At 65.5% G+C, this 230,686-nt stretch carries 204 protein-coding genes and 4 tRNA genes (1 of these 208 running past the window's edge); 78 read left to right on the forward strand and 130 right to left on the reverse strand.

All coding sequences use genetic code 11. The features are described from left to right. From rpsC to G3A50_RS00740, 30 genes are all read right to left on the reverse strand, one after another. On the reverse strand, positions 1-146 hold the start of the coding sequence (rpsC, locus tag G3A50_RS00595; RefSeq protein ID WP_163073310.1) for a 30S ribosomal protein S3. 562 nt of this gene lie to the left of the window's left edge; 146 of the gene's 708 nt are visible here — the first part of the coding sequence; its start codon is at positions 144-146; its stop codon lies off the left edge, out of view. Continuing rightward, complete coding sequence (gene rplV / locus G3A50_RS00600; RefSeq protein ID WP_163073311.1) at positions 146-526, reverse strand: 50S ribosomal protein L22; 381 nt, start codon at positions 524-526, stop codon at positions 146-148. The genes rpsC and rplV overlap by 1 nt, the downstream gene beginning before the upstream one ends. 10 nt (positions 527-536) lie before the next feature. Further along, a complete protein-coding gene (gene rpsS / locus G3A50_RS00605) occupies positions 537-815 on the reverse strand; it encodes a 30S ribosomal protein S19 (RefSeq protein ID WP_163073312.1) in 279 nt (92 codons plus the stop codon). A 17-nt stretch (positions 816-832) separates the two neighbouring features. Next, the gene (rplB, locus tag G3A50_RS00610; RefSeq protein WP_163073313.1) at positions 833-1,666 is read right to left on the reverse strand and encodes a 50S ribosomal protein L2; all 834 of its coding nucleotides are present in this window, start codon (positions 1,664-1,666) and stop codon (positions 833-835) included. Between the two features lie 22 nt (positions 1,667-1,688). Next, positions 1,689-1,985, reverse strand: a complete 297-nt coding sequence (locus tag G3A50_RS00615; RefSeq protein ID WP_163073314.1) for a 50S ribosomal protein L23 — start codon at positions 1,983-1,985, stop codon at positions 1,689-1,691. Beyond that, positions 1,982-2,602 carry a 50S ribosomal protein L4 gene (gene rplD / locus G3A50_RS00620; protein WP_163073315.1) on the reverse strand — a complete coding sequence of 207 codons (621 nt, stop codon included), beginning with the start codon at positions 2,600-2,602 and terminating at the stop codon, positions 1,982-1,984. Before rplD ends, G3A50_RS00615 begins: the two co-directional genes overlap by 4 nt. Next, positions 2,602-3,348 carry a 50S ribosomal protein L3 gene (gene rplC, locus G3A50_RS00625; protein WP_163073316.1) on the reverse strand — a complete coding sequence of 249 codons (747 nt, stop codon included), beginning with the start codon at positions 3,346-3,348 and terminating at the stop codon, positions 2,602-2,604. Before rplC ends, rplD begins: the two co-directional genes overlap by 1 nt. A 22-nt stretch (positions 3,349-3,370) precedes the next feature. Continuing rightward, the gene (gene rpsJ, locus G3A50_RS00630) at positions 3,371-3,679 is read right to left on the reverse strand and encodes a 30S ribosomal protein S10 (protein WP_013166261.1); all 309 of its coding nucleotides are present in this window, start codon (positions 3,677-3,679) and stop codon (positions 3,371-3,373) included. Positions 3,680-3,791: 112 nt separating this feature from the next. Then, on the reverse strand, positions 3,792-4,982 hold the full coding sequence (gene tuf, locus G3A50_RS00635; protein ID WP_163073317.1) for an elongation factor Tu: 1,191 nt from the start codon (positions 4,980-4,982) through the stop codon (positions 3,792-3,794). A gap of 55 nt (positions 4,983-5,037) precedes the next feature. After that, the gene (fusA, locus tag G3A50_RS00640; protein ID WP_163073318.1) at positions 5,038-7,113 is read right to left on the reverse strand and encodes an elongation factor G; all 2,076 of its coding nucleotides are present in this window, start codon (positions 7,111-7,113) and stop codon (positions 5,038-5,040) included. 27 nt (positions 7,114-7,140) lie between these two features. Beyond that, on the reverse strand, positions 7,141-7,611 hold the full coding sequence (gene rpsG / locus G3A50_RS00645) for a 30S ribosomal protein S7 (protein ID WP_163073319.1): 471 nt from the start codon (positions 7,609-7,611) through the stop codon (positions 7,141-7,143). Positions 7,612-7,622: 11 nt separating this feature from the next. Then, positions 7,623-7,994 carry a 30S ribosomal protein S12 gene (gene rpsL, locus G3A50_RS00650; protein ID WP_163073320.1) on the reverse strand — a complete coding sequence of 124 codons (372 nt, stop codon included), beginning with the start codon at positions 7,992-7,994 and terminating at the stop codon, positions 7,623-7,625. A gap of 538 nt (positions 7,995-8,532) precedes the next feature. Then, positions 8,533-8,727, reverse strand: coding sequence for a hypothetical protein (locus tag G3A50_RS00655; protein WP_246251988.1), 195 nt, complete (start codon positions 8,725-8,727; stop codon positions 8,533-8,535). 101 nt (positions 8,728-8,828) lie between these two features. Then, the gene (locus tag G3A50_RS00660) at positions 8,829-9,128 is read right to left on the reverse strand and encodes a hypothetical protein (RefSeq protein ID WP_163073322.1); all 300 of its coding nucleotides are present in this window, start codon (positions 9,126-9,128) and stop codon (positions 8,829-8,831) included. Positions 9,129-9,453: 325 nt separating this feature from the next. Further along, positions 9,454-13,644: a DNA-directed RNA polymerase subunit beta' gene (gene rpoC / locus G3A50_RS00665; RefSeq protein ID WP_163073323.1), complete on the reverse strand. Its 4,191-nt coding sequence runs from the start codon at positions 13,642-13,644 to the stop codon at positions 9,454-9,456. A gap of 127 nt (positions 13,645-13,771) precedes the next feature. Beyond that, on the reverse strand, positions 13,772-17,902 hold the full coding sequence (rpoB, locus tag G3A50_RS00670; RefSeq protein ID WP_163073324.1) for a DNA-directed RNA polymerase subunit beta: 4,131 nt from the start codon (positions 17,900-17,902) through the stop codon (positions 13,772-13,774). A gap of 265 nt (positions 17,903-18,167) precedes the next feature. After that, entirely contained in the window at positions 18,168-18,542 is a 375-nt protein-coding gene (gene rplL / locus G3A50_RS00675; protein ID WP_163073325.1) for a 50S ribosomal protein L7/L12, read from the reverse strand. 48 nt (positions 18,543-18,590) lie between these two features. Continuing rightward, positions 18,591-19,109, reverse strand: coding sequence for a 50S ribosomal protein L10 (rplJ, locus tag G3A50_RS00680; RefSeq protein WP_163073326.1), 519 nt, complete (start codon positions 19,107-19,109; stop codon positions 18,591-18,593). A 497-nt stretch (positions 19,110-19,606) separates the two neighbouring features. Next, the gene (gene rplA / locus G3A50_RS00685; protein WP_163073327.1) at positions 19,607-20,308 is read right to left on the reverse strand and encodes a 50S ribosomal protein L1; all 702 of its coding nucleotides are present in this window, start codon (positions 20,306-20,308) and stop codon (positions 19,607-19,609) included. 4 nt (positions 20,309-20,312) lie between these two features. After that, complete coding sequence (gene rplK / locus G3A50_RS00690; protein WP_163073328.1) at positions 20,313-20,762, reverse strand: 50S ribosomal protein L11; 450 nt, start codon at positions 20,760-20,762, stop codon at positions 20,313-20,315. A 254-nt stretch (positions 20,763-21,016) separates the two neighbouring features. Further along, positions 21,017-21,394, reverse strand: coding sequence for a ribbon-helix-helix domain-containing protein (locus G3A50_RS00695; RefSeq protein ID WP_163073329.1), 378 nt, complete (start codon positions 21,392-21,394; stop codon positions 21,017-21,019). 105 nt (positions 21,395-21,499) lie between these two features. Further along, positions 21,500-22,114, reverse strand: a complete 615-nt coding sequence (locus G3A50_RS00700; protein ID WP_163073330.1) for a DJ-1/PfpI family protein — start codon at positions 22,112-22,114, stop codon at positions 21,500-21,502. Between the two features lie 171 nt (positions 22,115-22,285). Beyond that, positions 22,286-22,816 (reverse strand): transcription termination/antitermination protein NusG, encoded by a 531-nt coding sequence (gene nusG / locus G3A50_RS00705; RefSeq protein WP_163073331.1) that lies wholly within the window; start codon positions 22,814-22,816, stop codon positions 22,286-22,288. Positions 22,817-22,827: 11 nt separating this feature from the next. Beyond that, positions 22,828-23,025, reverse strand: a complete 198-nt coding sequence (secE, locus tag G3A50_RS00710; RefSeq protein WP_163073332.1) for a preprotein translocase subunit SecE — start codon at positions 23,023-23,025, stop codon at positions 22,828-22,830. Between the two features lie 178 nt (positions 23,026-23,203). Further along, positions 23,204-23,280: transfer RNA gene (locus G3A50_RS00715), tRNA-Trp, on the reverse strand. Between the two features lie 405 nt (positions 23,281-23,685). Beyond that, on the reverse strand, positions 23,686-23,958 hold the full coding sequence (locus G3A50_RS00720) for an Ada metal-binding domain-containing protein (RefSeq protein WP_163073333.1): 273 nt from the start codon (positions 23,956-23,958) through the stop codon (positions 23,686-23,688). Positions 23,959-24,041: 83 nt separating this feature from the next. Beyond that, the gene (locus G3A50_RS00725) at positions 24,042-24,341 is read right to left on the reverse strand and encodes a hypothetical protein (RefSeq protein WP_246251990.1); all 300 of its coding nucleotides are present in this window, start codon (positions 24,339-24,341) and stop codon (positions 24,042-24,044) included. A gap of 168 nt (positions 24,342-24,509) precedes the next feature. Then, positions 24,510-25,700 (reverse strand): elongation factor Tu, encoded by a 1,191-nt coding sequence (gene tuf / locus G3A50_RS00730; protein WP_163073317.1) that lies wholly within the window; start codon positions 25,698-25,700, stop codon positions 24,510-24,512. Positions 25,701-25,929: 229 nt separating this feature from the next. Next, positions 25,930-26,003, reverse strand: a tRNA-Gly gene (locus G3A50_RS00735). A 44-nt stretch (positions 26,004-26,047) separates the two neighbouring features. Then, positions 26,048-26,132, reverse strand: a tRNA-Tyr gene (locus G3A50_RS00740). Positions 26,133-26,371: 239 nt separating this feature from the next. Here G3A50_RS00740 and G3A50_RS00745 point away from each other — a divergent pair. Both G3A50_RS00745 and G3A50_RS00750 read left to right on the forward strand, forming a co-directional pair. Then, positions 26,372-27,214, forward strand: a complete 843-nt coding sequence (locus tag G3A50_RS00745) for a TrmH family RNA methyltransferase (RefSeq protein WP_163073334.1) — start codon at positions 26,372-26,374, stop codon at positions 27,212-27,214. Between the two features lie 328 nt (positions 27,215-27,542). Next, positions 27,543-29,213 (forward strand): MFS transporter, encoded by a 1,671-nt coding sequence (locus G3A50_RS00750; protein ID WP_210255193.1) that lies wholly within the window; start codon positions 27,543-27,545, stop codon positions 29,211-29,213. A 164-nt stretch (positions 29,214-29,377) separates the two neighbouring features. Here the strand turns inward: G3A50_RS00750 and G3A50_RS00755 are convergent, their stop codons facing one another. The 3 genes from G3A50_RS00755 to G3A50_RS00765 form a co-directional block, all read right to left on the reverse strand. Next, on the reverse strand, positions 29,378-29,719 hold the full coding sequence (locus tag G3A50_RS00755; RefSeq protein ID WP_163073335.1) for a RidA family protein: 342 nt from the start codon (positions 29,717-29,719) through the stop codon (positions 29,378-29,380). 97 nt (positions 29,720-29,816) lie between these two features. Beyond that, positions 29,817-30,443: an OmpA family protein gene (locus G3A50_RS00760; protein WP_163073336.1), complete on the reverse strand. Its 627-nt coding sequence runs from the start codon at positions 30,441-30,443 to the stop codon at positions 29,817-29,819. A 35-nt stretch (positions 30,444-30,478) separates the two neighbouring features. Beyond that, positions 30,479-30,901, reverse strand: coding sequence for a hypothetical protein (locus tag G3A50_RS00765; protein WP_163073337.1), 423 nt, complete (start codon positions 30,899-30,901; stop codon positions 30,479-30,481). Positions 30,902-31,791: 890 nt separating this feature from the next. Between G3A50_RS00765 and G3A50_RS00770 the strand changes: the two genes are divergently transcribed. Both G3A50_RS00770 and G3A50_RS00775 read left to right on the forward strand, forming a co-directional pair. Then, positions 31,792-31,866: transfer RNA gene (locus G3A50_RS00770), tRNA-Thr, on the forward strand. Between the two features lie 312 nt (positions 31,867-32,178). Beyond that, positions 32,179-33,519, forward strand: a complete 1,341-nt coding sequence (locus tag G3A50_RS00775; protein WP_163073338.1) for a GGDEF domain-containing protein — start codon at positions 32,179-32,181, stop codon at positions 33,517-33,519. Between the two features lie 74 nt (positions 33,520-33,593). Here the strand turns inward: G3A50_RS00775 and G3A50_RS00780 are convergent, their stop codons facing one another. Continuing rightward, positions 33,594-33,881 (reverse strand): hypothetical protein, encoded by a 288-nt coding sequence (locus G3A50_RS00780; protein WP_163073339.1) that lies wholly within the window; start codon positions 33,879-33,881, stop codon positions 33,594-33,596. 244 nt (positions 33,882-34,125) lie between these two features. Between G3A50_RS00780 and G3A50_RS00785 the strand changes: the two genes are divergently transcribed. Continuing rightward, on the forward strand, positions 34,126-34,956 hold the full coding sequence (locus G3A50_RS00785; protein ID WP_163073340.1) for a hypothetical protein: 831 nt from the start codon (positions 34,126-34,128) through the stop codon (positions 34,954-34,956). A gap of 124 nt (positions 34,957-35,080) precedes the next feature. Here the strand turns inward: G3A50_RS00785 and G3A50_RS00790 are convergent, their stop codons facing one another. Next, positions 35,081-35,773 (reverse strand): sulfite oxidase-like oxidoreductase, encoded by a 693-nt coding sequence (locus tag G3A50_RS00790; protein WP_163073341.1) that lies wholly within the window; start codon positions 35,771-35,773, stop codon positions 35,081-35,083. Between the two features lie 93 nt (positions 35,774-35,866). Further along, complete coding sequence (locus G3A50_RS00795) at positions 35,867-36,598, reverse strand: TerC family protein (RefSeq protein ID WP_163077150.1); 732 nt, start codon at positions 36,596-36,598, stop codon at positions 35,867-35,869. A 451-nt stretch (positions 36,599-37,049) separates the two neighbouring features. Here G3A50_RS00795 and G3A50_RS00800 point away from each other — a divergent pair, with 451 nt between their 5' ends. From G3A50_RS00800 to G3A50_RS00830, 7 genes are all read left to right on the forward strand, one after another. Next, positions 37,050-38,177 (forward strand): extracellular solute-binding protein, encoded by a 1,128-nt coding sequence (locus G3A50_RS00800; protein WP_246251993.1) that lies wholly within the window; start codon positions 37,050-37,052, stop codon positions 38,175-38,177. A 133-nt stretch (positions 38,178-38,310) separates the two neighbouring features. Then, positions 38,311-39,387, forward strand: a complete 1,077-nt coding sequence (locus G3A50_RS00805; RefSeq protein ID WP_163077152.1) for an ABC transporter ATP-binding protein — start codon at positions 38,311-38,313, stop codon at positions 39,385-39,387. Continuing rightward, on the forward strand, positions 39,380-40,432 hold the full coding sequence (locus G3A50_RS00810; protein WP_246251995.1) for an ABC transporter permease: 1,053 nt from the start codon (positions 39,380-39,382) through the stop codon (positions 40,430-40,432). Before G3A50_RS00805 ends, G3A50_RS00810 begins: the two co-directional genes overlap by 8 nt. Continuing rightward, positions 40,429-41,229, forward strand: a complete 801-nt coding sequence (locus G3A50_RS00815) for an ABC transporter permease (protein ID WP_163073342.1) — start codon at positions 40,429-40,431, stop codon at positions 41,227-41,229. Before G3A50_RS00810 ends, G3A50_RS00815 begins: the two co-directional genes overlap by 4 nt. Positions 41,230-41,313: 84 nt before the next feature. Next, entirely contained in the window at positions 41,314-41,922 is a 609-nt protein-coding gene (locus G3A50_RS00820) for a hypothetical protein (RefSeq protein WP_246251997.1), read from the forward strand. A 111-nt stretch (positions 41,923-42,033) separates the two neighbouring features. Continuing rightward, positions 42,034-43,032 (forward strand): MBL fold metallo-hydrolase, encoded by a 999-nt coding sequence (locus tag G3A50_RS00825; protein ID WP_163073343.1) that lies wholly within the window; start codon positions 42,034-42,036, stop codon positions 43,030-43,032. 91 nt (positions 43,033-43,123) lie between these two features. After that, positions 43,124-43,393 (forward strand): DUF3297 family protein, encoded by a 270-nt coding sequence (locus G3A50_RS00830; RefSeq protein ID WP_163073344.1) that lies wholly within the window; start codon positions 43,124-43,126, stop codon positions 43,391-43,393. 49 nt (positions 43,394-43,442) lie between these two features. Here the strand turns inward: G3A50_RS00830 and cutA are convergent, their stop codons facing one another. Beyond that, the gene (gene cutA, locus G3A50_RS00835) at positions 43,443-43,781 is read right to left on the reverse strand and encodes a divalent-cation tolerance protein CutA (RefSeq protein ID WP_163073345.1); all 339 of its coding nucleotides are present in this window, start codon (positions 43,779-43,781) and stop codon (positions 43,443-43,445) included. Between the two features lie 27 nt (positions 43,782-43,808). Here cutA and G3A50_RS00840 point away from each other — a divergent pair, with 27 nt between their 5' ends. Next, positions 43,809-44,627, forward strand: coding sequence for an NAD kinase (locus G3A50_RS00840; protein ID WP_163073346.1), 819 nt, complete (start codon positions 43,809-43,811; stop codon positions 44,625-44,627). Here the strand turns inward: G3A50_RS00840 and G3A50_RS00845 are convergent. The 3 genes from G3A50_RS00845 to G3A50_RS00855 all read right to left on the reverse strand — a co-directional run bounded on the left by G3A50_RS00845 (position 44,624) and on the right by G3A50_RS00855 (position 47,387). Beyond that, on the reverse strand, positions 44,624-45,034 hold the full coding sequence (locus G3A50_RS00845; protein ID WP_163073347.1) for a GFA family protein: 411 nt from the start codon (positions 45,032-45,034) through the stop codon (positions 44,624-44,626). The genes G3A50_RS00840 and G3A50_RS00845 overlap by 4 nt on opposite strands. 36 nt (positions 45,035-45,070) lie before the next feature. Next, positions 45,071-46,192 (reverse strand): DUF2336 domain-containing protein, encoded by a 1,122-nt coding sequence (locus G3A50_RS00850; protein WP_163073348.1) that lies wholly within the window; start codon positions 46,190-46,192, stop codon positions 45,071-45,073. 109 nt (positions 46,193-46,301) lie between these two features. Next, positions 46,302-47,387: a hypothetical protein gene (locus tag G3A50_RS00855; protein ID WP_246252000.1), complete on the reverse strand. Its 1,086-nt coding sequence runs from the start codon at positions 47,385-47,387 to the stop codon at positions 46,302-46,304. Positions 47,388-47,522: 135 nt separating this feature from the next. Here G3A50_RS00855 and G3A50_RS00860 point away from each other — a divergent pair, with 135 nt between their 5' ends. The 7 genes from G3A50_RS00860 (at position 47,523) to G3A50_RS00890 (ending at position 57,349) form a co-directional block, all read left to right on the forward strand. Further along, entirely contained in the window at positions 47,523-48,095 is a 573-nt protein-coding gene (locus tag G3A50_RS00860; protein ID WP_163073349.1) for a nitroreductase family protein, read from the forward strand. Further along, a complete protein-coding gene (locus G3A50_RS00865; RefSeq protein WP_163073350.1) occupies positions 48,095-48,694 on the forward strand; it encodes a flavin reductase family protein in 600 nt (199 codons plus the stop codon). The genes G3A50_RS00860 and G3A50_RS00865 overlap by 1 nt, the downstream gene beginning before the upstream one ends. 163 nt (positions 48,695-48,857) lie before the next feature. Beyond that, a complete protein-coding gene (locus tag G3A50_RS00870) occupies positions 48,858-49,565 on the forward strand; it encodes a L,D-transpeptidase (protein ID WP_163073351.1) in 708 nt (235 codons plus the stop codon). A 92-nt stretch (positions 49,566-49,657) separates the two neighbouring features. Beyond that, a complete protein-coding gene (gene parA, locus G3A50_RS00875) occupies positions 49,658-50,299 on the forward strand; it encodes a ParA family partition ATPase (RefSeq protein ID WP_163073352.1) in 642 nt (213 codons plus the stop codon). A gap of 202 nt (positions 50,300-50,501) precedes the next feature. After that, entirely contained in the window at positions 50,502-50,789 is a 288-nt protein-coding gene (locus G3A50_RS00880) for a hypothetical protein (protein ID WP_163073353.1), read from the forward strand. A gap of 327 nt (positions 50,790-51,116) precedes the next feature. Then, positions 51,117-53,078 (forward strand): autotransporter assembly complex protein TamA, encoded by a 1,962-nt coding sequence (locus G3A50_RS00885; RefSeq protein WP_163073354.1) that lies wholly within the window; start codon positions 51,117-51,119, stop codon positions 53,076-53,078. Continuing rightward, positions 53,078-57,349, forward strand: a complete 4,272-nt coding sequence (locus G3A50_RS00890) for a translocation/assembly module TamB domain-containing protein (RefSeq protein WP_163073355.1) — start codon at positions 53,078-53,080, stop codon at positions 57,347-57,349. The genes G3A50_RS00885 and G3A50_RS00890 overlap by 1 nt, the downstream gene beginning before the upstream one ends. A gap of 25 nt (positions 57,350-57,374) precedes the next feature. On the opposite strand, the gene G3A50_RS00895 is transcribed toward G3A50_RS00890, so the two are convergent. Next, positions 57,375-58,190 (reverse strand): SDR family NAD(P)-dependent oxidoreductase, encoded by an 816-nt coding sequence (locus G3A50_RS00895; RefSeq protein WP_163073356.1) that lies wholly within the window; start codon positions 58,188-58,190, stop codon positions 57,375-57,377. A 408-nt stretch (positions 58,191-58,598) separates the two neighbouring features. Between G3A50_RS00895 and G3A50_RS00900 the strand changes: the two genes are divergently transcribed. The 4 genes from G3A50_RS00900 to sseA all read left to right on the forward strand — a co-directional run bounded on the left by G3A50_RS00900 (position 58,599) and on the right by sseA (position 62,751). After that, on the forward strand, positions 58,599-60,044 hold the full coding sequence (locus G3A50_RS00900) for a cryptochrome/photolyase family protein (protein ID WP_163073357.1): 1,446 nt from the start codon (positions 58,599-58,601) through the stop codon (positions 60,042-60,044). A 77-nt stretch (positions 60,045-60,121) separates the two neighbouring features. Continuing rightward, complete coding sequence (locus G3A50_RS00905) at positions 60,122-61,153, forward strand: cysteine synthase A (protein ID WP_163073358.1); 1,032 nt, start codon at positions 60,122-60,124, stop codon at positions 61,151-61,153. Further along, complete coding sequence (locus G3A50_RS00910) at positions 61,153-61,872, forward strand: alanyl-tRNA editing protein (protein WP_163073359.1); 720 nt, start codon at positions 61,153-61,155, stop codon at positions 61,870-61,872. The genes G3A50_RS00905 and G3A50_RS00910 overlap by 1 nt, the downstream gene beginning before the upstream one ends. Positions 61,873-61,902: 30 nt before the next feature. Next, the gene (gene sseA, locus G3A50_RS00915) at positions 61,903-62,751 is read left to right on the forward strand and encodes a 3-mercaptopyruvate sulfurtransferase (protein WP_163073360.1); all 849 of its coding nucleotides are present in this window, start codon (positions 61,903-61,905) and stop codon (positions 62,749-62,751) included. A gap of 99 nt (positions 62,752-62,850) precedes the next feature. Here the strand turns inward: sseA and G3A50_RS00920 are convergent, their stop codons facing one another. The 4 genes from G3A50_RS00920 to G3A50_RS00935 form a co-directional block, all read right to left on the reverse strand. Then, the gene (locus G3A50_RS00920) at positions 62,851-63,648 is read right to left on the reverse strand and encodes an amino acid ABC transporter ATP-binding protein (RefSeq protein ID WP_163073361.1); all 798 of its coding nucleotides are present in this window, start codon (positions 63,646-63,648) and stop codon (positions 62,851-62,853) included. A 45-nt stretch (positions 63,649-63,693) separates the two neighbouring features. After that, the gene (locus G3A50_RS00925) at positions 63,694-65,070 is read right to left on the reverse strand and encodes an amino acid ABC transporter permease (RefSeq protein ID WP_163073362.1); all 1,377 of its coding nucleotides are present in this window, start codon (positions 65,068-65,070) and stop codon (positions 63,694-63,696) included. A 7-nt stretch (positions 65,071-65,077) separates the two neighbouring features. After that, positions 65,078-66,268, reverse strand: a complete 1,191-nt coding sequence (locus tag G3A50_RS00930; protein WP_163073363.1) for an amino acid ABC transporter permease — start codon at positions 66,266-66,268, stop codon at positions 65,078-65,080. Between the two features lie 113 nt (positions 66,269-66,381). Then, the gene (locus tag G3A50_RS00935) at positions 66,382-67,404 is read right to left on the reverse strand and encodes an amino acid ABC transporter substrate-binding protein (RefSeq protein ID WP_210255194.1); all 1,023 of its coding nucleotides are present in this window, start codon (positions 67,402-67,404) and stop codon (positions 66,382-66,384) included. Between the two features lie 280 nt (positions 67,405-67,684). Between G3A50_RS00935 and metC the strand changes: the two genes are divergently transcribed. Next, the gene (gene metC / locus G3A50_RS00940; RefSeq protein WP_163073365.1) at positions 67,685-68,875 is read left to right on the forward strand and encodes a cystathionine beta-lyase; all 1,191 of its coding nucleotides are present in this window, start codon (positions 67,685-67,687) and stop codon (positions 68,873-68,875) included. Between the two features lie 10 nt (positions 68,876-68,885). Here the strand turns inward: metC and G3A50_RS00945 are convergent, their stop codons facing one another. The 14 genes from G3A50_RS00945 to mdoH form a co-directional block, all read right to left on the reverse strand. Beyond that, positions 68,886-70,631, reverse strand: a complete 1,746-nt coding sequence (locus G3A50_RS00945; protein WP_163073366.1) for an ArnT family glycosyltransferase — start codon at positions 70,629-70,631, stop codon at positions 68,886-68,888. Between the two features lie 69 nt (positions 70,632-70,700). Further along, complete coding sequence (locus G3A50_RS00950) at positions 70,701-72,986, reverse strand: sensor domain-containing phosphodiesterase (RefSeq protein ID WP_343037828.1); 2,286 nt, start codon at positions 72,984-72,986, stop codon at positions 70,701-70,703. 172 nt (positions 72,987-73,158) lie between these two features. After that, positions 73,159-73,806, reverse strand: coding sequence for an urease accessory protein UreG (gene ureG, locus G3A50_RS00955; RefSeq protein ID WP_163073368.1), 648 nt, complete (start codon positions 73,804-73,806; stop codon positions 73,159-73,161). Between the two features lie 16 nt (positions 73,807-73,822). Beyond that, positions 73,823-74,530, reverse strand: coding sequence for an urease accessory protein UreF (locus tag G3A50_RS00960; protein ID WP_163073369.1), 708 nt, complete (start codon positions 74,528-74,530; stop codon positions 73,823-73,825). Positions 74,531-74,533: 3 nt separating this feature from the next. After that, positions 74,534-75,322 (reverse strand): urease accessory protein UreE, encoded by a 789-nt coding sequence (locus tag G3A50_RS00965; RefSeq protein ID WP_343037829.1) that lies wholly within the window; start codon positions 75,320-75,322, stop codon positions 74,534-74,536. Positions 75,323-75,432: 110 nt separating this feature from the next. Next, positions 75,433-77,145: an urease subunit alpha gene (gene ureC / locus G3A50_RS00970; RefSeq protein ID WP_163073371.1), complete on the reverse strand. Its 1,713-nt coding sequence runs from the start codon at positions 77,143-77,145 to the stop codon at positions 75,433-75,435. 63 nt (positions 77,146-77,208) lie between these two features. Continuing rightward, entirely contained in the window at positions 77,209-77,829 is a 621-nt protein-coding gene (locus G3A50_RS00975; protein ID WP_163073372.1) for an urease subunit gamma, read from the reverse strand. A 76-nt stretch (positions 77,830-77,905) separates the two neighbouring features. Next, entirely contained in the window at positions 77,906-78,778 is an 873-nt protein-coding gene (locus tag G3A50_RS00980) for an urease accessory protein UreD (RefSeq protein ID WP_163073373.1), read from the reverse strand. Further along, complete coding sequence (gene urtE, locus G3A50_RS00985) at positions 78,753-79,448, reverse strand: urea ABC transporter ATP-binding subunit UrtE (protein ID WP_163073374.1); 696 nt, start codon at positions 79,446-79,448, stop codon at positions 78,753-78,755. The genes G3A50_RS00980 and urtE overlap by 26 nt, the downstream gene beginning before the upstream one ends. A 4-nt stretch (positions 79,449-79,452) precedes the next feature. Then, positions 79,453-80,244, reverse strand: a complete 792-nt coding sequence (urtD, locus tag G3A50_RS00990) for an urea ABC transporter ATP-binding protein UrtD (protein ID WP_163077158.1) — start codon at positions 80,242-80,244, stop codon at positions 79,453-79,455. Between the two features lie 40 nt (positions 80,245-80,284). Further along, entirely contained in the window at positions 80,285-81,439 is a 1,155-nt protein-coding gene (gene urtC, locus G3A50_RS00995; protein ID WP_163073375.1) for an urea ABC transporter permease subunit UrtC, read from the reverse strand. Next, positions 81,436-83,061, reverse strand: a complete 1,626-nt coding sequence (urtB, locus tag G3A50_RS01000) for an urea ABC transporter permease subunit UrtB (protein ID WP_425483432.1) — start codon at positions 83,059-83,061, stop codon at positions 81,436-81,438. The genes urtC and urtB overlap by 4 nt, the downstream gene beginning before the upstream one ends. Before the next feature lie 152 nt (positions 83,062-83,213). Beyond that, positions 83,214-84,524, reverse strand: coding sequence for an urea ABC transporter substrate-binding protein (gene urtA, locus G3A50_RS01005; RefSeq protein ID WP_163073376.1), 1,311 nt, complete (start codon positions 84,522-84,524; stop codon positions 83,214-83,216). A 298-nt stretch (positions 84,525-84,822) separates the two neighbouring features. Then, a complete protein-coding gene (gene mdoH, locus G3A50_RS01010; protein ID WP_281355830.1) occupies positions 84,823-86,679 on the reverse strand; it encodes a glucans biosynthesis glucosyltransferase MdoH in 1,857 nt (618 codons plus the stop codon). A gap of 113 nt (positions 86,680-86,792) precedes the next feature. Between mdoH and G3A50_RS01015 the strand changes: the two genes are divergently transcribed. From G3A50_RS01015 to G3A50_RS01030, 4 genes are read left to right on the forward strand one after another with little or no spacing between them, the layout of a single operon-like run. Continuing rightward, positions 86,793-87,779: an MDR/zinc-dependent alcohol dehydrogenase-like family protein gene (locus tag G3A50_RS01015; RefSeq protein WP_163073378.1), complete on the forward strand. Its 987-nt coding sequence runs from the start codon at positions 86,793-86,795 to the stop codon at positions 87,777-87,779. A gap of 8 nt (positions 87,780-87,787) precedes the next feature. Continuing rightward, entirely contained in the window at positions 87,788-88,189 is a 402-nt protein-coding gene (locus tag G3A50_RS01020) for a 6-pyruvoyl trahydropterin synthase family protein (RefSeq protein WP_163073379.1), read from the forward strand. 10 nt (positions 88,190-88,199) lie between these two features. Next, entirely contained in the window at positions 88,200-89,246 is a 1,047-nt protein-coding gene (locus tag G3A50_RS01025; protein WP_163073380.1) for a glycosyltransferase family 4 protein, read from the forward strand. Beyond that, positions 89,243-90,079 carry a class I SAM-dependent methyltransferase gene (locus G3A50_RS01030; RefSeq protein ID WP_163073381.1) on the forward strand — a complete coding sequence of 279 codons (837 nt, stop codon included), beginning with the start codon at positions 89,243-89,245 and terminating at the stop codon, positions 90,077-90,079. Before G3A50_RS01025 ends, G3A50_RS01030 begins: the two co-directional genes overlap by 4 nt. An 8-nt stretch (positions 90,080-90,087) precedes the next feature. Here G3A50_RS01030 and G3A50_RS01035 read toward each other — a convergent pair whose 3' ends face one another. From G3A50_RS01035 to recJ, 10 genes are all read right to left on the reverse strand, one after another. Then, entirely contained in the window at positions 90,088-90,666 is a 579-nt protein-coding gene (locus G3A50_RS01035; RefSeq protein ID WP_163073382.1) for a cytochrome b, read from the reverse strand. Continuing rightward, positions 90,653-91,381 (reverse strand): RibD family protein, encoded by a 729-nt coding sequence (locus tag G3A50_RS01040; RefSeq protein WP_163073383.1) that lies wholly within the window; start codon positions 91,379-91,381, stop codon positions 90,653-90,655. The genes G3A50_RS01035 and G3A50_RS01040 overlap by 14 nt, the downstream gene beginning before the upstream one ends. 429 nt (positions 91,382-91,810) lie before the next feature. Continuing rightward, positions 91,811-92,923, reverse strand: coding sequence for a DUF1513 domain-containing protein (locus G3A50_RS01045; RefSeq protein WP_163073384.1), 1,113 nt, complete (start codon positions 92,921-92,923; stop codon positions 91,811-91,813). Between the two features lie 11 nt (positions 92,924-92,934). Continuing rightward, complete coding sequence (locus G3A50_RS01050; protein ID WP_163077162.1) at positions 92,935-94,059, reverse strand: imelysin family protein; 1,125 nt, start codon at positions 94,057-94,059, stop codon at positions 92,935-92,937. 12 nt (positions 94,060-94,071) lie between these two features. After that, positions 94,072-95,256, reverse strand: a complete 1,185-nt coding sequence (locus G3A50_RS01055) for a di-heme oxidoredictase family protein (protein WP_170308620.1) — start codon at positions 95,254-95,256, stop codon at positions 94,072-94,074. Between the two features lie 44 nt (positions 95,257-95,300). Beyond that, on the reverse strand, positions 95,301-96,809 hold the full coding sequence (locus G3A50_RS01060) for a multicopper oxidase family protein (RefSeq protein ID WP_163073386.1): 1,509 nt from the start codon (positions 96,807-96,809) through the stop codon (positions 95,301-95,303). 7 nt (positions 96,810-96,816) lie between these two features. Next, complete coding sequence (locus G3A50_RS01065; protein WP_163073387.1) at positions 96,817-98,106, reverse strand: imelysin family protein; 1,290 nt, start codon at positions 98,104-98,106, stop codon at positions 96,817-96,819. 175 nt (positions 98,107-98,281) lie between these two features. Next, on the reverse strand, positions 98,282-98,569 hold the full coding sequence (locus G3A50_RS01070; RefSeq protein WP_163073388.1) for a hypothetical protein: 288 nt from the start codon (positions 98,567-98,569) through the stop codon (positions 98,282-98,284). A 411-nt stretch (positions 98,570-98,980) separates the two neighbouring features. Continuing rightward, entirely contained in the window at positions 98,981-100,249 is a 1,269-nt protein-coding gene (locus tag G3A50_RS01075) for a TIGR03862 family flavoprotein (protein ID WP_163073389.1), read from the reverse strand. A 214-nt stretch (positions 100,250-100,463) separates the two neighbouring features. Further along, positions 100,464-102,284, reverse strand: coding sequence for a single-stranded-DNA-specific exonuclease RecJ (gene recJ, locus G3A50_RS01080; RefSeq protein WP_163073390.1), 1,821 nt, complete (start codon positions 102,282-102,284; stop codon positions 100,464-100,466). A gap of 189 nt (positions 102,285-102,473) precedes the next feature. Between recJ and G3A50_RS01085 the strand changes: the two genes are divergently transcribed. Beyond that, positions 102,474-103,838 (forward strand): esterase-like activity of phytase family protein, encoded by a 1,365-nt coding sequence (locus G3A50_RS01085; protein WP_163073391.1) that lies wholly within the window; start codon positions 102,474-102,476, stop codon positions 103,836-103,838. Positions 103,839-103,924: 86 nt separating this feature from the next. Here G3A50_RS01085 and G3A50_RS01090 read toward each other — a convergent pair whose 3' ends face one another. Next, positions 103,925-104,788, reverse strand: a complete 864-nt coding sequence (locus tag G3A50_RS01090) for a DMT family transporter (RefSeq protein WP_163073392.1) — start codon at positions 104,786-104,788, stop codon at positions 103,925-103,927. Positions 104,789-105,009: 221 nt separating this feature from the next. Between G3A50_RS01090 and G3A50_RS01095 the strand changes: the two genes are divergently transcribed. After that, positions 105,010-105,705, forward strand: coding sequence for an alpha/beta hydrolase (locus G3A50_RS01095; RefSeq protein WP_246252003.1), 696 nt, complete (start codon positions 105,010-105,012; stop codon positions 105,703-105,705). Positions 105,706-105,842: 137 nt separating this feature from the next. Here the strand turns inward: G3A50_RS01095 and G3A50_RS01100 are convergent, their stop codons facing one another. The 5 genes from G3A50_RS01100 to G3A50_RS01120 all read right to left on the reverse strand — a co-directional run bounded on the left by G3A50_RS01100 (position 105,843) and on the right by G3A50_RS01120 (position 110,530). Then, complete coding sequence (locus G3A50_RS01100; protein WP_163073393.1) at positions 105,843-106,184, reverse strand: hypothetical protein; 342 nt, start codon at positions 106,182-106,184, stop codon at positions 105,843-105,845. A 228-nt stretch (positions 106,185-106,412) separates the two neighbouring features. Further along, positions 106,413-107,408, reverse strand: a complete 996-nt coding sequence (gene glpX / locus G3A50_RS01105; RefSeq protein ID WP_163073394.1) for a class II fructose-bisphosphatase — start codon at positions 107,406-107,408, stop codon at positions 106,413-106,415. A gap of 16 nt (positions 107,409-107,424) precedes the next feature. Further along, the gene (locus G3A50_RS01110) at positions 107,425-108,744 is read right to left on the reverse strand and encodes a homoserine dehydrogenase (protein WP_163073395.1); all 1,320 of its coding nucleotides are present in this window, start codon (positions 108,742-108,744) and stop codon (positions 107,425-107,427) included. Positions 108,745-108,798: 54 nt separating this feature from the next. Beyond that, positions 108,799-110,016: an LL-diaminopimelate aminotransferase gene (locus tag G3A50_RS01115; RefSeq protein WP_163073396.1), complete on the reverse strand. Its 1,218-nt coding sequence runs from the start codon at positions 110,014-110,016 to the stop codon at positions 108,799-108,801. A 148-nt stretch (positions 110,017-110,164) separates the two neighbouring features. Beyond that, positions 110,165-110,530, reverse strand: coding sequence for a hypothetical protein (locus G3A50_RS01120; protein ID WP_163073397.1), 366 nt, complete (start codon positions 110,528-110,530; stop codon positions 110,165-110,167). Between the two features lie 261 nt (positions 110,531-110,791). Between G3A50_RS01120 and phaC the strand changes: the two genes are divergently transcribed. Beyond that, complete coding sequence (phaC, locus tag G3A50_RS01125; RefSeq protein ID WP_246252006.1) at positions 110,792-113,002, forward strand: class I poly(R)-hydroxyalkanoic acid synthase; 2,211 nt, start codon at positions 110,792-110,794, stop codon at positions 113,000-113,002. Further along, entirely contained in the window at positions 112,999-113,808 is an 810-nt protein-coding gene (locus G3A50_RS22440) for a lysozyme inhibitor LprI family protein (protein WP_210255195.1), read from the forward strand. Before phaC ends, G3A50_RS22440 begins: the two co-directional genes overlap by 4 nt. Before the next feature lie 94 nt (positions 113,809-113,902). Here the strand turns inward: G3A50_RS22440 and argC are convergent, their stop codons facing one another. Then, positions 113,903-114,958, reverse strand: coding sequence for an N-acetyl-gamma-glutamyl-phosphate reductase (gene argC / locus G3A50_RS01135; RefSeq protein ID WP_163073398.1), 1,056 nt, complete (start codon positions 114,956-114,958; stop codon positions 113,903-113,905). Positions 114,959-115,164: 206 nt separating this feature from the next. Between argC and G3A50_RS01140 the strand changes: the two genes are divergently transcribed. Next, entirely contained in the window at positions 115,165-115,449 is a 285-nt protein-coding gene (locus G3A50_RS01140; RefSeq protein ID WP_246252008.1) for a hypothetical protein, read from the forward strand. Between the two features lie 113 nt (positions 115,450-115,562). Further along, a complete protein-coding gene (gene parE, locus G3A50_RS01145; protein ID WP_163073399.1) occupies positions 115,563-117,602 on the forward strand; it encodes a DNA topoisomerase IV subunit B in 2,040 nt (679 codons plus the stop codon). A gap of 61 nt (positions 117,603-117,663) precedes the next feature. Here the strand turns inward: parE and G3A50_RS01150 are convergent, their stop codons facing one another. Together G3A50_RS01150 and G3A50_RS01155 are read right to left on the reverse strand one after the other, a co-directional pair. Continuing rightward, the gene (locus tag G3A50_RS01150) at positions 117,664-118,290 is read right to left on the reverse strand and encodes a LysE family translocator (RefSeq protein WP_163073400.1); all 627 of its coding nucleotides are present in this window, start codon (positions 118,288-118,290) and stop codon (positions 117,664-117,666) included. Positions 118,291-118,572: 282 nt separating this feature from the next. After that, positions 118,573-119,058 (reverse strand): GreA/GreB family elongation factor, encoded by a 486-nt coding sequence (locus G3A50_RS01155; protein ID WP_163073401.1) that lies wholly within the window; start codon positions 119,056-119,058, stop codon positions 118,573-118,575. 212 nt (positions 119,059-119,270) lie between these two features. Between G3A50_RS01155 and G3A50_RS01160 the strand changes: the two genes are divergently transcribed. Continuing rightward, complete coding sequence (locus tag G3A50_RS01160; RefSeq protein WP_163073402.1) at positions 119,271-120,830, forward strand: DEAD/DEAH box helicase; 1,560 nt, start codon at positions 119,271-119,273, stop codon at positions 120,828-120,830. Between the two features lie 297 nt (positions 120,831-121,127). Here G3A50_RS01160 and G3A50_RS01165 read toward each other — a convergent pair whose 3' ends face one another. From G3A50_RS01165 to G3A50_RS01205, 9 genes are all read right to left on the reverse strand, one after another. After that, positions 121,128-121,520: a TfoX/Sxy family protein gene (locus G3A50_RS01165; RefSeq protein WP_163073403.1), complete on the reverse strand. Its 393-nt coding sequence runs from the start codon at positions 121,518-121,520 to the stop codon at positions 121,128-121,130. A gap of 27 nt (positions 121,521-121,547) precedes the next feature. Beyond that, positions 121,548-121,934: a Fe-S cluster assembly scaffold SufA gene (gene sufA, locus G3A50_RS01170; protein WP_246252009.1), complete on the reverse strand. Its 387-nt coding sequence runs from the start codon at positions 121,932-121,934 to the stop codon at positions 121,548-121,550. Positions 121,935-122,071: 137 nt separating this feature from the next. Then, positions 122,072-122,503: a VOC family protein gene (locus G3A50_RS01175; protein ID WP_163077171.1), complete on the reverse strand. Its 432-nt coding sequence runs from the start codon at positions 122,501-122,503 to the stop codon at positions 122,072-122,074. Positions 122,504-122,508: 5 nt separating this feature from the next. After that, a complete protein-coding gene (locus G3A50_RS01180; protein ID WP_163073404.1) occupies positions 122,509-122,898 on the reverse strand; it encodes an SUF system Fe-S cluster assembly protein in 390 nt (129 codons plus the stop codon). Further along, positions 122,895-124,142 carry a SufS family cysteine desulfurase gene (locus G3A50_RS01185; RefSeq protein WP_163073405.1) on the reverse strand — a complete coding sequence of 416 codons (1,248 nt, stop codon included), beginning with the start codon at positions 124,140-124,142 and terminating at the stop codon, positions 122,895-122,897. The genes G3A50_RS01180 and G3A50_RS01185 overlap by 4 nt, the downstream gene beginning before the upstream one ends. A gap of 123 nt (positions 124,143-124,265) precedes the next feature. After that, a complete protein-coding gene (sufD, locus tag G3A50_RS01190; protein ID WP_163073406.1) occupies positions 124,266-125,579 on the reverse strand; it encodes a Fe-S cluster assembly protein SufD in 1,314 nt (437 codons plus the stop codon). Positions 125,580-125,589: 10 nt separating this feature from the next. Beyond that, positions 125,590-126,354: a Fe-S cluster assembly ATPase SufC gene (gene sufC, locus G3A50_RS01195; protein WP_163073407.1), complete on the reverse strand. Its 765-nt coding sequence runs from the start codon at positions 126,352-126,354 to the stop codon at positions 125,590-125,592. 124 nt (positions 126,355-126,478) lie between these two features. After that, positions 126,479-127,957 carry a Fe-S cluster assembly protein SufB gene (gene sufB / locus G3A50_RS01200; protein ID WP_163073408.1) on the reverse strand — a complete coding sequence of 493 codons (1,479 nt, stop codon included), beginning with the start codon at positions 127,955-127,957 and terminating at the stop codon, positions 126,479-126,481. A 155-nt stretch (positions 127,958-128,112) separates the two neighbouring features. After that, positions 128,113-129,282 carry a cysteine desulfurase family protein gene (locus G3A50_RS01205; RefSeq protein ID WP_163073409.1) on the reverse strand — a complete coding sequence of 390 codons (1,170 nt, stop codon included), beginning with the start codon at positions 129,280-129,282 and terminating at the stop codon, positions 128,113-128,115. A 334-nt stretch (positions 129,283-129,616) separates the two neighbouring features. Between G3A50_RS01205 and G3A50_RS01210 the strand changes: the two genes are divergently transcribed. After that, the gene (locus tag G3A50_RS01210) at positions 129,617-130,282 is read left to right on the forward strand and encodes an alpha/beta hydrolase (RefSeq protein ID WP_163073410.1); all 666 of its coding nucleotides are present in this window, start codon (positions 129,617-129,619) and stop codon (positions 130,280-130,282) included. A 78-nt stretch (positions 130,283-130,360) separates the two neighbouring features. Here G3A50_RS01210 and G3A50_RS01215 read toward each other — a convergent pair whose 3' ends face one another. Continuing rightward, positions 130,361-130,729, reverse strand: a complete 369-nt coding sequence (locus tag G3A50_RS01215) for a hypothetical protein (RefSeq protein ID WP_163073411.1) — start codon at positions 130,727-130,729, stop codon at positions 130,361-130,363. A gap of 214 nt (positions 130,730-130,943) precedes the next feature. Next, positions 130,944-132,083 carry an anhydro-N-acetylmuramic acid kinase gene (locus G3A50_RS01220; RefSeq protein ID WP_170308621.1) on the reverse strand — a complete coding sequence of 380 codons (1,140 nt, stop codon included), beginning with the start codon at positions 132,081-132,083 and terminating at the stop codon, positions 130,944-130,946. Between the two features lie 87 nt (positions 132,084-132,170). Between G3A50_RS01220 and tyrS the strand changes: the two genes are divergently transcribed. Continuing rightward, entirely contained in the window at positions 132,171-133,430 is a 1,260-nt protein-coding gene (gene tyrS / locus G3A50_RS01225) for a tyrosine--tRNA ligase (protein WP_163073412.1), read from the forward strand. Between the two features lie 115 nt (positions 133,431-133,545). On the opposite strand, the gene G3A50_RS01230 is transcribed toward tyrS, so the two are convergent. Continuing rightward, positions 133,546-137,082: a YhdP family protein gene (locus G3A50_RS01230; protein ID WP_163073413.1), complete on the reverse strand. Its 3,537-nt coding sequence runs from the start codon at positions 137,080-137,082 to the stop codon at positions 133,546-133,548. Between the two features lie 146 nt (positions 137,083-137,228). On the opposite strand from G3A50_RS01230, the gene bcp reads away from it, so the two are divergent. Then, a complete protein-coding gene (gene bcp, locus G3A50_RS01235) occupies positions 137,229-137,696 on the forward strand; it encodes a thioredoxin-dependent thiol peroxidase (RefSeq protein WP_163077175.1) in 468 nt (155 codons plus the stop codon). Positions 137,697-137,784: 88 nt separating this feature from the next. Here the strand turns inward: bcp and prfB are convergent, their stop codons facing one another. Beyond that, on the reverse strand, positions 137,785-138,915 hold the full coding sequence (prfB, locus tag G3A50_RS01240; RefSeq protein ID WP_163073414.1) for a peptide chain release factor 2: 1,131 nt from the start codon (positions 138,913-138,915) through the stop codon (positions 137,785-137,787). Between the two features lie 183 nt (positions 138,916-139,098). Here prfB and G3A50_RS01245 point away from each other — a divergent pair, with 183 nt between their 5' ends. Next, positions 139,099-139,710: a glutathione S-transferase gene (locus tag G3A50_RS01245; RefSeq protein ID WP_163073415.1), complete on the forward strand. Its 612-nt coding sequence runs from the start codon at positions 139,099-139,101 to the stop codon at positions 139,708-139,710. An 18-nt stretch (positions 139,711-139,728) separates the two neighbouring features. On the opposite strand, the gene G3A50_RS01250 is transcribed toward G3A50_RS01245, so the two are convergent. Then, complete coding sequence (locus G3A50_RS01250) at positions 139,729-142,167, reverse strand: penicillin-binding protein 1A (protein ID WP_163073416.1); 2,439 nt, start codon at positions 142,165-142,167, stop codon at positions 139,729-139,731. A gap of 92 nt (positions 142,168-142,259) precedes the next feature. After that, positions 142,260-143,567 (reverse strand): N-acetylmuramoyl-L-alanine amidase, encoded by a 1,308-nt coding sequence (locus tag G3A50_RS01255; protein WP_163073417.1) that lies wholly within the window; start codon positions 143,565-143,567, stop codon positions 142,260-142,262. A 771-nt stretch (positions 143,568-144,338) separates the two neighbouring features. On the opposite strand from G3A50_RS01255, the gene G3A50_RS01260 reads away from it, so the two are divergent. Next, a complete protein-coding gene (locus G3A50_RS01260) occupies positions 144,339-147,074 on the forward strand; it encodes an Rne/Rng family ribonuclease (protein WP_163073418.1) in 2,736 nt (911 codons plus the stop codon). A 103-nt stretch (positions 147,075-147,177) separates the two neighbouring features. Here the strand turns inward: G3A50_RS01260 and G3A50_RS01265 are convergent, their stop codons facing one another. Next, positions 147,178-148,377 carry a pyridoxal phosphate-dependent aminotransferase gene (locus G3A50_RS01265; protein ID WP_210255196.1) on the reverse strand — a complete coding sequence of 400 codons (1,200 nt, stop codon included), beginning with the start codon at positions 148,375-148,377 and terminating at the stop codon, positions 147,178-147,180. Between the two features lie 206 nt (positions 148,378-148,583). Here G3A50_RS01265 and G3A50_RS01270 point away from each other — a divergent pair, with 206 nt between their 5' ends. The 6 genes from G3A50_RS01270 (at position 148,584) to aat (ending at position 154,138) form a co-directional block, all read left to right on the forward strand. Further along, positions 148,584-150,005 carry a M48 family metalloprotease gene (locus G3A50_RS01270; RefSeq protein ID WP_425483433.1) on the forward strand — a complete coding sequence of 474 codons (1,422 nt, stop codon included), beginning with the start codon at positions 148,584-148,586 and terminating at the stop codon, positions 150,003-150,005. A gap of 38 nt (positions 150,006-150,043) precedes the next feature. After that, positions 150,044-150,817, forward strand: a complete 774-nt coding sequence (locus G3A50_RS01275; RefSeq protein WP_163073420.1) for a DsbA family protein — start codon at positions 150,044-150,046, stop codon at positions 150,815-150,817. A 177-nt stretch (positions 150,818-150,994) separates the two neighbouring features. Then, complete coding sequence (gene aroQ / locus G3A50_RS01280) at positions 150,995-151,432, forward strand: type II 3-dehydroquinate dehydratase (RefSeq protein WP_163073421.1); 438 nt, start codon at positions 150,995-150,997, stop codon at positions 151,430-151,432. A gap of 31 nt (positions 151,433-151,463) precedes the next feature. Then, positions 151,464-151,940 carry an acetyl-CoA carboxylase biotin carboxyl carrier protein gene (gene accB / locus G3A50_RS01285; protein ID WP_163073422.1) on the forward strand — a complete coding sequence of 159 codons (477 nt, stop codon included), beginning with the start codon at positions 151,464-151,466 and terminating at the stop codon, positions 151,938-151,940. 10 nt (positions 151,941-151,950) lie between these two features. Then, positions 151,951-153,303 carry an acetyl-CoA carboxylase biotin carboxylase subunit gene (gene accC, locus G3A50_RS01290; protein ID WP_163073423.1) on the forward strand — a complete coding sequence of 451 codons (1,353 nt, stop codon included), beginning with the start codon at positions 151,951-151,953 and terminating at the stop codon, positions 153,301-153,303. A gap of 157 nt (positions 153,304-153,460) precedes the next feature. Beyond that, positions 153,461-154,138, forward strand: coding sequence for a leucyl/phenylalanyl-tRNA--protein transferase (aat, locus tag G3A50_RS01295; protein ID WP_163073424.1), 678 nt, complete (start codon positions 153,461-153,463; stop codon positions 154,136-154,138). On the opposite strand, the gene G3A50_RS22895 is transcribed toward aat, so the two are convergent. From G3A50_RS22895 to G3A50_RS01310, 3 genes are all read right to left on the reverse strand, one after another. Continuing rightward, complete coding sequence (locus G3A50_RS22895; protein ID WP_163073425.1) at positions 154,069-154,704, reverse strand: DUF2155 domain-containing protein; 636 nt, start codon at positions 154,702-154,704, stop codon at positions 154,069-154,071. The genes aat and G3A50_RS22895 overlap by 70 nt on opposite strands. Positions 154,705-154,871: 167 nt before the next feature. Continuing rightward, entirely contained in the window at positions 154,872-155,285 is a 414-nt protein-coding gene (locus G3A50_RS01305; RefSeq protein ID WP_281355831.1) for an NADH:ubiquinone oxidoreductase subunit NDUFA12, read from the reverse strand. Positions 155,286-155,372: 87 nt separating this feature from the next. Next, a complete protein-coding gene (locus G3A50_RS01310) occupies positions 155,373-156,548 on the reverse strand; it encodes an MFS transporter (protein WP_246252011.1) in 1,176 nt (391 codons plus the stop codon). Between the two features lie 652 nt (positions 156,549-157,200). Between G3A50_RS01310 and G3A50_RS01315 the strand changes: the two genes are divergently transcribed. Together G3A50_RS01315 and G3A50_RS01320 are read left to right on the forward strand one after the other, a co-directional pair. Next, on the forward strand, positions 157,201-160,905 hold the full coding sequence (locus tag G3A50_RS01315) for a vitamin B12-dependent ribonucleotide reductase (protein WP_163073428.1): 3,705 nt from the start codon (positions 157,201-157,203) through the stop codon (positions 160,903-160,905). A 458-nt stretch (positions 160,906-161,363) separates the two neighbouring features. After that, positions 161,364-161,903: a GNAT family N-acetyltransferase gene (locus G3A50_RS01320; protein ID WP_163073429.1), complete on the forward strand. Its 540-nt coding sequence runs from the start codon at positions 161,364-161,366 to the stop codon at positions 161,901-161,903. A 115-nt stretch (positions 161,904-162,018) separates the two neighbouring features. Here the strand turns inward: G3A50_RS01320 and G3A50_RS01325 are convergent, their stop codons facing one another. From G3A50_RS01325 to G3A50_RS01340, 4 genes are all read right to left on the reverse strand, one after another. Continuing rightward, positions 162,019-162,234: a cold-shock protein gene (locus G3A50_RS01325; protein ID WP_163073430.1), complete on the reverse strand. Its 216-nt coding sequence runs from the start codon at positions 162,232-162,234 to the stop codon at positions 162,019-162,021. Between the two features lie 287 nt (positions 162,235-162,521). Beyond that, a complete protein-coding gene (locus G3A50_RS01330) occupies positions 162,522-162,734 on the reverse strand; it encodes a cold-shock protein (protein ID WP_163073431.1) in 213 nt (70 codons plus the stop codon). Positions 162,735-162,968: 234 nt separating this feature from the next. Continuing rightward, positions 162,969-163,292: a hypothetical protein gene (locus G3A50_RS01335; RefSeq protein WP_163073432.1), complete on the reverse strand. Its 324-nt coding sequence runs from the start codon at positions 163,290-163,292 to the stop codon at positions 162,969-162,971. 148 nt (positions 163,293-163,440) lie between these two features. Further along, positions 163,441-165,720 (reverse strand): NADP-dependent malic enzyme, encoded by a 2,280-nt coding sequence (locus tag G3A50_RS01340; RefSeq protein ID WP_163073433.1) that lies wholly within the window; start codon positions 165,718-165,720, stop codon positions 163,441-163,443. Between the two features lie 183 nt (positions 165,721-165,903). Between G3A50_RS01340 and G3A50_RS01345 the strand changes: the two genes are divergently transcribed. Continuing rightward, positions 165,904-167,982 carry a hypothetical protein gene (locus G3A50_RS01345; protein WP_210255197.1) on the forward strand — a complete coding sequence of 693 codons (2,079 nt, stop codon included), beginning with the start codon at positions 165,904-165,906 and terminating at the stop codon, positions 167,980-167,982. Between the two features lie 77 nt (positions 167,983-168,059). Here the strand turns inward: G3A50_RS01345 and aspS are convergent, their stop codons facing one another. Continuing rightward, positions 168,060-169,832 (reverse strand): aspartate--tRNA ligase, encoded by a 1,773-nt coding sequence (gene aspS, locus G3A50_RS01350; RefSeq protein ID WP_163073434.1) that lies wholly within the window; start codon positions 169,830-169,832, stop codon positions 168,060-168,062. Positions 169,833-170,250: 418 nt separating this feature from the next. Then, positions 170,251-170,721, reverse strand: a complete 471-nt coding sequence (locus G3A50_RS01355) for a DUF992 domain-containing protein (protein WP_163073435.1) — start codon at positions 170,719-170,721, stop codon at positions 170,251-170,253. 140 nt (positions 170,722-170,861) lie between these two features. Here G3A50_RS01355 and rnd point away from each other — a divergent pair, with 140 nt between their 5' ends. After that, positions 170,862-172,019, forward strand: a complete 1,158-nt coding sequence (gene rnd / locus G3A50_RS01360) for a ribonuclease D (RefSeq protein WP_163073436.1) — start codon at positions 170,862-170,864, stop codon at positions 172,017-172,019. 36 nt (positions 172,020-172,055) lie between these two features. Here rnd and ppx read toward each other — a convergent pair whose 3' ends face one another. Genes ppx through G3A50_RS01380 form a run of 4 tightly spaced genes read right to left on the reverse strand, consistent with a single transcriptional unit; the run spans position 172,056 to position 177,791 of the window. Next, positions 172,056-173,579, reverse strand: coding sequence for an exopolyphosphatase (ppx, locus tag G3A50_RS01365; RefSeq protein WP_163073437.1), 1,524 nt, complete (start codon positions 173,577-173,579; stop codon positions 172,056-172,058). Between the two features lie 4 nt (positions 173,580-173,583). Beyond that, positions 173,584-175,878, reverse strand: coding sequence for an RNA degradosome polyphosphate kinase (locus G3A50_RS01370; protein WP_210255198.1), 2,295 nt, complete (start codon positions 175,876-175,878; stop codon positions 173,584-173,586). An 18-nt stretch (positions 175,879-175,896) separates the two neighbouring features. Further along, a complete protein-coding gene (locus tag G3A50_RS01375; RefSeq protein WP_246252013.1) occupies positions 175,897-176,622 on the reverse strand; it encodes a P-loop NTPase family protein in 726 nt (241 codons plus the stop codon). Between the two features lie 2 nt (positions 176,623-176,624). After that, positions 176,625-177,791: an AI-2E family transporter gene (locus G3A50_RS01380; RefSeq protein ID WP_163073439.1), complete on the reverse strand. Its 1,167-nt coding sequence runs from the start codon at positions 177,789-177,791 to the stop codon at positions 176,625-176,627. A gap of 270 nt (positions 177,792-178,061) precedes the next feature. Between G3A50_RS01380 and G3A50_RS01385 the strand changes: the two genes are divergently transcribed. The 3 genes from G3A50_RS01385 (at position 178,062) to purN (ending at position 181,043) form a co-directional block, all read left to right on the forward strand. Next, positions 178,062-179,207 (forward strand): benzoate/H(+) symporter BenE family transporter, encoded by a 1,146-nt coding sequence (locus tag G3A50_RS01385; RefSeq protein WP_163073441.1) that lies wholly within the window; start codon positions 178,062-178,064, stop codon positions 179,205-179,207. A 77-nt stretch (positions 179,208-179,284) separates the two neighbouring features. Beyond that, positions 179,285-180,364: a phosphoribosylformylglycinamidine cyclo-ligase gene (gene purM, locus G3A50_RS01390; RefSeq protein ID WP_163073443.1), complete on the forward strand. Its 1,080-nt coding sequence runs from the start codon at positions 179,285-179,287 to the stop codon at positions 180,362-180,364. Between the two features lie 25 nt (positions 180,365-180,389). Beyond that, on the forward strand, positions 180,390-181,043 hold the full coding sequence (gene purN, locus G3A50_RS01395) for a phosphoribosylglycinamide formyltransferase (protein ID WP_163073445.1): 654 nt from the start codon (positions 180,390-180,392) through the stop codon (positions 181,041-181,043). 18 nt (positions 181,044-181,061) lie between these two features. Here the strand turns inward: purN and G3A50_RS01400 are convergent, their stop codons facing one another. The 5 genes from G3A50_RS01400 to ndk form a co-directional block, all read right to left on the reverse strand. Beyond that, on the reverse strand, positions 181,062-181,898 hold the full coding sequence (locus G3A50_RS01400) for a transglutaminase-like domain-containing protein (protein ID WP_163073447.1): 837 nt from the start codon (positions 181,896-181,898) through the stop codon (positions 181,062-181,064). Between the two features lie 162 nt (positions 181,899-182,060). Further along, positions 182,061-184,205, reverse strand: a complete 2,145-nt coding sequence (locus G3A50_RS01405; RefSeq protein WP_163073449.1) for a molybdopterin-containing oxidoreductase family protein — start codon at positions 184,203-184,205, stop codon at positions 182,061-182,063. A gap of 66 nt (positions 184,206-184,271) precedes the next feature. Continuing rightward, positions 184,272-185,021, reverse strand: coding sequence for a TerC family protein (locus tag G3A50_RS01410; RefSeq protein ID WP_163073451.1), 750 nt, complete (start codon positions 185,019-185,021; stop codon positions 184,272-184,274). Between the two features lie 176 nt (positions 185,022-185,197). After that, the gene (locus tag G3A50_RS01415) at positions 185,198-185,902 is read right to left on the reverse strand and encodes a TerC family protein (RefSeq protein ID WP_163073453.1); all 705 of its coding nucleotides are present in this window, start codon (positions 185,900-185,902) and stop codon (positions 185,198-185,200) included. Positions 185,903-186,266: 364 nt separating this feature from the next. Next, the gene (ndk, locus tag G3A50_RS01420) at positions 186,267-186,689 is read right to left on the reverse strand and encodes a nucleoside-diphosphate kinase (protein ID WP_163073455.1); all 423 of its coding nucleotides are present in this window, start codon (positions 186,687-186,689) and stop codon (positions 186,267-186,269) included. Between the two features lie 222 nt (positions 186,690-186,911). On the opposite strand from ndk, the gene G3A50_RS01425 reads away from it, so the two are divergent. From G3A50_RS01425 to G3A50_RS01440, 4 genes are all read left to right on the forward strand, one after another. Further along, positions 186,912-187,124, forward strand: a complete 213-nt coding sequence (locus G3A50_RS01425; protein WP_163073457.1) for a hypothetical protein — start codon at positions 186,912-186,914, stop codon at positions 187,122-187,124. Positions 187,125-187,356: 232 nt separating this feature from the next. Beyond that, positions 187,357-187,575: a hypothetical protein gene (locus G3A50_RS01430; protein WP_163073459.1), complete on the forward strand. Its 219-nt coding sequence runs from the start codon at positions 187,357-187,359 to the stop codon at positions 187,573-187,575. 484 nt (positions 187,576-188,059) lie between these two features. Continuing rightward, positions 188,060-188,593: a DinB family protein gene (locus G3A50_RS01435; protein ID WP_246252015.1), complete on the forward strand. Its 534-nt coding sequence runs from the start codon at positions 188,060-188,062 to the stop codon at positions 188,591-188,593. 69 nt (positions 188,594-188,662) lie between these two features. Further along, positions 188,663-190,540, forward strand: a complete 1,878-nt coding sequence (locus tag G3A50_RS01440; RefSeq protein ID WP_163073460.1) for an ABC-F family ATP-binding cassette domain-containing protein — start codon at positions 188,663-188,665, stop codon at positions 190,538-190,540. 509 nt (positions 190,541-191,049) lie between these two features. On the opposite strand, the gene G3A50_RS01445 is transcribed toward G3A50_RS01440, so the two are convergent. The 3 genes from G3A50_RS01445 to G3A50_RS01455 form a co-directional block, all read right to left on the reverse strand. Continuing rightward, positions 191,050-192,285, reverse strand: coding sequence for a porin (locus tag G3A50_RS01445; protein WP_425483434.1), 1,236 nt, complete (start codon positions 192,283-192,285; stop codon positions 191,050-191,052). A gap of 304 nt (positions 192,286-192,589) precedes the next feature. Next, positions 192,590-193,036: a DNA polymerase III subunit chi gene (locus G3A50_RS01450; protein WP_163073463.1), complete on the reverse strand. Its 447-nt coding sequence runs from the start codon at positions 193,034-193,036 to the stop codon at positions 192,590-192,592. Between the two features lie 57 nt (positions 193,037-193,093). Further along, positions 193,094-194,602 carry a leucyl aminopeptidase gene (locus G3A50_RS01455; RefSeq protein ID WP_163073464.1) on the reverse strand — a complete coding sequence of 503 codons (1,509 nt, stop codon included), beginning with the start codon at positions 194,600-194,602 and terminating at the stop codon, positions 193,094-193,096. A 216-nt stretch (positions 194,603-194,818) separates the two neighbouring features. On the opposite strand from G3A50_RS01455, the gene lptF reads away from it, so the two are divergent. The 6 genes from lptF (at position 194,819) to rsmA (ending at position 202,626) form a co-directional block, all read left to right on the forward strand. Beyond that, entirely contained in the window at positions 194,819-195,976 is a 1,158-nt protein-coding gene (gene lptF / locus G3A50_RS01460) for an LPS export ABC transporter permease LptF (RefSeq protein ID WP_163073465.1), read from the forward strand. Between the two features lie 40 nt (positions 195,977-196,016). Continuing rightward, positions 196,017-197,102: an LPS export ABC transporter permease LptG gene (gene lptG, locus G3A50_RS01465; protein ID WP_163073467.1), complete on the forward strand. Its 1,086-nt coding sequence runs from the start codon at positions 196,017-196,019 to the stop codon at positions 197,100-197,102. Continuing rightward, entirely contained in the window at positions 197,099-199,573 is a 2,475-nt protein-coding gene (locus G3A50_RS01470) for an LPS-assembly protein LptD (RefSeq protein WP_163073469.1), read from the forward strand. The genes lptG and G3A50_RS01470 overlap by 4 nt, the downstream gene beginning before the upstream one ends. A 114-nt stretch (positions 199,574-199,687) precedes the next feature. After that, positions 199,688-200,668: a peptidylprolyl isomerase gene (locus G3A50_RS01475; protein WP_246252017.1), complete on the forward strand. Its 981-nt coding sequence runs from the start codon at positions 199,688-199,690 to the stop codon at positions 200,666-200,668. A 6-nt stretch (positions 200,669-200,674) separates the two neighbouring features. Next, complete coding sequence (gene pdxA, locus G3A50_RS01480; protein WP_163073470.1) at positions 200,675-201,745, forward strand: 4-hydroxythreonine-4-phosphate dehydrogenase PdxA; 1,071 nt, start codon at positions 200,675-200,677, stop codon at positions 201,743-201,745. After that, a complete protein-coding gene (gene rsmA / locus G3A50_RS01485) occupies positions 201,742-202,626 on the forward strand; it encodes a 16S rRNA (adenine(1518)-N(6)/adenine(1519)-N(6))-dimethyltransferase RsmA (protein ID WP_163073472.1) in 885 nt (294 codons plus the stop codon). Before pdxA ends, rsmA begins: the two co-directional genes overlap by 4 nt. Here rsmA and gmk read toward each other — a convergent pair. From gmk to fabD, 7 genes are all read right to left on the reverse strand, one after another. Continuing rightward, a complete protein-coding gene (gmk, locus tag G3A50_RS01490; protein ID WP_163073474.1) occupies positions 202,599-203,264 on the reverse strand; it encodes a guanylate kinase in 666 nt (221 codons plus the stop codon). The genes rsmA and gmk overlap by 28 nt on opposite strands. A 6-nt stretch (positions 203,265-203,270) precedes the next feature. After that, on the reverse strand, positions 203,271-204,158 hold the full coding sequence (locus G3A50_RS01495) for a YicC/YloC family endoribonuclease (RefSeq protein ID WP_163073476.1): 888 nt from the start codon (positions 204,156-204,158) through the stop codon (positions 203,271-203,273). A gap of 92 nt (positions 204,159-204,250) precedes the next feature. Beyond that, complete coding sequence (gene mltG, locus G3A50_RS01500) at positions 204,251-205,258, reverse strand: endolytic transglycosylase MltG (RefSeq protein ID WP_246252019.1); 1,008 nt, start codon at positions 205,256-205,258, stop codon at positions 204,251-204,253. A 265-nt stretch (positions 205,259-205,523) separates the two neighbouring features. Continuing rightward, a complete protein-coding gene (gene fabF / locus G3A50_RS01505; protein WP_163073479.1) occupies positions 205,524-206,786 on the reverse strand; it encodes a beta-ketoacyl-ACP synthase II in 1,263 nt (420 codons plus the stop codon). Positions 206,787-206,858: 72 nt separating this feature from the next. Then, entirely contained in the window at positions 206,859-207,095 is a 237-nt protein-coding gene (locus G3A50_RS01510) for an acyl carrier protein (protein WP_013165911.1), read from the reverse strand. A 230-nt stretch (positions 207,096-207,325) separates the two neighbouring features. Continuing rightward, positions 207,326-208,063, reverse strand: coding sequence for a 3-oxoacyl-[acyl-carrier-protein] reductase (gene fabG / locus G3A50_RS01515; protein ID WP_163073480.1), 738 nt, complete (start codon positions 208,061-208,063; stop codon positions 207,326-207,328). Positions 208,064-208,082: 19 nt separating this feature from the next. Then, positions 208,083-209,033 (reverse strand): ACP S-malonyltransferase, encoded by a 951-nt coding sequence (gene fabD / locus G3A50_RS01520; protein ID WP_163073481.1) that lies wholly within the window; start codon positions 209,031-209,033, stop codon positions 208,083-208,085. Between the two features lie 97 nt (positions 209,034-209,130). Here fabD and G3A50_RS01525 point away from each other — a divergent pair, with 97 nt between their 5' ends. The 13 genes from G3A50_RS01525 (at position 209,131) to G3A50_RS01585 (ending at position 222,051) form a co-directional block, all read left to right on the forward strand. Next, positions 209,131-210,000 (forward strand): GGDEF domain-containing protein, encoded by an 870-nt coding sequence (locus G3A50_RS01525; RefSeq protein WP_163073482.1) that lies wholly within the window; start codon positions 209,131-209,133, stop codon positions 209,998-210,000. Positions 210,001-210,242: 242 nt separating this feature from the next. Continuing rightward, the gene (gene rpsF, locus G3A50_RS01530) at positions 210,243-210,710 is read left to right on the forward strand and encodes a 30S ribosomal protein S6 (RefSeq protein ID WP_163073483.1); all 468 of its coding nucleotides are present in this window, start codon (positions 210,243-210,245) and stop codon (positions 210,708-210,710) included. Further along, positions 210,710-210,979, forward strand: coding sequence for a 30S ribosomal protein S18 (gene rpsR, locus G3A50_RS01535; protein ID WP_152301728.1), 270 nt, complete (start codon positions 210,710-210,712; stop codon positions 210,977-210,979). The genes rpsF and rpsR overlap by 1 nt, the downstream gene beginning before the upstream one ends. 143 nt (positions 210,980-211,122) lie before the next feature. Further along, positions 211,123-212,079, forward strand: a complete 957-nt coding sequence (locus tag G3A50_RS01540) for a DUF2232 domain-containing protein (RefSeq protein ID WP_163073484.1) — start codon at positions 211,123-211,125, stop codon at positions 212,077-212,079. 42 nt (positions 212,080-212,121) lie between these two features. After that, entirely contained in the window at positions 212,122-212,712 is a 591-nt protein-coding gene (gene rplI / locus G3A50_RS01545; protein ID WP_163073485.1) for a 50S ribosomal protein L9, read from the forward strand. Between the two features lie 200 nt (positions 212,713-212,912). Further along, positions 212,913-214,172: a cyclopropane fatty acid synthase gene (locus G3A50_RS01550; protein WP_163077190.1), complete on the forward strand. Its 1,260-nt coding sequence runs from the start codon at positions 212,913-212,915 to the stop codon at positions 214,170-214,172. A gap of 160 nt (positions 214,173-214,332) precedes the next feature. After that, positions 214,333-215,817, forward strand: a complete 1,485-nt coding sequence (locus G3A50_RS01555) for a replicative DNA helicase (protein ID WP_163073487.1) — start codon at positions 214,333-214,335, stop codon at positions 215,815-215,817. 16 nt (positions 215,818-215,833) lie between these two features. Further along, entirely contained in the window at positions 215,834-216,946 is a 1,113-nt protein-coding gene (gene alr, locus G3A50_RS01560; protein ID WP_246252534.1) for an alanine racemase, read from the forward strand. A gap of 32 nt (positions 216,947-216,978) precedes the next feature. After that, positions 216,979-217,215, forward strand: a complete 237-nt coding sequence (locus G3A50_RS01565) for a hypothetical protein (protein WP_163073489.1) — start codon at positions 216,979-216,981, stop codon at positions 217,213-217,215. Between the two features lie 239 nt (positions 217,216-217,454). Next, positions 217,455-218,864 (forward strand): DNA repair protein RadA, encoded by a 1,410-nt coding sequence (gene radA, locus G3A50_RS01570; RefSeq protein ID WP_163073490.1) that lies wholly within the window; start codon positions 217,455-217,457, stop codon positions 218,862-218,864. Positions 218,865-218,964: 100 nt separating this feature from the next. Further along, complete coding sequence (locus G3A50_RS01575) at positions 218,965-219,558, forward strand: CvpA family protein (RefSeq protein ID WP_246252536.1); 594 nt, start codon at positions 218,965-218,967, stop codon at positions 219,556-219,558. A 105-nt stretch (positions 219,559-219,663) separates the two neighbouring features. Continuing rightward, complete coding sequence (purF, locus tag G3A50_RS01580; RefSeq protein WP_163073494.1) at positions 219,664-221,163, forward strand: amidophosphoribosyltransferase; 1,500 nt, start codon at positions 219,664-219,666, stop codon at positions 221,161-221,163. A 120-nt stretch (positions 221,164-221,283) separates the two neighbouring features. Next, a complete protein-coding gene (locus G3A50_RS01585) occupies positions 221,284-222,051 on the forward strand; it encodes an SDR family NAD(P)-dependent oxidoreductase (RefSeq protein ID WP_163073495.1) in 768 nt (255 codons plus the stop codon). A 143-nt stretch (positions 222,052-222,194) separates the two neighbouring features. On the opposite strand, the gene der is transcribed toward G3A50_RS01585, so the two are convergent. From der to G3A50_RS01605, 4 genes are all read right to left on the reverse strand, one after another. Further along, positions 222,195-223,538, reverse strand: coding sequence for a ribosome biogenesis GTPase Der (gene der / locus G3A50_RS01590; RefSeq protein ID WP_163073497.1), 1,344 nt, complete (start codon positions 223,536-223,538; stop codon positions 222,195-222,197). Between the two features lie 300 nt (positions 223,539-223,838). After that, entirely contained in the window at positions 223,839-224,564 is a 726-nt protein-coding gene (locus G3A50_RS01595) for a tetratricopeptide repeat protein (protein ID WP_163073499.1), read from the reverse strand. A gap of 175 nt (positions 224,565-224,739) precedes the next feature. Continuing rightward, positions 224,740-225,561 (reverse strand): 3-methyl-2-oxobutanoate hydroxymethyltransferase, encoded by an 822-nt coding sequence (gene panB, locus G3A50_RS01600; protein WP_163073501.1) that lies wholly within the window; start codon positions 225,559-225,561, stop codon positions 224,740-224,742. A 35-nt stretch (positions 225,562-225,596) separates the two neighbouring features. After that, entirely contained in the window at positions 225,597-226,166 is a 570-nt protein-coding gene (locus G3A50_RS01605; RefSeq protein ID WP_163073503.1) for an NnrU family protein, read from the reverse strand. Positions 226,167-226,359: 193 nt separating this feature from the next. Between G3A50_RS01605 and G3A50_RS01610 the strand changes: the two genes are divergently transcribed. Next, a complete protein-coding gene (locus G3A50_RS01610; RefSeq protein ID WP_163073504.1) occupies positions 226,360-226,785 on the forward strand; it encodes a L,D-transpeptidase in 426 nt (141 codons plus the stop codon). A 309-nt stretch (positions 226,786-227,094) separates the two neighbouring features. Here the strand turns inward: G3A50_RS01610 and G3A50_RS01615 are convergent, their stop codons facing one another. The 4 genes from G3A50_RS01615 to G3A50_RS01630 form a co-directional block, all read right to left on the reverse strand. Next, on the reverse strand, positions 227,095-228,714 hold the full coding sequence (locus G3A50_RS01615) for a peptide chain release factor 3 (protein WP_163073505.1): 1,620 nt from the start codon (positions 228,712-228,714) through the stop codon (positions 227,095-227,097). 262 nt (positions 228,715-228,976) lie between these two features. Continuing rightward, positions 228,977-229,327 (reverse strand): ArsC family reductase, encoded by a 351-nt coding sequence (locus tag G3A50_RS01620; RefSeq protein ID WP_210255199.1) that lies wholly within the window; start codon positions 229,325-229,327, stop codon positions 228,977-228,979. A gap of 9 nt (positions 229,328-229,336) precedes the next feature. Beyond that, positions 229,337-230,143: an FAD binding domain-containing protein gene (locus G3A50_RS01625; protein ID WP_163073509.1), complete on the reverse strand. Its 807-nt coding sequence runs from the start codon at positions 230,141-230,143 to the stop codon at positions 229,337-229,339. Between the two features lie 19 nt (positions 230,144-230,162). Then, a complete protein-coding gene (locus tag G3A50_RS01630; protein WP_163073511.1) occupies positions 230,163-230,651 on the reverse strand; it encodes a (2Fe-2S)-binding protein in 489 nt (162 codons plus the stop codon). Positions 230,652-230,686 lie beyond the last annotated feature (35 nt).

Consider the following 230,686-nt stretch of genomic DNA (forward strand, 5'->3'; position numbering starts at 1 on the left):
TGCTTGAGCAGCTTCTGCAGCATCTCGCGGATCTTGATGTCCTCGTGAAGCAGCTGACCGTATTCACCCTTGCCCGCGAACCAACGCGAATCCCAGGTGCGGTTGATGCCGAGCCGGAGCCCGACCGGGTTGACCTTCTGACCCATCAGGCCTTCTCCTCGACTTCACGCACCACGATCGTGATATGCGAGAACGGCTTCTCGATACGGCTGGCCCGCCCGCGAGCGCGCGCCGCGAAGCGCTTCATGACCAGACCCTTGCCGACATGAGCCTCGGCGACGATGAGATCATCGACATCGAGTTCATGATTGTTCTCGGCATTCGCGATGGCCGATTCCAGGCACTTCTTCACGTCGCCTGCGATCCGCTTGCGGGAGAACTGCAGGTCGGCGAGCGCGGTCGCGACCTTCTTCCCCCGGATCAGGCCGGCGACGAGGTTGAGCTTCTGGGGGCTCACGCGAAGATTGCGTGCAACCGCCTTGGCTTCCGTATCCGCGAGCGCGCGCGGACGAGCTGCCTTACCCATGATGCTGCCTCTACTTGCGCTTGGCTTTCTTGTCCGCAGCGTGCCCGTAATAGGTGCGGGTCGGAGCGAACTCGCCGAACTTGTGGCCAACCATGTCCTCGGACACTGCGACCGGCACATGCTTGTTGCCGTTGTAAACGCCGAAGGTGACTCCGACGAACTGCGGCAGGATCGTGGAGCGACGGCTCCAGATCTTTACGACGTCGTGACGACCCGAGCTGCGCGCGGCTTCCGCCTTCTTGAGGAGGTAGCCGTCGACGAACGGACCTTTCCAGACCGATCGAGACATTATTCAGTTCCCCTCGCTCATTTCTTGCGGGCGTGCCGGCTCGACACGATGAACTTGCTGGTGGACTTGTTCTTCCGGGTCTTCTTGCCCTTCGTGGGCTTGCCCCACGGGGTGACCGGATGACGACCGCCCGACGTACGGCCTTCGCCGCCACCGTGCGGATGGTCCACCGGGTTCATGGTGACGCCGCGGTTATGCGGACGACGACCCAGCCAGCGCTTGCGCCCGGCCTTGCCCAGGTTGGTGTTCATGTGGTCCGGGTTGGAAACCGAACCAACCGTGCCACAGCATTCGCCGTGGACAAGGCGCTGCTCACCCGAATTGAGACGCAGGATCACATAGCCCTGGTCGCGACCAACGATCTGAGCGTACGAACCCGCCGAACGGGCGATCTGCCCGCCCTTGCCGATCTTGAGCTCGATATTGTGCACGATGGTGCCGACCGGCAGGCTGCCGAGCGGAGCCGTGTTGCCCGGCTTCACGTCCACGCTCTTCGCCGAGATCACCTTGTCGCCGATGGCAAGGCGCTGCGGAGCGAGGATGTAGGACAGCTCGCCGTCCTCATACTTGATGAGGGCGATGAAGGCCGTGCGGTTCGGATCGTACTCGATACGCTCGACAGTGGCCGACATGTCGCGCTTGGAGCGCTTGAAGTCGACGACACGATAAGCCTGCTTGTGCCCGCCGCCACGAAAGCGAACGGTCACCCGACCCGTGTTGTTGCGGCCGCCAGCTTCCGACTTGCCCTCGGTCAGCGTCTTGACCGGCTTGCCCTTGTACAGGGACGAGCGGTCGACGATGACGAGCTGACGGAGGCTCGGCGTTACCGGCTTGAAGGTTTTGAGCGCCATGTCTCTGATCCCTTTCCCCGGCTCACAGACCCGTCGTGATGTCGATGGAGTGTCCCTCGGCGAGGGTCACGACCGCCTTCTTCACGTCGTTCTGTACGCCCTTGCGGCCCTTGAAGAACTTCGTCTTCCCCTTGCGGACCAGCGTGTTCACGTTCTCGACCTTCACGTCGAAAAGCTTCTCGACCGCTTCCTTGATCTGCGGCTTGGTAGCCGTCAGAGCAACCTTGAAGACGACCTTGTTGTGCTCGGACGCCGCCGTCGCCTTCTCGGTAATCACCGGGGAAACGATCACGTCGTAGTGGCGCGGATCGATACTCATTTGAAGCGCGCCTCCAGAGCGTCGACAGCCGCCTTCGTCAGAACCAGGGTCTGACGACGGAGGATGTCGTAGACGTTGATGCCCTGCACGGGCAGCACGTCCAGGTGGCCGACATTGCGCGAAGCGAGGCCGAAATTGGCATCGACCTCAGCGCCCGAAATAACCAGCACGTTGGACAGGCCGAGACCCGCCAGGCGCTCCTTGAGCAACTTGGTCTTGGGCTCGGACAGCACCGCATCGTCGAGAACGACGATCTGCTGGTCCTTTGCCTTCGACGACAGCGCATGCTTCAGAGCCAGCGCGCGCACCTTCTTGGGCAGCTCGCTTGCGTGGCTGCGCGCCACCGGACCGAACGCCTTGGCACCGCCGCGGAACTGCGGTGCGGAAGCCGCACCGTGGCGAGCGCCGCCGGTGCCCTTCTGCTTGTACATCTTGCGCTTGGTGCGGTTCACGTCCGCCCGCGACAGGGTCTGGTGCGTACCAGCCTGACGGCGCGAAAGCTGCCACACCACGCAACGGTGCAGGATGTCCTGACGCGGCTCGAGACCGAAGATCTCGTCCGAGAGGGTGACGGAACCGGCTTCGGCCCCGTCGAGTGTCTTGACGGTGAGTTCCATCACACGTTCTCCTCGGCCGCAGCTTCAGCCACCGGCGCATCGGCCGGCGTCTCGCTGACCGCCACATCGCCGGGGATCCGGAACTTGCCCGGCTTCGGCGCTTCGGCCGGCAGCTTCTTCTTCACCGCATCCGCGATCAAGATCCAGCCGCCCTTGTTGCCCGGAACCGCGCCTTCGACCGCGATCAGTCCACGCTCCACATCGGTCAGAACGACCTTGAGGTTCTGCGTGGTCACAGTCTCAGCGCCCATGTGACCGGGCATCTTCTTGTTCTTGAAGGTCTTACCCGGGTCCTGACGACCACCGGTAGAACCGATCGAACGATGCGAAACCGACACGCCGTGCGTGGCACGAAGACCGCCGAAGTTGTGGCGCTTCATACCACCGGCAAAGCCCTTACCGATCGAGGTGCCGGTCACGTCAACGAACTGGCCCACAACGAAGTGGTCCGCCGTCAACTCGGCACCGACCGGGATCAGCCCCTCTTCCTCGACACGGAACTCCGCCAGCCGGCGCTTGGGCTCGACCTTCGCAACCGCGAAGTGCCCGCGCATGGCGCGCGTCGTGTTCTGCGGCTTGGCCCGGCCAACGCCGAGCTGAACCGCCACGTATCCGTTCTTGTCGAGTGTCCGGTGGGCGACCACCTGGCAATTATCGACTTTCAGCACAGTGACCGGAATATGCTCGCCTGCATCGGTAAAGATGCGGGTCATTCCGACCTTCTGGGCGATGACGCCTGACCGCATGGCCGTGTCCCCTCGCCTTCTCTCAGAGCTTGATCTCGACGTCGACACCGGCGGCGAGGTCGAGCTTCATCAGCGCGTCCACCGTCTGGGGTGTCGGGTCGACTATGTCCAGCAAACGCTTGTGCGTCCGCATCTCGAACTGCTCACGGGACTTCTTGTCCACGTGAGGAGACCGATTGACCGTGAATTTCTCAATCCGCGTCGGCAGCGGAATGGGACCGCGAACCTGGGCGCCTGTACGCTTCGCCGTCGAGACGATCTCGCGGGTGGAAGCGTCCAGGATACGATGATCGAACGCCTTGAGGCGGATCCGAATGTTCTGGCCGTTCATTGACTTCAGGCTCCCAGAGGGTTCGCCAACTTGGTGCCTGCCTCGGCGATCCGAAACAGGTTCCACGAAAAAGGGGCGCAGGACGACCCGGCGCCCCCCGGGATTGAATGCGTCACTCGATGATCGAGGCGACGACGCCGGCGCCGACGGTGCGGCCGCCTTCGCGGATAGCGAAGCGCAGCTTCTCTTCCATCGCGATCGGCACGATCAGCGCAACGTCAACCGTGATGTTGTCGCCCGGCATCACCATCTCGGTGCCTTCGGGAAGCGTCACGATGCCCGTCACGTCCGTCGTGCGGAAGTAGAACTGGGGACGGTAGTTGGTGAAGAACGGCGTATGACGGCCGCCTTCTTCCTTCGTCAGGATGTACGCCTCGGCCTTGAACTTGGTGTGCGGCTTCACCGAACCCGGCTTGCACACGACCTGTCCACGCTCCACGTCCTCACGCTTCGTGCCGCGAACCAGAATGCCGACATTGTCGCCGGCCTGGCCCTGGTCAAGAAGCTTGCGGAACATCTCGACGCCGGTAACCGTCGTCTTCGTCGTCGGGCGGATGCCGACAATCTCGACTTCCTCGCCGACCTTGATGATGCCGCGCTCGACGCGACCCGTCACGACCGTGCCGCGACCCGAGATCGAGAACACGTCCTCGATCGGCATCAGGAACGGCTGGTCAACCGGACGCTCCGGCTGCGGGATGAACGAATCAACCGCTTCCATCAGCTTCAGAACGGCCTTCGAGCCAAGCTCCGGATCCCCGTTCTCCAGCGCCACAAGCGCCGAGCCACGGATGATCGGGATGTCGTCGCCCGGGAAGTCGTACTTCGACAGAAGCTCGCGAACCTCAAGCTCGACAAGCTCAAGAAGCTCTTCGTCGTCGACCATGTCGCACTTGTTCAGGAACACCACCAGCGCCGGAACGCCGACCTGGCGCGCCAGAAGGATGTGCTCGCGGGTCTGCGGCATCGGGCCGTCAGCCGCCGACACGACCAGGATCGCGCCGTCCATCTGCGCCGCGCCCGTGATCATGTTCTTCACATAGTCCGCGTGGCCGGGGCAGTCGACGTGCGCGTAGTGACGGTTCGCGGTCTCGTATTCGACGTGCGCCGTCGAAATCGTGATGCCACGCGCCTTCTCTTCAGGCGCCTTGTCGATCTGGTCGTACGCCGTAAACGTCGCGCCGCCCGTCTCCGCAAGAACCTTCGTGATCGCCGCCGTCAGCGACGTCTTGCCATGGTCAACATGGCCAATCGTCCCAATGTTGCAGTGGGGCTTCGAACGGTTGAATTTCTCTTTGGCCACGGGGCTCTCCGTCGGTCGGTATTCGATGTTGTTACGAATTCGTTCAGGGGTAGGCTCAGGCGTACTTCGCCTGAACCTCCTGAGCGACGTTCGACGGCACCTGCTCGTAGTGGTCGAACTGCATGGTGAAAGTCGCGCGGCCCTGGCTGAAGGACCGAAGCGTATTGACGTAGCCGAACATGTTGGCCAGCGGGACCATCGCATTCACGACGTTCGCATTGCCGCGCATGTCCTGGCCCTGGATCTGGCCGCGCCGCGAGTTCAGGTCGCCGATAACCGATCCGGTGTAGTCTTCCGGGGTCACGACCTCGACCTTCATGATCGGCTCGAGCAGAACCGGGGCACCCTTCTGCAGGGCCTCACGGAACGCCGCGCGGGACGCGATTTCGAAGGCCAGAGCCGACGAGTCGACTTCGTGGTAGGCGCCGTCGACCAGGGTCACCTTGACGTCCACGACCGGGAAGCCGGCGAGCACGCCCGACCCCAGAACGCTTTCAAGACCCTTATTGACGCCAGGGATGTATTCCTTCGGAACCGCGCCACCGACGATGGAGCTCTCGAAGGTGAAACCCTTGCCGACCTCGTTCGGCTCGACGACGAACTTCACCCGGGCGAACTGGCCGGTACCACCGGTCTGCTTCTTGTGGGTGTAGTCGACTTCGTACTTGCGCGTGATCGTCTCGCGATAGGCCACCTGCGGAGCGCCGATGTTGGCATCGACCTTGTAGGTACGGCGCAGGATGTCGACCTTGATGTCGAGATGCAGTTCACCCATGCCCTTGAGAATGGTCTGACCACTCTCGAAGTCAGTCGACACGCGGAATGAGGGATCCTCGGCGGCCAGCTTGGCAAGAGCGATGCCCAGCTTCTCCTGGTCAGCCTTGGACTTCGGCTCGATCGCGATCTCGATGACCGGCTCGGGGAATTCCATCTTCTCAAGGATAACGGGCTTCAGCGGATCGCAGAGCGTGTCACCCGTGCGGACTTCCTTGAGGCCGGCCAGAGCGACGATATCGCCGGCATAGGCTTCCTTGATGTCCTCACGGTTGTTCGCATGCATGAGCAGCATGCGGCCAACGCGCTCCTTCTTGTCGCGGGTCGAGTTCAGCAGACCCATGCCGGTTTCGATCTTGCCGGAATAGACGCGGCAGAAGGTGATCGTGCCGACGAACGGGTCGTCCATGATCTTGAACGCCAGAACGGAAGCGGGCTCGCTGTCCGACGGCTTGCGATCGGTCTCTTCTTCGGTGTTGAAGTCGATACCCTTGATCGCGCCACGATCGATCGGGCTCGGCAGGTAGTCGCAGACGGCGTCGAGCAGGGGCTGCACGCCCTTGTTCTTGAAGGCCGAACCGCAGAACACGGGGTTGAACACGCGGCCGATAACGGCCTTGCGGATCAGCGACTTCAGGGTCGCCTCGTCGGGCTCAACGCCGTCGAGGTAATTGGTCAGCACCTCGTCGTCGAGCTCGACAGCCGCCTCAAGCAGCTTGCCGCGATATTCGATCGCCTTGTCGAGCAGATCGGCAGGGATCTCCTCGTCGTGGAACTTGGCGCCCAGCTCCTCATTGTCCCAAACAACAGCCTTCATGCGGACCAGATCGATCACGCCCTTGAAGTTGTTCTCGGAACCGATGGGAAGCTGACAGCACACCGGGTTGCCGGCGACGCGGTCGATGATCATCTCGACGCAGCGGTAGAAGTCAGCGCCGGTCTTGTCCATCTTGTTGACGAACACGACGCGCGGCACGTTGTACTTGTCCGCCTGGCGCCACACCGTCTCGGTCTGCGGCTCCACACCCTGGTTGCCATCGAGCACGCACACCGCACCGTCAAGCACACGCAGCGAACGCTCGACTTCGATGGTGAAGTCGACGTGGCCGGGAGTGTCGATGATGTTCAGGCGCTTGCCGTGCCAGTAAGCGGTCGTCGCGGCCGACGTGATCGTAATGCCGCGCTCCTGCTCCTGGGTCATCCAGTCCATGGTGGCAGCGCCATCATGGACTTCGCCGATCTTGTGGCTCTTACCGGTATAGTAGAGGATCCGCTCAGTCGTGGTGGTCTTGCCAGCATCAATGTGGGCCATGATGCCGAAGTTACGGTAGTCTTCGATAGCGTTCATGCGCGACATATCAGATCCTCGTCCCGGCTTTCTTCATCACCAGCGATAGTGAGAGAAGGCGCGGTTTGCCTCCGCCATGCGGTGCGTATCTTCACGTTTCTTCACGGCAGTGCCGCGGTTGTTCGAGGCATCGAGCAGTTCGCCCGACAGACGCTCGACCATGGTCTTTTCGTTGCGAGCACGCGCCGCAATGATCAGCCAACGGATCGCCAGCGCCTGACGACGCTCGGGACGAACCTCGACGGGCACCTGGTAGGTGGCGCCACCAACGCGGCGCGAACGCACCTCGATGGCCGGGCTGACATTATCCAGAGCCGAGGTGAACACACCCAGCGGCTCGGCCTTGGCACGGTTCTCAACGAGATCGAGAGCGCCGTAGACAATCTTCTCGGCAACCGACTTCTTGCCGTCATACATGACGGCGTTCATGAAGCGGCTCAGCACTTCACTCCCGAACTTCGGATCGGGGGTGACTTCGCGGCGCTCTGCACGGTGACGACGGGACATCGCTCAGATCCTCACTTCGGCCGCTTGGCGCCGTACTTCGAACGGCGCTGCTTACGATTCTTGACGCCCTGGGTGTCGAGCACGCCACGGATGATGTGGTAGCGCACGCCCGGAAGGTCCTTCACGCGGCCGCCGCGGATCATCACCACGGAGTGCTCCTGAAGGTTATGGCCTTCACCAGGGATGTAACCGATGACTTCATAGCCATTGGTCAAACGAACCTTGGCGACCTTACGAAGGGCCGAGTTCGGCTTCTTCGGGGTCGTGGTGTAGACGCGGGTGCAAACGCCGCGCTTCTGCGGGCTGGCCTGAAGTGCCGGAACCTTGTTCCGGGCTTTCTGGGCTTCCCGCGGCTTGCGGATCAGCTGGTTGATCGTCGGCACGTCTCTCGCCTTCGTCTCGCTGCGCCAAGGACGCAAGCGTCCCGCGCTAACCCAATTCCGCGGCCGCAACCGCATGAAACTCTCTAGAGGCAGGAACTTTTCGCGTGACCACCGGCCAAGCCGGCATCCGGGCAACCTGCGAACGAAAGAAGCGCCGCCGGCCAAAACCTGGCCGAGGGCGCTGCACGTTCAGAGGACCACGCTTAGGGCTTTCGCCACAGTATCGCGCGGTCTTGCGCCGGATATGGTCTCACTTATGTCCCAGCAGCGTCTCGGAATTCCCTGTCCGGGCTTGGCGCCCCGACACATCGTTTCCGACCTGCCTGCCGTGAAAGTAGGCGCCTTCTACGCGCCGACTCGCGTTTCGTCAAGCCCGTTGCTGTATTTTGGCCGCCCGGATGCCCCTGCGAGGCGCGATGGTCATTAGATTCCATCGGTTCGGCCCGTTACGCAACAAAATGAGTCCATTTGCCATGCCCGCACGTCCCAGGCGGGCGCATCAAACCGGACATACGACTCGGGCGTGAGCCCGTTCCGGTCAACTTGCGAGAATCTGTTGGTATTCGCGGGCGAGAGAATCGATTTCGGCGGCGGTGAAAGGCCATGTGCCGTCCAGCAGCCCTTCGCGAATCTCATTTGCCAGCACCGGCCAGAATCGATCGGCCAGTTCGTTAGCCCTCGGTTCCTCAATTCCCTTCGCCTTCAGGTCGAGAAGGCAAATCTCACGAGCCATCTGCTCGATCCGCTGCACGGTCGTACCCCATGAACGCAACCACGGAGGCCCCTCGGCCCCGCTTCAGTGGTGCATCTATAAGGCTTCCAAGGCGTTCCGCACTACGAAAATAAGCCGGCCGAACGGTGCGGATCCGCCGGTACGGCGAAGACCAGGCCAGCCGGCGTCAAATCCTTGATCACAATGGCCACGGAGCGCCCGCTTTCGAGCACGAGCACCGCGCGCTGCGCGCTGCGGGCCTCGATCATCGTCGCCACTTCGGCGCGCAGGACCCCATCCGCGGTAGCCTGCGAGCTGCCCGCTCCAGCCGGGCGTCGAATCGTGATCTCGTAGCGTGCGGTCGACGAGCCGAAGCCGAGCGTCCGCAACCACCCCTCCCCCTTGACGATTGTCGCCGTCATCGCGCCATCCCTGAATTCTGCCCTTGGGCCCATTGCTCGCCAGCCGCCCCCGGACGGTCCATCCGAACCGGCGCGCGGCGGAGCGAGCCCGCGCCAGCGCCGAACAGAGTCTCAGGCCGGACTACTTAACGTCACCTTTCGCATGACACCGTCTCGCGCGCCCAAAACGATACCGCACGTGGAGCGGCCGGCACATGAATACCTAGAGGTGTGATCTGGCACTAAGCCGCCTCAAGCTCCGCCATCGCACCGCATGGCCCCAACGCAGAAAGGGCCACTCCGTTGCCGGAGCGGCCCTTTCATTTCACCTCAATCGCGGCGCCGATCACTCGGCGGCGGCGGGACCCTCGATCTGAGGGACACCAGCGGCTGCGTTATCCTGCTCGTTCTGCGCGGCGATCAGGTCGTCGCGGGTCGTGGCGGTAACACGCAGCTTCGCCATCTGGGCGCCAGTACCGGCCGGGATCAGACGGCCGACGATGACGTTTTCCTTCAGGCCGGCGAGATCATCGGACTTGCCGTTGACCGCAGCCTCGGTCAGCACCCGCGTCGTCTCCTGGAAGGAGGCGGCGGAGATGAAGGACCGCGTCTGCAGGCTCGCCTTGGTGATGCCCAGCAGCACCGGATGGCCGCTGGCGGGCTTCTTGCCCTCGGCGATGAGCACTTCGTTGAGTTCGTTCATCTCGGACGCGTCGATCTGCTCATTGGTGAGCAGGTCGCTCTCGCCCGGATCATCGATCTCGACCTTCTGCAGCATCTGGCGAACGATCACCTCGATGTGCTTGTCGTTGATGAGCACGCCCTGCAGCCGGTAGACCTCCTGGATTTCGTTGACCAGATAGGCGGCGAGTTCCTCGACGCCCTTGATCGCCAGAATGTCGTGCGGCGCCGGGTTGCCGTCGACGATGAAGTCGCCCTTCTCGACGAGGTCGCCATCCTGCAGATGGATGTGCTTGCCCTTCGGGATCAGGTACTCGGACGTATCGTCATTCGAGTCCTGCGGCTCGATGCTGACGCGACGCTTGTTCTTGTAGTCCTTGCCGAAGCGAATGGTGCCCGCGATCTCGGCGATGATCGCCGCATCCTTCGGACGCCGTGCCTCGAACAGCTCCGCCACCCGCGGCAGACCGCCGGTGATGTCGCGGGTCTTGGCGCTTTCCATCGGCACGCGGGCGAGCACGTCACCCGCCTTGATCGCGGAACCCGGATCGCAGGAAAGGATCGCCTCCACCGGCAGCGTGTAGCGGGCATCGCCGCCACGGGCCAGCTTCAGCACCTTGCCATCTTCGCCCTTGATGACGATCGAGGGACGAAGTTCCGAACCACGGCCCGTACGCCAGTCGATGACGACGCGCTTGGCGATACCGGTCGACTCGTCGACCGTCTCGCTGAGCGAGGCACCTTCCACCAGATCCTCGTAGCCGACCGTACCCTCGACCTCGGTGAGGATCGGGCGGGTATAGGGGTCCCACTCCGCGATACGCTGGCCGCGTTTGATGGCGTCGCCCTCGTCCACCTTCAGCTTGGCGCCGAACTGGATGCGGTGCGCCGCCTTCTCCGAGCCGTCGTGATCGATGATCAGGACGGAAAGGTTGCGGCTCATGGCGATCAGCGCGCCCTCCGAGTTCCGCACCACGTTGCGGTTGCGGATCTTCACCGTGCCCTCGAAAGAGGCCTCGATGAAGGACTGCTCGGAAAGCTGCGCCGCGCCGCCGATGTGGAAGGTACGCATGGTGAGCTGGGTGCCCGGCTCACCGATCGACTGCGCCGCGATGACGCCGACCGCCTCACCGAGATTGACCGGCGTACCACGTGCCAGATCGCGACCGTAGCAGGTGCCGCAGACGCCGTTCTTGGCCTCGCAGGTCAGCACCGAGCGGATCTTGATCTCCTGGACGTTGGCCTTGGTGATGCGTTCGACATCGGCCTCGTCCAGCATCGTGCCAGACGGCACGATGACATTGCCGGTGGCGCCCTCGATCACGTCTTCAGCCACAGTGCGGCCGAGGACGCGCGAACCCAGCGTCGCAACGATCTGCCCGGCGTCGATGATGGCGCGCATGGCGATGCCGTTGTCCGTACCGCAGTCGCGCACCGTGATGATGCTGTCCTGCGCCACGTCCACCAGACGGCGGGTGAGGTAGCCCGAGTTCGCGGTCTTCAGCGCGGTGTCCGCGAGGCCCTTACGAGCGCCGTGGGTCGAGTTGAAGTATTCGAGAACCGAAAGGCCTTCCTTGAAGTTCGAGATGATCGGCGTCTCGATGATCTCGCCCGACGGCTTGGCCATCAGGCCGCGCATGGCGGCCAGCTGGCGCATCTGCTCGCGCGAGCCACGGGCACCGGAGTGCGCCATCATGTAGATCGAGTTGATCGGCTTGGCGCGGCCGGTTTCGGCGTCGATCTTGACCGAGGAAATCTCGGCCATCATCTCGTCGGCGAGGCGCGCGGAGCACTTGCCCCACGCATCCACGACCTTGTTGTACTTCTCGCCCTGCGTAATCAGGCCTTCATTGTACTGCTGCTCGTATTCCTTCGTGAGCGAGCGGGTCTCTTCGACCATGTCCCACTTCTTCGCAGGCACGACCATGTCGTCCTTGCCGAAGGAAATGCCGGCCCGGAACGCGTTGGTGAAGCCAAGCGTCATGATCCGGTCGCAGAAGATGACCGTCTCCTTCTGACCGCAGTGGCGGTAGACGGTGTCGATCATGTTGGAGATCTCTTTCTTCGTCATCAGCTTGTTGACGACGTCAAAAGAGGTCTTCGAGTTCTTCGGCAGCAGTTCACCCAGCTTCATGCGGCCAGCGGTGGTCTCGTAGATCTTCGAGACGGGCTTGCCCTCCTCGTCGACGCCGATGTACCGCCCGCGCACCTTGGTGTGCAGGGTGATGACCTTGTTGGCGAGCGCGTGGTCGATCTCGCCCATGTTCGCGAACGCCATGCCCTCGCCGGGCTCGTTGTCGCGCATCATGGTCAGATAATAGAGGCCGAGCACGATGTCCTGCGACGGCACGATGATCGGAGCGCCGTTGGCGGGGTGCAGGATGTTGTTGGTCGACATCATCAGCACGCGCGCTTCAAGCTGCGCTTCGATCGACAGCGGCACGTGCACCGCCATCTGGTCGCCGTCGAAGTCCGCGTTGAAGGCGGCGCAGACCAGCGGATGAAGCTGGATCGCCTTGCCCTCGATCAGCACCGGCTCGAACGCCTGGATGCCCAGACGATGAAGCGTGGGCGCGCGGTTCAGCATTACCGGATGCTCGCGGATCACCTCGTCGAGGATGTCCCACACCTCGGGACGCTCCTTTTCGACGAGCTTCTTCGCCTGCTTCACGGTCGAGGACAGGCCCTTCGCGTCAAGACGCGAATAGATGAAGGGCTTGAACAGCTCGAGAGCCATCTTCTTCGGCAGGCCGCACTGGTGCAGCTTCAGCTCGGGACCAACGACGATCACCGAACGGCCGGAATAGTCGACGCGCTTGCCGAGCAGGTTCTGGCGGAAACGGCCCTGCTTGCCCTTCAGCATGTCGGCGAGCGACTTCAGCGGGCGCTTGTTGGCACCCGTGATGACGCGTCCGCGACGGCCGTTGTCGAACAGCGCATCCACCGACTCCTGAAGCATGCGCTTCTCGTTGCGGATGATGATGTCCGGCGCCTTCAGCTCGATCAGCCGCTTCAGGCGGTTGTTACGGTTGATCACGCGACGGTAGAGGTCGTTCAGATCGGACGTGGCGAAGCGGCCGCCGTCGAGCGGAACCAGCGGACGCAGGTCCGGGGGAATGACCGGAACATGAGTCAGGATCATCCACTCGGGCTTGTTGCCCGAGAGCTGGAAGGCCTCGACGATCTTCAGGCGCTTGGCGAGCTTCTTCGGCTTCAGCTCGGTGGTCGCCTCGGCGATCTCCTTGCGCAGATTGCCGGCGATCTTCTCCAGATCCATGCTGCGCAGCAGCTCGCGGATCGCCTCCGCGCCGATCAGCGCGGTGAAGCTGTCATCGCCATATTCTTCCTGCGCACGCAGATAGTCCACTTCCGAGAGGAGCTGACGCTCCTTCAGCGGGGTGAGACCCGGCTCGATGACGCAGTAATATTCGAAGTACAGGATGCGCTCGAGGTCCTTGAGCGTCATGTCGAGCAGCAGGCCGATGCGGCTCGGGAGCGACTTCAGGAACCAGATATGCGCGACAGGAGCGGCCAGCTCGATGTGGCCCATGCGCTCACGGCGCACGCGCGAGAGGGTGACCTCAACGCCGCACTTCTCGCAGATGATGCCCTTGTACTTCATGCGCTTGTACTTGCCGCACAAGCACTCGTAATCCTTGATCGGCCCGAAGATGCGCGCGCAGAACAGGCCATCGCGCTCGGGCTTGAACGTCCGGTAGTTGATCGTCTCCGGCTTCTTGATCTCGCCGAAGGACCACGACAGGATTTTCTCCGGACTCGCGATCGAGATCTTGATCTGATCGAAAGTCGGCGCCGGCGTGGCCGGACTAAAGAGATTCATGACCTCTTGATTCATCGCCGTCTCCTTCGGCTGGACCCAGCCCCCGCCGTCGCGGATCGCTGAGGTCGCTGAAAAGTCTGATCTAGGACGCGGTCGAAAGACGCGGGTGCCCGTACGGCACCCGCGTCCTCAGGACAATCGATCATTCCGCAGCCGGCATGCTTTCGCCGGCGCCGGGCACCGCGGCCTGGGTCTTGGAGTTCATCAACTCCACATTCAGACCCAGGGAGCGCATTTCCTTGACGAGCACGTTGAAGCTCTCGGGAATGCCCGCCTCGAAGGTGTCGTCGCCGCGCACGATGGCCTCGTAGACCTTGGTGCGGCCAGCCACGTCGTCCGACTTCACGGTCAGCATTTCCTGCAGCGTGTAGGCGGCGCCGTAGGCTTCGAGCGCCCACACCTCCATTTCGCCGAAACGCTGTCCGCCGAACTGCGCCTTTCCGCCCAGCGGCTGCTGGGTGACGAGCGAGTACGGGCCGATCGAGCGTGCATGGATCTTGTCGTCGACGAGATGATGCAGCTTCAGCATGTAGATGTAGCCGACCGTCACCTTACGATCGAACTGCTCGCCGGTCCGTCCATCGAACAGCGTCGACTGGGCCGACTTGTCGAGACCTGCCAGCTCCAGCATGCGCTCGATGTCCGCTTCGCGGGCACCGTCGAACACCGGGGTGGCAATCGGCACGCCGCGACGCAGGTTCGAACCGAGCTCCACGAGTCCCTCTTCGTCGAGGGAGTCGATGGTCTCGTCCGGGCCGTAGATCTCCGTGAACGCCGTCTTCAGCGGAGCAATGTCGTTCGCCTCGCGATATTTCTCGATCGCGTTGTCGATCACCCGGCCAAGACCCGCGCAGGCCCAGCCCAGATGGGTCTCCAGGATCTGCCCGACATTCATGCGCGAGGGCACGCCGAGCGGGTTGAGCACCATGTCGACCGGGGTGCCGTCCTCAAGGAACGGCATGTCCTCGACCGGAACAATGCGCGAAACCACGCCCTTGTTGCCGTGCCGGCCGGCCATCTTGTCGCCCGGCTGGATCTTGCGCTTCACGGCGATGAAGACCTTGACCATCTTCATCACGCCGGGCGGCATTTCATCGCCGCGCTGCAGCTTCTCGACCTTGTCGAGGAAGCGCTGCTCAAGGCGCTTCTTCGACTCATCGTACTGATTCCGGATCGCTTCCAGCTCAGTCATGATCTGGTCGTCGGCGATCGCGAACTGCCACCACTGGCTGCGCGGATAGTCGGTCAGCACCGTGCGGGTGAGGACCGTATCCTTCTTGAAGCCCTTGGGCCCGGCAATGCCGGTCTTGCCGTCCAGAATCTCGGCCAGACGACCGAAGACGTTACGATCAAGGATCGCCTGCTCGTCGTCGCGATCCTTGGCGAGACGCTCGATCTCCTCGCGCTCGATAGCCTGGGCGCGCTCGTCCTTGTCGACGCCGTGGCGATTGAACACGCGCACTTCGACGATGGTTCCCGTCACGCCCGGGGGCACGCGCAGCGAGGTGTCGCGCACGTCGGCAGCCTTTTCACCGAAGATGGCGCGGAGAAGCTTCTCCTCCGGCGTCATCGGGCTCTCGCCCTTCGGCGTGATCTTGCCGCAGAGGATGTCACCCGCCTGAACCTCGGCACCGATATAGACGATGCCGGCCTCATCCAGGTTCTTCAGCGCTTCTTCCGACACGTTCGGAATGTCGCGCGTGATTTCCTCGGGACCCAGCTTGGTGTCGCGGGCCATCACCTCGAACTCTTCGATATGGATCGACGAGAAGATGTCGCCCTTCGAAATGTTCTCGGACAGGAGAATCGAGTCCTCGAAGTTGTAGCCATTCCACGGCATGAACGCGACGAGGATGTTCCGGCCGAGCGCCAGATCGCCGAGGTCGGTCGAGGGACCATCCGCGATGATGTCGCCCTTGCTCACCCGGTCGCCGACACGCACCAGCGGACGCTGGTTGATGCAGGTCGACTGGTTGGAACGCTGGAACTTCTGCAGCCGGTAGATGTCGACGCCCGACTTCGACGGATCGTTCTCTTCCGTCGCGCGGATGACGATACGGGTCGCGTCCACCTGGTCGACGACGCCGGTGCGGCGGGCGCCGATGGCGGCACCCGAGTCACGGGCGACCACGGCTTCCATGCCGGTGCCGACAAACGGCGCATCGGCGCGAACCAGCGGCACCGCCTGGCGCTGCATGTTCGATCCCATCAGCGCGCGGTTGGCGTCGTCGTTCTCAAGGAACGGAATCAGCGCCGCGGCGACAGACACCAGCTGCTTGGGCGACACGTCCATGAAGTCGACGCGGTCCGGGGTGACCAGAAGCACGTCGCCGGCATGGCGGCACACGATCAGGTCTTCGGTGAAGCGGCCTTCCGCGTCGAGCGGAATGTTGGCCTGCGCGACGTGGTACTTCCCCTCCTCCATGGCGGAGAGATAGACCACTTCGTCCTGAACCTGGCTGTCCTTCACGCGGCGATAGGGCGCCTCGATGAAGCCGTACTTGTTGACGCGGGCAAAGGTCGCCAGCGAGTTGATGAGGCCGATGTTGGGGCCTTCCGGCGTCTCGATCGGGCAGATGCGGCCGTAATGCGTCGGGTGCACGTCGCGCACCTCGAAGCCGGCACGCTCGCGCGTCAGACCGCCCGGTCCAAGCGCCGAAAGGCGACGCTTGTGGGTGATCTCCGAGAGCGGGTTGGTCTGATCCATGAACTGCGAGAGCTGCGAGGAACCGAAGAACTCGCGCACCGCCGCTGCGACGGGCTTCGCGTTGATCAGGTCCTGCGGCATCACGGTGTCGATGTCGACGGACGACATACGTTCCTTGATGGCGCGCTCCATGCGCAGCAAGCCGACGCGGTACTGATTTTCCATCAGCTCGCCGACAGAACGCACACGGCGGTTGCCGAGATGGTCGATGTCGTCGATCTCGCCCTTGCCGTCGCGCAGTTCCACCAGCGTCTTGATGACCGCGAGAATGTCCTCGCGGCGCAGCACGCGCACGGTGTCCTCGGCGTCGAGGTCGAGGCGCATGTTCATCTTGACGCGGCCGACAGCGGACAGATCATAGCGCTCGCTGTCGAAAAACAGCGAGTGGAACATGGCCTGCGCGGAATCGACTGTGGGCGGCTCGCCCGGACGCATCACGCGATAGATGTCGAACAGCGCATCCTCGCGGGTGACGTTCTTGTCGACGGCCAGCGTGTTGCGGATATAGGCGCCGATATTGACATGATCGATGTCGAGGATCGGCAGCTCGTCATAGCCGAGCTCCTCAAGCTGCTTCAGCAGCTTCTCGGTGACTTCCTCGCCGGCTTCGACGTGGATCTCGCCGTTCTCGGGGTTCACCATGTCCTCGGCCACGTAATGGCCGATCATCTCTTCTTCCGGGATCTTCAGCGCCTTCAGGCCACTTTCCGCCAGCAGGCGGGCCTGACGAACGGTCACCTTCTTGCCGGCCTCGATCACGACTTCGCCGGTATCGGCGTCGACCAGATCGCTGATGGCCTTGTAGCCCTTCATCCGCTTGGGATCGAACGGCATGCGCCATCCGCCCTTGGTGCGGGTGTAGGTGATGGTGTCGTAGAAGGTGCTCAGAATCTCTTCGCCGGCGAGGCCGAGGGCGAACAGAAGGCTCGTCACCGGAATCTTGCGGCGACGGTCGATACGCGCGAACACGATGTCCTTGGCGTCGAACTCGATATCGAGCCAGGAACCGCGATAGGGAATGATGCGGGCGGCGAAGAGAAGCTTGCCCGAGGAGTGCGTCTTGCCCTTGTCGTGATCGAAGAACACGCCCGGGGAACGATGCATCTGCGAGACGATCACGCGCTCGGTGCCGTTCACGATGAACGTACCGTTCGAGGTCATCAGCGGGATGTCGCCCATATAGACGTCCTGCTCCTTGATGTCCTTAACGGACTTGGAGCCGGAATCGGGGTCGATATCGAACACGATGAGACGAAGCGTCACCTTCAGCGGCGCTGCGAATGTCATGCCGCGCTGGCGGCACTCATCCACGTCATACTTCGGCAACTCGAAATCGTAGCGGACAAATTCGAGCATGGCTGCGCCCGAAAAGTCCGAGATCGGGAAAACCGACTTGAAAACCGCCTGAATGCCGTCGTCCGCGCGACCGCCCTTCGGCTCAAGGATCTGCAGGAACTGGTCGTAGGATGCCTTCTGAACCTCAATAAGGTTCGGCATCTCTGCGACTTCCTGGATCTTGCCGAAAAACTTGCGGACCCGCTTACGACCGGTGAACGTCTGCGCCATGTCGCTCCTCGCTCCGTCCGAGTACCCGTCCGCGCCCTACCGGCCGAGGGCGAACCCCTTGGACGGTGCGACGCATGCTGGCGGAACAATCCGACGAGGATACGGCACGCCGCCCCCTCGTCCTGCTCCGCGCCGACGGCTCGCCAGGAAACCCCGCGCGGGGGTCTCCGGGGAAGCCGTCGTGCTTCCCTTGCCTTGATGCCGACGGCGCGACGCCGACGGCAGAGGCCGCCGGCGTACCGGCGGCCTCACATCGATCAGAAGCTCACTTGAGCTCGACCTTGGCGCCAGCCTTCTCGAGCTGGGCCTTGAGCTTCTCGGCTTCGTCCTTGGTGACGGCTTCCTTGACGGGCTTGGGAGCGCCTTCGACCAGATCCTTGGCTTCCTTGAGGCCCAGGCCGGTGATGGCGCGGACTTCCTTGATGACCTCGATCTTCTTGTCGCCGGCGGCAGCCAGGACAACGGTGAACTCGGTCTGCTCTTCGGCAGCCGGAGCGGCAGCGCCGGCCGGGGCAGCGGCAACGGCCACGGCGGCCGCGGCGGAAACGCCCCACTTCTCTTCGAGGAGCTTCGCGAGCTCGGCAGCCTCGAGAACGGTCAGGTTGGACAGCTCGTCAACGAGCTTCGACAGATCAGCCATTTACTTAAGTCCTTGGATTTCGGTTCGAACCAGTATTACCGGGAAGCCTCACGCGGCTTCGTTCTCTTTGGCATAGGCCCCAAACACGCGGGCGAGCTTCGCCGCCGGCGCGGTGGTGAGCTGGGCGATCTTGGTCGCCGGGGCCTGAATGAGGCCAACCAGCTTCGCACGCAGTTCATCAAGGGAGGGCATGGTGGCCAGGGCCTTCACACCATCCACGTCAAGGGCCGTCTTGCCGAAGGCTCCGCCCAGGATCACGAACTTGTCGTTAGCCTTGGCAAAGTCGACAGCAATCTTCGGCGCCGCAACAGGATCGCTCGAATAAGCGATGATCGTCGGACCCTTCAGCAGGGAACCGACATGTGCGACGTCCGAACCTTCGAGAGCGATCTTGGCGAGGCGGTTCTTTGCCACCTTCACGGTCGCACCAGCCGCACGCATCTGACGGCGCAGGGCCGACAGCTGGGCGACGGTGAGGCCGGAATAGTGGGCCACGACGACGACAGAGGTGGTCTTGAACACCTCTCCCAGCGACGCGACGAGCTCTTCTTTTTGTGCTCGATCCACTTCACTTGCTCTCCGGTGGCGAGGAAGAGGACTTCCCCGCCGGGTTTGCGCCTTGCCGCCTCCCACAGGGAGAAGCGACGGTTAGTATCCTGCCCCCCTTGGGACCGGAAAAACCGGCCAAGGCGCTGGTGGTTCGAGCCGAAATCCAAGTCCCGGCAAGCCGGAACCCATCACTGCGGTCGTACCCCGTCTATGCTGGCCCCGAAGTGGGATTAAGCTGCCTCGAATAGACAGCACCGGCAGTCTCGGACAGGACTTTAGCCGGCAGGGCGAGCCCCACCGGCCTCTTCACCCGGTTTTACGCGGGAGAAAGCCTCGAATCTTATCGGCTCCGCACCCGACTCGCGTCGGGGGCGAAACCGCCCATATAGAGGGTCGATTGGGATTTGTCACCCCTACTACCACCCAGGGCTTGACAAATCCACCCCTTCGAGATCACGGCGCCGCGACCGTCCCTTCTGGAAGGTCGGCCGCGGTCCGCTGTCATCGGAAGGACCTCAGCCCGCGCTCAGTACCGTGCCCGGCTCGATCTTCAGGCCGGGGCCCATGGTCGAGGAGACGGCGATACGCTGGACATAGGTGCCCTTGGCGCCGGTCGGCTTGGCACGGACCACCGCGTCGGCGAAGGCGCGGATGTTCTCAGCCAGCTTGTCGGCCGGGAACGAGACCTTGCCGATGCCGGCGTGGATGATGCCGGCCTTCTCGACGCGGAACTCGACGGCGCCGCCCTTGGCGGCTTCGACAGCACCCTTCACGTCCATGGTCACCGTGCCGACCTTGGGGTTCGGCATCAGGCCGCGCGGGCCGAGCACCTTACCCAGACGGCCGACCAGCGGCATCATGTCCGGCGTGGCGATGCAGCGATCGAACTCGATCGTGCCGCCCTGAACGGTCGCGAGCAGGTCTTCGGCGCCCACGACGTCGGCACCCGCGGCCAGGGCTTCGTCAGCCTTGGCGCCACGTGCGAACACGGCAACGCGCACGGTACGGCCCGAGCCGTTCGGCAGCTGACACACGCCACGGACCATCTGGTCGGCATGGCGGGGGTCGACGCCGAGGTTCAGCGCCACTTCGACGGTCTCGTCGAACTTGGCGGTGGCCTTCTCCTTGAGGAGCGTCAGAGCCTCGTCGAGGCCGTACAGCTTCGTGGGATCAACACCCTCACGGACGGCGCGAACACGCTTGGAAATCTTTGCCATCAGCTCAACCCACCACCTGGAGGCCCATCGAACGGGCGGAGCCCTCGATCATGCGAACCGCGGCTTCCACCGTCTCGCAGTTGAGGTCCTTCATCTTCTTCTCGGCGATCTCGCGGAGCTGTTCGCCGGAGACCTTGCCAACAAAGCCGCCCTTGCCCGGGGTCTTGGAACCGGAACCGGGCTTCTTCTTGGTTTCAAGGCCGGCGGCCTTCTTCAGGAAGTAAGAGACCGGGGGGGTCTTCAGCTCGAAGGTGAAGGAGCGGTCCTGATACGCGGTGATCAGAACCGGAATGGGCATGCCCTTTTCCATCTGGGCGGTCTGCGCGTTGAACGCCTTGCAGAACTCCATGATGTTGAGGCCGCGCTGGCCGAGCGCGGGGCCGATCGGCGGGGCGGGATTCGCCGAGCCGGCCGGCACCTGCAGCTTCACATAGCCGGTGATTTTCTTCGCCATGCTGAACTCCTCGACGTCGCGACTGCCGGCCGCAAACGCCAAAGCACACCGTCGCGACGGCGACGTCGCGGGCGGTGCATATTGAGGATCGCGGTTACGGCACGCTTGACCCGGCTGGCGAACCGGACGCACCTCCCGCGTATGGGTGCATCATTCGATGCGGTCGCCGCGATACAGCAAATCCGGGGAAAAGGAAAGCCCTGCCCTGCCCGATCATGTGGGCGGGCGCATTTCGTGGTGTCCCGAACGGGCGCTCAGGCCACCGAGGGCAGTCCCTCGCGCCGCCGCGAGCGGCGGGCCTCCCGCGCCAGGATCGCATTGGCATCGAGGCTGCGAATCGGCGTCGACAGGTCGCGCGGCACGTCGCCTTCGAGCTGCAGCGCGAGATAGCGCCCGCAGCACACTCTGAGAAACGAGGCGAAGTTCTCGACCTCGCCATGGGCGAAGGTCAGTTCCTCGTGAAGCTTGGCCAGCAGTTGCGGCAAGCTCATGCCGTCGCGACGGGCGATTTCCTCCAGAACCTGCCAGTACAGGTTCTCAAGCCGAACGCTGGTCGAGAACCCATGCAGACGCACGGATTTGAGGCGCGTTTGCCACAGGTGCGGATCGGCCTCGATGAAGAGCTGGCACATCGCCCCCTCCTTTGGCGGCGGGGTTGCACACACCCCGCCGGCATTCTAGCCCCGATCGCCCGGCACGCGAACCCCCGCCTGCGGCGTCCGGTTCGGGCGCTGGCGTCACGCCGCCTCGCGCACGCCGGTCTTCACCTCGCCATGGGCGATGGAGGTGCCGAGCACGGTGAGGAACTGGCCGATCCAGGCCGGGTGTGCCGGCCATGCCGGCGCGGAGACCAGATTGCCGTCCGTCACTGCCGCATCGATGGCGATATCGGCATAGGTGCCGCCGGCCAGTTCCACCTCGGCGCGGCAGGCGGGATAGGCCGAGCATGTCCGCCCTTCCAGCACGCGCGCCCCGGCCAGGAGCTGCGCGCCATGGCAGATCGCGGCAACCGGCTTGTTGGCGGTGAAGAAGTGCTGGACGATTTCGACCACCCGCGCGTTCATGCGCAGATATTCCGGCGCCCGCCCACCGGGAATCACCAGCGCGTCGTAGCGCGCGGGGTCGATGTCGGCGAAGGTCGCGTTCAGCGCGAAATTGTGGCCGCGCTTTTCCGAATAGGTCTGCTGGCCCTCGAAATCATGGATCGCGGTGGCGATCGCGTCGCCGGCCTTCTTGTCCGGGCACACTGCGTGCACCGTGTGGCCGACGGCGAGCAGCGCCTGGTAGGGCACCATAAGCTCGTAATCTTCCACATAGTCACCGGCGATCATAAGGATGCGTTTGGCCGCCATTTCATATCCTCCCATGTTTTCAGCCTTCTTGGCTGGGCGAGGATAGGCCGGGCGGGACCTGCGCGGGTGTTAACCCGCTAACGCGCGGACACCGGCAGCCGCGCGCGGTCCCAAAACGGAAAAAGGCGCGGACCAGACCGCGCCTTTTCACATCCGTCGATCCGCGGGAGATCAGGTCTTTTCGACCTGCGCGTATTCCAGCTCCACCGGCGTCGCGCGGCCGAAGATCGACACCGCGACCTTGAGGCGCGAGCGGGCGTCGTCGACTTCTTCCACGATGCCATTGAACGAGGCGAAGGGGCCGTCGGCCACCTTGACCGTCTCGCCAACCTCGAAGGTGATGGAGGGCTTCGGCCGCTCGATGCCTTCCTGCACCTGCTGAAGGATGCGCATGGCCTCCTTCTCGGAGATCGGCATCGGCTTGTTGTCGGCACCGAGGAAGCCGGTGACCTTCGGTGTGTTCTTGATGAGGTGGAAGGCCTCGTCGGTGAGGTCCATCTTCACCAGCACGTAGCCGGGGAAAAACTTGCGCTCGGCATCGATCTTGCGGCCGCGGCGCACCTCGACGACCTTCTCGGTCGGCACCAGCACCTGTTCGAACAGGTCGGTGACACCGCGCTGGGCGGCCTGTTCCTTGATGGAGTCCGCGACCTTCTTCTCGAAGTTCGAATAGGCGTGGACGATGTACCAACGCATAGGCATCGCGTGTCTCCTCAACGACCAATCTGAAGCAATTGGCCGATCACGAAGCTCAGGATCTGATCCGCGACCAGGAAGAACAGCGAGGCCAGTACAACCATGACAAAGACCATGGCGGTGGTGATCAGCGTCTCGCGACGGGTCGGCCAGCTGACCTTGCGGGCTTCCGTGCGGACCTGCTGAAAGAACTCGACCGGGTTCGTCTTCGCCATGCTCGTCTCGAAATGCCTCTGTTGCGTGAGAAAATCACGCAGCTGCGGAAAACCGTGCGGCAACCGGAAAGGCTCCCGCATCTTCAATCGTCCATACGCACGAAGCGGGCGTATAGCCCGTCAGACCGCCTCGCGTCAAAGGACGTCTTCAGTTTGCCCGCCGCCCGCCGGAAAAGGGTGGCAGGAGTGGAGGGACTCGAACCCCCAACCCCCGGTTTTGGAGACCGGTGCTCTAACCAGTTGAGCTACACTCCTAGATCGGCACCTCGAAGCGGGAGCCTCGGCCCACCAGCTTCAGGGGACGATCGCACCGGGTGGCTGAAACCGCCCCGGCGCATCGGCCGCGTGTGTGTAGTGGGCCGCGCGCCGCGTGTAAAGAGGAGCCGCGCGCGTCAGTTGACATCCTTGGCCCCGGCCGGCGAACGCGCCCTCCCCGCGGGTCCGCCAAGGCCGGCCCGGAGCGCGTGACGCGCAACGCGGCCGGCATGCCGCGCCGGACAGGCCCCTCCGCGATTCGCGCCCTTCCCCCGACGCGCAGCGCCGGTGTCGCGCGCCCCAGGGTGCGTTCTCATCGAATGGGGCGAGAATCAGCTGGCGCGATCGATCGCGGCGCCGGCGGGCCCGTCGCCCCTCAGGGAGGCGCGGCCCGGCCAGGACGCGTCATCCGCCCTTGGGGTTGGCGATGCGCCACGTGCGATAGGTCTCGCGCAGACAGGCCGCGCAGGGCCGATACCCGGCCTCGATCGCCGTTGCCTCGTCCGCGAAGAAAACCCGGTGCGGGATATAGCCTCCGCGAGCAATCGCGCGCAGCGCGGCCGGGCAGTCCAGCCGGCCGTAGACTTTCGTCTGCCGATGCCCGCCCAGCAGACCCGGCACCTCGCTCTGGTAGACGCGCCCATCACCGCCGAGCAGTTTGTAAGTCCTGGCGGTCACTGGCCACCTCCCCGCACCCGCATCCTACGCCGACGTCCACTCCACGGAACCCGGGGGGGGACAGAATCGATTGCTGAGGCCGTTCAATCTGGGGTGGCCCCCTTGGCGCCCGCCGGTGACTTGCCCAGCGCACAGTCGCGGTTGAGGCCCGTACCGGGCGCGTTCTCGAACCGGCAGCGGGTTTTCGGCGGGTTTCCACAGACGCGGGACAGGTTCTTGAAGCTGACGCAGTTCCCATCCGGCCCGCGATAGCCAGGTCCGCCCTTGCAGCCGCACCCCTTGCAGGGCGGCCGTGCCGGGCAGGCCGCGTGCACGGGCACGGTGAGCAGCAGAAGGCCGGTCACAACGCACAGCGGGATCAGGCGACGCGCGGCAGGAAGCATGTCGGGAGCTTCGCTGAAAGCGCGCACCGCCTCAAGATACACGCTAAGCGTGCGTGCCCGTCTGTGCCGACACCCACGAGGCAACCGCCCAAAACAAAAGGGAGCGCGACACGCGCGCTCCCTTCCGGAAGTCAGAGGATCAGGAGGGACCGTTACCGGCCCCGCCCCTCACTCGATGATCGAGGCGACGACGCCGGCGCCGACGGTGCGGCCGCCTTCGCGGATAGCGAAGCGCAGCTTCTCTTCCATCGCGATCGGCACGATCAGCGCAACGTCAACCGTGATGTTGTCGCCCGGCATCACCATCTCGGTGCCTTCGGGAAGCGTCACGATGCCCGTCACGTCCGTCGTGCGGAAGTAGAACTGGGGACGGTAGTTGGTGAAGAACGGCGTATGACGGCCGCCTTCTTCCTTCGTCAGGATGTACGCCTCGGCCTTGAACTTGGTGTGCGGCTTCACCGAACCCGGCTTGCACACGACCTGTCCACGCTCCACGTCCTCACGCTTCGTGCCGCGAACCAGAATGCCGACATTGTCGCCGGCCTGGCCCTGGTCAAGAAGCTTGCGGAACATCTCGACGCCGGTAACCGTCGTCTTCGTCGTCGGGCGGATGCCGACAATCTCGACTTCCTCGCCGACCTTGATGATGCCGCGCTCGACGCGACCCGTCACGACCGTGCCGCGACCCGAGATCGAGAACACGTCCTCGATCGGCATCAGGAACGGCTGGTCAACCGGACGCTCCGGCTGCGGGATGAACGAATCAACCGCTTCCATCAGCTTCAGAACGGCCTTCGAGCCAAGCTCCGGATCCCCGTTCTCCAGCGCCACAAGCGCCGAGCCACGGATGATCGGGATGTCGTCGCCCGGGAAGTCGTACTTCGACAGAAGCTCGCGAACCTCAAGCTCGACAAGCTCAAGAAGCTCTTCGTCGTCGACCATGTCGCACTTGTTCAGGAACACCACCAGCGCCGGAACGCCGACCTGGCGCGCCAGAAGGATGTGCTCGCGGGTCTGCGGCATCGGGCCGTCAGCCGCCGACACGACCAGGATCGCGCCGTCCATCTGCGCCGCGCCCGTGATCATGTTCTTCACATAGTCCGCGTGGCCGGGGCAGTCGACGTGCGCGTAGTGACGGTTCGCGGTCTCGTATTCGACGTGCGCCGTCGAAATCGTGATGCCACGCGCCTTCTCTTCAGGCGCCTTGTCGATCTGGTCGTACGCCGTAAACGTCGCGCCGCCCGTCTCCGCAAGAACCTTCGTGATCGCCGCCGTCAGCGACGTCTTGCCATGGTCAACATGGCCAATCGTCCCAATGTTGCAGTGGGGCTTCGAACGGTTGAATTTCTCTTTGGCCATAACTCTCTTCCCTCAGCGACGTCCGGGGGCCGCAAATCGGGGGCGTGGATAGGCGGTTTCCCACCAATCCGCAAGGACAGATTCGGTTTGGACGACCACCGGCACGGCGTGGGCGGCAGCTGCCCCCATGCCCGTTCCGGGCGGTCGTCGGTACGCGGTGATCGCACATCGTGACAGGAAGATGTCGAGCCGACGCGCGGAACGTTTATCAGGTCGTATGAAAGGCCGCTGGAGCGGGTGAAGGGAATCGAACCCTCGTCATCAGCTTGGAAGGCTGTTGCTCTACCATTGAGCTACACCCGCAGGCGGCGAGCCGCGAAGGCGATCTGCAGCGAGAGCTGCGGACGTGGTGGGGGAGGTAGGACTCGAACCTACGAAGGCATAGCCAGCGGATTTACAGTCCGCCCCCTTTGCCGCTCGGGACACTCCCCCAAAGTCACTTTTTTAAAGTCACTTGAGCACGTCAGTCAGTCGCAACCGGCACGAAGGGCCGCCGGCTGGACCGCGCGGGAGGCGTTAGTCGTTCTCCCGTGCGGCCGGCTTTATGGTGAGGCGCCCCTTGCCTGTCAACCCCGCTCCCGGAAGCTGTCCCCGATGGTGACGCGCCACGAACACCTCGTGGGCCATAAACGCAAATTGCCAATCGCTCCCGGCCGTGACAGAAGCGCGGCATGAACGATCGTCCCCGCACGCCCTCCCATCGGCCGCAACGCCCTTTCCCGCCTCGTCCGGGCGGTGCCGGCGCGCGCCATGGCGAGCGCGAGCGTCCGGCCGGACGCCCCTTCGGCGAGTGGCCGGCAGACGTCGCCATTCTCTATGGCTGGCACAGCGTCAGCGAAGCGCTGCGCAATCCGCAGCGTCGTGTGCGCAAGCTCATGGCGACCGAGAATGCGTTGAAGCGACTCACCGACGAATCGGTACCGATGACCGTCGAGCCGGAAGTCGTACGCCCCGGCGCGATCGACCGGCTGCTGGACAAGGATGCGGTGCACCAGGGCCTGCTGCTGGAATGCGATCCACTGCCCTCGCTCACGCTGAAGGAGGCCGCCCATTGCGACCTTCTGCTGGTGCTCGACCAGATCACCGATCCGCACAATGTCGGCGCCATCGTGCGCTCGGCGGCGGCGCTGAAGGTCGGAGCCATCGTCACCACGGCGCGCCATAGCCCGGCGGCGACCGGCGTGCTGGCGAAGAGCGCGAGCGGCGGGCTGGAGCATGTGCCGTTCTGCTTCGTCGGCAATCTTTCCCGCGCGCTGGACGAATTGAAGGACCACGGCGTGCTCGTGGTCGGGCTCGACAGCGAGGGGGCGGCGGATCTGACCGACACCGCGCTGCGCGCCCCGCTGGCGCTGGTGCTCGGCGCGGAGGGCAAGGGCCTGCGCCAGCTCACGCGGCAGACTTGCAACGTGCTGGCGCGTATCGACCTTCCCGGCGCGATCGTCAGCCTCAACGTGTCGAACGCGGCCGTGCTGGCGCTGCACATCGCGCGGCGGGCCATCGCCCGGCAGGGCTGAAGCGCCCCGCCTCGCGGCGAGATCTTCGCCGATCCGGTTACGACCAATTGCCAATCGTCAAGACCCCCTGTTTTCGTCAAGCTTTCCTTTGAGGCAGCGACGGAATCAAAGAATTGCGCGCGCCTGTTGACCGGGGAAGGCCGCCGCTAGACTTGCCGCGGACCACCTCCGGGAGGAAACAGCCCGAGCGGACGGTGTTCCCCATTGGAACCCCCAAACTCGATCAAGATAAAAAACGGGTTTCGACACCGAAGCTCGAGTGTTGGCGTGCGTCCTGCGATGCGCGGCTGGAATTTTGCGCGACTTATCACTGGGGAAGGGAACGGATATGAGCGTTTCAACTACGGCCCGCGCCAAGGCAGGGCCTATGACGAAGGAAGAGAGGAAGGTTATCATAGCCTCCTCTGCCGGCACGGTCTTCGAATGGTACGATTTCTACCTGGCCGGTTCGCTTGCCGCCAACATCGCCGCCACCTTCGTGCCGGGCACCAATGACACGGCGAAGTTCATCTTCGTGCTGTTCGGCTTTGCCGCCGGCTTCGCGGTGCGCCCCTTCGGTGCGCTCTTCTTCGGTCGTCTCGGCGATCTGATCGGACGCAAATACACCTTCCTCGTCACCATGACGCTCATGGGCATCTCGACCTTCCTGGTCGGCCTGCTGCCCAGCTATGACGCGATCGGCTACGCCGCGCCGGTGATCTTCATCGCCTGTCGTCTGCTGCAGGGCCTTGCGCTCGGCGGCGAATATGGCGGCGCGGCGACCTATGTCGCCGAGCACTCGCCCCATGGCCGGCGCGGCTTCTACACCTCGTGGATCCAGACCACCGCGACGGTCGGCCTGTTCCTCTCGCTGCTGGTCATTCTGACCCTTCGTCTTTCCATGTCGCCGGAATCCTTCGCGGCCTGGGGCTGGCGCGTTCCGTTCCTGCTGTCGATCATCCTGCTCGGTTTCTCGATCTGGATCCGCCTGCAGCTGAACGAATCTCCCGCCTTCCAGAAGATGAAGGCGGAGGGCAGCCGCTCCAAGGCGCCGCTCACCGAGGCGTTCGGCCGCTGGTCGAATGCCAAGATCGCGCTCATCGCGCTGTTCGGCGGCACCGCCGGCCAGGCCGTCGTCTGGTACACGGGCCAGTTCTATGCCCTGTTCTTCCTGACGCAGACGCTGAAGGTCGACGGCACGACGGCGAATCTGATGATCGCCGCCAGCCTGCTCATCGGCACACCGTTCTTCATCTTGTTCGGCTGGATGTCGGACAAGATCGGCCGCAAGCCGATCCTGATCGCCGGCTGCCTGATTGCGGCGGCGACCTACTTCCCGCTGTTCGAGAACATCGCCCGCATCGCCAATCCGAAGCTGATGAGCGCGACGGAGAGCGTCACGATCGACATCAAGGCCGATCCGGCGAGCTGCGGCACCCTGTTCGACCCGGTGGGCGTGCGCGTGTTCACCCGGCCCTGCGACGTCTTCCGCCGCACGCTGGCGACCAACGCCATGCACTACAAGCTCACCCCCGCTGAAGCCGGCGCGCCGATCAGCGTGACCGTCAACGGCACCGATGTCGCCATTCCCGACACCGACAAGACCGGGGCCTCTGTCGTTGCCGCCGCCCAGGCGGCCGGGTACCCCGTGAAGGGCGACACCTCGATCCTCACGGCGCCCTCCATCAGCCAGGTGCTGTCGAACGAGCGCTCGCTGTCGATCATCGGACTGCTCTTCATCCTCGTGCTCTATGTCACTATGGTGTACGGCCCGATCGCCGCGCTGCTGGTCGAACTGTTCCCGACCCGCATCCGCTACACCGGCATGTCCCTGCCCTACCACATCGGCAATGGCTGGTTCGGTGGCTTCCTGCCGCCCACCGCCTTCGCCATCGTGGCGGCCTCGGGCAACATCTTCTCCGGCCTCTGGTACCCGATCATCATCGCCCTGATGACGGTGGTCGTGGGTCTGCTGTTCCTGCCGGAAACCAAGAACCGCGATCTCGACAACTGGCATTGAGCCACGGGACCCGCCGCTTTCGGCGGGTCTCCTCTCTTGCCTATAAGGACCCGCCGCGCGCCGGCGGGTCGCCTGAAACGCAGAACGGCCCCGTCGCGAGACGGGGCCGTTTTGTTGTCGGCGTGCGTTGGTGTCCCGCGTTGCCGTGAAGAGCGCGGCGCCGTTCAGAGCGCGGCGGTGACGACGATCTCGACCTTGTAGTCCGGCGTCGCCAGCGCGGCTTCCACCGTGGCGCGGGCGGGCGTGTTGCCGGCGGCGACCCAGCCGTCCCACGCCGCGTTCATCTCGCCAAAGGTGGCCATGTCGGCGAGATAGATGGTGGTGGTGAGCAGCTTGCTCTTGTCGGTGCCGGCCGCCGCCAGCAGCGCGTCGATCTGCGCCAGCACGGCCTTGGTCTGGGCACCCACGCTCTCGCCGAGCGCGACCTGCCCGGCGAGGTAGACCACGGAGCCGTGCACCACGGCCTGGCTCATGCGGGGCCCGATCTCGATTCTCTTGATGCTCATCTGCGGAAACTCTTCGTTGGAAAAAGAAAGGCCGACCGATGCACATGGCACCGGCCGGCCCTGCTAGCACGATATGGGCGGCAACGCCGCCCGGATATCACTGCGGGTTCAGCGTCGCCTTCGGCATCGGCGCAACGGTGCCGATGTTGAAGATCTGCACCCGACGGTTGATCGGGTCATCCGGCTTGGAAGGCACCTGCAGCGCCTCCTGGCCGAGGCCCAGCGCCTGCAGGCGGTCCGGCGACACGCGGAACAGCGTGACCAGGGCCTGCACGATGGCGTCGGCGCGCTCCTGGCTGAGCTTCAGATTGTAGGCGCGCGTGCCGGTGGCGTCGGTGTTGCCGACCACCACGAACTTGTAGTTCCACAGGATCGGGTGATGCATCGCGTCAGCGATGGAACCCAGCGTGGCGTAGGACTCCGGACGAATGATCGAGGAGTTCAGCGCGAACTGGATCTGCACCGTGATCTGCGCCAGCTTGTCGAGCTTCTTGGCGATCTCGGACTTGTTGAGCGAAAGCGGCTGGTTGGCCGCCACCGCGTCCTGCGCCATCTTGCGGAGCAGTTCGACAGTCAGGCTGGGATCGTCATTGGTGACGCCCGAAAGACCCTTCATGATCTGAGTGTCAGTCATTTCGGTCTGGGCGCTGGCGCTGGTGGCCAGCGGCGCGGCGAGCACTGCGGCGAGGGCAAGCCCCCCGAAGAGGCGGGTAAAGCGGGTCATGTTCTGTCTCTATCCCCTGAGCGTTGCCGTGTTCGTCAATTGGCCCAGCCGGCGTCGACCAGCGTCTGCTGGCAGGCGGGGCGCACGACCTTTGACGAGGCGAGGAGGCAATCGAGCAGATTCGCGTCACCCGGCTGGACGCCGGAGCAGAACTGCTGAGCGCTGGCAGCGCATGCCTTCCACGCGCCCTGCTGGGCAGCTACGCGCTTGGCGATCGAAGCCTGCACCGCGGCGAAGTCGTCGAAGCACTGCTTCGGCACCTTGTCCTGGTTGGCCTGCAGGCACTGCTGCACCGTACCGGTGCCAATATTGTCCTTCGAGCAGAAGCGCTCGATCGAGGGACCACAGCTCTTGGCAATAAGCGCGCCCGCCTGACCATAGCTCATGGTCTGAGCTGACGCCGGGCCAGCCATACCGGCCAGCAACAGAGCGCCGAGCGCTAGAAACGTTCCCTTCATCTCTTCCCGCCTCCCGAGAGGTTGAATCATGACCGGCAGCGACGCCGCCGGAAGGGAAGATAGGCTGACAGAAACAGCAACATCTCCCCGCTGACTCGTCTCGCAGATGCGGAGCCTTGGCGCAATCGTTGAATCCACGATTCTACCGCCACTCCAGCTCGGTCTCACCATGTGAAGGATCAATGAATGCCGCCCTCATACTGAAATCACCGGTGGGGGCCATGAACGTAACCATAGGGAATTCTCTCGGAGCGCCGTTCCGTGTTGCGTCGTTCGATCGGCACGTTCATCGCCGCGCCCCTCGCGGCGCACCTTCCGAGCTTCGACACCGCCGGCAATGGCGGTGTCCGCCACGGCCGACCGCAACCGCATCAACGCACAGCCGGAGATACGCGGCACCCGCGCCGACTTCTCCCCGCATGATGAGCCGGATGAGCTGCCGCACGCCGTCGCAGCGATTCGAACGGATGATGACCGACGCGGTGGCCGCGACACGCCGCTGGGCGTTCCGCCAAGGGCAGATGGCCTTCCCTGGCGGGCGCGGGGCTTCAGATCGGCCGTTGGACCGCCCCTGTCGGGGCGTGCGCCGCCCCGTTCCAGCACCCCGCCCTCGCCCGTGGCGCTGGAACCGCCTTGACCCTCGCCCGGACTTGGTGGATTAGGGCTTGGTCGGCGGCCTGAACTCAGGCTGCCCGGCCGTGCCTCGCCTCCCCTGGCCGGCGCCGCGTTCCTCGCCGAGGCACGTGACCGGCGTCCGGGGCCGCGCTCGACCCGGTTCCCTCAAGGCGCCGGAGGGCGCGAGAGCGAGCCGAACGAACCCGGCCCAGCGCTTAGTTTCAAGCGTGGTCGGGGCGACTATCAGACCGGCACCTTCTCTGCGGTGCCCGGAAGCCGGCGTAGCACAGCGGTAGTGCAGCGGTTTTGTAAACCGAAGGTCGGGAGTTCGATCCTCTCCGCCGGCACCATTTCCCACTCGACAACAGATCCGTCCTGCCGGCCTCTTGGCTTCACATTTGAGACCGACGCGCGTGCCCGAGAGCGGCGCGAAAGACCTCCGGCATCGAGGCCATGCCCGCGGTCGGCGAAACACCCGACGCACGTAGGAAGACGGCTCAAAGGCCGCCCTCGGCACACAGCACCCCTGGCATGCACGGACAGGCTCGATCTCGCCCGATTCGGCCTTATGTTTGATGGCTGGTCAGCGCCGAAAGAAGGCTTCGGCCGGCTGCCTGGCACGTTCATACCCTGCCCTCGACATGAACCGCGCTCCACCGCCCATGCCCGACCCTGCCGCACTCCACTGGCTTTCACATGTCGCGGTGCCGATGCTGGCGGCGCGCGCGGGCACGGTCGTGGCGATGAACCCCCTGGCGGCGGAACTGTTCGGGCGCGGGCAGGATGCGCTGCCGTTGGAACTGACGGCCCTGCTGGGAGAGGCGGCCCACGCGCTCGAGGCTCTCTTGCAGCCCGACACGCCGCCGGCCCCGCGAGCAATCGCGCTGAGATGCACCCTCCAAGGCGAGACACGCCCGCTCAAGGTCGGCGCACGGAGAGTGGACCCGGGGCAGGACGGCGGCGATGCGATCTGGGCGCTGACCCTCATTCCCGGGGACGAGGCCGCGCCGGTGCCATCCGAGGCCGATCAATCGGAGGTTCCCCACGCGGCCGGGCACGCCGGCACCGGAGGTGGCGGCGCCGCAGGCAACGACGAATGGGTCCGGCTCCTGCCCGCCATACTGGAGCGGCTGCCGGTCGCGCTTCTCATCGAAGACGAAAATGACGTGGGCGTCTTCGTCAATGACGGCTTCGCCGACATCTTCGAATATCGCCTCGACGAGATCGCCGCGCTCGACGACTGGTGGAACAAGCTCTACCCGGACCCGGTCGTGCGCGAGGAAGCCCGGAGGGACTGGGCCGACACGCTTGCCAATGCCGCCGCCGGCGACGGCACCATCTCGGCATCGGAATTCGAGATCCGCAGCGGCAGCGGCACCAACAAGATGGTGCAGTTTCACAGTTTTCGTATCAGCGGCTACCGCGTCCACTCCTATTTCGATGTCACCCATCGCCACCAGCTGGCCGCCGATCTGCGGATCCTCGCCGATACGGACGCCCTGACCGGCGTCCTGAACCGGCGCAGCTTCCTTCAGCACGCGACCCATCTGATACGCAGCAACCTGCCCTTCGCCGCGCTGGTTTTGGACATCGATCACTTCAAACAGGTCAACGACCGGTTCGGCCATGGCTTCGGCGATCAGGTGCTGGTGGAGGTGGCCACTCGCTGCCGCGGCGCGCTGCGGGAGGGGGATGTTCTGGCACGGCTGGGCGGCGAGGAGTTCGCCGTGCTGCTACCGGGGGAGGACGCCGCCTGCGCAGCGGCGGTGGCCGAGCGTCTGCGCGCCGTCATCGCGGCGGCCCCGGTGTCAGGACCGCTAGGGAGCCATCCGGTCTCCGTCAGCATCGGCGGCGCCTGCGCGTGGCCGGGCGGCGTGATCGAAGACCTGCTGCAATGCGCTGACAACGCGCTCTACGAAGCCAAGCGGTCAGGGCGGAACTGCGTCCGGTTCGATCCAGGCCGCGGACCCGCGGCGACGCCACCGCCCTTCCCGGATCCATAGATCCTTCCCGGTCAGCCAGTCCGCACACGCGTGTCAGGTCGGCCGCGCCCCGACCGACGTGCCTTCGATCGACGTCAGATCGGCGCGGCGACACGCCCCCAGCCACTCTGCGCGGAGGTCCCGGCATCGGTTCCGAACAGCTGGGGCGGTTCCAGAGCCGCCGAAGGCGGCAGGGTGTCGAGCACGGGCGATGGCGGCCGCAGGAATGTCCCGCCTCCAATATCGGCAAGCCAGAGAGCGAGAAGGATCACGGCGGCTATTCCCACCCATCCGCCCGGGGCGGGAGCGCTGCGGGCACGCCCGATCACCGTAAGAACAGCGACAGCGCACAGGCACAGCGCGACGAGCCAGAGCATAACCATTTTGAGCGCCTTTCACGGCCAGTTTCAAACGGCTAATCAGTTCAAACGCGCATCCCGCCTTCCGGTTCCCCCACCCTACGGGCCCCGGAGCCGACCCGATGGAGACTCCGCATTATTTCTTTCGCGTAAGGCACTGAGATTCCCACGAATCAGTTATGTTGATTCAAATTTCCTGGGGGATCTGGACATGCAGGCAAAGTGGCGTGCACCGGCGTGCTATGTCGGCGTTGCAGTCTTATGCGCGTTGTATCTTTCCATCGTGCCGGGTGTCAGGATTACTGACATCTGCGCCGGCGCCGGACTTGGCGCCGCGGTGATGTGGGCGATCAACGAGTGGGAGACCGGCAAGTGGAACGTGCCGGTCACGGCACAGACCATGGCGCTCGCCGCTCAGGCGGTGGCCGTGCCTGCGGCTCAGGCCCAAGCCGCTCCGGCTCAAGCCGCTCCGGCACAGGCTGCTGTGGCCGCCGGTGAGGCTGCGGCCGTCGGCGCACTTCCCCCCGAACAGCAGGCCGCCGCCCATTCTCCTGAGCCCCGCCCGCGCGTCGATTCCGGCGTCGCCACGGCGGAGACTCTGGAAAAGTGGGAAATCGACGAGAAGGAGCCCGGCTGGGACCCCTCCGCGCTCGCCGAGACCTGGGCCAAGCTGCGCCGCGAACTGTCGAGCGCGGGGCCCAAGCGGGCGTCCGCCGTCGCCGCCGACCTGCCCCGTACCGCGCAGCTTGCCAAGGGCCCGATCCCGGGAATGGCCCAGCCCGCCGCGTCCCGCAGCACACGCGCCTACAACCCCACACCCGCGCAGCCGGTCACGGCAATGGCGTCGGCCAGCGTGGCCTCGGCGAGCGCGGCTTCCGGCCGGCAGACCCTGTCGTCAAAGCTGGCCTCGGCAACCAGCACCGGATCGAGCGCCAAGCCGGTCACCGCGTCCTATACGGTGGGCGGCTCCTATGGCGCCGGATCGCTGTCGTCGTCGATGATGTCCCCGCCGGCGGGCACGCTGCGCAAGACCGCGGGCGCTGCCGAGCCGTCGCGTGCCCCCGCGTTCCTCCGCCCCGGCACCAGCCGGCCGCGCTGACCGGCCACGCAGACCCAGAACAAGAACGGCCGGGCCCCACAGCCCGGCCGTTTTCATGTCGGCAACGCCTCCCGGCAGCAAGGCCCCTGGCAGCGAGGCGCATCGCGGCTCATTCCTCGGCGGCTCATTCCTCGTCGGAATAGCGCTGTTCCTTCCAGGGATCCGCGTGGTTGTGGTAGCCCCGCTCTTCCCAGAAGCCCCGCCTGTCGCTGGTGCGGAACTCGATCTGCTTGAGCCACTTGGCGCTCTTCCAGAAATAGAGATGCGGCACCACCAGCCGCACCGGACCGCCGTGCTCGACGGTGAGCGGCCGCCCTTCCCAGCTGTGCACCAGCAGCGCGTCCTCGGCGGCGAAATCCTCCAGCGCGAGATTGGTGGTGTAGCCGTCGTAGGAATGCAGCATCACGTGGGATGCCTCGGGGCGAGGCATCACGATGTCCAAAAGGTCCCGCGTCGTCACCCCGTCCCAGCCATTGTCGTAGCGCGACCAGGTGGTGACGCAGTGGATGTCGGTCACTTCGTGCGTCTGCTTCTGCGCACTGAAGACCGCCCAGTCCCATGACACCGGGTTCTCCACCGCACCGGTCACGTCGAGCCGCCAGGTCTCCAGCGGAACGCGCGGCTGCGGGCCGAGGTCGAGCACCGGCCAGTCGCGCACCAGGTGCTGGCCCGGCGGCAGGCGCTCGCCCTCCTCGCGGGTCACGCGCCCGGTGAGGAATTTGCCCTCGCGGGCCCAGCGCTGTTTGGTCGTGGTCAGCTTGCTGTTGGCGGGAAGCGGCGTTGCCTCGCCACCCGCCGTGTCGTTCTCCTCGGCCATGCTCGCTACTCCTCGGAATGGAGCCGCCATCATAGCACTGGCCGGCGGCATGTCCTTGCGCAGGAACACGCCGCCGGCTCGCGGGAAGAGGCGTCAGGCCTTCTGTCGGCGGCGGTGGAGCATGTTCAGCCCCTCCACGCCGGCCGAGAACGCCATCGCGGTGTAGATGTAGCCCTTGGAGACGTGGGCGCCGAAGCCTTCCGCGATCAGCGTGGTGCCGATCAGCAGCAGGAACCCGAGGGCCAGCATCACGATGGACGGGTTGCGGGCGATGAAGTTCGCCAGCGGCCCGGCCGCGAACAGCATGGTCAGCACCGCCACGATGACCGCGATCACCATGATCGGGATGTGGTCGGTCATGCCTACGGCGGTGATGATGCTGTCGACCGAGAACACCAGATCCAGGATCAGGATCTGCACGATGGCGGCACTGAAGCCCATCTGCAGGCTCCCGCCCTCCATCTCATGCTGCTCGTCGGGTGGCGCCATGGTGTGGTGGATCTCCTTGGTCGCCTTCCACACCAGGAACAGGCCACCGGTGATCAGGATGATGTCGCGCCAGGAGAAGGGCTGGTCGAACACGGTGAACACCGGCTCGGTGAGCTGCACGATGATCGCCACCATGCTCAGCAGGCCCAGCCGCATGATCAGCGCCAGACCGATGCCGATCCTGCGCGCACGCGGGCGGATATCTCCAGGCAGTTTGTTGGTCAGGATCGAGATGAACAGCAGGTTGTCGATGCCGAGAACGACTTCCATCGCGATCAGCGTGACAAGTGCCGCCCATGCCGCCGGGCTGGCGGCAAGTTCCATCAGATACTCCACCGGATCACTCCCCCCGATTCGACGCGACATTGCGCGCGCCGTGCATTGACGCACGACGTGGGCAACAACATCCAGACAACAGGATAAAACGCTTCATGAGCGGACACGACTCCAGCCGGCGCGACATCGGAGAAGCGATCCGACATCACGCGAACGCCGGCTCGGCTCGCGTCAGAGGGGCCCGGATCAACGGGTAGCGGCAATCTAGGCCAGCGCCGCCAGGACGCCAGCGCCGCCGACCATGACAGATTGTCGCACCCTATCCACACACCCCCGACGGATCAGCTGCGTAATCGTTGTATAAAAGCGACATAAATCTTGTCGGTTTGCGACCCGCATCCGTCCACAGGCCCACGGCGCTTTGAGCGCCTCCCACCTCGTGTCATCGTCCGTTCATCGCCCCTGAATAGAGCGGTCGCAGTTCCGCCCCCAGGGGCATAGGGAGGTTCTGATGACACGTTTTTCCCGTCGCGACCTGATGAAGGCCAGCGCCTTCGTGCTGGCGGCTCCGGCTGTGCTGCGCGCCCATGACGCGCTCGCCAGCTCCGGCTCGGTCGATGTCTATGCGTGGGGTGATTATTTCGACAAGAACACGCTCCTCGCCGACTTCACCAACGCCACCGGCGTCAAGGTGAACCTGTCGACCTACGGGTCGAACGAGGAAGCCGAGAACAAGCTCCGCGCCGCCGGCGGCAAGGGCTTCGACCTGCTGTTCCCCTCGGTCGATACCGGCCCGAACTACTACAAGGACAACCTGCTTCAGCCGATCGACGAGTCGAAGTTCAAGGCCGATCAGGTCATCGCCTCGATCTACCGCAACTCGCTGACCCTCGGCGCCGCCCATCGCGGCAAGCGCTATCTGGTTCCCTTCGACTGGGGCACCGAGGGCGTGACCTGGGATTCGACCAAGTTCCCCGGCAAAAAGTCCGGCGAAATCTCCTATGGCGACATGTGGCTGCCGGGTAACCCGAAACAGACCGCCATCCGCCAGAAGTCGGTCTTCAACGGCGTCGCGCTCTATCTCGACGCCAATGGCACGGTGCCCTCCAACCGTGGCCTTGACCTCTACAAGTCGGAAGCCGAGAGCCGCCGCGTCTTCGAGGGCGTGCTGAAGTTCATCGTCGAGCACAAGGCCGACATCGGCGCGTTCTGGAACAACGCCACCGAGGCGACCGCCGCGTTCACCGACGCGGGCTGCACCATCGGCCAGACCTGGGACACCACCGGCATTCTTCTCCACCGCAACGTGGACAAGAAGTGGAGCTACGGCATGCCCAAGGAAGGCGGCCTGGCCTGGACCGACACTCTCGCCATCCCGTCGGGTGCGGCCAATGTCGAGCAGGCCTATGCGCTGGCGAACTTCCTCTACCAGCCCGAGGTCGGTGCCCGTTTCTCCAACACCACCGGCTACAACTCCTGCGCCAAGGGCGCGTCGCAGTTCCTCTCCGACGACGCCCGCGCCGCCTTCGAGGCCGCCTATCCGGGCGACACCATCGACAACCTGTTCTGGTGGCCGATGCAGACGGACTTCTACGCCAAGCTGCGCGGCGAGTACGTCGAGAAGCTCACCAACGCCTGATCGGCGTCGTCTCCACGAAACGTCATCCCCGGGCGTGTCCCGGGGATCCACGCCAGCTCGGATGGCCCCCGAGAACGTGGACGGCCGGGACCCGCCCGGCCTTGACGCCCCACACGGTGCCGATGGCGATCTCATGCGCGGCAAGGACGTCCGTCTCGACAAAGTCTCGATCCGCTTCGGGGACGCCACGGCGGTGCACCCCACCGACCTGTCGATCCATGCCGGCGAGTTCTTCTCCATCCTCGGACCGTCCGGCTGCGGCAAGACCACCCTCCTGCGCACGGTTTCCGGCTTCATCGAGCCCACAGAAGGCCGTGTGCTGATCGGTGGGGAGGATATGGTCGGCAAAGGTCCGAACGAGCGTCCCACCGCGCTGATCTTCCAGAACCTCGCGCTGTTCCCGCTGATGAGCGTGGCGGAAAACGTCGCCTTCGGGCTGGAAGCGCGCGGCGTGGGCAAGGCCGAGCGGCTGCGCCGGGCGCAGGAACTGCTGGATCTCGTCGCGCTGGGAGGCTTCGGCGACAAGAAGCCGGCCGACCTTTCCGGCGGCCAGCGCCAGCGCGTCGCCATTGCGCGGGCGCTCGCGGTGGAGCCCTCCGTGCTGCTGCTCGACGAGCCGCTCTCCGCGCTCGACCTCAAGCTGCGCCAGCACATGCGTGCCGAATTGCGCGCGATCCAGCGCCGGGTCGGCATCACCTTCATCTACATCACCCACGACCAGGGCGAGGCGCTCGCCATGTCCGACCGCGTGGCGGTGATGAGCCGCGGCCGGCTGGAGCAGGTCGCCGAGGCTGATGCGCTCTATGCCGACCCCGCCACGCCCTTCGTCGCCACCTTCGTCGGCGAACAGAATGTGATGCACGGCAAGGTCGCCTCGCTCTCCGACGGCCAGGCCGTGGTCGACACCCCGATCGGGCGCTTCAACGGGCGCGCACGCGGCCCGCTCGCCATCGGGGATGAGGCGCTGATGCTGGTGCGGCCCGAGCGTATCGAGCTTGCCGGCGCGGGCGACAACACGATCACCGCGCGTCTGGTGGCCCGCAATCTCGAAGGCCCCTCGGTCAATCTGGTCTGCGCCGCCGGCGACCAGCCGCTCACCGTCACCGTGCCCAACGGGCCGACCGCGCGCGCGCTGCCGGAAATGCTGACGCTCTCCTTCAGCCGGCAGGACGCGCTGGTCTTTCCCAAGGGGGCACTCGCCAATGGCTAGCCGGTTCCTGGGAGGCATCTCGCGTGCCTATGGCCGGCCGCTGGCCGCGCTCATCATCGCCATCACCGTGCTGTGGATCCTGGCGCTGATTCTGGTGCCGCTCGGCGCGATGCTGCAGCAGGCGCTGTGGTGGAAGGAATCGGCGGGCGAGGTCTCGCTCACCATCGACCGGCTCTACAACGACATCTCGATCCTGGAGCTCGATCGCGGCAACGCCACCGACCCGGCGAAGCAGGCCGCGCTTGATGCCCAGCTGGCGACCAAGCAGGCCGAGGTCACCACGCTGGAGGCGCAGGAGAAGGACCCGCCGCGCCGTTATGGCCTGTCCAACTTCACCCGCATGAGCTCGCTCCACCTCTACATCTTCGCGCGCACCATCATGTACGCGTTGATGGTGACGGCGCTGGCGCTCATCGTCTGCTATCCGGTGGCCTATGTGGTGGCGCTGGCGTCGGGCCCGCGCAAGGCGATCATCCTCACCGTGTGCCTGATCGTGCCCTACGCGATCAACGAGTTGCTGCGCGTCTATGCCTGGCTGATGATTCTCGACTATCGCGGCGTCATCAACGGCGTGCTGGGCTGGCTCGGCATCGTCGACCTCGACAATCGCGGCTGGATTCCCTTCCTGGAAAACCCCTCCGCCGTCTTCCTGGCGATGATCTACACCTATGTCCTGTTCATGGTGTTCCCGATGGTGAACACGCTGGAGACGCTGGACCGCAACCAGATCGAGGCCGCCCGCGACCTCGGCGCGTCCACCGCGCGGATTCATCGCCGGGTCATCATCCCGCACGCCAAGCCGGGCATCGCGGTCGGCTGCATCATGACCTTCATGCTGTCCGCCGGCTCCTACTCGGTGCCCGCGATCATGACGCGCGGACAGGGCGGGGACTGGTTCTCCCAGCTGGTCTATCGCCAGTTCTACGAGAGCAACAACTGGAACATGGGCTCGGCCTACGCGGTCTCGCTGCTTGTGGTCTGCACCGCCTTCATCCTCATCATGATGCGCCTGTTCGGCGTCGGACTGCGGGATATTGCGAAATGAGCGCTTCCGCCGCCGACAGCCGCGCCGCCCAGCTCGTGCTCAACATCTATATCGGGCTGTTCGTGCTCTATCTCTTCCTGCCGCTGGCGGTGATGTCGGCGGCGGCGTTCAATTCCTACGACTACCCCTCCGTCACCCAGTGGAAGGGGTTCACGCTGGAGTGGTTCGTCGCCCTCGCCCATGACCAGCGCCTGCTGCAGGGGCTGCTGAACTCGATCATGGTCGCGGCCGGGGTGATCGTGGTGTCGATCCCGGCGGGCCTTTCGGGCGCGCTCATCCTCACCCGGCTGGGCCAGCACTCGGGCACGGTGCTCTATTCGGTGCTGGTTTCGCCGGTGCTGACGCCGGGCATCATCCTCGGCATTTCCAGCCTCATTTTCTGGCGCGAATTCGGCGTGTCGGGCGGGCTGTTCGTGGCGGTGATGGCGCAGTCGAGCTTCATCGCCTCCTACGCGATGCTGCTCTTCCTCGCCCGCCTGCAACGCCAGGATCGCACGCTGGAAGAGGCCGCGCTCGACCTTGGCGCCAGCCATGTCATGGTGTTCCGGCGGATCACCCTGCCCTTCCTCGCACCGACCTGCTTCACCGCCGCCGTCGTCGCGTTCCTGCAATCCTTCGAGAACTACAATACCACCGTCTTCGCCATTGGCGGCGAGTGGACACTGGTGACCGAGATCGCCTCGCGCATGCGTTTCGGCCTGTCGCCAGTCATCAATGTTGTGGGCGTGATCTTCGTCGTGGTGACATTGCTTGCCGCGACGGCCTATGTGCTGCTCAGGCGCAAGCCGGCTCGCTGATGGCGAGCGTCGATCCGTGTCGCCGGCGGCCCATCGGCCGACAGGCGGCGCGGCCGGCGAAGATGCCCTCGGAGGTTCGGCCCGATGAAATCTGCATGGTACGCGGCAGCGATTGCCGCCTTCGCCAGCCTTTCCACCCTCGTCACGTTTGCCGGGCAGCCGGCGCGCGCCGGCAGCAACGAGATCGGCATCTCGCTCACCACCCAGCGCGAGCCGAATGACTTCAACGCCAGCAAGTCCACGGTCACCAGCGTCAGCTACCGGCACAGCTTCGACAACAACGTGCTGCTCGGGGCCACGGTGAAATATTACGACCTCAGCCACACCACCGCGTGGGACCTGAAGTCCGAAGCCGGGCTTGGCTACAAATACGCGCTGTCGGATGCGTTTTCGCTCGTCGGCATGGCGTGGCTGGGCTCGAATGTGCGCAGCAATGCCTCAGACTTCGTCTACTACTCGCTCACCGCCTCGGCGGACTGGAAGCTCACGCCGATCGTAACCTGGTCCATCGTCAACCTGCGCTACCGCAACGCCTTCGACACCAGCTACGATTTCGATACCCCGGCGGTGGGCACCGCGCTCGGCTTCAAGATCAACGACGCCAATTCCGTTTCCGTCGGCTTCACCCGCGAGTGGTCCGACGGAAAGGTCTCGGACAACGAGATCGGCGTCGGCTACAAATACCACTTCTAGGGCGGCTCTCACCCGAACGTGAAGCGCGGCGCGGTGACCGGCTGACCTTGCGCCACTAGCCTGCGCGCGCCGGTCCCCCATGGGGCCGGCCTTCAGCCCATGGAGCCCGCGATGACGCAATTCTCACGCCGCAACATTCTCGCTGGCGCCGCCGCACTGCCGGCGCTTGCCACCGCCCTGCCGCTCCTTTCCGGTGTTCTCGCCTCCAGCTCGGCCGAGGCCCAGACCGGTTCGGGCCAGCAGGTGCCGAGCCTTTATCGCTACAAGATCGGCGGCATCGAGGTCACGGCGGTGAATGATGGCGTGCGCACCTTCCCGCTGCCGGAGGGCTTCGTGAAGAATGCCAGCCGCGAGGAGGTGAACACCGCGCTCGAAGCCGCTTTCATGCCCAAGGACACGATGTCGATCCAGTTCAACCCGCTGCTGCTGAAGACCGGCGGCAAGCTGGTGCTCATCGACACCGGCAACGGCCCGCAGGGCGGCAATGCGAGCGTGGGCAAGCTTCCCGCCAATCTCGCCTGGGCCGGGGTGAAGCCGGCCGACATCGACACGGTGGTGATCTCCCATTTCCACGCCGACCACATCAACGGCCTGCGCGCCGAGGATGGAGCTTTGGCCTTCCCCAATGCGGAGATCCTGGTGCCGGCCGCCGAGTGGGCCTACTGGATGGATGACGGCGAAATGAGCCGCGCCGCGGAAGGGCTTCAGGGCGGCTTCAAGAATGCCCGCCGGGTGTTCAAGGACATCGACAGCCGGGTCACCCGTTACGAGTGGGACAAGGAAATCGCCCCCGGCCTCACCGCCGTGGACGCGGCCGGCCACACGCCGGGGCATACCGCCTTCGTGCTCGCCGACGGCAATGGCAAGCTGTTCATCCAGTCCGACACCACCAACCTGCCGCAGCTTTTCGCGGTCCATCCCGAATGGCAGGTGCAGTTCGACATGGACGGCGCCAAGGCCACCGAGACCCGCAAGCGCATCTACGACATGATCGCGGCCGAGCGCCTGCCGATCACCGGCTATCACTACCCCTTCCCCGCCGTCGGTTTCGTGCGCAAGAACGATGGCGGCTACGAGGTGGTGCCGGCGACGTGGAACCCGGTGCTCTGAGGCGCGCCACGCGCCGGCGATCTGCCGGCTTGGCATCTTGCGGAGGCGCGGCTATGTCTCGCCTCCGCATTCGAGCCGCTAAGGACACCAGATGAGCGAAAACCTGCCCGACCGCCTTTCCAGCGATCCGACCAGCCCGTTCTATGACGAGGCCCTGCTCGCGCGCGGCGTCGGCATCCGGTTCAAGGGTGTTGAGAAGACCAATGTCGAGGAATACTGCGTCAGCGAAGGCTGGGTCCGCGTCGCGGTCGGCAAGGCCAAGGACCGCGCCGGCAACCCGATGACGGTCAAGCTCAAGGGCCCGGTCGAGCCCTATCTGCAGGACAAGCCCGAAGCGGCGCAGGAAAACCCCGAAGCCTGACGCGCGCAGGCCCGGCGCGCCTGAAACGCGGCACCCATGAGGCCGGGGACTACTCCCCGGTTTCCTCCGCGATCCAGTCCAGATAGTCGGGATCGCCGCCCAGCACCGGCAGGAACAGGATCGCCGGCGTGTCGTAGGAATGGCGCGCCCGCACCGCCTGCGCCACCGCGTCGGCAAGGTCCTCGCGGGTCTTCAGGATCATCACCACCTCGGCCGCCCGCTCGATCTCGCCATGCCAGCGATAGATCGACACCATGCCCGGCATGATGTTGACGCAGGCCGCCAGCCCGTCGGCAACAATGGCCCGTCCCGCCGCTTCGGCCTCGACGGCGCTCGGCCAGGTCGTATAGACCATAATGGTGCCATAGCCGTCTCCCGGCTCCATCATCTCCACCCCCTGCCCGGGCTCCCCAGCATGAACGACGTCGCCCGCCCCACCCCGGAATCGCCTGCGGATGCTGACGCCTCGCCAGCATATGGCCGAATCGCCTTCGTCGCGAGCGAGGCTCCGGACGCCCTGCAGGCGCAGGCGCAGCTGGTCGCCCGCTACGGCAACATCGCCCCCGAGAACGCCGACATCGTCGTGGCGCTCGGCGGCGATGGCTTCATGCTGCAAAGCCTGCATCGCTTCCGCGATTCCGGCCTGCCGATCTACGGCATGAACCGGGGCTCGGTCGGCTTCCTGATGAACTCGTACCGCCAGGAAGACCTGCCCGCGCGCATCGCCGCCGCCCAGCGCGTCGTCATTCATCCGCTGATGATGGAAGCCACCGACGTCAACGGGCGCCAGCATCGCGCGCCGGCGATCAACGAGGTCTCGCTGATCCGCCAGTCCTACCAGGCGGCCAAGCTGCGCATCGCCATCGACGGCAAGATGCGCATGGAGGAGCTGATCTGCGACGGCGTGCTGGTGGCGACGCCCGCCGGCTCCACCGCCTACAATCTCTCGGCGCAGGGGCCGATCCTGCCCATCGGCACGCCGCTGCTCGCGGTCACGCCGATCTCGGCCTTCCGTCCCCGCCGCTGGCGCGGGGCGCTGGTGCCGGACCGCGCGCGGGTCGACATCGCGGTGCTGGAGTTCGAAAAGCGTCCCGTCAACGCCACGGCCGACCATTTCCAGGTACTGAACGTGGTGGCGGTGCGCGCCAAGCTCGATAATGATTCCTCGATGACCATGCTGGTCGACCGCGATCACTCCATCGAGGAACGCATCCTGCGCGAGCAGTTCGGCTAGAGCGCGTCGGGCGCCTCGCCCTCGAACCGGCCCGCCCCCTCGCGGTCGCGCGGGTAGTGACGCGTCATCGGGAAAGCCGGCAGCCAGGCTTCCCGGCGGATGGTCCAGAGTTCATAGGTCGGCGTGAGCTGGTTCGGGTCGTCGAGGGCGCCCAGATTCACCTCGATCTCGTCGCCGCTGCGCCCGAAGACCGATGAGCCGCAGGTCGGGCAGAAGAACCGCCCGGCATAGTCGCGGGTGTCGCCCTCGATCGTCACCGCCTCTTCCGGAAATATCGCGGAGGCATGGAACAGCGCGCCGTGATGCTTGCGGCAGTCGAGGCAGTGGCACAGGCCAACCCGGTACGGGCGTCCCGAGGCGACGAGGCGCAGCTTTCCGCACAGGCATCCACCCGTGAACCGGTCCATGCCCCATCTCCTCCTGCGGTGCCGACCGCCGCGCGGCTAGGCCGCCTCGCGCCGCGTCTGGGCCTCGCGCGCGGCTTCCTGCTTCCAGCGCTCCAGCACGCCAACCAGCTGGTTGCCGCGGGCGCCCTCGGCGGCGTAGCGCTCCAGCACAGTGTCGACGATGCGCCGCTTCAGCCCCGCCTCGTCCTCCGCCTCATCGAGGTAATCCTCGCGCTGCACCACTTCCAGCGCGGTGCGGAAGGCGAGATAGGCACCGCTCGGCAGGCCGATCCGGCTGTAGAGCACGCGGAAGGCCTCGCCCGAGCGGTCGGCGGCGAGCGCCGCGATGCGGTCGGTCGGCAGGCCGGAGAGCACCGACACCGATTCCAGGAACAGCCGCACCTGGCCGGAGAGCAGCGCCCTGAGCGCCAGCGCCGGGGTGAGCTGGCTCTGGCTCTGCAGCGTCTCCACCAGCGCGCGCACATCCGCACCCTGCCGTGCCGCGGTCTCCACCACCGCGCTGTCGCACGCCTCGCGGGCCACGCGGGCGGCGACATCGGGCGCCAGCCATTGGCGCTGGGCGACGAAAGCCGACAGCGTGCCCGCCACCGCGCGGATCACCGCATAGTGGGCCGCCGCCGGCAGGTCCGGCCGCGCCAGCAGTGCCTCGCGGATCGCACCATGATGGCCGTGGCGGGAGACGATGCGCCCGAGCGCGAAACCGGGAATGTCGGCGGAGGCATTGCGCACCAGCGCGAGACATGCCGCCGCATGGCCGGTTTCCGACAGGGCGGCGGCCACGGGAGCGGGCAGCCGGGCGCGCGAGGCGATGGCCGCCTGGCGGGTGGCATCGCCGGCCTCGCAGAATTCGATCAGTTCGCGCTCGTTCAGCACCGGCGAGCAGGCCAGCATCAGTTGTCCCGGTTCGCCTTCGAGCCGGGCGAGCCGCAGCGCGACATCGGCGGGCACCAGCGGATGCCGGCACAGCGCCTCCACCAGCGCGAGGCGCACGGTCGGCGAGGGATCGGCGAGAAGACCCGGCAGCGCGGCCTCGATCTCCGCGCGGTCGGCCGCCCCGAGATCGGATCTGAGATAGGCGCCGGCGAGCGCCGACATCGCCTTGCCCCGCGTCGCCTCGGGCGCCGTCCGGACCCATAGCAGAAACTGACGCACGATCATCGCAAATCCCCTCCGTCACTACGGGTGAGGCGATGATGGCCGCCGGGTGTTTAAGAAAGCGTTGACCATATGCCGACGAAAGCCAAAGGCGTCCCGCGCCGGCCGCAGGTCAGTCGCCGGAGCCCTCGTTCAGCTCGGCGGGGGCGGCCTGTTCGCCGACCACGACCTCGATCGGCCCGTCCTTGCCGGCCTCGACCGTGAACTCCTTGCTGTAGGTCTTGCCCTCATAGCGGGCCACGCCGATGTAATCGCCCTCGGTGAGCGCGAAGGTGGGCAGCGGCTCGGAGGATTCCTTGATGCTGTCGCCGCCCGGCGTCAGCACGGACCACTGCGTGTCCGTCAGCGGCTGGCCCCCGGCGGCGTTCACCAGGCGCAGCGTCACCTCGGCGGCACGCTGGTGCAGCGTGGCGTCCGTCACCTTGCCCGGCGCCACCGAAAGGTCGGCCTGAATGGTGGCGTTGCCGTCGCCATAGGTGGACACGACGTAATAGTCGCCGGCGGGCAGAATCACGAGATCGCCGGGATTGGCGTCGCGGAAGATCGGGCGGGTCGAAGCGCGTCCCTGCAGGAAGCTGCCTTCATAGATATCGTAGGTCACCTTCTCCGGTGGCAGCGGCTTGTCGGCCACGTCGCTGTGCAGCGTGATCGCGCCGGCGGCGAGAATGAGCTGCTCGCGCCGCGATTCATCGCCGACCACGATGCGCCGGGCCACGCTCGCCAGCCCGTAGGAGACATGCACCACATAGCCGCCCGGCGAGAGGAAGAACACCGGCGCCGGCTCGGCTGCCTCCGCCACCAGCGGGTAGGCGCCGGACGCCTCGGCCCGGTCGGCGAAGACGCGCCAGACCAGCCCGCGCGGAATCAACGGCTCCTTCTCGCCGAAGCGCACGCTCATGCCGATCGCGGCCTTACCCGGCGGGGGCTGCGGCAGGATGGTGTGGGGATCGCCCTTGGCGGGCACGCCCGCGCCAGCCGGGGGCATGAGGGGCGGGCCGAGACGCGGGTCGGCCGCGAGGGGTTCGTCGCCGACGAACGGCATCGCGCGGGGCGAGGACTGCGCCAGCTGAAGCGGGCCCTGCGCCTGCGCCGGCAGCGCCGTGCCCGCGATCACCAGCGCTGCCCAAAGGGCATGCCGGGAAAAGGCGAAAACCTGGGTGGCGGGGGCGACGGGGCGGCGGCGGAACGGCTGGTGCATGCGGTCACTGGTGCAGGCAAACGACGGCAAATTCAAGTCACCGCGAACCGGCATCGGGCTACCCGCATGCCGCCCCGCGCGTTTGGTCACCGGCCGCGCGTCGTGCTACCCGCTGTTGGCAAAGGACAAGGCATCATGAGCACCCGATATCCAGACGCCCTCACCCTCCTCAGGACCCGCCGGAGCCCCAAGCTCCTTGACATGTCCGGCCCCGGCCCCAAGCCGGCCGAGGTCGACGAAATGCTCGCCATCGCCTCGCGCGTGCCCGATCACGGCAAACTCACGCCGTGGCGGTTCATCGTGTTCGAGGGCGAGGCCCGCAGCCGTGCCGGCGAGGTCATCGCGCAGGCCTTCCTTGCCGACAATCCGGACGCCGAACCCGAGCGGGTCGCCATCGAGCGCGCGCGCCTCACCCACGCCCCCACGGTGATCGCGGTGGTCTCGGTCGCACGGCCCCATGCCAAGATCCCGGAATGGGAGCAGACCCTTTCCGCCGCCGCCGCGACGCTGCTGGTGGTCGCGGCCAATGCGCTCGGCTATTCCGCCACCTGGCTCACCCAGTGGTACAGCTACGATGCCCGCGTGCGAGCCGCCCTCGGCCTCTCCCCCGACGAGCGGTTCATCGGCTTCGTGCATGTCGGCACCCCGGCCAATCCGCCCGAAGACCGTCCCCGCCCCGCGCTCACCGATATCGTCACGAGGTTCTGATGTTCTACGAACCCGCCCGCCGCAATCACGGCCTGCCGCACGACCCGCTCAAGGCGATCGTCACACCCCGCCCGATCGGGTGGATCTCGACCCTGTCGGAAGACGGCGTCGCCAATCTCGCCCCCTACTCCTTCTTCAACATGGTGAGCGAGCAGCCCAGCATCGTGATGTTCTCCAGCGCCGGCATGAAACACTCGGCGCTGAATGCCCTCGCCACCGGCGAGTTCGTCTGCAACCTCGCCACGCTGGAGCTGATCGAGCAGGTCAATCTTTCTTCCAAGCCCATCGCGGCGGATGAGAGCGAGTTCGACCTCACCGGCCTTGCCCCCGCCCCCTCGCGCATGGTCAAGCCGCCGCGCGTGGCCCTCGCCCCCTGCGCGCTGGAATGCGTTGTCACCGAGACGCTGGAGCCGAAGGACCGCCACGGCGCCCCTTCCGGGCGGCATCTGGTGTTCGGCGAGATCGTGGGCGTGCACATCGACGACGCCTTCATCGAGAATGGTCTGGTGCGCACCGACCGCCTCCACGCCCTCGCCCGTTGCGGCTATTTCGACTACGCCTGGGTCGACCAGTTGCGCTCGGTCCCGCGCCCGACCTGAGCGGGAAAAGCCCCCCGCAACCCGGCGACAACCTGAACAGCACAGCCCTGCGGAGAAACGCCGGAATGGACTTCCGGCCGCTCACCTTTGCGTATCTGGCAACGACTTGTTCACCATAAGCGTATAAAAACGGCGCAAGTTGACCGCTGGAGGGTTGCGGACCATGAAGACTTTCGATCGTCGCGCCGTGCTCGGCTTTTCGCTTGCCGGAGCTGCGCTGGCGCTTGGCGGGTGCCAGCGGACCACGACCGCGGGCGCGCCTCTCGAACCGATTTCCTCGGTGTCGAGCTATGCCAGCATGGGGCAGGTGGGCACCTATGGAGCGGTTTCCGACCGCTTCCCCATCGCCTCCTTCGACACCTCGTCGATCAACCCGGCCTATCTGCGCCGCGAGGTCGCCTACACGACCAGCCAGCCGCCGGGAACGATCGTCATCGATCCGCGCGAGCACTACCTTTATTACGTGATGCCCGGCGGCCGAGCGATGCGCTACGGCGTGGGCGTGGGCAAGGAAGGCTTCGGCTGGTCCGGCACCGCCACCATCAATTCCAAGCAGGAATGGCCGGACTGGTATCCCCCGGCGGAAATGATCGCGCGCCGTCCCGACATCAAGCCGCAGCTATCCAAGCTGCAGAGCGGCATCGGCGTCGCCGGCGGCCTGTCGAACCCGCTCGGCGCACGGGCCATGTATCTGTGGCAGAACGGCAAGGACACGCTCTACCGCATCCACGGCACGCTGGAGCCCACCACCATCGGCACCAACGTGTCCTCCGGCTGCATCCGCATGATCAACCAGGACGCGATCGACCTGTACAACCGCGTCACGGTTGGCACCAAGGTCGTGGTGCTGGGCGCCAGCGCCGGGGTCTGACACCCCGCCCGCGCCCGCGCAATCCCGGCTGCGAATAATCATTGCCGCCCGCTCGCTGCGGTGCAAACCTGAGCGAACGGGGGGCCTGACGGATGAGCGGTCGAATCATCACCATCGCCCAGCAGAAGGGCGGCTCGGGCAAGACGACGGTGGCCGCGCATCTGGCGGTCGCGCTGGCGCGTGGCGGCGGGCGCGTGGTTCTGGTCGACTGCGACCCGCAGGGCAGCCTCGGCGAATGGTTCGAGGCCCGCGAGCAGACGCTGGGCGAAGACCGCACCGGCCTCGCCTTCCGCACCGCCAGCGGCTGGGGCGCGCGCCGCGAGGCCCGCGCGCTCGGGCGCGACTATGATTTCGTCGTCATCGACACCCCGCCCAAATCCGACGTCGAATCCCGCCCGGCCATCGAGGCGGCGAGCCTCGTCGCGGTTCCGGTCCAGCCCACCCCGATCGATCTATGGGCGACGCAGCCGACGCTGGAAATGGTTGCCAAGGAAGGCATCGCCAGCCTCATCGTGATCAACCGCGCCCTCTCGCGCGTCGGCCTGACGCAAGAGATCACCGAGGCCATCCGCGCGCTCGGCCATCCCGCCGCCGCGACCCGCCTGGGCAACCGCGTCGCCTTCGCCGCCAGCATGGGCGATGGGCTGACGGTCATGGAAACCTCCCCGGGTAGCAAGGGGGCCGACGAGGTCGAGGCCCTGGCGCTGGAAATCCGCGCCCAGCTCGGCGTCTGAGACCCCTCCTCCGCGCCGGTTTCAAGCCGCCGGAAAGTCCCGTCCCGTGGCGGCTTCGCGCCACCGGCGGACCCGACCCCACATCTGTGTGACCGGCCGGGCGGGAACTGTATCCGCACCTTGCCCGTTGTCCCCGTGAAGCGCGCCGGATCGACGACACGCGTCGTCACCGGCGCCAGGACGCGAGACAAGGAGACGTGACATGAAGAAATTCATCATCGCTGCCGCCGCCATCGGTACGCTGGGTCTCACGGCCACCGCCGCAGGTGCCGAGGTTCTGTACGATCGCTATGGCAACCCCGTCGCCGTGGAGCGCCAGATGGAGCCGCGCGGCCCGGTCATGATCGAGGGGCGCAACGTCGCCGTTCCGGTCGAGGGCGGCAATGGCACCTATTACCGTGGCTATCCCAATCCGGTGCCGGACTGGTACCGCCCGGGCGTCGAGCCCTACATCGGCAAGCAGATCGAACAGGACATGAAGGGCGGCTAACGCCTCAATCGTCCGAAAGACAAGAAACCTGTCTCCGGTCCGTCCGGGGAACCAACTTCACGAGGCGCGGGCCGCAGGGCCCGCGTCTTTTTTTAGCGCCCTAGTTTACCGTCAAGCGGTTGACCTTGCGGTGCGATCACGGCAATCAGCGTTATAGTGGGGGCTGGAAAGCTAATATTCATTGCCGTGGCGATAGGTTCGCGGCTTCATGGTGTCCGGGCAGCTGTGCGTGCAGGACACTGGATCGAACCTGACGTCGGATGAAGCATATTGACGGGTGGCGTAACAAGGCTTGCGGGTAGACGGGAACGCGCTGTTTGTGCGGCTATGACGCTCGCCTTCACGGCTCTGGCTCCCTTGCCGCGCGCCAGCGCGCAAACGGCACCACAGACAGAAGCCCAGACTGAAGTCGAGAAGAAGACCGAGCCCGGTCTTTTCAATGACCTGGCCAATCTTTTTAATCCCCAGCGCATTGCCAATGCCGGCCCGCCCCCTGCGGATGCCGTGCCCTATGCGCTCACGATCAACGTCCATGGCGACAGCGATCTGCGCAAGGCGATCGAGGCCGCGTCCAATCTCGAAACGCTGAAGCAGCGTGACCCGTCGGGCGCCGCCGGGCTGGTGCGCCGGGCGCTGGCCGACCAACGCGACCTTACCGCCGCGCTCTATTCGGCCGGCTACTATGCCGGCATCGTGCGCATCACCATCGCCGGCAACGCGCCGGACGCGCCCAACATCTTCCAGATCGTGGAAGCCGCGCATGCCCGCGGCCACGTGCCGATCGTGGTGGATATCGAACCGGGCCAGCAGTTCCACTTTGGCGAGGTGCGCCTGCTCGACGCCAAGACCGGCCGCCCGCTCGCCGACAGCCCGACCTTCCGTGCGCTTCGCATGGTGCCCGGCGAACCGGCGCTGGCGACGCAGATCGTGCGCGCCGAAGGCATCATCGTCGATTATTACCGCCAGTCCGGCCATCCCTTCGTCCATGTCGTCGACCGCGATATCGTCGCCGATCACGCCACGCACAAGCTCGACGTCACGATGCGCGTCGACACCGGCCCCCGCGCGACCTTCGGCCGTTTCACCGTCTCGGGCGCGGATTTCCTCACGCCCAATTTCATCGAGGACCGGATCGAGATCCCGCCGGGCACGCCCTATTCGCCGGAGGTGCTGAACCGGCTGCGGCGCCGTCTGCTGACCTATGAATCCATCGGCGGCGTGCGCATCAACGAGGCGTCAAAGCTCGATAGCGACGGCACCCTGCCGATCGAGATCGTGGTGACCGGGCGCAAGCCGCGCTATTTCGGCTTCTCCGCGACCTATTCCTCCACCGACGGGTCGCTGGCTGACGTGTTCTGGGGCCATCGCAACCTGTTTGGCGGCGGCGAGACGCTGCGCCTCGACGCGCAGGTGTCCTGGTTCGGCGAGAAGCCGGACGCGGTGCCGGACGCCGACCCCTTCGGCTACAAGCTCTCCGCTTCGTTCATGAAGCCGGGCATCTACACCGCACAGGACGATCTGCTGGCGAATGCCGCGGTCCTGCGCGAGGTGACGAACGCCTATGTGCGCGAGGCCGTCACCTTCCTGGCCGGCGTGCGTCATCGCTTCAACGACCAGCTCAGCCTTCAGGTCAGCCTCGATCTGGAGCAGTCGCGGGTCGAGGATTCCACGGGCACCCGCGATTACAGCATCATCGGTATCCCGTTCTATATGAACTACGATTCCACCGACAATGAGCTGGACCCCTCGCGCGGCATCCGGTTCTCCGGCACGGTGGAGCCCTACGCCTATCTCGGCGAAGCGGGCGCGGGAACAACCATGGTGGACATGTCGTTCTCCACCTATCACGCCTTCGACGAGGAAAAGCGCTACATCCTGGCGGGGCGTGTGTCCGGTGGCAGCGTCATCGGGGCCAGCAACATCTATGACGTGCCGCCGCAGCGGCGTTTCTATGTCGGCGGCGGCGGCACCGTGCGCGGCTATGACTACCAGTCGATCAGCCCGCGCGACGCGGACGACATCATCATCGGCGGTCTCAGCTATTTCGTGGCTTCCGCCGAGGCGCGCATCCGCGTCACCGACACGATCGGCATCGTGCCTTTCGTGGACATGGGCGCCGCCTTCTCCTCGGCGACGCCGGACTTTGACGGCCTGAAATACTCGGCGGGTATTGGTCTGCGCTATTACACGGCGGTCGGTCCGCTGCGGCTCGATCTCGCCTTCCCGATCAACCCAGGGCCCGATGACGGCGATTTCGGGCTCTATGTCAGCTTGGGGCAGGCATTCTGATGGTTCGTGTTCTGAAGGTTCTCGGCCTTGTGCTTCTCACTCTGGTGGGAGTGCTGCTGCTTGCCTTCGGCGCGATCCAGACCCCGCCCGGCAAGGCGATGCTGGCGCGTCTGGGCTCTTCCCTCGCCTCCTCGGACGGCCTGACCGTCACCATCTCCGACATTGGCGGCTTCGTGCCCTTCGACATGAGCGTCGGACACATCGAGGCCGCCGACGCGGGCGGCGCCTTCGCGCAGGTCGACGGGCTGCGGCTGTCGTGGCGCCCGCTGGCGCTGCTCCAGCGCACGCTCGACGTCACCCGGCTGGAAGCTGACACCCTGAAGCTCGCCCGCCTGCCGGATCTGCCGCCGGCCGCGCCCTCCGAGAGTTCGGACAGTTCCTCCTTCGCCCTGCCGGTGCGCGTGACGCGCCTCGCCATCGGCGACATCGAACTTGGCGAACCGGTGCTCGGCCATCCCGCGCGGCTGTCCTTCGAGGCCTCGGCCGACATCGCCTCGCTGGCGCGCGGCCTTTCGGTCGATTTCGACCTGGCCCGGCTGGACGAGCCCGGCAGCGTGAAGGGTCGCGCCGCCTATGCGCCGGAGACCGGCAATCTGGAACTCGACATCGCCGCGCGCGAGCCCGCGGGTGGGTTGATCGCCCGCGCTGCCGGCGTCGACGGGCTGCCGGAAATCGAGGCCACGCTGAAGGGCGCGGGTCCGCTGGACAATTGGGACGGCCGCCTGAACCTCAAGGCGGGCGACATTGCCGAGGCCGGTGGCGTGGCCGGCATCCGCGCCATGGGGGAGAACCACCGCGTCACCTTCGCCATCGACGCCGACATCGCCCGGCTGCTGCCCGCCGACATCGCGCCGCTGTTCGAGGGCCGCACCGAGCTTTCCGGCGCCGCCACCGTCGCCCCGGACCAGGCCGTCACGCTGGAGAAGGTCTCGGCCCGCGCCGCCGGCTTTGGCGCCGCGCTCAACGGCACGGTCAGCGCGGACCGCGTGTTCGACCTCTCCTTTGACGTCACCGCCGGCGACGCCGCCCGGTTCTCGACACTGGTTCCCGAAATCGTCTGGCAGGGCATACGGGCGAACGGCACGCTCAAGGGCACGCAGACCGCCCCCGCGATCGACGCCCGCCTCGCCGCCACCGGGCTCAAGGGCATGGGCTACGGCGCCGCCAGCGTCGACGTCGCGCTCACCACCACCCCGGCCACCGACGGCAGCCTCGCGGCGACCGCCAAGGGCACCGCGCAGGGTCTCAGCGCGGAAGACCCCGAGGTTGCCGGCGCGCTCGGCACCACGGGCGATTTCAGCGTGGCGGCAACCGTACCCGCCGGCCCCGATGTCGGCCGCACCGCACTCACCGACCTGACGCTCCGCCTCACCGCCCTCACTGCCCACTTCGCCGGCCATGCCGATTCCAGCACCATCGCCGGCCAGCTCGACGTGCAGCGCCTCGACCTCGCCGCCTTCGCCCCCCTCGCCGGCCGCCCCCTGTCCGGCATCGCCACGCTCGACGCCGGCGTCGACGGCAGCACTGATCTGAGCCGGCTTTCGCTGACCCTGAAGGGCTCCGCCGAAAACCTCACCACCGGCATCGCGCAGGTCGACAGCCTGGTGGGCAAGGGCCTGAAAGTGGATGGCGCGCTGGCGCGGGATGGCGAAAACGCGATTTCCGTCAATAACTTGAAAGTCGATGCCGAGGGCCTTGCGCTGATCCTCGACGGCCGCGTCGCCACCGATCTCGCCGACCTCACCGCCAAGCTCTCCCTCGACAACCTCGCCCGTCTCGACCCACGCGTGAGCGGCGCGATGGAAGCCGATGCGGCTTTTTCCGGCACGCTGGAACATCTGGGCGTGACCGCGAAGGTCTCGATCCCGGAGGGCCGGGCGATGGATCGCCCGCTGAGCAATCTCGCCCTCAATGTGACCGCCAGCGACATCACCGGCACGGTGGGCGGGAAATTCCAGCTTTCCGGCGAGGTGGGCGGTAAGCCCGCGACCGGCGCCGGCGCGCTGGAAACCCTCGCCGACGGCACACGCCGCCTCACCGGGCTGGACATCGCGGTCGGTTCCGTGACCGCCAGCGGCGACGTTGCGGTGGCCCCGAACAGCCTCATGACCGGGCGTCTCGACGTGAAGGCGGGCAACCTCGCCGACATCTCCGCGCTGACGCTCACCGAAGCCACGGGCCGCATCGATGCTGATGTGGCGCTGGATATTGTCGAGGGACGTCAACGGGTTGCGGTCAAGGCGGATGCGGCGGACGTGCGCTTCGCCGGGCAGCGCGTGGGCACCGCGAAGATCGACGCGGTCGTCACCGATCCGTTCAAGGTGCCGCTCATCAACGGCACCGTCGACCTCGCCGCCGTGGACCTGTCCGGTGTCGTCATCGAGAGCGCCAAGCTGGACGCGAAGGGCACCACGGCCGGCACCAACCTCACGCTCAACGCGCTGGCGCAGGGGATCCAGTTGCGCACCACTGGGCGTCTGGACCCGCTGGGCGGCGACGGCGCCCGGCTGCGCCTCGACCAGCTTTCCGCCGCGCGCGGCAGGGTTTCCGTAAACACGACGGCGCCGGTGACCTTCACCCTCGCGAATGGAACCATCACTATCGACAGGCTGGCCCTGTCAGCCGGCGGCGGCACCGCCACCATCTCCGGCAAGGTGGGGGAGACGCTCGATCTCACCGTCGACGCCCGCGCCCTGCCGCTTTCCCTCGCCGAAATCGCCGTGCCGAACCTGAACCTTTCCGGCACCCTTGCTGCCCGTGCCCGCGTCACCGGCACGCCGTCGCGGCCGTCGGGCACCTATGAGGTGACCATCAACCGCCTCAACACCCCGGACATCACCAACACCGGCGCCGGACCGTTCGACATCACCGCCCGCGGCACACTCGCGGACGGACGCGCCACCATCAATTCCACCATCACCGGCCGCCACCTGAGCGGCGTCGCGATCAACGGCTCGGTTCCCGTCGCAGCCGGCAATCTGGACCTCGCCATTCGCGGTGCCGTCGACCTCGCCTTCATCAACCCCCTCCTCGCCACCACCGGCGCCCGCCTCACGGGCACCGCGACGGTGGACGCGACGCTGCGCGGCACCGCGGCCGCGCCGCGTGCCGGCGGCACCATACGTGTCAGCGGCGGGCGGTTCGACGATGCGGTCAATGGAGTGGCTCTCGACCGCATCGAGGCCCTGATCACCGGCACCGAGCGTACGGTTACGGTAACGTCCTTCAATGCCCGCACCACCAATGGCGGCAGCGTGAGCGGACGTGGAACGGTGAACATTGACCCCTCCGCCGGCTTCCCGGGCAAGATCGATCTCGATCTTGTCAATGCAGGTGTGGTCAACAGCGACATGATGCGCCTCGTGGCTGAGGGCCGGATTGCCGTCGAAGGCGCCTTCATCAGGGATCCGCGCATCACCGGCCGCATCACGCTGCGTGCTCTCGACATCAGCATTCCCGATCGCTTCCCCGGCGGCGTGCAGGATCTGGATGTTCGCCACGTAAATGCTGGAAAACGCTTCAAGAATTCCCGGTCTGCCCAGCAGCGGGCGGACCCGGCCGTTCGCGGTGGGGGCCTCCCGCTCGATCTGGTCATCGCGGCGCCGAACAACACGGTCTTCGTGCGCGGCCTTGGCGTCGATGCGCAGCTGGGCGGTGAACTGCGCCTGTCCGGCACGAGCCGCGCGCCGGTGACGAACGGCGCGTTCGAGATGCGGCGCGGCACGTTCGAGTTCGGCTCGCGCCGGCTCACCTTCACGCGCGGACGCATCACGTTCACCGGCAATACCGACCCCGAGCTCGACTTCGTGGCCGAGACGACGGCGCAGGACATAACCGCCCGCGTCCTCATTAGTGGTCCTGCATCGCAGCCCGATATCAGCTTCACCTCGACCCCGAGCCTACCTCAGGACGAGGTACTGTCTCGCCTTCTGTTCGGCCGTTCAGCCGGCGCGCTCAATGCCAGCCAGGCGATTCAGCTCGCACAGATCGTTGCCCAGTTTTCCGGTGGCGCCGGCGTGCTGGATAATGTCCGCCGCTCGCTTGGCGTCGACAATCTGGAGCTTGGCACCGACTCGAGCGGCACCGGTGGGCAGGTGGGCATCGGCCGCCGTCTGAACGACAACATCTATCTTGGCGTGAGGCAGGGAACGTCGTCGGCGTCCAGCCGCGTGACCGTCGACATCGACGTCACGCGCAACATCAAGCTGCAGGGCGCCACCGGTTCGAATGGCTCCGCCGAGGTCGGCATCGGAGCTCAGTGGGACTACTGAGCGCCGACGTCTCGGGTCCTTCAGCTCAATCGTCTGCGCCCGTGCCGAGTCCATAACGCGGGGCGGCATGGTCGCGCGACAGACCCGGCATCATCTCCATGCGCGTGGCGACCAGCCTTTCCCAGGCGGCGGCATCGGGAAGGGACGGAATGGTGATGGTCTCGCCCATGTCGAGACCCGCCAATGCGGCGTCGACGAGTTCATCGACCTCCATCACCATCGCGGGCGGAAAAGCGGTCAGATCAACACCGGACCGGTCGAAGAACTCGGTGCGGGTCAGCCCCGGCAGCACGGCCTGGAGCCGCACCGGCCGATCCTGCAGCTCATTGCCGAGCGACTGCGTCAGCGCCAGCACATAGGCCTTGGTCGCGCTATAGGCGCCAAGCAGGGTCTCCGGCATGAGCGCGACGACAGAGGCGATGTTGATCAACGTGCCTCCCCCGAGCTGAACGAACGCGTTGACCGCGGCGACGGAAAGCTGGGTGAGCGCCACGACATTGAGCTGCACCATGGCATCGATCTTGGCGATGTCAGCACCGATCACCGGCCCCTCCGTGCCCGCGCCGGCATTGTTCAGGAGCAGGGTGATCGACGGGTCGCTTGAGATCCTCGCGGCGAGGCCTGCGACGTCCGCCGGCGTGCCGAGATCGGCGACATGCACATCGACGGCGCATCCCGGCGACGCCGCCGAAAGCTCCGCCGCGAGCGCCTCGAGCCGGGCACGATTGCGAGCGACGAGCACAAGATCGTACCCCCGCCTGGACAGTCGTTCCGCATAGGTCTTGCCGATGCCCGATGAGGCGCCGGTGACGACGGCGGTTCCAAGCTTCTGGGATGTCATGAGATTCTCCAAAGGTTCGATGTGCGTCGAAGGGCTCCGCACGTTTTCATTATAATCATCATGATTATCTCGCGCACGCTAATTGTTGGAACCTCGGCTTTGACGGCGCGATTTTCCGCGCCGCTGACGCCGGCACGTTGGATATCGTCGCTCACCCGCCCCGCCCCATGGGCGTTGATCTGAAAGGCATTCCGGCTCCTGTCACGCCGGGCCAGAGGTGCCCCGGCCGCCTCGCCGTTGGCCAGAGGGGCAGCGACGGCCGATCCGGTTCGTTGGTGAGCGCGTAGAAGAGGAGTGAGCAACGGTGCGCCGCGTTTCCCACACGGCGATATCGCGGAGATCCAGCCGAGGTCGGATCAGGCGACCACAGGCGACGACACATCATCCTCACGCGAAGCGAAGAACGCCATGACCTCATCTTCCGCCGCCCCCGCCTTGGTCTGGTTACGCAACGACCTGCGGCTTGCCGACAATCCCGCGCTTGAGGCGGCGCGGGCGAGCGGGCGACCTCTCATCCTTCTCTATGTTCTGGAGGTCGCCGACGAGATCCGCCCTCTTGGCGGGGCCGCCCGCTGGTGGCTTGGCCGTTCCCTCGCCGGACTTTCCCACGACATTGCCGCGCTTGGAGGCACCTTGGTGCTGCGCAGTGGCGATGCCCGCCGCGTCCTCCCCGACATCGCCGCGGAGACCGGCGCCGGGGCGATCTACTGGAATCGCCGCTATGGCGCCGCGGAGATCGCCACCGACACGGCACTCAAATTGACCCTGCGCGAGAAAGGCCTGGAGACAGCCAGCTTCAATGCAGCACTGCTCCATGAGCCTTGGACGGTCCGCACCCAGAAGAACGAACCCTACAAGGTGTTCACGCCCTTCTTCAGGGCGGCTCACACCATGCACGTCCGCGCCCCGGCGCGCCTCGGCTCCGGCTGGACATGGGCCCGCGCGCCCAATAGCGAGCGTCTGGTGGATTGGCGTCTTGAACCCCGGGCGCCGGACTGGGCCGGCGGCCTCCGCGACGCCTGGATCCCGGGGGAAGCGGGCGCGCGCGCAGCACTGGAGCAGTTCCTGGCGCAGCGCCTCAGCGGCTACGCCTCCCGTCGCGATCGGCCCGACATTGAAGGCACGTCGCGGCTTTCCCCTTATCTCCGCTTCGGAAACATCTCACCACATCAGATACTTGGTGCCGTACGGCATCGGGAAGCGCGCGGCGATGCACGCGGTGCCGACATCGCCAAATTCGTCAGCGAGATCTATTGGCGCGAGTTTTCCTATCACCTGCTTTTCCACAATCCGAACCTCGCCGATCAGAACTTCAACCCCCGTTTCGACCGTTTCGAATGGCGCAATGACGACGCCGTCGAACGGGCGTGGCAGAAAGGGCGGACGGGCTTTCCCATCATCGATGCCGGCATGCGCCAGCTCTGGCAGACTGGGTGGATGCACAACCGGGTGCGCATGATCACCGCCTCATTCCTGATCAAACACGGCCTCACCGACTGGCGACGCGGCGAAGCCTGGTTCTGGGATACGCTTGTCGATGCGGACCCCGCCAGCAATGCCGCGAGCTGGCAATGGGTTGCCGGCAGCGGCGCGGACGCCGCGCCCTATTTCCGCATTTTCAACCCAGTGCTCCAGGGCGAAAAGTTCGACCCTGACGGCGCCTATGTCCGGCATTTCGTTCCCGAGATCGCAAAGCTGCCGGCGAACGTCATCCATAAACCCTGGCGGGCGACGGCGGATGTCCTGCACCGCGCCGATGTGGTCCTTGGCGAGACCTATCCGAACCCCGTGCTCGATCTCGACACGTCGCGCCGCCGGGCACTCGAACATCTCGACCGCCTTCGCGATGAATGAGCCCGCGACAGCGGTTGCCGTTCATCCTCGGCACGACTAGTTTCGGGAACCCTTTGAAACGCAATGCATCGTATCCCATGAACATTCGGAACGGCCTCGTGGAGGCCATCGGCAATACGCCTCTCATCAAGCTTCAGCGTGCATCGGCCGCGACGGGCTGCACCATCCTGGGCAAGGCCGAGTTCCTCAATCCCGGCCAGTCGGTGAAGGATCGCGCCGCGCTGTTCATCATCAAGGACGCCGTCGCGCGCGGTGAGCTTCGTCCCGGCGGCGTCATCGTGGAAGGCACCGCGGGCAACACCGGCATCGGCCTCGCGCTGGTGGGGAATGCACTGGGCTTTCGCTCGGTGATCGTGATTCCTGAAACTCAGAGCCAGGAAAAGAAGGACATGCTCCGGCTCGCCGGCGCCACGCTGGTCGAGGTTCCCGCCGTCGCCTACGCCAATCCGAACAATTATGTGAAGGTGTCCGGGCGGCTTGCCGAGGAGCTTGCCAAGTCCGAGCCGAACGGGGCCATCTGGGCCAACCAGTTCGACAATGTCGCCAACCGGCAGGCTCACATCGAGACCACGGGCCCGGAGATCTGGGACCAGACCGAGGGTGAAGTCAGCGGCTTCGTCTGCGCCGTCGGCACCGGTGGCACCTTGGCGGGAACCGCGATGGCGCTGAAGGAGCGCAATTCCCGCATTCAGATCGCGCTGGCCGATCCGTTCGGCGCCGCGCTCTATTCCTATTATACGACCGGCGAGCTCAAGTCGGAGGGCTCCTCGATTACCGAGGGGATCGGGCAGGGGCGCATCACCGAGAACCTCAAGGACGCGCCGATCGACCATGCGTACCGCATCCCGGACGCCGAGGCGGTGCAGATCGTGTTCGACCTGCTCGAACATGAGGGGCTGTGCCTGGGTGGATCTTCAGGCATCAATGTCGCCGGCGCCATTCATCTCGCAAAAGAGCTGGGCCCCGGCCATACCATCGTGACGGTGCTGTGCGATTACGGCACCCGGTACCAGTCGAAACTCTTCAATCCCACCTTCCTGCGCGAGAAGGGCTTGCCCGTTCCGGGTTGGCTGGAGCGCAAGGTCGAACTGCCGAATGTGCTGGTGTGATGCCGACGCTCCTGCTTTTCCGTGACGACGCCTATCTCGCCGAAACGAGCGCCACCGTGCTCGGCGTGACGCCGGAAGGCGGCATCGTGGTCGACCGGACCGTGTTCTATGCGACAGCGGGCGGGCAGCCCGGAGATCGCGGACGGCTGGTACGCGCGGACGGCGGCGAGATCGACATCGCCACGGCGGTCTATGGGCCCGGCAAGGCCGATATCGTGCATGTCCCGGCGCCCTCGTCCGACACGGCCCTGCCCGAGGCCGGCGAAGAGGTGACCCTGCGCCTGGACTGGCCGGTGCGCCACAAACGCATGCGGATGCACACGGCGCTGCACCTTCTGTCGGTCGCCCTTCCCTTTCCGGTGACCGGCGGCTCAATCGGCGAGGAAGAGAGCCGGCTCGACTTCGACATCCCGGAGGCGGGGCTCGACAAGGATGAGATTGCCGCCAAGGTCAACGGCATGATCGCCACCGGCGCGCGGGTCAGCGAACGCTGGATCAGTGACGAGGAGCTGGCCGCCAATCCCGGGCTGGTCAAGACCATGTCTGTCAAGCCGCCCATGGGCACCGGACGCGTTCGCCTGGTTGAGATCGAGGGGCTCGATCTTCAGCCCTGCGGTGGCACTCATGTACGCAGCCTGACCGAAATCGGCCCTATTCAGATCACCAAGATCGAAAAGAAGGGCCAGCAAAACCGCCGCGTTCGGCTCGCCTGGGGCTGATCTAACAGCCTGAAATTCCGGAGCTTCACCATGCCCAGTGACAGTCACTTCGTCTCTACCGAATGGCTTGCCGCGCATCTCGGCGCGCCGAACCTCGTCATTGTCGACGGATCCTGGCACCTGCCAACGGCGGGCCGGAACGCGCATGAGGAATATCGACAGTCGCACATTCCCGGCGCCGTCTTCTTCGACCTCGACGCCATTTCGGATGTGTCGAGCCCCCTGCCCCACATGTTGCCCTCCGAGATCCTGTTCTCCGGTGCGATGGAATCGCTGGGCATCGGCCGCCTCATGAAGATCGTGGTGTACGACACCGAGGGCCTGTTCTCCGCCCCGCGCGTGTGGTGGACGTTGCGCGCCTTCGGCGCCATCGACGTGGTCATTCTCGATGGCGGCTTTCCGAAATGGCTCGCCGAGGGTCGGCCGGTTGAGGCCGGCAACGGCACGCATCTGCCGTCGCATTTCGAGGCCAAGCTGGACCACAGCTGGGTTGCAGGCATGGAGGATGTCGCCAAGGCGATCGCCAGCGGCACCGCGCAGGTGCTCGATGCCCGCCCCCCCGCGCGGTTCCGCGGTGACACCCCCGAACCGCGCGCGGGTGTGCGCGCCGGTCACATTCCCGGCGCGCACAATCTGCCGGCCTCTCAGCTGGTGCAGGACGGGCGCCTGGTTGATCCGCCGGCAATTCGCGCAGCGCTGGCCGCCGCCGGTATCGACCCCGGCCGCCCGACCATCACCAGCTGCGGATCCGGCGTGACGGCCGCGATCCTGTGGCTCGCCCTGACCACCATCGGCGCGCAGCCCAAGGCTCTCTATGACGGCTCCTGGACCGAGTGGGGCGCTTCAGACAAGCCGATAGCGACCGGCCCCGCCTCCTGAGGCACGCGCCGCTCGCGCGTGCCCATTCGCCAACTGAAACGAAAACGGCCGGCCGCATGACGCGGACCGGCAGTTTCTTATTGGATGGGTGCGTGCCGCTCAGTGCAGGATCTGGCTGAGGAACAGCTTGGTGCGCTCATGCTGCGGGTTGGAGAAGAACGCCTCGGGCTCGTTCATCTCGATAATCTGACCCGCATCCATGAAGATGACGCGGTTCGCCACCTGGCGGGCAAAGCCCATCTCATGCGTCACGCACAGCATGGTCATGCCCTCTTCGGCCAGGCTGACCATGGTCTCCAGAACTTCCTTCACCATCTCCGGATCCAGCGCCGAGGTCGGCTCGTCAAACAGCATGATCTTGGGCCGCATGCACAGCGCACGGGCGATGGCCACGCGCTGCTGCTGCCCGCCCGACAGCTGGCCGGGGTATTTGGCCGCCTGCTCGGGGATCTTCACCTTGGTCAGGAAGTGCATCGCCAGCTCTTCAGCGTCCTTCTTGGGCATCTTTCGAACCCAGATCGGCGCCAGCGTGCAGTTCTCCAGAATGGTCAGATGCGGGAACAGATTGAAGTGCTGGAAGCACATGCCGACTTCACGGCGGATTTCGTCAATCCGCTTCAGGTCGTTCGTCAGTTCGATGCCGTCGACCACGATGGTGCCCTGCTGGTGCTCCTCCAGCCGGTTGATGCAGCGGATCATCGTCGACTTGCCGGAACCGGAAGGCCCGCAGATGACGATGCGCTCGCCGCGCTTCACGTTCAGGTTGATGTCCTTCAGAACGTGGAACTCGCCGTACCATTTGTGCACACCGACGAGTTCAACCGCGACCTCGCCGCTCGGTGCCTCGTGCACCGCGTGAAGCTGGTCACTCGGTACGATGGAGTGGGACTCACTCATTCAATGTCTCCGTCGTTCAACGCCAGAGGCGTGTTGGCTATGGCGTCAGTGCCGGTGTGAGGTGTTCAGCCGCCGCTCCACGAACAGCGAGTAGCGTGACATGCCGAAACAGAAGAAGAAATAGACCAGACCGGCAAAGGCGAAGCCGGTGTAGAGCGTCACCGGACTGGCCCAGTTCGGATCGGTGAAGGACGCGCGCAGCTGGCCCAGGAAGTCGAAGATCGACACGATGAGCACGAGCGTCGTGTCCTTGAACAGGCTGATGAAGCTGTTCACGATGCCCGGTATCACGAGGGTCAGGGCCTGGGGCAGGATGATGAGGCGCATCATCTGGCCCCATGTCAGCCCCATCGCCATCGCGCCTTCATATTGTCCCTTGGAAATGGCCTGAAGGCCGCCGCGGATGACCTCCGCCATGTAGGCCGCCGAGAACAGCGCGACGCCCACCAGCGCCCGCATCAGCCCATCCGGGTTCATGCCGGACGGCAGGAACAGCGGCAGCATGTAGGTGGCGAAGAACAGCACGGTGATCAGGGGCACGCCGCGCCAGAACTCAATGAAGATCACCGACAGCAACCGGACGATCGGCATCGTCGAACGCCGGCCAAGGGCGAGCGCAATGCCGAGTGGCAGCGACGCCACGATGCCGGTGACGGCGATCACCAGCGTCACCAGCAGCCCACCCCACTGCCGCGTCTCGACATAGGTCAGGCCGAAGTCGACATCCCAGATGAGCACCACCGCTCCGAAGCCCGCGAACGCCAGCAGCGTGGTCCGGCCCGCCGAGATCGCGTTGCCTCCGAGCAGGCCGATCAGCGCTCCGGCCACCACGGCGACCAGAAGCGCGGTAAGCAGGAAGTCCACCCAGAAGGCGATGTTCACGCCGGCAACGATCACATCGCCGGTAAGCGGCCGGATGAGACCGAATCGCTCCAGGAGGAACGCCGACGCGTCGATGTTGCCACCCGTCAGCAGCACGAAGGCCACGACCGGATAGACGACGAAGAAGAGCAGCGAATTCAGGCGCTTCATCGGCCAGCTCGGCACCAGAAGCGGCACGAGCAGGACGGCGCCAAGGGCGAAGACGATGTTCGGGCGCCAGCGCAGATCGAACGGGTAGAAGCCGTAGATAAGCTGCCCGAACTTGGCGCCGATAAAGGGCCAGCAGGCCCCGACCTCGGGGCCGAGACACGCCTCGCGGTTCTCGCCGGTCCACACCGCGTCGATCAGCATGAACTTGACCAGCGGTGGCACGATGAGCAGGAACAGCCCGATGCCAAAGAAGGTCAGCAGCGTATTGAGAATGCTGGAGAACAGGTTCTCGCGCATCCAGCCGATGGGGCCGAGGTTACGCACCGGCGGCGGCAGCGGCGTCTCCATTTCGGAGCGGATGTAGGTTCCGTCGTCGAAGGTCAGACTCATCGCGCCCTCACCGTTCCACGAGCGCAACGCGCTTGTTGTAGATGTTCATGATGACCGAGGTGACGATCGACAGCACAAGATAGACACCCATGGTGATGGCGATGATCTCGATCGCCTGGCCGGTCTGGTTCAGCGCCGTGCCGGCGAACACCGCGACGAGGTCGGGATAACCGATACCCACCGCGAGCGACGAGTTCTTCGTCAGGTTCAGGTACTGGCTGGTCAGCGGGGGAATGATCACCCGCATCGCCTGTGGAATGACCACGAGGCGCAGCGTCTGGCCGTTACGAAGACCAAGAGAATGCGCGGCTTCCGTCTGGCCGTGGCTCACGGCCTGGATGCCCGCGCGCACGTTCTCGGCGATGAACGCCGCCGTGTAGGTCGCGAGGGCAACAGTCAGTGCCACGAATTCGGGCACAACCTGGATGCCGCCGGCGAAATTGAAGCCCTTCATTTCCGGGCGCTCGAAGCTGATCGGGAAATTCGTCGCGATCATCGCGATCAGCGGAACGACGATGATAATGCCAAGACCGATCTTCACCATCGGCAGGCGCTGGCCGGTCTCTTCCTGCCGCGCCTTCGACCAATAATTGATGAGGACGATGGCGAGAATGGCGGCCCCGAATGCCCACAGGACAATGCCGCTGCCCTCTCCGAACAGGGGGCGGGGAATCATCACGCCGCGATTGGAAATGAACACCTCGCCGAAGATGCTGAGGCTCTGGCGCGGTCCGGGAAGGTTGCTGAGGACGGCCAGGTACCAGAACAGAATCTGGAACAGCGGCGGCAGGTTACGCAGCACCTCGACATAGGCGGTCGAGAGCAGGCGGACGACGAAGTTCTTGGACAGGCGACCGATGCCGACCATGAAGCCAATGATGGTGGCGAGGAACACGCCGACAACGGCCACGAGTATGGTGTTCAGCAGGCCGACCAGGAAGGCGCGACCGTAGGTCGAAGTCTCGCTGTAGGGGATCAGGGTCTGGTTGATGCCAAAGCCGGCGGTGTTCTCAAGGAAGCCGAAGCCGGTGGCGATCTTCTGGGCCGCGAGATTCTCGCGGGCATTGTCAACGAACATCCATCCCAGCAGAACCACCAAGACAAGGGCAATCAGCTGAAGGCCGATGCTGCGTACCTTGGGGTCGTTGATGAACAAGGTCTTTGATTGCCCTTTGCCGGGCACGGCCAAATCCGACATGGTCCCCCTTCGCCCCATTTACGAGGCCCGATCGTCTCCCGGGGCCGGACTTGCGCCAGCTTCACCGGGAAAGTTGGGTCCCCGGCAAAGCCGGAGACCCGTTTGTCGAAGCCTCAGCGGATCGGCATGCCGTACTGCAGGCCACCCTTGGTCCACAGCGCATTGGTGCCGCGAGCCAGCTTCAGCGGGGTGTCGGGACCGACGTTGCGGTCATACATCTCACCGTAGTTGCCCACGCTCTTGATGATCTGGTAGCCCCAGTCGTTACCGATACCCATGCCCTCGCCGAACTTGCCTTCGGTGCCAAGCAGACGCTTGACCTCGGGGTTCGTCGCCGACTTCAGCATGTCGTCAACGTTCTTCGAGGTGACGCCGAGCTCTTCGGCATTGATCTGGGCGTAGAGCACCCACTTCACGATATCGAACCACTGGTCGTCACCATGCGCGACCACCGGGCCGAGCGGCTCCTTGGAGATGATTTCCGGAAGAACGATGCTGTCATCCGGGTTCGTGAGCTTGAGACGCTCGCCGGCAAGGCCGGAGCGGTCGGTCGTCAGCACGTCGCAGCGGCCGGCATCATAGGCCTTGACCACCTCGTCATTGGTCGCGAAGGCAATGACTTCGTACTGCATGTTGTTGGCGCGGAAGAAGTCGGCGAGGTTCTGCTCGGTCGTGGTGCCGGTCTGCGTGCAGACCGAGGCGCCCGAGAGCTCCATGGCCGAATTGACCTTCTTGTCCTTGCGGATCATGAAGCCCTGGCCGTCATAATAAGTGACGCCCGTGAAGTTCAGCCCCAGCGACGTGTCGCGGGTGATGGTCCAGGTGGTGTTGCGCGACAGGATGTCGATGTCGCCGGACTGAAGAGCGGTGAAGCGGTCCTTGGCCGACAGCGGCGTGAACTTCACCTTGTCCGGATCGCCGAAGACAGCCGCGGAAACCGCGCGGCAGAAATCCACGTCGAGGCCCGTCCAATTACCCTTGTCGTCCGGGGTGGAGAAGCCCGGAAGGCCCTGGCTCACGCCGCACTGGATGAAGCCCTTGGACTTCACCTGTTCCAGCTTGGTGGCCGCCTGAGCGCTCGCCGCCGAAAGGCCGAGGGCTCCGGCAAGAGCGAACGTGGAGAGGAGGCGTTTCATGTGTGTAGCCTTCTTCATTCGGTTTTGAAGGATGCGTCAGGTACGACGGGCGAACCTGATGCTAGCGATAGTTAAAGCAAATCATGTGCCGGTCGGCGCGCACTGGTCCGCGAGCGCCATGAGTCCTTCGTCCAACAGAGCAGCGGAGCGCTCCTTCTTGGTCCGGTCGGCAGACCCTACGTCATGAGAACGCCGTATTTATGCTTGGTCAAGCGGGTGACGATACTTTACCCGTCGCGCTGGGAGATGGGTCAGCGACCTAGAAGGATTGGCAGAAGGCATGGCGAAGCAGTCAAAGAGCAAGAATTCACCGGCCTACGCCGTCGAAACCGAGCTGGTGATTGGCGGTCGCGACCCGCAACATTCCTACGGCTTTGTGAACACGCCCATCGTTCGTGGCTCCACGGTTCTGTCTCAAACGGTCGCCGAGCTTGAGGCGCATGCGGGCCGCTATACCTATGGCCGGCGCGGCAACCCCACGACGGAAGGCCTGGAAGACGCGCTGACCCAACTGGAAGGAAGCGCGGGCGTGGTGCTGACCCCGTCGGGCCTCTCTGCCGTGAGCATCGCGCTGCTTTCGGTGCTGGGAAGCGGCGATCACCTGCTCATGGTCGACACCGCCTATCAGCCCACGCGACGCGTCTGCGATGTCGTGCTCAAGCGCTACGGGATCGAGACGACCTACTACGATCCCCTCATCGGAGCTGATATCGCCGGCCTGCTCCGCCCCAACACACGTGCCATCTTCATGGAGTCCCCCGGCTCTCAGTCCCTGGAAGTTCAGGACGTTCCCGCGATCGTGGCGGTGGCCGCCGAGCGCGGGATCTGCACTTTGATCGACAATACCTGGGCGACCCCCCTGTTTTTCAGGCCCCATGATGCCGGTGTCGACCTTTCGATACAGGCGGGCACGAAGTATCTGGGCGGCCATTCCGATCTCAATATCGGCACCATCTCGGGGAATGCGCGCGTGTTCGGCCGCCTCAAGGCGACGCATGGCGATCTCGGCATCACGGTTGCGCCCGAAGACGCGTATCTCGCGGCGCGCGGCCTGCGCACGATGGCCGTGCGGCTGGCGCGGCACCAGGAGTCGGGACTTGCGATCGCACGGTGGCTGGCCGGCCGCGCCGAAGTTCTGCGCGTGCTCCATCCCGCCCTTCCCGACGACCCGGGGCACAGCCTGTGGAAGCGTGATTTCAAAGGCGCGTCAGGCCTGTTCAGCTTCATCCTGAAGCCGGTGCCGAAGGCGGCGGTCGACGGCTTCCTCGACGAGCTGGAACTCTTCGGCCTTGGCTTTAGCTGGGGCGGATTTGAGAGCCTCGCCATACCGTTCGACTGCACGCCCTACCGTACCGCCACCCGCTGGCAGCCCGGCGGTCCGGCCATCCGCGTCCATATCGGCCTGGAGAACACTGACGATCTCATAGCCGACCTGACCCGCGGCTTCGCCCGCCTCGCGACGCTGAGCTGACGGGGGCGGATCAATTGGCGGCGTTGCGGTAGAGCGTCAGTCTCACCCGGCGCCCGGTTGTGTAGTCGAATCCGGCGATATCAGCGCCGCGTTCGATCCGCATGCCGAGAAATTCGGCGCGGCGTACGAAGCGCATTTCCTGACGTCGCTCGACAAAAGCAACCCGGCAGCCGGTCTCGTTGAGCACATCGGCGGCCCCCGCGCCGTCCACGAAACGTACCGGGCCCGGCACGGCGAAGAGCAGGCTTGGCTCGGTATAGCCGGCCGAGGCGACCACGCGGGCATCCGGGCCACCCGGACAGGCCTCGCGCCCCGCCACGGCGGCCATGCGCGGGGCGAGCCACAGGCTCTTCATCTGCGGCAGAACCAGCTGCATCACCCCGAAGCCGGAGACCAGCATGCCGGCGATGGCAAGCAGGGTCACCTTCTCGATGCCATAGTCGCGCACCGACACGGCCGCCGTCACCAGCGCGAAGAAACCCACCAGCAGCAGGGGCCAGGCCAGGAAGCTCGTCGTGTGATCGAACAAGGCGAGACCGAGCAGGGCAAAGAAGGCGATAAGCGCCCCGATCAGCGGCCAGAGCCAGAGCAGGCGAACCAGCCGTGTGTTGGCCAGCGCCAACGCACCGCGCTCGAACGCCAGCGCCACCAGTATCGCGATGGCGGGAAAGGTCGGCACGACGTAGGCCGGCACCTTTGTCGGAAGCAGTTCGAACAACAGCCAGGCGGGGAGAATCCAGACGAGAAGATAGCGCACGGCGCGCAGACGCCTGGCGCGCCAGATGATCGGCGCCGCCAGAGCCGCCAGCGGCGCGCCCGGCCAGAACAGGCCGGCGAAGATCACGAGATAGGTTCCCGGAAGCGCGCTGAATCCCTTGAAAGCGGGCGAGACCCTGCCGGTCAGGGTCAGCAGGGCGTCATCGCCGCCGGAACCGGCAAAGTGCCTCAGCACGAACCACACCACGCCGACCGCCAGACAGACAGCCAGGCCGACCAGCGGCGCCGTCGCACGCAGGAAGCCCGCGGAGCGGTCGAGCACGACCAGCGCCGCGATCGGCAACACCAGATAAAGCGGCGCGATCAGGCCCTTCGTGGTCAGTGCGCAGGCCAGCGCCGTCCAGAGAATGGCCGCGTGCTTGGTCGCATCGGAGGCGTCTGCCCCATTGCGCAGGTAGATCCGGGCAAGGGAGCCGATCATCGCCGCGATCGCCGCCAGAAACAGCGCATCGGGAAGAGCGAGCCGGCCGGCGACGGCGAACACCGCCGAGCTTGCAAGAAGCGTCGCCGCGAGCAGTGCCCCGCGCCGCCCGACAAAGGCGAGCGCCGCCCAATAGGTGAGAAGGACGGCGCCAATCGCCCCGACAAGCGAGGGCAGACGGTAGATCCCGATGGTGCGCGGCGCCTTGGCGTAGCCAAGCCCCTCCACCGCCGCCACCAGCCCCGCCTGGACCCAGTGCAGACCCAAGGGCCGCGTATGACGCGCCTCGACGCCGACACGCACTTCGGTGAGATTCCCGGTCTCGGCCATCTGACGGGACACATAGGCGAAGCGCGCTTCATCGCGGTTCACCGGCGGGATGGCGAACATCCCCGGCAGCAGCGTCGCCACGCAGAGAAGCACAAGGAAGAGAATCGCGTTCCTGTGCGACAGGGCGGCCGCGTCGAACAGCGTCACAATGCGGCCGGCAATGTTCAGACCACGGCGGCCGGCGTGCCCTGCACGGCGCCGTTGCTCCGGTGCTGTCGTTGGATTCATCGCGTCGGCCCCTAGGACGAGCTCGAACTTATCAAAAGGATGGAATGAGAAACCCGCGTCGGGCGCGGCTCAGCCCGTCCAGTCGAGCGGAGCGGTGACATGTGGCACGGCCTCGGCGGCATTCCAACCCTTGATCAGGGACGGGACGCGCGTGGCCGGCAACGCTTTGGAGTACAGGAATCCCTGCGCGAAATCACAGCCGTTCAAGCGAAGGAAGGCGGCCTGTGCGGCCGTCTCCACACCTTCCGCGACGATTTCGATGCCGAGGCTCTGACCCAGATTGATGACCGCGCGCACAATGGCCGCGTCGTCGATATCGTGCTCGATATCATGCACGAACGAACGATCGATCTTGATGCGATCCACCGGGAACTGCTTCAGATGGGTGAGCGAGGCGTAGCCGGTGCCGAAATCATCGAGGGCGATGAAGACGCCCGCCTGATGCAGTGTCTGCAGGCTTTGCCGGACGGTTTCCGCCGTTCGTCCGAGGAAGACGGTCTCCGTCACTTCGACCACGAGCCGCTCCGGCGGCAGACCCGCCGCGTCGAGCGCGGAGAGCATGCGTTCAGGCAGTTCACCGCGCGTGAACTCGGGCGAGCTCACATTGATGGCCACGTGCCCGAAGGCGCAGCCCAGTCTCACCCAGGACGCCATATCGCGCGTGGTCAGCTGGAGCAGACGCTCGCCAATGGCGACAGAGAGGTCCGGATCCTCGAAGATCTGCCCGAATTCCTGCGGCCCGAGCAGCCCCTTGCGGGGGTGGCGCCAGCGCAGCAGCGCCTCGAAGCCGACGATGGTGCCCGTATTGAGGCATATCTTTGGCTGGTAATAGGGCAGGAACTCGCCATTCTCCAGCGCAAGCCGGACCCGGGCCGACAGCTGGATACGCGTTTCGGTCGCCTGCTGCATCTGCGGATCATATTCGACCGCGATGCCGCGCCCTGCCGCCTTGGCGCGGTAGAGTGCGATGTCCGCGTTCTTCAGAAGAGTCGAGGCATCCGTTCCGTGGTCCGGGGCCGTCGTCACGCCTAGGCTGCCGCGACAGGAGAGCGCGGTCCGGCGGCATACGAAGGGCGAGCTGAGAGCGGCCAGAATGCGCTGCGCCTCCACCATCGCGTCGGAAGGGTTGTCCAGTCCGGCCAGCAAGATGATGAACTCGTCGCCACCCAGGCGTGCGACGGTATCGACCTCGCTGACGCAATTGGTCAAACGACGCGCCGCCTCGATGAGCAGGGCATCGCCGGCATCGTGACCCAGCGTGTCGTTGACGTCCTTGAACTGGTCGAGATCCGCCAGAAGCACCGCCACATGCTTCCCCGACCGACGCGCCCGGCGTAGCGCAAGGTCGAGCTTGTCGCGCATGAGGCCTCGATTGGGCAATCCGGTCAGCGCATCATGATTGGCCATGTGCCACATGCGCTGCTCGGCTTCCTTCTGTTCGGTAATGTCCTGGAGAATGCCGAAGGCGCGCACCACCCGGTCGCCGTCGACTTCAAGCTCGCAGGATTTTCGCACCAGCCGATGGTGGCCCTGTGCGTTCACGAAGGGCAGCTCGATCTCGAACGGCTCACGATGACGCAAGGCCGCTTCAAATTTCCTGACGTACTGAGTCCGGGCCTCGGGCGGAAAGTGCGACAGCGCGATCTCGGCCGTGGTTTCCTTTCCGGGCGCAAGCCCGTAGATGCGGTAGACACCATCGGACCAGTTGAGGCGCCCGGACGCGACGTCCAACTCCCAGCCCCCCACCTTCGCCAGGCGCTCGGTCTGCGCGAGCAGGGTCTGGCGGCGCCAGAGCTCGCGGCTCTGCATTTCAAGCAGGCTCTGGCCGGTACGGCGGTGTTCAAGCTCCCGCCGCGCCCGCCGTGTGGCTTCATGCAGGCGGAACTGATCGACGATGATATTGGCGAGATGCCTGACGATTCCGAGCTCCGCGGCCGTGATCTCGCGCGGTTCGCGGCCGAAGATGCACAACGAACCGATGTTCAGTCCCGAGCGAAGAGCAATAGGCGCGCCGATATAGAAGCGGATATGCGGCGGCCCGGTGACGTAGTGATTATCCGCAAAGCGCAGGTCCTTCGTCGTATCCGGCACAACGAGGATATCCCGCGAGAGTATTGTCCACGTGCTGAAGGAATCTTCGCGCGTGGTGCCCTCCATATCGTCAAATCCAGACTGCGCCACAAACAATTGGCGACTGCGATCGACGAGGCCCACGCAGGCAAATTCGAGGCGCAGCATTTGCCGCGCAAGCTCGCAAACGCCATCCAATGCGGCCGAACGTCCGGAATCCAGTACATCGAGAGCGTAGAGCTCAGCGAGTCTTTCAGCCTCGTGCTCCGGCAGTGGAAACTTCATTGTGCACCTGACGCGGGACAGCGGTTAAGCTGACGAAATCGGCCATCCATTCTTGGATCCTACAGACGCGGCGATCAATCGGCACTTCACCGAACACATCGTGGCTACCGCACAGGAGCAAAAAGTCATTTCATCGCGTTTTCGCTCAACAGTCCACATCCTCAAGCGATCTTCAGTGCTGAGCGGCGCCGGTTACCACCAATTCGTCGAGCCCACCCGTCTCGACGATGAAACGCGCCACTTCCTCCACGCCCTGCCCCGAGCGAATGTTGGAGAAGACGAAGGGCCGCTTTCCGCGCATGCGGCGCGAATCCCGATCCATCACCTCGAGCGAGGCGCCGACATAGGGCGCGAGATCGACCTTGTTGATGACCAGCAGGTCCGAACGCGTGATGCCGGGCCCGCCCTTTCGGGGGATCTTCTCGCCTGCCGAGACGTCGATGACGTAAATCGTCAGATCCGCAAGCTCGGGAGAGAAGGTCGCGGCCAGGTTGTCGCCGCCCGACTCGATGAGAATGAGGTCCAGCTTCGGAAACCGGCCACGCATTTCCGCAATCGCCGCGAGATTCGCCGACGCGTCCTCCCGGATCGCCGTATGCGGACAACCCCCGGTTTCGACGCCCATGATCCGGTCGGCCGGCAGGGCGCCGGCGCGGGTCAGGATCTCGGCGTCTTCCTTGGTGTAGATGTCATTGGTTATGGCGCACAGATCGTATCGCTCGCGGAAATGGCGGCACAGCGCTTCCATCAGCGCCGTCTTGCCTGAGCCGACCGGCCCGCCGATACCCACCCGGAGCGGACCCGAACTGTCCTGTGCCATGCCACTTTCCTCGCCTTCAGCTTCTGAATAGCCGCGTGTACTGCGTCTCATGCCGCATCGACGCGATGTCCGAGCGTAGCGCCGCGCCGCCGATCCGCGCCAACGGCACATGCGATGCCTCGACCGCCGCGTCCCGGATCACCGGCAGCAGCGAGGCCAGCGTGCGGTTGCCATCCGTCTGGCCCAGCGGCACGAGCCGCACCGCGGCGGAGATGAGGTTCGCCGCGACCGCGTTGAGAAAGGCCGACAGCGTGGCCGGCAAAGGCAGGTCATGCGCAGCCGCCGCGATACCGACCGCGACCGAATAGGCCACACGGCCACTCCACACCGCGCCGGGCCGCTCCAGAGCGGGCGCGAACCACGCGGTGCGGGTGGCGGCCATGAAGGCATCGCCCTGGTTGAGCGTCTCCATCTGGCGCTCGCGCGACGGCGCGAAGGCCGCCGCGAGTTCCAGCACGTCGTGCAGGGCCGCGTCGTCATCGCCCGTAATGGCACGCCACCCGTGGGCGAGAAGAACCGCATCGGCGAAGGGACCGCCGCACAGCAGCAGATCCTCCACCCAGCGGCGCAACGTTTCCGCGTCCTTCACCTCGCCGGTCTCCACAGCCCATTCGAGCCCGTGGGAATAGGCGAAGGCGCCGACCGGATAGGCCGGCGACAGCCAGACGAACAGCGCAAGAAGATCTCCGGCGTCGTTCGGCGAGGCGCGTACCGCTTCGCTCATCGCTCACCCATGGCGGTGGCCATGCCCGCCGTGATCATGGTGCCCATGATCGTGGTGATGTTCGCCATGCTTGTGGTCATCATGGTCATGCCCGCAGCCGCAGCCTTCACCATGCGCGTGCGTGTCGGCGTGGTCATGGACATGCAGCACGTCGCGCGCGTGCCCGTGATCGGCGTGATCATGGTGAGCGTGATCATGCTCGCCATGCTTGTGCTCGCCGTGGTCATGGCCGCAGCCGCAGGCTTCGCCGTGGGCATGGTGTTCATGCTCGTGATGCCCGTGCGCGTGGTGTCCGTGATGATGACCGTGGGCCTCGGGCGCCTCATAGGCGCCGCCTTCCGGCTCGAAGGCCGCGTCGATGATCTCGACGCGGGCACCGAGCCCGCGCGCCATTTCCTCCAGAACCGAATCCCGCGCGATCCGGATGCGGTCGGCGAGCAGTTCCGCCGGCACGTGACGATTGCCAAGATGCCACGCGAGCCGCGCCAGATGATGGGGGTCGTTCGCGACGATCTCGGCGACCGGCTCCTCGGCGGCGGCGACGGCCACCACCCGGCCGTCGTCGAGCACCAGCCCGTCGCCATCCTTCAGTCGCGTCGCCTCCGGCAGGTCGAGCAGGAAGACGACATCGCCCTCGCCCCGCATCGCGATGCGACGGCGGTGCCGCCCGTCATGGGGCAGCACCACACGGTCGACGGCGGTGTCAGAACTCCAGGTGCCGGCGGACAGCAGCGCGCGCGCATGAATCATGATCGTCTCCTTGGGAACATGTCCGGCATATGGTGACGCCATATTGCGTTTGGAACATGCCCGAATGGTATCGGCGGCGGGTTCTTTGCGCTCAACCCGCCCCTCCTCCGATGAGTCCCGCCGGGCGGGACGCCCTGCCCCGTCCGTTACCCTTAGAACAGGAAATAGCGTTGCGCCATGGGCAGTTCGCTGGCGGGCGCGCAGGTCAGAAGCTCGCCATCGGCGCGCACTTCATAGGTCTCGGGATCGATCTCCAGTGCCGGGGTGGCACTGTTATGCACCATCGAGGCCTTCGAGATGCCGCCGCGCACATTGTCGACCGCGATGGTGCGCTTGGCGAGCCCCAGCCTGGCGCCAACGCCGAGATCGATGGCGGCCTGAGACACGAAGGTGAAGCTGGTCGCCGTCCGCGCCTTGCCGAAGGCACCGAACATCGGACGATAATGCACCGGCTGCGGCGTCGGGATCGAGGCGTTGGGATCGCCCATCTGCGCGGCGACAATGGCCCCGCCCTTGATCACCATGTCGGGCTTGGTGCCGAAGAACGCGGGAGACCAGACGACAAGGTCGGCCAGCTTGCCCGCCTCGACCGAGCCGATATGGCGCGACATGCCATGCGCGATGGCCGGATTGATGGTGTACTTCGCCACATAGCGCTTGGCGCGGGCGTTGTCGTTGCGCTCGCTGTCGCCGGGCAACAGGCCGCGCTGCAGCTTCATCTTGTGCGCCGTCTGCCACGTGCGCGTGATCACTTCGCCCAGCCGCCCCATGGCCTGGCTGTCCGAGCTCATCATCGAGATCGCGCCAAGATCGTGGAGGATGTCCTCGGCCGCGATCGTCTCCTTGCGAATGCGGCTCTCGGCGAACGCAAGATCCTCGGCGATCAGCGGGTCGAGATGGTGGCAGACCATGAGCATGTCGAGGTGCTCGTCCAGCGTGTTCACCGTGAAGGGCCGCGTCGGGTTGGTCGAGGATGGCAGCACGTTGGGCAGGCCGACCACCTTCATGATGTCCGGCGCGTGGCCGCCGCCCGCCCCTTCGGTGTGGAAGGCGTGGATGGTGCGCCCCTTGAACGCGGCGATCGTATCCTCGACGAAACCGCTCTCATTGAGCGTGTCGGTGTGGATCATCACCTGCACGTCATAGTCGTCGGCAACGGACAGGCAGTTGTCGATCGCCGCCGGCGTCGTGCCCCAGTCCTCGTGCAGCTTCAGCGCGCACGCGCCGGCTTCGATCTGCTCCACGAGCGGCCCGGGAAGCGAGACGTTGCCCTTGCCGGACAGCGCGAGATTGACCGGGAAGCTGTCGAAGGCGCGCAGCATCATTTCGATGTGCCACGGGCCCGGTGTGCAGGTCGTGGCGTTGGTGCCCGCGGCGGGGCCCGTGCCGCCGCCGAGCATGGTGGTCACGCCGCTCATCAGCGCATGTTCGATCTGCTGGGGACAGATGAAATGGATGTGGCTGTCGAACCCTCCGGCGGTGATGATCTTGCCTTCGCCCGCGATCACCTCGGTCGACGCGCCGATGATGATGTCGACACCCGGCTGGATGGCCGGATTGCCCGCCTTGCCGATGGCCGCGATGCGCCCGTCACGCAGCCCGATATCGGCCTTCACGATGCCCCAGTGGTCCAGAATCAGCGCGTTGGTGATGACGGTATCCACCGCCCCGTCGCCGCGCGTGATCTGCGACTGGCCCATGCCGTCGCGAATGGTCTTGCCACCGCCGAACTTCACCTCCTCGCCATAGACGGTGAGGTCCTTCTCGACCTCGATCACCAGCGAGGTATCGGCGAGCCGTACGCGGTCGCCGGTGGTGGGGCCGAACATCTCGGCATAAGTGGAGCGGGAAATCTTGATCGACATGGCAAATTCCGTCTCGGCAATCCATGCGGGCGAAGGGCGGGCGAGGCAGTCCGGGCGCGGCGGCTAGAGCCGGCCCATGATCTCCTGGCGGAAGCCGAAGACCTCGCGCTCGCCGGCGAGAGCCACCAGTTTCACCTCGCGAGACTGGCCGGGCTCGAAACGCACGGCCGTTCCCGAGGGAATGGCGAGCCGCATGCCGCGCGCCTTGTCCCGATCGAAAGACAAGGCGGGGTTGGTCTCAAAGAAGTGGTAGTGACTGCCGACCTGGATCGGGCGGTCTCCGGTATTGGCGATGGTGAGGGTGATGATCTCGCGCCCGGCGAGCAGCTCGATCTCGCCCTCTTCGAGAAGAAACTCGCCCGGCGAGCTGGCACCGCTATGCCAGGGAATCGGCTCATGAACGGTCACGAGCTTGGTGCCGTCCGGGAACGTCGCCTCGACCTGAATCTCATGGATCATCTCGGGCACGCCCGGCATCACCTGATCGACGGTCAGCACCTGCGCCCCCTGCATCATCAGCTCGGCCACGCTCTTGCCGTCCCGTGCGCCCTCGACCACGACATCGGTGATCAGCGCCACCGCCTCCGGGTAATTGAGCTTGATGCCACGCTCCAGGCGGCGGCGGGCAACCATGGCTGCCATGGCGACGAGGAGTTTGTCCTTCTCGCGCGGGCTCAAATTCATCGAGGCGTCTCCGGGTACTGAACAGCGAGGCTTGGGTCGAAGCGGGCACGGCGTGCATCAGGCGGCGTTGCTTGCATCAGGAATGCCAGATGCGCGGGACGTCGGCGATTCCGAACGCGGCAATCGCGCGACGAAGGGCGGCCTCCAGCGGCGCGCCATCGCGGGCGAGCAGCCGCACCGACAGCATGCCGTCCCAGGCGCTGGCTCCCGCTTCGAGATGCTCCGGCAGGTCGTCCGGCAAACCGAGAGCGGCGCGCACGTCGTCCAGCCGGCTCTCCGCGTCGGGCGCGACAAGCAGCAGGGTGGCGAAAGCGGCCCAGCCGCCGGCGGCGGCCCGCCGGTCCAAAGTGCTGGCAGCATTGCCATCGAGCACCAGCCCATCGGCATAGATGAGCCGGCCGTCGCGCCGCACGCGCCAGCTGTCATAAAGGCGCCCCGAGGCGAAGCGCTCACCACGCGCCGTCCGCCCGAGCACCACCGGCTCGATCAGGAGCAGCCGCCCGTCCGGCGCGATCTCCGCCGAGATGGAACGCTCGATACGCGCCCCGTCGAACACGATCGTCGCCTGCGGCATCCAGTCGAGGCTGGCACCCTCGCCCACAGTGAGCTTCACGGCGATGTGCGACGTGGAGCCATCCGAGCGGTAAACCTTCTCCGCCGCCTGGGTCGTGACCACGAGATGAGCATCGCGTGCCGCGCGGATGGTCGTTTCCGAGCTGTCCCCACCGGCCAGACCCCCGCCCGTATTGATGAGCACCGCCTCCAGTGCGCGCCCGCGCCGGCCCGACAGCGGGAAGCGCGCCCGGGCGAAACCGGACTCCTCCACCGTGCCGCGCACCGTGCGGCCCTCGCGCCCATGGACCTCCACCGAAAGCCGGCCTTGTCCGCGCCGCTCGACCGGGATCGAGGTGGCGGGGACGCGATCAAACGGCAATTCGGTTGCGTACATCCGGATCCTCAAGAGCGGCGCCGTCGCCGGACATCACCACGGCACCGCGTTCCATCACGATGAAATGGTCGGCCAGTTCCTTGGCGAAGTCGAAATACTGTTCGACCAGCACGATGGCCATATCGCCCTTGCTCCGCAAGTAGCGGATGGCGTTGCCGATGTCCTTGATGATCGAGGGCTGGATGCCCTCCGTCGGCTCGTCCAGAACCAGCACCTTGGGCCGCATCGTCAGTGCCCGGCCGATGGCGAGCTGCTGCTGCTGGCCGCCGGAAAGGTCGCCGCCGCGACGGCGCATCATGGAATCGAGCACCGGGAACAGCGAGAACACGTCATCGGGGATGGAGCGGTCCGCGCGCTTCAGCGGCGCGAAGCCGGTCTGGAGATTCTCCGCGACGGTGAGCAGCGGGAAGATCTCGCGTCCCTGCGGCACGAAGGCGATGCCCCGGCGCGCGCGCTCGGAGGGCGCCATGGTGGTGATGTCCTGCCCCTCAAAGCGGATGCTGCCCTTGGCGACCGGGGCCTGCCCGACAATGGCACGCATCAGGCTGGTCTTGCCCACGCCGTTGCGCCCCAGCACGCAAGTCACCTTGCCGGCCTCGGCCTTGAGCGACACACCGCGCAACGCCTGCGCGGCGCCGTAGAAGAGGTTGATGTCGTGAACTTCCAGCATACGCTCAGCGCCCCAGATAGACTTCGATGACGCGCTCATTTGCGCTGACCTGGTCGAGCGTTCCCTCCGCCAGAACCGAGCCTTCGTGCAGGCACATCACGCGCACGCCGAGATCGCGCACGAAGGTCATGTCGTGCTCGACCACGACGACCGAGTGACCATTGGCGTTGATCTCACGCAGCAGTTCGGCGGTCTGCGCGGTTTCCGCGTCAGTCATGCCGGCCACGGGTTCGTCCACCAGCAGCAGCTTGGGATCCTGTGCCAGGAGCATGCCGATCTCCAGCCACTGCTTCTGCCCGTGGGAGAGATTGCCGCCGAGACGCCCACGGTGCTCGGTGAGCTTGATGGTCTCGAAGATCTCGTCGATGCGCTCGCGCTCGAACGCGGTCTCCTTGCGAAAGATATTCGCGAGCGCGGCGCGCTGGCCCTTCAGCGCCAGCCGCAGATTGTCGAGCACGGTGTGGCTCTCGAACACGGTCGGCTTCTGGAACTTGCGCCCGATGCCGAGCGTCGCGATCTCGGTCTCATCCAGCTTGGTGAGATCGGTGGTGCCGCTGTTGAAGAACACGTCGCCCTTGTCCGGGCGGGTCTTGCCGGTGATCACGTCCATCATCGTGGTCTTGCCGGCGCCGTTCGGCCCGATCACGGCCCGCATCTCGCCGGGGTCGACGGTGAAGGAAAGCGCGTTGAGCGCGCGGAAACCGTCGAAGGTGACCGTCACGCCGTCGAGATAGAGCAGCGCCTCGGTCAGCGCTTCGGTCGAGCCCCCCTCCGGGCCGGTTCCGGCCGCCGGCATGTCGGGAGCAAGCGTTTCTGTGTCGCTCATGGCGTGTCCCTCACTCCGCGGGCCTGGGTTCGGCGATGGGCTCGCCAGCCTCGTCGGGCGGCGGGTTACGCCTGTCGCGCCACTCGTAGAAGGTGCCGATGATCCCCTTGGGCAGGAACAGCGTCACCGCCACGAACAGCCCGCCCAGCATGAACAGCCAGTACGGGGCGAGGATGCCGGAGGTGAAATAGGTCTTGGCGTAGTTCACCAGCACGGCGCCCAGCGCCGCCCCGACCAGTGTGCCGCGCCCCCCCACGGCCACCCAGACGATGATCTCGATCGAGTTCGCCGGCGAGAATTCGGACGGGTTGATGATGCCGACCTGCGGCACGTAGAGCGCCCCCGCGACGCCCGCCAGCATGGCCGAGGCGACGAAGGCCACGAGCTTGTAGTTCTCCGCCCGGTAGCCGGTGAAGCGCACGCGGGTCTCGGCATCGCGGATCGCGATCAGCACCTTGCCGAAATGCGAGCGCACCAGAAAGCGGCACAGCACATAACCGAGAATGAGCGCGAGTGCGGAGAGCGCGAACAGCGCGGCGCGCGTGCCGTCGGCCTGGATGTTGAAGCCGAGAATGTCCTTGAAGTCGGTCAGGCCGTTATTGCCGCCGAAGCCCATGTCATTGCGGAAGAAGGCCAGCAGCAGGGCGAACGTCATCGCCTGGGTGATGATCGACAGATAGACGCCCGTCACGCGGGAGCGAAAAGCGAACCAGCCGAAGACGAGGGCCAGTGCGCCCGGTGCCAGCACCACCATCACCGCGGCGAAGGGGAACATGTCGAAGCCATACCAGAACCAGGGCAGTTCCTTCCAGTTCAGGAACACCATGAAGTCGGGCAGGACCGGGTCGCCATAGACACCGCGCGTGCCGATCTGGCGCATCAGATACATGCCCATCGCGTAGCCGCCGAGCGCGAAGAACGCGCCCTGGCCGAGCGAGAGGATGCCCACATAGCCCCAGATCAGGTCGACCGAGAGCGCGAGCAGCGCGTAGCAGAGATATTTGCCGAGCAGCGAGACCACATAGGTCGGCACATGCAGTGCGGTGTCCGGCGAGGTGAGTAGGTTCAGCACCGGCACCAGAATGGCGGCCGCGACGAGAATGCCGACGAAGATCAGGCCGCTGGTGCCAAGCAGGGCCGGCGGGCGTGTATCGGTCGTGTTCATGCCTCGATCGACCTCCCCTTGAGGGCGAACAGGCCGCGTGGCCGTTTCTGGATGAACAGGATCACGATCACCAGCAGCGCGATCTTGCCCAGCACGGCGCCGGCATAGGGCTCAAGCAACTTGTTGGCGATGCCCAGCGACATGGCGCCGACCAGCGTGCCCCACAGATTGCCCACGCCGCCGAACACCACGACGAGGAAGCTGTCGATGATGTAGCCCTGGCCGAGGTTCGGCGAGACGTTGTCGATCTGCGACAGCGCCACGCCGGCCATGCCGGCGATGCCGGAGCCCAGGCCGAAGGTCATGGCATCGACCCAGTTGGTGCGGATGCCCATCGAGGCCGCCATGCGCCGGTTCTGGGTGACCGCCCGCATCTCCAGCCCGATACGGGTGAGCCGAAGCACGGCGAGCAGTGCGACGAAGACCAGCATCGCGAACACGATGATCCACAGCCGGCCGGACGTGATGGCGAGCTGGCCGATCTCGAAATTGCCGGACATCCAGCTCGGCGCGCCGACCTCACGGTTGGTGGGCCCGAATATGGTGCGGATGGCCTGCTGCAGGATGAGCGAGATGCCCCAGGTCGCCAGCAGCGTCTCCAGCGGCCGGCCATAGAGAAAGCGGATGACGGTGCGCTCGATGATCACGCCGATCAGGCCGGTGAAGAGAAAGGCCAGCGGGATGGCGATGATCAGCGACACGTCGAACAGCGCCGGATTGTAGGTGCGGATCGCCTCCTGCACCACGAAGGTGGTGTAGGCGCCCAGCATCACCATCTCGCCATGGGCCATGTTGATCACGCCCATCACGCCGAAGGTGATGGCGAGGCCGATCGCGGCGAGCAGCAGCACGGAGCCGAGCGACAGCCCGTACCAGACATTCTGCGCCACGCCCCACATGGCGAGGTTCCGCTCGATGCCGGCGATCTCCTTCGCGGCGGCTTCCTTGACCTCGGGGATGGCGTCGTTGGGCACGCTGCGCAGCACGGCGAGCGCGTCCTGGTTGCCCTCGGCACCGACCAGCTCGATGGCCTTGATGCGCATCTCCGGCGGCACGCCTTCCTTGCCGATGATGATGGCGGAACGGGCCAGCGTCATCGCCGACTTGACCCTTGGTTCGGCCTCCTTGGCGAGCGCGGTCTCAAGCGCGGGAAGCGCCGCCTCATCGCGCGAGCGCAGCACCGCCGCCGCCGCGTCCAGGCGCTTGGCGGCATCCGGGCTGGTCAGGGACATGGCCCCGTTCGCCGCTTCGATGGCGCGTCGGACGCGGTTGTTCACACGCACCGGCTTCACCGGCCCGGGATCCGCGACCGGCTCAAGCGAGACCGGGTCGAGCAGTCCCTTGTCGCCCTGGATGAAGAGATGGCGCGGGAGGGAGGTGCTATAGACCAGCTTGCCACCCGCCAGCGCCGACACGATGCCGGTCGCCGCCGGGTTGCCGCTGAGGGCGAGCGCGCCCAGCGCCGACTCGGTGGCGCCGTAATTGTCCTGGGTCAGCTGGGCAAGCGGCTCGCTGATGTCCTGGGCCGAGGCGCGGCCGGCATGGAAAAGCGTGGCCATGGCCAGCAGGGCGGCGAAGAGTGCGCAGGTCAGGCTGCGGCAGCGTGCGCGTGAGATCATCATGATCCATCGGTATGGCGCTGCGGGTGCCGGAGCAGGTCCGGCGGCGAGGGAAAGGCGGTGCCGTCTTTCCCGGAAAGCGCGGGGCGGTTGCCGGCCGCCCGAAGGCGACCGGCGTGTGTCCCGCGCATCACCGCGTCAGCGGGTGGTCCGGCTCACTGGCCGGCGCCGCCGCACTTGCCGGTCTTGACGTTGAAGTTGCCGCAGCTCATCGGCGAGCGCCAATCGGCGATCAGGTCCTTGGAGCCTTCGAGGTAGGGCGACCACTCCTGAGCGACGATCAGGCCCGGCGTCTGCTCGACGATGTCGAACTGGCCGTCGTCCTTGATCTCGCCGATCAGCACCGGCTTGGTGATGTGGTGGTTCGGCATCATGGCCGAGAAGCCGCCGGAGAGGTTGGGCACCGCAACGCCGATAAGCGCGTCGATCACCGCGTCCGGATCGGTGGTGCCGGCCTTCTCGACCGCCTTGACCCACATGTTGAAGCCGATGACGGTGGCCTCCATCGGGTCATTGGTCACGCGCTTGTCGTTCTTGGTGTACGCGCGCCACTTCTCGATGAAGGCCTTGTTCTCGGGCGTGTCGACCGACTGGAAATAGTTCCAGGCGGCGAGATGGCCGACGAGGGGCTTGGTGTCGATGCCCGCCAGCTCTTCCTCACCCACCGAGAACGCCACGACCGGAATGTCGGTCGCCTTGATGCCCTGGTTGCCAAGCTCCTTGTAGAACGGGACGTTGGCGTCGCCATTGATGGTCGAGACAACGGCGGTCTTCTTGCCGGCGGAACCGAACTTCTTGATGTCGGCCACGATCGTCTGCCAATCGGAATGACCGAAGGGCGTGTAGTTGATCATGATGTCTTCTTCCTTGACGCCCTTCGACTTCAGATAGGCTTCAAGGATCTTGTTGGTCGTGCGCGGGTAGACATAGTCGGTGCCCGCGAGCACCCAACGCTCCACGCCCTCATTCTCCATGAGGTAGTCGACCGCCGGAATCGCCTGCTGGTTCGGGGCGGCGCCGGTGTAGAACACGTTGCGCTCGCTCTCCTCGCCTTCATACTGCACGGGGTAGAACAGGAGGCCGTTCAGCTCCTTGAACACCGGCAGCACCGATTTGCGCGAGACCGAGGTCCAGCAGCCGAACACGACCGCGACTTTGTCCTTCGCGAGCAGCTCGCGGGCCTTCTCGGCGAAGAGCGGCCAGTTCGACGCGGGGTCGACAACAACCGCCTCAAGCTTCTTGCCAAGAACACCGCCCTTGGCGTTCTGCTCCTGCACCATGAAGAGCACGGTGTCCTTCAGCGTGGTCTCGCTGATCGCCATGGTGCCCGACAGTGAATGCAGCACACCGACCTTGATCGTTTCCTGCGCGTGAGCCGGCACGCTGGCCGCGGCCAGCGCCACGGCAGCCGCGCCAACGGCGACGCGACCGGCCATGCGCCGCGCCTGGGTCAACAGGTTGAGCATGTTCTTTCCCTTCTGGAGTTCGCACGCAGGACCCCCGTCCGCGTGCCAGCAGGGAAGGTTTGCAATGGCCGTGCCAAGGGCGATCCCGGGGCAGGCAGTCATACGACGGAGGTCTAATTCAAACTTCGTAGCATCCCACCGCCCAAAACTTGGGCACAGTGCTCAGGATGCATCACAAGTGCATCCAGCCATTTGATTATGTGTATACATTCTTGCGACGCCCGCACCTGCGAACGCTGCACGCAAGACAGGCATTCAACCAGCGCCCTGTTGCATTGTCCCGAGCCGGTGCCGACGCTCACACGGTTTCGGACCTGCCACCCAGCACGGCGAGCCAGGGCGCGCGCATCACTTCCTCCGGCGTCGCACACACGCCCGCGCCGCTCAGCCAGCGTCCAAGGGCGGGATCCGAGGTCAGCACGGCGAAGGGTATGGCGCCGAGCAGCCCCACCAGCACGGGCAGCGCCCAGACCAGCGCCGCCGGCGCGAACGCGCACAGGAGACCGCCGATCAGCAGCCCGAAAAGGAACTGCGGCCACAGCCCCGCGATCGCGGTGCGCCAGGACAGCCGCTCGGCGTCTCGCGCCTGCGCTTCCCAGGTCACCGTCCGGCCGAAGGCCAGGCCGACCATGAAGATCGCGATGCGGAAGGCGACCACGGGCCCCAGCAGCACGGAGAACAGGAATTCGAGGAACGTGCCGCCCAGCAGTCTGGCCCCGCCGCCATAACGCCCCCGCTCATCCGCGCTCAACAGCACGTCCAGCAGGCCGGCGAGCTTGGGGGCAAGGCTCATGAGAAAGGTGGCGACGAAGATCGTCAGCGCGAGGCCTGCGGGGAACGGCTCGTCGAAGCGAACGGGCTCGAACAGCTTGACCGCGGCGAGCACCATGAACGCGATCCACGCCACCGCGCCAACATACATCAGGATCGCCCAGGCGATCTGAAAGCGACTCATCGGCAGCAGGCCGGGCATGGCGAGCAGGCGCCAGTACTGCATGTTGCCCTGGCACCAGCGCAGGTCGCGCCGTGTGAACTCGGTCAGATGCGGCGGGTTTTCCTCGAAGCTCTCGCTCTCCTCCGGCAGCACCCGCACCTCGAAGCCGGCACGGCGCATGAGTACCGCCTCGATCTGGTCGTGGGAGAGCACCGCACCCGCCAGCGGGCCGCGTCCGGGCAGGCGGGGAAGCTCGCAATGGGCCTTGAACGGGGCGATGCGGATCACCGCATTGTGCCCCCAGTACGGGCCGCAATCCCCGGCCCACCAGGACGCGCCCATGGTGTAGGAACGCATGCCGTGCCGCATGCCGAACTGGAAGATCCGCGCGAAGGGCGAGCGGGACGGCATGCCGACAACCAGGCTCTGCAGGATGCCGAGCATCGGATTGGCCTGCATGATCCGCACCATGCGCAGAATGGTCGGCGCGCCGAGCAGGCTGTCGGCGTCGAGCACCAGCATCAGGTCGTGGGCATCGCCCCAACGTTCAAGAAACTCCCGGATATTGCCGGCCTTGAAGCCCTCATTGTCGGTGCGGCGCCGATAGTGCACCCGCGCACCGCCCTCAAGGCTCGACAGCCAGTCCGCGAAGATCGCCTCCTCCTGCGCCGCGATCTCTGCCTGCGTGCTGTCCGAGAGCACGAACCACGCGAAATGATCGCCGGCCCCGCTGCGCGCGAGTTCGTCGTGCATGACACGCAGACGCGCGAAGGCCCGCACCGGATCTTCATTGCGCAACGTCATCACCATCGCCACGCGAACGGTGATCGGCGCGTCGTCGGCGGCCTTCGCGGCGTAGGGATAGACCGCCTCCTTCGCGTCCGCGGGGCCATGCAGCATCCAGAGCCCGATCAGCGCGTTCCAGAACCCGAGAACCGTCCATGGCGTGGAGAGGCAGAAGGCCAGCAGCAGGAACCCGTCGAGCAGCGAGAAGCCGCCATGCGCGAGCAGCCTGACGAACAGCACGACCAGCCCGGCATAGGTGGCGGCATTGAGCAGGGCGACGAGAGCCCGCCGGCGCCAGAGCTGCCGCGTGGACTGCGTCCCGGTCGGCGTACGTCCCTCTACCGCGACGATGGCCGGAAAGAAGTCTTCGGCAACTCTATCTTCCGAACTCATACAGACACTCTGCTCCGCACACCGGGTGTGCTCCTTCGACAATCCACATTTGCTTGTACGCCACAGTGCGCCAGCGGTTCACGCCGTTTTTGGGATCCAAGTGCCATCCGCACCTGTTATGGACACACGATGCGGCAAGGGGGGCGCATTCCGCTATGCCACAACCGGATTACAGATCGGTGCAGCAGCTCTGGTGCGTGGCACCGGGGCATTATGAGCTGAAGCCTGCCCCGCTCGGCGAGGCGGGTGCAGACATGCTGAGCGTGCGCACGCTCGCCTCCGCTGTCAGCCGGGGCACGGAGCGGCTCGTCCTCGAAGGTGCCGTTCCCCCCAGCGAATATCAGCGGATGCGCGGCCCGTTTCAAAACGGCGAGTTCCCCTTTCCGGTGCAGTATGGCTACCAGAGCGTGGGAATCGTCGAAGCCGGTCCCGCCGCGTGGATCGGCCGGACCGTGTTCGCGCTTTACCCGCATCAGGACCTCTATCTCCTTCCCGTCGCGTCGGCGATGCCGGTGCCCGAAGGCGTTCCCCCCGAGCGCGCGACGCTGGCGGCGAACATGGAAACGGCCCTCAACGCCATGTGGGACGCCGGCGCGGGCCCCGGCGATCGCATCACGATCGTCGGTGGCGGCGTGGTCGGGCTGCTCCTGACCGCGCTGGCGGCCGCGCTGCCGGGGGCGGATGTCACGCTGGTCGATGTGGAGCCGGGCCGGTCGGCACTGGCGCAGAGCTTCGGTGCCGCCTTCGCCGCGCCGGACGCGATCCGTGACGATGCCGACATCGTGTTCCACACCAGCGCCAGCGCCGCCGGCCTGAAGACCGCGCTCGCGGCCGGCGGGTTCGAGGCACGCATCGTGGAACTGAGCTGGTATGGGAACCGCCCGCCTTCCATTCCGCTGGGGGAAAGCTTCCACAGCCGCCGCCTGCAACTGATCGGTTCGCAGGTCGGCTCCGTATCTCCCCTGCGTCGGCCCCGATGGCCGCACGCCCGGCGGCTCGCCAAGGCCCTCGCGCTGCTGGACGATCCGCGCTTCGACCGGCTGGTCACGCATGTCATACCGTTCGCGCAGGCGCCGGCCCGGCTGCCGCACCTGCTGACCCATGAGGAGGATGCCCTGGCGATCCTGCTCGATTACCGATGAGAGACGCCATGTACTGTGTCGAGGTTCGCGATCGCATCATGATCGCCCATTCGCTGCCCGATCCGTTCTTCGGCCCGGCTCAGGGAATGCACGGCGCGACCTTCGTCGTCGACGTCGCCTTCTTTCGCGAGACCTTGACCACGAAGAACGTCGTGGTGGACATCGGCGCCGCGCTCGACGTGCTGAAGACAACGCTTCAGCCCCTCGCCTACCAGAATCTCGACACCCTGCCGGTCTTTGCCGGCACGCTCACCACGACCGAGTTTCTGGCCCGGCACATCTTCGATGCCATGGCCACCGCCGCCCGTTCCGGCGCGCTGGGCGAGGACGGCGCGGGGCTCTCGAAGATCCGCGTTACACTCCATGAGACGGATCTGGCGCGCGCCAGCTATGAGGGTAGCCTCGGCTGAGGGCCGCCCCGTGACCAACTTCGCCTTCGCCATTCCCGGCGATCTTGGCCTGGCCACAGGCGGCTATGCCTATGACCGGCGGGTGATCACCGAGTGCCGGAACGCGGGATGGGATGTGACGCATCTCGCCCTGCCCGGCGGGTTTCCCTTTCCCTCACCGGAAGAGCTGGCACAGAGCCGGAAGCTCCTCCATGCGCTGCCGGAAGGACAGGCGGTTCTGGTCGACGGACTGGCCCTCGGCGTCCTGCCGGCGACGATGCTGCGTGCGCTCCGGCGTCCACTCGCGGCGCTGGTTCATCACCCGCTGGCGCTGGAAACCGGCCTTGACGACGCGCTGCGCTCGCAGCTCGTCGCGAGCGAACGGGCCGCGCTGGCCGAAGCCTCCATTGTCATCGCGACCAGCCCCGCGACCGCGCGCCTGCTGGAACAAGACTTCGGCGTTGCGCGGAGCAAGCTGGTGGTCGCGTTGCCCGGCACCGATCCGGCGTCCCGCGCGCATGGCGGCGGAACATCTGCCCGCCTGCTCTCGGTCGGCGCCGTGATCCCGCGCAAGGCCTATGGCGTGCTGGTGGAGGCGCTGGCCCGGCTGACCACGCGGGACTGGACCTGTCACATCGTCGGCGCAACGGACCGCGACCGGCAGGAAACGCGCGCGCTTGAGCAGCGCATCGCGGCGCGCGGCCTCACCGACCGCATAAGCCTCACCGGCGCGCTCCCGGCGCACGCGCTCGTCGAGGAGTTCGCGGCCGCCGACCTCTTCGTCTCGGCCTCGCTCTTCGAGGGCTATGGCATGGGCCTCACCGAGGCACTCGCGTGCGGTCTTCCGATCGTCGCCACCGATACCGGTGCCATTCCCGACACCGTGCCCCGGGGCGCCTCGCTGCTGGTGCCCGCCAACGACGCCGCCAACCTCGCCGAAGCCATCGGTCTGCTGCTGGACGAGCCGGACCGCCGCCGCCGGATGGCGGACGAGGCGTGGCGTCACGCGCAGGCGCTTCCGAGATGGTCGCAGACCGCCGACGCCATCATGACCGCCTTGAAGGAGATGCCCCGATGAGCGGGTTCGATGCCGACTGGCTGGCGCTGCGTGAACCTGTCGACCACGCCTCGCGCAACAAGGAGGTTGGCGAGCAGGTGCGCCGCCATTTCCAGGACCGCCCGTCCCTCGCCATCGTCGATCTGGGTTGCGGCACCGGCTCCAACCTGCGCGCGCTCGCTCCCTTGCTCCCCGCCCTGCAGCGCTGGCATCTGATCGATGGCGACGACGCGCTGCTGAGCAAGGCTCGCCGTGTCCTTGGCGGGTGGGCCGACCGCGCGAGCGAGACCGCCACCGGCATCCGGCTCCACAAGGACGGGCGGGAGATCGACGTCCGCTTCGAATGCGCCGACCTGACCGTCCGCGATCTCGACTTCAGCGATGTCGGCGCCGAACTCGTGACCTGCGCCGCGCTGTTCGACCTCGTCTCCGCGCCGTGGCTGGAGCGCCTCGTCGCCCGCTCGGCGCACCGCCGGCTGCCGCTTTATGCCGTGCTGAACTATGACGGCGCCGCGCGCTGGCGACCCGACGACCCGCTCGACGCGCGGGTCATCGCCGCCTTCAACCGGCACCAGCGCGGCGACAAGGGATTCGGGCCGGCGCTCGGGCCCACTGCCAGCGCCACGCTTGGCCAGATCCTGTCACGGCATGGCTACGCGATATGGTCGGGCGACAGTCCATGGCAGCTGACACGGAACGAGGCCGGCCTCATCGCCGCCCTCACCGACGGCTTCGCCGGCGCCGCCACCGAGATCGAGCCGGAGGGGCGGCAGGCGTTTGCGGACTGGGCGTCGGCGCGCGCAAAGGCCGAGGCGGTGACAATCGGCCATCAGGACCTGTTCGCGCGCGCCTGACCCCTCAGTCAGTTCGGCGGCCACATCCGCTGGAACACGCCGTCGCGCTTGAGGAAGCGATGGCGCAGGGCGGCCGCGATATGCACCAGCGCCAGCCCTCCCAGAAGCAGCGCCGCCAGCTTGTGATTGCCGAGTATGCGGTTCGCCAGTTCCTGATCGGGCGACAGGATGGCCGGCAGGTTGAACAGCCCGAACACGTCCAGCGCGGGATAGGCCGAAATCCCCGCCCAGCCGAGCAGGGGCACCGTGACCAGCATGATATAGAGCGCGCCATGGACCACATGCGAGGCCACGCGCTCCAGCGGGGTGAGCGTGGCGACCGGGGGCGGCGCGGCGCGCTGCAGTCTCACCAGCACGCGCAGTAGAATGAACCACAGCACGATGAAGCCGAACAGCTTGTGCAGGCTGTAGAGCGTGCCGGTCACGGCATCGAAGTTCGTCGCCTCGCCGCGCGCGACCATGTAGATCCCGAGCGGGATCAGGCACACGACGAACGCCGCCACCACCCAGTGCAACCAGCGGGCGGCGGCGCTGTAGCGGACCGGCGCGGCAACCGGCGCGGCCTTGCGCGCATCAGAGGGCGGCATGCGTTCCTCCCCGCATGTGACTGTTCAGATCGCAATCATAGAGAATATTGCCGTCATCGAGGAAGTAGGTACGCGCCTGCGGCCGAAGCGCGTCGTCGAGTTCGTCGATCGGCTTCAGCGCCAGCCCCGGACGGCCTGACCCCAGGATGATCGGCGCGAGGCACATGTGGAGGCGATTGACGAGGCCGGCATCGATGAAGCGCGAGATGGTGCAGGAGCCGCCCTCGATCAAAATCGTGCGGTGGCCCCGCTGCGCCAGCGCGGCGAGCAGCCTTGCGGGCTCGAAGATGTCCGGGTCCTGCTCGGTGCCGATGCGCTCGACCTCGTCCGGCCAGCCATCTGCGTTCTCCGAGAACACGATGCGCTGACAGCCATCCGCACGCAGCCACTTGGAATCGCGCGCGGATCGCCCGCTGCGGTCGATCACGGCCCGCACCGGGCTGCGTCCCGGCACGCGGCGCGTGGTGAGCTGCGGGTCGTCGGCCACGACGGTACCGACACCGACCACGACCACGTCGACGACCGAGCGCAGGCGATGAAGATGGTCGAGACCGGACGAGCCGTTGATGTCGCGCGACTTTCCCGTCGGCGTGGCGATGCGCCCGTCAAGCGACTGCCCCAGCTGGGCGATGACGAACGGCGCTGGCCCTCGATGCTGCAAAATCGGCTCGTAGAGAGCGGAAAGCGGATCGGTCGGTACATCGCGACGATTCAACAGAAGCTCTCTCCCGGCTCGACAGTCAGCAGATAGGCCGATACGGCGCACCGGCAAGTTCGGCGCACCGTGAAGACGGGCCCGCTCCGGCGCAACCTCCGCATTGTATACGTAGCTTGCTGTCGAATGGTGCAACGAAAGAGAGTTGAAACCGCCGGTTCGGGAAATGAGCGCCGAGGACAATCGCACCTATCGGAGGGCTTCCCTGACGCAGGCGCGTGGCCTCGTCTTGCCGACGCCAGCCCGCCGCCCCGGCGCTCTCCCGAACACGGCGCGCGAAGGCCGCATGCGGGTCGGGACGGCCGACATGACCACCGGGCGCGACGTTCCCGGTGGAACTCCGCACACCACGTCGACCCACGCGCCCACGGCGGCAGAGGCCGGCGGCGGCGATGGCTCAGTGAGTGGCGCGAAAACCGTGCGGCGGGTTCAGTTCACGGCCAGTGCCGCGTGGTTGTCGAAGCGCGGTCCGCCCGAACGGCGGGCGATGACGCCCACGCCTTCGTCATCGGCCTTAAGGAGCGCCACTTCGCCCAGCCCGCTGGTCGCCAGAAACTGCCCGGCCTCGCGCGTCGGCGCCAGGCCGCAGCCATCCACCAGCGGCAGCGAGCCGAGAAAGTGACCGTCCCGCTTCCAGATCGCGACGCGATTGCCGCGCGGGCTTGCCGCCGCCACATAGGCGCCCGACGCATCGACCGCGACCGAGCCGACATAAGTGCGCAACTGCCGCCATTCCTCGTCGGGCGCCTCGAAGGCGCGCAGCCGCTCCCCCTCCACCGCGAAGACCAGCGGGCGGGCCTCGCCATCGGCCAGAAGATCCTGGGCGGCGACGACGGTCAGGCCGTCGTGGCCGCTGGAGAGATGGCGCAGCGACAGCGAGGCGAAATCCGGTTCCAGCTCGGCCACCGAGCGCACCGCCCCGGTCTCGGTATCGAGCCGGGCGATGCTCGCGCCGGCAATCTCCGCGCCGAGCGCCTCCGGGGTATGGGGCTCGATACCACCATTCGCCACCACCAGAACGCCGCCGGCGGGCAGCATGTCGTGCGGGCCGATGCCGGAGGAGGCCCATTCGGCTTCAATCGCGAAATCGGCCTCGACAACGCGCCGGGTCACGATGCCCTTCCCGCTCTCGCGTTCGATTTCCACCGCGAGAAAGCGCCGCCCGCCCTCGATGAAGCGGCCATGGCCGGAGAACACCCGGTCCGCTCCCGGCTCGAAGGTGGCGAGGACGGTGCCGGAATGGCGCGCGAACAGCACCGCCGTGGTGCCGGGACGGCGCGCCACGGCAATCGCCGTGCGCCCGTCCGGGTTCGGCTCGACCCAGTGCAGACGCTGCACGCCGGCCTTGACCTGGGTGGCGCTGAAGTCGGGGGAGAGCATGACCGGCGCGAAGCCGCCCTCGACGCCGGCGGTCGCCAGCCATTCGGCCTCAAGCCGATGATCCTGCGCGTGCGCGGCCCCGCCGAAAAGCACCCGCGGCGCCATCGCAAGACCACCGAACCGGCTCAGCAGAGTGCGGCGGGAGAGATCGAGAATACCCATTGCGGCCTCCTTCAGTCGCCATCCAGCGCGTTGAAGCCGAGCGGCACACCAAGCCCGGCAGCCAGCGGGTCTGCCACGCTGGCCTGGGCGGCCTTGAACGCGGCGATCGCGGTCTCGATCTGCTTGCGCCCGGCCTCCGTTTCCGCTGCCGCGCCAATGTCCTCGGGCAATGCCTTGGCGGCCGTGACGGCGCCGTTCATCACCGTCGCGATCGCCTGCTGGGACTTCGGATCAAGGCCTTGGGCGAGGCGCTCGCCCAGTGCCCCGGCACTGGTCACCACCGCCACGATCGTCGCCTTCGACAGCCCGCTGCGCCGGCGGTCGGAAATGAGCGGCTTCGCCTCGTTGATGTTCTTGCCGAGCACCACGAGAAGCCGCTGGTCGACGACGCGCTGATAGGCCCCGGCAAGATCCGTCACCATCTGGCTGAGCAGCGCATTCGGATCGGGAAAGAACACCGGGTCGGATTTTCCCGCATAGAGCTGGCCGAGCAGTGCCGTCGACCGGTCGCCCCAGCCCTCGCGCAGTTCACCGGACAGTTTCGCGAGATTGCCGGCGATGGCGAGACCGAGCGCACAGCGGCGGCCCGCCTCCGGGCCGGAAAGGAGCGCGGCGTCGGCGCCCTCGTCATAGAGCAGGCGTTCCATGGCCGGCAGCCCCTGCGCCGCCGCGCTCAGGCGAAAGAAGCGCTTGGGCTGGAGCCGCTCATCGGTCTCGTCGCTGATAAGCTCCGCCACCGAGCGGCCGACGGCATTGCGCCGTTCCGGGAACAGGTTGAACCGGTCGGCCCGCAGCGACAGCATCACCGGACCGAAGGTGATGAATTCGACGCCGGACCAGTCGAGCGACAGCGCATCGAAACGCGCCTTGAGTTCCTTCACGCCCTCTTTCGATGGCGCCTTGCAGAAGCCTTCCCACGCCACGAGCTGCGCCTGCGCGTCCGCCGCCAGCTTGTCGTAGCGCGGCAGCAGCCACTGCTCGACGACATCGGGCGCCGAGACGGCGGTGGCGTGGGCCCGCGTCGCGAACACACCCGTGAGGAACGTCGTCGCGGCAGCCACGGCGGGAACGCCCTGCGCGGCCTGCCCGATCTGGCCCAGCAGCGCCAGTCCCAGCGCAAAGGGAGAACGGCTCATCATCGACCTCACTCAGAGAGAGGATACAAAATCGACCAGCGTCTGCCGGTCGCGCGCCTCAAGAGCTTCGAAACGGGTCCGGGCCCCGGCGGCCTCGCCATCATGCCAGCGCACCGCCTCGGCCACATTCGCCGCGCGGCCATCGTGCAGCAGACCGGCGCCATGTGCCAGCGCGCCCGATATCCCGGCCAACGGCGCCGTACGCCACTCCGACGCCCCGGCCCCCGGCACACCCGAGGTATCGGCCAGTCCAGGGCCGAGATCGTGAAGCAGCACATCGGTATACAAGCTCACGTCCGCGCCGCTGGTCGCCGGCAGCGAGGGCCGGTGGCAGGCCGCGCAGCCGGTCGCGGCGAAAAGCGCGGCCGCGCGCGGCTCGGTCTGCGTCGCCGGCGCCTTGAGCGCGCGCAGATACAGCACGATGCGGTCAACGATCGCGCCGGTGATTTCCGGCTCGCCTTCCCCCTCGCGGCCATGGGGCGCGTTGCGGCATTGGGTCTGCACCTTGGTACAGTCGCCCCAGGGTTCCAGCCGCAGCGGCGTGGAAAGGCCGAGATCGAGCGAAAATGCCTCCGAACTCTGGCTCTCGATCGTGGCGTGGCTGGCCTTCCATCCGAAGCGGCCGATCGACGAGCCGCCCTCGGAGACCGCCAGCCGCCGGGCCCGGCCGCGCACGCCGTCGCCGTCGCGGTCATCGGGGTCCTCCAGGGCGAGGATCGCGGCATCGGAAACACGCTCCAGCCCGCCGCGCCCGCGCAGGTCCGGCGCCACGCGCAGCGACACATGCGTCGCCGGATCGAGCGCGCCGTAACCGAGCATGTCCGCATGCGGCACGCGCCGGCCCTCCTCGACCGTGACACCGATCATTCCCTCCACGGGAACGCCCGGCAGCGTCATGGTCTCCAGACGATGACCATAGGTCGGGTCCGGTCCGCCATCGGCGCGGAACAGCGACAGCACCAGCCCGAGCCCTTCGGGACGGCCATGGGCATCGAGCGCCGTCGCGCCACGGCCGGCGCCGGGATGACAGGCCGAGCAGGAGCGCGCATCGAACAGCGGGCCGAGTCCGTCATTGGCCCGCGTCGAGCTGGGCGCGGGCACCCAGGGGCGCTCGAACAGCGCCTTGCCGATCGCCGCGTCGAGGCGCGTGTCGTCCGCGCTCACCGCCCCCGCCGCGGACAGCAGCGCGACGCACATGGCGAGGCGCAGCCATCCTCTCCGCGAAGAGCCCGCCGCGCGCCTCATATCACCCGGAACCAGCCCATCATCCCGGTCTCCATGTGTTCGAGGATGTGGCAATGGAACACCCAGTCGCCCGGCGCCGCGACGAAGGCGATCTCGACCGCCTCGCCCGGCTGGACCAGCACGGTGTCGGCGAAATGCTGCGGCAGCCGCCCCTTGCTGGAACTGATCACATAGAAGGCGTGGCCGTGCAGATGGATGGGATGGGGGTAGCGCGTCTCGTTCTTGATCTCGATGCGGTAGCTGCGCCCTTCCTGCATCACCGCCAGCGGGGGCGGCAGGCCGAGCCGGTTCCCGGTCGACCACGAGATCTGCCCGATCGACCAGTAGGTCGTCGCGCCCACGCAGAAGCTCGCCACCAGCGCCTTGGCCAGCGGGTCGTCCGGGGGAAGGCCCAGATTCTTCACCGCCGCGTCGGTAGCCTGCTGCAGCGTGAAGGAGTGCAGCTCGGCGGTTTCGATCTCCGGGAACGGCAGTTCGGGCCGGGGCAGCGCAAGCGCGCCCTTGTCAGGCGCACCCTTGCCAGGCTCACCCTTGTCATGCGGCTCCTTGCCCGGCTTGCGCGCGCGCTTGCCGTCCGCCCGCAGGGTGGCGAAGTGGTAGATGTCCGCCGCCCGGTAGTCTCCCACCGTCACCGGACCGCCCTTCAGCGGCATGCGCACATGGATGTCGATGCGCTGCGCCGGGCCCATGCGCCAGATGCCGTCCGGCAGCTCGTCGAGCAGGATCGGCGGCAGGGCGTGGCCGTCGACGGCGATGAGCCAGGCCTGCGCGCCCTCCACGCCGATATCCATGATGCGCGTCGAATCGACGTTGAGAATGCGCAGGCGCGCATCACCCCCGGCGGGCACCGCGATCTCGGCCACCGGCACGCCGTTCACCGTGCGGGTCCCCCCGAACGTGCCGGCCTTCGAGGCGCCGTCCGGCTCGCTGAGTTCCAGGAAGCCGCCGTCGTCCGCCAGGCGCCAGTCCTTCAGGCACAGCACCTCGTCCACATCGAAATGGGGATCGCGCGGATCCTCGACGATGAGCGCGCCGACCAGGCCGCGACCGGCCTGCCCGGTCTCGTCGCAATGGGGATGAAAGAAGAAGGTGCCGGGATCGTCGAGCGGCAGCCGATGGACGAAGCGCCCTCCCGGCTGCACCAGCGGCTGGGTCAGCGGGGGCACGCCGTCATATTCGTTCGGCATGCGGATGCCGTGGAAATGCAGCGACGAGCCTTCGTCGAGGCCATTGAGATAGGTCGCCTCCAGCCGCGTTCCGCGCGGAACGCGGATCTGCCGGAACGGCTCGCCGTCATAGGCGTAGATGGCAGTCGCCGGCTTGTCCGGACCCAGAAGCCGAAGCTCGGCCTCGCCCGAGGCCAGGGTGAGCGTGCGGGTGGGCACGAACGGCGCCGGCACGCGCGCGAACCCCGTCCGCGACGGCGCAACCACCGCCATCGCGCCCAGAGCCGCGCCCGCACCAAGGAAGGCGCGGCGCGAGAAACCCGCGCCGCCGTTCTTCATGACAAACCTACTCGCCGATCTTGGACGGATCGTCCAGGCTGTCGGACCCTTCAACCTTGATCTTCAGCTCAAGCGCCCCGACGACGCCTTCAAAGGCGCGGGTCTGGGCCACGAGCGACTCGACGCCCTTCTGCACCAGCGCGTTGCCCTCGACGTTACCTTCGCCGATCATCTGGTCGTAGGCTTCCTTGCCGCTGTCGGCTTCGTCCTTGATCGCCTTGAGCGCCGCCAGCGCCGCGTCGACCTTCATATCCGCCTCTTCGGCCGCCTTCGGCGCCTTGGCCTTCGCATAGGCGGCAACCGAGGCTCCCTCGACAACGGAGCCATCGACGCGGGTATAGGTGCCGCGATAGATCGAGGCGATGCCCAGCTCGTCATAATAGTGCGAGTTGTGGGTGTTGTCGGAGAAGCAGTCATGCTCCTCCTCGGGATCGTGGAGAATGAGGCCGAGCTTCATGCGCTCGCCGGCCAGTTCACCGTAGGACAGCGAACCCAGACCGGTGAGAATGGTGCCGAGCGCGGCCTTGCGCTTCTGCTTCAGCACCGCGGCGCGGGCCTTGCCCTTCTTGCCCCACCATTTGTGCATGTCCTCGAGATCCGAGACCAGCAGGTCGGTGGCCGCCTTGAGATAGGCCGCGCGGCGCTCGCAATGGCCGTTGGTGCAGTTCTTGGTGTCGTAATCGGTGGCGGGGCGCTTGCCCGCGCCGGGCCCGGTGCCGTTGAGATCCTGGCCCCACAGCAGGAATTCAATGGCGTGATAGCCGATCGCGACATTGGATTCGACACCACCCGCTTCCTGCAGGCTGTCGATCAGTTCGGGCGTGATCTTGGTGGCATCGATGGTCTTCTTGCCGACGCGTACCTTGGTGTTGGCGATCACGTTGGCGGTGTAGAGCGGGTTCTCGTCCGACGTATCGCCATAGCTCTTGTCGACATAGTCGATCAGCCCCTCGTCGAGCGGCCAGGCATTCACGCGCCCTTCCCAATCGTCGACGATGGCATTGCCGAAGCGGAAGCCTTCGGTCTGCTGGTAAGGTACGCGCGCGGCCTTCCACGCCGCCTTCGCGGCGTCGAGATTGGCCTCGGTCGGCGCGGCAAGGAACGTGTTGACCGCCTTCTGAAGCGCCTTCGCGGTGGTCAGGCTGTCGCCGTACATCGCCTCGGCGATATTGGCATAGGTCACGACGATATCGTGGACCTTCGGTGCGCCCTCGGCGCGGACCGGACCGGCAACGACAAGTGCGCCAAGCGCAACAGCCGCCAGCAACGGCGCGGCGAACAATGATCTGGCTCGCATGGTTTCTCCTCCCCGCCGCCTCAGCGGCGCCCGTGGTGGCGGGGACTCGTACGCCAGCGCATCAAACGATCGCAAGCCTTTGAACTTACATTAGAATTGTTTTACTTCGAAGTTCAACGCGCAACCCGCTCTGCCGCATGTAGTTGCGCGCGAATACTTGCACGAAAATAAATTGTCATGACGCAGGGTCATGCAGCGGCACGAGCGCCTCGCGCAGATCCTCGTCGGTGACCTGCGACAACGGCTTGAGCAGTTTCGCCGCCTCGGTTCGGCGGCCGGGACGCATCACCAGCACCACCGTCTCCGCCCCTCCACAGGCCGGATCGCCACAGGCGATCTCGCTGATGGAGATGGTGGTGTCCTCATCGACGCCAAGCATGGCGCGCGCGCGCACCGCGAGTTCGCGGGCGGCATCGGGAGCCGCCTCCGCGCTCTGTCCGCGCCGGAAAAACAGTCGTGCCAATGCCCGCCTCCGTGGCCTCGCATCCATCGGGCTGGGGGAGCCCCCGCCGCTTGGGTGCCAAGCAGCAAGGCTTTTCCACCGGCCCGATCCGGATCCCACGACCGATACCATCACGGCACCGCGGATCCGAATGACATGATCGGGAAACAACCAGTTACGCCGCCGCCCCGCACGCCGCAAGCTGACGTTGGGGCGGGCTTATTCAAGTAAAAATACGTCAATACAGATTATAACTATAATAATACATAAAGATAACTGTTGTCGACGTCACTTCATCCGCGTACGTCTTTGCACGAAGCCGCTGGTGACATTCATTCACCGCGCCGCGACGTCGCGGCGGACGGCACTGTCTTCGCGAGGCCCAATCCCGGCAGGTCTCGTGAACCGCGCGGGACGATGGCGCATGCTCCCTCAGCCATCGTCCCGCGCTTTTCCCTCATCCGCCGCACACCACGGCCCGCTCCAGCGGGCAGGCGGGGCATGGCCGAGATGGGCGAGCACGCCGCAGGCGGCCGCGTAGCCGGTAGCGAAACAGCCCTGCAGCAGATACCCGCCCGTCGGGGCCTCCCAGTCCAGCATCTCGCCGGCAATGAAGATTCCCGGGCGCGCCCGGAGCATCAGGTGATCGTCCAGGGCCGAACGGGCGACGCCGCCGGCCGACGAGATGGCGCGCTCGATCCCGGCCATGCCGCCGACCTCCAGCGGGACGGCCTTGATCCGTTCCGCGAGCGCCGCCGGTTCCGAGGGTAGCGCATGGCCCCCCTCTCGCAGCAGTCCGGCGGCGGCGGGCGACAGGCCGGCCGCCTTGCGCAGCCGGTTCGCGGTCGATTCCCCCTTGCGGCCGCCCGACAGCCGGGCCGCCAGCGCGTCGACAGACAGATCCGGCCGCAGATCGACCAGAAGCCGCGCCCGCCCGTCCCTCGCCACGGCGTCTCGCAGCAATGACGAGAGCGCGTAGACGGCACCGCCCTCCAGCCCGCTGGCGGCGATCACCGCCTCGCCGCGCACCCGTGCGGATCCGGACGTCAGGGCGATGCGCTTCAGCGGCGCGCCGGCGAACCGGGTGCGGAAGGTGTCGGACCAGTCGACCAGGGCGCCGCTATTGGCCGGACGCAGCGGCGCGATATCGACCCCGGCATCCGCGAGAATTGTCGTCCAGGCGCCATCGCTGCCGAGTCGAGCCCAACTGCCCCCACCGACCGCGAGCACGGTCGCATCGGCCACACTGGCCTCCTCATCGTCCTCACCCGCCACGCCCGAGAAGCGCAGTTCACCCCCTGCATCCCAGCCGAGCCAGGCGTGGCGGAGCTTCAGCTCAACGCCGAGCCCGTCCAGCCGTGCCAGCCAGGCGCGCAGCAATGGCGAGGCCTTGAAGGCCCGTGGAAACACCCGCCCGCTCGACCCGACAAAGGTCGGTTGCCCCAACCCCTCGGCCCAGGCGCGCAACCGGGCGGGCGGGAACGCGTCAAGCATCGGTGCGAGCCAGGCGGCGCTCTGCCCATAGCGGGCAAGGAACGCCTCGCGCTTTTCGGAATGGGTGAGGTTCAGGCCCCCCCGGCCCGCGATAAGGAACTTTCGCGCCGGCGAGGCCATCCGGTCGTAGACCGTTACCCTGCAGCCCGCGCCCGCCAGGGTCTCGGCCGCGACGAGCCCGGCCGGCCCCGCGCCGACAACCGCCACCCTGTGATTTCGCGAGTCTCCAGAATCGGTTGCGTTCACCGGTTCACAATCCGATTCAGGTTGAAGACCGCGCTGAAAGCCCAGTCATGGCAGGCAGTTAGGGCAAGCGGGCGACGCTTTGATTCAGTCGCGTAAAGCCGCGATCCACCGCGATCGGCCTTCCCCCGCGCCCGATGGCATTCTGATTCCGGAAGCTGCCCCATCGCTTTGATGTTCATGGGTTATCCAGCGAAGCCACATCACTGATGCGCAGGCTGGGTTGCGCCCTCCCCTGCCAGGTGTCGAGTTCCAGCATCCCGGCCACATGAAGCTGCTTTCCCCGCGCGGCGAGGAGCGCCTGCCCCAGCGGCGTCGTCGCGGCGCGGAAGGCGATGGCCGAGAGAACCGTTCCGTCCGAGCTGCGCAGGCGTACCCGCACATGGTCGCCATTGCCGGCCTCGGCATAGACCACCCGGTGCGCGGGAAACACGAAGACCGGCTGGGGATTGCCCGCCCCGAAGGGGCCCGCCTTCTCGATCAGCTCAATGAGATCAGGCGTGGCGCCAGCCGCGGAAAGGGCGCCGTCGATCAGTGTCTCGTCGACGGCCCTGGCACCATCCACCGCCTCGGCAAGCACCTCTTCCAGATAGGCGCGCAATTCGCCGAGGCGCTCACGCTCCACCGTCAGCCCGGCCGCCATCGCATGCCCGCCGCCCTTCACCAGCAGCCCGCGATCGACCGCCCCGCGAACAGCCTTGCCGACATCGACACCGGGAATGGAACGGGCCGACCCAGCCCCGTGCGTGCCGGTAAACGCGACGGCGAAGGCCGGGCGGCCGAACTTCTCCTTCAGGCGGGCGGCGACAAGGCCCACGACGCCCGGATGCCAGCCCTGCCCGCTGGCCAGAATCACCGGCGTGGCCCCTTGATGCCCCAGTGCCGCCTCCGCCTCCATTTCAGCCTGGGCGACGATCGCGCGCTCCATGAGCTGACGTTCGGTATTGAGACGATCCAGCTCCGTCGCGATCACCTGCGCCTCGATCGGATCAGCGCTGAGCAGCAGCTTGGTTCCCAGCGCGGCGTCGCCAATACGTCCGCCGGCATTGATGCGGGGACCGAGCAGAAAGCCGAGGTGCCACGCCTTTGGCGGCCCGGTGAGGCGGGCCACATCCATAAGGGCGGTCAGCCCCGGCCGTCGGCGCTTGCGAAGCTGCAGCAGCCCCTTGGTGACGAAAGCCCTGTTGAGGCCGACGAGCGGAACCACGTCTGCCACCGTGCCAAGCGCCACGATGTCCAGCGCTTCGAGCAGATCCGGCGCGGGGCGGGCGCTACTCCACCACCCACGGTGACGAAGCTCGCGTAACAGCCCGACCGCGACGACGAAGACCACACCGACCGCGCACAGATGGCCAAGGCCGGACAAATCGTCGGCGCGATTGGGGTTCACCAGCGCGACCACCTCCGGCAGCGCTTCGCCGGCCTGGTGGTGGTCGATCACAACCACGTCGAGGCCAAGCTCGCGGGCTCGGGCAAAAGGCTCGAAACTCATCGTGCCGCAATCGACCGTGACGAGCAGCTTCGCGCCCTTCTCCGCCAGCGCCTCGATAGCGGGAATATTCGGACCGTACCCCTCGAAGATGCGGTCGGGAATGTGGAAGGCGGGGTCGAGGCCGGCGGCCCGCAGCACCTCGACCAGCAGCGCAGTCGAGGTCGCGCCGTCGACGTCGTAGTCCCCGAAGACGGCAACCGCTTCTCCCGCTGTGACCGCATCGGCGAGCCGGGTGACGGCAGCCCCCATATCGGTCAGCGAATCGGGATCGGGCAGCAGCCGCTTCACCGTGGGATCAAGCCAGGCTTGCGCCTCCTCGATCTCCACCCCCCGACCGACAAGCACGCGGGCGAGAATTTCGGGCAGACTGTAGCGCTGAACCATGGCCAGCGTCGTCTGGGCTCCCCGCCCGTCAATGCGTTCGCGCCAGAAACGGCCACTGGCCGAATGGGCGATACCAAGAAAGGGCCGCGGGGCGGGCGCGGCTGTAGGTTGAACGAGACTCATGCCGGCAAGGTTAAGCCCGAAGCGGGTGACCGCGTCGAGAGGGCAGGCCCAATTCGGTCAGCCGGCGACGCAACGAATGTCTGACCGAGCATCATCGCTTCGTCATCGGTTCGTTGCGCACATGACATCCGCGCCATTCAGGAAGTCGGCTCGGCCTCGCTGCCGCACCCGACCACTGGAGAATGACCTATGTCTCGCACCTCGCTGCTCGCGAGTGCCGCGCTTGCGCTGATCGCGCTCGCTGGCGCCGCGTCGAACGTCCGCGCCGACCAGACCTATCCGGCCACCCTCGCCGGGCACGCCCTGCTGCCGGCCGAGACCTTCATCGAGATGCCCGCCGACGCCCCCGCGGACCTCAAGGTTTCCGGCAAGTACACCACCGGCAAGCGCGTTGACACGGTCGGCGCGGTCGAAGGCAAGTCCGCCAGCCGCCCCACCGGCGTCTCGCTGCCGTTCAAGGGGCAGCCCGTCCAGGGGCATTCGGGCATCAAGGTCATGCCCGATGGCTCGTTCTGGCTGCTCACGGACAATGGTTTCGGCTCCAAGGCCAACAGCCCGGACGCCGCGCTCTTCCTGCGCCGCTACAAGGTCGACTGGAAAACCGGCGCGTTCCAGCCGATCGAGACCATCTTCCTGCGCGATCCCGACAAGAAGGTGCCGTTCCGCATCGTCCATGAGGGCACCGATGCACGCTACCTGACCGGCGCCGACTTCGACCTTGAGAGCTTCCAGATCATCGGCAACGATCTGTGGATCGGCGAGGAGTTCGGCCCCTTCCTGATCAAGGCGGACATGAGCGGCAAGGTCCTCGACATGTTCGAGACGATCGCTGGCGAACAGCCGGTTCGCTCGCCTGACAACTACCAGGTGGCCTCCTCCGCCGCCCCCAACCAGACCGCCACCTTCAACGCCCGCCGCTCCAAGGGTTTCGAGGGCATGGCGGCCTCCAAGGACGGCAAGTTCCTCTATCCGCTGCTCGAAGGCCCGCTGTGGGACGCCGAGAAGAAGGACTGGCAGACGGGCGCCGACGGCAAGCCGTATCTGCTGATCCTTGAATTCGACGTGGCCGCGCAGAAGTGGACCGGCCGCTCCTGGCAGTATGCGCTTGAGCAGAACGGCAACGCGATCGGCGACTTCAACATGATCGATGCCACCACCGGCATGATCATCGAACGCGACAATGGCGAGGGCACGTCGGACAAGGCATGTGCCGAGGGCACCAAGGGGCCGGACTGCTTCCACGACATCGCCAAGTTCAAGCGCATCTACAAGATCGAGCTGACCGATGCGAATGCCGGCGGCCAGGTGCGCAAGATCGGCCATATCGATCTGATGAAGATCGCCGATCCCAACAAGCTTGCCCGCAAGCCGCTGAACGAGGGCGTGCTGACCTTCCCGTTCTTCACCATTGAAGACGTCGATGTCGTCGACGAAACCCATATCGTGGTCGGCAACGACAACAACCTGCCCTTCTCCTCAAGCCGCGACCCGAAGAAGGCGGACGACAACGAGCTCATCCTGCTCGACGTCGGCGAGTTCCTGAAGGCGAAGTGATCCGGGCCTGATCGGCTGTCGCGGCAGCGATCACCGGACCTGAATGGGGAATGGCCGGGGCATGCATGTTCCGGCCAATTCCGTTTTCAGGCCGTATCGGGAAGCACGACATCGCGGGGGCGCAGGATGAGAGCGACACCCGCGACCATGACGAGCGCCCCTACGATTTTCACCGGAGAGGGATCGTCACCGATCAGCACGATACCAAACAGCACCGCGAGAAGCGGGTTCAGCATCGAGTAGGGCACCACGGCATTGATGGCATGGCGCTGGAGCAGCCAGTACCAGATGCCATAGCCGACAATCGATGAGGCGATCGCGCTGTAGGCCACGGTGAACCAGCCATTCCAGCCCGCAGTTGCCACCATCCCCCATCGATCGAATTCGAACAGCCACGAAGCCAGCAGAAGCTGGGGAATGGCGAACAGCGATGACCACCCCATCATCGTCATGGGGGTCACGTCGGGCATCGCCTTGATGATGAGGTTGGTCACGGCCCAGGCTGTGGCGCTAATCAGCAACAGGGTGAACGGCAGAACGCCCGGCAGCGTCGGGCCGGCGGCCAGTATGGCGATCCCCAGGATCGAGATCACCAGGCCGAGCATCCGCAGCGCACCCAGCTTCTCGTGAAACACGAGGCAGGAGAGCAGCGTCGCGATCGGCGCGCCAAGCTGGATGATCACCGCGCTGGTGCCCGCCTCCGCCGCATCGAGGGCAACGAAAAGCAGCCCGAAGTGCAGCGTGCCAAAGGTCACCGACACAAGCATGACCGCCGGCAAGCGGCGCGGAGGCACGCGGGTAAAGGGCACGACAAGCACCGACACCAGCACGAAGCGCAGCGCGCACATCATGATGGGTGGCAGTTCGGCGACACCGAGCTTGATGATGATGATGTTCAGCGCCCACACGCAGACAACGGTGAGTGCGAGAAACGAGTGCCTGATGGGCATGAGAAACCAGTGATGTCGCGGGCGACGGCCCGCAGGGCTGACCGGGCGGGCCGGCAGATGGGCAATAGCGCCGGAACGAAACGAAGCAAAGGGCCGTCTGGCGATCTCTGTCCTGCGCTGGTCACATGGCAGGGTTCTGAGCGGTGCAGGATGCCGCGCAAATGGCTTTGCGCGGGCATCGCGGCTTTTCCCCGGCATGCCGGCGCCTTATGGTGCGCACCATGCTCGATTTGTCTCTCATGGGCCGGCTCAGTTTCCGGCACACCGCCCCCAGCAAACCTCCCCTGCCCCCTGGCCGCCATGATCTCGGCCTGTTCGACACGCGCGACTACGTGCTTGTCGTGCCGGAAGGAATCGACCCCTCTCTACCGACGCCGATCGTGGTGCTTTTCCACGGAGGCGGTGGCAGCGCGGAGAAGATCATGCCGATCATGCGTCGGCACGCCGAAGAGCGTGGCTTTCTTCTGCTGGTGCCGCAATCGCTGTTCCCGACCTGGGACATCGTCATCGCCGGCAACGGACCGGACCGCGAGCGTCTCGATATCGGTCTGGCCGAAGTGGCCTCCCGCTTCGCGCTGGATCCCAATCATTTTGCCTTCGCCGGCCATTCCGACGGTGGGAGCTATTCACTATCGACCGGGCTCAGCAACGGGCGGATTGTGAGCCATATCCTCGCCTTCTCGGCCGGTTTCATGACCGTGCTGGCGCAGGAGGCGGAGCCGAAGGTATTCATCGCCCACGGCCAGCGCGACACCCAGACGCCGATCCAGACCGCCGGCCGCTCGCACGCGGCGAAGCTCCGGCGGGCCGGCTACGACCTCACCTATGTCGAGCACGGTGGGCCGCATGCCTCGCAGCCCGCGATGGTGCAGCTGGGCGTCGACTACTTTCTGCGCGACGTTCACGCGAAGAACTGAGGCGAGGCCCAGCCCGCCGGGTATGAGCGCGAAACGCAACCGCCGCTCGGCAACGGGGTTGGCGGCTTCGTGAATCTGCCCGCAAACAAAAAAGGCTGGCGCGAAGCCAGCCTTTGGTCTCTCGCTCGAAAGAGCGCTCAGGCGACCTTCTTCACCGACTTGGCAACCTCGGCGGCCGAAGCCTCATACTTGGCGGCGAGGCTGGCGAAGGCATCGGGCCCCTCATTCAGAGCCGCCTTGATGTCCTCGGCCCAGGTGGTGTGCTGCAGCGTGAAGGTCGACGTGGCGGACGAGCCGAACTTCTTCGCGAAATGGTCAGCGAGCTTGAAGGGGATCGGCTCGGAGGCAAGGAAGCGTGTGGTGGGGTGCTCGTTGATGAAGGCGCCATATGTCTGGGCAACCTCGGTGTACTTGCTGGCCTCGATGAGAGCCGTGAGGGTCTTCAGCAGGCCGGGCAGCTGCGAATGAGTAGCGGACATGGGTCGTTCCCTTGTACTTGTCTTCAGCACTCACGAAGAATGCACGTTGTCACGGCTCTGGTATACAGCACACCGTCCGATGGCTAAAGCACCCTGACGCCTAAGGGCACGATTTCAGTTCCCCCCGCACCTCGGATCGACCCATGGGGTAAGCGGCAGGAAGGGTCCCCGCGACAGCAAAACGGGGCGCCTGGGCGCCCCGTCCGGGAAGAGCAAGGTGGCTTCCGTTCAGCCGAGGTGGAACTTGGAAAGGTCGCGATGCTCGGCCTCGATCCAGCGTACCGTGCCGGATGCGGAGCGCATCACCACGGTGTGGGTCTTGACCACGCCTTTCTCGTATTTCACGCCCTTGAGCAGATTGCCGGTGGTCACGCCGGTCGCTGCGATCAGGCAGTCGCCGCGCACCATGTCGGTGATGGTGTAGATCTTCTTGGGATCCTTCACGCCCATCTTCTTGGCGCGCTCGCGCTTCTCGTCGGTGTCGAGGATCAGGCGGGTGTACATTTCGCCACCGATGCAGCGCAGCGCAGCGGCCGCCAGCACGCCCTCGGGCGCGCCGCCGGTGCCGATATAGATATCGACGCCGGTCTCGTCCGGATTGGTGGTGTGAATGACGCCGGCAACATCACCATCGGTGATGAGCTGCACGGCAGCGCCTGTATTGCGAACGGCCGCGATAATGCCGGCGTGACGGGGACGGTCCAGAATCAGCGCGGTGATTTCGGAGGGCTTCACCCCCTTCGCCTTGGCGAGCGAATGGATGTTGTCCTGGGGGCTGGCATCGATATCGATCACGCCCTTGGGATAGCCGGGGCCGATCGCGATCTTCTCCATGTAGACGTCGGGAGCGTAAAGCAGCGTGCCGCCCTCGGCCATCGCCATGACGGCAATCGAGCCGGGCATATTCTTGGCACAGAGGGTGGTGCCTTCAAGGGGATCGACGGCGATGTCGACCGCCGGTCCCTTGCCGGTGCCCAGCTCCTCGCCGATGAACAGCATCGGCGCTTCGTCACGCTCGCCTTCGCCAATCACAATGCGGCCGGCGATCGGGAGACGATTAAGCTCGCGACGCATCGCGTCCACAGCCGCCTTGTCCGCCGCCTTCTCGTCACCACGCCCGCGAAGCCCAGCCGATGCCACCGCCGCGCGTTCGGTAACGCGCACCAGTTCAAGCGTCAGAATGCGCTCGAGTGCCTGGCCTGCCTTGACCGTGATTTCAGCCATTGTTCCCTTGCCCCTCTTAGTCTTTCTCGATCCGTATCACCTGCGGCGGCGAGGCGATCACGCCATCAGCGTCGATGGCGTCGATCGCACGGCGAACCGCGTCTTCCGTCGTGGCGTAGGTGATCAACACCACAGGTGCCGGATCCTCTGCGCTGTCGGCCCGGTCTCCGCCATGCGGACGCCCGCGCCGGTGCTGCATTATGGACTCCAGCGAGATGTTCTGCTCGGCCATATGACGGGCAATCGCTGCCGCCGTTCCGGGCCGATCAACCGCAGCAAGACGGATATAATACCCACCTTCATGACGCTGGATCGTCGGTTGGCCGGCGGGACGCAACGTATCCACAGGCCAGCCGAAAGGCGAGCCGGACCGCCCGGCGGCTCGATCGCAGAGGTCGCCGACGACGGCAGAAGCCGTGGCGTCACCGCCCGCACCCGGCCCGACAAGCGTCAGCGCCACCGCATCACCGTCGATCGCGACGGCATTGGTGACACTTGAGACCTGCGCGATTGGCCAATGTTTAGGCACCATCGTCGGATGGACCCGCAGTTCCACCGCATCGCCAGAGCGAGCCGCGACACCCAGCAGCTTCACCCGATAGCCAAGCTCGTCCGCAGCCTGGAGGTCCGCCAGCGTGATCGAACGAATGCCTTCCACATGAATCGCGTCGGGATCAGGCTGCACGCCGAAGGCGAGCGCCGCGAGCAGCGCCAGCTTGTGCGCCGTGTCAAAGCCGTCGACGTCGAATGTGGGGTCGGCCTCGGCATAGCCAAGCTTCTGCGCCTGATCGAGGCAGACGTCGAAGGACAGCCCCTCCTCCTGCATCCGGGTCAGGATATAATTGCAGGTACCGTTGAGGATGCCGGAGACGCGCGCGATCTCGTTGCCGAGCAGCGCTTCCCGAAGCGCCTTAATGACGGGAATACCTCCCGCCACCCCGGCTTCGAAATCAATCCCGACACCCTTGGCCTCTGCGGCCCTGGCCAGCGCCACCCCGTGGTGGGCGAGAAGAGCCTTGTTCGCGGTGACGACGTCGTGTCCCGCCGCAATAGCGGCCTCGACCGCGGCCTTGGCCGCCCCCTCGTGGCCGCCGATCAGCTCGACGAACACATCGATATCCGGGGAGGAGGCGAGTTCCACCGCGCTATCGAACCAGCGCATGCCCGACAGATCACAGCCTCGGTCGCGGCTGCGATCACGAGCACTTACCGCGACAACCTCAATGGGCCGACCAATCCGCGCCGCAATCACTTCCTTGCGGCGCGCCAGCATGCGAACCACACCCGCACCGACCGTACCCAGGCCGGCGATGCCAATCTTGAGCGACGGCGCCATCACGTATCCGAACTCGACAGGACTGAAAGCAGCGCAGCCCGGAAAAACCGGGCGTCAACGCGCCGCAGCGAGAGGGACGACGTTGTGCAATGTTTCGGCGCCCGTTTCAAGGAAGCGGCGGACATTGCGGGCCGCCTGGCGAATGCGCTGCTCGTTCTCCACAAGCGCGATGCGCACATAATCGTCGCCGTGTTCGCCGAAACCGACACCCGGCGCGACCGCCACATCCGCCTTCTCGATCAACAGCTTTGCGAATTCGAGGCTACCGAGTGGGCGGAATTTTTCCGGAATCGGCGCCCAGGCGAACATTGAGGCACTCGGCACGGGAATCTCCCACCCCGCCTTGCCGAAGCTGTCGACCAGCGCATCCCGACGCTTGCGGTAGACCGCGCGCATATCGGCAATGCAGTCCTGCGGGCCATTAAGCGCGGCGGTCGCGGCAACCTGGATCGGCGTGTACGCGCCATAATCCAGATACGACTTCACCCGCGCCAGCGCCGCGATCAGACGCTCGTTGCCTACCGCGAAACCCATGCGCCAACCGGCCATGGAGAAGGTCTTCGACATGGAGGTGAACTCCACCGTCACATCGATCGCGCCGGGCACCTGAAGCACGGAAGGCGGCGGATTGCCGTCGAAATAGACCTCCGAATAGGCCAGATCCGACAGGATGATCAGGTCATGCTTCTTCGCGAAGGCCACGACGTCCCGATAGAAGTCGAGGTCGGCCACACAGGCTGTCGGGTTCGACGGATAGCAAAGCACCAGTGCCAGCGGCGAAGGAATCGAGTGGGCAACCGCGCGCTCGAGCGCGTGGAAAAATTCAGGGCCCGGCTCGCAGGGCACCGAGCGGATCGCCGCACCCGCCATGAGGAACCCGAAGGCGTGGATCGGATAGGAGGGGTTGGGCACCAAAATGACGTCGCCGGGCGCTGTGATCGCCTGCGCCATATTGGCGAAGCCTTCCTTCGAACCCAGCGTGGCGACGACCTGCGTGTCCGCATTGAGCTTCACGCCAAAACGGCGATCGTAATAGGCGGCCTGTGCACGGCGCAGGCCGGGAATTCCCTTGGACGCCGAATAGCGGTCCGTACGCGGCCGGCCGATGGTTTCCTTGAGCTTCTCGGCGACATGCGCGGGCGCATCGAGATCCGGATTTCCCATACCGAGATCCACGATGTCGGCGCCGGCGTTGCGGGCGGTGGCCTTAACCCGGTTGACCTGCTCGAACACATACGGCGGAAGCCGGCGAATACGGTGGAAATCAGTCATGGCTCTCAAGCTCCAAGCCGCCCCGGCATGTTCGGGACAGCACAACGGCGGCTACATATCACTCTTCATGCAGGCATGCAGCGAGGGATGTCAGTCCAAGGTGGCAGAACCGTGATGAAAATTTCGTTCTGCCGGCCGATTCCGGAAGTTATTGCGACTGCTCGAGCTCCTTCAGCATTTTCTGTTCGCGCTCCTTCGCCAGGCCTTCAAGATCAGACTGCATCTGCTCGGTCTCGGCGGGCGTCATCACGGGACGATCACCCACCTGCTTTGGCGCACCGAAATTGGGATAGGGCAATTCCTTGTACGGCCCCGTGGCGGCGGGAGCGGTGGCCTCCGACTTGGGGGCCGCGCCGATGGCTTGCGCGAGGCTTTCATCGGAAAGCCCCGATGTGAGGCCTCCCCCCGCGCAGCCGCCGAGAAGCAAAGCCAAACCAAGGGCGAACAGACCATTCGCTCGGCCGGCGACCACTTCCTTGCGGCGGTTCGGCTTCATTTCGCGTTCATCACCCATGCTCACCTTACGCCCCGTCGCACTTCGGTCAGTTACGCACTCGCTACGTTCGGGCGGCGCGTCTATGATGCCCCCACCTATGAACGCACGTACCCGCGGGGACAAGCGGTGAGCAATCGACGTACCACACGGAAGCCGTCCGGCGGCTCCACCACGCCAACCGTCCAACGGCAGATTACGCCTGCGATGCCAAAGACTTCTGCAAAGCGACCAGCGGCAGATGCGACGGAACGCACGCTCGTGAAAACAGCGAAGCCGAAGATGTCCCCGCCCCGCGCCACGTCGGCCGAAAGAGCCAAGGGCTCGGCCACCGCCGTCAAGGGCGCGGCGGTCAAGGGCAAGGCTAGGGGCAAGGGCGCGACCGCCACCCCGCCGACGTCCGCACCGCCCAAAGCGGCTTCCGCCAGGGCCAAGGCGGCCCCGGTGGACACTCTCGCCAAGGCGAGCGCCGAGGCGCCGCGCACGGTGCCCAAGTCGCGCGTCGCGGCCGCCGTCGAAGATCATCCCCTGCCGCGCTACGCGGTGCGTCCTTCGCAGCGACGCAGCGCCAGGCAGGCCGCCGGCGAAGCGGCGAAAGCAAAGGCATTACCGGCTGCGGAAGCCGCCGTGGCGCTTCTGAAGGATCTGGTGGCAACGCCGCCCTCACCCGCGCTGCCGGCGGCGAGCCCGGAACCCGACGTAAAGGACGCACCGCCTCACGGCTCTCCAATCGATTTCCAGGCCTTCGCCGGCAACCTCGCCCGGCTGGTGGAAGAAGGCGGCAAGGCCATGGCGGCCTATCTTCGCCCGCGCGAGGAAGGGCTGGTCAAGGATGACGTCGCCGACGATATCGCCGACGTCATGAAGACGATCGGCAACGTCGCCGAATACTGGCTGGCCGACCCCCAGCGCACGCTCGAAGCTCAATCGCAGCTCATCGGCGGGTATCTGTCGCTGTGGTCCTCCACCCTCAAGCGCCTCGGCGGCGAAGAAACCAAGCCGGTCGCAGCACCCCCGGCCCGCGACACGCGCTTCACCGATCCTGAATGGAGCAGCAATCCGTTCTTCGACGCCCTGAAGCAGACCTATCTGCTCACGACCAACTGGGCCGAGGACATGGTCGATAAGGCCGAGATTGACGACCATACGAAGCACAAGGCGGAGTTCTACGTCCGCCAGATCGCGGGGGCGATCTCGCCCTCCAACTTCGTGCTCACCAATCCCGAGCTGCTGCGCACCACCCTCGCCTCCAATGGCGAAAACCTCGTGCGTGGCATGAAAATGCTGGCCGAGGACATCGAGGCAGGCGGCGGCGACCTGAAGATTCGCCAGACGGACGGCAGCAAGTTCAAGGTGGGCGAAAACCTCGCCGGCACGCCAGGCAAGGTCATCTTCCAGAATGAGCTGATGCAGCTGATCCAGTATGCGCCACAGACCGAAAAAGTGCTGGCGACGCCCCTGGTCATCATCCCGCCATGGATCAACAAGTTCTACGTGCTGGATCTCAGCCCGGAGAAATCCTACGTGCGCTGGGCGGTCGAACAGGGACTGACCGTGTTCGTGGTGTCCTGGGTCAATCCGGGACCGGAACTCGCCAGCCGCGGCTTCGAGGACTACATGCGCGAAGGCGTGCTGACGGCATTCGAAGTGGCGAAGAAAGCCTGCGGCACCAAGCAGATCCACGCGGTCGGCTATTGCGTGGGCGGCACCATGCTGGCGATCACGCTTGGCTGGCTGGGGGTGCAGAAACGGGATGTCGGCGTCAAGTCCGCCAGCTTCCTCACCACGCAGGTCGACTTCACCCATGCAGGCGATCTCAGGGTGTTCATCGACGAGGAGCAGGTTGCCCATCTTGAGCGCAAGATGCTGGAAACGGGCGTGCTGGAAGGCCGGACCATGGCCAACGCCTTCAACATGCTGCGGGCGAACGACCTGATCTGGCCCTATGTCGTCAACAACTACCTCAAGGGCCAGGCGCCGTTCCCGTTCGACATTTTGTACTGGAACGCGGATTCCACGCGGCTGCCGGCGGCGAACCATTCCTTCTATCTGCGCAACTGCTACCTCGACAACAAGCTGGCCGAGGGAAAGCTGATGCTGGCCGGCGCGAAGATCGATCTGAAAAAGGTCGACCTTCCCATCTACAACATGGCCACGCGCGAGGATCACATCGCCCCTGCGGCGTCGGTATTTCTTGGCCTGCAGTGCTATGGACGGCGCGGCCGCTTCGTGTTGGCGGGCTCGGGCCATATCGCCGGAGTGATAAACCCGCCCTCGCGCGGCAAGTATCAGTACTGGACCGGCCCATCCCCCGAGGGCGATCTCGAGAGCTGGCTGGAGAAGGCCGAGATGCATCCCGGTTCGTGGTGGCCGGACTGGTTCGCATGGATCGCGGCTCAGGAGACCCGTCGCGTCGCCGCCCGCATCCCCGGCAAGGGCCCCTATCCGGCGATCGAGGACGCGCCTGGCAGCTACGTGAAGGTCACGTCGTGAAGAGCGGCCGGCCAGCCGCAGTTCTCCTGGCCGCGATCCTTATCGCGGCATTCGTCAGTGGACGCCCGGGCGCCACCCTCGCGGCGAGTTTTGATTGCGGGAAAGCCCGCACGCCGGATGAGCGCGCCGTCTGCGCCGACCCGGCGCTTTCGGCGCTGGACAGCGAAATGGGTGCGTTGTGGTTCGCCTATAGCCGCATGCCGCTCCTCATGGGCGCGAGCGGCGCGCGGCGCGACGATGCCCGCGCCTTTCTCGACGCACGAGCGAAATGCGGGCGCGACGCTGCCTGCCTGTCCGCGCTCTACATCGCGCGGAACGCGACGCTGAAACGACTGCTTGGCGGAGCGATCCAGACCCTCACGGCAGAGGCCAACGCCGATCCCTCACCCTTGCCCGCACCGCAACCGGTGATGGTGCAGATCAGCGCGCTTGCAGGGCAATGCCGGGAGCTGGGCGGAGTGATCGAGGGCGATGCATCGCCACAGATGATGAGCGCCGACCTCGACCAGGACGGCAAGCCGGACTATCTGCTCAACGCGCAGAACCTGCTCTGCGATGGCGCTGCAACGGCCTACTGCGCCAATGATGGCTGCGACATCTGGGTAGACCTGTCGAGCGCGGACTATGCTCCGATGAAGCTGCGCGGCAGCCGCCCCACTCTGGTGCAGGGGACCAAGTCGACGAAGCTCGATATCTGGGTCGACAAGAGCCGGTGCAGCTCTTTGCCTCCGGCAGCGGCCTGCTGGGGCACTTGGGAATGGAACGGCTCGTCACTCACCGCGCGCTATTCCGCCCGCGGCGACTGACCCGGCCTCAGGCCTTCCCGACGCGCCGTGGCGCGCCGGGATCGGCGCTCAATCGGTCAGTTCCGAGCCTCTTGCAGCGGCGTGGACGGCCCGCTCACGGAAACAGCGCGATCTGCTCCAGACCCGTGGTCTCAGGGAAACCGAGCACGAGGTTCATGTTCTGCACCGCCTGGCCGGAGGCGCCCTTGACCAGGTTGTCGGTGGTGGAAATGACGATGACGCGGTCGGGCGCGCGGTCCTTGATCACGCCGATGAAGGCCATATTGGAGCCCTTCACAAAACGCGTCTGCGGCACCTGGCCAAGCGGGAGCACATGAACGAAGGGCTCGCCCTTGTAGAAATCCGCCAGCACCCGGTGCACGCCCTCGGCGCCAACGCCCGCGCCCGTCTTCACATAGATGGTCGCGTAGATGCCACGAGTCATCGGAATGAGATGGGGCGTGAAACTGGGCACCACCGTGCGCCCTGCCGCCTTGGAATATTCCTGGTCGAGCTCGGCCATGTGGCGGTGGCTGCCCACGCCATAGGCGTGCATGCCATCCGTCACCTCGGCATAGAGCAGCGATTCCTTGGCGGAGCGGCCCGCCCCGGTAACGCCGCTCTTGGCATCGATGACGATGTGATCCGGCTCAATCGCGCCAGCTTCGATGAGCGGCACGACAGGCAGGATCGCGGTCGTGGTGTAGCAACCCGGATTGGCCACAAGCCGTGCCTTCCGGATATCCGAGCGATAAAGCTCGACGACGCCGTAGACCGCCTCCTGCTGCAGCTCCAGCGCCTGGTGCGGGTGGCCGTACCATTGCTCATAGACGCCCGGGTCGCGCAGCCGGAAATCAGCGGACAAGTCCACCATCTTGATGTGCGGCGCGCTTTCGAACACGCGCTTGATCACCTGCTGCGTCGTGCCATGAGGCAGGGCGCAGAACGCCAGATCGACCCCGGTCCAGTCCACCTCGTCGATGGTTATCAGCTTGGGCAGGGTGAGCGGGGCGAACTGGGGGAACACATCGGCCATCGACTGGCCGGCCTTGCGGTCCGCCGTGAGCGCCACGATCTCGACGCGCGGATGGCGCGCCAGCAGACGCACCAGCTCCGCGCCGGTGTATCCCGAGGCGCCCAATATGGCGATCCGTGCCCTGCCTTCCGTCATCGTCGCGATCCCCGTCGCTGGCCGCACGCGCTCTGCAAAGCGCCGCGTTAGTGAAACCGGGCCATTACACCGTATAGATGGCGGACGAAAGACAGGACGCACGCGCGCGGCGCATGGCGGCCGCGTCAGACACGCACGGAACAGAAAGCCATCGCCGGCACTTTGCTCATCGCCATTCGGCGTCTCCTTACCGGAAACCACCTCCCATGACAGATCCCTTCGACTTCTTCGCGTTCAGCATGAGCATGGCCCGCCTCGGCCTCGACTCGCAGGTCGTCATCGCCGAACGGATGAGTCGTCTTGCACGCGGCGATTTCGCCGCCGGCGTCGAGGCCGTGCGCATGGTCACCGAGAAGACCATCACCCTTGGCGAAGTGAATGCTCGCCTTGTTTCCGCAGCGACGAACGGCCGGCTGGACAAAGTCGGGCCGGAGATCGTCGCGCTTTATGGCCGCAAGGTCCGCGCCAATCGGCGGCGGCTGGCCCGCTAGATCACCAACGAGCGGGGCTGCGTTCACGCCCTGTTCCTGCTAGTGCTGACCGGCATCAAACTGTGCTCTAATCGAATCGCACCTCAACTGTCAGCTGAAAGCCCCAACGCTCGATGTCGAACGCGGACGACCTGTTTGCCTCTACGCCTCCTCAGCCGCGCCCGGCCGCAAAGCCGACCTCGCGCAGCACGTCAGCGGGAGGCACGCCTGGCGAGAGCGGCTATACCGCCGCTGATATCGAGGTGCTGGAGGGACTGGAGCCCGTTCGGCGCAGGCCGGGCATGTATATTGGCGGCACCGACGAGAAGGCGCTTCATCACCTCTTCGCCGAGGTGATCGACAATTCCATGGACGAGGCGGTGGCCGGCCATGCCAGCTTCATCGAAGTGGAGCTGACCGCTGACGGCTGCCTGACCGTGACCGACAACGGTCGCGGTATCCCCATCGAGGAACACCCGAAATATCCCGGCAAATCGGCGCTGGAGGTGATCCTCACCACGCTGCACGCCGGCGGCAAGTTCGATTCGAAGGTTTATGAAACCTCGGGCGGCCTCCACGGCGTCGGTGTCTCGGTCGTGAACGCCCTCTCCGACGTGCTGGAGGTCGAGGTCGCCCGCGGGCAGACGCTTTATCGCCAGATCTATTCGCGCGGGCTCCCTCAGGGACCGATCCAGGAAGTCGGCCGGGTGCTGAACCGGCGCGGGACGCGGGTCCGCTTCCATCCCGACGCGCAGATCTTCGGCGAGGGCGCCCATTTCAAGCCGGCGCGCGTGTTCAAGATGGCGCGTTCCAAGGCCTATCTCTTCGGCGGCGTCGAGATTCGCTGGAACTGCGAAGCCTCGCTGGTGGCGGGCACCGAGATCCCCGAGAAGGCGGTCTTCCGCTTCCCGGGCGGCCTCAAGGACTATCTCGCCGCCGATATAGCCGGCCATACGCTGGTGCACCCCGATATTTTCGCCGGCAAGACGTCGCGCCCCGGCGGACATGGCTCGGCGGAATGGGCCGTGGCGTGGCTGGGAGACGCGGACGGCTCCGTCGCTTCCTACTGCAACACCATTCCGACGGCGGAAGGAGGCACCCACGAGTCTGGGCTGCGCTCCGTGCTGCTTAAGGGTCTGCGTGACCACGCCGAGCGAACCGGCAACGCCAAGCGCGCCTCTATCGTCACCTCCGACGACATCATGGCGGGGTGCGCCGCCATGCTCTCCGTCTTCGTGCGCGAACCCGAATTCCAGGGCCAAACCAAGGAAAGACTGGCGACCGCAGAGGCCTCGCGCATCGTCGAGACCGCGATGCGCGACGCCTATGATCACTGGCTGGCTGGCAACCCCATGCAGGCCAGCCGCCTGCTCGACTGGGTGGTGGAGCGCGCCGAGGAACGGCTGCGACGCCGACAGGAAAAGGAAGTCTCCCGCAAGACCGCCGTGCGCAAGCTGCGCCTGCCCGGCAAGCTCGCCGACTGCTCGAACAATTCAGCGGCGGGTTCCGAACTCTTCATCGTCGAGGGCGATTCCGCCGGCGGCTCGGCCAAGCAGGCGCGCTCGCGCCAAACGCAGGCGGTGCTTCCCCTGCGCGGCAAGATCCTGAACGTCGCCAGCGCCGGGCGCGACAAACTCGCCCAGAACCAGCAGCTCTCGGACCTTATCCAGGCTCTGGGCTGCGGCACGGGTGCGAATTATCGCGATGAAGACCTGCGCTACGAGCGCGTGATCATCATGACCGACGCCGATGTCGACGGCGCCCACATCGCTTCCCTTCTGGTCACTTTTTTCTTCCGGCAGATGCCGCGGCTGATCGAGAACGGCCATCTCTTCCTCGCCGTGCCGCCACTCTACCGCATCACACAGGGCGCGAAGACGCTCTACGCCCGAGACGAGGCGCATCGCGACCAGCTGCTGGCGAAGGAATTCGCCGGGCGCGGCAAGGTCGACATCGGGCGATTCAAGGGCCTTGGCGAAATGATGCCCGCTCAGCTCAAGGAAACCACGATGAGCCCGAAGTCGCGCATGCTGCTTCGCGTCAATGTGGAGGAGGCCGAGCGTGCGGCCACCGTGGACATTGTCGAACGGCTGATGGGCAACAAGCCCGAGAGCCGCTTTGCCTTCATCTCGGAACGGGCCGCCTTTGCCAATGACGAGTTGCTGGACATCTGATTTTACGCCGGGGGAACACCGCGCCTCAGCGCGCAGGTCGCTTACCGGGTGAAACGATCGGTCAGCGACGTTCAAACGCAATGCGTGCCGCGAGCCCGAGAAAGATAAGGCCAGTAACGCGTTGCGCGTAGCGGGCAAGATCGATGCGGGATGTTAGTCGGCTTCTCAACGCACCGGCGAATCCGCCAACCAGCCCATTGATGACCATCCCCCCACCATTGAGGATGGCCCCGAGCAACAGAAACTGCACGAAGGGTGAGCCGCGTGCGGGATCGACGAATTGCGGCAGAAACGCCAGCACGAAGACGACGATCTTTGGATTGGTGAGGTTGACCACAACCGCCTGCCGGAAGGCCGCGCCGGGCGTTTCGCGCCGGGCTCCCTCGGTGCCAAGCGCCACGCCCGGCGAGGTGAACGCCTTGATCGCCAGCCACACCAGATAGGCCACCCCCGCCCAGCGGATCACCTCAAAGGCGCCTGGGTGCGAGGCGAGCAACGCTGCGAGTCCCAGCGCCGCGGCGAGCGTATGAATGATGCCGCCGCAGGTAATGCCAAGGCTCGCCGCGATACCCGCTCTCGGTCCGGACTTCATGCCTTGCCCGAGGCAGAACAGCATATCGTTACCCGGCGTGAGATTGAGAGCCAGCGCGGCGGGCGCGAAGATGAGAAGCGTCTCAGCGGAGATCATGGCGGCGTTCCGGCGAAGCGAGGCTGCGACTTGCCTTCGTCTCTTGCCCTCATCGGCCAGCGACAGCAAGCGCGAGATTGGCCCTGTCGCAGCAGCCGGTCGGAGCGGTAGATCAAAACGATTGGCCGCAGCGCCTTTTTAGGCCGCCGCGCCGCCAACCGGCCATCCCCGGCCCTGCATGGCACAGGGCAAGTCGCCACCGAGCCGGCACGGAACCTTGAGTATCAGCCGCCCCCCTAGGGCCCAGAAGGGGACCGAAGCAATGCCGCCGGGCATTCACCGTTAGTCATCGGGCACCGGCTCGGGCGCCGGATCAACGTCGATGATCGTCATCGTCCCCACCGGCAGAGAGATCTCGTCGCCGATCCACTTGCCCGTCAGGGCGCGGGCGACCGGTGAGATCCAGGCAATACGCCCGAGCTTGGGGTCCGCCTCGTCCTCCCCCACGATGCGAAAGCGGCGCGCACGACCGCCCTCGTCTTCCAGCAACACCGCCATTCCGAACGTGATGACATCGCCCTCGCCCGGCGGGTCGACAGGCTCCGCGCTGGCGCGTCGCGCGCTCCAGTAACGCAATTCGCGGGAAGCGGCTGCCACCGCGTCGCGCTCGCTGCGGGCCGTAGCCGCCGCCACAGCTTCCCGCTGGCGCGCCACCTCCTGCTCGATGAGCGCCAGGCCGCGACGTGTGACGAGATTGCGCTCGGTGCTGACAGGACGCTCGGGCAGCGCCTCGCCGCCGCCGTCCTCCTTCACGAAGGCGCGGCTCACGGCCTGCACCCTGCGGGCGAACGGCTTGCCCGGCTGGCAGAAAACCCCTTGACAGTACCGATTTCCATTGACTTTCCGAGCATTGCGCCTATGTTCCCGCACGTCGTCTAACCTATCCGACAGATGCGTTCCGCGCGACGACGTTGCAGCCCGTCCCCGGTTACGGCTCGAGGGATCTGGTGAGCGGTGCGCTGCCGCAGAATTGATCCTAGATGCCTTTTAACGAACTGGGCCTGAGCGACAAGGTGCTCTCGGCCGTTGCCGATACCGGCTATACCGAGCCCACGCCGATCCAGGCGCAGGCGATACCGCATATTCTGGCGCGCCGCGATGTGCTGGGCCTCGCCCAGACCGGCACCGGAAAGACAGCCGCCTTCACGCTGCCCATGCTGACCCTGCTTGAACAGGGCCGTGCCCGGGCGCGGATGCCGCGGACGCTGATCCTTGAGCCGACGCGCGAGCTTGCCGCGCAGGTCGAGGAAAATTTCACCCGCTACGGCAAGAACCACAAGCTGAACGTCGCGCTGCTGATCGGCGGCGTCTCCTTTGGCGATCAGGATGCCAAGCTGCTGCGCGGCGTCGACGTGCTGATCGCGACCCCCGGCCGCCTGCTCGACCATGTCGAGCGTGGGCGGCTGCTGCTGTCGGGCATCGAGATCCTCGTCATCGACGAAGCGGACCGCATGCTCGACATGGGCTTCATCCCGGATATTGAGCGGGTCGCCAAGCTGGTGCCCTTCACCCGCCAGACGCTGTTCTTCTCGGCCACCATGCCGCCGGAAATCCAGCGTCTCGTCGCGCAGTTCCTGTCCAACCCGGTGCAGATCGAGGCTTCGCGGCCGTCTTCCACCGCCTCGACCATCACCCAGTTGCTGGTCGCCTCGGGCAAGGAAGATTACGAGAAGCGCGAGAAGCTGCGCGAACTGATCCAGGGCGCCGAGAACCTTCAGAACGGCATCATCTTCTGCAATCGCAAGCGTGATGTCGCGGTGGTGCACAAGTCGCTTCAGCGCCACGGCTTCAAGGCGGTCGCCTTGCACGGCGACATGGACCAGCGCTCGCGTATGCAGGCGCTCGACCAGTTCCGCAATGGTGACGCCACGCTGCTCGTAGCCTCCGACGTCGCAGCGCGCGGCCTCGACATTCCGGCGGTCAGCCACGTGTTCAACTACGACACCCCGCACCACGCCGAGGACTACGTGCACCGCATCGGCCGCACCGGTCGTGCCGGCCGCGCGGGGGCCGCCTTCACCATCGCCACCGCGTCCGACGTGAAGTCGCTTGCGGCGATCGAGAAGCTGATCGGCCGTGCGATCGACTGGAAGGAAGGCGAGAGCCTGGACGCGCTGCGTCCCTCCGAGCCTCGCACTCCGCGCCCCAGCGAGCGCAGCCGTGGCCGCGAGCGTGACGGAGAAAGCGAGCGTCGCGGGGCACGTCCTGCCCGACGCCGCGACAGCGCCGAACGGCCGGCAGCTCCCAAGGTCGAGGAAGCCGTCGAAGAGGTCGCCGCGGAAATCGCACCGGCGGCCAAGCCGGCGCGCCGTCGTTCCACCCGCACCAAGGATGTCGCCGCCGCAACCAAGCCGGATTCGGCTGTGTCGGTGGTGTCCAAGCCCGCCGCCGCGAAGGCGGCACCAACCAGCGCGGCCCGCGCGCCGGTCACTCCGCTGACGCATCGGCGCAGCGAGCGCCCCTCCCCGGCCGACGAGCCGGCGGATACCTCGCATCTGCCGGCCTTCCTGCTGCGCCCGGTGCGCATCAAGGCCGGCTGAACCTGGTGACGGGAGTTTCGGCGGGCTGACCCAGCCCGCCAGTTCACAGCGTGCGCCTCACAAGGCGCCCTGTGTCCCACCCTTGATGCGGGCGCGCAGATGGCGAATGGATCGCCGCGCGCGCCGCCCGCATCCGATGCCGAGGCCCAGACGGAAAACTCTGACGGGTCGAGTTCAGGGCACCTCAACAAGACGCTCGACATTGGCTGCCATTCACCATCTGCATGCAGGCGGATGGGGGGCAGGCGACGTTGGCCAAGGGCCCTCCCAGGACGTTCGAGCAGGCGCGTTGAACGGCTAGGTGATGTCTTGTCCTGGGATGCGCTCACGCCGCGATTGCTTCGCGCGGGGCTTCCGGGTGCCGGGCGGAGTGTCGCCAGCGGCACGGCGCGCAATGCCAAGAGCCGTGCGCGCCAGTTCCGCCGCATCCTCGGTGTCGTCCAGCGCCGCCTCGGGAAGCATCCAGTAAGACAGGGTCACTTTCCGCCCCCGGGCTTCATAAACAAACGGCTCGGCCCCGCGCATTTCCAGCGCACGCGCGAAATCACCATCCGTCTTCAGATAAATGTGGTCCCGGACGACGAGGCCGAACATCAGCCCATCGGCATAGAGCCCAAGACCGCCAAACATCCGCCGACAGCGCACCGGACCGAAGGCCGCGAAAATATCCGCTATCGCCGCCTCGTCCATGAATGCGGCTCCCAGGAAATCAGGAGATCAGGCGCCCACGCTCGCCGTTTCGGACTGCGCCGGCGTGATGGCCACCGATTCGCCGCAGCCGCAGGCAGACGTCTGGTTCGGGTTATTGAACACGAACTGGGCGGACAGCTTGTCGGCGCGGAAGTCCATCTCGGTGCCGAGCAGGTACAACACCGCCTTGGGGTCGATGAGCACCCTCACGCCCTTGTCCTCGACGACCTCGTCGAAGCGGCCGGCTTCCTCGGCGAATTCCATCGTGTATTCCATGCCGGCACAGCCGCCATTCTTCACGCCGACCCGCAGGCCGATCACAGGCTTGTCGGAACGCTCGATAATGCTGCGCACGCGCTCGGCGGCGGCATCGGTAAGCCGCATGACTTGCGGACGGGGGCGATTCTGGGTCATTCGGGCCTTCTCCACATCAGCGCCGGTTCAAGGCCGGCGGATCGGTAGCCATAAGATGGGGCAGCACGCCCCCACGTACAAGACGGACGAATGCGGCACGGCTGCGCGCAGCAAGCAGGGCAAACCGGCCACGGCCCTCAATAGTTCAGCCACAGGCCCGGCGTGGCAAGCTCCACCAGATTCCCGTCGGGATCACGGAAATAAAGACTGATCCCTCCGCCGTCCCAGTCAATGCGGCTTTCTATGGCAACGCCCTGCGCAGTCAGGTGAGCCTGCCACTGCGCCTCCGACCCCTCAGGAATCGCCAGCGCGTAGTGCAGCGGGCCATGCCCATCATGGGGCGGGATGACACCGCCATCCATGTCGACCGGCTCCACCGTGCCGCCCCGCTTGAAAAGCAGCAGCACGCTGGCCGGCCCGGCATTGTAAGCGCAGAAGCGGGTATCCGCGACCATCGGCGCGAGACCCAGAACCCGCTCGTAGAAATCACGCGCGCGGGCCAGGTCGTCAACATACAGCCCGGTTTCGAGCACGCCGGAGATCGGCGGAATTCCCGCGCCTGCCGGCATCTCGCTCACCAGAGGTTAAGCGCCAGGCGCGCCTCCTCCGACATCCGTCCCTGGTCCCAGGGCGGTTCGAAGGTCAGGTTCACGGTCACGCCCGCCACGCCGCCAACGCTCGCAACAGCGCCTTCCACCATGCCGGGAAGTTCGGCGGCAGAGGGACAGTTCGGCGTGGTCAGCGTCATCTCGACGGCCACCTGCCGGTCATCCGCGATGTCGACCTTGTAGATCAGGCCGAGCTCGTAGATATCGACCGGGATTTCGGGATCGTAGACGGACTTCAGCGCCGTGACGATCTCGTCGGTGAGCCGTTCCAGCTCCTCCTGCGGGATCGACGAATCGAATTCGGCGGCATTCGGGCTGCCCGAGGCAGAGGTCGCGTCGGTCTGTGTCTCGCTCATGCGAAAAGATCCTGAGCCTTGATGAGGGCGTCGGCAAGGATGTCGACTTCCTCATGCGTGTTATAGAGCGCGAACGACGCCCGGCACGTCGCTGTCACACCATATCGCCCCAGAAGCGGCATCGCGCAATGGGTGCCGGCCCGCACCGCGACGCCGGAACGATCGATGATGGTCGCAATGTCGTGCGGATGCGCGCCCTTCACGTCGAAGGCGAAGATGGCGCCCTTGCCGGGTGCGTTGCCATAGATCTGAATCGAATTGATCTTCGACAGCCGCTCGGTGGCATAGGCGGCGAGAGAGGCCTCATGAGCGGCGATGCGCTCGCGCCCGAGACTCTCCATGTAAACCAGCGCCTCGCCAAGACCGATGGCCTGCACGATGGGCGGTGTGCCGGCCTCGAAGCGGTGCGGCGGCTCGCCATAGGTCACGCCGTCCTCGGTGACGGTGCGGATCATCTCGCCTCCGCCCTCATAGGGGGGAAGCGCGTCGAGCCGCGCGCGCTTGCCGTAAAGAACGCCAATGCCGGTCGGGCCATAAAGCTTGTGGCCGGTGACGGCATAGAAGTCGACATCGAGGTCCACGACGTCGACCGGCATGTGGACGGCCGCCTGCGCGCCGTCCACCACCACCACCGCGCCGACCTCATGGGCGAGACGGGCGATCTCCTTGATCGGCGTCACCGTCCCCAGCACGTTCGACATGTGGGTGATGGCCACGATCTTGGTGCGTTCGGTCAGCGTCGCCTTGAAGGCTTCAAGGTCGAAGGCGCCCTCCTCCGTCACAGGCACCCACTTGATCACCGCGCCATTGCGTTCGCGCAGGTAGTTCCAGGGCACTATGTTGGAATGGTGCTCCATGATGGAGAGCACGATCTCGTCGCCCTCGCCAATCGACTGGCCTAGCGAGGACGCAACGAGATTGATCGCGCCGGTCACCGAGCGGGTGAAGATCACCTCTTCGATCGTCGGTGCGTTGAGAAAGGCGCGGCAGCGTTCGCGGGCCTGCTCATAGGCTTCGGTCATCGCATTGGCGAGAAAATGCAGGCCGCGATGGACGTTGGAGTACTCGTTCTCATACGCGAAGCGCATGCGGTCCAGCACCTGCACCGGCTTCTGGGCCGAGGCGGCGTTGTCGAGATAGACCAGCGGTTTGCCATAGACCTGGCGGGACAGGATCGGAAAATCCTGCCGCACGCGGGCGACATCATAGGTGCCGTTGGCAACGGCGGGGTGAATTTCGGTCATCGGCTGCACCCATCATCCACGCCGTGCGTGGAGGTGACCGTAAATGGCCGGGAAAAGGCGACCGGAGCCGCCGTCCCTCAGGAGCCGACGGGATCTCGCCCGACCTCTCCCGGCCACGATGAATCAGGCGCGCGCCTTCAGCCACGCCTCGGCGCGGTCGATGAGCGCATCGCGCAGACCGTCATGCTCTACGGTCTCGATCGCCTCGCCGACAAAGGCCTGCACCAGAAGGCTCTGCGCCTCCTTGAGCGGAATGCCGCGCGCGCGAAGGTAGAACAGCAGGTCGTCGTCGATGGCGCCGCAGGTAGCGCCATGGCCGCACTGCACGTCGTCGGCGAAGATCTCCAACTCCGGCTTGTTGTCCATCTCGGCGTCCTCGCCGAGAACCAGCGCGCGGCTCATCATCCGCCCGTCGGTCTTCTGCGCGGCCTGGCGCACCACGATCTTGCCCTGGAAGACACCCCGGCTGGAATCGTCGAGCACCGTCTTGAACAGCTCGCGGCTCTCGCAGCCGGGCACCTTATGGTCGAGAAACAGCGTCGAATCCGCGTGCTGGCGGCCCTTCAGCAGCGTCGCGCCATTGAAGCTCACATGGCTGTCCTCGCCCGACAGCGTCGCATAGAGCGAGGTGCGGGCCACGCCGGCACCGGCGCCAAAGGTGAAGGCGTGGACCTTGGACTGCCGGCCGACATCGAACAGCAGGGTCGACAGGTGAATCGCGCTCTCGCTCTCCTCCTGCAGCCGGACCACGTCGAGATGAGCCTCGTCGCCGACCTCGAATTCGGTCGCGCCGTTGACCTGGTAGGCAACGCCTTCCGGGCCCTCGAAGCTCTCGACAAAGGTGGCCTTGGCGCCAGCCCCGATCACGACCAGCGAGCGGGCATAGGTCGCCGCAGCCGTGCCGCCGGCGAATACATGGGCGATGTGGATCGGGCGGTCGATGACCGCTCCTGCCGCCACGTCGATCACGACGCCATCCCGGGCCAACGCGGTATTGAGCGCCAGCGCGGCATCGTAGCGGCCGGGAAGGATGCCCCCGATACGGCTTCCGATTTCATCGCCAGAGGCAACGACCTCGGCGAAGCTGCGCACGCTCAGCCCCTCCTCCAGATCGGTGAAGTCCGACAGTTCGGGCACGACCGCGCCATTGGCCACCACGATACGGCGGGCTTCCACCTCGCGCAGCAGGGTGGCGCGGGCGTCGGCGTCGGCCACGGCGGCGGTGCCCGCGATGGGAACCGCCTCGCGCATGAACGAGCGCAGGTCGGTGTACTTCCACTCCTCGACCCGGCGATGCGGCAGCCCGTACTCCTCGAAGGAGCGCGCCGCCGCAAGGCGAAGGTCGCCGAGCCGGTTGTTCACCGACGGCAGATGACTGAGCTCGGCGATCATCGCCTGCTCGGCCGGCGTCCGGATCGGACGAATGTCAGCATTCATCGTCCTGTCCTCACGCCGCGTCCTGCTGGTACTCGGCATAGCCATTGGCTTCGAGTTCCAGAGCCAGTTCCTTGCCGCCCGAGCGCACGATGCGGCCCTTGTTCATCACGTGAACGAAGTCGGGGACGATGTGGTTCAGGAGACGCTGATAGTGGGTGATGACGATCATCGCCCGGTCCGGCGAGCGCAGCGCGTTCACACCCTCCGACACCACTTTCAGGGCGTCGATGTCGAGACCGGAATCGGTCTCGTCGAGGATGCAGAGCTTGGGCTGGAGGATCGCCATCTGCAGGATCTCGGCGCGCTTCTTCTCGCCGCCGGAGAACCCGACGTTCACGCCGCGCTTCAGCATATCCTGGTTGATGCCGAGGCTGCCTGCGCGCTCCCTGACCAGGCGCAGGAAGTCCGGGGTCGAAACCTCTTCCTCGCCGCGCTTCTTGCGCTGCGCGTTCAACGCCGAGCGCAGGAAGGACATGGTCGCGACGCCGGGCACCTCGATCGGGTACTGGAAGGCGAGGAACAGGCCCTTGGCGGCGCGCACGTCGATTTCCATCTCGAGCAGGTCCTCGCCGTCGAAGGACACCGAGCCCTCGGTGACGTCGTAGTCTTCCTTGCCGGCCAGAATGTAAGACAGCGTCGACTTGCCCGAGCCATTCGGGCCCATGATGGCGTGAACCTCACCGGGATTCACGCTCAGCGTCAGTCCCTTGAGGATCTCCTTGCCGTGTTCGCCGTCGATCTTGGCGTGGAGATTGTCAATTTCGAGCATGGCCATGTCATCAGTTCCGTGTCTGGAGCGCGGCGTCGCGGGCGATCGGGTGCCGGAGCGCGCTGAAATCCTGAAGTGTCCCCAGGGCCGGCCGAGCCGGCCCCGGGATGACGAAGTGCGATAAGGGCCGTCAGCCCACCGAGCCTTCCAGGCTCACCTGAATGAGCTTCTGCGCCTCGACCGCGAACTCCATCGGCAGTTGCTGGAGCACGTCCTTGACGAAGCCGTTGACGATCAGCGCCGTCGCTTCCTCGGGGTCGAGGCCGCGCTGCTGGCAGTAGAAGAGCTGGTCGTCGGAGATCTTCGAGGTGGTGGCCTCGTGCTCGAACTGCGCGCTCGAATTCTTCGATTCGATATAGGGCACGGTATGTGCGCCGCACTTGTCGCCGATGAGCAGGCTGTCGCAGTTGGTGAAGTTCCGGGCGCCGGTCGCCTTGCGGTGAGCCGAGACCAGTCCGCGATAGGTGTTGTCGGAATGCCCGGCGGCGATGCCCTTGGAGATGATGCGGCTCGACGTGTTCTTGCCGAGATGGATCATCTTGGTGCCGCTGTCGACCTGCTGATAGCCGTTCGAGATCGCGATGGAGTAGAACTCGCCCTGCGAATTGTCCCCGCGCAGGATGCAGCTCGGGTATTTCCAGGTGATCGCCGAGCCGGTCTCGACCTGGGTCCAGGAGATCTTGGAACGGTCGCCACGGCAGTCGCCACGCTTGGTGACGAAGTTGTAGATGCCGCCCTTGCCTTCCTTGTCGCCCGGATACCAGTTCTGCACCGTCGAGTACTTGATCTCGGCATCCGCCAGCGCGACCAGCTCGACCACCGCGGCGTGAAGCTGGTTCTCGTCGCGCATCGGCGCGGTGCAGCCCTCGAGATAGCTCACATAAGCGCCTTCATCGGCGATGATGAGCGTGCGCTCGAACTGCCCGGTATTGCGCTCGTTGATGCGGAAATAGGTGGAGAGCTCCATCGGGCAGCGCACGCCCTTCGGCACGTAGACGAACGAGCCGTCGGAAAACACCGCCGAGTTCAGCGTGGCGAAATAGTTGTCGGTCACCGGCACGACCGAACCGAGGTACTTTTTCACCAGCTCGGGATACTCGCGAACAGCCTCCGAGATCGGCATGAAGATCACACCGGCCTTCGACAGCTCTTCCTTGAAGGTGGTCGCCACCGAGACGCTGTCGAACACCGCATCTACCGCGACCCGCGAGCCGCCGGTGCTCTCGATGCCCAGCAGCGCGTCGCGCTCGCGCAACGGGATGCCCAGCTTCTCATAGGTGGCCAGAATCTCCGGGTCGATGTCGTCGATCGACGTCGGCCCGTCCTTCTTCTTCGGGGCGGAATAATAATAGAGTTCCTGATAGTCGATCGGGGGATAGCTCACCCGCGCCCATTCCGGCTCGCGCATGGTTTGCCAGCGCCGGAACGCTTCAAGGCGCCACTCCAGCATCCATTCCGGCTCATTCTTCTTGGCCGAAATGAAGCGGACGGTCTCCTCGGAGAGACCCTTGGGCGCCTTCTCCGATTCGATATCGGTGAAGAACCCGTACTTGTACTGATCGACGTCGAGGGAGCGAACCTGCTCCACTGTCTCCTGTACGGCCGGCATCGTCTCATCTCCTCTCCCACGCGGGGTCAAGGCCCACGGGTCAGGTCAACTGGTTCCCCGCAAATATCGTGCGCGCGTTGCTCGCGGGGATAGGCACGTCGGTTAGGCACGTCCATCCGCCAGGGCCCCGCACCGGAATGCGGAAACCCTGCGCGTCACGCCGCGCGGGCGCGACGCAAAAGTCCCGGCCACACCCGGCGGAACGCGCCGAGTGCCCGGTCAACATCCTCTTCCCCGCTCGACCAGCCGAATGACAGGCGGATGGCGGAACGGGCGATCCGCTCCGGCACACCCATCGCCGACAGGACGTGGGACGCGGTGACCTTGCCCGACGAACAGGCTGCACCGGCGCTTGCCGCAACGCCTGCCAGATCGAGGGCGATCACCAGATTTTCCGCCGGCACTCCGGGGAGAGCCACGCAGGACGTGTTGGGCAACCGCTCGACGTCACCGACGAGCAGGACCAGCTCGGGGAACTCGCATCTTAGAGCGCTTTCAAGCCGCTCGCGCAAGGCATCGATGCGCACCACCTCGTCTTCCACAGCGGAGCCCGCGGACGCCGCCGCCGCGCCAAAGGCCGCGATCGAGGGAATGTTCTCGCTGCCCGCCCGGCGCCCCCTCTCCTGCCCACCGCCGGAAAAGACCGGCGCCGGCCGAAGATCAGGATCGGCGATCACCAGAGCGCCGGAACCCGGCGCGCCGCCGATCTTGTGCGCCGACAACGACATCAGATCGACGCCAAGCGCCCGCATCGACACCGGAATGCGTCCTGCTGCCTGCACCGCATCGGTATGGACCAGCGCGCCATGAGCGTGGGCGCGCCGCGCCACTTCCGCCAATGGCTGGATCACGCCGGTCTCGTTATTGGCGAGCATGACCGACACCAGGGCCCGCCGGCCCGCTTCGGCATGGTGCGCGAGGGCGACATCCAATTCTTCAAGTTCCACGCGCCCGCGCGAATCCACGGCAAGCACATCAACTTGTTCAACGGGAAACCGGTGCCCGCGCAGCACGGCGGCATGTTCGACGGCGCTGGTGATCAGCACATCGCATCCAAGCCTCTCCTCGCCACGGAAGAAGTCGGGCGTCAGCGCCAGCGTATCCGCCTCGGTGCCGCCGGCGGTGAACACCACGCCGCGCGCATCGGCGCCGACGAGCGCGGCGACCTTGGCCCGCGCCGCCTCGATAGTGGCGCGCGCGCCCCGCCCTTCCCCGTGCACGGCCGAGCCATTGCCGGTCGCGTCCAAGGCGTCCATGAGCGCCGCACGCGCTTCGGGGCGTATCGGCGCAGTGGCGTTATGATCGAGATAGGTTCTTTCGTGCATGATGCTCGTGGGCTCGAATTGCCGGGCTCACATCCTATATAGGCATCCAACACGCGATGCGCCTGCCCTATGCCCGGCGAGCTTGCAAATTGAGTCGCCGTCCTGCATAGGTTCACATCCGCATCTGCGTGGGGAGGCTTGGGTAGGCGAGTGAGCGCGCAACCTTTGCAACCCGACGTTGAAACTTAGAATTATTCCAATAAATTAGGGTCCCTGCCCGCTGTCGTCAAGGCGCTCGCGACAAGACGATGTCCGGACGGCGAAGGTGTTCATCCTCCCGTCGGTCCTGACGAGAACGGGTCGGCCCGCTCCGCATCCCAAGGTTCCGAGCTTCATGCCTGAGGTCATTTTCACCGGTGAGAAGGGGCGTCTCGAAGGCCGCTACCAGCCGGCCAAGACGCGCCATGCGCCGATCGCCATCATCCTGCACCCGCACCCCCAGTTCGGCGGCACGATGAACAATCCGGTCGTCTACAACCTCTACTATCAGTTCGTGAACCGCGGCTTCTCCACGCTGCGCTTCAACTTTCGCGGTGTCGGGCGCAGCCAGGGTTCGTTCGACCACGGACAGGGCGAGCTGGCCGATGCGGCTGCCGCGCTGGACTGGGCGCAGTCGATCAATCCGGATGCCCGCGCCTGCTGGATCGCCGGCTTCTCCTTCGGCGCGTGGATCGGCATGCAGCTTCTGATGCGCCGCCCGGAGGTGGAAGGCTTCATCTCCATCGCCGCGCCGGCGAATCTGTATGACTTCTCCTTCCTCGCGCCCTGCCCTTCCTCGGGCCTGTTCGTTCATGGCGACAAGGATGCAGTGGTGCCGTTCTCCGCAGTCACCGGCCTCGTCGAGAAGCTGAAGACCCAAAAGGGCATCATCATCGAGCAGCAGACCGTTGCCGGCGCCAACCATTTCTTTGACGGCAAGACCGAAGATCTGATGGAAGTGGTGGGCACCTATCTCGACAAGCGCCTGCCCGACACCGCGAAGAAAACCAGCGCGGCCTGAACCGCGCCTTCCAGCGTCTGATATGCAAAAAGCCCGGCGTTCATCACGCCGGGCTTTCGCTTTTGGGGAGTAGCCGTCTCAGTTCAGGACGAGACGCGCCGGATCGGTGACAAGCACCGCGTCGCCGCGACGGGCGATCTCGACGGTACGGGTCATGCCGTCCGTTGCGCCGGGCACCGAGAAGCTCACCTTCTGCTCGGGCTGCAGCGTGGCGGCGACGCGTACCGGGGCGCCGTCAGCAACGCTCAGGGTCGCGATGACATGATAGCCGTCGGTGTCGGGCGTGTAGTAGGCCACGCCGGTGACATAGCCGAGCTGGATGTTCTGCGCGGTACCCGGCTGAAGGCCGTTCCGCGCGCCTTCGGCACGCAGGGGCGCCGCGATGGCGATGGCGATGAGACCCCCGGCGACAGCCAAGGGAAGGATGTCGCGAACAAGGCTGCGCATCTTCTTTGCTCCAAAGTTCTGTCCAGGCCTATTAGTGGAAGCTGCCTGCCTGGCGAGCCGGGCTTCCCGGGAGCCCTCAAGATATACAGAACTTTGTGCATTGCATCATACGCTTTTGCATCGCACCAATGCGTTTCAGGAATACTGCGGCAGACGCGCGCATTATTCAAAAAATCTGAATACCCTCTTCAATTCCGCTTTGGGCGCAACGTCCTCAGGAACGAAGAATGGCTCCGCCCGTCATCGGGCATGGCACGCCGGTCGTCGTCGGAAAACTCAGGGGCAGTCCGCGCAGCGCACGTACGGCCAGGAAGGCAAAGGCCTGCGCCTCCATGAGATCTCCAGACCAGCCGACCTCATCCGCTGTAATGACCTCGATAGAAAGCCGCTCGCGCAACATGCGCAGCAAGGTGGCATTATGCGCCCCGCCACCTGCCGCAATGAGCAGAACCGGGCGCCGCGGCAGCAACGAGAGGCAGGCGGCGATCGACGCTGCCGTAAGCGCGGTGAGCGTCGCCGCGCCATCCTCGACGCTCATATGCTCAAGCCCCGCCCGCTCGACGACCCAGGCACGGAAATCGTTGCGATCCAGCGACTTCGGCGGCGCCTTGACGAAGAACGAATGATCCAGAAGCCGCGCGATCGCAGCCTCGTCAACCCGGCCAGCCGCTGCCGCGGCGCCGTCGCGGTCAAATGGCGCGCCGGTGCGCTGTTTCATGAAATCGTCGATCAGCGCATTGGCCGGACCCGTGTCGCCTGCAATCGGATCCATCTCGCCATCAAGCCAGGTGATGTTGGCGACACCGCCCAGATTCAGCACGACCACAGGACCCGCCGTCTTCAACCCTCGAACCAGCGCGCGGTGATAGACCGGCACCAGCGGCGCGCCCTCCCCACCGGCCGCGACATCGGCGGCCCGCAGATCATGCACCAGTACCGGGCCGGGGCCGGGCACCATGGCCTGCACCGCGCGGAGCAGCCCTGCCCCATCGCCGATCTGCACCGTCAGGCGCCGCTCGGGGCGGTGCAGGACGGTCTGGCCATGAAAACCGATGACGGCGACGTCGCGGTGTTCGGGAAAAGTGGAAAAGAACTCCGCCAAAGCCTCGGCATGCCGATCGGTCAGGCGCCGCTCCGCCTCGGCCAGCACGCCCGGGCGCGCGGCGCGTTCGGTCAGCCCGGTCGCTTCCTCCAGCGCCCGCTCAAGGACGACGCGGTCCTCGGGCGTGTAGGCGTAGGTACGGCCCGGGCCGAAGGCGGTGACCGTCTCCCCGTCGGTCTCGATAACCGCCAAGTCTACCCCGTCGAGCGAGGTACCGCTCATCAGCCCGATCGCCTTCACCGACTGCTCCATGAGACTGCCCCCGGGATGCTTTCCACGCGCGAAGCTGTTACATCACCGGCCCGATCCTAATATGGCGTTGATGCCCGCAGGCCTGAGATGAGCACCTTCCGATCCGACTTCCTCCGCATCCTCCAGGAGCGCGGCTTCATTCATCAGATTTCCGATGAAGACGGCCTCGACAAGCTGTTCGCCACGGAAACCGTCACCGCCTATATCGGCTTCGACCCCACGGCACCGAGCCTGCATGCCGGCGGGCTGATCCAGATCATGATGCTGCACTGGCTGCAGGCGACGGGTCACCGGGCGATTTCGCTGATGGGCGGCGGCACCGGCATGGTTGGCGATCCCTCGTTCAAGGACGATGCGCGCCAGCTGATGACGGTCGATACCATCCAGGCCAACATCGACTCGATCAAGAAGGTGTTCTCGAACTACCTCACCTATGGCGAGGGGCCTCGCGACGCGCGGATGATCAACAATGCCGACTGGCTGCGTGGGCTCAACTACCTTGAATTCCTGCGCGATGTCGGCCGGCATTTCTCGGTCAATCGCATGCTGTCCTTCGACAGCGTGAAGACCCGGCTGGACCGCGAGCAGTCGCTGTCCTTCCTCGAATTCAACTACATGATCCTGCAGGCCTACGACTTCGTCGAGCTGGCCAGACGTTATGACTGCCGGCTGCAGATGGGCGGCTCCGACCAGTGGGGCAACATCGTCAACGGCATCGATCTCGGCCACCGCATGGGCACCAAGCAGCTCTTCGCGCTGACCTCGCCGCTGCTTACCACCTCCTCGGGCGCCAAGATGGGCAAGTCGCTCTCCGGCGCCGTTTGGCTCAACGCCGACATGCTCGGTGCCTATGAGTTCTGGCAGTACTGGCGCAACACCGAGGACGCGGACGTCACGCGCTTCCTCAAGCTCTACACCACGCTGCCGATGGACGAGATCGCCCGTCTGTCGCAGCTTGGCGGTTCGGAGATCAACGAGGTCAAGAAGATCCTTGCCACCGAGGTGACCGCGCTGCTCCACGGCCGCGCCGCGGCCGACGCGGCAGCGGAGACGGCGCGCAAGACCTTCGAGGAAGGCGCTCTCGCCGCCGACCTGCCGACGGTGGAGCTGCCCGCCAGCGCGCTGCACGGCGACGGCATCGGCGTGCTCTCGGCCTTCGCCGAGATCACCGGCCTTCTTGCCTCGAACGGCGAGGCACGCCGCCAGATCAAGAGCGGCGGGCTGCGGGTGAACGACGTCGTCGTTACCGACGACAAAATGATGCTCACGCAGGCCGATCTGACCCCGGAAGGCGTGATCAAGCTCTCCTTCGGCAAGAAGAAGCATGTGCTGCTGAAGCCCGTGTGATCCGTGCGCGCCGTACCTTTCGGCGCGCGTCATGCCCCTCGCTCACGCCCGATCTGGAGCGCTATCGGGCGAAATGGGCGCCGGGGCGCGTGACGGATGATGCGTTGAAATTGTTCTAGCGGGTCGGAACCAGTCCCGGAGGCGTCGGATCGGGCGCCTGCCGGAACTCGAATATCTTGCGCAGGAAACCGGGCGCCACAGCGGAGATCGGGTTCACCCGCAAGGTCGGCCCGCTGAGGGGACCGACAACCTCATAGGTCACACCGACCAGCCCTTCATTGGGACCGCCACCCAGGAAGAAGCCCAGCACCGGCACGCGGCTGAACAGGTTGTTCAGTCCGTAGGCCGGCACATAGGTGCCGCGCACCGCGACGCGATCGGCGGCGAAGTCGAGCGTGCCGTCGAAAGTCGAGCCGATCGAGGGGCCCCAGATCGCGCCGTCGCGAATGTTCAGCTGTTCCGCCGAGCGCTGGAAATCAGCCTGCATCTTGCGGAACGCAACCGCCGCGCCGGGCGCGGGGCGCCCATCCTTGGTCTGGCTCGGCGCCGCCGCGATCAGCCGGTCCAGCCCCGGCTCGCCGCGAATGGTGAAGTCGCGCATGTTGACCACGCCGCTCTGCGGCTTGCCGCTGCCGTTCGGGGGGTCGACGTCGATCCACAGATCGCCGCCATAGATTCGCGAATACAGATCGACGAACCGCAGCAGCGCGCCAGCGTCGCTGGTCGCCACCCGCAGCAGCGGGCGCCCGTTCTGCGTCGTCAGTTCGCCCTTCACGCCGCCGCCCCGCCCGACCATTGCCGCCAGATCGAACGCCGTCAGCGTGCCGCCGCGCCGCGACATGCGCAGCACCGCCTGGCGCATGGTCTCGCCATTATTGCCCGCGACCACGCCGAGATTGACGTCGAGATCGATATCGGGCGGCTTTTCGTTGCGGGCACCGGCCACCGGAGCTTCGAGCAGGTTCTTCAGGAAAGCGCGGGCCTCAATCACCTCGCCGCGCACGGTCAGCTTCATCACGCCGTCGACGTTCTCGGCCTTCACACTGGCCTTGTCGCCATCGGAAAGCTGGAAGGTCGGCAGGTTGGCGCTCACCAGCGCGGACTTGGCATCGAGATCGACCGAACCGCGAATGTTCACGCCCTGCCCGGTGATGACGAGATTGTCCAGCTGCGTCCCCGAGTTGTTGATCACCGCGTCAGCCGTCAAACGGGCTGGCTTTCCCGCCGGCTTCGACCAGCCCGGCACCAGTTCGGCAAGCCGCGCATTGGTGAGGTCGAGGTCGACATCCGCCGTCCTGGTCTTGGTGCCGATCTTGCCGGAGAGCTTGACGCCCACCGTTCCCGATATGCTGGCAAGGTCCAGATTGAGATTGGCGCGCGCGGCATCGTCGAGCGTCGCGGCGATGGTGAAGGTGGCATCGCCCGTGGATGGCCGGGTGTATTCGAAACTCGCCGGCGCGCCGCCCACCTTGCCCTCGCCGCGCAGCACGGTCGCCGCCGGCGTGACGAAGGCGCGCACCGTCGCACTGTTCAGCTTCTGGCCGAGAAACACGTCATCGGCGCTGAAGTCGGTCAGGTTGGCGTCGAAGGCATAGTCGACGTCGGCGGGCTTGATGTGTTCGGACAGCTTGATGTTGATCTGCGCCGTGCCATTGATGGTGCCGCCGACACCGTCAGGGTTCATCTGCTCGGCCGCCGCGCCGCGCAGCGGCGGCCGGCTGGCCAGCTCCACCGCCGCCGCCGCCGGGCCGCTGACCGTCAGCTGCAGCTTGGCGGGCGGGTTGTCCATGATGACGTTCGGCACGTCCAGAACGCCCTCAGGCAGGTCGAGCTTGCGCCCTCCAGGCGTGGTGATGCTCGCCCGGCTCGCCACCACATGCGCGCTTCGTCCCGTCGCCTCCACCGCGAGGTCGGCTCCCTCCAGCGGAGGAAGTTCCGGGATCGGCCGCAGCACGCCATTGCTGCCGACCACATTGATCGACACCGCCTCGGCGGCCAGCGGGCGCTGCTTGTTGCCAATCGAATCCAGCGGCGCGTCAAAGGCGATCTCGGCTCGGGACACGTCGCCCGAGACGATGTGCTCATAGACCCATTTACGCACGTCCGGAGCGGCAACGATGGGCCAGAGCCGCTTGAGCGACGTCGCGGACATCGGCGTCGCGCTGACCGAAAGCGCGAGCGAGGGCCGCTCCGAGCCAATATCCAGCGCGCCGGAGAGCGTCACCCCGCCCTGCGGACCCTTGAACACGGCCTGATCGATCGAGATGCGATGCGCCGCCGTGTCCATGGAGAGGAGAACCGCGACATCATCGAGTATGAGCGGAGGCTCTTTCTCGGAATAGATGCCGCCACCGCCAAAGCTCGCCCGCGCCTTGGTACTGCGAAGCTGCCATTTGCCGTCCGCCTCCAGCGGGCCCTTGATCTCGGCGTTCAGCTCAAGCCCGAACGGGCCGGCCTGGATCGACAGCGGCGTCAGGGCGAGCACATGGCGGACCGGGTCGAACTTGAACGTGAGCGAGGCTTCGTCGACGAGGGTGCGCCCGGCGACATCCGGCCCGAGCTGGAATTCGCCGGCGCCGGCGACAAGGCGGCCCTCACTGGCGATCAGCAGACCCTGATTGTCGATGCGGGCGGAGAAATCCAGAGAGAGCGGCGAGGTGGCGACAAGATCGGCATCGGCCTGCCCGGCGGCGATCATCAGGTCGCGCGGCGCAAGGTCCCGCACCTTGAGGGTGAGAGGCCGCTGGCCCTCGGTGAGGGCGCCGATGGTGGCGCTCGCCGACCAGGGGCCATCCGTGCCCCCGGCGGTGAGATCGAAGCTCATGCCGCCCTGAGAGGGGCGCGACAGCGAAAGATCGATGTCGTCGAAGGTCCATTGCCGGCCGCTGATGTCGCTGCGCACGACCAGGATGCCGTCCTTGAGACCCACCTCGGAAAGGTCGCCGCCATCCAACCCGCCACGATCAATGGCATCCGCGAAGGCCGCAAGGCTGGAAAGCCGCAGCGGACCCACTGGTGTCGCCAACTGGTCGGCGGCCGTGACGGTGGGAGCGTTGTCGCCGGTGGAGCTCGGCGCGCCCTGTCGCGGCGCCACCACGGGAGGGACGTCTGCCGCGGGAGCCGCGATAGGCTTGCCGCCCTCCGTGGAGATCGCAATGCCGCCCTGCGCATCGATGCGCACCGTGACCTTGACGCCCACGAGGTCGATGCGGCGCGGCCGGTTCACCCAGGGAAGCAGCCCGTCCTGCATCGTCACATCCGCCTGCGGGGCGATCGCGATCACGTCACCCGCAGCGTCGCGCACGACGATGTTGCTCGCCTTCAGCAGCACGCCGCCATCGAGCGCGCGATCGGCGACGATCTCGCCGATCTGGACCGTGCGGCCGCCGCCCAGACGTGCTTCCAGTGCGCTTTCGATGTAGGGCCGGGCCATGTCCACCGTCAGCAGGCCGGTGGTGAACATCAGATACACGCCCACAACCGACGCGATCGCGAGGCCCATAAGGGTTCCCAGCGACCAGCCGCACACGCGCAGCCAGCGGCGCTTGCGAACAGGCGCGTCGGCGCATGCCTTGGCGATGCGCCGCAGACGAGGCCGCCTGACAACACGCTTCGCACCAGCATCCGCCTTCCGGGTGGTCGGCTGCTTCATGAAAGCTTCGAATCTCCGCGAGTTACGACATAATGCCCGCGCCGCCCGCCACCCGCGACCCCTTTCACCTCAAAGGTGCCGCCGACAGGACGATCCACTTTTCGTTCCTTAGCCGATCAACCCAAAAACCGCCGAAAGGAAGGCAAATGACAGCGATCGCCGCCGGCAAACCCGCACCCGACTTCACGATTTCCACCGACACCGGCGAAACCGTCACCCTCGACAGCCTTCGTGGGCAGAAGCTCGTCCTCTATTTCTATCCGAAGGCCAACACTCCGGGCTGCACGCTCGAAGCCCATGACTTCGACCGCCTCGGTCCGGATTTTAGTGCGGCGCAGACACGGGTCATCGGGATTTCACCCGATCCGCTCAAGGCCATCGGAAAATTTCGCACCAAGCAGGCGCTCTCCCTGACGCTCGCCGGCGACGAGGAGCATGCCATGCTCGAGGCCTATGGCGTCTGGGTCGAGAAAAGCATGTATGGCCGCACATATATGGGCGTGGAGCGCAGCACCGTGCTGATCGACGCCGAGGGGCGCATCGCCCGCGTGTGGCCCAAGGTCAAGGTCGCCGGCCACGCGGCCGAAGTGCTGGAGGCGGCAAGGGCCCTCTAGCGGGGGACCGACCCGGCGAGGGACTCACGCAGGGGGGAGCGTAGCGCCCGCCTTTCCCGCGTCGTCGCGGCACGGCGGGCCCGCAAACTCAGTCGACGTCCTCGACATTCGTCGGGCCGCCGCCATAGGCGCGCTGGGCCAGCGCCGCTTCCATGAAGGGATCGAGATCGCCATCGAGCACTTCCTGCGGCGTGCCGGAGGAAACGCCGGTGCGCAGGTCCTTCACCAGCTGGTAGGGCTGGAGCACATAGGAGCGGATCTGATGGCCCCAGCCGATGTCGGTCTTGGCGGCCTGGTCGGCGGCCGCCTGAGCCTCGCGCTTCTTCAGCTCCATCTCGTAGAGCTTGGCGCGCAGCATTTCCCACGCCGTCGCCCGGTTCTTGTGCTGGGAACGGTCGCCCTGCGCCACCACGGCGATACCGGTCGGAATATGGGTGAAGCGCACCGCCGATTCGGTCTTGTTGACGTGCTGGCCGCCGGCACCGCCGGAACGCATGGTGTCGATGCGCAGGTCGCTTTCCTTGATGTCGACGACGATGCGGTCATCGATCACCGGGTAGACATCCACCGACGAGAACGAGGTCTGGCGCCGCGCATTCGAATCGAACGGCGAGATGCGCACCAGGCGATGCACGCCGCCCTCGGTCTTCAGCCAGCCATAGGCATTGTGGCCCTTCACCAGAATGGTGGCGGACTTGATGCCGGCGGTTTCACCCGCCGACTCTTCGATCAGCTCCACCTTGAAGCCGCGCCGTTCCGCCCACCGGGTGTACATGCGCAGCAGCATCAGAGCCCAGTCCTGGCTGTCGGTGCCGCCGGCACCGGCGTGGACTTCGAGATAGCTGTCGTTCGAATCGGCCTCGCCGGAAAGCAGGGCTTCGAGCTGGCGGCGGGCGACCTCGGCCTTGAGCCGATCGAGCGCGGCGGCCGCCTCGTCGACGATGCCGGAGTCGCCTTCCATCTCGCCCAGCTCGATCAGCTCGACATTGTCGTCAAGCTCGCGGGTGATGCGCTCAAGCGCGCCGAGTCCATCCTCCAGCGTGCCGCGCTCCTGCATCAGCTTCTGCGCGCGATCGGGATCGTTCCAGAGATTGGGATCCTCGGCGAGCGCGTTGAGCTCCGCCAGGCGGGCTTTGGAACGGTCGAAATCGATGTGCTGCCGGAGAAGACCGGCGGCTTCGCGGATTTCGTCGACGCTCGCGGCGAGCTCGGCGCGCATAAGGAACACTCTCACAAGGACATGGAAAGGCGGCGGAAAATAGAGACGTTAGGCGGGACTGTAAACGGGCGGCGCGACGGGCGAGCCATTCGGCGGTTTTCGGTACGCGAACACTGGCACCGCGCGTGAATACACTTAAGATCGCCTCCCCTTCCGTACACCCCTCGCAGGGAGAAATGACCCGTGCGTCTCATCGGCATGCTTGATTCGCCCTATGTCCGCCGCGTGGCGGTCTCGCTGACATTGCTCGACCTGCCCTTCACCCATGAGAGCCTGTCGGTCTTCCGGCACTACGACGCCTTCGCCGCGATCAATCCGGTGGTCAAGGCGCCGACGCTGGTGACCGATGACGGCCTCGTCCTCATGGATTCGACGTTGATCATCGCCCATGCCGAACGGATGGCCGTCCCCGGACGCAGCCTGGAGCCCGCCGCCATCGCGGACCATGCGCGCGGGCAGCGCGTCGTCGGCCTCGCCCTCGCGGCCTGCGAAAAGACGGTGCAGATCGTCTATGAGCACCAGCTCCGGCCGGAGGAAAAGCGTCACCAGCCCTGGCTCGACCGTGTCCACGGCCAGTTGATGGAGGCCTATCGCCTGCTTGAGGCCGAGATCGGCGACGGCTGGCTGGTGGGCGAGCGCCCGATGCAGGCGGACATCACCGCCTCGATCGCCTTCACCTTCACACGGAACATGCTTCCCGACATCGTGGCGGCCGAGGCCTTCCCGAAGCTGGCGGCGCTCACGGCACGCGCCGAAGCCCTGCCCGCCTTCAAGGCCTCGCCCTATGATGGCTGAGGAGCAGGCGGGGCGGGCTCAGTAGAGCCCGCCGGTCCCGCTATTGCCAAGCGCCCGGTCAGCCTCCGGCGAAACGCCGACCGGATTGCCCGCGGCGTCCGTCGCCCCGATCACCGAATAGCTGTCGGGCGGCGCGGTGCCCGGCTTGAACGCCTCCAGGATCGACTTGTCTCCAGATCCGGCGCGCAGGCCGCTCTTGGGATTGATGCGGATCAGCTTGATCCCCGGCGGCACGCGGAAAGGCACTGCGGGGCGATCGGCCAGCGCCGCCTGCAGGAAGTCCCGCACCACCGGCGCTGCGAGATGGCCGCCCGTTGAACCACGCCCCATCGGCTTGGGCGTATCGAAGCCCAGATAGACCGCGACGACGATGTCCGGCGTATAGCCCACGAACCAGGCGTCCTTCTCCTCGTTCGTGGTGCCGGTCTTGCCGGCGATCGGCTTGCCGAGCACCTTCAGCGCCGTACCGGTACCGCGCTGAACCACGCCCTCCAGCAGGGAGGTGACCTGATACGCGGTCATCGGGTCGAGCACCTGCTCGCGACGGTCGATCAGGGTCGGTTCGGGCTGGTGCTGCCAGCTCTGCGCGTCGCAGCCACGGCATTCACGCTCGTCGTGCCGGTAGATCGTCTTGCCGTAGCGGTCCTGGATGCGGTCGATCAGGGTGGGCTTTATCTTCTTTCCGCCATTGGCGAATTCCGAATAGCCACCCGCCATCCGCAGCACCGTGGTTTCGCCCGCGCCCAGCGACATGGAGAGCACCGGAAGCAGGTTGTCGACCACGCCGAAACGCTTGGCGTATTCGGCGATGGTCGGCATGCCGAGGTCATTGGCGAGGCGCACGGTCATCACGTTGCGCGACTGCTCGATGCCAAAGCGCAGGGTCTGCGGACCGTAGAACTTGCCGCTGTAGTTCTCCGGCCGCCACACCGGCTGGCCCGCCTGGTTCAGCTCGAACGGCGCGTCCATGATCACGCTCGAGGGCGTGTAGCCATTGTCCAGCGCGGCGGCATAGACGAAGGGCTTGAAGGACGAGCCGGGCTGGCGCATCGCCTGGGTGGCGCGGTTGAACTGGCTCTCGTCGAAGGAGAAGCCACCCGCCATTGCCAGCACGCGGCCGGTCCACGGGTCCATCGCCACCAGCGCGCCCTCGATCTTGGGCTGCTGGCGCAGGCGCCACTGGTCCGGCTTGTCGTCGATCGCTTCGACATAGACGACATCGCCGGGCTTCAGAACCGAATCGACACCGGCCTTCTTGCCGCTGATGGCCCATTTGGCGCCGTCCGCGGTAATCAGCCCAACGTCGCGCTGCTTGGCGATCGAGCCGGTACGATCGCGCTGCGGCTGGAGGCCGATACGCGCCGACTTGGCGTCGGATTCCAGCACCACGGCAAGGCGCCAAGGGATATCGGTGAAGGTGCGCACATCCGCCAGCCGCGCACCCCAGTCGCCTTCGGTGTCGATACGGGTGACCACGCCATGCCAGCCGCGCGCCTCGTCATAGCGCGTCAGGCCGTCGATCAGCGCCTTCTTGGCGATGAGCTGCAACTTGGGGTTCAGCGTGGTGCGGACGGAGAGGCCGCCGCCATACAGCTTGTCCTCGCCATAGCGCTCGTAGATCTCGCGGCGCACTTCTTCGGCGAAGTACTCGGCGGAGAAGATATGCGCGCCGGTCGGGCGCACGGTCACGGCGAGGTCGGTCGCCTTGGCGTCGTCGGCTTCCTTCTGCGTGATGTAGCCATTCTCGGCCATGCGATCGATCACCCAGTTGCGGCGTTCGATGGCGGCCTCGTGACGGCGGAAGGGATGATAGTTGTTCGGGCCCTTGGGCAGCGCGGCGAGGTAGGCCGCCTCCGCCACGGTCAGCTCGGAGACCGACTTGTCGAAATAGAGCAGCGAGGCGGCGGCCACACCATAGGAGCCGATGCCGAGATAGATCTCGTTCAGATACAGCTCGAGAATCTTGTCCTTGGAATAGGCGCGCTCCATGCGCAGGGCCAGCAGGGCTTCCTTGACCTTGCGGTCCAGCGAGACCTCGTTGGTCAGGAGGAAATTCTTCGCCACCTGCTGGGTAATGGTCGAGGCGCCCTGCGGGCGGCGGCCCGAGCCGTAGTTCTGCAGATAGGCGAACGCCGCACGGGCGATGCCGGTGACGTCGATGCCGCCATGGGAATAGAAATTCTTGTCTTCCGCCGAGATGAAGGCGTCGATCACCCGCTTGGGTATGTTCTGGATCGGCAGATAAAGGCGGCGCTCCTTGGCGTACTCAGCCAGAAGCGCGCCATCCGCGGCGTGAATGCGCGTCATCACCGGCGGCTCGTAATTCTGCAGCTGGGAATATTCCGGCAGGTCCTGAGAGAACTTCCAGACGAAATACCCGGCGACAGCGCCACCAATGACAAAGACGATGGTGCCAAGGGCGAACAGAAAACCCAGGAACCGAAGTAGCAGCCGCATCCGGCCTGGCCCTCTCAACTGCGACCGATCCCCGCCTTACGCAGAGATGGCCATTTGTCCGACGTCGCCCTGAGGCCCCGTGTGCGGGGCAACTATGGCCTAATAGCGGCCCCGGGCCGGCTTCCATTGCTGGAATCACCAACCGTTGTTCCCAAACTGGCGGGCATGGCGACCGGTAGCGGCTCCACGGGCTTCTGAGCCGCGAAATAGGCGTCGATCGCCACCAGCATGGCGTCGGTGACATTAGACTGCCAGGACGCCGATGTCATGAGTTCGAGGTCCTTAGCGCTGGAAAGATAGCCGAGTTCGAACAGCACCGACGGCACGTCCGGCGCCTTCAGCACCTTGAAGCCCGCCGATTTGAGCGGCGATTTGTGCATGCGCGCCGTCGATTCGACGGAGCCGGCGAGCGAGCGCGCGAACTGGGCCGAGAAATTGCGGGTCTCGCGCTGCGCCAGGTCGAACAGGATGCCGGCAACGTCCGCCGGCTCCTCGGAGAGATCGACGCCGGCGATCATGTCGGCCTTATTTTCCGAATCAGCCAGGCGCTGCGCTTCAGAGTCCGAGGCGCGGTCCGACAGCGTGTAGATGGTGGCCCCGCGCACATTGCCGTCATTCACCGAAAGCGAATCGGCGTGGAGCGAGATGAACAGTCGCGCACCACTCTCGCGGGCGAACCGCACCCGCTGCCCCAGCGGCACGTACGAATCGTCGTCCCGGGTCATCATCACCCGGTAATTCCCGGTGGCGGCGAGCTTGTTGCGCAGCTGGATCGCGATGGCGAGGACCAGCTCCTTCTCGGAGACGCCGAAAGCCGCATTCACCGCACCCGGATCAATACCGCCATGGCCGGGGTCGATCACCACCACTGGCCGGTTGTCGCCGACGATGGCGACTGACGGCTCGGGCATGGGCGGCTGCTCGATCCGGCGCACGGGGGCGGCAACCGTCTTGAGAAAGGAGCGGCGGTCGGTCTTGACCAGATCGATCACCAGGCGCGCGGGCTGGCCGTCCACCGGCTCCAGCACGAACGCCTTGTCGATCTTCACCGGCGCGGAAACGTCCATGACGATCCGCGCCTTGCCGGGGGCGAAAAGGCCGAAGCGGTAGGCGGTGACGAGCCCCCTGCCCTCCTGCCCCGCGCTTGTGGGCAGGGTGAAGATCACGTCGGGCACATCCACCACCACGCGATAGGGATCGGCGAGGGTGAAGGCGCCGAGCGGCACCGAATGCGAGAGATCCACCACCAGCCGCGTGCGCTCGCCGTCTCCGGCGAGGCGCGCATCGGTGGCGACGGCCGGCTCGCTGTCCCCCGACCCGGCCTGGGCGTGCGCGCACATCGACGCGAAGGCAGCCGCCGTCGCGAGCGTGATCGCCATCATGGCCTTACGCCAATTCATGTCGGGGCCCGGCCTCCAAGATCCACGCGTGCACCACCTCGTCCCTGCGCTATTCTCTAACGAAATATAAACGCGCGGTTAACCGATCGTTGAGCTTGCCCAAACATCCCGGCGACCGCGTGGCCCCGTGGCAACGGCGGCAGCGTGGCGACATGATGACGGCGACACGATGGAATGCAGTCGATCCTTGCCAAATCGGCACGCATGCCGCTATTAAGGGCATGCATATGGTTCGCATATCCGGGTCGCTCGCTTGACTTCCGGCATTCGCGGTCCGGCGGCGATGGGCGAACCAGCAATGGGAGCCCGCATCCGGTCATGACAGGGCCCATTAGTGGGCTCGTGACCGTCGTGAGAGCGGGCTGAGGTCCGCCACGCCGAAGGTCAGCGCACCGCCGATCTCGCCACCGGGCTTTCGGACGCGGCAGCATTCACGTCCGGCGCCGGACGCGCCCGCGCACTTCGCCTCCATATGCCGCGAGTCGGATCGTGCGCGATCGCGGCTTACCCTGTTCGGTCGAGGAATGGACGGCACTCAGCGATGACGCGTCAGCCGGCAAGTGCGGAAGAGGGATGGGGCGTTTCGCTCCGTCGCTCCCGTGACCGCCGCCGGGCCACGTCGCCGGCTCTCCGTCTGCCCAGCGCAATTGCGGCGCTGCGCCCAACTCGCCGTTTTTCCGACCCGTTATCGGTCACCGCTTACAGGCACGGTTCACGCCGTCGGGCGTCGCAAGCGACGTCGACGCCACCGCTGCCGGATATGAGAGTTCAATGGCCAACAAGATGCTTATCGACGCCACCCACCCGGAAGAGACACGGGTGGTCGTGGTGCGCGGCAGTCGAGTCGAGGAATTCGACTTCGAGGCTGCCAACCGCAAGCCGCTGCGCGGCAATATCTATCTCGCGAAAGTAACGCGGGTCGAGCCGTCGCTTCAGGCCGCCTTCGTCGAATATGGCGGCAACCGGCACGGCTTCCTCGCCTTCAGCGAGATCCATCCCGATTACTACCAGATCCCGGTCGCCGACCGGCAGGCGCTGCTCGACGAGGAAGAGCGTCACCAGCGCAAGGAAGCCGAGGACGAGAACGAGGACAAGCCCAAGCGCTCCTCGCGTCGGCGCAGCTCCGCGAAGAACGCGGCGGCGGACGAAGCGGTTTCCGCTGACGCGGCCGACGCCGAAGAGGTCGAGGAGAAGCCCAGGCGCTCGCGCCGCCGCGCGGCCTCCAGTGATGACGAGCCGGGCGGCGAGATCGAGGAAATCGCCAGCGAGGACGATGTCGTCGAGCAGGTCGGCTCGGACGACGCCATGGAAGAAGTGCCCGAGCGCCAGGCGACGCGCACCCGTGCCCGTTCCTACAAGATCCAGGAAGTGATCAAGCGCCGGCAGATCATGCTGGTGCAGGTGGTCAAGGAAGAGCGCGGCAACAAGGGCGCGGCGCTCACCACCTATCTGTCGCTTGCCGGCCGCTATTCGGTGCTGATGCCCAATACCGCCCGCGGTGGCGGCATTTCGCGCAAGATCACCTCCGCCGATGATCGCAAGCGCCTGAAGGAAGTCGCCTCCGACCTCGAAGTGCCGGAGGGCATGGGCGTCATCCTGCGCACCGCCGGCGCCAACCGCACCAAGGCCGAGATCAAGCGCGACTTCGAATACCTGCTGCGCCTGTGGGAGAATGTGCGCGAGCTCACCCTGGGTTCGACCGCGCCCTCACTGGTCTATGAGGAAGGCTCGCTGATCAAGCGCTCGATCCGCGACCTCTACAACAAGGACATCGACGAGGTTCTCGTCGCCGGCGACGAAGGCTACCGCGAGGCCAAGGACTTCATGCGCATGCTCATGCCGAGCCATGCGAAGAACGTGAAGCCCTACAAGGAACTTCAGCCCGTGTTCACCCGCTTCGGCGTGGAGAGCCAGCTGGACGCGATGTTCCTGCCGCAGGTCCAGCTCAAGTCCGGCGGCTATCTCGTCATCAACCCGACCGAGGCGCTGGTCTCGATCGACGTGAACTCGGGGCGCTCGACACGCGAGCACAACATCGAGGACACGGCGCTCAAGACCAACCTCGAAGCCGCCGAGGAAGTCGCCCGCCAGCTGCGCCTGCGCGATCTCGCCGGGCTCGTCGTGATCGACTTCATCGACATGGACGAGAAGCGCAACAGCCGGGCGGTCGAGCGCAAGCTCAAGGATTGCCTGAAGAACGACCGCGCGCGCATCCAGCTCGGCCGCATCTCGCATTTCGGCCTGATGGAGATGAGCCGCCAGCGCATCCGCACCGGCGTGCTGGAAAGCTCCACCGAGGTGTGTCCGCACTGCGGCGGCACCGGCCACGTGCGCTCCTCCCCCTCCGTCGCACTGCAGATGCTTCGCGCCTGCGAGGACCTGCTGCAGCGCTCGAACACCCATAACCTCGTCGTGCGCACCCGCACCGAGAACGCGCTCTACGTGCTCAACCACAAGCGCGGCCATCTCCATGAGCTGGAAGAGCGCTTCGGGGTCATCATCACCATCAGCGCCGATCCGACGCTGACCGGGCTTACCCCCTTCGCCATCGACAAGGGCGAAGCGGTGCTGAATCCGATCCCGCTGCCGCGCCCGCCTGAAGTGATTGCCGAGCCGGAAGACGAGGTCGTCATCGCGGAAGATATCGACGACGAGGTCGAGGAGGCCACTGAGGCCGCTCCCGCGCACTCCGAGCCGCGTGCGGACACCGCCGAGGCCGGCGACGGCAATAATCGCCGTCGGCGCCGTCGGCGCCGTCGGCGGCGCGGTGGCAGCGAGAACGGTGCCCGGGCCGACGAGAACGGCGGTTCGGACAACGACACGGCTGGCATCGAGTTCGAGGACGATCGCGAAGACGGCGGCAAGGACGACAACGCCGGCGAGCTGGCCAGCGACGCGTCGAGCCCCGCCGGATCGACGGACGCCGAAGCCCCTGTTGACGAAGCCCCCGTTGCCGAGGCTCCGGTCGTCGGCGAGGCTGCCGAACAGGCGGTCGCGCTGGCCGAGGCCGCAGTGAGCGAATCGTCCGAGACGACGGACGAGCCGGCCGCCGAGAAGGCCCGCCCACGGCGTGGCCGTCGCGGTGGTCGCCGTACGCGGGGCGAGAAGACCGAGGGCGATGCGCCCGAGGTTTCGGTGGACGCCTCCCCCGAAGCGCCTGTCGCCGACGCCGAGCCGGTGGCCGCGGTTGCGGCGCCGGAGCCGGAAGCCCCGGCCGAGGCTCCCGCCGAGGAGGCCAAGCCGAAGCCGCGCCGCCGTCGCTCGACGGTCCGCGAACGGGCTCCCGTGGTTGCGGCCGAGCCGACGGAAGACGGCACGCCGGACGCCATGGCCTCCGAGATGCGGTCGGAGACCGTGTCGCAGGAGCCGGCGCCGGCTGAGGCCGCCCCGGTCGAGACCGCTCCCGAAAGTGAGCCGGCCCCGGCTGACGCCGCCGCTCCCGCCGCGCCGGAGCCGGACCGTCCGCGCCGCACCGGCTGGTGGCAGCGCAAGCTGTTCGGCGAGTAAGGCTCCCCTCAAGCCTGCAAACAAAAGCCCCGCGAGCGAACGCTCGCGGGGCTTTTTTGATTCCGATCGATGGCTCGGGCCGGACGGTACCGGGCGCCCCGCCTCACCCTCGGGCGAGGAACGCGCCGATGCGCGCCACCGCCTCGCGCATCTCTTCGAGTGCGCCGGCATAGGACAGCCGCAGATAGTGGTGGCCGCGATGGGGATCGAAATCCACCCCCGGGGTCGTCGCCACATGCGCCTCGTCGAGCAGCCGCCGCGCGAAGGCGGCCGAATCGTCCGTGAAGCGCGAAATGTCGGCGTAGAGGTAGAACGCTCCGTCCACCGGCAGGAATTCCGGCAGCCCCGCGCGCGGCAACGCCTGGGTGAGGATCAGCCGGTTCTCTTCATAGCCATGCTTCACCGCCTCCATCTGCGCCGCGCCATCGAACGCCGCCTCGGCTGCGATCTGCGAGAGCGTGGGAACGGAAATGGTCAGGTTCTGCTGCAGGCGCTCGGCCGCGCGCACCAGCGGGGCGGGCATCACCATCCAGCCCACCCGCCAGCCGGTCATGCAGAAATATTTCGAGAACGAGTTGATAATGGTGGCGTTGGCGCTCAGCGCGGCAGCGGTGGTGGCCGGGAAGGCGTAGTCCAGCCCGTGATAGATCTCGTCGGAAATGAAGCGGATGCCCAGCGCCTCGGCGGTGGCGACCAGTTCGGCAAGCGCCTCGGGGCGCATCATGGTGCCGGTCGGATTGGCCGGGCTCGCCACCAGCACACCCTTCAGCGGTGCCTGCCGGTGGGCGTCGGCGAGCGCTTCGGGCGTGATCACCCAGCGCGAGGCGGCATCGGTTTCGATCAGCACCGGCTCGCAGCCCAGCGCGGTCAGGATGTGCCGGTAGGGCGGATAGCCGGGATTGGCGATCGCCACCCGGTCGCCCGGCTCGAACATGGCGAGGAAGGCCAGAATGAACCCGGCCGACGAGCCGGTCGTCACCACCACGCGCGCCGGATCGAGGTCCACGCCGTAGCTGTCGCCATAGTGACGGGCGATTCGGGCCCGGAGCGAGGGCAGCCCCAGCGCGGTGGTGTAGCCGATGCGGCCATGGTCGAGCGCGCGGCGCGCGGCCTCGCGGGCGCTGTCGGGTGCGGGCGCGGCGGGCTGGCCGACTTCCATGTGGATGACGTGCCCACCCTCGGCCTCGATCCGTGCAGCCCGCTCCATCACATCCATCACGATGAAGGACGCGATCTCGCTGCGCCGCGACGCCTGAGCCAGAATCGCGGTGCCGCTCCGGAAAGACGCATGAGATACAGTCATTCGGCTCGATCCCGCCTGCTATGCCGTATCCACGCCGCAATCACCGGGTGGTCTCGGCCACTTCAAATGAAGATGATGAGCGGAAGACTTGACCCTGCGTCGATGACAGCGTCAGGTCCCCGCATATTCAGCTAAGACGATGGATGATGCGTCCGTTACGCCTTGACAACCCCTCGCTTCGGCCAAGGCCCTCACGCCCCGGCCCGATGCGGCCTCTCCCGGCCGGCGCGCTCGCGCGCGGCACCCGGGCGGTCGGCCGTGCGGCCTATGGCCTCGCGCTCCTCGCCAGCGGCATGCTGGCGGCCGGCCCCGCCCACGCGCAATCGCGCAACCCCACCATCATCCGCGATGCCGAGATCGAGTCGCTGATGCGCGACTACACGCGCCCGATCTTCAAGGCGGCGGGCCTCAGCCAGCAGAACATCCAGGTCGTCCTCATCGGCGACAATGCGTTCAATGCGTTCGTCGCCGATGGAAAGCGCATCTTCATCAACACTGGTGCGCTCAAGCAGTCCAAGACCCCGAACGAGGTGATCGGCGTGCTGGCGCACGAAACCGGCCACATCGCCGGCGGCCATCTCGCGCGCATGCGCCAGCAGCTTGAAACCGCGCAGACCGCGGCCATCGTCGCCATGCTGCTCGCCGCGGGCGGCGTGGCGGCCGGCGCGGCGACGGGGACCAATATGGGCGGCGCGGCGGCCGGGGCGATGATGATGCCGCAGGACATGATGCGCCGGACCCTGCTCGCCTATCAGCGCGGCGAGGAAATGGCGGCCGACCGTTCCGCCATCACCTATCTGAACGCGACCAAGCAATCGGCCGCCGGAATGCTGACGACGTTCGAGCGCTTCCAGAACGAGCAGATGTTCATCAGCCAGCGCATCGATCCCTATGTGCTGAGCCATCCCATGGCCAGCGAGCGCATCGCGCTGCTGACCGACCTTGCGCATAAGAGCCCCTATTTCAACGCCAAGGACCCAGCGGCGCTTCAGGCCCGGCACGACATGATGCGGGCCAAGCTCGTCGGCTACACCCAGACGCCGGATTCGGTGAACCGCGTCTATCCGCCGTCCGACAACTCGCTGCCCGCGCGCTATGCCCGCGCCATCTCCGCCTACCGGTTTGGCAGCATTCCCGGCGCGGTCCGGCAGATCGACGCCCTCATCGCCACCGAACCGGGCAATCCCTATTTCCACGAGATCAAGGGTCAGGCCCTGCTGGAAGCGGGCCGCGCGCGCGAGGCGGTGCCCCCGCTGCGTCAGGCCGTGCGGCTGTCGAAAGGCAATCCCCTGATCCGCATGCTGCTCGGTCAGGCGCTGGTCGCCACCGACGACAAGTCGGTCATGGACGAGGCCGTGCGCGAGCTGACCTTCAGCCTGCAGCGTGAACCCGATTCGCCCGCCGGCTGGCGCTATCTCGCCATGGCCTACGGCGACAAGGGCGACATTCCCAACGCGGATCTCGCCTCGGCCCAGTCCGCTTTCGTGGGCGGCGACTTCAAGCTTGCCCGCGAACTGGCGAGCCGCGCGCGCACCGGGTTCAAGCTTGGCTCGCCGGGCTGGCTCAAGGCTGACGACATCGTGAATTTCAAGCCCCCCGTGGACAGCCGGCAGAAACGCCGCCCCTGACCGATGACCATCGAGCTAGGCTCTTTCCGGAGATGAACATGCCGACCCCCACTTTTCTCCGCCGCGCCGGGCGCAGTGCGATCGCCGCCTGCCTCCTCCTCGGCGTCGGCCTGGCTCCGGCTGCCGCGCTCGACGACACGCAGCGCAAGGAGTTCGAAGGCGTTATCCGCGAGTACCTCCTGAAGAACCCGGAGGTGATCCAGGAAGCGATCATGGAGCTGCAGAAGCGCCAGGCCGCCGCGGAAGCCAACCAGCGCAACGAGGCGCTCACCGCGATGAAGCCGCTGGTGTTCGATTCTCCGCGCGGCACCGTGGTCGGCAATCCCGATGGCGACGTCACCCTGGTCGAGTTCTTCGACTATAATTGCGGCTACTGCAAAAGGGCGCTGGCCGACCTCGTAAAGCTCACCCAGGACGACCCCAAGCTCAAGGTCGTGCTGAAGGAATTCCCGGTGCTTGGACCGGGTTCGGTCGAAGCCGCCCAGGTGGCGGTCGCGGTGCGACTGACCGCGCCGGACAAGTATTTCGCCTTCCACCAGAAGCTCCTCGGCGAGCGCGGTCAGGCCAACCGGGAAAAGGCGCTCGCGGCGGCCAAGGAGGTCGGCATCGACAAGGCGGCGCTGGAGAAGGCGATGTCCGATCCGGAAGTCAACGCCACGCTCCAGGAGAGCCTGAAGATCGCCGACGCGCTCGGCATCGACGGCACGCCGAGCTATGTCACGGGCGACGCGGTCATCGTGGGTGCGGTCGGCCATGACCAGCTCAAGAGCGCGATCGACTCGGTGCGGGCCTGCGGAAAGACCCAGTGCTGAGCCCGTTTCGCGGGAACGGCATCGGCGCCTGAACGCTCCCCTCCAGGTTCCCGCGACCTTGCGTCTTGGGATTAACTATGGGGACGGACGGCGCGGGGCTTGGCGCGGGCCTGGGCATTGCCTATAAACCCGCAGCCTCCGGCAAAAGCTGGACGGCGGCTTATTCCTAGAGGCGCGATGCCTGACACCGTGCATGTTCTCAACGGACCGAACCTGAACCTGCTCGGCACGCGCGAGCCGGACGTGTACGGCCGTGCGACCTTGTCCGATGTCGAGGAGACCTGCCGCCGGGCCTGTGAGCGACATGGCCTCGGCCTTGTGTTCAGGCAGACCAACCACGAGGGCGAACTCGTCAGCCTCCTTCAGGAAGCCCAGGGTTCGCTCGGCGTTGTACTCAATGCCGCCGCCTATACGCACACCTCAGTTGCCGTTGCCGACGCGATCAAGGCCGTCGGCCTCAATGTCGTCGAAGTGCATCTGTCCAACGTCTTCGCGCGCGAAGCCTTCCGCCATCATTCCTATGTGTCGCCGGTTGCCCTCGGGGTGATCTGCGGGCTGGGCATTGAAGGCTACCGGCTCGCCATCGACGCGCTCGCCGCGCGTCGTGTCAGCTGAGGAGGGACGGGCAGGCGACCGTCACGGGATCATGATGAAAACCAACAAGCCGAACATCGACCCCGCGCTGGTGCGCGAGATCGCGAACCTGCTGTCCGAAAGCGACCTCACCGAGATCGAGGTCCAGCACGAGGACCTGCGCATCCGTGTGGTCCGCGCCGCGCCGGTGTATGCCGCGGCGGCCGCGCCCGCGCCCGTCGCGGTGGCTGCGCCGGCCCCGGCGGCCGCGCCGGTGGGAATCGCTCCCGCGCCGGTCGACGATATTGCCAAGCATCCCGGCGTCGTGCCCTCCCCCATGGTCGGCACCGCCTATCTCGGCCCGGAACCCGGTGCGAAGTACTTCGTCGGCGTCGGCTCGGTGGTCAAGGAAGGCCAGACCCTTCTGATCGTCGAGGCGATGAAGACGATGAACGCCATTCCCGCGCCCCGCGCGGGCACGGTCACCCGCATCCTCGTGGAAAACGCGCAGCCGGTCGAATATGGCGAGCCGCTCCTGATCATCGAATGAGGAACGCCTGATGTTCGGCAAGATCCTCATTGCCAATCGCGGCGAGATCGCGCTGCGGGTGCTTCGCGCCTGCAAGGAACTTGGCATCGCAACCGTCGCCGTTCATTCGACGGCCGATGCCGACGCGATGCATGTGAAGCTCGCGGATGAGAGCGTGTGCATCGGCCCACCGGCCGCGCGCGACAGCTATCTCAACATCCCCGCCCTGCTCGCGGCCTGCGAGATCACCGGGGCCGAGGCGGTGCATCCGGGCTACGGCTTCCTGTCGGAGAACGCCCGCTTCGCCGAAATCCTGATCGACCATGGCGTGACGTTCATCGGGCCCAAGCCCGAGCATATCCGCATCATGGGCGACAAGATCGAGGCGAAGAAGACCGCCAAGAAGCTCGGCATCCCCTGTGTGCCCGGCTCGGAGGGCGGCGTCTCCACCGACGAGGAGGCGGCAAGCGTCGCCCGGGACATCGGCTTCCCCGTGCTTATCAAGGCTGCCGCCGGCGGTGGCGGGCGCGGCATGAAAGTCGCCCGTTCGCCGGAGGAACTGTCGTCCGCGCTGTCCACCGCGCGTTCGGAGGCCCGTGCCAATTTCGGCGACGATGCGGTGTATATCGAGCGCTATCTCGGCACGCCGCGTCATATCGAAATTCAGGTTTTCGGAGACGGCAAGGGCAACGCGGTGCATCTGGGCGAGCGTGACTGCTCGTTGCAGCGCCGTCACCAGAAGGTTCTGGAAGAGGCCCCCTCACCGGTCATCACGCCCGAGCAGCGCGCGCAGATCGGCGAGACCGTCGCCAAGGCCATGCGCGACATGAAGTATCTCGGCGCCGGGACCATCGAGTTCCTGTACGAGAACGGCGAGTTCTTCTTCATCGAAATGAACACCCGTATTCAGGTCGAGCATCCGGTGACGGAGGCGATCACCGGCTTTGACCTGATCCGTGAGCAGATCCGCGTCGCCGCGGGCGAAGCACTCAGCTTCACCCAGGACGATGTGGTGCTGAAGGGCCATGCGATCGAGTGCCGGGTGAACGCGGAAAACGCGCGCACCTTCCGTCCCTCGCCGGGCAAGCTGAACTACTGGCACGTGCCGGGCGGCTTTGGCGTACGCGTCGATTCGGCGGTCTATCAGGGCTATTCGATCCCGCCCTTCTACGACAGCATGATCGGCAAGCTCATCATTCATGGCCGCGATCGCAACGAATGCCTGGCCCGCCTCCGCCGCGCGCTGGACGAGTTCGTGGTCGAAGGCATCGAGACCACGCTGCCACTGTTCCGCGAACTGGTCATGAACGACGACATCAAGCGTGGCGCCTACGATATCCATTGGCTGGAACAGTTCCTCGCCGACGGTGAGCCCGGCAGCTGAGGCAGCCACGGCCGGCGCGTGCCGCCGGCCCCTCGCTCTTCCTCCGGAAAACACGGCCGAGTCTGCGCCCGGAGCGGCGGGATACCAGCGCCAGAGCCCTGCCACGCAGGGCGCATCCCTCCTTCACAGCGGCGGCCATCTCGGTCATTCTGAGGGGATGTCACACCCGCGCGAGCACCAGGTCGAAATCACGCCCGAAGTCCTGCTGAAGGCTTATGCCTGCGGGATTTTTCCGATGGCCGAGAGCGCGAACGATCCGGGCCTGTACTGGATCGAACCGGAGCGGCGCGGGGTGATTCCGCTCGCCGACTTCATCATCACCGAGCGGCTGGCCCGCACGGTGCGCTCGGACCGTTTCGAGATTCGCATCGATCATGATTTCGAAGCGGTGATCGATGGCTGCGCGGCGCCGGCCGAGGGGCGCGGTTCCACCTGGATCAACCGGCGCATCCGCAAGCTCTATTGCGATCTTCACGCGCGCGGCTACTGCCATTCCGTCGAGGCGTGGGAAAATGGCGCGCTGGTGGGCGGGCTCTACGGCGTGCGGCTGGGGCGCGCCTTCTTTGGCGAGAGCATGTTTCATCGCTCGCGGGACGCCTCGAAGGTGGCGCTGGTGCATCTGGTGGCGCGGCTGAAGCGCGGCGGCTTCACCCTGCTCGACACCCAGTTCGTAACCGACCATCTGCGCCGCTTCGGCGCCATCGAGGTTTCGCGCCTGCACTACACACGCCTGCTGACGCAGGCGCTGGAAGGCGAAGCGGATTTCTACTGCTGGGGACCCGGCGAGGCGATCACCGGCGCGGTCTGCTTGCAGTCGGTCAGCCAGACATCATAGATCGGGTGCTCGACACCGTGCAGGCCGGGGCTGGAAGCAAACATCCAGCCGCCGAACAGCGGCTGCACCTTGCCGTCGAGCGTGATCTCCTGAATGTCCACGAAGCCCGTGGTGTTCTGCTTCTCGGTCGAGGGCCGCGTGTAGCAGGCATGCGGCGTGATGCGCAACGAGCCGAACTGCACCGTCTCGTTGACCGCGACGTCGAAGCTGATGATGCGGCCGGTGATCTTGTCGAGGCCGGAGAACACAGCGGTCTTGTTCTCGATCTTCTCCTCGGGCGGCTGAACCACCTCGATGTCGCCGCCCGGCCCATAGGTGGCCTGGCCGGGAACGTCCGGCTGCTCGGGCGCGGGGATGCGGGGCGCCTCTCCACCGACCGGCGGCTCCATGATCGAGGGCACGCCCGGGCCGCCGGGAGGCGAATCGGGATTGTCCACCGGGCCCGCAGGCAGTCCCGGCGGGGGCGCCAGCGGCTGCGCCTCGACACCGCCCTGCCAGCTCTGCTGTGCGGCGAGCGGGCCGGAAAGGGCGAGAAGCGCCACGGCGGCGCAAAGGAAAGAACGCATCGGACCGGCCAGGATGGAGGAAACGCGCGGTGCGCGAGAGTGGCGCAACGCGCCGCCGGCCACAGCATGCCCGGCAATGCGGCGATGTCGCGGCGCACGCGCAAGAACGCCGGTACCAACGGCACTCGCCGCCCGGAGCGGACGTCCTGCTTCCGAAGGCGGAAGAATCACTCGGGGTTCCAGGCCTTGTAGTCGCCCGTCACCGCCGGACGATGCCCGAAGCCCATGGTGGAGCCCGGCGGACGATAGGCTTCGGCCGTGCCGGTGGGGTTGGGCCGGTGCGCCTTCTGCCACTCGCGCGGGACATAGGTCTCCTCGCTCGGCGGCACGTCGGAACGCTGATGCATCCAGGCATGCCAGCCCGGCGGTATGGCCGTCGCCTCGGCATAGCCGTTGAAGATCACCCAGCGGCGCTGGAAGCCGAGCGTCGGGTCGATCTTGCCGCCCTTGGTGCGATAGTAGCGATTGCCGAACTCGTCATCGCCGACGAACTCGCCGTGGCGCCACGTATGGAAACGGGTGCCCATGGTCTGGCCGTTCCACCAGGTGAAGGTCTCGATGAAAAAGTCGGAAAGCTTCACGGAATTCGTCCTGCGCCAGCTAGAGCTCGGGCGGAACATGCCACCCGAGCCGCCCGGTGTCCAGCCAAGTGGACGCTGTTGCCGCGCTTAACCACGGCGGGTGAACTCGCTGGCATAATAGACCAGCGCCAGCGCCACGATCCCGATGCCGGCAAGGGTCACGAAGGTCCAGCCGCCGGAGGCGTAGAGCGGGCTTGCCACCGCCGAGCCCAGCACCCCGCCGAAGAAGAAGGTGGCGATATAGAGCGCGTTCAGGCGCGAGCGGATTTCCGGCGCCAGCATGAAAATCGCGCGCTGGCCGAGGACCAGATTGGCGGTCGCCGCCACATCGAGGAGAATCGCGCCGATCGCCAGCACCACGACCGAGGACTGGGCGAGGCCAACCTCGGTAACGAGAAAGCCGATAATCGCCAGTGCCAGCGCCCCACCCGTCGCGGGGCGGGAATAGCCGCGATCGGCGATCCACCCCGCGACCGGCGAGATGAACACGCTCGCCGCACCGGCCAGCGCGAAGAACGCCACGCCTTTCTGGCTGAATCCGAACGCCGGCCCGGTCAGCAACAGCGGCACGGCGGTCCAGAACAGGGTGAAGACGCCGAACATGGCGGCCTGGTAGGCGGCGCGGCGCTGCAGCAGCTTCTGGTCGCGCAGCAGGGCCCAGAGCGAGCCGACCAGCGCGCCGTAGCTGCCCCCGCCCCCCGTCGCGCCCTCGCCTCCACCGGAAGGCCAGCGCCGCGGCAGCGCGAACCTGAGCCCCACCGCCAGCACCAGCGCCATCACCGCCGCCAGCGCGAACACCGCGCGCCAGCCGAACCAGTAGGCGAGCATGCTGGACACCGGGCGGGCGAGGAGGATACCGGTCATCAGCCCGCTCACCACGCTGCCAACCTTGCGCCCGCGCTCCTCCGGCCGGGAAAGATGGGCCGCAAAGGGCACGGCGACCTGCGCCACCACCGACCCCACACCGAAGGTCAGCGCGGCGAAGAGGAACAGCGCCGGCGTGTGTGCGAAAGCGGCAAGGGCGAGCCCCGCCGCGGCGCAGATGAGGATGAAGCCGATCAGGCGGCGGTTCTCGACGATATCGCCGAGAGGCACCAGCAGCAGGAGGCCGAGTATATAGCCGACCTGCCCGATGGTGACGACGAGGCTGGCCAGCGTCTCGTCGAGATGGATGTCGTCGGAAATCAACGCCACCAGTGGTTGCGCGTAGTATAAGTTAGCTGCGCCGAGGCCGGCGGCGAGCGCCAGCAGAAAAAAGGTCATGGCGCCGGCCGGAGGGGCGGCGTTGGAGTCGGGGGTCATGGGCAGGCCGGAATGAGAGATGTGTTGGCCGTCATTTGAGGGCGGACGACAGCGCTGTCCAGATCCCCTTGGGGAAGTCGCGGCAATGCGCCGCCAATCGCCCGCCGCCGGCCCCACGCGGACGCGAGAATGTCATGGGAAAGCGATAAGGTTGCCCGCTTGCGGCCTGTCCCCGCTTTCCCCACTTTTCTCGGTATCGCGCATGCTGCCCGTTCGGGACGTATCGAGGCTGGACTCCGTTCACGAATCCGCGCTCGATAAGGGCTCAGGGGTGAAAGATCGCCGCCCGGGTCCTATATACCAGATGTAGACGGTTCATTTACCGGCGCACCATATCTTGACGCCCTAGGGTGACTCGTACAGTTTGACTTCGCTCTCGGTCGCGTGGCGTTTCGTGTCGGTCCGAGGAGCTATCACCCGAGTCAGAGTGCACTCCCGGCGGGAACGCCGGAGGGCGTTTGCGTGCGGTGTCTACAATTCGGGAAACGATAGGCGCGCAAAAGCGGTTGTTTCCTTCTTAAGGCGGGGATGGGTTCGGGCAGAGAACCGGGCCTTTTCGAACAAGGCGCGTCCGGACAGGACAGCGCCGTGAGCGAGATTGGGGACGAAGACCATGCGCATCGAGCGCCGCTACACCAAAGCCGGCCGGTCACCCTATGCGGACATCGCGTTCCGCAAGGCGACGAGCGAAATTCGCAATCCTGACGGGTCGGTGGTGTTCCGCCTCGAGGGCATCGACGTGCCCGAGCATTTCTCCCAGGTCGCCACCGACATCCTGGCGCAGAAGTATTTCCGCAAGGCCGGCGTCCCCGCCCGTCTGAAGAAGATCGAGGAGGAGACCGTCCCCTCCTTCCTGTGGCGCGGCGCGCCGGACGACAAGGCGCTCGGCGCCCTGCCCGAGAAGGAGCGCTTCATCGGCGAGAGCCAGGCGACGCAGGTCTTCGACCGTCTCGCCGGCACCTGGACCTACTGGGGCTGGAAGGGTGGATACTTCGACGGCGAGGAGGACGCGCAGGCTTTCTTCGACGAGCACCGCTACATGCTCGCCATGCAGATGGCCGCGCCGAACTCGCCGCAGTGGTTCAACACCGGCCTGCACTGGGCCTATGGCATTGACGGCCCCGGTCAGGGCCACTTCTATATCGACTACATCACCGGCAAGCTGACCCGCTCCAAGTCGTCCTACGAGCATCCCCAGCCGCATGCCTGCTTCATCCAGTCCGTCGGCGACGACCTGGTGAACGAAGGCGGCATCATGGACCTGTGGGTGCGTGAGGCCCGCCTGTTCAAGTACGGCTCGGGCACCGGCTCCAACTTCTCCGCGCTGCGCGGCGAGGGCGAGAAGCTCTCCGGTGGCGGCCGCTCGTCCGGCCTCATGAGCTTCCTCAAGATCGGCGATCGCGCCGCCGGCGCCATCAAGTCGGGCGGCACCACGCGCCGCGCCGCCAAGATGGTGGTGGTCGATGTCGACCATCCCGACATCGAGACCTATGTCGACTGGAAGGTGAAGGAAGAGCAGAAGGTCGCGGCTCTCGTCACCGGCTCGAAGATCGTCGCCCGCCACATGAAGGCGGTGATGAAGGCCTGCGTAAACTGCGACGGCGAAGGCGAGGACTGCTACCAGCCGGAGAAGAACCCCGCGCTGAAGCGCGAGATCCGCGCCGCCAAGAAGGCGCTGGTGCCGGAGAACTACATCCTCCGCGTCATCCAGTTCGCGCGCCAGGGCTACACCGACATCGATTTCCCGATCTACGACACCGACTGGGATTCGGAAGCCTACCTCACGGTCTCGGGCCAGAATTCCAACAATTCGGTGCGCGTCGACGACGCCTTCCTCAACGCCGTGGAAGCCGACAGCGACTGGAACCTCGTCGGCCGCACCACCGGCAAGGTGACCAAGACCCTCAAGGCCAAGGAGCTTTGGGAGAAGATCGGCCACGCCGCCTGGGCCTGCGCCGATCCCGGCATCCAGTTCCACACCACGGTCAACGACTGGCACACCTGCCCCACCGCGGGTCCGATCCGGGCGTCGAACCCGTGCTCGGAATACATGTTCCTCGACGACACCGCGTGCAACCTCGCCTCGCTGAACCTGCTTCAGTTCCGCAACGCCGACGGCACGTTCGACGTCAAGAGCTACGAGCATGCCTGCCGGCTGTGGACCGTCGTGCTCGAAATCTCGATCCTGATGGCGCAGTTCCCCTCGAAGGAGATCGCCAAGCTCTCCTACGAGTACCGCACGCTGGGTCTGGGCTACGCCAATATTGGCGGCCTGCTGATGACCTCGGGCATTCCCTATGATTCCGAGCCCGGCCGCGCCTATTGCGGGGCGCTGACCGCGATCATGACCGGCGTGTCCTATGCCACCTCCGCGGAGATGGCCAAGGAGCTCGGCCCCTTCCCCGAGTACAAGCCGAACGCGTCGCACATGCTGCGCGTCATCCGTAACCACCGCCGCGCCGCCTATGGCGAGAAGGGTGGCTATGAGGGGCTGAACACCAACCCGGTGCCGCTCGACCACGCCAGCGTGCCCGAGCCGCTGCTCATCGACCACGCCAAGGCGGCCTGGGACCGGGCGCTGGCGCTCGGCGAGGAGCATGGCTACCGCAACGCCCAGACCACGCTGCTCGCGCCCACCGGCACGATCGGCCTGGTCATGGACTGCGACACCACCGGCATCGAGCCCGACTTCGCGCTGGTGAAGTTCAAGAAGCTGGCCGGCGGCGGCTACTTCAAGATCATCAACCGCGCCGTGCCGGAGGCGCTGCGCACGCTCGGCTACAGCGAGAGCCAGCTCGCCGAGATCGAAGCCTATGCGGTCGGCCACGGCTCCATCAGCCAGGCCCCGGCGATCAACCATTCGACGCTGCGCACCAAGGGCTTCGACGACGCGATGCTCGCGAAGATCGACGGCAGCGTGAAGGCGGCGTTCGACATCAAGTTCGTCTTCAACCGCTGGACGCTCGGCGACGAGGCGCTGGCCAAGCTCGGCGTGCCGGCCGACAAGCTGGTCGATCCCGCCTTCGACCTGCTCACCTTCCTCGGCTTCGCCCGGAAGGACATCGAGGCCGCGAACATCCATGTCTGCGGCGCGATGACACTTGAGGGCGCGCCCTATCTCAAGGTCGAACACTACCCGGTGTTCGACTGCGCCAATCCCTGCGGGCGCATCGGCAAGCGCTACCTCTCGGTCACCAGCCACATTCTGATGATGGCGGCGGCGCAGCCCTTCCTGTCGGGCGCGATCTCCAAGACCATCAACATGCCGAACGACGCGACGGTCGAGGACTGCAAGGAGGCCTATCTGCTCTCCTGGCGCCTCGCGCTGAAGGCCAACGCGCTCTACCGCGATGGCTCCAAGCTGTCCCAGCCGCTCAACTCCCAGCTCCTCGCGGACGAGGACGAGGAGGAGGACGCCATCGAGGCGCTGCTGGACAAGCCGGCCGCGGCCCGCACCACGCAGGTGACGGAGAAGATCGTCGAGAAGATCGTCGAGCGCATCGTCGCCGTGCACGACCGCGAGAAGATGCCCGACCGCCGCAAGGGCTACACCCAGAAGGCGGTGGTCGGCGGCCACAAGGTCTATCTGCGCACCGGCGAATATGATGACGGCCGCCTCGGCGAGATCTTCATCGACATGCACAAGGAAGGCGCGGCGCTGCGCTCCTTCATCAACAACTTCGCCATCTCGGTGTCGCTGGGCCTGCAATACGGCGTGCCGCTGGAAGAATATGTCGACGCCTTCACCTTCACCCGCTTCGAACCTGCGGGCCCGGTGCAGGGCAACGAGGTCATCAAATACGCGACCTCGATCCTCGACTACATCTTCCGCGAGCTCGCCGTGTCCTATCTCGGCCGCAACGATCTCGGCCATGTCGATGCCGGCGAATCCAACTTCGATGCGCTCGGCAAGGGCGTGGACGAAGGCAAGGCCACTCCCGGCGCCGCTGTCTCCGCCGCGCGTATGGTCTCCAAGGGTCTGACGCGCGGAAAGTCGGTGGGTCTCATGGTTGTGCCCGCCGGCACCACCCCTGCCCCCTCGGCCTCGAACGTCACCGCGCTGCGCGGTGCTGTGCAGGGCGCGACCGCTCTCAAGGCCGCACCCGAGATCGAGGAAGAGGACGTCGCCGACACCAGCGCCCTCCCCTGGGCCGCCCCTGCCCCGGCGGCCGGGCCCACCAAGGCTGAGGCCCGCGCCATCGCCCGCGCCAAGGGCTATGAGGGCGAAGCCTGCCCGGAGTGTCAGAACTTCACCATGGTGCGCAACGGCACCTGCCTGAAGTGCGAGACCTGCGGCTCGACGACCGGCTGCAGCTGAGCCGGCTCAAGACATGACAGAGCGGCCGGGCATGTCCCGGCCGTTTTGCTTTGGAGAGAGTTGCCATCCACCCGACGAGACGTTCGGATATACGGCTCGCGGCCACGCGCCCGGCTGTCGCAAGCCGATGCCGGACCTCTGACGACGGGTGCCATTGGGACGGTATTGCCTTCGAGCACGGCCTGGATCCGTCGAAAGCGACCACCGCAACGGCTCGATCTACTCGATGAGGGGGCCGATCCCGGCTCTCCCGCCGGCATCTGGTCTGGCCCCTCTGTCCGGCGGCGCGCTGAAGGAATACAGGTTCGACGGGCCACGCATCGCTCGCTCGGCGCCCTTCAGGGGCGGGGGCGGAGCTGACGCCGGCGCGGCTCGACACCCGATCGGCTTGAAGCCAAAGTCCGCGTGATCCAGACGTCCGCCTGAGACAACCAAACCCGACATCCTCGTGAAGCCCCATGCCCCTCATCCCCACGCTGACCACCCCGCGCCTGATCCTCCGCAGCTACACCCTCGCCGATTTCGATGCCTATGCCGCGATGTGGAGCGAGCCCGGCGTGGTGCGGTTCATCGGTGGGGCACCGCTGTCGCGCGAGGTGGCGTGGGCGCGGTTCCTGCGGCAGTTCGGGTTGTGGCACCATCTCGGCTTCGGCGGCTTCGTCGTCGAGGACCGTGCCAGCGGCGTCCTCATCGGTGAGGTCGGGTTCCACGATCTGCGCCGGGCGATCGTCCCCTCGCTCGAAGGCACGATGGAGACCGGCTGGGTGCTGGTGGGCGCGGCGCAGGGAAAAGGTCTCGCGGAGGAAGCGGTGCGCGTCGCGCTTGGCTGGGCGGATACGCACCACGCCGGTACGCGCATCACCTGCATGATCCAGTCCGAGCACGCCGCCTCGCTGCATGTCGCCGGCAAGCTGGGCTTCGTCCCCTTCGCCGACACCCTCTACAACGGCAATGAGGTCACGCTGCTGGAACGCCCGCGTCCATCGGGCGCCGGCTGAACCGGCGCTCCAGACAGGAAAAAGCCGCCGGCCCCAGGGGGACCGGCGGCTTTCCTATTGCTGATGTCCGCAGCACCGAAGAAAGTCCGACCGACGGCGCTCCGGTCAGAAGGTATCAGCCCACGCGCAGGTTGACCGCGGAGGTCTTGCCCGAACGCTGGTCGGTCTGCAGCTCGAAGGAAACCTTCTCGCCATCGCGCAGACCCTGAAGGCCGGAGCGCTGCACTGCACTGATATGGACGAACACGTCCTTGCCCGCGCCATCGGGCTGGATGAAGCCGTAGCCCTTCTGGTCGTTGAACCACTTCACGGTGCCGGTCTCGGTAGACATAAGCGTAGTCTCGCGTATCGAGGTTGCATATTCACGGGAGCGCACTCCCGCTGCTGGGTCGAATTTGGAAGAAAAGCTGAACGTGCACCCCGCGTGAGCAAGGTGAAGCGGCCCAGAGTCCAGCCAAAGTCTAGCCGGGAGACTAGCGCGAATAGCCGCCTTTGCAAGAGGCGCCAAAGGTATAAACCGGCGCCTCCCAGCACAAATCCGCCATTCCCCAGAAGGGAAATGGACATTGCACTCGCTCTAAACAGACCAGGACCGGCAACCGGCAGTCGAAGCGCCGCTCAGAGCGGGCGCAGATCAACCGCCGAGGTCTTGCCGGAGCGCTGGTCGGTCTGCAGCTCGAAGGAAACCTTCTCGCCGTCGCGCAGGCCCTGAAGACCCGAGCGCTGAACCGCGCTGATGTGGACGAACACGTCCTTGCCGCCACTATCGGGCTGGATGAAGCCGTAGCCCTTCTGCTCGTTGAACCACTTGACGGTACCGGTATCAGCCATGTCAGAACCTTGAGGACCAGATGTAACAGTCGGGCAGGCTCATGCCCCCCGCCGATCTTGGCCGAGTGCAGCAAAAAGAGCTGTCCGCCCAGTGGACGTCAGCCATTCAGCCACATTCGGGTCACTCAGAGATTGGTCAGAATTGTGTCTTTTACGCGGCGGATTTCGCCACAATCCGAACAAACAGCGAGGAATCACGCCGCGCGGAAGCGCCCACGGATCCCGGCACCGGCGTCAGCGGCAGTGCCGGTTGTCGACCCTTACGCGGTTGCCATTCGAATAGCGGCTGTAGCAACGCCCGTTGCGCCAGTAGTAGTTGTTGCGCGAGCGACTGGCGCCGACCGCCGCCCCCGTTCCCGCCCCGATCAGCCCGCCTGCGACCGCGCCGCCGGTGGTGCCGGTCACCACGCCCCCGATCACCGCGCCGGTGACGCCGCCGATCGCGGCGCCGCGCGCCGTGTCGTTGCGGGCGGAGGCGGGCGCGACGGACGAAAGAGCGAGGAGGCCGCCAAGGGCGGCAACGCCGCTCAGGCGAAGCAGTTTTCGGACATCGAGCATCGCAGCCTTCATAAGGGTCCGCGATGCGTCGCGGCCCGGATCCCACAGCAGCATTCAATCGAAGGCAACGCGGCACATGCCTGCATGTGCCGCGTTCTGGTCGATCCGCCGGATCAACACTTCGTGGGTGGCCGTGGGGGCGCCGGGCTCAGCAGCCCTGCGCCTCGACCACCGCGATCGCCGTCATGTTGACCACGCCGCGCGCGGTCACCGAAGGGGTCAGCACATGCGCGGGCCGCCCCGTGCCGAGCAGGATCGGCCCGACCGGCAGCGCGTCGCCGAACACCTTCACCATCTGGTAGCTGATGTTGGCGGCGTCGAGATTGGGCATCACCAGGATGTTGGCGACCCCCTGCAGCCGGCTGCCGGGCATCACGCGATCGCGCATCTCCTGCATCAGCGCGCTGTCGCCTTCCATCTCGCCATCGACCATCAGCCCCGGCGAACGCTCAAGAATGAGGTCGAGCGTACGGCGCATCTTGGTGGCGCTCTGGTCGTCGCGGCTGCCGAAGTCGGAATGCGACAGCAGCGCCACGCGCGGCTCGATGCCGAAGCGGCGCACATGGGCGGCGGCGAGCTGGGCCATTTCGGCGAGATCGTCGGCCGAGGGCTCGGGCGTGACCTGGGTGTCGCACAGGAAGAACGCACCCTTCTGCGTCAGCAGCATCGACAGCGCGGCGACGTCGCGCACCCCCGGCGCCAGGCCGATGATGGTGCGGATATGGCGCAGGTGGCGGATGAACCGGCCCTCCACGCCGCAGAGCATGGTGTCGGCGTCCCCGCGCACCACCGCCAGCGCGGCGATCACGGTCGGCGTGGTGCGCACCAGCGTGCGCGCCAGTTCCGGCGTCACGCCGCGACGGCCCGCCAGCTCGACATAGGTCTGCACGTAGTCGCGGTAGCGCGGGTCGTCTTCCGGGTTGATGAGGTCGAAGTCGACACCCGGCCGGATCGAAAGGCCGAAGCGCTCCAGACGCGTATCCACCACCGAGGGACGGCCGATCAGGATCGGGCGGGCAATGCCCTCCTCCACCACGACCTGCGCCGCCCGCAGGATGCGCTCGTCCTCGCCCTCGGCGTAGATCACCCGCTTGGGCGACTGCTTGGCGAGGGTGAAGATCGGCTTCATCACCAGGCCGGAGCGGAACACGAAGCGGTCCAGCTCCTCGCGATAGACGTCGAAATCGGCGATCGGGCGCTTGGCAACGCCCGAATCCATCGCCGCCTTCGCCACCGCCGGCGCCACGCGCAGGATCAGGCGCGGATCGAAGGGCGAGGGAATCAGCGACGTCGCGCCGAACACCGGCGTCTCGCCGCCATAGGCGCGCGCCACCACATCGGAGGGCGTCTCGCGCGCCAGCTCGGCAATGGCGTGCACCGCCGCGATCTTCATCTCTTCATTGATCGTGGTCGCCCCCGCATCCAGCGCGCCACGGAAGATGAAGGGGAAGCACAGGACATTATTGACCTGGTTCGGGAAGTCCGAGCGGCCGGTGCAGATCATCGCGTCGGGGCGCGCCTCGCGGGCGAGGTCGGGCATGATCTCCGGGGTCGGGTTGGCCAGCGCCATGATCAGCGGGCGCTCATTCATGGTCTTGAGCATTTCCGGCTTCAGCACGCCGCCGGCGGAAAGCCCGACCATGATGTCGGCGCCCACGATCACCTCGGCGAGCGTGCGTGCGTCGGTCTTCTGCGCGAACACCCCCTTATAGGGGTCCATCAGCGCCTCGCGGCCTTCATAGACCACGCCTTCGATATCGGTGACCCAGATATTCTCGCGCCGCGCGCCCATGGTGACGAGCAGGTTCAGCGTCGCGATCGCGGCGGCACCGGCGCCGGAGGTGACGATCTTCACGTCCTCCAGCTTCTTGCCGCCGATATGCAGAGAATTGACGATCGCCGCCGCCACGATGATCGCGGTGCCGTGCTGGTCGTCGTGGAACACCGGAATGTTCATCTTGCCGCGCAGCTGCTTCTCGATCTCGAAGCACTCGGGTGCCTTGATGTCCTCAAGGTTGATCCCGCCGAAGGTCGGCTCCAGCGCGGCGACGACGGTGACCACATGGTCGACCTCAAGCGCGTTGATCTCGATATCGAACACGTCGATGCCGGCAAATTTCTTGAAGAGGACCGCCTTGCCCTCCATCACCGGCTTGGAGGCTTCCGGCCCGATATTGCCGAGGCCGAGCACCGCGGTGCCGTTCGAGACCACGGCGACGAGGTTCTGCCGGGCGGTCAGTTCCGCGACGAGATTCTTGTCGGCAGCGATCGCCTCGCAGACCGCGGCGACCCCGGGGGTGTAGGCGAGCGCCAGGTCGCGCTGGTTCGCCAGCGGCTTGGTCGCCTGGATCTCCAGCTTACCGGGGCGCGGCAGGCGGTGATAAACCATCGCGCCAGAGCGCAGATCGTCCGAAATATACGAGGCCATTGCGTTTCCTTCCCCCGGAACTGACGGCAAAGCAGAGGGGTTGTTCACATACGAACTTCCGCACTTGCGGTACACCCAGAATCCGAATTTGTAATGCCCGCCTTTGGGCGGTTCGTTTAAGCTTCTGCCCGGCCGGACCCGATCGGAACCGAGTCGAAACCGTCCATCTCAGGTCAGTGCCGCATGCGCAAGTCATTCCTCGTTACCATCATCGCCCTGCCGGTCGTCGTCATCGGCGGATATCTGGGCTTCAAGACCTATGTCGCCCATGTCGCGCAGAGTCAGGTTGAGGATCTGTTCGGCGAATTGAAGGCTGTCGGCATCGAGGCCACCCACGGCCCGGTCAGCTACGACGTCTTCGACGGCCGGTTCGAAATCGGGCAGGTGTCCTTTGCCGCCGCCGGCCAGGGCACGCTCAAGGTCGGCTCGTTCATCGCCTTCGGGCTGGACCAGCCCTCCGCCTCGCAGATCGCGGCCAAGCGCGTCGAGCTGACGGACGTCGCGTTTGACGGCCCGCTGCCGCTGTCGCCGGCGACGGAGGCCAGCTTCCGTGCGCCCAGCATCGAGATCGACGGTTTCGAGGCCCCGGTGGAGGTCACCTCGCCCGACGCCCTGCCCTCGCAGATTGCGCTGGCCTTCGTCGAGGCGGCCAAGGCCGCGCGCGTGCACGTTCCCCAGTCGACCACGACGACGTGGTCCGGCGCGGAGGCCGCGCGGGTCGAGACCCAGGTCGTGCACGGCGCGGCCACTCTGGAGCAGTTCGCCGACGGGCACATCGCCCGCGCCAGCGTCGAGCCCTCGCACTTCACCATCAGCGGTGCCGACACCAGCGCCAACGGCACGCTCGGGCGTATCGACGCCGCGAGCATCGATGTCGCGGCGATGCTCATCCTGTTCGACCCGGAGCGGCGGCTGGCGGAGCAGGAATTCCGCACCGTCTATGGCTCCATCAGCATCGACGGCTACGAGGTCAGCACGCCCGCCGGCATCCTTCAGGGCTGGAAGCGGATGGAGATCACCGGCGTCGCGATCAAGCCCGCCCTGATCGCGGCCGAGGACATCGCGGCCGCCAGCCTCAAGGCACGCGACTACGCCGCCGCCGGCGAAGCGCTGCCGGACGAGGATGCCGCCGACCTGCTGCGCGCGGTGGCCACGCTCTATGACGGGCTGCGCATCGGCGCGATCACCTTCACCGGCCTCACCTCGACCCAGCCCGATGGCGGCACCGGCACGCTGGCCTCGCTGAAGGCCGGGCCGCTGACCGACGGGCTGCTGGAGGGGATCACCCTCGACGACTTCAAGGGCACGGATGGCGACGGCGCACCGCTGGGCTTCACCCGCCTGTCCCTCGCCCGGCTGCGGCCCGGCGCGGTGATGGAACTGGCCGCCGACAGCCTCGAGGATCCCGACAGCCGCGCCGGGCTTTCCTGGTTCATGCGCCTTACCGGCCTGATCGGCGCGGTGGAGCTGACCGGCGCCCAGACCCCCTCGGGCGAGAAGGGCAACCCGATCGACATCGACCGGCTCGCGCTTTCCTTCGAGGGCGAGCCCGACACGCTGCCCACGCGGGTGGCGGCCAGCCTGCGCATGTCGGGCCCGACCTCGGCGATCAAGAACGACAAGCCCGCCTTCGCGCTGGTGCCCGACGGCATGAAGCGCGCCAGCGTGGCCGTCGATCTGGCCGGCGCGTGGGACGAGGACGAAGCCAGCGTCACGCTGGCCCCGCTCTATATCGAGGTCTCCGACGCCTTCTCGCTCGCAGCGAAGGTCGAGCTGAGCGATGTCGACGAAAGCGTCTTCTCGGCCCAGCCGGACGAGGCGATGGCGGGCCTGCTCATGGCCAATCTCCGCCTGCTGGAGATGACCGTCCGCGATTCAGGCATCTATGAGCGCAAGCTCGACGAAGCCGCGCGCCAGCAGAAGCTGGACCCGGATTCGATCCGCCAGCTCTTCGCCGGCTTCGCGGAACTGCTGCTGTCGCAGGCGGTTTCCGACCGGCCGGAGCTGGAACCGGCGGTTCAGGCCTTCATCGGCTTCATCCAGCACCCGATGAGCACGCTGGCGCTGCGCGTCACCCCGCGCCAGGAGACGCTGCCGATCATGATGGTGATGGAGGCGCTGGAGGGCGACGACCCGCTGCGGCTGGTCGACGAGCTCGATTTCGCGGTCATGGAGCCCCTCAGCCCGCCCGGTGGCCCGTTCACGCCGCCGCCCGGCGCCCAGAATTCCGCGCCGGGCGCGCCGATGCCCCTGCGTCCCTGACCCCACCGCGCAAACGAAGAAGCCGCCCCGAAGGGCGGCTTCCTGTCGCTGGTGCCTGTGCCGGGGGCGCGCGGCGCCTACTTTTCCGGGAGGTTGGTGCGGATGTGCAGCTCGCGCAGCTGCTTCGGGCTCGCCTCGTTCGGCGCCCCCATCAGAATGTCCTGCGCCTGCTGGTTCATCGGGAAGATCGAGATCTCGCGCAAATTCGTGGTGCCGCACAGCAGCATCACGATGCGGTCCACACCCGCCGCCATGCCGCCATGGGGCGGGGCGCCGTACTGGAACGCGCGGTAGAGGCCGCCGAAGCGCTCCTGCACGGTCGCTTCATCATAGCCGGCGATCTCGAACGCCTTCACCATCGCCTCGGGACGGTGGTTGCGGATGCCGCCCGACGCGATCTCGTAGCCGTTGCAGGCGATGTCGTACTGGAACGCCTTGATGGTCAGCGGATCCTGCCCGTTTAGCGCCTCAAGCCCGCCCTGCGGCATGGAGAACGGGTTGTGGGAGAAGTCGACCTTCTTGTCCTCTTCCGACCATTCGTAGAACGGGAAGTCGACGATCCAGGCCAGCTCGTAGCGGTCGAAATCGACCAGCTTCAGCTCCTCGCCCACCTTGGTACGCGCGGCTCCCGCGAACTTGACGAACTTCTCCGGATTGCCGGCGACAAAGAACGCGGCGTCGCCCGCACCCAGCCCAAGCTGCGCGCGGATCGCCTCGGTGCGCTCGGGGCCGATATTGTTGGCAAGCGGGCCGGCGCCCTCATTGCCCTCGCGCCACATGATGTAGCCCAGACCCGGCTGGCCCTCGCCCTGCGCCCACGAGTTCATGCGGTCGCAGAAGGCGCGTGAGCCACCGGTCGGGCCGGGGATCGCCCACACCTGGTTCTTGGGGTCTTCGAGCATGCGCGCGAACACCTTGAAGCCGGAGCCGCGGAAATGCTCGGAAACGTCCTGCATTTCCAGCGGGTTGCGCAGGTCCGGCTTGTCGGTGCCGTATTTGCGCATCGATTCCGCATAGGGAATGCGCGGCCAGTTCTTGGTCACCGGCTTGCCGTCGGCAAACTGCTCGAACACGCCGGTGATCACCGGCTCCACGGCCTGGAAGACGTCTTCCTGCTCGACGAAGCTCATTTCCAGGTCGAGCTGGTAGAACTCGCCCGGCAGGCGGTCGGCGCGCGGGTCCTCGTCGCGGAAGCAGGGCGCGATCTGGAAGTAGCGGTCGAAGCCGCTCATCATGATCAGCTGCTTGTACTGCTGGGGCGCCTGCGGCAGGGCGTAGAACTTGCCGGCATGGATACGGCTCGGCACCAGGAAGTCGCGCGCGCCCTCCGGCGAGGACGCGGTGAGGATCGGGGTCTGGAACTCGAAGAAGCCCTGCCCCTTCATCTTCGAGCGCATGGCGTCGATGATGGCGCCGCGCATCATGATGTTCTTGTGCAGCTTCTCGCGGCGCAGGTCGAGGAAGCGGTAGCGCAGCCGCGTCTCCTCCGGGTACTCCACATCGCCGAACACCGGCAGCGGCAGCTCGGCGGAGGGGCCGAGCACTTCCATCTCGGTGCAGTACATCTCGATCTGGCCCGTCGGCAGCTCCGGGTTCTCGGTGCCGGCAGGGCGCGCGCGCACGCGGCCATCGACGCGGATCACCCATTCGGCGCGCACGGTCTCGGCCTGCTTGAAGGCCGGGCTATCGGGGTCGATGACGACCTGGGTCAGGCCGTAATGGTCGCGAAGGTCGATGAACAGCACGCCACCATGGTCACGGATGCGGTGACACCATCCCGAAAGCCGGGCGGTCTCGCCAACATCGCTCGCGCGAAGGGCTCCGCAGGTGTGCGTGCGATAGCGGTGCATAGTGTCATCCCAGGTCTTGGTTCCGCCGAAAGCGGCGGACAAACGAAAGCACCCCTCCGGGGGCCGCCCTTTGGGCGCGCGGAGGGGTGCATGCAGGCAGGCCGTTTGTCAATGTCCAAGGGGGTCACAACCGGGCGTGACGCCGGCGTCCGGCCCGTTTTCGACGAGGACGGCAGGCAAGGTGAATGCCGCTACGCCCGGCGCGCCGAGCGCGTGGAGGTCCGTCCAATGAAACGCCGACGGAACTGCCGCTCCAGCCCGGCCAGCGCCACCGCCAGCAGCCGGCGGTGGCAGTCGATGGCCCATCATAGCCACCGGCAAAGGGGCATGCCTTGACCATGGAGAGCGGACGGCCGGCATGGCGGGCGGTGACGGGCGATGGCGGCGACCGGACCACGAGGCCCGGCCGCCGAAGAACTCACGGCACGTAGCGCAGGCTCAGGCCGGAGACGCCGAGCGCGAGTGAAGCGCCCACATTGCCTTCCACCGAAACCGGGTTCAGCGCATAGGAATTCTTGCCGCCGACCAGAATGTTGGCGCCGACGCCGACGCCGAGCGCCACGTTGCCGGACACGCCCTTGTATTCACCGGCCAGCGAGCCAGCCTCGATACCCTTGTCGACCGCCAGCACGCCCCAGGTCATCACGCCGCCGCCGGTGACGCCGAGATCGAGACCGATGTTCTTGATGGAGCCGGCATAGTGCTGCGTGGCGCTATTGTCGGACGGCGTGTAGGTGCACTTAAGCTCCTGCTTGGATTCGATGATCATGCCGATGCTGGAGCCAGCATTGCAGACCAGCACGCCGACCTTTACGCGGTCCGCGGCCGCGGCGGGCGTCAGCGCGCCCACCAGCGTGGCGGCGGCGAGCGCGAAAATCGTCATCTTCATGGTAGTTCCCTCCATCGGCCGGCGATGGCCGGCACTCCAGAACGTTATGCAAGTTAGTGTCACATGGTTAATGCTTGCTGCACCAGTACGCACGATTCCGTGTCGTCTCCCGCGCGCGACTGCGTTATGAGAAGTCGAATATGGACATGATCACGACCACCGACGAACTTGCCGCGGCCTGCGAGCGTCTTGCAGGCCATCGATTCATTACCATCGACACCGAGTTTCTGCGCGAGACCACGTTCTGGCCCAAGCTGTGCGTGATCCAGCTCGCCAGCCCGGATGAGGCCGTCGTGATCGATGCGCTGGCCGATGGCATGGACCTCGCCCCCTTCTTCACCCTCATGTCGAACGTCGACGTGCTGAAAGTGTTCCATGCCGGAAGGCAGGACATCGAAATCATCTGGCATCTCGCCGGCATCATCCCCCATCCGGTGTTCGACACCCAGGTCGCCGCCATGGTGCTCGGGCATGGCGATTCCATCTCCTACGACCAATTGGTGCAGCGCCTCACCGGCCATGTGCTCGACAAGTCGCTGCGCTTCACGGACTGGTCGCGCCGCCCGCTCTCCGTGGCGCAGATCGCCTATGCCGAGGCGGACGTGACCCACCTGCGCGACGTCTTCCTCAAGCTGGAAGCGGATCTCGACAAGCGCGGCCGCGCCGACTGGGTCGGCGAGGAGATGGCGGTGCTCACCTCGCCGGACACCTACCGGCAGGAGCCCGCGCGCGCCTGGGAACGGCTGCGCACCCGCGCGCGCAAGCCCAAGGACCTCGCCGTGCTGATGGAGGTTGCCGCCTGGCGCGAACGCGAGGCGCAGGCGCGCGACATTCCCCGCTCCCGCATCCTCAAGGACGACGTGATCGGCGAGATCGCCTCGCAGCACCCCGCCACCGTCGAGCGCCTCGCCCAGCTCCGCTCCATTCCCAAGGGGTTCGAGCGCTCGCGCTCGGGCGAGCAGATCATCGAGGCGGTCAAGGCCGGGCTTGAGCGCGACCCGCGCACCCTGCCGCGCATCGAGCGCGACCGGCCGCTGTCCAACGGCGCCTCGGCCACGGTCGAGTTGCTGAAGGTGCTGCTGCGCATGACCTCCGAGCAGCATGGCGTCGCCGCCAAGGTCCTCGCCACCGTGGACGACCTGGAGCGCATCGCCTCCGACGAGGAGCCGGACATCGCGGCCCTGCGCGGCTGGCGCCGCGAACTGTTCGGCGAGCGCGCCCTGGCACTCAAGGCCGGCCGCCTGGCCCTGGCCATGCAGAAAGGCCGCGTCATCGCACTGGACCGGCCGGGGGACTAGCGGCTCCGCGCCGGGACCCTCAACGCGCCGGCCTGTTCACTCCGTCACCAGCATCGGCTCGCGGCCGATCTGGCGGGCGAGCGCGCGCAGGCGGTTCAGCAGGCGGTCATTGCCCAGCGGGGCGAGTTCGCCCTTGAGCTGAAGCACCAGCTTGCCGCGGGTCACCGTCAGCGGCGAGATCGGCAACGTGCCCGGCATTGCCGCCGAGAGGATATAGCCGACCCGCATCGCCGCGCCGAGAATGCGAGCCCGGTCCAGCAGCCGCGCCGAGACCAGCTCGCGAATGCGCGGCGACAGGTCCTCGTCCACCAGCCCCATGTGCCGGTAGTAGATCGCCAGCGCGAGAAAGGCGCGGCCGGGATGGTCCAGGCCGATGAACGCGGCGTGGGCGATCAGGTTGAGGCTCTGCTCCCCGCGATAATCGGGATGCGCCCGCCAGCCGATATCGGCCAGCAGGCAGGCGGCGTGGCGCAGGCGCTTTTCTTCCAGGTTCTCGTCGATCCCGGAGGACGCCATGAACCGGTCGGTCCACTCGATCAGCTCCCAGCCATGACGGGGGGAGCGCGAGCGGATCTCGTTCAGCTCGGCGGTGGCGGTGATCAGTGGGTCGGCCTGCTGCTCCTCGTCGCCAAGCAGCTCGTAGAGCAGCCCCTCGCGCACGCCCTGCGCGGAAATGTAGATCGAGGAGGGCTTGCCGATGCGGATGATGTTCTCCAGCACCACGGCGCCATAGGCCAGCAGCGGCCGGCGCATGGCCGAGACGGTGTCGATGCGCGACAGCGTCTCGATCGGCACCCTGCGCACCAGGCGCACGAACTCCAACGCCTCTTTGGCGGGAATCACATAGCCGTGCATCACATGCAGCGGATAGCCCCGCTGGAACATGTGCAGCCGCGCCACCGCGCGCCAGGTGCCGCCCACCGCATAGAAGGTCCGCCCCTTCAGGTGTTCGAGATGCGGCTCCTTGGCGAGCGTGTCCTTGACGATCTTTTCCGCCTTCTTCAGCGAACGCCCGGAGGTGTCCTGAAGCGCGAGACCGCCCAGTGGGAAGGTGACGCCGGAACCGATGCGGTGGCCGTGCAGGTCCGCCAGCTCCAGCGAGCCCCCGCCCAGGTCCCCGACCAGTCCATTGGCCCGGTGCACGCCGGACAGCACGCCAAGCGCGGAAAGCTGCGCCTCGCGCTTGCCCGACAGCAGCTCCACCTCGGTGCGGCAGATGTCGGCGCAGGCCTTCACGAATTCGGGGCCATTGCTGGCATCGCGCGCCGCCGCGGTGGCCAGCACGAAGAGCCGGCCGACGCCCATGCGGTCGCACAGCACGCGGAAGCGGCGCAGCGTGGTGAGCGCCTTTTCCACCGCCTCGGCGTTCAGCTGCCCCGTGGTGGCAACCTCACGGCCGAGGCCACACGAGGCCTTCTCGTTGAAGATCGGCGTCGGCGAGCGGGTCAGCCGCTCATAGACGACCAGGCGGACCGAGTTGGAGCCGATGTCGATGACGGCGACCGGCGCACCGGTCACCAGGCACGTGGAGGGAGCCCCCTCGCCTTGCACGTCCGTCATGCGATCACGCGCGATCGCGACGGCGGACAAGGTTGCGAGGAGACGATTCTTTGAGCGACTTGCCACGTCCGGACAGACTCGGATTGGTCATGAAATACTGCTGGGCGTTGAATTTTTCCTCGCCCTCTGCCGGCACTATGCGTTGCGAACTGCCATCGGGCAACACGCGCCAGCTCTGCTGGTTGTCCTGCAGGTTGGCGACCATGATCTGGTCGAGGATCTGCATGTGCACCGTCGGGTTGGTAATCGGGCACAGCGCCTCGACGCGGCGGTCGAGATTGCGCGGCATCAGGTCGGCTGAGGAAATGTACAGAGGGGCCTCGGGATGGGGCAGTCCGTGCCCGCCGCCGAAGGCATAGATGCGCACATGTTCAAGGAAGCGCCCGACGATGGACTTCACCCGGATGTTCTCGGAAAGGCCGGGCACGCCGGGTCTCAGGCAGCAGATGCCGCGCACCACGATATCCACCGACACGCCCGCCTGACTGGCGCGATACAGCTCGTCGATGATCATCGGGTCGACCAGCGAGTTCATCTTCAGCCAGATCGCCGCCGGCTTGCCGGCCCTGGCGAAGGCGATTTCCTGGTCGATATGGTCGAGGATGCGCTTCTTCAGCGTCAGCGGCGCGATCGACATCGCCTCCAGCTCGGCCGGCTCGGCATAGCCGGTGATGAAATTGAAGATGCGCGCCACGTCGTGGCAGATCACCGGGTCGGCGGTGAAGAACGACAGGTCGGTATAGATGCGCGCGGTGATCGGGTGGTAGTTGCCGGTGCCGACATGGCAGTAGCTCGCCAGCGTGCCGCCCTCGCGGCGCACCACCAGCGAGAGCTTGGCGTGGGTTTTCAGCTCCAGGAAGCCGAACACCACCTGCACGCCCGCCCGCTCCAGATCGCGCGCCCAGCGTATGTTGGCTTCCTCGTCGAACCGCGCCTTCAGCTCCACCAGCGCCGTCACCGACTTGCCCGCCTCCGCGGCCTCCGCCAGCGCCTTGATGATCGGGCTGTCGGAGGAGGTGCGGTAGAGCGTCTGCTTGATCGCGACAACATTGGGATCACGTGCCGCCTGGCGCAGGAACTGCACCACGACGTCGAAGGATTCATAGGGGTGATGGACGACGAGGTCCTTCTCCCGGATCGCCGCGAAGCAGTCGCCGGCGTGGTCGCGGATGCGCTCGGGAAAGCGGGGATTATAGGGCTTGAACTTGAGGTCCGGCCGGTCGATGCCCACCAGCTGGCTGAACTCGTTCAGCGCCAGCACACCGTCGACGAGGAAGATCTCGTCATCGGACACGCCGAGTTCGCGCCCCACGAAGACGCGCAGCTCCTCCGGCATCGAGGAGTCGACCTCCATGCGGATCACCTGCCCGAGCCGGCGCCGCTTCAGCGCGCTCTCGAACTGGCGCATCAGGTCCTCGGCCTCTTCCTCCACTTCGAGGTCGCTGTCGCGGATGACGCGGAAGCCGCCCTGCCCCTTCACCTGATAGCCGGGGAACAGGCGGCCGATGAACAGGCCGATCATCTGTTCCAGCGTGATGAAGCGCTGCGCGCCGTTCTCGCCGTCGGGCAGGCGCACGAAGCGGTCGATCTTGGCCGGCACGCGGATCAGGGCGTTCATCGGCCGCCCGTCGTGAATACGCGCCAGCTGCAACGCCAGCGAGAAGCCGAGATTGGGAATGAACGGGAACGGATGCGCCGGGTCGATGGCGAGCGGGGTCAGCACCGGGAAGACATGGGCGAGGAAGAACGCGTCGAGCACGGCCCGGTCGGCCTTGTCCACATCGGGACCGTCAACCAGCACCACACCTTCGTCAATGAGCTGGCGACGCAGATCACGCCAGCGCGCCTGCTGATCCTCGGCCAGTGCCGCGGAAGCGGCACCGATAAGCGGAAGCTGCTCGGCCGGTGTCAGCCCGTCCGGGCTGCGGCCGCCATAGCCCTCGCGCACCTGCTCCTTCAGGCCGGCGACGCGGACCATGAAGAACTCGTCGAGATTGTTCGCGGAGATCGACAGGAAGCGAAGCTGCTCAAGCAAGGGATGAGCGCTGTTGCCGGCCTCTTCCAGCACGCGGCGATTGAATTCGAGCCAGGAGATCTCGCGATTGATGAAGCGCTCGGGCGAGGCCATCATGTCCTCGGTCAGCCCTGCAGGCGCGGGCACGTCCTCGACACGCTCGATCACGGCGTCGGCAGCCGGCTGCGATTCGGAATTCGCCAAAGTGTCCACTCCATCCTTCTTGCGCCTGCCGCGCCGGGTCCGGCCGGAAGGTCGCCGGGGTTCGTGACGGCTGGATGACATGAACAAACTAACCTATCGTCAAGTTGTTGCAGAGCGATCGGAAAGCGTGTCGTCATCGCCATCCTGCGCCTCTGTGCGGCCCCGGAGCAACTCGGAAGCGAGGGCGCGTGTCAAGGGGCGCTTGCGCGCCAGCGCCTCCCGGTCGAGCTCGCCCACCACATCGCGTATCGCGCCGATGGAGCGATCGACGCGGGTCAGAAGAAAGCTCAGCAGCGCCTCGTCGGGCGTGATCTGGCGGTCGGCGAACAGCTTGACCGCCACGGCCGCCAGCAGGGCGTCGTCGGGCCTGCCGAGCGTCACCGCCGGCATCGCACGCAGCCGCGAGACAAGGTCGCGTGTGGCAAGCGCCTCCGCCAGTGTCGCCGGCACCTGTCGCGACGTCACCAGCACGCAGACGCGGTGTTCGGTCGCCAGATTAAGCAGGTGAAACAGTGCCCCCTCAGGAATGGGGGCGTTGCCGAGGTCCTCCACCACGACCGCGCCGCGTGCCACCAGTCCGGGCAGGTCCGCCAGGTCGAGCGCCGAGGCGGTCACGGTCGCGGCGCCGCTGCGTTCGGCGAACAGCGCGGCCAGGTGCGACTTGCCCGAGCCCGGAGGCCCGACCACCGCGATCGCCCGCGCGGGCCAGTCCGGCCAGGCGTCGATCAGCGAGAGCGCCGCCTCATTGGCGGTGCCAGAAAGGAAATCAGCCCGCTCCCGGCTCTCGACATGAGGCAGGTCGAGGGGAATCTGACGTGAGGCCATGTTCAAGGTGCCTGCATGCGCCGTGCCGATGCGGGGGCGAGCGGGCGGCTGCCGGGGCCGCCGGGTCGTGGGGGGCCTCCCGCATGGGCCTGCGCTTCCTCCTCGTCCTCGCCGGTATAGAGCGGACTTTCTAGATAGCGCGAGATCGCGAAGCGCACGATCACACCGGCGGCGGCGGCCAGCGGCACCGCCAGCAGCAGGCCGAGGAAGCCGAGCAGATAGCCGAAGGCCAGCAGGGCGAACATCAGCCACACCGGATGCAGCCCCACGCTGTCGCCCACCAGCTTGGGCGAGAGGATGTAGCCCTCGATGAACTGGCCAAAGACGAAGATGCCGATCACGACGGCGATCATCGTGTAGTCGGGGAAGAACTGCACGATGGCGACGCCGCCAGCCAGCACCAGCCCGGTGAGCGAGCCGACATAGGGGATGAAGGTGATGATCCCCGACGCGAAGCCGATGACGAAGCCGAAATTCAGCCCGCTCATGGTGAGGCCGATGGCGTAGTAGCTGCCGAGGATCAGGCACACGAGCGACTGCCCGCGCACGAAGCCGGCGATGGCGCGGTCCATCTGGCTGGCGAGGCCGCGGATCACATCGCGGTTGTGCAGCGGCAGCCACGAATCGACCTTCTCCACCATGTGGTTCCAGTCGTTGAGAATGTAAAACGCGACCACCGGCGTGATGACCAGCAGCGAGAACACCGAGATCAGCGCCTGCCCGCCGGTCCACAGCCCCTGGATCAGCGTCAGAATGTAGGACGCGCCCTGCGAGACCAGTTCATTCAGCCCCTGCTGGATGCTCGGCATGCGGTCGCCGACGAATTCGCGCAGCCAGGCTGCCTGGTCGCCGTCGCCGGTCAGCATGTTCTGCAGCCGCACGATGTAGTCGGGCAGCCGCTGGATGAAGGCGGCGAGCTGGGAGCCGAAGATCGGCACCACCAGCAGCGCCAGCATGATGGCGAGCAGAAGCGTCATCGCGATCGTCACCAGCGAGGCGGCCAGCCGGTTGATGCCCCATTTCTCCAGCCGCGTCGTCACGGGATTGAGGAAATAGGAGAGCGCGAGGCCGGCGACGAAGGGCAGCAGAACGCTGCTCAGCAGCCAGGCGGCGGCGATGAACAAACCCAGCATCGTCAGCCAGAACATCACCTGCTTGTGCCACGCCATGCGTTGTCAGTTCCCTGTCGCGACGCGGGAAGCCCATTCCGCCCCGTCACCTGCCCATTAGATACAGAAAAATGACGGCGCGGCGACGTTCGCGTGTGCAACATTCCGTGCCGATCACCGCTATCCCCGCTGATTTTCCCGAGGCCCGCTCCGGACTTACCCGTCCGCCAAAGCGGGGGAGCGGTTGGACGGCGGGGCGCGCGCGTGGCAAAAGTCGGAATCGGCTCCAGAAGTCGAACTCTCCGCCTGCCCTGTTCCGCCGGAAATCCCATGCGCAGCTCTGTCGTCACTTCCGCCGTGGTCGCCGCCCTGGTCGGCTTCGGGGGCACGCTTGCCCTTATTGTCGCCGCCGCGCAGGCGGTGGGCGCCACCCCGGCGCAGACCGCCTCGGGCGTCATCGGGCTGTGCCTGTCAATGGCCGCCACCAGCGCCTGGCTGGGCTGGAATCACCGCATTCCGATCATCACCGCCTGGTCGACCCCCGGCGCCGCGCTCGTTGCCGGCTCGCACGGGCTCACCGCACAGACCGCCGTCGGTGCCTTTCTCGTCGCCGGCGCGCTGATCCTCGTCACCGCCGCGGTGCGCCCGCTCGGCGCGCTGGTGCAGCGCCTGCCGGTGGCGATCGCGGCCGCGATGCTGGCGGGCGTGCTGTTCCGCTTCTGCACCTCGGTGTTCACAGCCGCCGAGGCCGATCCGCTGCTGGTGCTGCCGCTCATTGTCATTTTCCTGGTGGCGCGCCGCATCAATCCGTTCGGCGCGGTGCTGGCGGTGCTGGTCATCGGCATCTCGCTCGCCTTCATGCTCGGGCGTGTCGGCCCCCTGCCCGGTCCGCTGCAGATGCCCGCGATCACGATCGTTCTCCCCAGTTTCGAGATGCAGGCGCTGATCGGCGTCGCGGTGCCGCTCTACATCGTCACCATGGCCTCGCAGAACCTGCCGGGTTTCGCGGTGCTGCAGGCCGCCGGCTACACCCCGCCGACGCAGTCGATCCTGGCCGTTACCGGCATCGCCTCGCTCATCACCGCGCCGCTCGGCTCCCTTACCTCGAACCTCGCCGCCATCACCGCGTCGATCTGCACCGGGCCCGATACCCATCCCGATCCGGCCCGACGCTGGCCGGCCACGTCGTTCTATGCGTTGAGCTATCTGGTTCTGGCGATCGGCGGCGCCTCGCTGGTGGCGCTCATCGGCGCCCTGCCGGCGGGGCTGGTCGCCACCTTCGCCGGCCTCGCCCTGCTCGGGCCGCTGGTCGGCGCGCTCGGCACCGCGATGGGCGACACGGCGATGCGCTTTCCCGCCGTGCTGACGCTCGCGGTCACCGCCTCCGGCGTGTCGCTGCTTGGCATCGGCTCGGCGTTCTGGGGGCTGATGGCGGGCCTCGCGGCGCTGGGAATCGAACATGCCGGCCGGCGCTGAACCGGGCACTCCACACCTGCCCCGCTTGCCGGGGCGGCGATAAGCGGCTAATCCGCCAGCAATCCCCGGGGGCTGAGATGAGCGACACCGACAAAGGCCTGAGCTACCGCGATGCGGGCGTCGACATTGATGCCGGCAACCGGCTTGTCGACCTGATCAAGCCGCTGGTGAAGGCGACGCGCCGTCCCGGCGCCGACGCCGAGATCGGCGGCTTCGGCGGCGTGTTCGATCCGAAGGCCGCCGGCTTCAAGGATCCGCTCATCGTCGCCACCACGGACGGCGTCGGCACCAAGCTGAAGATCGCCATCGAAACCGGCCGTCACGACACCATCGGCATCGACCTCGTCGCCATGTGCGTGAACGACCTGATCGTGCAGGGCGCCGAGCCGCTGTTCTTCCTCGACTATTTCGCGACCGGCAAGCTGGCGCCGGATGTCGGTGCGTCCATTGTCGCTGGCATCGCGCGGGCCTGCGCCGAATCGGGCTGCGCGCTCATCGGCGGCGAGACGGCGGAAATGCCCGGCATGTATGCCGAGGGCGACTACGATCTCGCCGGCTTCTCGGTCGGCGCCGTCGAGCGCGGCGAGCTGCTGCCCTCCCCCAATGTGCGGGCCGGCGACGTGCTGCTGGGTCTCGCCTCCTCCGGCGTGCACTCCAACGGCTATTCGCTGGTGCGCCGCGTGGTCGAGCGCTCGGGGCTGGCCTGGGACGCGCCCGCGCCCTTCGCCGCGGGCAAATCGCTGGGCGAGGCCCTGCTCACCCCAACCCGGCTCTATGTGAAGTCCGCGCTGTCCGCCATCCGCTCCACCGGCAAGGTCAAGGCGCTCGCCCACATCACCGGCGGCGGCCTCACCGAGAACCTGCCGCGCGTGCTGCCCAAGCACACGATCGGGCGCATCGATCTCGCCGCGCTCAAGGTTCCCCCGGTGTTCCGCTGGCTGGCACAGACCGGCAATGTCGACGGCGAGGAAATGCTGCGCGCCTTCAACTGCGGCATCGGCATGGTGGTGGTCTGCGCGCCGGAAGATGCCGAGACGGTTGCCGACGCCTTCGCCGATGGCGGCGAGGAGGTCGTGCATCTGGGCTGCATCGAGCCGGGCGACGGCAAGGCGCACACGGTCTATGACGGCACGCTCGCGATCAGCGAGCCGTTGTGAGCGGGAAACGGCCAGGAGAACACCGATGAGCAAGCCCCGCGTGGCCGTGCTGATCTCCGGGCGCGGCTCGAACATGATGTCGCTGATCGAGGCGGCCGCCGCGCCAGACTTCCCGGCCGAGATCGCCTGCGTCATCTCCAACCGGCCCGAGGCCCACGGGTTGGCGCGCGCGCAGGCCGCGAACATTCCCGTGCGCGCCATAGACCACAAGGCCTTCGCCGACCGCCCCAGCTTCGATGCCGCGCTCGATGCCGCGCTCGCCGAGGAACAGATCGACTTCGTCTGCCTCGCCGGCTTCATGCGGCTGCTGACGCGGGCGTTCACCGAGAAGTGGGCCGGCCGGATGATCAACATCCACCCGGCCCTGCTGCCGAGCTTCAAGGGACTGCACACCCATGAGCGGGCGCTGAGCGAAGGCGTGCTCATCCACGGCTGCACGGTGCATTTCGTCACCGCCGAGATGGATGTGGGCCCCATCATCATGCAGGCCGCCGTGCCGGTGCTGGAAGGCGACACGCCCGGCACGCTCGGCGCGCGCGTGCTGGCGCAGGAGCACGTCATCTATCCCGCCGCGCTGCGCCTTGTCTGCGACGGCCGCGCCCGGCTGGAGGGCAATCGCGTCGGTCTCGACGCGTTCGAGATCGCCCCGCCTGCGCTGGTGGTGCCGCCCGTCGGCTGAGGCGCCGGCCGCCGGCCCTCAGGCAATGCCCACGGCGCGAACCGTCGGTTCGGTGTCGGGCACCGCCCCGTCCTCGGCCACGGGCTCGATCGACACCGACATCGCGGTCATCTGCGCGTCGCCATGGATGGTGGCGAACGCCGCATCCGCCGCGTCGCGCCCGACGCCGATGCGCACCAGTCCCTGGATCGCGGCCTTGCGGGTGGGATCGAAGATGTACCAGGCCCCATCGAGATAGCACTCGAAGACGGCATGGAAGTCCGGTGGGTCGAGCTGCCACGCATAGGCGCTGGCAAAGCGCGCCGGTATCCCCAGCGCGCGGCAGAAGGCTATGCCCAGATGCGCGAAGTCGCGGCACACGCCGGCCCGCTGCACCATGGTGTCGTAGGCCGATGTCTGGGAATCCGAGGTCCCGCTCTGGTAGTCGACCTGCTCATAGATCCAGTTGCAGATCGCGGTCACGCGCGGGTGGCCGGGCAGCAGGCCGCCGAACTGGCGTTGGGCAAAGCGCCCCAGCATGTCGGACTGGCAGTAGCGGCTGGGATTGAGGAACGGCATCACCTCCAGCGGCATCTGGGCGATCGGCGTCTCCGCCACCTGCGCCGGGTCCGCGTCGTGCATGTCGAGTTCGACGGTCGCCGTATACGCGACCTCGAAGGTTCCGGGCTCGACCACGGCGCGCACCAGCCGCGTCCCGCCGTCAAGAACGTAGCGGTCAAGCGCGACGCCGGGGCTGAGGTCGAGTTGTTCGGTGAGTATCTTCTGGTTGCGAAGCGCCGCGGCTTCCACGTTCAAGACGAACACGGTCTGCGCGCGCACCTCATAGGACAGGCGGGAGGAAACGGAGAATTGCATCGGATGGGCCCGGGCGAAGAGGGAGCGAGGCACGCGTAACGCGGCGCGGTGTCCCCTATGACGTCCCAACCGCGCCAATGTTCCACACTGCCGCACCTTTCGGCCGCACCGCTGGCCGTCGCGGTGCCGCCCCCCCCGCTCCGTCCCCCTGCGTGGTGCCCGTCAGATCCGCGCGAGGCGCACCCGATTGTCGTGCAGGGCCGCGCCGCCGAAGGGCGCGACCGGATCGGAGGCGGTCAGGGAATTGATTCCCCGCCCGCCCTCATGGCTCCGGTTCGGCCAGATCGACTCTGCCACCACAACCCCGCGCCGCAAGCCGTCGAACAGCCGCGCATGAAGGCGGGTGCTGCCGCGCGGGCTCGTCACCTCGACAAGGTCGCCCGTCGCCAGCCCGACCGCTTCCGCGTCGTCGGGATGGATCATCAGCTCGGGCCGCTTCTCGCGCGCCAGCGAGCCCGGCGTTTCGGTGAAGCTGGAATTGAGGAAGGACCGCGCCGGCGCGGTGACGAGGCGGAACGGGAATTCCTCATTCGCCTCCTCGATCACGGCCCAGTGGTCCGGCCATTCCGGTAGGCTTTCATGCGGGCCGAACTTGCCCGGCGCCTTGAACGGCACCGTGTCCCACTGCGGGCGCAGCCGGAAGCGGCCATCGGCCCAACCAAAGCCCTTCAGATAGTGCGCCGTCTCAAAATCGGGCTGCACGTCGATGAAGCGCTTCTCCTCCAGCTCCTCCACCGTGCCGTGCCCGGAATGGTGTAGCGTCCAGTCCACCAGCTCGCGCGGGCTCATGGCGAAGCCGGGGTGGCGCGCGCCCAGCCGTTCGGCCAATGCGCCGATCACCTCGTGATTGGAGCGGCACTCGCCCGGCGGCTCGACCAGCTTGGGGCCAAACAGCACATACTGGTTGCCGCCGCCCTGGTAGACGTCGTCGTGCTCGGTGAACATCGTCGCCGGCAGCACAATGTCCGCCATCCGGGCGGTCTCGGTCATGAACTGCTCATGGACCGCGACGAACAGGTCCTCGCGGGCGAAACCGCGCAGCACCCGCTGCTGGTCCGGCGCGATGGAGACCGGGTTGGTGTTCTGAATCAGCATCGCCGTCACCGGCGGACCGCCGACCAGGGCCTCCGGCACGCCATCGAGGATCTCGCCGATGCGCGACTGGTCGAGCTGACGCGCCTGACGCGCCACACGCGCCTCATCGTCCGCCTCACCGGCCTGACCAGCCAGCAGGTCGAGCCCCTCGATCATGGTCTTGTTCCAGCCGAAGATCGCCCCGTTGGTGTGGAACGCCCCGCCCCCCTCATGGCGCCAGCTTCCCGCCACGGTCGCGATGCAGGTGACGGCGTGCATGTTCACCGCGCCGTTGCGCGAGCGGGTGAAGCCGTAGCCCGCGCGGATGAAGGTTTTCGGCGTGGTTCCGATCAGCCGCGCCAGGGCTTCGATCTCCGCGGCCGGCAGGCCCGTAATGGCCTGCGCCCATAGCGGCGTCCGGTCTTGAAGATGGGCTTCAAAGCCGGCTGAATCATCAGAAAATTCAGCCAGATAGGCGCGATCGGCAAGGTCGTCGCGAAACAGCACATGCATGATCGCGCAGGCCAGCGCCCCATCGGTGCCGGGCCGGATGAGCACCGGCACGTCGGCCTGTTCCATGGTCGGCGAACGGTAGACGTCCACGACCACGATCCTGGCCCCGCGCTCCTTCCGCGCGCGGATGGCGTGGGTCATCACGTTGACCTGTGTCGCGACCGGGTTGGTGCCCCAGATCACGACAAGGTCGGACTTGGCCATTTCGCGCGGGTCCGGGCCCGCCAGCCGCCCGGTGCCGGCGAGGAACCCGCTCCATGCCGGATTGACGCAGATGCTTGAAAAGAAACGCGAATATCCCATCGCATGGGTCAGCCGGTTGATGCCGTCGCGCATCACCAGCCCCATCGTGCCGGCATAGTAGTAAGGCCAGACGGTTTCCGAACCCAGGCGCTCCGCGGCCGCGCGGAAACGATCCGCGATCTCGTCGAGCGCCTCGTCCCAGGAAATCGGCGCAAACCGCCCCTCACCCTTGGCACCCACGCGCCGCAGCGGCTGGGTCAGGCGATCGGGGTGATTGGCCCGCTCGGCGTAACGCGCGACCTTCGCGCAGATGACGCCGGCGGTGTAGCTGTTCTCGCGCGACCCCCGCACCCGGCCGATACGTCCGCCGGAGATGTCGATCTCCAGGGCGCAGGTGGATGGGCAGTCATGCGGGCAGGCGGAAAAGCCGGTTTTCGCCGTACCCGCCTCTGATACCGAAGATATATGCTGATTCATGAAGGGCGCTCCGCCATCAAGGATAGCGGAGCGCCCCACACTTGAACATCACCCGGTGTCGCGGTCTCAGTGCGAACCGGCTGTCGTGGCGGAGCGACGATTCTTCACCAGCAGGCCGAAGCTGATCACAAAGATCGCACCGAAGACGGATGCCACATAGTGCGGCAGCGCCGCGGCCTTCAGGCCAACCGGATCTTCCGGATCCAGCACGACGTCGACCAGTCCGGCCGAATAGCCCTGCATGAACTCCAGAACCACCTTGTCGCCGACAAGCATCTCACCCGCGATCCATCCCAGCAGCGCCGCCCCGAACCAGATCAGGATCGGGAATCGCGCGATCAGCTTGAGGATGATCTGCGAGCCGAAGACGATCAGCGGGATGGTCAGCAGCAGACCGAAGATGAACAGTTCGGCATGCCCGCGCGCCGCCGCGGCGATCGCGACGACATTGTCGAGGCTCATCACCGCGTCGGCGATGGCGATCGTGCGCACCGCTTTCCAGAGGCTGTCAGAACCCTCGACGTGGTGCTCGCCACCCTCGCCCTCGGTCACCAGCTTGATGGCGATCCAGAACAGGAGGACCGCGCCCAACACCTTGAGGAACGGCACGCCGAGCAGGAAGGAAACGGCGAGAGCGAACAGAATGCGCAGGCCGACCGCGGCGCCGGCGCCGAGCAGAATGCCCCACTTGCGCTGCTTTTCAGGAAGCGAACGGCAGGCGAGCGCGATGACGACAGCGTTGTCGCCGGACAGCAGAAGATCGATCCAGATGATCTGGAGGAGAGCTACCCAGAACACGGGGCTTGTAAAATCCATCGGTTCCTCTCTGGTCGGTGAAACAGTATTTGGCTGCCTCCGAACCCCTCACCTGTCTTCGGAGTCTCTCTGGCATACGTTATTATTTGTGCCAGTCTCGACTCCTCTTACGGAAAGCGCCCGCGACTTCTACAAATCGCGGGCGCTCCGGCAAGGGAATTGGCGAGCTTAGTTCATCAGGCGTGCGGGCCGGCCGCGTGGGTGGACCCACGAAGGCGCGTCAGTGCCCAGCCGGTGCCCACCACCAGCACCGCGCCGACGGCCGCGGCGACATACTCGAAGTGATGCACGGTGGCCTCGCCGAAATACTCGATCACCTTGATGTCGGAGACGAACATCTCGCCAGCAACCCAGCCAAGCAGCGCGGCACCCGCCCAGACAAGGAACGGAAATCGGCTGAGCAGCCCCATGATCAGCGCCGCTCCGGCGATGATCATGGGAATGGAAATCACAAGGCCGATGATGATCAGCGTCCAGTTGCCATCGGCGACGGCGGCAATGGCGACGACATTGTCGAGGCTCATCACAAGGTCGGCCACCGCGATGGTGCCGACCGCGCGCCAGAGGCTGTCATGGGCGGTAACGCCGCCCTCCTCGCCCTCGGCTTCCGGCATCACCAGATCCACGGCGATATAGAGCAGGGCCAGTGCACCGACGACGCGCAGCCAAGGCAGGCCAAGCAGAACGGCGATGATCGCCGTGAAGACGATACGCATGCCAACCGCAACGCCCGCGCCAAGGATCATGCCGGTGCGGCGCATCTTGTCGGGCAGCGAACGACAGGCCATTGCGATGACCACGGCGTTATCGCCGGAAAGCAGCACGTTGATCCAGATGATCTTCAGCAGCGCAAGCCAGAAAAGCGGCTCAAGATAGCTCATGAGTGTGTTCCCTCACCTTGCCGTCCGTCTCGAGACGAGAATCGAACGCGGTTCTTTGGCGTTGGCGCGCCATGCAAAGGTGAGGCAAGAGGAGGTGACTCCGGCGGGTCCACTCCCGGGCGCTCTTTGGCGCGCCATACACGGCATCCCCGCTGCGGGCCACTTCTCCATGGCCGGACCCCCGCAGCGCCCATGGGAGGAACATACATAATAATCTATGCGGTGGCCACGCCTTTAGTCGCAACTTTGTGATTCAATGATGCTGCAACCGCTCAGATCTACGCTGCCGCGCAAAAGAAAACGCCCCCGCCGGCGACCGGCAGGGGCGTGAACTCAACGGAATGTGCCGCGAAGACTATTCGCGTCAGCCAACGATTTCGTTGCCCGCGAAGAACTGCGCGATCTCGATCGCGGCGTTCTCCTGGCTGTCCGAACCGTGGGCCGAATTTTCGCCGACCGAGAGCGCGAAGTCCTTGCGAATGGTGCCTTCCGCGGCGTTGGCCGGGTTGGTGGCGCCCATCACGTCGCGATACTTGGCGACAGCGTTCTCGCCTTCGAGAACCTGCACCACGATCGGCTCGGAGATCATGAAGTCGACCAGTTCGCCGAAGAACGGGCGCTCCTTATGGACGCCATAGAAGGTCTCTGCCTGAGCGCGGGTGAGAAGCATGCGCTTCTGCGCGACGATGCGCAGGCCAGCCTTCTCAATGTAGCTGTTGATGGCGCCAGTCAGGTTACGCCGGGTAGCGTCCGGCTTGATGATCGAAAAAGTGCGCTCAAGCGCCATAACGTTCGTTCCTTGAAGCCATTGGGTTGTTGGTTTCGCAGCGGCTTATAGCGGCGCCCTCCGATCACGACAAGACGAGCTTCGCTTGCCGAAAGGACCGGCTCGCCGTGAACCGCCGCGATGGCGTGCACGTAGGTAAGACGCCGACCGCGCAAATTCTAAAGTGGAGTGCGAGGCGGTCGATGGTCATGCCGTCGGCATCACAGCGAACCGGATCGTCCGATGAACAGCTTCTCTCCGATTGTCGTTGCCGCAGCGCTGGCTTTGGCTGGCCTACTCGCCGTGCCCTATGTCACCGCCGCCGACGCCATCGATCGAACCGGGGCGCCCGCCAATGCTCGGCAAGGCTACCGGAGCTGCTTCATGCAGAAGCGCGCCGTGTTTGTTGGGTCGCCGCGCATGGAGAGCATACCGCACTGTGTATACCAGAGATGAGGGGTATCACGACTTCATGATTGGCCCTTGGAACTTTTCCGGGACTACGCACGTTAAGTCCACGTTAACGAACGCGCAGGTCAGCCACGGATGAAGGTGAGCGTTTTGTCGAGTTCCCTTAAGCCAACCGCATCGTGCGGGGGGATGGGTCGAAGCGTGCCCTTGGTCATCCAGGGTGGAGTGACGTCGTAGAAGTCCGGTGGCTTTCCACCGGGAGGTGGAGAGAACGGACATGCTGAAGACGATTGCCATTAGTGCTGTCGCTGCCTTCATGGGGTTCACGGCCCTGTTCGCAGGCGCAGCTTCCGCCACAGGTTATTTCACGCGCACGCCGAGCGTGGCGACGGTCGAAATTCCGGCCACCCCCGTAGCCGGTGATTGCGTGATCCAGACGCGCTGGGTCAGCGACGCCGGCCGGATGGTCGAGGTAGAGCGCCCGGTTTGCTACTGACACGCGTTTCAACGAATAGGCTCGCGGCATCCCCACTCCCCCAAGCCCCACGCGAGCCCATACGCCCCGGCTCCTCCCCCCAAGGAGCCGGGGCATTTTTTTGACTTCCCGCCGTTCACTCGGGAGGATGAACATCCACCAACGGCTTGTTCAGCCTGCGTTGCTCTCCGGCGCGCCAATCTGTGGGAGTTCGGGCTGAGCCTGAACGCTCATGCAGGCTGTTGCCGCCGACCCGGCCCTGCATCAGCCGCCCCGGCCGGCCTCTGCCGGCCGGGGCTTCCATCAAACTGCACACTCACCATCCCCCCAGCGAGAGCGGTCAAAAGGCGCGGAAGGCCCACCTGACATTGAAACACGGCAACTCCCCTGTTGCTGCGGTGATGGAATGATCAAGCCAAATCGATGCAATCGATCACCAAAGCGAATTGGCGCTGTGTGAGCAGATCTCCCATGATCGAGTCTGTGGGATCTGGGAGTGAGCGCCGTGAACGAGCTTCTGATCAGCCGCTACCAGAATCTGGCTGCATACAGCCGCTGGGCCAATCGGCGACTCTATGTGGCCGCGGCAGCGCTCTCCGACACACAGTACCGGGCCGATCGGGGCGCCTTTTTCGGCTCGGTCCACGGCACGCTGAATCACCTTCTTGTAACGGACAGGATCTGGATGCGGCGCATTACCGGAATGGGTGAGGCGCCGGATCGGCTCGACGCCATTCTCTTTGATACCCTGCCCGAACTCGAAACCGCCCGTTACCTGGAGGATGTACGGATCGTCGATTTTGTCGGCACCCTGAGTGGCTGGGTCCTTCGTGCGGATCTGCACTATTCGAATTCGAGCGGCCAGAAATTCCACCAGCCCCTGGCGAACGTGCTTGACCATCTCTTCAATCACCAGACCCACCATCGTGGGCAGGTGCATTGCCTCTTAAGCGGATTCCTGGGGAACGCCGCGACGCCGTCGCTGGACCTCATTCAGTTCCAGCGAGAAACCGGCCTGGCCCGGACCGAAGCCACCTGAGCTGACGGCCTGGCTAGTGGCAGCACGATCGCTCTTGCCCCCGCGCCACACGCACGGCACAAGACGCGAATGATCTCCTTCGACGACATCTCCCTGCGCGTTGCCGGCCGCCTCTTGATCGACCACACCTCCGCCTTCATTCCCGACGGCGCGCGGGTGGGGCTCGTAGGTCGCAATGGAACTGGCAAGACGACGCTGTTCCACGCCATCACCGGCGATATCGCGCTGGAGAGCGGTAACATCCGCATTCCTCAGGGTGCGCGGATCGGCCAGGTCGCTCAGGAAGCGCCCGCAGGACCCGAACGCCTCATCGATGTGGTGCTCGCCGCCGATGTCGAACGCGCCCGGCTGATGGACGAGCAATCCAGTACAAGCGACCCGACACGGATCGCCGAGATCGAATTGCGGCTCGCCGACATCGGCGCGCACGCCGCCCCTGCCCGTGCCGCGCGCATTCTCGCCGGACTTGGTTTCGACGAAGCGGCGCAGCAGCGCCCCTGTTCGGACTTCTCGGGTGGCTGGCGCATGCGCGTCGCCCTCGCCGCCATCCTTTTCGCCGAGCCGGACCTGTTGCTCCTCGACGAACCGACGAACTATCTCGACCTGGAAGGCACGTTGTGGCTTCAGGACTATCTCGCCCGCTACCCGCGGACCGTGCTGATCGTCAGCCACGACCGCGAGCTTCTCAACGCGTCGGTCTCCTCCATTCTCCATCTTGAGCGGGCCAAGCTGACGCTATGGCGCGGCGGCTATGATTCCTTTGAGCGTCAGCGGGCGGAAAAGCTGGTCCTGGATCAAAAAGCCCGCACCAAGCAGGAAGCCAAGCGCAAGCACATGGAGGCCTTCGTCGAGCGCTTTCGCGCCAAGGCTACCAAAGCACGCCAGGCGCAATCGCGCCTGAAGGCTCTCGCGCGCATGGCGCCTATCGCGGAAGCCGTGGGGGAAGCGGCCGCCGCGATTTCGATTCGCCATCCCGAGCGCATCCCTTCTCCGCCGATCCTCGCTCTCGACAATGTCAGTGTCGGGTATGAGCCAGGCCACCCTATTCTCCGGAACCTGACGCTTCGCATCGACCACGACGACCGGATCGCCCTGCTCGGCCCGAACGGCAATGGCAAGTCGACCTTCGCCAAGCTGATCGCCGGCAGGCTCGGAGCACAGGGAGGTTCGCTGGTCCGGGCTGCAGGCCTGGAGACGGCCTATCTTGCCCAGCACCAGCTCGATGAACTCGTGGCCGAGGACACCGTGTATGATCATGTGCGCCGGTTGATGCCGGATGCACCAGAAGCGAAAGTGCGCTCGCGGGCGGCCGAATTCGGGTTCTCCGGCGGAACGGCCGATACGACAATTGCTGCACTGTCGGGCGGCGAGAAAGCACGGCTCCTGCTGGGGCTGGCCACCTTCAACGGTCCGCATCTTCTGATCCTGGACGAACCCACCAATCACCTCGACATAGCGGCGCGGCAGGCGCTCATCGAGGCGCTGAATGACTATCCGGGCGCGGTGATCCTGATCAGCCATGATCGGTCCCTGCTCGACGCCAGTGCCGAACGGCTCTGGCTCGTCGCCGACGGGACGGTGCGCCCCTATGAGGGCGATCTTGACGAGTACCAACGCCTGGTCGTTGGCCGCGGCGCCTCTTCGCAACGCAAGGACTCAACAAGCACACGAGCCGAGGAGCGTCGCCAGGCCGCAGAACGACGCGCCGAAACCGCGCCGATACGCAAGAGGATCAAGGACACGGAAGCTTTCATGTCGAAGCTGGAGCGCAGCCTTTCGATGCTGGACAGCACGCTCGCCGATGAAGCGCTCTATATCCGTGACCCTGCGAAAGCGCAGCGCGCCGCTCGCGAACGCGCTGAAGCGGCAGCATCTCTAGCTCGTGCCGAGGAAGAATGGCTGGAACTCTCGGCCGCCCTGGAAAGCGCCGACGGCGAAAAAGCCTGAGCAACCGATCCGCCTCGCTCCCTCCGACCAACGCGCAGGAAGAGAGGTGCACTACCGCGCCAATGCGGCGGGTTCACAGGCGTGCCTGGCCGCCAGCAGGTGCATGGTCAAAGCTATTCAAATCACATCGAACGCGGTCGCAGCCCATGCGGCCGCTCGAACGCGCAGCCCTCGACTGGGCTGGAAACTGGCGAGACGCGCGCCACCCTGACACCAATCGGGACGAGACGAAGCGTTCCCCCATTCGGCCCAGCCATTTGCGTGACTCGCGCAACACCCCTTCGCGCCCAGCACGCGTTGGCCACGGCACCCGGCACACCAGACGAGGCGACCTGGCGGCTCCCTTCGTCGCAGATACCGAAATCGCTACCGGATGGCGCCAATAGGCCCCGACCGGACGCACGTCCATTTCTGGAACGCATCCCAGACTTCTGAAGCGTCACCAGAATCCGGACAAAAAGAAACCCCGGCACAAGGCCGGGGTTTCCGTAGAAGCTGTTCTGATCAGATCAGAAGGTGCGGCGAACCGACAGCAGGACCTGGTTGTTGTCCGAGTTGCTGGTGAGGTCACCCTTGCCGTCGAGAACCGGCGAGTCATACGACGTCTCGCCGTAGGTGTACTGCGCAACGAAGAGCAGACCCTTAACCGGCGTCCAGTTCAGGCTGCCGCCGACGTTGAACAGGTTGTAGCTCGGCATCGTGGTGTTGGTCGGAAGGTCCGCCTCACCGTAGTTACCGAACACAACGCCGTAGACGTTGGGCGAGAAGAAGTGGGTCAGTTCGGCAGCGATCGTCCAAGCCTTGGCAGCCTCAAGCTGGCCAGAGACCGGGTTGTAGTACAGGTCATAGACCTGATCGATGCTCGAGTAACCGCCGTTGATGCCGGTGTAGTTCGGCGCGCCATCAGCGTAGTTGGCTTCGATGTACAGGGTGTCACCCTCGCCGAAGGTCGGCAGGTTGAACTTCACGCCACCCAGCACGGCCCAACCAACGTCGTCGCCGCTCGACCAGCCGTAGTAGTCGGAGTCCAGCTGACGGACCATGCCCGACACCTGGAAGCCGCCCCACTCGCCTTCGTAGTTGATGTTACCAACGAGAGCCGGGATATCGGACTCGGTGTTACCACCGTTCGGATCGAAGTCGACGCCCTGGGCGCGAGCCGAGTCGTCTTCCACCGAGATCGTGGCCGTGAAGCCGTTGCCGAAGTCAGCGGTGTAAGCAGCGACAATCGCGTTGGTGTCCGAGGAGATCGCGATCGAGTCGATACCCCAGATGTTGTTGTCGGCGTAGTAGTCGAAGAACGACTGGACCTTACCGAAGGTGAACCCAGCGAACTGGATGTAAGCCTTGTCGAGGTTCGAGCCGGTCGACTCAGAGAAGTCCGAACCGCTACCGCCGTAGGTCAGGCGATATTCGAAGTACGAACGCAGGGTGCCGTACTCGGTCTGGGTGCGGGCGTCGACGCGCAGAGCGCCACGAGCCAGGAAGTACGAGTCCTGATAGTCGTAGCTATCGAGGTACGAGTAGTCCTGATAGTAATAATCGGTCTGAACGAAGCCGCCGATCTTCAGGCAGGTGTCCGAACCGGGAATGTAATAGAAGCCCGCACCGTACGTGGAGCAGATCTTCACGTATTCAGCAGCCTTCGCCTTCACAGGCAGATCGGCCGCCGCAGCAGTCCCGACCATCGCAAGCCCGGCAACGGACCCGAGCAGCACATTCTTAATGACCGTCTTCAATTTCATTCTCCCCCAAATTGGACCAATGTTGGGTTTTCGATTGTCAGGACTTCCCGCACGACGCGGCATCCGAGGAGGATATTGTTTGAAACGACTGTGAGGTGCAAAGCCAAAGTGGCCTTGAAGGGGCCCCGCCGGGCATTCCGCAACAGAGTGTTGCCGTCTGGACACAATTTTGACCCCGACCCGGCGACGCAATGGCAACCCGAAGCCGCCGGACGAAAACTCTTGGTAAATCAATGCTTAACAGGAGCGTCTCACGCCCACTCGCTCGACGAAGGCCTGTACTTTGGCAAAGCCGGAAACCGGCTCAGCGCCTCGCCCAGCGGCCATCCGGGCCTTGCTGCCAGTAGGCAATGTCGTATCCGGCCGCCTTTGCCACGCGCCAACTGCCCCGGGCCTGTTCCACGGCATCCGGATCCGCGCCGTCGAACATATGAATCACCCGCGCGTACGACGCCGCGTCGTCGATGGTGGCCTGATCGACCAGGAATCGCACCGTGGCGCCATTGGGATTGGCCGGATTCGCCGTCAGGAGAATCGGTTGGCGCGCGGCATCGGGCTGACGATCGGTGCCATGCGGCAGAAAGGACGACTCATCGTACGTCCACAGGACCTGATCGAGAGCTGCCACCCGCTCTTCCGAAGTGGCCTGCACCGCGCAGCGCCAGCCCCGCTCGAGACACTTCTCCAGGAGCAGAGGAAGCGCGGATTCGAGCGGGCGATTCTGCAGGTGATAAAAGAACACTTCGGTCATGGCGCCGTTCTCACTGAGCCGGTGACGCAGCCCGAAAGCGCGCCACCGGCCGGGAGCTCAGGATTCGTAGTACTGCGCAACCATGTGGTCGAGCAGCCGCACGCCCCATCCCGAACCCCAGCTCCGGTTGAACTCGCTCGCGGGCGAGGACATGCCGGTACCGGCGATATCGAGATGCGCCCACGGCACATCGCCAACGAAACGCTTGATGAACTGCGCGGCGGTGATGGAGCCGCCGAATCGTCCACCTGTGTTCTTCATGTCAGCGAACTTCGAATCGATCAGCTTGTCGTATTCGGGGGCAAGCGGCAGCCGCCAGACCTTCTCGCCGGTGTCGAGCCCGGACTGGAAGAGGTGACCGGCAAGCGTATCGTCGTTGGAAAACAAGCCGGCATTCTCGGTGCCGAGCGCGACCAAGATCGCGCCGGTAAGGGTCGCCAGATCCACCATGAACTGCGGCTTGAAGCGCTCCTTGGTGTACCAGAGCACGTCACCAAGCACGAGGCGCCCTTCGGCGTCGGTGTTGATGATCTCGATGGTCTGGCCCGACATGGAGGTCACAATGTCACCGGGCCGCTGGGCATTGCCATCCGGCATGTTCTCCACGAGGCCGATGGCGCCGATAACATTGACCTTTGCCTTGCGGCTCGCCAGGGCATGCATCAGACCGACCACGCAGGCGGCGCCAGCCATGTCGCCCTTCATGTCTTCCATGCCGGCGGCCTGCTTGATCGAAATGCCGCCAGTGTCGAACACCACACCCTTGCCGACGAAGGCAACGGGTGCCGTGCCCGCCTTACCGCCGTTCCAGCGCATTATGACGACGTGGCTGTCCTGCTCCGAGCCCTGGCCGACGCCCAGAAGAGCCCCCATGCCGAGCTTCTTCATTTCCTTCTCGCTCAGCACCTCGACCTCAACCCCAAGCTTGGAGAGATCCCCGGCCCGCTTCGCGAACTCGGTAGGCGTCAGCACATTCGCCGGCTCGTTGACCAGATTGCGGGCGATCATAACGCCCTCGCCGATACCCTCACGCTTCTTGAAGGCCCGCTTCGCACCAGCAGCGTCCTCTATATAAAGAGTCACTTTCGGCTTCGGCGTAATGTCTTCAGACTTCGCCTTGGTCTTGTAGCGATCAAACGAGTAAGCACGCAGCCGCATTCCCAGGGCCATTTCGGCGGCAGAGGCAGGCGTGACGTCGCTATCGGGCAACGCCAGAACGACCGAGACCTCCTTTGCCGAGGCGGGCAGCTTGCCCATGATGCTCCCACCGAGCTTCAGCCAATCCAGCGGCTTCAGCGCTGAGGGCTTGCCTACACCAACTATGATGAGTCGGGACGCGTCCAGCCCGGCGGGGGCAATGATATCGAGCGTCTTGCCGGACTTGCCTTCGAATCGGTCCGCGAGCGCGGCACGCCCGAGCAGATCTCCGGACGGAGCTACCAGAGCCTCGACAGAGGGCGCGAACGAGACACCGCCTTCTTCCGAGCCTTCAGCCGCGAGAAGCACCACGAGCCCCTCGAGGGCCGGAGGGAGTTCTGCAAAATTGATCTTAACGGTGTCGGCCATGGTCGTTTCCATTCTCGCGTCAGCATTGTTGGTCATGTTTAGCCGAATGCCGCCGCGACGACGAGGGGCCTCGCACTTCAAGATTCGCTCTCATTCCCGGTACGCAGGCAGGAGAGAATTGCGCACCGCGCCACACCCGCCTATTGATCGCACTCCACCTTGCTGACGCCCGGGGGCGGCGGACGTTTCGGAAGGCACGATGGGGAACGCCGCTCGATGACCCGACTTGACCGCTATGTATTCCGCGCGGCAGCACTCGCTTTCGTAGGCACCTTGGCCGTACTCGCCGGCATGATCTGGGTCACGCAGGCTTTGCGCGAGCTCGACATCATGACGACTCAGGGCCAGACGATCCTGGCTTTTGTCTTCATCACCAGTCTCGCCCTGCCCGCGCTCATTCTGGGCCTCGCCCCTGCGGCGCTGTTCATGGCCGTCTCCCACACCCTTTTCCGCCTCAACAGCGATTCGGAAATTGTGGTCGCAAGTGCAGCGGGAATTTCGACCTGGCGGTTTCTACGTCCGTTGATCATCCTCGCGCTGCTGGTCGCTGCGGGGTGCACGGCACTGTCGATTGAACTCGTGCCGGCCGCCATGCGCCAGTTCAGGTACGAGATCTCCCGCGTGCGTGCCGATGTCGTCGCCTTCATCGCTCAGCCCGGCCGCTTCACCACGCTCGCCGACGGCATGGTGTTCAACGTCCGAGAGCGCAACGCAAACGGCGTTCTCGGCGGGATCTTCATCAACGACGCCCGAAATCCCAACGAAGTGAACACCTACCTGGCCGATCGTGGGCAGGTGGTCGACACTGCGGAAGGCACCTTTCTCATTCTCGAAGAGGGCGCCATCCACCGGCGCACGCCCGGCAAGGCCGACAGCAACGTGGTGGAGTTCCAGCGCTATGCCTTCGACCTGTCGCCCTTTACCGCCGCCGGCGACAATGCGGTGTACCGCGCGCCTGAGCGCACCTTCAGCGAACTGCTGCATCCTGACCCGAACGACCCCGGCTATCAGCGGGATCCGGGCCGTTACACCGAAGAAATTCACCGGCGCCTTTCGCTGCCTCTCTATGTTCTCGCCTTCTTCGGCATAGCGGTGGCGGCGCTGGCCGAGCCGCGGACCACACGCGAAGGGCGCGGCCTCGCGCTAGCGGCGACAGCCCCCTATGTGATCGTGCTGCAGGTCACGAGTTTCGGTTTGATCAATCAGGTGCGCCACAATCCGGACCTGATCCCGATCGTCTACCTAGTGCCGATCGTCTTCCTCATAGGCTCGGCACTCTCGCTGACAGGACGGTTCAAGCCGCGAATGCCGGCTGCGATGCGGCGTTATATCGACCAGATGGCGCAACGCGTCGTGCGCGCGACAGTGGATTGAGGCGGGCCATGGCTATTATTATCGCCAGCGGGGCCTGCCCGTGATCGGACGTACACTCGGGTTCTATTTCGGCCGGCGCTTTCTCGGCTCGGTGCTCGGCATCTTTGTCGGCTGCGCCGTTCTGATCATGCTGATCGATTTTCTGGAAATGTCGCGGCGCGTGGGCGAACGCGATGTCGACAGCATCACCCTGCTGTTGTTGATCATCTATCGCGCCCCCTTCTTCACGGAGCAGCTTTTGCCATTCGCGGTGCTCTTCGGCGCCATCGGCACCTTTCTGACCCTGTCCCGTCGGCTGGAACTGGTGGTGGCACGTGCGGCGGGCATCTCGGCCTGGCAGTTCATCGCCCCCGCCTGTGTCATTGCCATCCTCCTCGGGGTGATTTCCACCACCCTCTACAACCCGATATCGGCCGAATTCAAAGAACGGGCGAACCGGATCGAGGCGGAAATCTTCAACCGTCAGACCGGCCTGTTCTCGTCGACCAGCGGCGGATTCTGGATCCGGCAGCAAAGCGTCGACGGTCAGGCCATCATCCAGGCCGGCGCCAAGGCCGACGGCGGACGGGAGCTTTCCGGGGTCAATGTGTTCCTGTTCGGCAATGACGGAAAGCTGGAGGAGCGCATCGAGGCGCGAAGCGCGACGCTCGAAGACAGTGCATGGCGGCTACATAACGCGCGCGTCTTAACTCCTGGAATAGGTTTACAGAACTACGATACCTATATGGTCGCAACGAATCTCACTCCGAATCAGGTCCAGGAATCGCTTCAGAGCGAAACCGTGTCCTTCTGGGACCTGCCGGCGGCCGTCGATGCGGCAACGCGCGTCGGCTTCGGAGCGGAGCGCTATAGGCTGCAGTATCAGAGCCTTCTCGCCCGGCCCATGCTGTTGCTGGCGATGGTGCTGATTGCCGCCTCCGTCAGCCTGCGGGTGTTTCGATTTGGAGGGATCGGTCAGACGATTCTCGGTGGCGTGGCCGCCGGCTTTCTGCTTTATGTTTCGACTAAGCTCGCCGAGGATCTCGGTGAGGCTGGGATCGTGCATCCCATAATTGCAGCGTGGTTTCCAGCAGTCGTTGGGGCATTGATGGGTGTTCTCATCCTGCTTCACCGGGAGGACGGATGAAGGTCGGCAGCGTCGACGCCGGCCAGTCCGGGGTGATCAAGAGGCGGTTCAAGAATCGCCTGAACACCTCGGCCTGTTGGCTGTTCTTTACGGTTATGTGTGGTGCGGTTGGTACGCTTGTGCCGGCACGGGAGGCGTTTGCGCAGGATCCTGGCCCCTCGTCGATGGTCGCGCGGGAGATGCTGAGCGAGCGTCAGACGGACCCGAACGCCAAGATGCTCGTGACCGCCGATGAGCTGGTCTACGACTACACCCGCAATGAGGTGATCGCCGACGGCAACGTCCAGATCTATTATGATGGCGCCGTTCTTGAAGCTCGGCGGGTCATATACGATCGCGCCAATAACCGCCTCAAGGCGGAAGGCGGGGTCCGGTTGAAGGACCAGACCGGGCAGGTCATATCGGCCGAGAGTCTCGACCTGTCGCAGCAGTTCACGGACGGCTTCGTCAACTCGCTACGGATCGATACGCCCGACAACATGCATTTCACCGCGGCGCGGGCTGATCGCTCCGGCGGCGACACCACCGTGCTCACCAGTGGCGCCTACACGCCCTGCGAACCTTGTAAGGACAATCCGGAAAAGCCCCCGCTCTGGCAGGTCAAGGCGGCCCGGATCATCCACAAGGAAAAGGAGCAGATGATCTATTTCGAGAGCGCCCGGCTTGAGTTCTTCGGCGTTCCGATCGCGTGGGTACCTTACATGTCCGCGCCCGACCCCACCGTGAAGCGCAAGTCGGGCTTCCTGATGCCGAAGTTCATCAATACGAGCGAAATCGGCTACGGAGCGACCGTTCCCTATTTCTGGAACATCGCGCCGAACATGGATGTGACCTTTTCACCCCTGTTCGTTTCCAAGCAGGGCGTGATGCTGGACGCCGAGTTCCGGCAGCGGCTCGACACCGGCGTCTACTCCATCCGCGCCGCCGGCATCGATCAGCTGGACAAGGACGAGTTCCTCGACCAGCCCGGCTACCGCGACCTGCGCGGCATGCTGGAAACGCACGGCCGCTTCAACATCAACCAACAGTGGTACTGGGGTTGGGATGGCTGGCTGACCTCCGATGAAACGTTCATGGAGGACTACAATCTCATTAATGACGCGACCCGCGAGGTCGTGTCTCAGCTCTACCTGGTCGGCCAGGGCGATCGCAGCTACTTCGACGCGCGGGCACAGTATTTCACCGGCCTGACCGCCTATGACAATCAGGACCAGCTCCCGGTCATCGCCCCGGTCATCGACTACTCGAAGACACTCGGCGATTCGATCTTCGGCGGCGAGTTCAGCTACGACTTCAATTTCACCAGCCTGACCCGCAACGAGGTCGACCTGCGCGCGACATCGGCAGCCTATACCGTGGCCTCCGGCTATGAAGGCCCCGCCAATGAATGCGACCTGACCAAGGTTGGTGCGGATCCCGCTACCCGACGTCAGGACTGCCTGATGCGCGGCATGGCCGGCACTTACACTCGCCTGTCGGGCGAAGCCAACTGGCGCCGGACCGTAATCGACGATGCTGGCCAGGTCTGGACCCCGTTCCTCAACGTGCGCGTCGATGTCGCCTCCGTTCAGGCCGATGCCGAGGATCTACCCTGGCTGCCCAGTGAGGATGAGTCGCTGGTCCGCGCCATGCCGGCCGTGGGCCTCGAATACCGTTATCCGTTCATGTCCGTGCACAGCTGGGGCACGCAGACGATCGAGCCGATCGCGCAGATCATCGCGCGCCCCGATGAATCGGACATCGGCTCCTTCCCGAACGAAGACGCGCAAAGCCTGATGTTTGACGACACCAACCTGTTCGAGATCAACAAGTACTCGGGCTATGATCGGGTCGAAGGCGGCGGGCGTGCCAATGTGGGCATTCAGTACACCGCCAACTTCAACGACGGCGGGCAGATCAACGCCCTGTTCGGTCAGTCGTACCAGATTTTCGGCAAGAACTCGTACGCCTACGTAGATATGGCGAACACGGGCGCCGAGTCCGGCCTCGACCAGGACGTGTCGGACTATGTGGCGCGCCTCTATTACGCGCCGACGAGCAATCTTTCGCTGGTCAACCGCTTCCGCTTCTCCGAGGAAGACTGGACTGTGGAGCGCTACGAGCTCGAAGGCAGCGCCGTCATCGACAAGCTGATGCTTACGGCAACCTACGGCCTTTATGCCGCGCAACCTGAGCTTGGCTATTACGAGCAGCGCGAGGGTCTCCTCGGCACCGGCACTCTGAAGATCAATCAGAACTGGAGCGTGCTTGGCGCCGCCCGCTACAATCTCCAGCAGGACGAGGTCGACTACACGCTGTTTGGCATCTCTTACGCCGATGAGTGCTTCGGCCTCACATTGAGCTACAAGTCGGACTACACGGAAAGTGGGAACCGCGATCGGGTCGATACGGTGCTGTTGACCGTCAGCCTGCGCACGCTGGGTGCAGCAGGGTTCTCAACCGGCATCGGCGACTCGGCAAGTTCGAACTGACCAGAGCTGACCGACTCGCGCTTTGCGCGGCAGCGTCGTATTGACGCCACAACCGATCATCAGAACAACTCGGATCGGCGAACGGCCGGGTGTGGGAGGAGATTGAGGCGCGACATGGAGAACATGGCTCGCAAATTGAGTGGACGGCGTACCGGCGGTGGGTTCCGTGCCCTGCGTTTCGCGCCCGCTTTGATCGCCGGCCTTCTTGTCGTCGCCGGCGTCTCCGCCCTGCCCTCTCCGGTTCAGGCGCAGCAGATCCTTGTGATGGTGCAGGGACAGCCGATCACCAGCTTCGATGTCACTCAGTGGATCAGGCTGATGAAGCTCACCGAGCGGCGCAACCTCAGTCAGAAGCAGGCCCTGGACGAACTCATCGATCAGCGGCTCAAGATTTTCACTGCCGAGCGCTATGGCATCAAAGCCGACCGGGAGGAGGTCGACAAGATGTTCGCCTCGATGGCGAGCCGCAACGGCCGTAGCGCCGAGCAGCTCACTTCCGGGCTGGCGCAGCAGGGCCTCAGCGCCAATTCGCTGAAGACCAAGATGCAGGCGGACTACGTCTGGAACTCATACGTCCGTGGTCGCTTCTCATCCGTCGCGACCATTCGGGATTCCGACGTCTTCGCGGCCATGGAAGACCAGGGTGAGGATCTGACGAAGGCCCAGCGCACGACCGAATACACGGTGCGCCAGATCGTGCTCGTGGTCTCGCGCACGGCCCCGGCTTCCCAGCGCTCTCAGCGTCTCGCCGAAGCGAACGCGCTGCGCAAGAGCTTCACCGATTGCGAAAGCGGCGTCGCGGCAGCCCGCTCCATGCGTGAAACGGTTGTGCGCGAGCCCGTGATCCGCACATCCGCAGACATGTCGGCGCCGGTTCGCAAGATCATGAACGACATTCCGATCGGCCAGACCACCGCGCCAGAAGTGACGCAAGCCGGCATCGAGCTGATTGCCGTATGTGGTCGCCGAGAGATTGTCGGCGAAAGCGTGCGTAAGAAGGAAGTGCGAAACGAGCTTCAGTCCAAGCAGATGGACACGCTCTCCAAGCGCCTTCTGGAAGAGGCCCGCAAGGCGGCCATGATCCAGTATCGTTGAGCGAACATGCCACGCGCCTTCGAACCTGCCCTAGCTCTATCCCTGGGTGAGCCTGCCGGCATCGGCCCGGACATCGCCCTGATGGCCTGGGAGAGGCGTGCGGAACTCGATCTGCCACCCTTCTTCATCACCGGTGATCCTGTCCTGCTGCGTGCGCGGGCCAATCGGTTGGGCATTGCCTCACTCATACGGGAATGCGATCCCGAAGACGCAACTGCGCTTTTCGCCGAGGCACTGCCGGTTGTGCCCGCTGGCCCGCGTGCCACCGCGCAGCCAGGCGTACCGGACGCCAGCAGTGGGCCGGCAGCGAAAGCCGCCATCGACATGGCGATCCGTTTCGTCCAGTCCGGCCAGGCCAGCGCGATCGTCACCAACCCGATTTCCAAGGCGGTTCTTTACGACGCGGGCTTCCAATATCCCGGCCACACCGAGTATCTCGCCCATCTCGCCGGCACTCCCCCGCCGCGTCCGGTCATGATGATCTGGTCGACGGAACTCGCCGTCATTCCGGCCACCATTCACGTGCCGCTTTCAGATGTAGCTCATTTGCTCACCCGCGAATTGCTGATCGAAACCGGACGGATCGCCGCCCGCGATCTCGAACGCCGTTTCGGCATAACCCGGCCACGCCTCGGCTTCTGCGGCTTGAACCCTCATGCCGGTGAGCAGGGTACGATCGGATGCGAGGACGAAGATGTGACCCGTCCGGCGGTCGAAGCACTGCACCGCGAAGGCATCGACGCCCGAGGCCCCTTCCCTGCGGACACGATGTTCCATGCCGCCGCGCGGAAGAATTATGACGTTGTCATCGGCGCCTATCACGACCAGGTACTGACGCCCGTAAAGACGCTTGCGTTCGATCGTGCGGTAAATGTGACCCTCGGGCTTCCCTTTATCCGCACGTCGCCTGACCATGGCACCGCCTTCGACATCGCCGGAACAGGGCGCGCCAATCCGGCCAGCCTTGTCGAAGCACTACGACTGGCGCGCCGCCTGTCCGACAGGGACGGCGAGGAGAGCGCTAAGGCGGACAAATCCGACACAGCGCCGCTTCTCGCCCATGGCGACCCGGCATGAGTGGCATAGACGACCTGCCACCGCTGCGTGAGGTCATTCGAGACCACGGCCTCTCGGCGCTGAAATCACTCGGACAGAACTTTCTTCTCGACCTGAACCTGACCTCCCGGATCGCCCGCACGGCGGGCCGATTGGACGGAGTAACTGTTCTCGAAGTGGGTCCGGGACCGGGAGGCCTCACCCGGGCGATTCTCGCGCTTGGAGCGGAAAAGGTCGTCGCCATTGAACGCGACCCGCGCTGCGTTGCCGCGCTCACGGAGGTGGCGGAGCGCTATCCGGACCGGTTGCAGATCATTGAGGGCGACGCACTGGAAATCGACCATACGACCCTGGTTCCCTCAGGTGGCCGTGTCTGCGTCATTGCCAACCTTCCTTATAATGTCGGGACGCCGCTCCTCATTGGCTGGCTTTCCGCCGACCCTTGGCCGCCATGGTATGAAAGCCTGACCTTGATGTTCCAGCGCGAGGTCGCCGAGCGTATCGTCGCGGCGCCGGGCACGGATCATTACGGTCGCCTTGCGGTGCTGGCGGGTTGGCGTTGCCAGTCCCACATCGCCTTCGACGTCCCGCCTTCCGCATTCGTGCCGCCGCCCAAGGTCACCTCGTCGGTGGTCCACCTGGTGCCACGCCCCGCGCCGCTGCCTTGCTCACGGGAGGCGCTGGAACGTGTCACGGAGGCCGCCTTTGGCCAGCGCCGCAAGATGCTGCGGCAAAGCCTGAAGAGCCTGGGAGTGGACACGATGGCGCTTCTTGAAGAAGCCGGCATCGCGCCGACCGAACGCGCGGAGCAGGTGCCGGTGGAAGGATTCGTCGCTCTCGCCAATGGGTGGTTGGCGCGGCGCAAGGCTGCCGTTCAGTCGGTGAGTACCGCCAGTTCCTGATCGAGACGTTCGACAATCGGCGGCAGCCCAAGCTGGCGCTCGCGGCGCAGGCGTTCGGCGGCAAGAATGCTCATAAGCGCGTGGAACGTCGTGTCCAGATCCTGGTTCACCAGCACGTAGTCATATTCCCGCCAGTGCTCGATCTCGACGCGCGCGTTCTTCAGCCGTTTCTCGATCACGCCGGAGGCATCTTCCGCCCGACGCTCCAGCCGCGTCTTCAGTTCGTTCGCTGAAGGCGGGAGTATGAAGACGCCGACGATGTCGCTGCGCATCTTTTCATACAGCTGCAGCGTACCCTGATAGTCGATATCGAACAGCACGTCCTTGCCCGACTTGAGAGCCTCCTCGACGGGTTCGCGGGGCGTGCCATAGAAATTGCCGTGCACCTCCGCCCATTCGAGCAGGTCGCCGGCGTCGCGCATACGCTCGAAACGCTCGCGCGTCATGAAGTGATAATGGATGCCATCCACTTCGCTTGGACGCCGCTCGCGGGTCGTCACCGAAACCGACAGATGGATCTCGGGATGCTCCTTCAGAAGAAGCTGTGCGAGCGTCGATTTCCCCGCGCCGGAGGGCGAGGATAACACCAGCATCAGCCCGCGACGGGCGACGGAAATGGGCAATGCGCCGGTGGTCATGCAACCTCACTCGATATTCTGAACTTGCTCGCGAAATTGTTCGACCAGCCCCTTCAGCTCCAGCCCAATCGCCGTCAACGAAACGTCATTGGCCTTGGAACACAGCGTATTGGTCTCGCGATTGAACTCCTGCGCCAGGAAATCGAGCTTGCGTCCCACCGCGCCGCCCTCCGCGAGCATGGTGCGCGCTGCCGCAACGTGAGCCACAAGGCGATCGAGTTCCTCGCGCACATCGACCTTCGTCGCGAGCATGAGGGCCTCCTGATGCAGCCGGTCCGGATCGAAATTGGTACCGGTATCCATCAGAACGCGGATCTGCTCAAGAAGCCTGGCGCGGATGGCTTCAGGCTGGCGTGAGGGATTGGCCTCCGCCTGCGCCGTCAATGTCGCGATGCCGTCGAGCCGGTCATGGAGCACCGCCCCCAGCGCGGCGCCCTCCTGCATCCGCATGACTGAAAGTTCTGCAAGCGCCTCTTCGAAGCCGGCAATAACCGCGGCCTCGGCGTCACGCCGCTCCTGCGTGCTTTCCTCGGCTTCGGCGACCTCCAGGACACCCTTGATGCCAAGAAGTCCCTCAATTCGAATGGGAGGGGCATCGATGTCTACGGCAACACGGCGCAGCGTCGTGGCAATCGCACGCAGCACGTCCTCGTTCACCCGTACACTCACGGCCACTTCCTGACGGGTCATGGAGAGGTTGGCTGACACATTGCCGCGCCCCAGCGCCTGGCTCGCGATCGGCTTCAGACGGGGCTCAAGTGCTTCCCACCCTCCGGGAAGCCGCAGACGGACATCAAGGCCCTTGCCATTGACGGATTTCAGTTCCCAGGCCCAGTTCCACGCGCCGATCATGCCCTGCGTGCGCGCAAACCCCGTCATGCTGGCCAACGCCATGCTCTGTCCTGTCCCTTTAAACGCGCGCCAGCATGGGCGCCGGCGCGCGGAACATACCGGCGCCGCCGTCCGCCCTCAAGCGGCACACCGCATCAATCTATATCGGGCGTTGCCCCGGTATGACCGGCCGTACCGGCAGGCGCACTTGAGGGATCCACCTTCTTGTCGCGCTCTATCTTCCGCCAGTTGGCGACGTTCTTGTTGTGCGCCGCCAGCGTTTCGGCAAAGGCGTGCCCACCCGTACCATCCGCGACAAAGTAGAGATCCTGTGTTTCAGCAGGATTGGCCACCGCTTCCAGCGACGCGCGGCCGGGATTGCCGATCGGTCCGGGCGGTAGCCCGGCGATGGTGTAGGTATTGAACGGAGTCGGCGTATTGATGTCGGCCTTGGTCAACGGCCGATCCAGCCGCCCCTTGCCACGCACGAGCCCGTAAATGATGGTCGGGTCGGACTGCAGCCGCATCTTCTTGTTGAGACGGTTCACGAACACGGCGGCCACCTGCGGGCGCTCATGGGACACCCCGGTCTCCTTCTCGACGATGGAGGCCAGAATCACCAGGTCCTCCGGCGACTTCAGCGGCATCTCGGGATTGCGCTTGGCCCAGATCTCCTTGAGCGCAGCCTGCTGTGCACGCGCCATGCGGCGCAGCATGTCCTCACGGGTGGTGCCGCGAGTGATCTTGTAGGTCTCCGGCAGCAGGCTACCTTCACGCGGGATCTGGCGCACAGCGCCCGACAATTCCGGCGCGTCCATAAGCCGGGCGACAATCTGCTCGCTCGTGAGGCCCTCAGGAATGGTAATATTGTGCTCGATCACCCTTCCGGCGACGATCGCGCTGAGCACCTCACGGGTCGATTCGCCCTTGGTGAATTCGTACTCGCCGGCCTTCAACTTGCCGGACGCACGGCTGCCAAGGGCCGCACCGACGAAAACCCATTTATCGGCGATCACACCTTGCTTCACCAGCAGGTCGGCGATGTCCATCAAGCCGTACTCACCGGGAACGATGACCGCCGTATCTTCGGGCAGCGGCCCCGGTGCGTCATAGCGGGCTTTGCCAACCCACAGCGCGCCCCCTCCGATGATGATCGCCACCATAAGAAGGGTGAATATCGCGCTTCCCGCGACGATGAGGGGATGGCCAGCCCGCTTGGACGCCTTCGAGGCCTTGCGTGACGGCTTCAGCTTCCCTGCCGGCGGCGGGGGCGGAGGAGCGGGCGTCGGCTCCGGGGGAGTCTGCTCGTTCATCAGTTCCTCGCCTAGCTTTGAGGGGCGCTCGAAAGGTGAGGCAGCCTAACGTCAAATATGGCGAAAGCGGGAACCGGAGGGCGGGAGCCGGGTGGCCCCGGCCCTCCGCCCGCTATCAGTGAATGTAACGCTTGAAGACCAGCGACGCGTTTGTGCCACCGAAGCCGAACGAGTTCGACAGGGCGTACTCAATATTGCGTCGGCGCGGCGTGTGCGGCACCAGGTCCAGCGAGGTCTCGACCGAAGGGTTGTCGAGATTGATCGTCGCCGGCGCAATCTGGTCACGTATCGCCAGCAGGGAGAAGATCGCCTCGACGGATCCCGCGGCGCCAAGCAGGTGGCCAATCGCCGACTTGGTCGACGACATCGAAGCATGTCCAACCGCGTTGCCAAGCAGACGCTCAACGGCGCCGAGTTCAATACCGTCGGCCATCGTCGATGTGCCGTGGGCATTGATGTAATCAACCTCGGACGCAGTTATGCCAGCGCGCTTCAGCGCGGCCGCCATGCTGCGAAAGGCGCCATCGCCATCCTCGGCGGGCGCGGTGATGTGGTAGGCATCGCCCGACATACCGTAGCCGACGATCTCTCCATAGATCTTCGCTCCGCGAGCCAGGGCATGGTCAAGCGCTTCGACAACAACGATGCCGGCACCCTCACCCATGACAAAGCCATCCCGATCCCTGTCATAGGGACGGGAGGCCTTCTCAGGCGTGTCGTTGAAACTCGTCGAAAGCGCCCGGCAGGCGGCGAAACCCGCGAGCGCCAGACGGTTGATCGGCGATTCGGTGCCACCGGCCACCATCACATCCGCATCGCCGAAGGCGATCAGACGCGCGGCATCGCCAATCGCGTGCGCGCCGGTCGAACAGGCGGTTACGACGGCATGGTTGGGACCCTTGAGGCCGTGCTCGATCGACACATAGCCGCCGGCAAGATTAATCAGTCGACCGGGAATGAAGAACGGCGAAACCCGGCGCGGACCGCGCTCCTGCAGGAGCAGCGAGGTCTCGGCGATGCCCTGAAGGCCACCAATGCCCGAACCGATGAGAACGCCCGTGGCGCACTGATCCTCATATGAGGAAGGATGCCAGTCGGCATCGTCCAGCGCCTGCGTGGAGGCCGCCATGGCGTACAGAATGAATTCGTCGACCTTGCGCTGTTCCTTCGGCTCCATCCACTGGTCGGGATTGAAGGTGCCGTCGGTGCCGTCCCCGCGCGGGATCTGGCAGGCAATTTTGGCCGGCAGATCGGAAACGTCAAAGTTCTCGACACGTCGCGCACCGCTGCGACCTTCAAGAAGCCGCTGCCATGTGACGTCGACGCCGCAACCGAGCGGCGTCACCATGCCAAGGCCGGTAACGACCACGCGCCTCATACGATGTCTCCGGGGAACCACAAAATGAATGGCGCCGCGCCGGTTGAACCGTCGCGGCGCTCAGACCCACCCTCAGGCGGCGTTCTTCTCAAGGAACTTGATTGCGTCGCCGACGGTCAGGATCGTCTCGGCGGCGTCGTCGGGGATCTCGCAGTTGAAGGCCTCTTCAAAGGCCATGACCAGCTCGACCGTGTCGAGACTGTCTGCGCCGAGATCGTCGATGAAGCTGGCGTTCTCCGTGACCTTCTCCGGCTCGACGCCGAGGTGTTCGGCCACAATCTTCTTCACGCGCTCGGCAATATCGCTCATCGGTTCACCCTCGTCCGTATCCGGAGGTTGCTACGTTGTTTCATCTGGCCCCCGCGCCGAGGCGCGGTCTGGCGGCCTGTTTTCTGCCCCGATTACAGGAGGTGCACGGGCCTTCCGCGTTGGTCTCGCGGTGCCCACCCCTGTGAGCCGTGGCGGTCGTTAGCACACTTCATTCGGCAAAACCAGCGCCCCTCGCGAGCGTATGGAAACACCGGATTCCATGGACTTGTTCAGATCATCGCCATACCGCCATTCACGTGCAGAGTCTGCCCCGTGACGTAGGCGGCCTCGTTTGAGGCGAGATAGACAGCAGCGGCCGCGATATCCTCGGGACTCCCGAGTCGCGCGGCCGGTACGGAGGAGAGAATCGCCTCCCTCTGCTTGTCGTTCAAAACGTCGGTCATCGGCGTCGCGATGAAGCCCGGCGCAATGCAGTTCACCGTCACCCCGCGCGCCGCCACTTCCTTGGCCAGCGCCTTGGACATGCCGATCATTCCGGCTTTGGCCGCTGCGTAATTACCCTGGCCGGCATTGCCGGTCACGCCGACAATCGAGGTGATGCCAATGATACGGCCAGTACGCCGGCGCATCATGTTGCGCGCCGCCGCACGCATCAGCCGAAAGCCGGCCGTCAGGTTGACGGCGATCACCGTGTCCCATGCCTCGTCACTGATACGCACGAAAAGCGCGTCACGGGTGATGCCAGCATTGTTGACCAGAATGTCGAGGTCGCCCATGGCCTCCTCGGCCTGGGGAACCAGCAGCTCGACCTGCTCACTGCTGGAAAGGTCGCAGGGAAGCACATGGACGCGCTCGCCGAGCTCACCCGCCAGTTCCTCAAGCACCTCGCGGCGGGTGCCGGAAATCCCAACGGTAGCGCCCTGAGCGTGAAGCGCCGTGGCGATTCCCTTGCCGATGCCACCAGTGGCCCCGGTGACCAGAGCGGTCTTGCCTGTCAGATCGAACACGGCTTTCTCCTGAATTATCTTACGCCACGGGGTCGGCTGCAGCGAAGGACGCAACATCCGCAGGCGTCCCGACATTGGTCGAGGCGACCTGGCGCGCAATACGCTTGGTCAGACCCGAAAGCACTTTGCCCGTTCCCACTTCAACCAGCCGCGTCACACCGGCTTCGGCCATGAAGCTGACACACTCGCGCCAGCGAACCGTCCCCGTGACCTGCTTTACCAGAAGCGACTTGATTTCGACGGGGTCGATCACCGGACGAGCCGTGACATTGGCGACCAGAGGAACCTTTGGGGCTCGCATATCGACCCCCTCGAGCGCCTCGGCCATTGCTTCGGCGGCGGCGCCGATTAGGCTGGAATGAAACGGTGCGGAAACAGTGAGCATGATCGCACGAGAAGCACCTTCACGTTTGGCGATCACGCAGGCCCGCTCCACGGCGGCCGCGTCACCCGACACCACCACCTGCCCAGGCGCGTTGTCGTTGGCGATATCGCAGATCTGGCCCTCGGCGGCCTCCTGCGCCACGGCGCAGACCTGGTCGAAGTCGAGACCAAGGATCGCGGCCATGGCACCCGTGCCAACCGGCGTCGCCGCCTGCATCGCGGTACCGCGCAAACGCAGCAACCGAGCGGAATCGGCAATCGACAGGCTCCCCGCGGCGGCGAGGGAAGAGTATTCCCCGAGCGAATGGCCGGCGACGAAGGCGGCGTCGCGCGCGAGATCCAGACCGGCCTCACTTTCCAGCACGCGCATAGCGGCCAGCGAGGCAGCCATCAACGCGGGCTGTGTATTCGCGGTCAGCGTCAGCGTCTCGATCGGGCCATCCCACATAATCGCGGACAGCTTCTCCCCAAGGGCGTCATCGACTTCGGCGAAAACGGCGCGCGCGACCGAGAACTCCTCGGCCAGTGCCTTGCCCATACCGACTACTTGACTTCCCTGCCCCGGGAAAACGATGGCATTGCTCATGACGTAGCGTGATCCATTCGTTAAGAATTGGCGGCCGCAGGAACACCGCCCGACGCCCCATGTCAAGCTGCGTGGGGCAAAGGCGGCAAGCAGCGGTATGGTTCTCCACCCGATTAAGGGCAGCCCCCCACTTCAGATGCTGGCATTAACTATTACCTGTGGGCTGCTCGCCGTCACACTGGTGTTGGCGGCGATACACCAACTGCTCGCGCTCGCCAGGCTCGCCCCGCGTCGATGGCTGCGCCACGCCTGGGCATCGCTGGCGGCGCTGCTATGTCTTGCTCTCCTGCTGGCATTCTATGCGATGTACATTCAGCTGCGAATGGCGGCCGTAACGTATGTCGAGGCTCTAGACACACTGATCCATCTTGTGGGCGCGGCATTCATCCTGGCCGTCGCGTTGCTTTCGCGACGTACCGCCGGCGACATTCTCAGATCCGCCTTCTTTGAAACGGCCGCGCTGACCGACGACCTCACACAGCTCCCAAACAGGCGACATTTTGACAGCGCGCTCCCCGAACAGGTCGAACTGGCCCGGCGGCGAAATCATCCGCTCGCGCTGGTGATGCTGGACATTGATCATTTCAAGCAGGTGAACGACCGCTATGGGCACAGCCGTGGCGACAGCGTGCTGGAGCATCTGGGCGAGCTTCTCCTCACCACCAAACGCGCCTCGGACACCGCCTTTCGCGTTGGTGGGGAGGAGTTTGCCATTATCGCTCCGCGCACCACGATCACTGAAGCCCATGAGATGGCCGAGCGAATGAGGCGGGCCGTCGAGCACTCGGGAACAACAGCGAACGTACCCGCGATCACCATCAGCCTCGGCATTGCGGCTCTCAAACCCGAAGACAACATATCCTCACTGATGGACCGCGCCGATGCCGCGCTCTATCAAGCCAAGCACGCCGGTCGCAATCGTACCCGCCTGGCACGGGCCGACGTCGCGAAGCCCGACGTCCCCTGATGTTCCGCCCGGCATCCCCGCTCCCCTTGATTTTGCAGCGATTGCGCGTATAAGCGCGCGCACTGTTGGTCCTGGCCGGGGGCTGAACGGACGGTTGTGCCTTTGTGCATGGCAGGAAGTCTTGTGCTTCCGACGTCCCGTGTCCCCGCCTTCGAGAAGTTTCGAGCCTTTCCGGGGCTCGAAGGGCTCGGCGCCTGGACAACGGCCGCAATAGTGCGGATTCAAAAGGAAAGGCACGAGACATGGCTCTTTATGAGCATGTGTTCCTCGCGCGCCAGGACGTAACGGCGCAGCAGGTCGAGGAACTCACCGCCCGATTCAAGGGTGTTATCGAAGCGAATGGCGGTTCGGTCCAGAAGGCCGAGTACTGGGGCGTCAAGACGCTTACCTACCGCATTCGCAAGAACCGCAAGGCTCACTTCTCGCTGCTCAACATCGACGCGCCGTCCGCCGCCGTGGCCGAGATGGAGCGCCAGATGCGGATCGACGAGGACGTGCTGCGCTTCCTCACCATCCGCGTCGAGGCTCTTGAAGAGACCCCGTCGGTCATGCTGCAGAAGCGCGACCGCGACGACCGTGGTGATCGCGGCTTCGGTGGTGATCGCGGCTTCGGTGGTGGGCGTGGTTTCGGCGGTGATCGTGGCGACCGCGGCGATCGTGGCCCGCGTCGCGATCGTGAAGAGACCCCTGCGAACGTGGAGACTGAGTGATGGCTTTCGGTGGCACTGGCGGTCCGTCCGCTAATTCTTCTGGCGCGCGTCGCCCCTTCTTCCGCCGTCGCAAGACCTGCCCGTTCTCCGGCGCGAACGCTCCGAAGATCGACTACAAGGACGTGCGTCTGCTGCAGCGCTACATCTCCGAGCGCGGCAAGATCGTTCCCTCGCGCATCACGGCCGTCTCGGCCAAGAAGCAGCGCGAACTCGCTCAGGCCATCAAGCGCTCGCGCTTCCTCGGCCTACTGCCGTTCGTGATCCGCTGATCGCTTGACGACCTCGTCCCCGGCCCGCGCCGGGGACGAAACCACCGAATTGGTTACCGACAGGTCCGCGGGAATGGTCCCGCTGGTCTCTGCTGAGGCGGCCACGTGCCGCCTCTAACCGCGTGGAGCGGGACAGCTCGTCGATGATACTGACCTGGCTTATAGCCCTTGGCGCCGGCGCGGCGTCGGCTCTTCTCGTTGCGACCGTCGCAACGGGCAGCGCCTTGGCATTGCCGCTGTTCTACCTCGCCCCCCTGCCGCTGCTGATCGTTGGCCTTGGCTGGTCGCATCTGGCCGCGCTTGTTGCCGCCTCTGCCGCGTCCGTTGCCATCGGCCTGTTCTTTGGCCTGGAACTTCTGCTTGCCTATGTCGTCGGCGTGGGATTGCCAGCCTACGTATTGGGCTATCTGGCCCTGATGGCGAAACAGGAACAGGCGGATGCTCCGTTCGAGTGGTTCCCGATCGGGCGTATCGTGCTGGCATCCGCCATTCTGGGATGCGTGTCGGTCGCCGCGCTGATCCCGCTCGTCGCCGGCGACATCGAGGGTTACCAGGCTGCGCTGCGGTCCCTCTTCCAGGCGATGCTGCTGGAGACGCCCGGCAGCACAGGTACCGACGCCGATCGGCTGATCGATCTCCTGGTCCTGGTGATGCCTCCGGCGGCCGCTGTTGTCACCATGATGACGCAGCTGGCGAATCTCTGGCTGGCAGCGCATGTCGCCCGGGTTTCCGGCCGTCTCATGCGGCCCTGGCCGGACCTCGCTGCCATTAGCGTGCCGCCCGCAACCGTTGCTCTGCTGGCCGGCGCCTTCATCGGCGCGGCGCTCTCTTCGGGTTTCGCCGGCCTGCTGGCGCAACTGCTGGGCGCCACGCTCATCATGGTTTTCGCTCTTGTTGGCATGGCGGTGATCCACTGGATCACACGTGGCGCCGCGGGACGCACGCTCGTCATCGCGACGGTCTGGATCGCAGCGCTCGCATTGGGCTGGCCGTTCGGAATGCTGGCGCTTCTCGGCATCGCCGACACCCTCTTCGGACTGCGTGGCCGTTTCCGGCGCCGGACAAGCGCGGGCGGCCCACCCGCAGCCAACGACGACTGAATTTAACCAATCTGAATTTGAACGACTGAATGGAGAATACCGATGGATATCATTCTGCTTGAGCGTGTGGCCAAGCTTGGTCAGATGGGCGAAACCGTGCGCGTGCGCGATGGTTACGCTCGTAACTTCCTCCTGCCGGCTGGCAAGGCCCTGCGCGCCACCAAGGAAAACAAGGCTCGCTTCGAGTCGATGAAGGTTCAGCTTGAGACGCGCAACATCGAGCTCAAGAACGAAGCCGCCAAGGTCGGTGAAAAGCTGAACGGCCTCGAAGTGGTGCTCGTCCGCCAGGCCGGCGAAACCGGCCAGCTCTACGGCTCGGTCTCCACCCGGGACATCGCCGATGCAGTGACGGCCGCCGGCTTCAGCGTCGCCCGGAACCAGGTGATGCTCAATCACCCCATCAAGACCATTGGTCTCCACGAGATCCCGGTGACCCTGCACCCGGAAGTCGAGGTCTCCGTTCGCGCCAATGTCGCGCGTAGCGCGGAAGAGGCCGAGCGTCAGTCGCGCGGCGAAGACATGAGCGTCAATCGCGACGACCTCGACGATGAAGACGAATTCGATGCCGCTCCGGTTGCTGAAGCCGAGGACGACATCGAGGGTGAAGTCGAAGCGGAAGCCGAACAGGCCTGACGCCACTTACCTTTCGGAATACGTCAAAATGCTTAGCCCGGCTGCTCGCAGCCGGGCTTTTTTGCGCGCGATTACGACGCCGACCATGTTGCTAGGCTGGAAATGTTGTGATGCAATAGTTTGCATCAATTGTGGCATGCCCGCCCTTTGGGCAGACGATCCTTCGAGAGGTAGGATCGTCGGTACCGTGGAGGCCGTCGATGGAGCGCTTGTTGCTGCGCGTTCTCTCGCGCATCGTGCGTCGTGGGTCGCTCACCCTCATTCTCCCATCCGGACATCGCGAAACATTCGGTGACGGCTCGGGGCCGCCTCTCGCCATACGGATTGCATCGAAGGATTGGGAACGGCGCATCGCGCTCGATCCGGAATTTGAGTTCGGCGAGGCCTATATGGAAGGCGGCCTGGTTATCGAGCAAGGCGATATTGGCGAAGTGCTCGCCACCCTGATGTCCCAGGTCGGCTACCAGGTACCGAGCTTCACCGCGAAGTCCCTGATGAAGCTGCGCTTCATGGTTCGGCGCCTGGCGCAATTCAATCCGCGAGAGCGTGCACAACGCAACGTTGCCCATCACTACGACCTGGACGGCCGGCTGTACTCTCTTTTCCTTGATGCTGACCGCCAATACTCCTGTGCCTATTTCGAGCATGAGGGGCAGTCGCTTGATGATGCGCAGCTCGCCAAAAAGCGGCATATCGCGGCAAAATTGCTGTTCGACAGGCCCGACCTCAATGCGCTCGACATCGGCTGCGGCTGGGGCGGCATGGGGCTCTATCTCGCCGAGAACGCAGCCGCAAATGTCACGGGCGTTACGCTCTCGCAGGAGCAGCACGGCATCGCCAATGCCCGTGCGCGCGAACGCGGCCTCTCCGAGCGCGCCGAGTTCCGCTTGCAGGACTATCGCGACGTCGCGGGCCCCTTCGACCGCATCGTATCCGTCGGGATGTTCGAGCATGTCGGCATAGGCCACTACGAAGAATATTTCAGCAAGATCGCCGACCTGCTGAAGGACGATGGCGTAGCACTGGTCCATTCCATCGGCCGGTCCGAAGGGCCGGGGATCACGAACCCGTGGATTGCCAAGTACATCTTCCCCGGAGGTTACATCCCCGCACTTTCCGAGGTTCTGCCCGCCATCGAGCGAGCGGGTCTCCTGGTCGCGGATGTGGAAATTCTGCGGCTGCACTACGCCGAGACACTGAAAGCCTGGCGTGAACGCTTCCTCGCCCACGAGGAAGAAATCGAACGGATGTATGATTCGCGCTTCGTGCGGATGTTCGAGTTCTATCTCGCCTCCTCGGAAATGGCCTTCCGCCACCAGGGGATGATGGTGTTCCAGATTCAGTTGGCCAAACGTGAGGGTGTGGTGCCGTTGACGCGCAGTTACATCGCCGAGACGGAAGCCGACTTGCGCGGCAAGGAGCGCCGCAACCGCATCGGGCTGCGGCTCGCCGGCGAGTAGGAAGGGCCTGAGGCGATCAATCAGGGCGGAATCGCGTCAAGTGCGATTCCGCTTTCCACAGGTCCTCCACAGGACAAAATGGTGCGTAGGAGATTCGCCACGGACTCACTCGCCGTGGAGGCGTTAGCTGTTGGCCAACACCAGCGCACCCGGATGGACCATGCTCGATTCCCCTGCCCGCCCCCCGGCGGCGACCGACATTGCCTTTCGTACGCCCCCTCACAACATTGAGGCGGAGCAGGCGCTGCTGGGCGCCATTCTGGTTAACAATGAAGCGTTCTATCGGGTGTCCGACTTTCTGGAGCCCCGCCACTTCTTCGAACCGATTCACGTCGCCATCTATGAAACGGCAAGCGCGCTGATCCGTGCCGGCAAGGTAGCGACGCCCGTCACGCTGAAGACCTTTCTACCGAACGATCTCGACGTCGCCGGCCTGACGGGTCCGCAATATCTCGCGCGTCTTGCCGCCGAAGCGACGACGATCATCAACGCCGAGGATTACGGGCGGACGATCTACGATCTCTCGGTGCGGCGCGATCTCATCAGCATCGGCGAGGAGGTCGTCAACGAGGCCTACGACGCGGCTATCGACGTCACGCCGCAGGACCAGATCGAAGAGGCGGAAAAGCGCCTCTACGAGCTTGCTGAAACCGGCCGCTACGACGGCGGCTTCATGCGCTTCAACGATGCGCTGAAGGAAGCGGTCGACATGGCCAGCCGCGCCTTCCAGCGCGATGGCCACCTCTCCGGCACCGCGTCCGGCCTCGACGACCTCGACCAGATGATGGGTGGCTTGCAATCGTCCGATCTCATCATCCTCGCCGGCCGCCCGGCCATGGGAAAGACGTCGCTGGCCACGAACATCGCCTTCAACGTGGCCGCGGCCTATCGCTCCGAAACCTTGCCTGACGGCAGTATCCGCGCGCTCGATGGCGGCGTGGTCGGGTTCTTCTCGCTGGAAATGTCGGCCGAGCAGCTCGCCACCCGTATCCTCGCGGAGCAGGCCGAGATTGCTTCCTATAAGATCCGGCGCGGCGACATCAACGAGAACGAGTTCGACAAGCTCGCAAGCTGCGCCCAGATGATGCAGACTATTCCGCTCTATATCGACGATACGGGCGGCATCTCCATCGCCCAACTTCGTGCCCGCGCCCGTCGGCTCAAGCGCCAGCGCGGTCTCGATTTCATGGTGGTGGATTATCTTCAGCTGCTCACCGGCTCCTCGAAAAGCTCGTCGCAGGGTCGCGTGCAGGAAATCACCGAGATCACCACGGGTCTGAAGGCACTGGCCAAGGAGCTTGGCGTACCTATCATGGCGCTTTCCCAGCTCTCGCGGCAGGTGGAATCGCGCGACGACAAGCGCCCCCAATTGTCGGACCTTCGCGAATCCGGTTCCATCGAGCAGGATGCCGACGTGGTCATGTTCGTGTTCCGCGAGGAGTATTACCTCAAGAACAGGGAGCCGAAGGAAGGCACCGAGGAATGGTTCAAGTGGGATCTCGAAATGAAAGCGGCGCACGGCGTAGCCGAGGTGATCATCGGCAAGCAGCGCCACGGCCCGACTGGAACGGTCAAGGTCGCCTTCGAAGCCCAGTTCACCCGCTTCTCCTCTCTTGCCCAGGGCGATCGCCTGCCAGAACATTGAGTGCGTCAAAGTGAACATGGACGATATTCCGCAGGCCGAGGCCGGCGGCCTTCTGACCATAGATCTGGCAGCGCTTCAGGCGAATTACCAGGAAATCGCCCGGCGCGTGGCACCCGCGCTGTGCGCGGCGGTGGTGAAGGGCGATGCCTATGGCACCGGTCTGGTGCCGACATCCAAGGCACTCTGGCAAGCCGGCGCACGCACTTTCTTCGTCGCACTCCTCAGTGAGGCAAGGTCGCTGCGCGCAACCTTGCCAGAGGCTGAGATCTTCGTGCTCAACGGGCTGTTTCCCGACACCGTTTCCACCTTCCAGGAGCAGCGTCTCCTACCCGTTTTGGGCAGCCTCGAAGAAATCGCAACCTGGCGCGCCTTCTGCACCCGCACCGGACAGGCCCTTCCGGCGGCCCTTCATGTCGATACGGGGATGAACCGGCTCGGGGTCTCACCGACGGAGGCGATAAATCTCGCTGAGGGACGTGACGAGATCGGTTTTCCGCTGGCGCTGCTCATGAGCCATCTTGCCTGCGCCGATGAACCGGACCATCCACTCTCCGCGCGGCAACTTGAGGACTTCCGAGCCATCGCCGCTCTGTTTCCGGACGTACGCGCATCGTTGGCCAATTCGGCTGGCGCGATGAGCGACCCTGCGTTCCACTTTGATCTGGTCCGGCCTGGCATCGCCGTCTATGGCGGGCGGGCGCGCAGGGATATTGCGCCGCTGCGTCCCATTGTCCGGCTTGCCCTGCGCGTCATCCAGATCCGCCATGTCCATGAAGGTCAAACCATCGGCTATGGCGCCGCGCACACTGCACTACGCCCCAGCCGGATCGCGATCCTCTCGGCCGGCTACGCCGACGGCATTCCAAGGCTCGCGGGCGCCTCCGATCTCAGGCCCGGCGCGGAAGCGATCATAGCGGGCCGTCGATGCCCGCTCGTGGGGCGCATTTCGATGGACCTGCTCGCCGTGGACGTGACGGACGTGCCGGACGCCTTGGTTTCGGCCGGCGATTGGGCCGTGCTGCTTGGCGAAGGTCTCACCCTCGGCGACCTTGCCCGGCACTCGCACACCATCGACTATGAAATCCTGACGTCTCTTGGCAAGCGCTACTGCCGACGCTGGACGTACTGAACCCGCACTTTGCCCTCTGGAGGCAGCGCGGTATGCATGCCGCTTCTGACCGCCTCGATCAACTGCGCACCGTTCTCCAGCCAAGCGGGCGCAACCAGGCCACGGCCGTCAACAAAGATCAATTCGAGCCGCAGGATTGGCCGCTCGGCATCACGGTAGCCTTTTCGGGTCATGACGCTCTTGATGTCTGCCCAGGGCACAAATTTCCCAGACCAAAGGTGAACACCATTCTCGTCAACCTTGTATACAAATTTACGTCGCCATTGTAGAAGAAAAATACATCCTATCCCGAGTGTTGCAGGCAGCAAACACGCAAAGGTTAGTGCAAACCGGCTATTGAGTTGTGCAACGGTTGGCTGCATCAATTGCTAAGCACCCCTATGAAACTGGCTAAATCGATGCATTTTTCGCGCCAATGCATAGCTCCTATTAGTGGTGATGTCCTACACCCCCTACATGGGATGAAAATGACATCGTCAGCCCTTTACCGTTCATACTAGGCATCCTGATGGCCAAACGTGCCTCCTCCTTTGTCTGCCAGTCCTGTGGTGCCGCGCATACGCGATGGCAGGGCCGCTGCGACTCGTGCGGCGCCTGGAACAGCATCGCGGAGGAGGAGAGCACCGGCTCGATGCCAGCCGCTCAGCGTGGAGGTCGTCGTGGGCGACTCGTCGCGCTCGAAAGCCTGGCAGGAGTCAGTGAAGACGCCCCGCGCATCCGCATCGGCATCGATGAGGCGGATCGTGTGGCCGGAGGCGGACTGGTGCCCGGCTCCGTACTTCTGATCGGCGGCGATCCTGGCATCGGCAAATCGACTCTGCTTATCCAGGCGTCGGCGTCTCTGGCGCGACAGGGACACAGGGTCATCTATGTCTCCGGCGAAGAAGCATCGGCGCAGGTACGGCTCCGCGCGGAACGGCTCGGCCTTGCTGGCGCAACGGTCGAACTCGCGGCCGAGACAAATGTCGAGGACATCGTCGCCACGTTGTCGGAGGGGCGTCGGCCGGCGCTTGTTGTCATCGACTCAATCCAGACCATGTGGACGGACAGTGTCGAATCCGCGCCTGGAACCGTGACCCAGGTGCGTTCGTCCGCCCAGATCCTGATCCGCTTTGCCAAGCGGTCGGGAGCCTGTGTCGTATTGGTCGGCCACGTCACCAAGGACGGCCAGATCGCGGGCCCTCGCGTCGTCGAACACATGGTCGATGCCGTGCTCTCCTTCGAAGGCGACGGCGCCCATCATTTTCGCATTCTGCGCGCACAAAAGAACCGCTTCGGCCCAACCGACGAAATCGGCGTCTTCGAGATGACCGGTCTTGGACTGCGCGAGGTGGCCAACCCTTCGGAACTGTTCCTGTCGAACCGCGATCGGGGCGCGCCGGGGACCGCCGTCTATGCGGGCATGGAAGGCACGCGGCCGGTGCTGGTTGAAATTCAGGCACTCGTGGTGCCGACAAGCCTTGGCACACCGCGCCGCGCCGTTGTCGGCTGGGATCCTAGCCGCCTGTCGATGGTACTCGCGGTCCTGGAAGCGCGCTGTGGCATCAAGCTTGGTGGCCACGATGTCCATCTCAATGTGGCTGGCGGCTTCCGTATCACTGAGCCGGCGGCCGATTTGGCCGTCGCGGCGGCGCTGGTCTCCTCCCTCAGTGGCTCGGCCCTGCCGACAGACTCGGTTTATTTCGGCGAAGTCAGCCTTACCGGAGCCGTGCGCCCGGTGGCCCATGCCGCCGCCCGCCTGAAAGAGGCCGCCAAGCTCGGCTTCGCCGGCGCCGTGGCTCCGCAGCCGAAAGCCGTCGCCTCGGAAGCCGGCGAGACACCTCTTGCGGTGGAAACGGTGACCTCTCTTGGGGATATCGTGGCCACGATCGCCGCGCGCGCGCCACGACGGGCCGCTCGTGTCACGCAAGAGGGATGACGCCACCCGCGCGGCGCGCTATACGTCGCGCGGCTTCGCTCGGGAGCCGGATATCTGAAGATTCGGCCCTCTTCTGGAAAGCCGCCTCGGTCACGGTGCGATTGATTTGACTCTTCTCGACATCATCCTCATCGCCGTGATGGTGATCTCTGGCCTGCTGGCGATGGTGCGCGGGCTGGTCCGAGAGGTCTTTGCCATCGCCTCCTGGGTTATCGCCGCAGGCGTGACGCTGTACGGCTACCCGCTGGTTCTGCCCTACGCCAAGCAGCACATCGCCAACGATACCTTCGCCATGGCGGCAACTGTCGGCGCCGTGTTCCTGCTCACGCTCCTGATCGTATCGATCATCACCGTGCGCATCTCGGATCTGGTTCTGGACAGCCGAATCGGCGCCCTCGACAGGACGCTGGGCTTTCTTTTCGGGCTCGCTCGCGGATTCCTGATAATGGTGGTGGCCTTACTGTTCTTCAACTGGTTGGTCCAGAATGAACAGGGTCAGCCGGACTGGATACGCGACGCGCGGTCCAAGGTGGTCTTGCAAAGTGCGGGTGACTGGCTCATTTCCGTCTTGCCGGAAGATCCTGAGAGCCTGATCCGCGAGATCAAGAACTCGAAGGAAGCGGAGCCGATAGAGCCACCGCCGGAGCCGTTTAACCCGGGTCCGGCGACTCCATCGACGCCGACGGCGCCGTAATATCTCCGCGCCTTTGGGACAAAGCCGTCGTGGCGGCGCGTGGATTGCATTCCACCGTAAGGAGCGGGCGCAGCCTTGAACTGCGCAGAGCGGAGCGATGGTCAAATGGCCCATATAGCCGTTGATGACGTGGTGTCGAAATCGGGAAATCCCGACGATTTCTATGATGATTACGGCGATACGCTGCGCGAGGAGTGCGGTGTCTTCGGGATATACGGCCATCCAGATGCCGCCACCATTACCGCGTTGGGACTGCACGCTCTGCAGCATCGCGGGCAAGAAGCGGCCGGCATAACCACTTATGACGGCCAGCGTTTTCACTCCGAACGCCGCCTCGGCCTTGTGAGTGACGCGTTTTCCGATGCCGAGACGATGAAGCGCCTTCCGGGCCAGATCGCCGTCGGTCATGTGCGCTATTCGACCACCGGCGAGACGATCCTGCGCAATGTGCAGCCACTTTTCGCCGAGCTTGACGGCGGCGGCTTCGCTATCGCTCACAACGGAAATCTCACCAACGGCCTGACGCTTCGCCGTCAGCTCATCCGCGACGGGGCGATCTGTCAGTCCACATCAGATACCGAGGTGATGCTTCACCTCGTTGCCCGCTCCAAGCGCGCGCGTTTTACGGAACGTTTTGTCGATGCGCTGGCTGAAATCGAGGGCGCCTACGCTTTTGTCGGACTCACCAACAAGAAGCTCGTCGGCGCGCGGGACCCGCTTGGCATTCGTCCGCTTGTGCTGGGCGAGCTCGACGGCCACCCCATTCTGACCTCCGAGACCTGCGCGCTGGACATAATTGGTGCGCGTCATGTGCGGGACATCGATCCTGGGGAGGTGATCGTTTTCTCATCGGACAAGGTCGAAACGCTGCGCCCCTTTGGAGCCGTCCGGCCGCGTCCCTGCATCTTCGAGTACATCTATTTCGCCAGGCCGGATTCGGTTGTGGGCGGGCGCTCGGTGTATCAGGTGCGCAAGAACATGGGGTTGCAACTCGCGACCGAGGCGCCGGCAGACGCGGACGTTGTCGTGCCTGTGCCGGATTCCGGCGTACCCGCCGCCATCGGTTATGCGCAGGCCGCCAACATCCCCTATGAGCTCGGCATCATACGTAACCACTATGTCGGGCGGACCTTCATTCAGCCGACACAGTCGATCCGCGACCAGGGAGTGCGCATGAAGCACTCGGCGAACCGATCGGTCGTCGAAGGCAAGCGCATCGTTCTCATCGACGACAGCCTCGTTCGCGGAACGACATCGGTCAAAATCGTGCGCATGATGCGTGAAGCTGGCGCGCGCGAGGTGCATTTCCGCATTTCGTCCCCGCCCATCACCCACCCGGACTATTACGGCATCGACACGCCGGACCGTGACAAGCTGCTTGCCGCAACCCACGATCTTGAAGGCATGCGCCGCTACATCGGCGCCGATAGCCTCGCCTTCCTGTCCATCGACGGCATCTACAAGGCCATGGGCTATCAGGGACGCGATCCGGTGCAACCTCAGTTCACCGATCATTGTTTCACGGGCGAATATCCCACCGCCCTGACAGATCGCGTGGGCGAAGTCTCGCCGCGTCAGCTCTCCCTCCTGGCTGAGGCGAGCTGAGACACGCGTAGTTGAGCGGCGGCGGCCAGCCGTTGCATCGGAAGGTCCGATCGTGGACCTTCCGCGCGAACCGTACCCTCCGTGGTATTGATGTGCGCCTCCTGAACACGGGGAAATTCCATGACCGACACTGACCCGGTGCGCACCGCGCGTCCGCTCGAAGGAAGCTACGCCCTTGTAACGGGCGCCACCCGCGGCATCGGCAAGGCCATATCGATTACCCTTGCAGCGGCGGGCGCCCATGTGATCGCCGTCGGTCGGACCTCCGGGGCACTGGAGGAATTGGACGACACCATCATAAAGGCCGGTTCCACCGCCACGCTTGTCCCCCTAGACCTGAAGGATGGACCGGGCATCGATCGCCTCGGGGGCGCGCTTTACGAGCGCTTCGGCCGTCTCGACATTTTCGTGGGTAACGCTGGCGTGCTCGGTCCTATGACGCCGCTTGCGCAGGTCGAGCCCAAAGAATGGGAAGATGCGCTGGCGGTCAATCTCACCGCGAATTGGCGGCTGGTACGCTCGCTCGACCCCCTGTTGAGGCTCTCCGCGGCCGGGCGCGCCGTAATGGTCTCGTCAGGCGCGGCGCACAAGGCACGCGCCTTCTGGGGCACGTATGCCGTCACCAAGGCAGGTGTCGAGGTGCTGGCACGAACCTGGGCCGCCGAGGTCGCCAACATCTCGAAGCTCAAAGTGAACCTCGTGAATCCCGGCCCGATACGCACCCGGATGCGGGCCAAGGCATTCCCGAGCGAGGATCCCGAGACGCTTCCCTCCCCCGAGGAACTCGCGGCAGCGATTTTGCCGCTCTGCCTTCCGGAACTTGAGGAAACGGGCAAGCTCTACGACTTCCCGAGCCGCGCGTTCAAGGAATTCCCGCTACCCGCATGAGGTGCGTCAGCAGCATCGGCAAAACCCGTACGGAGAGACGATCCCGCCTGCGTTGACCGTCCTGCAGGCGGGATCGACCACCAGACATCGATCCGCACCATGCCAAGATTCGCCACCTGGTTCTCGGATGACGAATGTCGCGCCTAGTCCTTCTCCGCGTAAGGATTGTCCTTTTCCCGCAACGTCAGCCGGATGGGTACGCCGGGCAGGTCGAAACTGGTGCGCAGATTATTCACCAGATAACGCAGATAGCTCTCGGGCAGCGCGTCGGCACGTGAGCAGAAAATCACGAAGCTCGGCGGACGCGCCTTGGACTGCGTCATGTAGCGCAGCTTTATTCGCCGGCCCGAAACAGCCGGTGGCGGATGCTCGCTCGTCATCTCGCCAAGCCAACGGTTGAGCGGGTTGGTGGCCACGCGCTTGTTCCAGACCTGATAGGCGGATTGGATGCCGCGCACCAGCTTCTCAAGACCATCACCCGTCAGGCCGGAAACCAGCACCACCGGTGCCCCCTTGACCTGGGGAAGCCAATGATCGGTCTCCTCGCGCATTTTCTTGGCGAAGCCTGAACGATCGGGGACCAGATCCGATTTCGAAAGTGCGATCACGACCGCCCGTCCCTCGCGCTCCACGAGATCGACGATACGCAGGTCCTGCTCTTCAAATGGATGGGTGGCGTCCATAAGGATCACCACGACCTCCGCAAAGCGAGCCGCGCGAAGTCCATCCGCAACGGAGAGCTTCTCAAGCTTGTCCTCAATACGCGCACGCTTGCGCATGCCGGCGGTATCGAAGACGCGCAGCGATACACCGTGGCGCTCCACATCAACGGAAATGGAATCGCGCGTGATACCTGCCTCCGGGCCCGTGAGCAGACGGTCTTCGCCGAGCAGTGAATTGATCAGCGTCGACTTGCCAGCGTTGGGCCGACCCAAGACCGCGACGCGGATACGCCGACCGCCGTCGGGGTCTTCGTCCTCTTCATCACCTTCATCAGGGACGCATACGGCGAGCGCGCGCACGAGCTCAGCCATGCCGTCGCCGTGTTCGGCGGAAATCTCAACCGGATCACCGAGGCCGAGCGAGTAGGCGTCCAGGGTGCCCGCCTGGGAGCCCCTGGCCTCGCTCTTGTTCGCGATGAGAATCGTGTGTTTGCCGGAACGGCGCGCAAGATCCGCGAAAAACTGGTCCGAGGGCGTGATGCCTGCCTTGGAATCAATCAGGAAAAGCAGGATATCGGCGTCTTCGATCGCCGTTTCGGTTTGCGCCCTCATGCGCCCCTCAAGCGACTCCACCTTGGCCTCCTCGAGGCCGGCGGTGTCGATGACACGGAACGACAAATGGCCAAGCCGTCCCTCGCCCTCGCGACGGTCTCGTGTGACGCCGGGCCTGTCGTCAACCAGCGCGAGGCGCTTGCCGACGAGGCGGTTGAAAAGCGTCGACTTGCCGACATTCGGCCGGCCAACGATGGCGAGGGTCATCGTCATGTGAGCAAACGCTGTGCGCTATTGCGCCGGCGCGGCTGGCGCCGCGGCGGGTGCCTCGGGAGGAGGCAAATCATAGGCTGTGGAGTTGGCGGGCTGCGGAGGGGCCGCGTTGTAATCAACGCCCGGAACGCCTTCGGGGAACACTGGAACACGTGTTCCCGGCAGCGGCTTCTCCTTCTCCGCGAACGGATTCATCTTATCGAGGGATTCACAGCTTGCAGCCGTGAGAGCCAGGCAGCCAGCAGCCGCCAAGAACATCAACCGGCGCAGTCGAGATGAGGTCGCAGCCATGCGTTCTTCCTACTGCACTGCCGGCGCAGCCGTGGCCGGCGTCTCTGCTTCTGCCGCCGGAACGGGCGGCGCCGCAACGGCCGGTGTCGCATCGGAAGCGGTTGCCAGCGCGAGGATCAGGTCGGCGCGCTGTCGTAGCCCGGGAGGCGTCTGGCCATCGTTGAGAATCTTGGCGAAGGTCGCCGCAGCGGCCTTGTAGTCGCCAGCCTTGTACTGTGCCAGGCCGATCAATTCGCGGGCGGAATGGCGAAAGGCATCCTCCGGCGTGTCGAGCGTACCCAGCCGGCTCTCGATCTCGGCAAGCGGTGCGGTATCGACGAGCAGCACGGCGGCCCGTACACGCGCCATGTCGCGCATCAGAAAGGGGACGCTGGAATCGGCGGCGATGGCGTCAAAGTCGGCAACCGCACTCGTGCGATCCGAAGCCGCAAGTTCAGTCGCGGCGCGGAAACGCGCGAGCGTGCGATAACCTGCCGTCCCGTCCTTCTCGATCTCGGTGAACGCCGCCTCGGCCTCGCCATGCTTGCCTTCCGTGGCCAGCTTGAGAGCCGCCTCGAAACGGGCACCAACAGCCTGCTCCTGCTCAAGCTTCCACCATTCATAGGTGCGCCAGCCAGCAACGCCGACAACGATCAGCACCGCCGCGGCAATGATGTAGATGCCAAAACGGTTCCAAAGGCGGCTGAACCGCTCGCGACGAAGGTCCTCGTCGATCTCGTGGAAGATGTCGGCCATATCGCGTCCGTGGGCAGGTCGTCAGGAAAACCGGCGAGGCCATGTGAAGTTCGGCAAACCGGCTTGGGAAAAGGCCGCGTAAACTAGCGATGCGGCTTCAACAAGGCAAATCGTGGGGACTTTTGGTGTCGGGGTCGCCATTTCGTCGTCACCCACAGATAGTCGCTTCCGGCACTCACGTCTTCTTGGGGGCGTAGGTATGTTCCGCCGCCGGGAAGCTGCGGGCGCGCACCTCGCTCGCGTAGGCTTCAACCGCCTCCCCTATCGCGGGGCCTATGTCAGCGAACTTCTTGACGAAGCGCGGAACGCGATCGGAAAGGCCTAGCATGTCCTCGAGCACAAGTATCTGACCATCGCAGGCCGAGGATCCGCCGATACCGATCGTCGGTGCAGCAACCTCTTGGGTAATCTGGCGCGCGAGCGGCTCCGAAACAGCTTCGATGACGATGGCGAAGGCGCCGGCATCGGAAATGGCGCGAGCATCCTCGAGGATGATTGCGGCGCTCGCTTCATCACGCCCAAGCGCGCGGAACGAACCGAGCGTGTTGATCGACTGCGGGGTCAGGCCGATATGGCCCATCACCGGCACCCCTCGATCCGCCAGAAACCGCACGGTCTCGGCCATGCGGCTACCACCCTCCAGCTTGATCGCGCCGGCACCGGTCTCCTTCAGCACCCTGGCGGCAGTAGCAAAGGCCTGCTGGGGCGAACCCTCATAAGAGCCGAAAGGCAGATCCACGACCACCAGCGCACGCCTGGAACCACGCATGACCGCCTGCCCCTGCAGGATCATCATCTCGACCGTGACCGGAATCGTCGTCTCCAGGCCATGCATCACATTGCCCAGCGAATCGCCCACCAGCATGAAATCCACATGAGGGTCGATGAGGCGGGCCGTATGGGCATGGTAGGCCGTGAGCGACACGATTGGCTCGCCGCCTTTCCTCGCGCGAATATCCGGAGCTGTGAGCCTGCGAACGACGGACTGGACGGACATTGCGGACAATTTCCTCTTATTTTCTTTGGGCTTAGTCAGCCCATTACCGGCACCCCGACAATGTACGGGTGGAACCAGAATGCGAGGGCCGCATAAAGCACGACACCGCCGATAACCGCAACGATATCCCCTCCCCATCCTGCCGGCGCCAACGGCAGAGGATCCCCGCGCCGCTTGGCCGTGATCCGCATCATGACGGCCCAGCCAAGCATGACGAGCGCAAGCGTCACCGTCGCGGCATCGCCATTGGCCAACAGATGCGCCAGCGCCCAAATTTTCACGGCGACGAGGAAGGGAAACTTGAGCCGCGCCTTGATGTGGCTCGGCGCGAACTGGGCCACCGCGGAAATGCAGGCCAATAACATCAGCAGGAGGGCAAGATGCCTGAGGCCGACGGGAGGCACGTAGAGCTGCGCCGGCCCCGCGGCCCGCCAGTCGCCATAGCCATAAGCGATCAGCAGCACGCCGGCGGCGGCCAGCACGCCGTGGATCGCCTGATAGGGTCCCTTGCCCAGCCGGCCGATGGCCGCCGCCCGCAACGATCGGCGGGCCGAGACGAGATGAATGGCGACGAACAGCACAAGTCCGGCCAGCATTAGGATCATGGCAGCGCTCCCAGGTAGAATCGGCGCGACGCTAGAGTGTTTCCAATCCGGGCGCCATCCACCGGCATCTACGGCGCCTCCCTGTTGGCCTGAGAGGCGCGCCCCAGGGAAACCCGCGCAAACCATAATCTCTCAATATACTCCCGTTCCCCGCCCTTACGTGTAACAGTGCATACGGAATGGGAGAGGGGTTATGAGGCGCCTGATCGCTGCGTTAGCCGGACTAATACTTGTTTCGTTCGCCACGCCCACCTGCGCTCAAGTCGTCGTTGCACATGTCGACCTGTCAACGCAACGCATGGAAGTCTGGGTCAACGGCTGGCGTCAGTATATATGGCAGGTATCCACGGCACGTTCTGGATATCGCACACCCGTGGGATCGTTCAGGCCACAGCGCATGTACAAGCGGTACTTCTCACGCAAGTATTACAATTCGCCCATGCCTTATTCGATTTTCTTTCATGGCGGATATGCCATTCACGGGACGAATGACCTGAAGCGACTTGGTCGCCCGGCTTCGCATGGCTGTATCCGCCTCCATCCCGGCAACGCCTCGACCCTTTATTCCCTGGTGAGCACATATGGCCGGAACAACACCGCAATTGTCATCACACGTTGAATAGGGCCAACACCGAAGCCGATCCGTCGGGTTGGTCCCTGCTACATAGCTGGACCGCAAAGCGGATTGGCGCGTTCCAGTTTCTGGTCGACTACGTGATCGGATTGGGACTTGCGTTCCATGGCGCGTACGTCACCCGCGTCGTGCCACTCCTTGCGGCGGCGGCCCTCTCCCTTTTTCTTTGCGACTTGGCGGCGCTCATCGGCGCCGCCGACAGGCACCGAGGCCGAAGGGCACAGTGAACGTGCACATACGGCTGGCTGAGCTTCCCTGCTGAACGGCAGAACACCGATAAGGCGCCAAACAGTGCTAGGCAGCCTTCTTCACGTCCTTCACGTCGGTAAACACGATACCGGGCCACCGATCGCCAGTGTAGCCGATCATGAATGATGAGGGGCTCAGAAAGACGAGGTCGCCGTCCAGATCATCCGCCGTCGAGAGACGGTTGGCCGCCGCGAAATCATCGAGCTTCTTCGCATCGTCACAGGTGACCCAGCGGGCAAGCTGGAACTCACTGTTGTCGAAGCCGACGTCGAGCCCGTACTCCGCATCCAATCGGTTTCTCAGCACGTCGAGCTGCAGCGGGCCAACCACACCGACCAAAGCAGGCGAGCCATCGGTCGGACGAAATACCTGGACCACGCCCTCTTCCGCCATTTCCTGAAGCGCCTGCCTGAGCTTCTTGGCCTTCATCGCGTCGGACAGCTTCACCCGGCGCAGGATTTCCGGCGCGAAGCTCGGCACGCCGACAAAGTTGATCTCCTCGCCCTCGGTCAGCGTGTCGCCGATGCGCAGGTTTCCATGGTTGGGGATGCCGACAACGTCACCGGCATAGGCCTCCTCGGCAAGCTGGCGGTCCTGCGCGAAGAAAAACTGCGGCGTCGAGAGGCTCATCGGCTTGCCGGTGCGCACCAGCTTGGCCTTCATCCCACGCGTGAGCTTCCCCGAGCACAGCCGTGCGAAGGCGATGCGGTCGCGATGGTTCGGATCCATATTCGCCTGGATCTTGAACACGAAAGCCGTCATGCGCGCTTCTTCGGCTTCGACGCGGCGCTTGTCGGCATCCTGCGCGCGCGGGGGCGGCGCATATCTGCCAAGCCCCTCCAGCAGATCGCCGACGCCGAAATTACGCAGCGCGGAACCGAAATAGACCGGGGTCAGGTGGCCTTCGAGGAAGGACCCGAGATCGAACGGGTTGCAGCCCTCGCGCACCAGTCCAAGTTCCTCGGCGAGAGCACCCTCGTCCAGCGTGACATTGAGCGCGGCAATCTCCGCCATGCTCATCTGTCGGAGCGGGCCGGTCTTGCCCTCGTCGCCGTCGAGCAACCGCATGCCGCCGGTGGCGACGTCCATTGTGCCGACGAAGTCGCGCCCGCGCCCAACCGGCCAGGTCATCGGCGAGGTATCGAGCGCCAGTGTCTTCTCGATCTCGTCGAGTATCTCGAACGGATCGCGGCTCTCGCGGTCCATCTTGTTGATGAAGGTAATGATCGGGATGTCGCGCAGCCGGCAGACTTCCAGCAGTTTGCGCGTGCGCGCCTCGATACCCTTGGCGGCGTCGATAACCATCACCGCCGCGTCGACCGCTGTCAGCGTGCGATAGGTGTCTTCAGAAAAGTCCTCATGCCCCGGCGTGTCCAGCAAGTTGAACACATGGTTCTCGAACTCGAAGGTCATGACCGAGGTCGCCACCGAGATGCCGCGCTCGCGCTCGATCGCCATCCAATCCGAGCGTGTCGAACGGCGGTCCTTCTTGGCGCGCACCTGCCCGGCAAGCTGAATCGCGCCGCCGAACAGCAGCAGCTTTTCGGTCAGTGTCGTCTTGCCCGCGTCCGGATGCGAGATGATCGCGAATGTGCGCCGGCGCGCCACTTCGAGGGCGATCGGCGATGCGGCGGAGTTCGAAAGTGCGTTCATGACCGCCGACATGGCAGGGAAGCGTGACAGGTTCAAGAGGTGCATGGTTTCATGGGGCGCATTTCGGGCGCGTGGCGGCGACGGTGCGCGGCCATCGTCCCTCCCCGACTTCCGGATCCCTCCTCCTGCGAGCTCGGATCGTCGGCACAGGATTGCGATACGTCCAACGGGCGTTCAGGCCGGTCCGAGCCGACTACGATGATATGCTAGCAGGCAAGAAGTAGCCCGGCGCCTCGCTCGTGCTGTCCCGCCGTTCACGCCCGTTCCGCCAGGGTCAGCTTCCGAACGTCGCCGCGTAGATGTCCGGCTTGAAGCCAACGAAGAGCTTCCCGCCGGCATCCAGCACCGGCCGCTTGATGAGCGAAGGCTGCGCCTGCATCAGTCGAAGCGCTTTCGCCTCATCGATATCGGCCTTGTCCGCCTCGGAGAGCTTGCGGAAGGTGGTGCCGGCGCGGTTGAGCAGCACTTCCCAGCCCACCTTGCCCGTCCATTCCCGCAGATGCGCCGCGTCGATGCCCGATGTCTTGTAGTCATGGAAGGCATAGGCGACGCCATGCCCCTCCAGCCAGGCCCTCGCCTTCTTCATCGTGTCGCAGTTCTTGATGCCGTAGATTGTGACAGCCACGCTCATTCCTCAGCCTTGTTCGACGATCCGCGCCACGGCGCGCCTCGTCATAACGCCGGCCAGATGGGCGCGATAGGCGCCGGTGCCATGGATGTCCGCGATCATCTCCTCGCCATCAAGCGCCAGAGAGGCCAGTGCGGCGGGCGTGAAATCGTCCGCGAGCGCTGCCTCGGCCACGGTCCAGCGGAAGACACCGTTCTGACCCGCGCCTGTAATGGCGACACGCACCTCAAGCCCACCTCGCCAGACCAGCGCACCCGCCATGGCATAGCGCGACGCCGGGTTCGGGAATTTGGCGTAGCTGGCCTTACCACCGATCGGAAAGAGGATGCGGAGGATGATCTCGTCCGGCTCCAGCGCCGTCTCGAACAGCCCGAGGAAAAAATCGGACGCCGCAATCTCTCGCCGGTCGGTGACGATGGTCGCCGCAAGGGCGAGACACGCGGCGGGATAATCGGCCGACGGGTCGTTGTTCGCGATCGAACCGCCGATCGTGCCGCGATTGCGCACCGCAGGATCGCCAATCACTCCGGCGAGTTCGGCCAGGACCGGCAATGCCTCGCGCACGAGCGCCGAGGACGCGACATCGGCATGGCGCGTCATCGCGCCAATCACCAGAGCCTCGCCCTCGCGCGATATCCCCTCGAGGCCGGGAACGGCGGACAGGTCGATCAGATCGGTGGGGCTCGCGAGGCGCTGCTTCAGCGTGGCGATCAGGGTCTGCCCGCCCGCGAGCAGCTTGGCCTCGTCATTGCCGGCCAGCAGACCGCATACGGCGTCCAGGTCAGCGGGACGATGATAGGTGAAGGGGAACATGCGCCGACCGCTCCTTGCGTCACTCGGCAGCGGCGGGAATCGCCGCCATTGCCTGCGCACCCGCCATGATAGCGAGCACGATGTTGTGGTAGCCGGTGCAGCGACAGATGTTGCCCTCCAGCTCGGCGCGCACTGTGTGCTCGTCCAAATTCGTCCCGTGGCGCCGGACGATATCGATTCCGGCCATAATCATGCCTGGCGTGCAGAAGCCACATTGCAGGCCGTGATGCTCCCGAAAGGCCTCCTGCATGGGATGCAGACGCTCGCTGGCACCGATCCCCTCGACGGTCAGCACGTTGGCCCCATCGGCCTGAACAGCCAGCACCGAACAGGCTTTCACCGCCACTCCGTCGAGATGAACCGTGCAGGCACCGCACTGGCTGGTATCGCACGCGACATGCGTGCCTGTGAGCTGCAGCTCGTCGCGCAACAGCTGGACCAGCAGTGTCCGCGCGTCGACCGTCGCTGTCACGGGCGCGCCATTTACGTTCATTATCAGGGTCTGCATCGGCTTGCTCCCGGTCGCCTAATGCCTCGTTGCAC

Origin of the sequence: Ancylobacter pratisalsi (assembly GCF_010669125.1) — a bacterium.
In the GTDB taxonomy this organism is placed as follows: Bacteria; Pseudomonadota; Alphaproteobacteria; order Rhizobiales; family Xanthobacteraceae; genus Ancylobacter; species Ancylobacter pratisalsi.

Coding starts and splice junctions, on each gene's coding strand:
- recJ (WP_163073390.1), bottom strand. CDS start 102,284: ATGAGTCTCGTTCAACCTACAGCCGCGCCCGCCCCGCGGCCCTTTCTT.
- G3A50_RS00935 (WP_210255194.1), bottom strand. CDS start 67,404: ATGAAACGCCTCCTCTCCACGTTCGCTCTTGCCGGAGCCCTCGGCCTT.
- der (WP_163073497.1), bottom strand. CDS start 223,538: ATGACGATGACCCTCGCCATCGTTGGCCGGCCGAATGTCGGCAAGTCG.
- G3A50_RS01185 (WP_163073405.1), bottom strand. CDS start 124,142: ATGACCGAAATTCACCCCGCCGTTGCCAACGGCACCTATGATGTCGCC.
- G3A50_RS00745 (WP_163073334.1), top strand. CDS start 26,372: ATGAACGATCGTCCCCGCACGCCCTCCCATCGGCCGCAACGCCCTTTC.
- pdxA (WP_163073470.1), top strand. CDS start 200,675: ATGCCACGCGCCTTCGAACCTGCCCTAGCTCTATCCCTGGGTGAGCCT.
- G3A50_RS01415 (WP_163073453.1), bottom strand. CDS start 185,902: ATGAGCTATCTTGAGCCGCTTTTCTGGCTTGCGCTGCTGAAGATCATC.
- rplL (WP_163073325.1), bottom strand. CDS start 18,542: ATGGCTGATCTGTCGAAGCTCGTTGACGAGCTGTCCAACCTGACCGTT.
- G3A50_RS01115 (WP_163073396.1), bottom strand. CDS start 110,016: ATGACTGATTTCCACCGTATTCGCCGGCTTCCGCCGTATGTGTTCGAG.
- G3A50_RS01150 (WP_163073400.1), bottom strand. CDS start 118,290: ATGATCTCCGCTGAGACGCTTCTCATCTTCGCGCCCGCCGCGCTGGCT.
- sseA (WP_163073360.1), top strand. CDS start 61,903: ATGCCCAGTGACAGTCACTTCGTCTCTACCGAATGGCTTGCCGCGCAT.
- G3A50_RS00695 (WP_163073329.1), bottom strand. CDS start 21,394: ATGTGCCAGCTCTTCATCGAGGCCGATCCGCACCTGTGGCAAACGCGC.
- ndk (WP_163073455.1), bottom strand. CDS start 186,689: ATGGCGCTTGAGCGCACTTTTTCGATCATCAAGCCGGACGCTACCCGG.
- parE (WP_163073399.1), top strand. CDS start 115,563: ATGTCGAACGCGGACGACCTGTTTGCCTCTACGCCTCCTCAGCCGCGC.
- G3A50_RS00655 (WP_246251988.1), bottom strand. CDS start 8,727: ATGGCTCGTGAGATTTGCCTTCTCGACCTGAAGGCGAAGGGAATTGAG.
- secE (WP_163073332.1), bottom strand. CDS start 23,025: ATGGCGAAGACGAACCCGGTCGAGTTCTTTCAGCAGGTCCGCACGGAA.
- G3A50_RS00760 (WP_163073336.1), bottom strand. CDS start 30,443: ATGACCCGCTTTACCCGCCTCTTCGGGGGGCTTGCCCTCGCCGCAGTG.
- G3A50_RS01050 (WP_163077162.1), bottom strand. CDS start 94,059: ATGAGCCGTTCTCCCTTTGCGCTGGGACTGGCGCTGCTGGGCCAGATC.
- G3A50_RS00950 (WP_343037828.1), bottom strand. CDS start 72,986: ATGAAGTTTCCACTGCCGGAGCACGAGGCTGAAAGACTCGCTGAGCTC.
- rpsR (WP_152301728.1), top strand. CDS start 210,710: ATGGCTTTCGGTGGCACTGGCGGTCCGTCCGCTAATTCTTCTGGCGCG.
- G3A50_RS01595 (WP_163073499.1), bottom strand. CDS start 224,564: ATGGCCGACATCTTCCACGAGATCGACGAGGACCTTCGTCGCGAGCGG.
- G3A50_RS01035 (WP_163073382.1), bottom strand. CDS start 90,666: ATGCCGCCCTCTGATGCGCGCAAGGCCGCGCCGGTTGCCGCGCCGGTC.
- G3A50_RS01030 (WP_163073381.1), top strand. CDS start 89,243: ATGAGCGGGTTCGATGCCGACTGGCTGGCGCTGCGTGAACCTGTCGAC.
- G3A50_RS00895 (WP_163073356.1), bottom strand. CDS start 58,190: ATGACATCCCAGAAGCTTGGAACCGCCGTCGTCACCGGCGCCTCATCG.
- G3A50_RS00870 (WP_163073351.1), top strand. CDS start 48,858: ATGAAGACTTTCGATCGTCGCGCCGTGCTCGGCTTTTCGCTTGCCGGA.
- G3A50_RS00980 (WP_163073373.1), bottom strand. CDS start 78,778: ATGTACGCAACCGAATTGCCGTTTGATCGCGTCCCCGCCACCTCGATC.
- G3A50_RS01425 (WP_163073457.1), top strand. CDS start 186,912: ATGAACAGCTTCTCTCCGATTGTCGTTGCCGCAGCGCTGGCTTTGGCT.
- G3A50_RS01275 (WP_163073420.1), top strand. CDS start 150,044: ATGCCGACCCCCACTTTTCTCCGCCGCGCCGGGCGCAGTGCGATCGCC.
- bcp (WP_163077175.1), top strand. CDS start 137,229: ATGACAGCGATCGCCGCCGGCAAACCCGCACCCGACTTCACGATTTCC.
- G3A50_RS00885 (WP_163073354.1), top strand. CDS start 51,117: ATGACGCTCGCCTTCACGGCTCTGGCTCCCTTGCCGCGCGCCAGCGCG.
- phaC (WP_246252006.1), top strand. CDS start 110,792: ATGTCCCCGCCCCGCGCCACGTCGGCCGAAAGAGCCAAGGGCTCGGCC.
- G3A50_RS01160 (WP_163073402.1), top strand. CDS start 119,271: ATGCCTTTTAACGAACTGGGCCTGAGCGACAAGGTGCTCTCGGCCGTT.
- G3A50_RS01385 (WP_163073441.1), top strand. CDS start 178,062: ATGCGCAGCTCTGTCGTCACTTCCGCCGTGGTCGCCGCCCTGGTCGGC.
- G3A50_RS01375 (WP_246252013.1), bottom strand. CDS start 176,622: ATGGCCTCACGTCAGATTCCCCTCGACCTGCCTCATGTCGAGAGCCGG.
- ureC (WP_163073371.1), bottom strand. CDS start 77,145: ATGTCGATCAAGATTTCCCGCTCCACTTATGCCGAGATGTTCGGCCCC.
- urtA (WP_163073376.1), bottom strand. CDS start 84,524: ATGCTCAACCTGTTGACCCAGGCGCGGCGCATGGCCGGTCGCGTCGCC.
- G3A50_RS00800 (WP_246251993.1), top strand. CDS start 37,050: ATGACACGTTTTTCCCGTCGCGACCTGATGAAGGCCAGCGCCTTCGTG.
- fusA (WP_163073318.1), bottom strand. CDS start 7,113: ATGTCGCGCATGAACGCTATCGAAGACTACCGTAACTTCGGCATCATG.
- G3A50_RS01325 (WP_163073430.1), bottom strand. CDS start 162,234: ATGTCTACCGAGACCGGCACCGTGAAGTGGTTCAACGACCAGAAGGGC.
- radA (WP_163073490.1), top strand. CDS start 217,455: ATGGCCAAACGTGCCTCCTCCTTTGTCTGCCAGTCCTGTGGTGCCGCG.
- G3A50_RS00905 (WP_163073358.1), top strand. CDS start 60,122: ATGAACATTCGGAACGGCCTCGTGGAGGCCATCGGCAATACGCCTCTC.
- G3A50_RS01355 (WP_163073435.1), bottom strand. CDS start 170,721: ATGAAGATGACGATTTTCGCGCTCGCCGCCGCCACGCTGGTGGGCGCG.
- rplI (WP_163073485.1), top strand. CDS start 212,122: ATGGATATCATTCTGCTTGAGCGTGTGGCCAAGCTTGGTCAGATGGGC.
- G3A50_RS00900 (WP_163073357.1), top strand. CDS start 58,599: ATGACCTCATCTTCCGCCGCCCCCGCCTTGGTCTGGTTACGCAACGAC.
- rplV (WP_163073311.1), bottom strand. CDS start 526: ATGGGTAAGGCAGCTCGTCCGCGCGCGCTCGCGGATACGGAAGCCAAG.
- G3A50_RS00945 (WP_163073366.1), bottom strand. CDS start 70,631: ATGAATCCAACGACAGCACCGGAGCAACGGCGCCGTGCAGGGCACGCC.
- G3A50_RS00815 (WP_163073342.1), top strand. CDS start 40,429: ATGAGCGCTTCCGCCGCCGACAGCCGCGCCGCCCAGCTCGTGCTCAAC.
- fabD (WP_163073481.1), bottom strand. CDS start 209,033: ATGAGCAATGCCATCGTTTTCCCGGGGCAGGGAAGTCAAGTAGTCGGT.
- G3A50_RS01430 (WP_163073459.1), top strand. CDS start 187,357: ATGCTGAAGACGATTGCCATTAGTGCTGTCGCTGCCTTCATGGGGTTC.
- G3A50_RS00890 (WP_163073355.1), top strand. CDS start 53,078: ATGGTTCGTGTTCTGAAGGTTCTCGGCCTTGTGCTTCTCACTCTGGTG.
- G3A50_RS01250 (WP_163073416.1), bottom strand. CDS start 142,167: ATGCGGCTGCTACTTCGGTTCCTGGGTTTTCTGTTCGCCCTTGGCACC.
- G3A50_RS00765 (WP_163073337.1), bottom strand. CDS start 30,901: ATGAAGGGAACGTTTCTAGCGCTCGGCGCTCTGTTGCTGGCCGGTATG.
- ureG (WP_163073368.1), bottom strand. CDS start 73,806: ATGGCACAGGACAGTTCGGGTCCGCTCCGGGTGGGTATCGGCGGGCCG.
- G3A50_RS00615 (WP_163073314.1), bottom strand. CDS start 1,985: ATGAGTATCGATCCGCGCCACTACGACGTGATCGTTTCCCCGGTGATT.
- urtE (WP_163073374.1), bottom strand. CDS start 79,448: ATGCTGGAAGTTCACGACATCAACCTCTTCTACGGCGCCGCGCAGGCG.
- G3A50_RS00780 (WP_163073339.1), bottom strand. CDS start 33,881: ATGGTTATGCTCTGGCTCGTCGCGCTGTGCCTGTGCGCTGTCGCTGTT.
- G3A50_RS01020 (WP_163073379.1), top strand. CDS start 87,788: ATGTACTGTGTCGAGGTTCGCGATCGCATCATGATCGCCCATTCGCTG.
- G3A50_RS00855 (WP_246252000.1), bottom strand. CDS start 47,387: ATGCACCAGCCGTTCCGCCGCCGCCCCGTCGCCCCCGCCACCCAGGTT.
- G3A50_RS22895 (WP_163073425.1), bottom strand. CDS start 154,704: ATGCGTTCTTTCCTTTGCGCCGCCGTGGCGCTTCTCGCCCTTTCCGGC.
- G3A50_RS01610 (WP_163073504.1), top strand. CDS start 226,360: ATGAGGCGCCTGATCGCTGCGTTAGCCGGACTAATACTTGTTTCGTTC.
- G3A50_RS01330 (WP_163073431.1), bottom strand. CDS start 162,734: ATGGCTGATACCGGTACCGTCAAGTGGTTCAACGAGCAGAAGGGCTAC.
- G3A50_RS00750 (WP_210255193.1), top strand. CDS start 27,543: ATGAGCGTTTCAACTACGGCCCGCGCCAAGGCAGGGCCTATGACGAAG.
- G3A50_RS00725 (WP_246251990.1), bottom strand. CDS start 24,341: ATGCTTCCTGCCGCGCGTCGCCTGATCCCGCTGTGCGTTGTGACCGGC.
- rpoC (WP_163073323.1), bottom strand. CDS start 13,644: ATGAATCAAGAGGTCATGAATCTCTTTAGTCCGGCCACGCCGGCGCCG.
- lptF (WP_163073465.1), top strand. CDS start 194,819: ATGACCCGACTTGACCGCTATGTATTCCGCGCGGCAGCACTCGCTTTC.
- G3A50_RS01270 (WP_425483433.1), top strand. CDS start 148,584: ATGCGGCCTCTCCCGGCCGGCGCGCTCGCGCGCGGCACCCGGGCGGTC.
- G3A50_RS00755 (WP_163073335.1), bottom strand. CDS start 29,719: ATGAGCATCAAGAGAATCGAGATCGGGCCCCGCATGAGCCAGGCCGTG.
- purM (WP_163073443.1), top strand. CDS start 179,285: ATGAGCGACACCGACAAAGGCCTGAGCTACCGCGATGCGGGCGTCGAC.
- rsmA (WP_163073472.1), top strand. CDS start 201,742: ATGAGTGGCATAGACGACCTGCCACCGCTGCGTGAGGTCATTCGAGAC.
- parA (WP_163073352.1), top strand. CDS start 49,658: ATGAGCGGTCGAATCATCACCATCGCCCAGCAGAAGGGCGGCTCGGGC.
- G3A50_RS01550 (WP_163077190.1), top strand. CDS start 212,913: ATGGAGCGCTTGTTGCTGCGCGTTCTCTCGCGCATCGTGCGTCGTGGG.
- ppx (WP_163073437.1), bottom strand. CDS start 173,579: ATGACGGACGTGCAAGGCGAGGGGGCTCCCTCCACGTGCCTGGTGACC.
- G3A50_RS01100 (WP_163073393.1), bottom strand. CDS start 106,184: ATGTCCGCTACTCATTCGCAGCTGCCCGGCCTGCTGAAGACCCTCACG.
- G3A50_RS00930 (WP_163073363.1), bottom strand. CDS start 66,268: ATGTCGGATTTGGCCGTGCCCGGCAAAGGGCAATCAAAGACCTTGTTC.
- G3A50_RS01495 (WP_163073476.1), bottom strand. CDS start 204,158: ATGGCGTTGGCCAGCATGACGGGGTTTGCGCGCACGCAGGGCATGATC.
- tuf (WP_163073317.1), bottom strand. CDS start 25,700: ATGGCCAAAGAGAAATTCAACCGTTCGAAGCCCCACTGCAACATTGGG.
- purF (WP_163073494.1), top strand. CDS start 219,664: ATGGCCCATATAGCCGTTGATGACGTGGTGTCGAAATCGGGAAATCCC.
- G3A50_RS00840 (WP_163073346.1), top strand. CDS start 43,809: ATGAACGACGTCGCCCGCCCCACCCCGGAATCGCCTGCGGATGCTGAC.
- G3A50_RS01110 (WP_163073395.1), bottom strand. CDS start 108,744: ATGGCGCCGTCGCTCAAGATTGGCATCGCCGGCCTGGGTACGGTCGGT.
- G3A50_RS01315 (WP_163073428.1), top strand. CDS start 157,201: ATGCGCATCGAGCGCCGCTACACCAAAGCCGGCCGGTCACCCTATGCG.
- G3A50_RS01260 (WP_163073418.1), top strand. CDS start 144,339: ATGGCCAACAAGATGCTTATCGACGCCACCCACCCGGAAGAGACACGG.
- aroQ (WP_163073421.1), top strand. CDS start 150,995: ATGCCTGACACCGTGCATGTTCTCAACGGACCGAACCTGAACCTGCTC.
- metC (WP_163073365.1), top strand. CDS start 67,685: ATGGCGAAGCAGTCAAAGAGCAAGAATTCACCGGCCTACGCCGTCGAA.
- G3A50_RS01265 (WP_210255196.1), bottom strand. CDS start 148,377: ATGACTGTATCTCATGCGTCTTTCCGGAGCGGCACCGCGATTCTGGCT.
- G3A50_RS00825 (WP_163073343.1), top strand. CDS start 42,034: ATGACGCAATTCTCACGCCGCAACATTCTCGCTGGCGCCGCCGCACTG.
- G3A50_RS01525 (WP_163073482.1), top strand. CDS start 209,131: ATGGTTCTCCACCCGATTAAGGGCAGCCCCCCACTTCAGATGCTGGCA.
- sufD (WP_163073406.1), bottom strand. CDS start 125,579: ATGAATGCTGACATTCGTCCGATCCGGACGCCGGCCGAGCAGGCGATG.
- G3A50_RS00865 (WP_163073350.1), top strand. CDS start 48,095: ATGTTCTACGAACCCGCCCGCCGCAATCACGGCCTGCCGCACGACCCG.
- rplA (WP_163073327.1), bottom strand. CDS start 20,308: ATGGCAAAGATTTCCAAGCGTGTTCGCGCCGTCCGTGAGGGTGTTGAT.
- G3A50_RS01065 (WP_163073387.1), bottom strand. CDS start 98,106: ATGCGAGCCAGATCATTGTTCGCCGCGCCGTTGCTGGCGGCTGTTGCG.
- cutA (WP_163073345.1), bottom strand. CDS start 43,781: ATGATGGAGCCGGGAGACGGCTATGGCACCATTATGGTCTATACGACC.
- G3A50_RS01335 (WP_163073432.1), bottom strand. CDS start 163,292: ATGCTCGATGTCCGAAAACTGCTTCGCCTGAGCGGCGTTGCCGCCCTT.
- rplD (WP_163073315.1), bottom strand. CDS start 2,602: ATGGAACTCACCGTCAAGACACTCGACGGGGCCGAAGCCGGTTCCGTC.
- panB (WP_163073501.1), bottom strand. CDS start 225,561: ATGTCCGTCCAGTCCGTCGTTCGCAGGCTCACAGCTCCGGATATTCGC.
- sufB (WP_163073408.1), bottom strand. CDS start 127,957: ATGCCGGCCGTACAGGAGACAGTGGAGCAGGTTCGCTCCCTCGACGTC.
- G3A50_RS01120 (WP_163073397.1), bottom strand. CDS start 110,530: ATGGGTGATGAACGCGAAATGAAGCCGAACCGCCGCAAGGAAGTGGTC.
- rnd (WP_163073436.1), top strand. CDS start 170,862: ATGGACATGATCACGACCACCGACGAACTTGCCGCGGCCTGCGAGCGT.
- G3A50_RS01470 (WP_163073469.1), top strand. CDS start 197,099: ATGAAGGTCGGCAGCGTCGACGCCGGCCAGTCCGGGGTGATCAAGAGG.
- G3A50_RS00660 (WP_163073322.1), bottom strand. CDS start 9,128: ATGACGGCGACAATCGTCAAGGGGGAGGGGTGGTTGCGGACGCTCGGC.
- G3A50_RS01605 (WP_163073503.1), bottom strand. CDS start 226,166: ATGATCCTAATGCTGGCCGGACTTGTGCTGTTCGTCGCCATTCATCTC.
- G3A50_RS01205 (WP_163073409.1), bottom strand. CDS start 129,282: ATGCACGAAAGAACCTATCTCGATCATAACGCCACTGCGCCGATACGC.
- G3A50_RS01085 (WP_163073391.1), top strand. CDS start 102,474: ATGTCTCGCACCTCGCTGCTCGCGAGTGCCGCGCTTGCGCTGATCGCG.
- rplK (WP_163073328.1), bottom strand. CDS start 20,762: ATGGCGAAGAAAATCACCGGCTATGTGAAGCTGCAGGTGCCGGCCGGC.
- G3A50_RS00880 (WP_163073353.1), top strand. CDS start 50,502: ATGAAGAAATTCATCATCGCTGCCGCCGCCATCGGTACGCTGGGTCTC.
- G3A50_RS01405 (WP_163073449.1), bottom strand. CDS start 184,205: ATGAATCAGCATATATCTTCGGTATCAGAGGCGGGTACGGCGAAAACC.
- G3A50_RS01455 (WP_163073464.1), bottom strand. CDS start 194,602: ATGGCCGACACCGTTAAGATCAATTTTGCAGAACTCCCTCCGGCCCTC.
- G3A50_RS01475 (WP_246252017.1), top strand. CDS start 199,688: ATGGAGAACATGGCTCGCAAATTGAGTGGACGGCGTACCGGCGGTGGG.
- G3A50_RS00775 (WP_163073338.1), top strand. CDS start 32,179: ATGCCCGACCCTGCCGCACTCCACTGGCTTTCACATGTCGCGGTGCCG.
- G3A50_RS00820 (WP_246251997.1), top strand. CDS start 41,314: ATGAAATCTGCATGGTACGCGGCAGCGATTGCCGCCTTCGCCAGCCTT.
- G3A50_RS01345 (WP_210255197.1), top strand. CDS start 165,904: ATGCGCAAGTCATTCCTCGTTACCATCATCGCCCTGCCGGTCGTCGTC.
- rpoB (WP_163073324.1), bottom strand. CDS start 17,902: ATGGCGCAGACGTTCACCGGTCGTAAGCGGGTCCGCAAGTTTTTCGGC.
- G3A50_RS01340 (WP_163073433.1), bottom strand. CDS start 165,720: ATGGCCTCGTATATTTCGGACGATCTGCGCTCTGGCGCGATGGTTTAT.
- G3A50_RS00810 (WP_246251995.1), top strand. CDS start 39,380: ATGGCTAGCCGGTTCCTGGGAGGCATCTCGCGTGCCTATGGCCGGCCG.
- G3A50_RS01540 (WP_163073484.1), top strand. CDS start 211,123: ATGATACTGACCTGGCTTATAGCCCTTGGCGCCGGCGCGGCGTCGGCT.
- G3A50_RS00965 (WP_343037829.1), bottom strand. CDS start 75,322: ATGGCGTCACCATATGCCGGACATGTTCCCAAGGAGACGATCATGATT.
- accB (WP_163073422.1), top strand. CDS start 151,464: ATGATGAAAACCAACAAGCCGAACATCGACCCCGCGCTGGTGCGCGAG.
- G3A50_RS01045 (WP_163073384.1), bottom strand. CDS start 92,923: ATGGGTATTCTCGATCTCTCCCGCCGCACTCTGCTGAGCCGGTTCGGT.
- G3A50_RS01165 (WP_163073403.1), bottom strand. CDS start 121,520: ATGGACGAGGCGGCGATAGCGGATATTTTCGCGGCCTTCGGTCCGGTG.
- G3A50_RS01410 (WP_163073451.1), bottom strand. CDS start 185,021: ATGGATTTTACAAGCCCCGTGTTCTGGGTAGCTCTCCTCCAGATCATC.
- G3A50_RS01630 (WP_163073511.1), bottom strand. CDS start 230,651: ATGCAGACCCTGATAATGAACGTAAATGGCGCGCCCGTGACAGCGACG.
- prfB (WP_163073414.1), bottom strand. CDS start 138,915: ATGCGCGCCGAGCTCGCCGCGAGCGTCGACGAAATCCGCGAAGCCGCC.
- G3A50_RS00960 (WP_163073369.1), bottom strand. CDS start 74,530: ATGAGCGAAGCGGTACGCGCCTCGCCGAACGACGCCGGAGATCTTCTT.
- G3A50_RS01510 (WP_013165911.1), bottom strand. CDS start 207,095: ATGAGCGATATTGCCGAGCGCGTGAAGAAGATTGTGGCCGAACACCTC.
- rplB (WP_163073313.1), bottom strand. CDS start 1,666: ATGGCGCTCAAAACCTTCAAGCCGGTAACGCCGAGCCTCCGTCAGCTC.
- G3A50_RS01230 (WP_163073413.1), bottom strand. CDS start 137,082: ATGAAGCAGCCGACCACCCGGAAGGCGGATGCTGGTGCGAAGCGTGTT.
- G3A50_RS01060 (WP_163073386.1), bottom strand. CDS start 96,809: ATGAAGAACGGCGGCGCGGGTTTCTCGCGCCGCGCCTTCCTTGGTGCG.
- G3A50_RS01440 (WP_163073460.1), top strand. CDS start 188,663: ATGATCTCCTTCGACGACATCTCCCTGCGCGTTGCCGGCCGCCTCTTG.
- purN (WP_163073445.1), top strand. CDS start 180,390: ATGAGCAAGCCCCGCGTGGCCGTGCTGATCTCCGGGCGCGGCTCGAAC.
- argC (WP_163073398.1), bottom strand. CDS start 114,958: ATGACGGAAGGCAGGGCACGGATCGCCATATTGGGCGCCTCGGGATAC.
- rpsS (WP_163073312.1), bottom strand. CDS start 815: ATGTCTCGATCGGTCTGGAAAGGTCCGTTCGTCGACGGCTACCTCCTC.
- G3A50_RS01445 (WP_425483434.1), bottom strand. CDS start 192,285: ATGAAATTGAAGACGGTCATTAAGAATGTGCTGCTCGGGTCCGTTGCC.
- rpsF (WP_163073483.1), top strand. CDS start 210,243: ATGGCTCTTTATGAGCATGTGTTCCTCGCGCGCCAGGACGTAACGGCG.
- G3A50_RS01180 (WP_163073404.1), bottom strand. CDS start 122,898: ATGAGCGAGACACAGACCGACGCGACCTCTGCCTCGGGCAGCCCGAAT.
- nusG (WP_163073331.1), bottom strand. CDS start 22,816: ATGCCTATGCGTTGGTACATCGTCCACGCCTATTCGAACTTCGAGAAG.
- G3A50_RS01210 (WP_163073410.1), top strand. CDS start 129,617: ATGCCTGAGGTCATTTTCACCGGTGAGAAGGGGCGTCTCGAAGGCCGC.
- glpX (WP_163073394.1), bottom strand. CDS start 107,408: ATGGCTGAAATCACGGTCAAGGCAGGCCAGGCACTCGAGCGCATTCTG.
- sufA (WP_246252009.1), bottom strand. CDS start 121,934: ATGACCCAGAATCGCCCCCGTCCGCAAGTCATGCGGCTTACCGATGCC.
- G3A50_RS01615 (WP_163073505.1), bottom strand. CDS start 228,714: ATGTCGGCGGTCATGAACGCACTTTCGAACTCCGCCGCATCGCCGATC.
- G3A50_RS00860 (WP_163073349.1), top strand. CDS start 47,523: ATGAGCACCCGATATCCAGACGCCCTCACCCTCCTCAGGACCCGCCGG.
- urtD (WP_163077158.1), bottom strand. CDS start 80,244: ATGCCGGCGGCCGGAACCGGCCCGGAGGGGGGCTCGACCGAAGCGCTG.
- G3A50_RS01215 (WP_163073411.1), bottom strand. CDS start 130,729: ATGCGCAGCCTTGTTCGCGACATCCTTCCCTTGGCTGTCGCCGGGGGT.
- aat (WP_163073424.1), top strand. CDS start 153,461: ATGTCACACCCGCGCGAGCACCAGGTCGAAATCACGCCCGAAGTCCTG.
- G3A50_RS00975 (WP_163073372.1), bottom strand. CDS start 77,829: ATGAATTTGAGCCCGCGCGAGAAGGACAAACTCCTCGTCGCCATGGCA.
- G3A50_RS00830 (WP_163073344.1), top strand. CDS start 43,124: ATGAGCGAAAACCTGCCCGACCGCCTTTCCAGCGATCCGACCAGCCCG.
- alr (WP_246252534.1), top strand. CDS start 215,834: ATGGACGATATTCCGCAGGCCGAGGCCGGCGGCCTTCTGACCATAGAT.
- urtB (WP_425483432.1), bottom strand. CDS start 83,061: ATGATGATCTCACGCGCACGCTGCCGCAGCCTGACCTGCGCACTCTTC.
- G3A50_RS01450 (WP_163073463.1), bottom strand. CDS start 193,036: ATGACCGAAGTGTTCTTTTATCACCTGCAGAATCGCCCGCTCGAATCC.
- rplC (WP_163073316.1), bottom strand. CDS start 3,348: ATGCGGTCAGGCGTCATCGCCCAGAAGGTCGGAATGACCCGCATCTTT.
- aspS (WP_163073434.1), bottom strand. CDS start 169,832: ATGCACCGCTATCGCACGCACACCTGCGGAGCCCTTCGCGCGAGCGAT.
- G3A50_RS01220 (WP_170308621.1), bottom strand. CDS start 132,083: ATGGAGCAGTCGGTGAAGGCGATCGGGCTGATGAGCGGTACCTCGCTC.
- G3A50_RS01055 (WP_170308620.1), bottom strand. CDS start 95,256: ATGTGCGTCGCGCTGCTGTCCGCGGCGGGGGCGGTGAGCGCGGACGAC.
- sufC (WP_163073407.1), bottom strand. CDS start 126,354: ATGGCCATGCTCGAAATTGACAATCTCCACGCCAAGATCGACGGCGAA.
- G3A50_RS01565 (WP_163073489.1), top strand. CDS start 216,979: ATGCATGCCGCTTCTGACCGCCTCGATCAACTGCGCACCGTTCTCCAG.
- mltG (WP_246252019.1), bottom strand. CDS start 205,258: ATGGTGGCGATCATCATCGGAGGGGGCGCGCTGTGGGTTGGCAAAGCC.
- G3A50_RS01400 (WP_163073447.1), bottom strand. CDS start 181,898: ATGCAATTCTCCGTTTCCTCCCGCCTGTCCTATGAGGTGCGCGCGCAG.
- G3A50_RS00805 (WP_163077152.1), top strand. CDS start 38,311: ATGCGCGGCAAGGACGTCCGTCTCGACAAAGTCTCGATCCGCTTCGGG.
- G3A50_RS00910 (WP_163073359.1), top strand. CDS start 61,153: ATGCCGACGCTCCTGCTTTTCCGTGACGACGCCTATCTCGCCGAAACG.
- gmk (WP_163073474.1), bottom strand. CDS start 203,264: ATGACCACCGGCGCATTGCCCATTTCCGTCGCCCGTCGCGGGCTGATG.
- G3A50_RS01015 (WP_163073378.1), top strand. CDS start 86,793: ATGCCACAACCGGATTACAGATCGGTGCAGCAGCTCTGGTGCGTGGCA.
- G3A50_RS01625 (WP_163073509.1), bottom strand. CDS start 230,143: ATGTTCCCCTTCACCTATCATCGTCCCGCTGACCTGGACGCCGTATGC.
- G3A50_RS00920 (WP_163073361.1), bottom strand. CDS start 63,648: ATGAGTGAGTCCCACTCCATCGTACCGAGTGACCAGCTTCACGCGGTG.
- rpsG (WP_163073319.1), bottom strand. CDS start 7,611: ATGTCCCGTCGTCACCGTGCAGAGCGCCGCGAAGTCACCCCCGATCCG.
- G3A50_RS01255 (WP_163073417.1), bottom strand. CDS start 143,567: ATGAATTGGCGTAAGGCCATGATGGCGATCACGCTCGCGACGGCGGCT.
- G3A50_RS00845 (WP_163073347.1), bottom strand. CDS start 45,034: ATGGACCGGTTCACGGGTGGATGCCTGTGCGGAAAGCTGCGCCTCGTC.
- G3A50_RS01555 (WP_163073487.1), top strand. CDS start 214,333: ATGCTCGATTCCCCTGCCCGCCCCCCGGCGGCGACCGACATTGCCTTT.
- urtC (WP_163073375.1), bottom strand. CDS start 81,439: ATGAACACGACCGATACACGCCCGCCGGCCCTGCTTGGCACCAGCGGC.
- fabF (WP_163073479.1), bottom strand. CDS start 206,786: ATGAGGCGCGTGGTCGTTACCGGCCTTGGCATGGTGACGCCGCTCGGT.
- rpsJ (WP_013166261.1), bottom strand. CDS start 3,679: ATGAACGGCCAGAACATTCGGATCCGCCTCAAGGCGTTCGATCATCGT.
- G3A50_RS01585 (WP_163073495.1), top strand. CDS start 221,284: ATGACCGACACTGACCCGGTGCGCACCGCGCGTCCGCTCGAAGGAAGC.
- G3A50_RS00925 (WP_163073362.1), bottom strand. CDS start 65,070: ATGAGTCTGACCTTCGACGACGGAACCTACATCCGCTCCGAAATGGAG.
- tyrS (WP_163073412.1), top strand. CDS start 132,171: ATGAGCACCTTCCGATCCGACTTCCTCCGCATCCTCCAGGAGCGCGGC.
- G3A50_RS01090 (WP_163073392.1), bottom strand. CDS start 104,788: ATGCCCATCAGGCACTCGTTTCTCGCACTCACCGTTGTCTGCGTGTGG.
- G3A50_RS00790 (WP_163073341.1), bottom strand. CDS start 35,773: ATGGCCGAGGAGAACGACACGGCGGGTGGCGAGGCAACGCCGCTTCCC.
- accC (WP_163073423.1), top strand. CDS start 151,951: ATGTTCGGCAAGATCCTCATTGCCAATCGCGGCGAGATCGCGCTGCGG.
- G3A50_RS01380 (WP_163073439.1), bottom strand. CDS start 177,791: ATGGCGTGGCACAAGCAGGTGATGTTCTGGCTGACGATGCTGGGTTTG.
- G3A50_RS01095 (WP_246252003.1), top strand. CDS start 105,010: ATGCTCGATTTGTCTCTCATGGGCCGGCTCAGTTTCCGGCACACCGCC.
- G3A50_RS00700 (WP_163073330.1), bottom strand. CDS start 22,114: ATGGCGGCCAAACGCATCCTTATGATCGCCGGTGACTATGTGGAAGAT.
- G3A50_RS00850 (WP_163073348.1), bottom strand. CDS start 46,192: ATGATCGTGCGTCAGTTTCTGCTATGGGTCCGGACGGCGCCCGAGGCG.
- G3A50_RS01320 (WP_163073429.1), top strand. CDS start 161,364: ATGCCCCTCATCCCCACGCTGACCACCCCGCGCCTGATCCTCCGCAGC.
- G3A50_RS01140 (WP_246252008.1), top strand. CDS start 115,165: ATGACAGATCCCTTCGACTTCTTCGCGTTCAGCATGAGCATGGCCCGC.
- G3A50_RS01310 (WP_246252011.1), bottom strand. CDS start 156,548: ATGACCTTTTTTCTGCTGGCGCTCGCCGCCGGCCTCGGCGCAGCTAAC.
- G3A50_RS01175 (WP_163077171.1), bottom strand. CDS start 122,503: ATGCCGGCAGGCGCGGGAATTCCGCCGATCTCCGGCGTGCTCGAAACC.
- G3A50_RS01370 (WP_210255198.1), bottom strand. CDS start 175,878: ATGTCATCCAGCCGTCACGAACCCCGGCGACCTTCCGGCCGGACCCGG.